The 225,361-nt window shown below is 74.4% G+C and carries 214 protein-coding genes, 3 rRNA genes and 1 pseudogene (1 of these 218 only partly in view); 152 read left to right on the plus strand and 66 right to left on the minus strand.

Going from position 1 to position 225,361, the window contains the following annotated elements:
- Positions 1-33 precede the first annotated feature (33 nt).
- The 6 genes from ATJ88_RS07215 (at position 34) to ATJ88_RS07240 (ending at position 6,535) form a co-directional block, all read left to right on the plus strand.
- On the plus strand, positions 34-1,020 hold the full coding sequence (locus ATJ88_RS07215) for a bifunctional riboflavin kinase/FAD synthetase (protein ID WP_098463234.1): 987 nt from the start codon (positions 34-36) through the stop codon (positions 1,018-1,020).
- Between the two features lie 223 nt (positions 1,021-1,243).
- Positions 1,244-1,513 (plus strand): 30S ribosomal protein S15, encoded by a 270-nt coding sequence (gene rpsO / locus ATJ88_RS07220; protein ID WP_098463235.1) that lies wholly within the window; start codon positions 1,244-1,246, stop codon positions 1,511-1,513.
- A gap of 209 nt (positions 1,514-1,722) precedes the next feature.
- Positions 1,723-3,963, plus strand: a complete 2,241-nt coding sequence (locus ATJ88_RS07225) for a polyribonucleotide nucleotidyltransferase (protein WP_098463236.1) — start codon at positions 1,723-1,725, stop codon at positions 3,961-3,963.
- A 9-nt stretch (positions 3,964-3,972) separates the two neighbouring features.
- The gene (locus ATJ88_RS07230; protein ID WP_098463237.1) at positions 3,973-5,313 is read left to right on the plus strand and encodes a M16 family metallopeptidase; all 1,341 of its coding nucleotides are present in this window, start codon (positions 3,973-3,975) and stop codon (positions 5,311-5,313) included.
- The gene (gene dapB / locus ATJ88_RS07235) at positions 5,310-6,077 is read left to right on the plus strand and encodes a 4-hydroxy-tetrahydrodipicolinate reductase (protein WP_098463238.1); all 768 of its coding nucleotides are present in this window, start codon (positions 5,310-5,312) and stop codon (positions 6,075-6,077) included. Before ATJ88_RS07230 ends, dapB begins: the two co-directional genes overlap by 4 nt.
- On the plus strand, positions 6,074-6,535 hold the full coding sequence (locus tag ATJ88_RS07240) for a tetratricopeptide repeat protein (RefSeq protein WP_098463239.1): 462 nt from the start codon (positions 6,074-6,076) through the stop codon (positions 6,533-6,535). The genes dapB and ATJ88_RS07240 overlap by 4 nt, the downstream gene beginning before the upstream one ends.
- 70 nt (positions 6,536-6,605) lie before the next feature.
- Here ATJ88_RS07240 and ATJ88_RS07245 read toward each other — a convergent pair whose 3' ends face one another.
- Both ATJ88_RS07245 and ATJ88_RS07250 read right to left on the minus strand, forming a co-directional pair.
- Entirely contained in the window at positions 6,606-7,133 is a 528-nt protein-coding gene (locus tag ATJ88_RS07245) for a hypothetical protein (RefSeq protein ID WP_098463240.1), read from the minus strand.
- Positions 7,134-7,196: 63 nt separating this feature from the next.
- Positions 7,197-8,399 (minus strand): MFS transporter, encoded by a 1,203-nt coding sequence (locus ATJ88_RS07250; protein WP_098463241.1) that lies wholly within the window; start codon positions 8,397-8,399, stop codon positions 7,197-7,199.
- 120 nt (positions 8,400-8,519) lie between these two features.
- Between ATJ88_RS07250 and ATJ88_RS07255 the strand changes: the two genes are divergently transcribed.
- Positions 8,520-9,386, plus strand: a complete 867-nt coding sequence (locus tag ATJ88_RS07255; protein ID WP_170023557.1) for an HdeD family acid-resistance protein — start codon at positions 8,520-8,522, stop codon at positions 9,384-9,386.
- Positions 9,387-9,417: 31 nt separating this feature from the next.
- Here the strand turns inward: ATJ88_RS07255 and ATJ88_RS07260 are convergent, their stop codons facing one another.
- The 4 genes from ATJ88_RS07260 to ATJ88_RS07275 are packed head-to-tail and all read right to left on the minus strand — an operon-like array spanning position 9,418 to position 12,208.
- Positions 9,418-9,924 (minus strand): GNAT family N-acetyltransferase, encoded by a 507-nt coding sequence (locus ATJ88_RS07260; RefSeq protein ID WP_098463243.1) that lies wholly within the window; start codon positions 9,922-9,924, stop codon positions 9,418-9,420.
- Positions 9,925-9,947: 23 nt separating this feature from the next.
- A complete protein-coding gene (locus ATJ88_RS07265; protein ID WP_141538626.1) occupies positions 9,948-11,171 on the minus strand; it encodes an MFS transporter in 1,224 nt (407 codons plus the stop codon).
- A gap of 6 nt (positions 11,172-11,177) precedes the next feature.
- On the minus strand, positions 11,178-11,498 hold the full coding sequence (locus tag ATJ88_RS07270) for an AzlD domain-containing protein (RefSeq protein WP_098463245.1): 321 nt from the start codon (positions 11,496-11,498) through the stop codon (positions 11,178-11,180).
- Positions 11,495-12,208 (minus strand): AzlC family ABC transporter permease, encoded by a 714-nt coding sequence (locus ATJ88_RS07275; protein WP_098463246.1) that lies wholly within the window; start codon positions 12,206-12,208, stop codon positions 11,495-11,497. The genes ATJ88_RS07270 and ATJ88_RS07275 overlap by 4 nt, the downstream gene beginning before the upstream one ends.
- Before the next feature lie 156 nt (positions 12,209-12,364).
- On the opposite strand from ATJ88_RS07275, the gene dapA reads away from it, so the two are divergent.
- Positions 12,365-13,285 (plus strand): 4-hydroxy-tetrahydrodipicolinate synthase, encoded by a 921-nt coding sequence (gene dapA / locus ATJ88_RS07280; protein ID WP_098463247.1) that lies wholly within the window; start codon positions 12,365-12,367, stop codon positions 13,283-13,285.
- Positions 13,286-13,310: 25 nt separating this feature from the next.
- Positions 13,311-14,996, plus strand: coding sequence for a ribonuclease J (locus tag ATJ88_RS07285; RefSeq protein WP_098463248.1), 1,686 nt, complete (start codon positions 13,311-13,313; stop codon positions 14,994-14,996).
- Positions 14,997-15,101: 105 nt separating this feature from the next.
- On the opposite strand, the gene ATJ88_RS07290 is transcribed toward ATJ88_RS07285, so the two are convergent.
- Positions 15,102-15,734, minus strand: a complete 633-nt coding sequence (locus ATJ88_RS07290; RefSeq protein ID WP_098463249.1) for a TetR/AcrR family transcriptional regulator — start codon at positions 15,732-15,734, stop codon at positions 15,102-15,104.
- 77 nt (positions 15,735-15,811) lie between these two features.
- On the opposite strand from ATJ88_RS07290, the gene ATJ88_RS07295 reads away from it, so the two are divergent.
- Together ATJ88_RS07295 and ATJ88_RS07300 are read left to right on the plus strand one after the other, a co-directional pair.
- Positions 15,812-16,222, plus strand: a complete 411-nt coding sequence (locus tag ATJ88_RS07295; protein ID WP_098463250.1) for a hypothetical protein — start codon at positions 15,812-15,814, stop codon at positions 16,220-16,222.
- A 287-nt stretch (positions 16,223-16,509) separates the two neighbouring features.
- Positions 16,510-19,041 carry an FtsK/SpoIIIE family DNA translocase gene (locus ATJ88_RS07300; protein WP_211287560.1) on the plus strand — a complete coding sequence of 844 codons (2,532 nt, stop codon included), beginning with the start codon at positions 16,510-16,512 and terminating at the stop codon, positions 19,039-19,041.
- Between the two features lie 21 nt (positions 19,042-19,062).
- Here ATJ88_RS07300 and ATJ88_RS07305 read toward each other — a convergent pair whose 3' ends face one another.
- Entirely contained in the window at positions 19,063-20,346 is a 1,284-nt protein-coding gene (locus tag ATJ88_RS07305; protein ID WP_245852207.1) for a CapA family protein, read from the minus strand.
- A gap of 93 nt (positions 20,347-20,439) precedes the next feature.
- On the opposite strand from ATJ88_RS07305, the gene pgsA reads away from it, so the two are divergent.
- From pgsA to ATJ88_RS07320, 3 genes are all read left to right on the plus strand, one after another.
- A complete protein-coding gene (gene pgsA, locus ATJ88_RS07310) occupies positions 20,440-21,021 on the plus strand; it encodes a CDP-diacylglycerol--glycerol-3-phosphate 3-phosphatidyltransferase (protein ID WP_098463253.1) in 582 nt (193 codons plus the stop codon).
- The gene (locus tag ATJ88_RS07315; protein WP_098463254.1) at positions 21,018-21,491 is read left to right on the plus strand and encodes a CinA family protein; all 474 of its coding nucleotides are present in this window, start codon (positions 21,018-21,020) and stop codon (positions 21,489-21,491) included. Before pgsA ends, ATJ88_RS07315 begins: the two co-directional genes overlap by 4 nt.
- A 204-nt stretch (positions 21,492-21,695) precedes the next feature.
- On the plus strand, positions 21,696-22,025 hold the full coding sequence (locus ATJ88_RS07320; protein ID WP_098463255.1) for a helix-turn-helix domain-containing protein: 330 nt from the start codon (positions 21,696-21,698) through the stop codon (positions 22,023-22,025).
- On the opposite strand, the gene ATJ88_RS07325 is transcribed toward ATJ88_RS07320, so the two are convergent.
- Positions 22,009-22,833: a DNA-formamidopyrimidine glycosylase family protein gene (locus ATJ88_RS07325; RefSeq protein WP_098463256.1), complete on the minus strand. Its 825-nt coding sequence runs from the start codon at positions 22,831-22,833 to the stop codon at positions 22,009-22,011. The two genes, ATJ88_RS07320 and ATJ88_RS07325, sit on opposite strands and share 17 nt — an antisense overlap.
- Before the next feature lie 26 nt (positions 22,834-22,859).
- A complete protein-coding gene (locus tag ATJ88_RS07330; protein ID WP_211287483.1) occupies positions 22,860-27,557 on the minus strand; it encodes an ATP-dependent helicase in 4,698 nt (1,565 codons plus the stop codon).
- A 55-nt stretch (positions 27,558-27,612) separates the two neighbouring features.
- Between ATJ88_RS07330 and ATJ88_RS07335 the strand changes: the two genes are divergently transcribed.
- From ATJ88_RS07335 to ATJ88_RS07345, 3 genes are all read left to right on the plus strand, one after another.
- Positions 27,613-27,846 carry a DUF3046 domain-containing protein gene (locus ATJ88_RS07335; RefSeq protein ID WP_098463258.1) on the plus strand — a complete coding sequence of 78 codons (234 nt, stop codon included), beginning with the start codon at positions 27,613-27,615 and terminating at the stop codon, positions 27,844-27,846.
- A 225-nt stretch (positions 27,847-28,071) separates the two neighbouring features.
- Positions 28,072-29,202 (plus strand): recombinase RecA, encoded by a 1,131-nt coding sequence (gene recA, locus ATJ88_RS07340; RefSeq protein WP_098465191.1) that lies wholly within the window; start codon positions 28,072-28,074, stop codon positions 29,200-29,202.
- A 10-nt stretch (positions 29,203-29,212) separates the two neighbouring features.
- Positions 29,213-29,833 carry a regulatory protein RecX gene (locus tag ATJ88_RS07345; protein ID WP_098463259.1) on the plus strand — a complete coding sequence of 207 codons (621 nt, stop codon included), beginning with the start codon at positions 29,213-29,215 and terminating at the stop codon, positions 29,831-29,833.
- Between the two features lie 127 nt (positions 29,834-29,960).
- Here ATJ88_RS07345 and ATJ88_RS07350 read toward each other — a convergent pair whose 3' ends face one another.
- The 4 genes from ATJ88_RS07350 to ATJ88_RS07365 form a co-directional block, all read right to left on the minus strand.
- Entirely contained in the window at positions 29,961-30,905 is a 945-nt protein-coding gene (locus ATJ88_RS07350; RefSeq protein ID WP_098463260.1) for an amino acid ABC transporter permease, read from the minus strand.
- Positions 30,902-31,579 (minus strand): ABC transporter permease subunit, encoded by a 678-nt coding sequence (locus tag ATJ88_RS07355; RefSeq protein WP_098463261.1) that lies wholly within the window; start codon positions 31,577-31,579, stop codon positions 30,902-30,904. The genes ATJ88_RS07350 and ATJ88_RS07355 overlap by 4 nt, the downstream gene beginning before the upstream one ends.
- Positions 31,580-31,695: 116 nt before the next feature.
- Entirely contained in the window at positions 31,696-32,538 is an 843-nt protein-coding gene (locus ATJ88_RS07360) for a glutamate ABC transporter substrate-binding protein (RefSeq protein WP_098463262.1), read from the minus strand.
- Positions 32,539-32,570: 32 nt separating this feature from the next.
- Complete coding sequence (locus ATJ88_RS07365) at positions 32,571-33,347, minus strand: amino acid ABC transporter ATP-binding protein (RefSeq protein WP_098463263.1); 777 nt, start codon at positions 33,345-33,347, stop codon at positions 32,571-32,573.
- A 137-nt stretch (positions 33,348-33,484) separates the two neighbouring features.
- Here ATJ88_RS07365 and miaB point away from each other — a divergent pair, with 137 nt between their 5' ends.
- Positions 33,485-35,113 (plus strand): tRNA (N6-isopentenyl adenosine(37)-C2)-methylthiotransferase MiaB, encoded by a 1,629-nt coding sequence (miaB, locus tag ATJ88_RS07370; RefSeq protein ID WP_098463264.1) that lies wholly within the window; start codon positions 33,485-33,487, stop codon positions 35,111-35,113.
- A 70-nt stretch (positions 35,114-35,183) separates the two neighbouring features.
- On the opposite strand, the gene ATJ88_RS07375 is transcribed toward miaB, so the two are convergent.
- Positions 35,184-35,672: a type III secretion system chaperone family protein gene (locus tag ATJ88_RS07375; RefSeq protein ID WP_098463265.1), complete on the minus strand. Its 489-nt coding sequence runs from the start codon at positions 35,670-35,672 to the stop codon at positions 35,184-35,186.
- Positions 35,669-36,232: a YbjN domain-containing protein gene (locus ATJ88_RS07380; protein ID WP_098463266.1), complete on the minus strand. Its 564-nt coding sequence runs from the start codon at positions 36,230-36,232 to the stop codon at positions 35,669-35,671. Before ATJ88_RS07380 ends, ATJ88_RS07375 begins: the two co-directional genes overlap by 4 nt.
- Before the next feature lie 34 nt (positions 36,233-36,266).
- Between ATJ88_RS07380 and ATJ88_RS07385 the strand changes: the two genes are divergently transcribed.
- On the plus strand, positions 36,267-36,884 hold the full coding sequence (locus ATJ88_RS07385; RefSeq protein ID WP_098463267.1) for a hypothetical protein: 618 nt from the start codon (positions 36,267-36,269) through the stop codon (positions 36,882-36,884).
- A 31-nt stretch (positions 36,885-36,915) separates the two neighbouring features.
- On the opposite strand, the gene ATJ88_RS07390 is transcribed toward ATJ88_RS07385, so the two are convergent.
- Positions 36,916-37,377 carry a hypothetical protein gene (locus tag ATJ88_RS07390; RefSeq protein ID WP_098463268.1) on the minus strand — a complete coding sequence of 154 codons (462 nt, stop codon included), beginning with the start codon at positions 37,375-37,377 and terminating at the stop codon, positions 36,916-36,918.
- 47 nt (positions 37,378-37,424) lie between these two features.
- On the opposite strand from ATJ88_RS07390, the gene miaA reads away from it, so the two are divergent.
- Genes miaA through ATJ88_RS07405 form a run of 3 tightly spaced genes read left to right on the plus strand, consistent with a single transcriptional unit; the run spans position 37,425 to position 40,446 of the window.
- Positions 37,425-38,405: a tRNA (adenosine(37)-N6)-dimethylallyltransferase MiaA gene (gene miaA / locus ATJ88_RS07395; protein WP_098463269.1), complete on the plus strand. Its 981-nt coding sequence runs from the start codon at positions 37,425-37,427 to the stop codon at positions 38,403-38,405.
- Positions 38,402-39,337, plus strand: a complete 936-nt coding sequence (dapF, locus tag ATJ88_RS07400) for a diaminopimelate epimerase (RefSeq protein WP_098463270.1) — start codon at positions 38,402-38,404, stop codon at positions 39,335-39,337. The genes miaA and dapF overlap by 4 nt, the downstream gene beginning before the upstream one ends.
- Entirely contained in the window at positions 39,337-40,446 is a 1,110-nt protein-coding gene (locus ATJ88_RS07405) for a hypothetical protein (RefSeq protein ID WP_098463271.1), read from the plus strand. Before dapF ends, ATJ88_RS07405 begins: the two co-directional genes overlap by 1 nt.
- On the opposite strand, the gene ATJ88_RS07410 is transcribed toward ATJ88_RS07405, so the two are convergent.
- A complete protein-coding gene (locus ATJ88_RS07410; RefSeq protein WP_098463272.1) occupies positions 40,436-41,044 on the minus strand; it encodes a class I SAM-dependent methyltransferase in 609 nt (202 codons plus the stop codon). The genes ATJ88_RS07405 and ATJ88_RS07410 overlap by 11 nt on opposite strands.
- A gap of 83 nt (positions 41,045-41,127) precedes the next feature.
- On the opposite strand from ATJ88_RS07410, the gene hflX reads away from it, so the two are divergent.
- Genes hflX through ATJ88_RS07425 form a run of 3 tightly spaced genes read left to right on the plus strand, consistent with a single transcriptional unit; the run spans position 41,128 to position 45,740 of the window.
- Complete coding sequence (hflX, locus tag ATJ88_RS07415) at positions 41,128-42,675, plus strand: GTPase HflX (protein WP_098463273.1); 1,548 nt, start codon at positions 41,128-41,130, stop codon at positions 42,673-42,675.
- A 52-nt stretch (positions 42,676-42,727) separates the two neighbouring features.
- A complete protein-coding gene (locus ATJ88_RS07420; protein WP_098463274.1) occupies positions 42,728-44,770 on the plus strand; it encodes an ATP-dependent DNA helicase in 2,043 nt (680 codons plus the stop codon).
- Between the two features lie 10 nt (positions 44,771-44,780).
- Positions 44,781-45,740: an L-lactate dehydrogenase gene (locus tag ATJ88_RS07425; protein WP_098463275.1), complete on the plus strand. Its 960-nt coding sequence runs from the start codon at positions 44,781-44,783 to the stop codon at positions 45,738-45,740.
- Between the two features lie 97 nt (positions 45,741-45,837).
- Here the strand turns inward: ATJ88_RS07425 and lexA are convergent, their stop codons facing one another.
- Positions 45,838-46,563: a transcriptional repressor LexA gene (gene lexA, locus ATJ88_RS07430; protein ID WP_098463276.1), complete on the minus strand. Its 726-nt coding sequence runs from the start codon at positions 46,561-46,563 to the stop codon at positions 45,838-45,840.
- A gap of 260 nt (positions 46,564-46,823) precedes the next feature.
- Here lexA and ATJ88_RS07435 point away from each other — a divergent pair, with 260 nt between their 5' ends.
- From ATJ88_RS07435 to ATJ88_RS07445, 3 genes are all read left to right on the plus strand, one after another.
- Positions 46,824-47,165: a LysM peptidoglycan-binding domain-containing protein gene (locus ATJ88_RS07435; RefSeq protein WP_098463277.1), complete on the plus strand. Its 342-nt coding sequence runs from the start codon at positions 46,824-46,826 to the stop codon at positions 47,163-47,165.
- Positions 47,166-47,269: 104 nt separating this feature from the next.
- The gene (gene nrdR / locus ATJ88_RS07440; RefSeq protein ID WP_098463278.1) at positions 47,270-47,758 is read left to right on the plus strand and encodes a transcriptional regulator NrdR; all 489 of its coding nucleotides are present in this window, start codon (positions 47,270-47,272) and stop codon (positions 47,756-47,758) included.
- 55 nt (positions 47,759-47,813) lie between these two features.
- On the plus strand, positions 47,814-47,996 hold the full coding sequence (locus ATJ88_RS07445) for a DUF5302 domain-containing protein (RefSeq protein ID WP_098463279.1): 183 nt from the start codon (positions 47,814-47,816) through the stop codon (positions 47,994-47,996).
- A gap of 70 nt (positions 47,997-48,066) precedes the next feature.
- On the opposite strand, the gene serA is transcribed toward ATJ88_RS07445, so the two are convergent.
- Together serA and ATJ88_RS07455 are read right to left on the minus strand one after the other, a co-directional pair.
- Entirely contained in the window at positions 48,067-49,305 is a 1,239-nt protein-coding gene (gene serA, locus ATJ88_RS07450) for a phosphoglycerate dehydrogenase (RefSeq protein ID WP_098463280.1), read from the minus strand.
- Positions 49,306-49,348: 43 nt separating this feature from the next.
- Entirely contained in the window at positions 49,349-51,610 is a 2,262-nt protein-coding gene (locus tag ATJ88_RS07455; RefSeq protein WP_098463281.1) for a HelD family protein, read from the minus strand.
- Positions 51,611-51,741: 131 nt separating this feature from the next.
- On the opposite strand from ATJ88_RS07455, the gene ATJ88_RS07460 reads away from it, so the two are divergent.
- The 5 genes from ATJ88_RS07460 (at position 51,742) to ATJ88_RS07480 (ending at position 56,087) form a co-directional block, all read left to right on the plus strand.
- Positions 51,742-53,061 (plus strand): PP2C family protein-serine/threonine phosphatase, encoded by a 1,320-nt coding sequence (locus tag ATJ88_RS07460; RefSeq protein ID WP_098463282.1) that lies wholly within the window; start codon positions 51,742-51,744, stop codon positions 53,059-53,061.
- The gene (locus ATJ88_RS07465; RefSeq protein ID WP_245852209.1) at positions 53,058-54,227 is read left to right on the plus strand and encodes a sensor histidine kinase; all 1,170 of its coding nucleotides are present in this window, start codon (positions 53,058-53,060) and stop codon (positions 54,225-54,227) included. Before ATJ88_RS07460 ends, ATJ88_RS07465 begins: the two co-directional genes overlap by 4 nt.
- A gap of 10 nt (positions 54,228-54,237) precedes the next feature.
- Complete coding sequence (locus tag ATJ88_RS07470; protein ID WP_098465193.1) at positions 54,238-54,681, plus strand: response regulator; 444 nt, start codon at positions 54,238-54,240, stop codon at positions 54,679-54,681.
- Between the two features lie 85 nt (positions 54,682-54,766).
- Entirely contained in the window at positions 54,767-55,690 is a 924-nt protein-coding gene (locus ATJ88_RS07475; RefSeq protein WP_098463283.1) for a proteasome assembly chaperone family protein, read from the plus strand.
- A gap of 193 nt (positions 55,691-55,883) precedes the next feature.
- The gene (locus ATJ88_RS07480) at positions 55,884-56,087 is read left to right on the plus strand and encodes a cold-shock protein (protein WP_098463284.1); all 204 of its coding nucleotides are present in this window, start codon (positions 55,884-55,886) and stop codon (positions 56,085-56,087) included.
- Between the two features lie 108 nt (positions 56,088-56,195).
- On the opposite strand, the gene ATJ88_RS18320 is transcribed toward ATJ88_RS07480, so the two are convergent.
- Positions 56,196-57,110, minus strand: coding sequence for a spermidine synthase (locus ATJ88_RS18320; RefSeq protein WP_098463285.1), 915 nt, complete (start codon positions 57,108-57,110; stop codon positions 56,196-56,198).
- 119 nt (positions 57,111-57,229) lie between these two features.
- Here ATJ88_RS18320 and ATJ88_RS07490 point away from each other — a divergent pair, with 119 nt between their 5' ends.
- The 3 genes from ATJ88_RS07490 to ATJ88_RS07500 are packed head-to-tail and all read left to right on the plus strand — an operon-like array spanning position 57,230 to position 59,347.
- Positions 57,230-57,640 carry an SAV_6107 family HEPN domain-containing protein gene (locus ATJ88_RS07490; protein WP_245852211.1) on the plus strand — a complete coding sequence of 137 codons (411 nt, stop codon included), beginning with the start codon at positions 57,230-57,232 and terminating at the stop codon, positions 57,638-57,640.
- Complete coding sequence (locus ATJ88_RS07495) at positions 57,637-58,899, plus strand: DNA polymerase IV (protein WP_098463287.1); 1,263 nt, start codon at positions 57,637-57,639, stop codon at positions 58,897-58,899. Before ATJ88_RS07490 ends, ATJ88_RS07495 begins: the two co-directional genes overlap by 4 nt.
- Before the next feature lie 37 nt (positions 58,900-58,936).
- Entirely contained in the window at positions 58,937-59,347 is a 411-nt protein-coding gene (locus ATJ88_RS07500; protein WP_098463288.1) for a DUF3040 domain-containing protein, read from the plus strand.
- 187 nt (positions 59,348-59,534) lie between these two features.
- Here the strand turns inward: ATJ88_RS07500 and ATJ88_RS07505 are convergent, their stop codons facing one another.
- Genes ATJ88_RS07505 through ATJ88_RS07515 form a run of 3 tightly spaced genes read right to left on the minus strand, consistent with a single transcriptional unit; the run spans position 59,535 to position 64,209 of the window.
- Positions 59,535-61,841: a transglutaminaseTgpA domain-containing protein gene (locus tag ATJ88_RS07505; protein WP_098463289.1), complete on the minus strand. Its 2,307-nt coding sequence runs from the start codon at positions 61,839-61,841 to the stop codon at positions 59,535-59,537.
- Positions 61,838-63,157: a DUF58 domain-containing protein gene (locus ATJ88_RS07510; protein ID WP_098463290.1), complete on the minus strand. Its 1,320-nt coding sequence runs from the start codon at positions 63,155-63,157 to the stop codon at positions 61,838-61,840. Before ATJ88_RS07510 ends, ATJ88_RS07505 begins: the two co-directional genes overlap by 4 nt.
- Positions 63,154-64,209 (minus strand): AAA family ATPase, encoded by a 1,056-nt coding sequence (locus ATJ88_RS07515; protein WP_098463291.1) that lies wholly within the window; start codon positions 64,207-64,209, stop codon positions 63,154-63,156. Before ATJ88_RS07515 ends, ATJ88_RS07510 begins: the two co-directional genes overlap by 4 nt.
- A 284-nt stretch (positions 64,210-64,493) precedes the next feature.
- On the opposite strand from ATJ88_RS07515, the gene mraZ reads away from it, so the two are divergent.
- From mraZ to ATJ88_RS07620, 21 genes are all read left to right on the plus strand, one after another.
- Entirely contained in the window at positions 64,494-64,928 is a 435-nt protein-coding gene (gene mraZ / locus ATJ88_RS07520) for a division/cell wall cluster transcriptional repressor MraZ (RefSeq protein ID WP_098465194.1), read from the plus strand.
- A gap of 152 nt (positions 64,929-65,080) precedes the next feature.
- Positions 65,081-66,091, plus strand: coding sequence for a 16S rRNA (cytosine(1402)-N(4))-methyltransferase RsmH (gene rsmH, locus ATJ88_RS07525; protein WP_098463292.1), 1,011 nt, complete (start codon positions 65,081-65,083; stop codon positions 66,089-66,091).
- A complete protein-coding gene (gene ftsL, locus ATJ88_RS07530; RefSeq protein ID WP_098463293.1) occupies positions 66,088-66,510 on the plus strand; it encodes a cell division protein FtsL in 423 nt (140 codons plus the stop codon). Before rsmH ends, ftsL begins: the two co-directional genes overlap by 4 nt.
- Before the next feature lie 59 nt (positions 66,511-66,569).
- Entirely contained in the window at positions 66,570-68,762 is a 2,193-nt protein-coding gene (locus ATJ88_RS07535) for a peptidoglycan D,D-transpeptidase FtsI family protein (protein ID WP_245852213.1), read from the plus strand.
- Positions 68,763-68,790: 28 nt separating this feature from the next.
- Positions 68,791-70,386 (plus strand): UDP-N-acetylmuramoyl-L-alanyl-D-glutamate--2,6-diaminopimelate ligase, encoded by a 1,596-nt coding sequence (locus ATJ88_RS07540; RefSeq protein ID WP_098463294.1) that lies wholly within the window; start codon positions 68,791-68,793, stop codon positions 70,384-70,386.
- Positions 70,383-71,789 carry a UDP-N-acetylmuramoyl-tripeptide--D-alanyl-D-alanine ligase gene (locus tag ATJ88_RS07545; protein WP_098463295.1) on the plus strand — a complete coding sequence of 469 codons (1,407 nt, stop codon included), beginning with the start codon at positions 70,383-70,385 and terminating at the stop codon, positions 71,787-71,789. The genes ATJ88_RS07540 and ATJ88_RS07545 overlap by 4 nt, the downstream gene beginning before the upstream one ends.
- The gene (gene mraY, locus ATJ88_RS07550) at positions 71,786-72,868 is read left to right on the plus strand and encodes a phospho-N-acetylmuramoyl-pentapeptide-transferase (RefSeq protein WP_098463296.1); all 1,083 of its coding nucleotides are present in this window, start codon (positions 71,786-71,788) and stop codon (positions 72,866-72,868) included. Before ATJ88_RS07545 ends, mraY begins: the two co-directional genes overlap by 4 nt.
- On the plus strand, positions 72,868-74,289 hold the full coding sequence (murD, locus tag ATJ88_RS07555; RefSeq protein ID WP_098463297.1) for a UDP-N-acetylmuramoyl-L-alanine--D-glutamate ligase: 1,422 nt from the start codon (positions 72,868-72,870) through the stop codon (positions 74,287-74,289). The genes mraY and murD overlap by 1 nt, the downstream gene beginning before the upstream one ends.
- A gap of 9 nt (positions 74,290-74,298) precedes the next feature.
- A complete protein-coding gene (locus ATJ88_RS07560; RefSeq protein WP_098463298.1) occupies positions 74,299-75,534 on the plus strand; it encodes an FtsW/RodA/SpoVE family cell cycle protein in 1,236 nt (411 codons plus the stop codon).
- A gap of 11 nt (positions 75,535-75,545) precedes the next feature.
- A complete protein-coding gene (gene murG / locus ATJ88_RS07565; RefSeq protein ID WP_098463299.1) occupies positions 75,546-76,688 on the plus strand; it encodes an undecaprenyldiphospho-muramoylpentapeptide beta-N-acetylglucosaminyltransferase in 1,143 nt (380 codons plus the stop codon).
- Positions 76,685-78,175 (plus strand): UDP-N-acetylmuramate--L-alanine ligase, encoded by a 1,491-nt coding sequence (gene murC / locus ATJ88_RS07570; protein WP_098465196.1) that lies wholly within the window; start codon positions 76,685-76,687, stop codon positions 78,173-78,175. Before murG ends, murC begins: the two co-directional genes overlap by 4 nt.
- Before the next feature lie 266 nt (positions 78,176-78,441).
- Positions 78,442-79,179, plus strand: coding sequence for a cell division protein FtsQ/DivIB (locus ATJ88_RS07575; RefSeq protein WP_245852215.1), 738 nt, complete (start codon positions 78,442-78,444; stop codon positions 79,177-79,179).
- Between the two features lie 199 nt (positions 79,180-79,378).
- The gene (gene ftsZ / locus ATJ88_RS07580; RefSeq protein WP_098463301.1) at positions 79,379-80,677 is read left to right on the plus strand and encodes a cell division protein FtsZ; all 1,299 of its coding nucleotides are present in this window, start codon (positions 79,379-79,381) and stop codon (positions 80,675-80,677) included.
- On the plus strand, positions 80,674-81,477 hold the full coding sequence (locus ATJ88_RS07585; protein ID WP_245852218.1) for a purine nucleoside phosphorylase YfiH/LACC1 family protein: 804 nt from the start codon (positions 80,674-80,676) through the stop codon (positions 81,475-81,477). Before ftsZ ends, ATJ88_RS07585 begins: the two co-directional genes overlap by 4 nt.
- 80 nt (positions 81,478-81,557) lie before the next feature.
- Complete coding sequence (locus ATJ88_RS07590) at positions 81,558-82,028, plus strand: cell division protein SepF (RefSeq protein ID WP_098463302.1); 471 nt, start codon at positions 81,558-81,560, stop codon at positions 82,026-82,028.
- 89 nt (positions 82,029-82,117) lie between these two features.
- A complete protein-coding gene (locus ATJ88_RS07595; RefSeq protein WP_098463303.1) occupies positions 82,118-82,414 on the plus strand; it encodes a YggT family protein in 297 nt (98 codons plus the stop codon).
- Positions 82,415-82,634: 220 nt separating this feature from the next.
- Positions 82,635-83,261: a DivIVA domain-containing protein gene (locus tag ATJ88_RS07600; RefSeq protein WP_098463304.1), complete on the plus strand. Its 627-nt coding sequence runs from the start codon at positions 82,635-82,637 to the stop codon at positions 83,259-83,261.
- 125 nt (positions 83,262-83,386) lie between these two features.
- Positions 83,387-83,848: a TraR/DksA family transcriptional regulator gene (locus ATJ88_RS07605; protein ID WP_098463305.1), complete on the plus strand. Its 462-nt coding sequence runs from the start codon at positions 83,387-83,389 to the stop codon at positions 83,846-83,848.
- 19 nt (positions 83,849-83,867) lie between these two features.
- Positions 83,868-84,464 (plus strand): signal peptidase II, encoded by a 597-nt coding sequence (gene lspA, locus ATJ88_RS07610; protein ID WP_098463306.1) that lies wholly within the window; start codon positions 83,868-83,870, stop codon positions 84,462-84,464.
- On the plus strand, positions 84,464-85,396 hold the full coding sequence (locus ATJ88_RS07615; RefSeq protein ID WP_098463307.1) for an RluA family pseudouridine synthase: 933 nt from the start codon (positions 84,464-84,466) through the stop codon (positions 85,394-85,396). Before lspA ends, ATJ88_RS07615 begins: the two co-directional genes overlap by 1 nt.
- A gap of 194 nt (positions 85,397-85,590) precedes the next feature.
- On the plus strand, positions 85,591-87,492 hold the full coding sequence (locus ATJ88_RS07620) for an adenylyl cyclase (protein ID WP_098463308.1): 1,902 nt from the start codon (positions 85,591-85,593) through the stop codon (positions 87,490-87,492).
- 67 nt (positions 87,493-87,559) lie between these two features.
- Here the strand turns inward: ATJ88_RS07620 and ATJ88_RS07625 are convergent, their stop codons facing one another.
- Entirely contained in the window at positions 87,560-88,528 is a 969-nt protein-coding gene (locus tag ATJ88_RS07625) for a LacI family DNA-binding transcriptional regulator (RefSeq protein ID WP_098463309.1), read from the minus strand.
- 128 nt (positions 88,529-88,656) lie between these two features.
- Here ATJ88_RS07625 and dnaE point away from each other — a divergent pair, with 128 nt between their 5' ends.
- Together dnaE and ATJ88_RS07635 are read left to right on the plus strand one after the other, a co-directional pair.
- Positions 88,657-92,238 (plus strand): DNA polymerase III subunit alpha, encoded by a 3,582-nt coding sequence (gene dnaE / locus ATJ88_RS07630; RefSeq protein WP_098463310.1) that lies wholly within the window; start codon positions 88,657-88,659, stop codon positions 92,236-92,238.
- On the plus strand, positions 92,235-92,744 hold the full coding sequence (locus ATJ88_RS07635; protein ID WP_098463311.1) for an NUDIX hydrolase: 510 nt from the start codon (positions 92,235-92,237) through the stop codon (positions 92,742-92,744). Before dnaE ends, ATJ88_RS07635 begins: the two co-directional genes overlap by 4 nt.
- A 59-nt stretch (positions 92,745-92,803) precedes the next feature.
- Here ATJ88_RS07635 and ATJ88_RS07640 read toward each other — a convergent pair whose 3' ends face one another.
- Together ATJ88_RS07640 and ATJ88_RS07645 are read right to left on the minus strand one after the other, a co-directional pair.
- Positions 92,804-94,585, minus strand: a complete 1,782-nt coding sequence (locus ATJ88_RS07640; protein ID WP_098463312.1) for an amidase — start codon at positions 94,583-94,585, stop codon at positions 92,804-92,806.
- On the minus strand, positions 94,578-95,636 hold the full coding sequence (locus tag ATJ88_RS07645) for an agmatine deiminase family protein (protein WP_098463313.1): 1,059 nt from the start codon (positions 95,634-95,636) through the stop codon (positions 94,578-94,580). Before ATJ88_RS07645 ends, ATJ88_RS07640 begins: the two co-directional genes overlap by 8 nt.
- A 62-nt stretch (positions 95,637-95,698) precedes the next feature.
- Between ATJ88_RS07645 and ATJ88_RS07650 the strand changes: the two genes are divergently transcribed.
- The gene (locus ATJ88_RS07650) at positions 95,699-96,355 is read left to right on the plus strand and encodes a TetR/AcrR family transcriptional regulator (RefSeq protein ID WP_098463314.1); all 657 of its coding nucleotides are present in this window, start codon (positions 95,699-95,701) and stop codon (positions 96,353-96,355) included.
- 6 nt (positions 96,356-96,361) lie between these two features.
- Here ATJ88_RS07650 and ATJ88_RS07655 read toward each other — a convergent pair whose 3' ends face one another.
- From ATJ88_RS07655 to ATJ88_RS07665, 3 genes are read right to left on the minus strand one after another with little or no spacing between them, the layout of a single operon-like run.
- A complete protein-coding gene (locus ATJ88_RS07655; RefSeq protein WP_098463315.1) occupies positions 96,362-97,906 on the minus strand; it encodes an APC family permease in 1,545 nt (514 codons plus the stop codon).
- Entirely contained in the window at positions 97,903-98,805 is a 903-nt protein-coding gene (locus ATJ88_RS07660) for a universal stress protein (RefSeq protein WP_098463316.1), read from the minus strand. Before ATJ88_RS07660 ends, ATJ88_RS07655 begins: the two co-directional genes overlap by 4 nt.
- Complete coding sequence (locus ATJ88_RS07665) at positions 98,802-100,211, minus strand: flavin monoamine oxidase family protein (RefSeq protein WP_098463317.1); 1,410 nt, start codon at positions 100,209-100,211, stop codon at positions 98,802-98,804. The genes ATJ88_RS07660 and ATJ88_RS07665 overlap by 4 nt, the downstream gene beginning before the upstream one ends.
- Positions 100,212-100,332: 121 nt before the next feature.
- On the opposite strand from ATJ88_RS07665, the gene ATJ88_RS07670 reads away from it, so the two are divergent.
- Positions 100,333-101,028, plus strand: a complete 696-nt coding sequence (locus ATJ88_RS07670; protein ID WP_245852220.1) for a TetR/AcrR family transcriptional regulator — start codon at positions 100,333-100,335, stop codon at positions 101,026-101,028.
- A gap of 100 nt (positions 101,029-101,128) precedes the next feature.
- Positions 101,129-102,565 (plus strand): aminobutyraldehyde dehydrogenase, encoded by a 1,437-nt coding sequence (locus ATJ88_RS07675; RefSeq protein ID WP_245852221.1) that lies wholly within the window; start codon positions 101,129-101,131, stop codon positions 102,563-102,565.
- A gap of 48 nt (positions 102,566-102,613) precedes the next feature.
- Here ATJ88_RS07675 and ATJ88_RS07680 read toward each other — a convergent pair whose 3' ends face one another.
- Complete coding sequence (locus tag ATJ88_RS07680; RefSeq protein WP_098463320.1) at positions 102,614-104,134, minus strand: PucR family transcriptional regulator; 1,521 nt, start codon at positions 104,132-104,134, stop codon at positions 102,614-102,616.
- Between the two features lie 129 nt (positions 104,135-104,263).
- On the opposite strand from ATJ88_RS07680, the gene gabT reads away from it, so the two are divergent.
- From gabT to ATJ88_RS07700, 4 genes and pseudogenes are all read left to right on the plus strand, one after another.
- On the plus strand, positions 104,264-105,616 hold the full coding sequence (gabT, locus tag ATJ88_RS07685) for a 4-aminobutyrate--2-oxoglutarate transaminase (protein WP_098463321.1): 1,353 nt from the start codon (positions 104,264-104,266) through the stop codon (positions 105,614-105,616).
- Complete coding sequence (locus ATJ88_RS07690; protein ID WP_098463322.1) at positions 105,613-106,890, plus strand: Glu/Leu/Phe/Val family dehydrogenase; 1,278 nt, start codon at positions 105,613-105,615, stop codon at positions 106,888-106,890. Before gabT ends, ATJ88_RS07690 begins: the two co-directional genes overlap by 4 nt.
- A gap of 98 nt (positions 106,891-106,988) precedes the next feature.
- Positions 106,989-108,508 (plus strand): annotated as a pseudogene (locus tag ATJ88_RS07695) (NAD-dependent succinate-semialdehyde dehydrogenase).
- Positions 108,509-108,592: 84 nt separating this feature from the next.
- Positions 108,593-108,997 (plus strand): pyridoxamine 5'-phosphate oxidase family protein, encoded by a 405-nt coding sequence (locus ATJ88_RS07700; RefSeq protein ID WP_170023746.1) that lies wholly within the window; start codon positions 108,593-108,595, stop codon positions 108,995-108,997.
- Between the two features lie 33 nt (positions 108,998-109,030).
- Here the strand turns inward: ATJ88_RS07700 and ATJ88_RS07705 are convergent, their stop codons facing one another.
- Positions 109,031-109,258, minus strand: coding sequence for an RNA-binding S4 domain-containing protein (locus tag ATJ88_RS07705; protein ID WP_098463324.1), 228 nt, complete (start codon positions 109,256-109,258; stop codon positions 109,031-109,033).
- Positions 109,259-109,315: 57 nt separating this feature from the next.
- On the opposite strand from ATJ88_RS07705, the gene hisD reads away from it, so the two are divergent.
- The 4 genes from hisD (at position 109,316) to ATJ88_RS07725 (ending at position 115,112) form a co-directional block, all read left to right on the plus strand.
- Positions 109,316-110,638 carry a histidinol dehydrogenase gene (gene hisD / locus ATJ88_RS07710; protein WP_098463325.1) on the plus strand — a complete coding sequence of 441 codons (1,323 nt, stop codon included), beginning with the start codon at positions 109,316-109,318 and terminating at the stop codon, positions 110,636-110,638.
- A gap of 1 nt (position 110,639) precedes the next feature.
- Positions 110,640-111,203, plus strand: a complete 564-nt coding sequence (locus ATJ88_RS07715) for a GNAT family N-acetyltransferase (protein WP_245852223.1) — start codon at positions 110,640-110,642, stop codon at positions 111,201-111,203.
- A gap of 77 nt (positions 111,204-111,280) precedes the next feature.
- Positions 111,281-111,733 carry a hypothetical protein gene (locus ATJ88_RS07720; RefSeq protein WP_141538627.1) on the plus strand — a complete coding sequence of 151 codons (453 nt, stop codon included), beginning with the start codon at positions 111,281-111,283 and terminating at the stop codon, positions 111,731-111,733.
- Positions 111,734-111,851: 118 nt separating this feature from the next.
- Entirely contained in the window at positions 111,852-115,112 is a 3,261-nt protein-coding gene (locus ATJ88_RS07725; protein WP_098463327.1) for a DEAD/DEAH box helicase, read from the plus strand.
- 21 nt (positions 115,113-115,133) lie between these two features.
- On the opposite strand, the gene ATJ88_RS07730 is transcribed toward ATJ88_RS07725, so the two are convergent.
- Together ATJ88_RS07730 and ATJ88_RS07735 are read right to left on the minus strand one after the other, a co-directional pair.
- A complete protein-coding gene (locus ATJ88_RS07730) occupies positions 115,134-117,359 on the minus strand; it encodes a RecQ family ATP-dependent DNA helicase (RefSeq protein ID WP_098465199.1) in 2,226 nt (741 codons plus the stop codon).
- A 282-nt stretch (positions 117,360-117,641) separates the two neighbouring features.
- Positions 117,642-118,061 (minus strand): hypothetical protein, encoded by a 420-nt coding sequence (locus tag ATJ88_RS07735; RefSeq protein WP_245852225.1) that lies wholly within the window; start codon positions 118,059-118,061, stop codon positions 117,642-117,644.
- Between the two features lie 77 nt (positions 118,062-118,138).
- Here ATJ88_RS07735 and ATJ88_RS07740 point away from each other — a divergent pair, with 77 nt between their 5' ends.
- From ATJ88_RS07740 to ATJ88_RS07770, 7 genes are all read left to right on the plus strand, one after another.
- Positions 118,139-118,588 (plus strand): Rieske (2Fe-2S) protein, encoded by a 450-nt coding sequence (locus ATJ88_RS07740; protein ID WP_098463329.1) that lies wholly within the window; start codon positions 118,139-118,141, stop codon positions 118,586-118,588.
- A 184-nt stretch (positions 118,589-118,772) separates the two neighbouring features.
- Positions 118,773-119,909 (plus strand): histidinol-phosphate transaminase, encoded by a 1,137-nt coding sequence (locus tag ATJ88_RS07745; protein ID WP_098465200.1) that lies wholly within the window; start codon positions 118,773-118,775, stop codon positions 119,907-119,909.
- Positions 119,909-120,511, plus strand: a complete 603-nt coding sequence (hisB, locus tag ATJ88_RS07750) for an imidazoleglycerol-phosphate dehydratase HisB (RefSeq protein ID WP_098463330.1) — start codon at positions 119,909-119,911, stop codon at positions 120,509-120,511. Before ATJ88_RS07745 ends, hisB begins: the two co-directional genes overlap by 1 nt.
- 1 nt (position 120,512) lies before the next feature.
- A complete protein-coding gene (locus tag ATJ88_RS07755) occupies positions 120,513-121,043 on the plus strand; it encodes a hypothetical protein (protein ID WP_098463331.1) in 531 nt (176 codons plus the stop codon).
- Positions 121,043-121,786 (plus strand): imidazole glycerol phosphate synthase subunit HisH, encoded by a 744-nt coding sequence (gene hisH / locus ATJ88_RS07760; protein WP_098463332.1) that lies wholly within the window; start codon positions 121,043-121,045, stop codon positions 121,784-121,786. The genes ATJ88_RS07755 and hisH overlap by 1 nt, the downstream gene beginning before the upstream one ends.
- 35 nt (positions 121,787-121,821) lie before the next feature.
- The gene (gene priA, locus ATJ88_RS07765) at positions 121,822-122,553 is read left to right on the plus strand and encodes a bifunctional 1-(5-phosphoribosyl)-5-((5-phosphoribosylamino)methylideneamino)imidazole-4-carboxamide isomerase/phosphoribosylanthranilate isomerase PriA (protein WP_098463333.1); all 732 of its coding nucleotides are present in this window, start codon (positions 121,822-121,824) and stop codon (positions 122,551-122,553) included.
- Positions 122,550-123,287 (plus strand): SseB family protein, encoded by a 738-nt coding sequence (locus ATJ88_RS07770; protein WP_098463334.1) that lies wholly within the window; start codon positions 122,550-122,552, stop codon positions 123,285-123,287. Before priA ends, ATJ88_RS07770 begins: the two co-directional genes overlap by 4 nt.
- 22 nt (positions 123,288-123,309) lie before the next feature.
- Here ATJ88_RS07770 and ATJ88_RS07775 read toward each other — a convergent pair whose 3' ends face one another.
- Genes ATJ88_RS07775 through ATJ88_RS07785 form a run of 3 tightly spaced genes read right to left on the minus strand, consistent with a single transcriptional unit; the run spans position 123,310 to position 125,100 of the window.
- Positions 123,310-124,065, minus strand: a complete 756-nt coding sequence (locus ATJ88_RS07775) for a S1 family peptidase (RefSeq protein WP_425432665.1) — start codon at positions 124,063-124,065, stop codon at positions 123,310-123,312.
- Entirely contained in the window at positions 124,062-124,739 is a 678-nt protein-coding gene (locus tag ATJ88_RS07780; protein WP_245852226.1) for a hypothetical protein, read from the minus strand. The genes ATJ88_RS07775 and ATJ88_RS07780 overlap by 4 nt, the downstream gene beginning before the upstream one ends.
- 1 nt (position 124,740) lies before the next feature.
- The gene (locus tag ATJ88_RS07785) at positions 124,741-125,100 is read right to left on the minus strand and encodes a DUF1844 domain-containing protein (RefSeq protein ID WP_098463335.1); all 360 of its coding nucleotides are present in this window, start codon (positions 125,098-125,100) and stop codon (positions 124,741-124,743) included.
- A 285-nt stretch (positions 125,101-125,385) separates the two neighbouring features.
- Here ATJ88_RS07785 and infC point away from each other — a divergent pair, with 285 nt between their 5' ends.
- The 8 genes from infC (at position 125,386) to ATJ88_RS07825 (ending at position 133,267) form a co-directional block, all read left to right on the plus strand.
- Positions 125,386-126,366 (plus strand): translation initiation factor IF-3, encoded by a 981-nt coding sequence (infC, locus tag ATJ88_RS07790; protein WP_245852228.1) that lies wholly within the window; start codon positions 125,386-125,388, stop codon positions 126,364-126,366.
- A gap of 100 nt (positions 126,367-126,466) precedes the next feature.
- Entirely contained in the window at positions 126,467-126,661 is a 195-nt protein-coding gene (rpmI, locus tag ATJ88_RS07795; RefSeq protein ID WP_098463336.1) for a 50S ribosomal protein L35, read from the plus strand.
- A gap of 61 nt (positions 126,662-126,722) precedes the next feature.
- Positions 126,723-127,106 (plus strand): 50S ribosomal protein L20, encoded by a 384-nt coding sequence (gene rplT / locus ATJ88_RS07800; protein WP_098463337.1) that lies wholly within the window; start codon positions 126,723-126,725, stop codon positions 127,104-127,106.
- Between the two features lie 44 nt (positions 127,107-127,150).
- On the plus strand, positions 127,151-128,026 hold the full coding sequence (locus tag ATJ88_RS07805; RefSeq protein WP_098463338.1) for a TrmH family RNA methyltransferase: 876 nt from the start codon (positions 127,151-127,153) through the stop codon (positions 128,024-128,026).
- Positions 128,027-128,051: 25 nt separating this feature from the next.
- Positions 128,052-128,696, plus strand: a complete 645-nt coding sequence (thpR, locus tag ATJ88_RS07810; protein ID WP_098463339.1) for an RNA 2',3'-cyclic phosphodiesterase — start codon at positions 128,052-128,054, stop codon at positions 128,694-128,696.
- Positions 128,697-128,731: 35 nt separating this feature from the next.
- Positions 128,732-129,793: a phenylalanine--tRNA ligase subunit alpha gene (pheS, locus tag ATJ88_RS07815; protein ID WP_098463340.1), complete on the plus strand. Its 1,062-nt coding sequence runs from the start codon at positions 128,732-128,734 to the stop codon at positions 129,791-129,793.
- A complete protein-coding gene (gene pheT / locus ATJ88_RS07820) occupies positions 129,793-132,396 on the plus strand; it encodes a phenylalanine--tRNA ligase subunit beta (RefSeq protein ID WP_098463341.1) in 2,604 nt (867 codons plus the stop codon). The genes pheS and pheT overlap by 1 nt, the downstream gene beginning before the upstream one ends.
- Complete coding sequence (locus tag ATJ88_RS07825) at positions 132,389-133,267, plus strand: SDR family NAD(P)-dependent oxidoreductase (protein ID WP_245852230.1); 879 nt, start codon at positions 132,389-132,391, stop codon at positions 133,265-133,267. Before pheT ends, ATJ88_RS07825 begins: the two co-directional genes overlap by 8 nt.
- Positions 133,268-133,341: 74 nt before the next feature.
- Here ATJ88_RS07825 and ATJ88_RS07830 read toward each other — a convergent pair whose 3' ends face one another.
- The 3 genes from ATJ88_RS07830 to ATJ88_RS07840 are packed head-to-tail and all read right to left on the minus strand — an operon-like array spanning position 133,342 to position 135,969.
- Positions 133,342-134,130 carry an LLM class F420-dependent oxidoreductase gene (locus ATJ88_RS07830; protein WP_098463342.1) on the minus strand — a complete coding sequence of 263 codons (789 nt, stop codon included), beginning with the start codon at positions 134,128-134,130 and terminating at the stop codon, positions 133,342-133,344.
- A gap of 10 nt (positions 134,131-134,140) precedes the next feature.
- Positions 134,141-134,941 (minus strand): methyltransferase domain-containing protein, encoded by an 801-nt coding sequence (locus ATJ88_RS07835; protein WP_098463343.1) that lies wholly within the window; start codon positions 134,939-134,941, stop codon positions 134,141-134,143.
- Positions 134,942-134,985: 44 nt separating this feature from the next.
- Positions 134,986-135,969: a quinone oxidoreductase family protein gene (locus ATJ88_RS07840; RefSeq protein WP_098463344.1), complete on the minus strand. Its 984-nt coding sequence runs from the start codon at positions 135,967-135,969 to the stop codon at positions 134,986-134,988.
- A gap of 87 nt (positions 135,970-136,056) precedes the next feature.
- Between ATJ88_RS07840 and argC the strand changes: the two genes are divergently transcribed.
- The 14 genes from argC (at position 136,057) to rrf (ending at position 153,265) form a co-directional block, all read left to right on the plus strand.
- A complete protein-coding gene (argC, locus tag ATJ88_RS07845) occupies positions 136,057-137,139 on the plus strand; it encodes an N-acetyl-gamma-glutamyl-phosphate reductase (protein WP_098463345.1) in 1,083 nt (360 codons plus the stop codon).
- Positions 137,136-138,326, plus strand: coding sequence for a bifunctional glutamate N-acetyltransferase/amino-acid acetyltransferase ArgJ (gene argJ / locus ATJ88_RS07850; protein WP_098463346.1), 1,191 nt, complete (start codon positions 137,136-137,138; stop codon positions 138,324-138,326). The genes argC and argJ overlap by 4 nt, the downstream gene beginning before the upstream one ends.
- Complete coding sequence (gene argB, locus ATJ88_RS07855; protein WP_098463347.1) at positions 138,323-139,312, plus strand: acetylglutamate kinase; 990 nt, start codon at positions 138,323-138,325, stop codon at positions 139,310-139,312. Before argJ ends, argB begins: the two co-directional genes overlap by 4 nt.
- Positions 139,309-140,556 (plus strand): acetylornithine transaminase, encoded by a 1,248-nt coding sequence (locus ATJ88_RS07860; protein WP_098463348.1) that lies wholly within the window; start codon positions 139,309-139,311, stop codon positions 140,554-140,556. The genes argB and ATJ88_RS07860 overlap by 4 nt, the downstream gene beginning before the upstream one ends.
- Position 140,557: 1 nt before the next feature.
- Positions 140,558-141,490 (plus strand): ornithine carbamoyltransferase, encoded by a 933-nt coding sequence (gene argF / locus ATJ88_RS07865; protein ID WP_098463349.1) that lies wholly within the window; start codon positions 140,558-140,560, stop codon positions 141,488-141,490.
- On the plus strand, positions 141,487-142,020 hold the full coding sequence (locus ATJ88_RS07870) for an arginine repressor (RefSeq protein ID WP_098463350.1): 534 nt from the start codon (positions 141,487-141,489) through the stop codon (positions 142,018-142,020). Before argF ends, ATJ88_RS07870 begins: the two co-directional genes overlap by 4 nt.
- A gap of 46 nt (positions 142,021-142,066) precedes the next feature.
- On the plus strand, positions 142,067-143,296 hold the full coding sequence (locus ATJ88_RS07875) for an argininosuccinate synthase (protein WP_098463351.1): 1,230 nt from the start codon (positions 142,067-142,069) through the stop codon (positions 143,294-143,296).
- Complete coding sequence (argH, locus tag ATJ88_RS07880; RefSeq protein WP_098463352.1) at positions 143,296-144,747, plus strand: argininosuccinate lyase; 1,452 nt, start codon at positions 143,296-143,298, stop codon at positions 144,745-144,747. The genes ATJ88_RS07875 and argH overlap by 1 nt, the downstream gene beginning before the upstream one ends.
- On the plus strand, positions 144,748-145,389 hold the full coding sequence (locus tag ATJ88_RS07885; protein ID WP_098463353.1) for a uridine kinase family protein: 642 nt from the start codon (positions 144,748-144,750) through the stop codon (positions 145,387-145,389).
- On the plus strand, positions 145,367-146,041 hold the full coding sequence (locus ATJ88_RS07890; protein ID WP_098463354.1) for a DNA-3-methyladenine glycosylase: 675 nt from the start codon (positions 145,367-145,369) through the stop codon (positions 146,039-146,041). The genes ATJ88_RS07885 and ATJ88_RS07890 overlap by 23 nt, the downstream gene beginning before the upstream one ends.
- Before the next feature lie 100 nt (positions 146,042-146,141).
- Positions 146,142-147,401 carry a tyrosine--tRNA ligase gene (gene tyrS / locus ATJ88_RS07895; protein WP_098463355.1) on the plus strand — a complete coding sequence of 420 codons (1,260 nt, stop codon included), beginning with the start codon at positions 146,142-146,144 and terminating at the stop codon, positions 147,399-147,401.
- 486 nt (positions 147,402-147,887) lie between these two features.
- Positions 147,888-149,406, plus strand: a 16S ribosomal RNA gene (locus ATJ88_RS07900).
- A 513-nt stretch (positions 149,407-149,919) separates the two neighbouring features.
- A 23S ribosomal RNA gene (locus ATJ88_RS07905) occupies positions 149,920-153,033 on the plus strand.
- Positions 153,034-153,148: 115 nt separating this feature from the next.
- Positions 153,149-153,265, plus strand: a 5S ribosomal RNA gene (gene rrf, locus ATJ88_RS07910).
- The 16S, 23S and 5S rRNA genes sit together here, the layout of an rRNA operon.
- A gap of 5 nt (positions 153,266-153,270) precedes the next feature.
- Here rrf and ATJ88_RS18050 read toward each other — a convergent pair.
- Positions 153,271-154,257: a hypothetical protein gene (locus ATJ88_RS18050; RefSeq protein ID WP_141538628.1), complete on the minus strand. Its 987-nt coding sequence runs from the start codon at positions 154,255-154,257 to the stop codon at positions 153,271-153,273.
- 207 nt (positions 154,258-154,464) lie between these two features.
- On the opposite strand from ATJ88_RS18050, the gene ATJ88_RS07920 reads away from it, so the two are divergent.
- The 12 genes from ATJ88_RS07920 to ATJ88_RS07975 all read left to right on the plus strand — a co-directional run bounded on the left by ATJ88_RS07920 (position 154,465) and on the right by ATJ88_RS07975 (position 167,365).
- Entirely contained in the window at positions 154,465-155,277 is an 813-nt protein-coding gene (locus ATJ88_RS07920) for a hypothetical protein (protein ID WP_141538629.1), read from the plus strand.
- The gene (locus ATJ88_RS07925) at positions 155,274-156,287 is read left to right on the plus strand and encodes an HAD-IIA family hydrolase (RefSeq protein ID WP_098463358.1); all 1,014 of its coding nucleotides are present in this window, start codon (positions 155,274-155,276) and stop codon (positions 156,285-156,287) included. Before ATJ88_RS07920 ends, ATJ88_RS07925 begins: the two co-directional genes overlap by 4 nt.
- A gap of 73 nt (positions 156,288-156,360) precedes the next feature.
- A complete protein-coding gene (locus tag ATJ88_RS07930) occupies positions 156,361-156,552 on the plus strand; it encodes a hypothetical protein (protein ID WP_098463359.1) in 192 nt (63 codons plus the stop codon).
- A 14-nt stretch (positions 156,553-156,566) separates the two neighbouring features.
- Positions 156,567-157,433 (plus strand): TlyA family RNA methyltransferase, encoded by an 867-nt coding sequence (locus tag ATJ88_RS07935; RefSeq protein WP_342744841.1) that lies wholly within the window; start codon positions 156,567-156,569, stop codon positions 157,431-157,433.
- A complete protein-coding gene (locus tag ATJ88_RS07940) occupies positions 157,430-158,371 on the plus strand; it encodes an NAD kinase (protein ID WP_098463361.1) in 942 nt (313 codons plus the stop codon). Before ATJ88_RS07935 ends, ATJ88_RS07940 begins: the two co-directional genes overlap by 4 nt.
- Position 158,372: 1 nt before the next feature.
- Positions 158,373-160,076, plus strand: coding sequence for a DNA repair protein RecN (gene recN / locus ATJ88_RS07945; protein WP_098463362.1), 1,704 nt, complete (start codon positions 158,373-158,375; stop codon positions 160,074-160,076).
- A gap of 6 nt (positions 160,077-160,082) precedes the next feature.
- Positions 160,083-161,276 carry a putative cytokinetic ring protein SteA gene (gene steA / locus ATJ88_RS07950; protein ID WP_098463363.1) on the plus strand — a complete coding sequence of 398 codons (1,194 nt, stop codon included), beginning with the start codon at positions 160,083-160,085 and terminating at the stop codon, positions 161,274-161,276.
- A gap of 44 nt (positions 161,277-161,320) precedes the next feature.
- Positions 161,321-162,325 carry a copper transporter gene (locus tag ATJ88_RS07955; protein WP_170023559.1) on the plus strand — a complete coding sequence of 335 codons (1,005 nt, stop codon included), beginning with the start codon at positions 161,321-161,323 and terminating at the stop codon, positions 162,323-162,325.
- Entirely contained in the window at positions 162,325-163,212 is an 888-nt protein-coding gene (locus ATJ88_RS07960; RefSeq protein WP_098463365.1) for a hypothetical protein, read from the plus strand. Before ATJ88_RS07955 ends, ATJ88_RS07960 begins: the two co-directional genes overlap by 1 nt.
- Positions 163,209-164,906, plus strand: a complete 1,698-nt coding sequence (gene murJ, locus ATJ88_RS07965; protein WP_098463366.1) for a murein biosynthesis integral membrane protein MurJ — start codon at positions 163,209-163,211, stop codon at positions 164,904-164,906. The genes ATJ88_RS07960 and murJ overlap by 4 nt, the downstream gene beginning before the upstream one ends.
- A gap of 123 nt (positions 164,907-165,029) precedes the next feature.
- On the plus strand, positions 165,030-166,718 hold the full coding sequence (locus tag ATJ88_RS07970) for a CTP synthase (RefSeq protein WP_098463367.1): 1,689 nt from the start codon (positions 165,030-165,032) through the stop codon (positions 166,716-166,718).
- On the plus strand, positions 166,715-167,365 hold the full coding sequence (locus ATJ88_RS07975; protein WP_098463368.1) for an NUDIX domain-containing protein: 651 nt from the start codon (positions 166,715-166,717) through the stop codon (positions 167,363-167,365). Before ATJ88_RS07970 ends, ATJ88_RS07975 begins: the two co-directional genes overlap by 4 nt.
- Positions 167,366-167,450: 85 nt before the next feature.
- Here the strand turns inward: ATJ88_RS07975 and ATJ88_RS07980 are convergent, their stop codons facing one another.
- The 3 genes from ATJ88_RS07980 to ATJ88_RS07990 form a co-directional block, all read right to left on the minus strand.
- A complete protein-coding gene (locus ATJ88_RS07980; RefSeq protein ID WP_245852233.1) occupies positions 167,451-168,422 on the minus strand; it encodes a COX15/CtaA family protein in 972 nt (323 codons plus the stop codon).
- 100 nt (positions 168,423-168,522) lie between these two features.
- Positions 168,523-169,311: an ABC transporter permease gene (locus ATJ88_RS07985; RefSeq protein WP_098463369.1), complete on the minus strand. Its 789-nt coding sequence runs from the start codon at positions 169,309-169,311 to the stop codon at positions 168,523-168,525.
- Complete coding sequence (locus ATJ88_RS07990; protein ID WP_098463370.1) at positions 169,308-170,270, minus strand: ABC transporter ATP-binding protein; 963 nt, start codon at positions 170,268-170,270, stop codon at positions 169,308-169,310. The genes ATJ88_RS07985 and ATJ88_RS07990 overlap by 4 nt, the downstream gene beginning before the upstream one ends.
- A 38-nt stretch (positions 170,271-170,308) precedes the next feature.
- Between ATJ88_RS07990 and ATJ88_RS07995 the strand changes: the two genes are divergently transcribed.
- From ATJ88_RS07995 to ATJ88_RS08035, 9 genes are all read left to right on the plus strand, one after another.
- A complete protein-coding gene (locus ATJ88_RS07995) occupies positions 170,309-170,932 on the plus strand; it encodes an HdeD family acid-resistance protein (protein ID WP_098463371.1) in 624 nt (207 codons plus the stop codon).
- A gap of 190 nt (positions 170,933-171,122) precedes the next feature.
- Entirely contained in the window at positions 171,123-171,851 is a 729-nt protein-coding gene (locus tag ATJ88_RS08000) for a helix-turn-helix transcriptional regulator (RefSeq protein ID WP_098463372.1), read from the plus strand.
- Complete coding sequence (sufB, locus tag ATJ88_RS08005; RefSeq protein ID WP_245852236.1) at positions 171,848-173,311, plus strand: Fe-S cluster assembly protein SufB; 1,464 nt, start codon at positions 171,848-171,850, stop codon at positions 173,309-173,311. The genes ATJ88_RS08000 and sufB overlap by 4 nt, the downstream gene beginning before the upstream one ends.
- Position 173,312: 1 nt before the next feature.
- Entirely contained in the window at positions 173,313-174,530 is a 1,218-nt protein-coding gene (sufD, locus tag ATJ88_RS08010; RefSeq protein WP_098463373.1) for a Fe-S cluster assembly protein SufD, read from the plus strand.
- A gap of 3 nt (positions 174,531-174,533) precedes the next feature.
- Entirely contained in the window at positions 174,534-174,878 is a 345-nt protein-coding gene (locus ATJ88_RS08015) for a non-heme iron oxygenase ferredoxin subunit (protein ID WP_098463374.1), read from the plus strand.
- Between the two features lie 33 nt (positions 174,879-174,911).
- Positions 174,912-175,673, plus strand: a complete 762-nt coding sequence (gene sufC / locus ATJ88_RS08020; RefSeq protein ID WP_098463375.1) for a Fe-S cluster assembly ATPase SufC — start codon at positions 174,912-174,914, stop codon at positions 175,671-175,673.
- A gap of 11 nt (positions 175,674-175,684) precedes the next feature.
- Positions 175,685-176,989, plus strand: a complete 1,305-nt coding sequence (locus ATJ88_RS08025) for a cysteine desulfurase (protein ID WP_098463376.1) — start codon at positions 175,685-175,687, stop codon at positions 176,987-176,989.
- Between the two features lie 39 nt (positions 176,990-177,028).
- The gene (gene sufU, locus ATJ88_RS08030; RefSeq protein WP_098463377.1) at positions 177,029-177,517 is read left to right on the plus strand and encodes a Fe-S cluster assembly sulfur transfer protein SufU; all 489 of its coding nucleotides are present in this window, start codon (positions 177,029-177,031) and stop codon (positions 177,515-177,517) included.
- Complete coding sequence (locus ATJ88_RS08035; protein ID WP_098463378.1) at positions 177,510-177,851, plus strand: metal-sulfur cluster assembly factor; 342 nt, start codon at positions 177,510-177,512, stop codon at positions 177,849-177,851. Before sufU ends, ATJ88_RS08035 begins: the two co-directional genes overlap by 8 nt.
- A gap of 96 nt (positions 177,852-177,947) precedes the next feature.
- Here the strand turns inward: ATJ88_RS08035 and ATJ88_RS08040 are convergent, their stop codons facing one another.
- Positions 177,948-179,045, minus strand: a complete 1,098-nt coding sequence (locus ATJ88_RS08040) for a TolB-like translocation protein (protein ID WP_141538630.1) — start codon at positions 179,043-179,045, stop codon at positions 177,948-177,950.
- 161 nt (positions 179,046-179,206) lie between these two features.
- On the opposite strand from ATJ88_RS08040, the gene ATJ88_RS08045 reads away from it, so the two are divergent.
- Positions 179,207-179,995 carry an IclR family transcriptional regulator gene (locus ATJ88_RS08045; RefSeq protein WP_170023562.1) on the plus strand — a complete coding sequence of 263 codons (789 nt, stop codon included), beginning with the start codon at positions 179,207-179,209 and terminating at the stop codon, positions 179,993-179,995.
- Here the strand turns inward: ATJ88_RS08045 and ATJ88_RS08050 are convergent.
- Genes ATJ88_RS08050 through ATJ88_RS08065 form a run of 4 tightly spaced genes read right to left on the minus strand, consistent with a single transcriptional unit; the run spans position 179,974 to position 182,527 of the window.
- Positions 179,974-181,206, minus strand: a complete 1,233-nt coding sequence (locus ATJ88_RS08050; RefSeq protein WP_098463381.1) for a glutathionylspermidine synthase family protein — start codon at positions 181,204-181,206, stop codon at positions 179,974-179,976. The two genes, ATJ88_RS08045 and ATJ88_RS08050, sit on opposite strands and share 22 nt — an antisense overlap.
- Positions 181,206-181,628, minus strand: coding sequence for a DUF350 domain-containing protein (locus ATJ88_RS08055; protein WP_098463382.1), 423 nt, complete (start codon positions 181,626-181,628; stop codon positions 181,206-181,208). Before ATJ88_RS08055 ends, ATJ88_RS08050 begins: the two co-directional genes overlap by 1 nt.
- A 37-nt stretch (positions 181,629-181,665) precedes the next feature.
- The gene (locus tag ATJ88_RS08060) at positions 181,666-182,049 is read right to left on the minus strand and encodes a hypothetical protein (RefSeq protein ID WP_211287484.1); all 384 of its coding nucleotides are present in this window, start codon (positions 182,047-182,049) and stop codon (positions 181,666-181,668) included.
- 46 nt (positions 182,050-182,095) lie between these two features.
- Positions 182,096-182,527, minus strand: a complete 432-nt coding sequence (locus tag ATJ88_RS08065) for a potassium channel family protein (RefSeq protein WP_170023564.1) — start codon at positions 182,525-182,527, stop codon at positions 182,096-182,098.
- Between the two features lie 213 nt (positions 182,528-182,740).
- Here ATJ88_RS08065 and ATJ88_RS08070 point away from each other — a divergent pair, with 213 nt between their 5' ends.
- Genes ATJ88_RS08070 through ATJ88_RS08095 form a run of 6 tightly spaced genes read left to right on the plus strand, consistent with a single transcriptional unit; the run spans position 182,741 to position 188,876 of the window.
- Entirely contained in the window at positions 182,741-183,790 is a 1,050-nt protein-coding gene (locus ATJ88_RS08070; protein WP_098463384.1) for a response regulator, read from the plus strand.
- Positions 183,787-184,776 carry an ATP-grasp domain-containing protein gene (locus tag ATJ88_RS08075; protein WP_098463385.1) on the plus strand — a complete coding sequence of 330 codons (990 nt, stop codon included), beginning with the start codon at positions 183,787-183,789 and terminating at the stop codon, positions 184,774-184,776. The genes ATJ88_RS08070 and ATJ88_RS08075 overlap by 4 nt, the downstream gene beginning before the upstream one ends.
- Positions 184,773-185,522 (plus strand): PHP domain-containing protein, encoded by a 750-nt coding sequence (locus tag ATJ88_RS08080; RefSeq protein WP_098463386.1) that lies wholly within the window; start codon positions 184,773-184,775, stop codon positions 185,520-185,522. The genes ATJ88_RS08075 and ATJ88_RS08080 overlap by 4 nt, the downstream gene beginning before the upstream one ends.
- The gene (locus ATJ88_RS08085) at positions 185,522-187,006 is read left to right on the plus strand and encodes a glycosyltransferase family 2 protein (protein WP_098463387.1); all 1,485 of its coding nucleotides are present in this window, start codon (positions 185,522-185,524) and stop codon (positions 187,004-187,006) included. The genes ATJ88_RS08080 and ATJ88_RS08085 overlap by 1 nt, the downstream gene beginning before the upstream one ends.
- On the plus strand, positions 187,003-187,203 hold the full coding sequence (locus ATJ88_RS08090) for a hypothetical protein (RefSeq protein ID WP_098463388.1): 201 nt from the start codon (positions 187,003-187,005) through the stop codon (positions 187,201-187,203). The genes ATJ88_RS08085 and ATJ88_RS08090 overlap by 4 nt, the downstream gene beginning before the upstream one ends.
- Positions 187,200-188,876: an ATP-binding protein gene (locus ATJ88_RS08095; RefSeq protein WP_141538631.1), complete on the plus strand. Its 1,677-nt coding sequence runs from the start codon at positions 187,200-187,202 to the stop codon at positions 188,874-188,876. The genes ATJ88_RS08090 and ATJ88_RS08095 overlap by 4 nt, the downstream gene beginning before the upstream one ends.
- Here the strand turns inward: ATJ88_RS08095 and ATJ88_RS08100 are convergent, their stop codons facing one another.
- Positions 188,877-189,734, minus strand: a complete 858-nt coding sequence (locus ATJ88_RS08100; RefSeq protein WP_098463390.1) for a formate/nitrite transporter family protein — start codon at positions 189,732-189,734, stop codon at positions 188,877-188,879.
- A 141-nt stretch (positions 189,735-189,875) separates the two neighbouring features.
- Here ATJ88_RS08100 and ATJ88_RS08105 point away from each other — a divergent pair, with 141 nt between their 5' ends.
- Positions 189,876-191,474, plus strand: coding sequence for an ABC-F family ATP-binding cassette domain-containing protein (locus ATJ88_RS08105; RefSeq protein ID WP_098463391.1), 1,599 nt, complete (start codon positions 189,876-189,878; stop codon positions 191,472-191,474).
- Between the two features lie 189 nt (positions 191,475-191,663).
- Here ATJ88_RS08105 and ATJ88_RS08110 read toward each other — a convergent pair whose 3' ends face one another.
- The 3 genes from ATJ88_RS08110 to ATJ88_RS08120 are packed head-to-tail and all read right to left on the minus strand — an operon-like array spanning position 191,664 to position 193,134.
- Positions 191,664-192,542 carry an SURF1 family cytochrome oxidase biogenesis protein gene (locus ATJ88_RS08110; protein WP_245852239.1) on the minus strand — a complete coding sequence of 293 codons (879 nt, stop codon included), beginning with the start codon at positions 192,540-192,542 and terminating at the stop codon, positions 191,664-191,666.
- The gene (locus tag ATJ88_RS08115) at positions 192,539-192,778 is read right to left on the minus strand and encodes a hypothetical protein (RefSeq protein ID WP_098463392.1); all 240 of its coding nucleotides are present in this window, start codon (positions 192,776-192,778) and stop codon (positions 192,539-192,541) included. The genes ATJ88_RS08110 and ATJ88_RS08115 overlap by 4 nt, the downstream gene beginning before the upstream one ends.
- Positions 192,778-193,134: a DUF3099 domain-containing protein gene (locus ATJ88_RS08120; RefSeq protein WP_098463393.1), complete on the minus strand. Its 357-nt coding sequence runs from the start codon at positions 193,132-193,134 to the stop codon at positions 192,778-192,780. Before ATJ88_RS08120 ends, ATJ88_RS08115 begins: the two co-directional genes overlap by 1 nt.
- 183 nt (positions 193,135-193,317) lie before the next feature.
- On the opposite strand from ATJ88_RS08120, the gene fabG reads away from it, so the two are divergent.
- The 3 genes from fabG (at position 193,318) to ATJ88_RS08135 (ending at position 195,441) form a co-directional block, all read left to right on the plus strand.
- The gene (fabG, locus tag ATJ88_RS08125; protein WP_098463394.1) at positions 193,318-194,040 is read left to right on the plus strand and encodes a 3-oxoacyl-ACP reductase FabG; all 723 of its coding nucleotides are present in this window, start codon (positions 193,318-193,320) and stop codon (positions 194,038-194,040) included.
- Between the two features lie 65 nt (positions 194,041-194,105).
- The gene (gene fabI, locus ATJ88_RS08130) at positions 194,106-194,873 is read left to right on the plus strand and encodes an enoyl-ACP reductase FabI (protein WP_098463395.1); all 768 of its coding nucleotides are present in this window, start codon (positions 194,106-194,108) and stop codon (positions 194,871-194,873) included.
- Between the two features lie 10 nt (positions 194,874-194,883).
- Positions 194,884-195,441, plus strand: a complete 558-nt coding sequence (locus ATJ88_RS08135) for a SixA phosphatase family protein (protein WP_098463396.1) — start codon at positions 194,884-194,886, stop codon at positions 195,439-195,441.
- Positions 195,442-195,457: 16 nt separating this feature from the next.
- Here ATJ88_RS08135 and serB read toward each other — a convergent pair whose 3' ends face one another.
- Both serB and glgC read right to left on the minus strand, forming a co-directional pair.
- Positions 195,458-196,159, minus strand: a complete 702-nt coding sequence (gene serB / locus ATJ88_RS08140) for a phosphoserine phosphatase SerB (protein ID WP_098463397.1) — start codon at positions 196,157-196,159, stop codon at positions 195,458-195,460.
- Complete coding sequence (gene glgC, locus ATJ88_RS08145; protein ID WP_098463398.1) at positions 196,152-197,396, minus strand: glucose-1-phosphate adenylyltransferase; 1,245 nt, start codon at positions 197,394-197,396, stop codon at positions 196,152-196,154. Before glgC ends, serB begins: the two co-directional genes overlap by 8 nt.
- Before the next feature lie 78 nt (positions 197,397-197,474).
- On the opposite strand from glgC, the gene glgA reads away from it, so the two are divergent.
- Positions 197,475-198,692: a glycogen synthase gene (gene glgA, locus ATJ88_RS08150; RefSeq protein ID WP_098465209.1), complete on the plus strand. Its 1,218-nt coding sequence runs from the start codon at positions 197,475-197,477 to the stop codon at positions 198,690-198,692.
- The gene (locus ATJ88_RS08155; protein WP_098463399.1) at positions 198,689-199,300 is read left to right on the plus strand and encodes a hypothetical protein; all 612 of its coding nucleotides are present in this window, start codon (positions 198,689-198,691) and stop codon (positions 199,298-199,300) included. Before glgA ends, ATJ88_RS08155 begins: the two co-directional genes overlap by 4 nt.
- A gap of 4 nt (positions 199,301-199,304) precedes the next feature.
- Here the strand turns inward: ATJ88_RS08155 and ATJ88_RS08160 are convergent, their stop codons facing one another.
- Positions 199,305-201,413, minus strand: coding sequence for a bifunctional lysylphosphatidylglycerol flippase/synthetase MprF (locus tag ATJ88_RS08160; RefSeq protein WP_098463400.1), 2,109 nt, complete (start codon positions 201,411-201,413; stop codon positions 199,305-199,307).
- A gap of 198 nt (positions 201,414-201,611) precedes the next feature.
- On the opposite strand from ATJ88_RS08160, the gene ATJ88_RS08165 reads away from it, so the two are divergent.
- Positions 201,612-202,355: an SDR family NAD(P)-dependent oxidoreductase gene (locus ATJ88_RS08165; protein ID WP_098463401.1), complete on the plus strand. Its 744-nt coding sequence runs from the start codon at positions 201,612-201,614 to the stop codon at positions 202,353-202,355.
- Between the two features lie 22 nt (positions 202,356-202,377).
- Here ATJ88_RS08165 and ATJ88_RS08170 read toward each other — a convergent pair whose 3' ends face one another.
- Entirely contained in the window at positions 202,378-203,142 is a 765-nt protein-coding gene (locus ATJ88_RS08170) for a hypothetical protein (protein ID WP_098463402.1), read from the minus strand.
- A 113-nt stretch (positions 203,143-203,255) separates the two neighbouring features.
- On the opposite strand from ATJ88_RS08170, the gene ATJ88_RS08175 reads away from it, so the two are divergent.
- The 7 genes from ATJ88_RS08175 (at position 203,256) to ATJ88_RS08205 (ending at position 211,855) form a co-directional block, all read left to right on the plus strand.
- Complete coding sequence (locus ATJ88_RS08175; protein ID WP_098463403.1) at positions 203,256-204,053, plus strand: ABC transporter ATP-binding protein; 798 nt, start codon at positions 203,256-203,258, stop codon at positions 204,051-204,053.
- Positions 204,054-204,189: 136 nt separating this feature from the next.
- On the plus strand, positions 204,190-204,681 hold the full coding sequence (locus tag ATJ88_RS08180; RefSeq protein WP_098463404.1) for an NfeD family protein: 492 nt from the start codon (positions 204,190-204,192) through the stop codon (positions 204,679-204,681).
- A 48-nt stretch (positions 204,682-204,729) separates the two neighbouring features.
- Positions 204,730-205,923, plus strand: coding sequence for an SPFH domain-containing protein (locus ATJ88_RS08185; RefSeq protein ID WP_245852241.1), 1,194 nt, complete (start codon positions 204,730-204,732; stop codon positions 205,921-205,923).
- A 136-nt stretch (positions 205,924-206,059) separates the two neighbouring features.
- Positions 206,060-206,815: a TetR/AcrR family transcriptional regulator gene (locus ATJ88_RS08190; RefSeq protein WP_098463405.1), complete on the plus strand. Its 756-nt coding sequence runs from the start codon at positions 206,060-206,062 to the stop codon at positions 206,813-206,815.
- On the plus strand, positions 206,815-208,566 hold the full coding sequence (locus tag ATJ88_RS08195) for an ABC transporter ATP-binding protein (protein ID WP_098463406.1): 1,752 nt from the start codon (positions 206,815-206,817) through the stop codon (positions 208,564-208,566). Before ATJ88_RS08190 ends, ATJ88_RS08195 begins: the two co-directional genes overlap by 1 nt.
- Complete coding sequence (locus ATJ88_RS08200) at positions 208,563-210,566, plus strand: ABC transporter ATP-binding protein (protein WP_098463407.1); 2,004 nt, start codon at positions 208,563-208,565, stop codon at positions 210,564-210,566. Before ATJ88_RS08195 ends, ATJ88_RS08200 begins: the two co-directional genes overlap by 4 nt.
- A 29-nt stretch (positions 210,567-210,595) precedes the next feature.
- Positions 210,596-211,855 (plus strand): alpha/beta hydrolase, encoded by a 1,260-nt coding sequence (locus tag ATJ88_RS08205; protein ID WP_098463408.1) that lies wholly within the window; start codon positions 210,596-210,598, stop codon positions 211,853-211,855.
- Between the two features lie 12 nt (positions 211,856-211,867).
- Here ATJ88_RS08205 and ATJ88_RS08210 read toward each other — a convergent pair whose 3' ends face one another.
- Entirely contained in the window at positions 211,868-212,407 is a 540-nt protein-coding gene (locus ATJ88_RS08210; protein WP_170023566.1) for a GNAT family N-acetyltransferase, read from the minus strand.
- A 43-nt stretch (positions 212,408-212,450) separates the two neighbouring features.
- Here ATJ88_RS08210 and ATJ88_RS08215 point away from each other — a divergent pair, with 43 nt between their 5' ends.
- A complete protein-coding gene (locus ATJ88_RS08215) occupies positions 212,451-213,308 on the plus strand; it encodes a TrmH family RNA methyltransferase (RefSeq protein WP_098463410.1) in 858 nt (285 codons plus the stop codon).
- A 10-nt stretch (positions 213,309-213,318) separates the two neighbouring features.
- On the opposite strand, the gene ATJ88_RS08220 is transcribed toward ATJ88_RS08215, so the two are convergent.
- Genes ATJ88_RS08220 through ATJ88_RS08235 form a run of 5 tightly spaced genes read right to left on the minus strand, consistent with a single transcriptional unit; the run spans position 213,319 to position 215,729 of the window.
- Complete coding sequence (locus ATJ88_RS08220; protein ID WP_245852243.1) at positions 213,319-213,588, minus strand: DUF6510 family protein; 270 nt, start codon at positions 213,586-213,588, stop codon at positions 213,319-213,321.
- On the minus strand, positions 213,585-214,295 hold the full coding sequence (locus ATJ88_RS08225) for an FAD-binding oxidoreductase (RefSeq protein ID WP_211287485.1): 711 nt from the start codon (positions 214,293-214,295) through the stop codon (positions 213,585-213,587). The genes ATJ88_RS08220 and ATJ88_RS08225 overlap by 4 nt, the downstream gene beginning before the upstream one ends.
- The gene (locus tag ATJ88_RS08230) at positions 214,292-214,882 is read right to left on the minus strand and encodes a sulfite oxidase-like oxidoreductase (RefSeq protein WP_098463411.1); all 591 of its coding nucleotides are present in this window, start codon (positions 214,880-214,882) and stop codon (positions 214,292-214,294) included. The genes ATJ88_RS08225 and ATJ88_RS08230 overlap by 4 nt, the downstream gene beginning before the upstream one ends.
- A gap of 35 nt (positions 214,883-214,917) precedes the next feature.
- The gene (locus ATJ88_RS18325) at positions 214,918-215,091 is read right to left on the minus strand and encodes a hypothetical protein (RefSeq protein WP_170023568.1); all 174 of its coding nucleotides are present in this window, start codon (positions 215,089-215,091) and stop codon (positions 214,918-214,920) included.
- Positions 215,088-215,729: a DsbA family oxidoreductase gene (locus ATJ88_RS08235; RefSeq protein ID WP_098463412.1), complete on the minus strand. Its 642-nt coding sequence runs from the start codon at positions 215,727-215,729 to the stop codon at positions 215,088-215,090. The genes ATJ88_RS18325 and ATJ88_RS08235 overlap by 4 nt, the downstream gene beginning before the upstream one ends.
- A gap of 104 nt (positions 215,730-215,833) precedes the next feature.
- On the opposite strand from ATJ88_RS08235, the gene ATJ88_RS08240 reads away from it, so the two are divergent.
- Positions 215,834-216,835, plus strand: coding sequence for a siderophore-interacting protein (locus ATJ88_RS08240; protein WP_098463413.1), 1,002 nt, complete (start codon positions 215,834-215,836; stop codon positions 216,833-216,835).
- A 6-nt stretch (positions 216,836-216,841) separates the two neighbouring features.
- Here the strand turns inward: ATJ88_RS08240 and ATJ88_RS08245 are convergent, their stop codons facing one another.
- Positions 216,842-217,429, minus strand: coding sequence for a YbaK/EbsC family protein (locus ATJ88_RS08245; protein ID WP_098463414.1), 588 nt, complete (start codon positions 217,427-217,429; stop codon positions 216,842-216,844).
- Positions 217,426-217,956, minus strand: coding sequence for a YbhB/YbcL family Raf kinase inhibitor-like protein (locus ATJ88_RS08250; protein ID WP_098463415.1), 531 nt, complete (start codon positions 217,954-217,956; stop codon positions 217,426-217,428). Before ATJ88_RS08250 ends, ATJ88_RS08245 begins: the two co-directional genes overlap by 4 nt.
- A gap of 150 nt (positions 217,957-218,106) precedes the next feature.
- Between ATJ88_RS08250 and ATJ88_RS08255 the strand changes: the two genes are divergently transcribed.
- From ATJ88_RS08255 to ATJ88_RS08295, 9 genes are all read left to right on the plus strand, one after another.
- Entirely contained in the window at positions 218,107-218,847 is a 741-nt protein-coding gene (locus ATJ88_RS08255; protein ID WP_098463416.1) for an SDR family oxidoreductase, read from the plus strand.
- Positions 218,848-218,858: 11 nt separating this feature from the next.
- Positions 218,859-219,443 carry a TetR/AcrR family transcriptional regulator gene (locus tag ATJ88_RS08260; protein ID WP_098463417.1) on the plus strand — a complete coding sequence of 195 codons (585 nt, stop codon included), beginning with the start codon at positions 218,859-218,861 and terminating at the stop codon, positions 219,441-219,443.
- Complete coding sequence (locus ATJ88_RS08265; protein WP_098463418.1) at positions 219,440-220,432, plus strand: NADPH:quinone oxidoreductase family protein; 993 nt, start codon at positions 219,440-219,442, stop codon at positions 220,430-220,432. Before ATJ88_RS08260 ends, ATJ88_RS08265 begins: the two co-directional genes overlap by 4 nt.
- A complete protein-coding gene (locus tag ATJ88_RS08270) occupies positions 220,429-221,184 on the plus strand; it encodes an SDR family NAD(P)-dependent oxidoreductase (RefSeq protein WP_098463419.1) in 756 nt (251 codons plus the stop codon). Before ATJ88_RS08265 ends, ATJ88_RS08270 begins: the two co-directional genes overlap by 4 nt.
- Before the next feature lie 122 nt (positions 221,185-221,306).
- Positions 221,307-222,038: an ABC transporter ATP-binding protein gene (locus ATJ88_RS08275; protein ID WP_098463420.1), complete on the plus strand. Its 732-nt coding sequence runs from the start codon at positions 221,307-221,309 to the stop codon at positions 222,036-222,038.
- Positions 222,035-222,793 carry an ABC transporter ATP-binding protein gene (locus ATJ88_RS08280; protein ID WP_098463421.1) on the plus strand — a complete coding sequence of 253 codons (759 nt, stop codon included), beginning with the start codon at positions 222,035-222,037 and terminating at the stop codon, positions 222,791-222,793. Before ATJ88_RS08275 ends, ATJ88_RS08280 begins: the two co-directional genes overlap by 4 nt.
- Positions 222,793-223,671: a branched-chain amino acid ABC transporter permease gene (locus ATJ88_RS08285; protein WP_098463422.1), complete on the plus strand. Its 879-nt coding sequence runs from the start codon at positions 222,793-222,795 to the stop codon at positions 223,669-223,671. Before ATJ88_RS08280 ends, ATJ88_RS08285 begins: the two co-directional genes overlap by 1 nt.
- Positions 223,668-224,735: an ABC transporter permease subunit gene (locus tag ATJ88_RS08290; protein WP_098463423.1), complete on the plus strand. Its 1,068-nt coding sequence runs from the start codon at positions 223,668-223,670 to the stop codon at positions 224,733-224,735. Before ATJ88_RS08285 ends, ATJ88_RS08290 begins: the two co-directional genes overlap by 4 nt.
- Before the next feature lie 5 nt (positions 224,736-224,740).
- A protein-coding gene (locus ATJ88_RS08295; RefSeq protein ID WP_098463424.1) for an ABC transporter substrate-binding protein crosses the window boundary here: on the plus strand, positions 224,741-225,361 show its start. 657 nt of this gene lie beyond the right edge of the window; only the first 621 of its 1,278 coding nucleotides appear in the window; its start codon is at positions 224,741-224,743; its stop codon lies beyond the right edge, outside the window.

Raw genomic sequence — 225,361 nt, forward strand, 5'->3', positions numbered from 1 at the left:
CGTGGCGTCCCCCGAGCGGAGGAGCACGAACCGGTGCAGGTGTTCACGGACATCGACGAGGTCCCCGACGGCTTCGGCCCGTCCGTCGTCACGATCGGCAACTTCGACGGCGTGCACCGCGGTCACCAGGCCGTGCTCGGCCGCCTCGTGCGGCTCGCGCGCGCCGACGACCGCGCGGCCGTCGCGGTGACGTTCGACCCGCACCCGGCCACCGTGCACCGCCCGCAGAGCGCGCCGGAGCTCCTCACGGGCCTCGCGGACAGGCTCGAGCTCATGGCGGGCACGGGCCTGGACGCCGTCCTCGTGGTGCCCTACTCGCTGGCGTTCGCCGCGCAGACCCCCGAGGAGTTCGTCACCCGCTACCTCACGGGGGCGCTGGGGGCCCGCAGCGTCGTGGTGGGCCACGACGTGCGGTTCGGCAGGGACAACGGCGGCGACCTCGCCGCCATGGTCGACCTCGGCGGGGTGCACGGCTTCGAGGTCGTCGCGATCGACGACGTGGGGGAGTGCCTGCCCGCGGCGGACGGTGCGGGGCAGCGCTGGTCGAGCTCGGCGGCGCGTGCGCTGCTCGCCGAGGGCGACGTGGCGCAGGCCGCGGACGTGCTGGGCCGGCGGCACCGGGTGCGGGGCACCGTGGTCCACGGGGACGCGCGCGGGCGCGAGCTCGGGTTCCCGACGGCGAACCTGGGTGCGATCGCGGGCATGGTCCCCGCCGACGGGGTGTACGCGGGGTGGCTGGTTCGTCCGCAGCTGCGGGCCGTCGACGGCGCGCACCCCGACGTGCGGCTGCCGGCGGCGATCTCGATCGGCACGAACCCGACGTTCGACGGGGTGGAGCGGCGCGTCGAGGCGTACGTCCTGGACCGCAGCGACCTCGACCTGTACGACGAGGAGGTCGTGCTGGAACTCGTGGAGCACCTGCGCCCGACCCTGCGGTTCGACGGCGTGGAGCCCCTGGTGACGCAGATGCACGCGGACGTGGCCCGGGCGCGGGAGATCCTGGCGGGCGACCCGGCCTGACGGGACCGGGACACCGGGAGCGCGGCGACCCGCCCCGGGCTCGACGGGGAGCGCGCGGACCGCGCCGTCCGCACGGGTGTGGCGTGGACCACGACGTGCCGCCCACCGGTTCCCGGCGGGCGGCACGCTGGTACGATGGTCGATGCCGTAGAACGGCCGCGGATCCAGAGCGCCCGGTGAGATCGGTCCCGGAGCACCGCGCAACGACACCGAAGGAGAGCACATGCCGCTCGACTCTGCCACCAAGCAGGCCATCATGACCGAGTACGCGACCCACGAGGGTGACACCGGCTCGCCGGAGGTTCAGGTCGCGATGCTGACGCAGCGCATCAAGGACCTCACCGAGCACCTCAAGGAGCACAAGCACGACCACCACTCGCGTCGTGGCCTGCTCCTGCTGGTCGGCCAGCGCCGCCGCCTGCTCGGCTACCTGCAGAAGGTCGACATCGCGCGCTACCGGACGCTCATCGAGCGCCTCGGCCTGCGCCGCTGACACCACCGCCCAGCCCGGGCCCTCTCGCAGGGCCCGGGCTGGTCTGGTGTGATGTCCTGGTACCACCAACACCGCGCCACCGGGCCGTCGTCCGGTCCTCGGTAGTGGCCTCCCGATCCGTCCGGCTCGCGCCGGTGCGCGGCTCCGGGGGCCTCGATCGAAGACCGTCGCTCGGACGGGCGGCGCCTTCGAGAACAAGGAGGGCACCCGTGGAGGGACCCGAGATCCAGTTCGCCGAGGCCGTCATCGACAACGGCCGCTTCGGCACCCGCACCGTCCGCTTCGAGACGGGCCGCCTGGCCCGCCAGGCCGCCGGCTCCGTCGCCGCGTACCTGGACGGCGAGACGATGCTCCTGTCGGCCACGACGGCCGGCAAGCACCCCAAGGACCAGTTCGACTTCTTCCCGCTGACGGTGGACGTCGAGGAGCGGATGTACGCCGCGGGCCGCATCCCCGGCTCGTTCTTCCGCCGCGAGGGCCGCCCCTCGACCGAGGCGATCCTGGCCTGCCGCCTCATCGACCGCCCGCTGCGCCCCCTGTTCGTCAAGGGCCTGCGCAACGAGGTCCAGGTCGTCATCTCCGTCCTGGCGATCCACCCGGACGACGCCTACGACGTCCTGGCGATCAACGCCGCCTCGGCGTCCACGCAGATCTCCGGCCTGCCGTTCTCCGGCCCGGTCGCGGGTGTCCGCGTGGCCCTCATCGACGACCAGTGGGTCGCGTTCCCGAAGCACTCGGACCTCGAGCGCGCCGTGTTCAACATGGTCGTCGCGGGGCGCGTGGTGACGGGCGCCGACGGCAGCTCCGACGTGGCTATCGCGATGATCGAGGCCGAGGCCACGGACGACGCCTGGAACCTCATCAAGTCCGAGGGCGCGACCGCGCCCACGGAGGAGATCGTGGCGCAGGGCATCGAGGCCTCCAAGCCGTTCCTCAAGGCGCTGTGCGACGCGCAGGCGTCGCTCGCGGCCCAGGCGGCGAAGGACGTCAAGGAGTACCCGGTCTTCCTGGACTACCAGGCCGACGCGTTCGAGGCCGTCGAGGCCGAGGTCACCGCCGCGCTGCGCGACGCGCTCGCGATCGCGGACAAGCAGGACCGTGAGAACCGCCTGGACGAGATCAAGGCCGAGCTCGTCTCCACGCTCGCCGACCGGTTCGAGGGTCGCGAGAAGGAGCTGTCGGCCGCGTACCGCGCGCTGCAGAAGAAGCTCATCCGTCAGCGCGTCCTCACCGACGGCGTCCGCATCGACGGTCGTGGGCTCGCGGACATCCGCACCCTGTCGGCCGAGGTCGAGGTGCTGCCCCGCGTGCACGGCTCGGCGCTGTTCGAGCGCGGCGAGACCCAGATCATGGGTGTCACCACGCTGAACATGCTCCGCATGGAGCAGCAGATCGACTCGCTCGGGCCGGTCACGCGCAAGCGCTACATGCACAACTACAACTTCCCGCCGTACTCGACCGGTGAGACCGGTCGCGTCGGTTCGCCGAAGCGTCGCGAGATCGGTCACGGCGCGCTCGCCGAGCGTGCCCTGGTGCCGGTCCTGCCGTCGCGCGAGGAGTTCCCGTACGCGATCCGTCAGGTGTCCGAGGCGCTCGGCTCCAACGGCTCGACGTCGATGGGTTCGGTCTGCGCCTCGACGCTGTCGCTGCTCAACGCCGGTGTGCCGCTGCGCGCGCCGGTCGCGGGCATCGCGATGGGCCTCATCTCCGACACGGTCGACGGTGAGACCCGCTACGCGGCCCTCACCGACATCCTCGGTGCCGAGGACGCCTTCGGCGACATGGACTTCAAGGTCGCCGGCACGAGCGAGTTCGTCACGGCGATCCAGCTCGACACCAAGCTGGACGGCATCCCGGCGTCGGTGCTGGCCGCGGCCCTCACCCAGGCCCGCGACGCCCGCCTGACCATCCTCGAGGTCATCGCCGAGGCGATCGACGTCCCGGACGAGATGTCCCCGAACGCCCCGCGCGTCATCACGGTGAAGGTGCCGGTCGACAAGATCGGCGAGGTCATCGGGCCCAAGGGCAAGATGATCAACCAGATCCAGGAGGAGACGGGCGCGGACATCTCCATCGAGGACGACGGCACCGTCTACATCGGTGCCACCGACGGCCCGTCGGCCGAGGCCGCGCGCGCCGCGATCAACGCGATCGCGAACCCGCACGTCCCGGAGGTCGGCGAGCGCTTCGTCGGCACCGTCGTCAAGACGACGTCGTTCGGCGCGTTCATCTCGCTGTCCCCGGGCAAGGACGGTCTGCTGCACATCAGCCAGATCCGCAAGCTCGTGGGCGGCAAGCGCGTCGAGAACGTCGACGACGTGCTGTCCATCGGCCAGAAGGTCCAGGTCGAGATCGGTGAGATCGACCCGCGCGGCAAGCTCTCGCTGGTCGCGGTGACCGAGGACGAGGCGACCTCCGACGACGCTGCCGAGCAGCCCGCCGAGGCCTGATCGACACTCATGAGCCAGCACCTCCCGCTCGTCGGAGCGGGCCAGCCGGGTGCCGAGCTGACCGCCGGGCAGGACGGCGCGACGATCCGTCGCACCGTCCTGCCCGGCGGTGTCCGTGTGCTCACCGAGGAGATGCCGGGCCTGCGCTCGGCGACGGTGGGTGCGTGGGTCGGCGTCGGTTCCCGTGACGAGACAGACGGCCACCACGGCTCCACCCACTTCCTGGAGCACCTGCTCTTCAAGGGCACGCACCGGCGCAGCGCCCTCGACATCGCCGAGGCGTTCGACGCCGTCGGCGGCGAGGCCAACGCCGCCACGGGCAAGGAGCACACCTGCTACTACGCCCGGGTGCTCGACGACGACCTGCCGATGGCGGTCGACGTCATCACCGACATGGTCACCTCCGCGCGCCTGGACGCCGACGAGCTGGAGACCGAGCGCGGGGTGATCCTCGAGGAGCTCGCCATGACGGAGGACGACCCGGCCGAGGTCGTCCACGAGCGGTTCGCCGAGGTGGTGCTCGGGTCGCACGCGCTGGGCCGTCCCATCGGCGGCACGGCCGACACGATCCGTGCGGTGCCCCGCGAGGCCGTGTGGGACCACTACACCTGGCACTACCGCCCGGAGACTCTGGTGGTCGCCGCGGCGGGCGGCGTCGACCACGACCGTCTGGTCGCGCAGGTCGGCGAGGCGCTGGTCGCCGGCGGCTGGGACCTGGACGTCGCGGGCGTGCCCCGCGCGCGTCGCGGCTCGGCCCCGGAGACGGCGGGCGTGCCCATGCAGGGCGTCGAGCTGACCGTGCACCGCCAGGTCGAGCAGGCGAACGTCGTCGTGGGCTCCACGGGGCTGTCGGCGACGGACGAGCGGCGCTTCGCGCTGACCGTCCTCAGCGCGGTGCTCGGCGGCGGCATGTCGTCGCGCCTGTTCCAGGAGATCCGCGAGAAGCGGGGCCTGGCGTACTCGACGTACTCGTTCGCGCAGGGTCACGGCGGTCTCGGGCTGTTCGGGCTGTACGCGGGCTGCGCGCCGGGCAAGGTCGACGAGGTCACCACGATGATGGTCGACGAGCTCGAGCGCATGGCGGACTCCGGCATCACGGCCGCGGAGCTCGAGCGGTCCGTCGGCCAGCTGTCGGGCGGCCTGGTGCTGGGCCTGGAGGACTCCGGCTCCCGCATGAGCCGGCTCGGCAAGTCCGAGCTGGTGCACGGCGAGCTCATGACCGTGGCTGAGTCCCTCGACCGCATCCGCGCCGTCACCGCCGAGGACGTGCGCGAGCTGGCCGCCGACCTCGCGTCGCGGCCGCGCAGCATCGTCAAGGTCGGTCCGTTCGAGTCCCGGGGAGAGCAGTGAGCAGCATCGCGGTGGCCGTCGTCGGGGCGGCGGGTCGCATGGGCACGCAGGCGTGCGCCGCCGTCGAGGCGGCCGACGGGCTGGAGCTCGTCGCGCGGATCACGTCGGGCGACGACGTCGGCGCCCGGGTGCGGGAGTCCGGCGCTCAGGTCGCCGTGGACCTCACGGTCCCGTCGGTGACCGAGGCGAACGTGCACGCGATCCTCGACGCGGGCGCGCACGCCGTCGTCGGGACGACCGGGTGGGACGACGCCTCACGCGGTCGGGTCACCGAGCACCTGGAGCGTCTCAACGCCGGCCGTACGGACGGTCTCGGGGTGCTCATCGCCCCGAACTTCGGGCTGTCGGCGGTGCTGGCGATGACGTTCGCGGCGAAGGCGGCGCGGTACTTCGAGTCCGCCGAGGTCGTGGAGCTGCACCACCCGGACAAGGTCGACGCGCCGTCGGGCACCGCCCGGCACACGGCCGCGGCCATCGCCGCCGCGCGGACGGAGGCGGGCCTCGGCACGTCCCCGGACGCCACGCAGACCGGCTGGGAGGCGCGCGGCGCGGACGTCGACGGCGTGCGCGTGCACGCCGTGCGGCTGCGCGGCCTGGTCGCGCACGAGGAGATCCTCTTCGGCAACGCGGGCGAGCAGCTGACGATCCGGCAGGACTCGTTCGACCGGGCGTCGTTCATGCCCGGCGTGCTGCTCGCGGTGCGCGAGGTCGGTTCGCGCCCGGGCCTGACGGTCGGGCTCGAGCACGTCCTGGACCTGTCGTGACGGACGCTCGGCGACGGCCGCCCCGCGGGCTGGTCGGGGCGGTCACCGTCACCGTCCTGCTCGCGATCTACGTGTGGGCGATCGGCGGGCGCGGGGCGGCGATGATCGCCTCGGGCGAGCCGGTGCTCGTCGCGATCGGGCTGGCCGTGCTGGTCATCCCGCTGCTCGTGGTGGGCCTGGTCGCGCGCGAGTTCGTCCTGGCGGCCCGCGTGCAGCGCATGGCGGACGAGCTCGCCGCGGCCGGCGAGCTGCCGGTCGACGACCTGCCCCGCTCGCCCGGTGGCCGGATCGACCGTGCCGCCGCGGACGAGGCGTTCGCCCCGGCGCGCCAGGCCGTCGAGGCCGACCCGGGGAGCTGGCGCGCCTGGTACCACCTGGCGTTCGCCTACGACGCGGCGGGCGACCGTCGGCGGGCCCGGGCCGCGCTGCGGCGCGCCTCGGCGCTGTTCCGCGCCTGAGGCGCCACGACTCCCGGACGACGCCGCGCCGTGCGACGCCCTCCCGAGGCCGGTCCCGACGGGGCCGGCCTCAGTGCGTGGTGCCTCCGGGCGGGGTGAGCTGCGCCCAGCAGTACAGGGAGTGGCGCACGTCCGCGGCACGCCACGCGAGCTCGCCCAGCGCGACGAGGGCGGTGGCGAGGCGCTGCGCGGCCGGTTCGTCGAACGCGCGCCCGGACGCCCAGCGACGCGCGGCCTCGGCGAGCTCGTGCGGGGAGGCCGCGGCGAGCCGGCCGGAGAGGTCGGCGGACACGGTGACGACGAACGGGCCGTCGTCCTGGCCGCTCACCAGGTTCCCGTGGCGCGGGTCGGCCGTGACCTCGCCGTACGGGCGGCGGCACACGACCTCGGCGAGGGAGCCGAGCATGACGAACGGCTCGACGGACGGCATGCGCACGGTGTCGAAGAGCGGTTCGCCGGACCCGCGGGCGGGCGTCGACGGTCCGAGCTCGGCGTGGACGACGGTGGCGGCCAGCGCGTCGGTCGGCGCGGCGAAGTAGTCGGTGACGATCGTGGTCGTGTGCCGGCGCTCCTGCCGCACCGCATGGCCGTGGCCCATGCCCTCAGGGTCGCAGGTGCGTGCTTCCGGGGCGTGACCGTGTCGTTACCATCGGCGAACGGGTCAGCCCGCCTCGGCGGGGAACGCGTCGCGCGCGAGCAGCACGACGACGAGCGCGACGCCGACGACCGCGGCGCCCACGAGGGCGAGCACGGCAGGTCCGGCCGCGCCGATCACCTGGGACCCGACGGCCGCTCCCGCCCCGATCCCGAAGTTCGCGGTGGCGTTGACGACGGACCCGGCGACGTCGGCGCCCGCACCGCGGGTCCGCAGCGCCGCCGCCTGGAAGGTGGCGGGCAGCGCGCCGAACGCGGCCAGCCACAGGCAGCAGGCCACGAGCACGGGCAGGGCGGCGGGCAGCGCCGCGGCGACGGCGAGCAGGGAGCCGACGACGACGCCCAGGGTGACGAGCGTCAGGGTGCGGGGACGCCGGTCGAGGAACCGTCCCGCGGCCCACAGGCCGACGAGCCCGGTCGCGCCGAACACGAGCAGCACGGGGCCGACGAGTCCCTCGGTGAGCCCCGTGGCCAGGAGCAGCAGGGCGACGTAGGTGTAGACGGTGTACTGCCCGGCGAACACGGCGGTGTTGGTCGCGGCGACGGCCACGAGCCGGGAGGTGCCGGCGCGTCGTTCGTGGGTCGTCCCCGCCGTGGCGGGGGGCACCGTGACGGCGGGCAGGAGGCGCGCCACGAGCAGCGCGGTGACCAGGCAGACGGCGGCCAGCACGGCGAACGACCAGCGCCAGCCCACGGCCGCGCCGAGCGAGGTGCCGAGCGGTACGCCGAGGACGAAGCCGAGCGTGCCGCCCCCGGTGACGAGCGTGAGCGCCCGCCCCGTGTGCAGGGGGCCGACGAGCCGCGCTGCGTACGCGATCGACACCGAGAAGAACACCGCGTGCCCGATCCCGCCGAGCGTGCGTCCCGCCGCGACGACCGCGAACGTCGGGGCGAGCGCGACGACGACGTTGCTCGCCACGTACACCCCGAGGGTGGTCAGGAGCAGGCCCTTGCGGGGCAGGCGCCGGGTGGCGAGGGTCAGCGGGAGCGCGAGGGCCGCCACGACGAACGCGTACACGGTGACGAGCAGCCCCGCGGTCTCCTCGGCGACGTCGACGCCGCGGGCGAGCTGGGGCAGCAGGCCGACGGGGAGCACCTCGGTGGTGATGGCGACGAAGTTCGCGACGGCGAGGACGGTGATCCCGGCGGCGGCGTCCCGGACGGTCCGGTGGTCGGGCGGGTGGGCTCGGGCACCGGGACATCCTCGCACCCGGGGCGGTCGCCCGCCGACGCACGCGGGGCCGTCCCGGGGGCCCGCCCTCTCGCGCTGCGCCCCCGGTGCGGGCTGCCTAGCATGGCCGCAGGTCAGCCACCCCTGAAGGAGGACGGCATGCGCGAGGACGACCCGGCGGACGTGACGGTCGAGCAGGTGCGCAACCCGTTCCGGCGGGTGTGGTGGCTGCCGGTGGTGCGCGGCGTGTGCTTCGTCGTGCTCGGGCTGCTGCTCATGATCGAGCCGCTCGGGGAGCTGGAGGTGCTGCGGCTGCTGCTGGGCGCGTTCCTCGTGCTCGACGCCGTGCTCGTGTGCGTGCAGTGGCTGGTGCACCGCCACCAGGTCGGGTCGGCGTGGTGGCTGGCGCAGGCCGGGGTGGACGTCGTCTTCGGCGTCGTCGTCGCGTTCTGGCCGGACCTCGGACCGACGTCGCTCTACTACGTGCTGGCGAGCTGGGCGATCGTCGCCGGGGTGACGGCCGTCGTCGGCGGGGCCGCGCTGGTCCGCAACCGGGACCTGGGCTGGCCGTGGATGGTGACGTTCGGGCTGACGGCCGCGCTGTTCGGGGTGCTGCTGGTGACGCGTCCGCTCGACTCCCTGGACGTGCTGCGGCTCGTGACGATCGTCTTCGCGCTGCTCGCGTTCGTCGCCGGGGCGATCCACCTGGTGTCGGGCTTCGCGGTGCGGTCCGTCGCCCGGGAGCTCCAGGGGTTGCGCGAGGAGGCCGGCAAGGCGGGGGTGGTCGTCACCGGCGGCTCGGTGCTCGGGTCGGCCGACCCGCGGTTCGCACCCGCGGCGGCGACAGGACCGGCGGCGCCCGCACCTGCGGAACCGGAGCAGGTCGTCCCTGCGACGGGAGAGCCGCCCGCGGCGGCCGCGAGGCCGCAGGCGCCCGGCGCGGTGGCCGGGGCCGACGTGGCCGACCGGGGCGGCGACCCCGCCGAGCGGCGCGACGACCCGGGCGACGGCCGCCCGGTCCCCTGAGGTCCACGAGGGGAGGGGTGACGCCGGACGGTCAGACGGCCGCCGACCACCGGCGCTCGACGACGTCGCGCACGCCGGTGGCGAGGGCCCGCTCGGTGCCGTCCGGCCCCAGGCCCGACTCGCCGAGGAAGCGCTCGCGGGCGACGTCACCGTCCAGCACCCACGTCACGACGTCCTGCGCGCCGTCGGTGCGCAGCCGGTCCACGGCCGCGGCGAGCAGGCGCGAGCCGTGACCCGACCGTCGTGCGCCCGGGTCGACCTCGAGGGCGAGGAGCTGGCCGGGGCCGACGGCGGCGAACCCGACGACGCGCGGTCCGTCGAGGGCGACCAGCACGGCGAAGCCCGGCCCGGGCGGCGCGACGATGGCGTCGCGCCAGCGGTCGCGCATGACGTCGACGTCGAGGAGGTCCGTCGCGCCGCCGAGCACCTCGGCGTGGGTCGCCCGCCAGGCGTCGACCTGGACCCGGGTGACGGCGTCCTCGTCGCCGGGGACGGCGGGCCGGACGGAGACGTCTGCGGTCTCGCGGAACAGTGCCATGGCCCCACCCTAGGGGCAGCGGGTCATCCCTCGGCGCGGGCGTCGCGGTCGGCGGCGGGGGCCGGTGCGGTCGAGGTCGCGGGCGGCCGGACCTGCCCGGCCAGCGCCAGGGAGAGGACGGCGGCGCCGCAGATGGTGAGCAGCGCGGTGCGCACGCCCACGCCGTCGGCGAGGAGGCCGAGCAGGGGCGGCGCGGCGAGCATCGCGACCGTGGAGAACGAGGAGGCGACCGCGACCCGGGCGGCGGCGTGCACCGGCTCGTCCGAGGCGGCGGAGATCGCGATGGGGTTGGCGAGCGCGGCGCCGCACCCCCACGCCACGATGCCGACCCAGGCCAGGGGCAGGCTCGGCGCCAGGCCGAACGCCAGCAGGCCCACCAGCGCCGAGACCCCGGAGACCCGCAGCACGGTGACGCGGCCGAACCGGTCGATGAGGCCCGTGCCGAGGAACCGCACGACCGTCATCGCGCCGACGAACGTGCCGTACGCGACGGCCCCCACGGACTCCCGCGCGGCGAACCCGTCGACGACCGCGAGGGCCATCCAGGTGCCGGCCGACCCCTCGGACAGCGAGGCCGCGAGCAGGACGAGACCGATGAGGAGGGTGCGGGGCTCCCGCCACGCCCCGAGCGCGCCCCGGGCCCCGGCGCCGCGGCGGCCGTCCGCCCCGGCGCGGGGCGCACGCTCCGGGGCCAGCGCGGTGGACGGCCCGATGAGCAGCGCCCGGGCCAGGGTGACCGCACCGGTCACGACGGCGAGTTGCACGGCGACGGGGGAGCCCGTCCAGGCGAAGCCGGCCGCGAGCAGCGCACCCACCGCCGCGCCGATGGAGAACGCCGCGTGGAAGTGCGGCAGCACGGCCCGCCCGATCGCGCGTTCCACGGCCGCGGCGTTGATGTTGATCGGCACGTTCGTGAGCGCCCCGCACATGCCGTTGAGGCACGCACCGAGCGCGAACAGGGCCACCTCGCCGGTCGTGGTCGCGGCGGCGACCAGGCCGAACCCGAGCACGTTGCCCACCGTCGCGACGACGAGGGTGGTGCGGCTGCCGAGGCGCGCCACGACGGCGCCCGTCACCATGACGGCCGCCAGGGTGCCCGCACCGCCGACCACCAGCAGGCCGCCCAGCTCGGCCGCGGAGAGCCCGAGGTCGGCGCGGATCGAGGGGAGCCGGCTCATCCAGGACGTGCCGAGGACGCCGAACACCGCGAACTGCGCCATGAGCGTCCACCGGGCGCGGGACACCACGGCGGGTCAGCCCCAGCCGAGGGCGCGCAGGCCCGCGGCCGTGGCCGCCGCGAGGACGACGACGACCAGGAACGGCGCGCGCAGCGCGAGCGCCACCGCCGCCACCGCGAGGGCGGGCACGCGGGCGTCCACCACGACCGCCCGGCCGTCGGCGAACGTCTGCACCACCACGAGGGAGACGAGCAGCGCGACGGTGACGAGCGTCGAGGTGCGCTGCACGCGCTCGGTGGCGAGCCAGTGCTGCGGCACGAGGTGCCCGGCGAGCTTGAGCCCGAACGCGGCCAGGGACGACGCGAGCACGCAGACCCACAGGACGGTGGGTGTCATCGGGCACCTCCGGTGGCGCGGGTGCCGGACGTGCCGGGCCCGCTGGTGACGAGCCCGACGACGACGGCGGCGGCGGCCGCCGCCAGGACGGGCACCCCGGCAGGGGCGACGGGCACGAGGGCGAGGGAGACGGCCGCGGCGAGCGCCGCGACCCCCTGGGCGAGGCGCCCGGACAGGCGGGGCCACACCAGGGCCAGGAACGCGGCGGCCGCAGCGGCGTCGAGCCCCCAGGCGCGCGGGTCGCCGAGGGCGTCCCCGGCCAGGGCCCCGACCAGCGTGAAGACGTTCCACAGCACGAAGACGCCGATCCCCGTCACCCAGAACCCGGTGCGCACGGCGGCGGGGTCGCGCTGGGCGACGGCGACGGCGGTCGACTCGTCGATGGTGAGCTGGGCGGCGGCGACGCGCCGCCACCCGCGCACGTCGAGCAGCGGCGCGACGACGGCGCCGTAGAGGGTGTTGCGGGCGCCCAGCAGGGTGGAGGTCGCGATCGCGGCGACGGGGGAGCCCCCCGCGGCGACGACGCCCACGACGGCGAACTGCGAGCCGCCGGAGAACAGCAGGAGGCTGAGCGCGGCGGTCTGCGCGACCGACAGGCCGGCCACGACGGCCAGCGCGCCGAACGAGACGCCGTACAGCCCGGTGGCGACGGCGACCGACAGGCCCTGGCGCGCGGCGGCGTCGGTCGCGGGGGAGCGGGGCGGGGTCACGCGCCCCAGGAAACCACGGCGACGCCGGGGCCCGGGAATCCGTCCGCGGCGGGCGCTCTGCCGGGCGGCGCCCACGGTCGGCGGGCGTCCTCGCGCGCCACGGCCGACCTGCTCGTCGCGACCTCCGGGGGAGCGTCGTGACGGTACGGTTGTCCCATGACGCTGCCCCTGACCCCCGCGCGCCCTTTCGGCGCCGTCCTCACCGCGATGGTCACGCCGATGGCGGACACCGGGAAGGTCGACCTCGACGCCGCGGCGCGGCTCGCGGTGCGGCTCGTGGACGAGGGCAACGACGGGCTCGTGCTGTCCGGCACGACGGGGGAGGCCCCGGCGACGCACGCGCCGGAGAAGGCGGACCTCGTGCGGGCCGTCGTCGAGGCCGTCGGCGACCGTGCCGCCGTCCTGACGGGGGCGGGCTCGAACGACACCGCGCACGCGGTCCGGATGGCCGAGCAGGCCGCGGAGGCGGGCGCGGACGGCCTGCTCGTCGTGTCGCCCTACTACTCGCGGCCGACCCAGGAGGGCCTCTACCGGCACTTCGCGGCCGTCGCCGACGCCACCGACCTGCCCGTCATGCTGTACGACGTCCCGGCGCGCGCCGGCGTGCGCATCGGCGCCGACACCTACCACCGGATCGCCGCGCACCCGCGGGTCGTGGCGACCAAGGACGCGACCGGCGACGTCGCGGCCGCCGCCGGGCTGCGGGAGTCCACCGGGCTCGCCTGGTACTCCGGCGACGACGGCCTGCTGCTGCCGTTCCTCGCGCACGGCGCCACCGGCATCGTGTCGGTCAGCGCACACGTCGTGGCGCGGGCCTTCGCCGAGGTCGTCCGCCTGTTCGACGCCGGCGACCACGCGGCCGCGCTGCGCGCCTTCACCCCGACGCTGCCCGTCATCGCCGCCCTCAACGGCACCGGTGCGCAGGCCGTCATGACCAAGGCGGCGCTCCACGTCCTCGGCGCGCTGCCCAACCGTGAGCTGCGGCTGCCCAACGTGGCCGCCTCCGACGACGACGCGGCGCTCGTGCGCGCCGCCCTCATCGCCGCCGGCGTACCAGGCGCCGGCACCACGCCCTGACAACACCACCAGGCCAGGAGGCCCAGTGAGCCACCCTCACCCCGAACTCTCCCTCCCCCCCGAGCTGCCGAGCGGCGGTCTGCGGATCGTCGCCCTCGGCGGCCTCGGCGAGGTCGGCCGCAACATGGCCGTCCTCGAGCACGAGGGCCGTCTGCTGATCATCGACTGCGGCGTCCTCTTCCCCGAGGACCACCAGCCCGGCGTCGACCTGATCCTGCCGGACTTCGAGTACATCGCCGACCGTCTCGACGACATCGACGGCATCGTGCTCACCCACGGCCACGAGGACCACATCGGCGCCGTGCCGTACCTGCTGCGGCTGCGCCGTGACATCCCGCTGTATGGCTCCCAGCTGACCCTCGCGTTCGTCGACGCCAAGCTCAAGGAGCACCGCATCCGCCCCGTGCTGCGGGTCGTCAAGGAGGGCGACACCGCGCAGGTCGGCGCGTTCTCCTGCGAGTTCGTCGCGGTCAACCACTCCATCCCGGACGCCCTCGCCGTCGCCGTCACCACGGCCGCCGGCACGGTGCTGCACACCGGCGACTTCAAGATGGACCAGCTGCCGCTCGACGGCCGCGTCACCGACCTGCGGGCGTTCGCCCGCCTCGGCGAGCAGGGCGTCGACCTGTTCATGGTCGACTCCACCAACGCCGAGGTCCCGGGCTTCGTCACGAACGAGGTCGAGATCGGCCCCGTCCTGGACAACGTGTTCGCCCAGGCCGAGAAGCGCATCGTCGTCGCGTCGTTCTCGTCGCACGTGCACCGCGTCCAGCAGGTCCTCAACGCCGCCCACGCCCACGGCCGCAAGGTCGCCCTGGCCGGCCGGTCCATGATCCGCAACATGGGCATCGCCGCCGAGCTCGGCTACCTCGACGTGCCCCCGGGCGTCCTCGTCGACATGAAGAAGGCCGACCAGATCCCCGACCACGAGCTCGTGTACATGTGCACCGGCTCCCAGGGCGAGCCCATGGCCGCGCTGAGCCGGATGGCGAACGGCGACCACAAGGTCAAGATCGGCCACGGCGACACCGTCATCCTCGCCAGCTCCCTCATCCCGGGCAACGAGAACTCGGTGTTCCGCGTCATCAACGGGCTCACCCGCCTCGGCGCGCGCGTCGTGCACTCCGGCAACGCGAAGGTGCACGTCTCCGGCCACGCCAGCGCCGGCGAGCTGCTCTACTGCTACAACATCCTCAAGCCGAAGAACGTCATGCCGGTGCACGGCGAGGTCCGCCACCTCGTGGCCAACGCGGCGCTCGCGGTGAAGACCGGTGTCCCTGCCGACCGCGTCGTGCTCGCCGAGGACGGTGTCGTCGTCGACCTCGTGGACGGCAAGGCGTCCGTCGTCGGGGCCGTGCCGTGCGGCTACGTGTACGTCGACGGCTCGTCGGTCGGCGAGGTCACCGAGAACGAGCTCAAGGACCGGCGCACGCTCGGCGAGGAGGGCTTCGTGTCCGTCTTCGCCGTGGTGTCGACCGCCACGGGCAAGGTCCTGGCCGGCCCGCAGATCCTCGCGCGCGGCATGGCCGAGGACGCCGCGGTGTTCGACGAGATCCAGCCGGAGGTCGTGCGAGCCCTGGAGGACGCCGTCGCCGCCGGCGCCACGGACACCTACCAACTCCAGCAGGTCATGCGCCGCGTCATCGGGCAGTGGGTCAACCGCCGCCTGCGGCGCCGCCCGATGATCGTCCCGGTGGTCGTCGAGGCCTGAGGCCGGGCGTCTGCACCGCGCGTCCCGCAGGGGCCGCACCTGTTCGTCGGGTGCGGCCCCTGCGGCGTCCCGTGCCGGGTCACGGGCCGGGCCGGGCCGCGGTGGTCAGGGCGGGGGAGCGACGGTCGCGAGGAGCGCCGGGCCGACCGCCCCGGTGGCCGCGGCGAAGCGGGCCGCGCGCTCGTCCTCGGTGCCGGGCAGCTGCCCGGCGAGCTCGAGCGTCACGAGGCCGTGGACGAGGCCCCACAGCGCGACCGCGACGGTCTCGGCGGCGTCGGCGTCGGACGGACGCGGCGTCGGCGCGCCGTCGGGGGCGCCCGCGGCGAGGAGCCGGGAGACCGCGTCGCGCAGGACGACGAACGTGGGCTGCTCGACGGCCGGGGGGGCGGACCGGCCGGGGCGGACGCCGCGGTCGAACAGGACGCGGTAGTAGTGCGGGTCGGCGAGCGCGCTGCGACGGTAGGCCTCACCGAGCGCGCGCAGGTCGGCGGCGGGGTCGTCGGTGCGCGCGACGGCGGCGAGGTGCGCGGCGAAGCGGCGGAACCCCTCGGTGCTGACGGCGGCGAGCAGGTCCTCGCGGGACCCGAAGAGCGTGTAGACGGCCGAGGGGCTGGTGCCGGCCGCCGCCGCGACCGCGCGCACGGTCAGGCCCCGCTCGCCGTCGCGGGACACGGCCTCGGAGGCGAGGTCGAGCAGGCGGGTGCGCAGGGCGTCGTCGTGGAGGCGGGGCCGGGCCATGCCCCCGAGGGTAGACCCCTTGACCGGGGTTTGCGAACGTTGTTTGATAACACTGTTCGTAAACTAGGGAGGTCATCGTGATCGAGCTGTCCGACGCCGCCCGCGTCACCGCGGGGATCGTCGTCCTGACCGTCGTCGCCATCGAGTCCGGCGGCGCGTTCCTCGTCGCCGTCGTCACCGGCCGCGCACCCGCGACCGGGTTCCAGACGTCCTTCTACCGGGCCGGGCACGCCCACGCCGGCGTGCTCGTGGTCCTCGGTCTGGTCTGCCTGCTCCTCGCCGAGGCCACCGACCTCGCCGGCGCGTGGCGCTGGGTCGCCGGCACCGGGGTGCTCGTCTCGGCCGTCGTCCTGCCCGCCGGGTTCTTCCTGTCCGCGGTCGGCGCCGGCCGGGAACGGCCCAACCGTGCCGTCGTCCTGCTGCCCGTCGGCGCCGTCGTGCTCGCCGCCGGCCTCGTCACGCTCGGCGTGGGCCTGCTGACGGCGTGAGCGGGGCCACCGGGACACGCGCCCCCGGCCTGCGACCCCGGCACCGGGCACGCGGGTACCGTGAGAGCATCATGGCGACGCGCAGCCCCGCCCGGCGGACGCCCGGCACGAGCAGCCGGACCGGCACGTCGGCCCGGACCACGACGGCGCGCACCCCCGGGGTGGCGGCGCCCGCCCGACGTGCCCCGGCCCGGAGCACGTCGGCGTCGAGCGGACGCCGCAAGCCGTCGAAGGGCCGCACGCCCGCCCGCGGGCAGGCGCACCGCCCGCCCTGGCCCGTCCGGGCCATGCGCGGCGCCTGGCTCGGCGTCGCGCACGGGCTCGGCGCCGCCACCCGCACGATCACCAAGGGAGCGAGAGACCTGGAACCCGAGCACCGCCGAGACGGCGTCGCCTTCTTCCTCATCGCCCTCGCGCTCGTCGTCGCCGCGCGCGAGTGGTGGGGCATCCCCGGCGTGTTCGGCACCGCCGTCCACGCCGTCGTCGCCGGCACCTTCGGGATCGCGGGCGTCGCGCTGCCCGTCCTGCTCCTGTGGATCGGCGTGCGCATCATGCGCCACCCCGAGCGCGGCAACGCCAACTCCCGGGTCGCCATCGGCGTCAGCCTCCTGGTGATCTCCGTGTGCTCGCTCGTCGCGATCGCCGAGGACACGCCCTCGCCCCGCGACGGGTTCGCCGCGGTGCAGGACGCCGGCGGCATCATCGGCTACCTCGCCGCCACGCCCGTCGTCATCGGCGTCACCGAGTGGGTCGCCGTCCCGCTGTTCCTCCTGCTCGGGTTCTTCGGCCTGCTCGTCGTGACCGCCACCCCGGTCCACCGCATCCCGGAGCGCCTGCGTGGTCTGTACGACCGCCTCACCGGCAACCACCACCCCGAGGACGACGACACGCTCGAGCTCGCCGACGGCGTCTCCGCCCACGACGGCGAGGACCCGCCCAAGCGCCGCCGGCGCAAGCGCCCGACCAAGGCCGAGCGCGAGGCGGCCGAGCGGGAGGCGGCCGAGCTCGAGGCCTACGTGGGGGACGAGGCGTTCGAGAAGGCCGCCACCCTGGAGAAGGCCGGGTCGCCCGCCACGGGCTCCACCCGCACGGTCGACCGCGCCGCCGCGACCCAGCGGGTGCCCGCCGCCCCCGAGCCCGAGCCCGCCCCGCGGGCCGTCGTCGCGCCCGAGCCGAGCCCCGCGCCGCGCGGACGCGCCGAGCAGCCCATGCTCTCCGGCGACACCGTGTACGTGCTGCCCGACGAGAACGCGCTCGGCGAGGGCCCGCCCCACAAGACCCGGTCCGCCGCGAACGACCGCGTCGTCGAGTCGCTCGAGGAGGTCTTCGAGCAGTTCGGCGTCGACGCGAAGGTCACGGGCTTCACCCGCGGACCCACCGTGACCCGCTACGAGGTCGAGGTCGGCCCCAAGGTGAAGGTCGAGCGCATCACGTCGCTGTCGAACAACATCGCCTACGCCGTCGCCAGCGCCGACGTGCGCATCCTGTCGCCCATCCCCGGCAAGTCCGCGATCGGCATCGAGATCCCCAACTCCGACCGCGAGACCGTCGTGCTCGGCGACGTCCTGCGGTCCTCCGCGGCCCGGCGCACCGAGCACCCCATGGTCATGGGCGTCGGCAAGGACGTCGAGGGCGGGTACGTCGTGGCGAACCTCGCCAAGATGCCGCACATCCTCGTCGCCGGCGCCACCGGCGCGGGCAAGTCCAGCTTCATCAACTCGATGATCACGTCGATCCTCATGCGGTCCACGCCCGAGCAGGTCCGCCTCATCCTCGTCGACCCGAAGCGCGTCGAGCTGACCATCTACGAGGGCATCCCGCACCTCATCACCCCGATCATCACCAGCCCCAAGAAGGCCGCCGAGGCCCTGGAGTGGGTGGTGCGGGAGATGGACGCCCGCTACGACGACCTCGCCGCCTTCGGGTACAAGCACATCGACGACTTCAACGCGGCCGCCCGCTCCGGGAAGATCGTGCCGCCGCCGGGCTCCGAGCGGAAGGTCGCGCCGTACCCGTACCTGCTGGTCGTCGTGGACGAGCTCGCCGACCTCATGATGGTCGCCCCGCGCGACGTCGAGGCGTCGATCCAGCGGATCACCCAGCTCGCCCGCGCCGCCGGCATCCACCTGGTGCTCGCGACCCAGCGCCCGTCGGTCGACGTCGTCACCGGCCTCATCAAGGCCAACGTGCCGTCCCGCCTGGCGTTCGCGACGTCGTCGCTGGCGGACTCGCGCGTCGTGCTCGACCAGCCCGGCGCGGAGAAGCTCATCGGGCAGGGCGACGCCCTGTTCCTGCCCATGGGCGCGGCCAAGCCGATGCGCGTGCAGGGCGCCTGGGTCACCGAGTCCGAGGTCCACGCCGTCGTCGAGCACGTCAAGGGCCAGCTCAAGCCGACCTACCGCAAGGACGTCACCGCGCCCGCCGCGGCGAAGAAGCAGATCGACGAGGACATCGGCGACGACCTCGACCTGCTGCTCCAGGCGGCCGAGCTCGTGGTGTCCACGCAGTTCGGGTCGACGTCGATGCTCCAGCGCAAGCTGCGCGTCGGGTTCGCCAAGGCGGGACGCCTCATGGACCTGCTGGAGTCCCGTGAGATCGTCGGCCCGTCCGAGGGGTCGAAGGCGCGCGAGGTGCTCGTGCAGCCCGACGACCTCCCCGGGGCCCTCGCGATCATCCGCGGCGAGACCTCCGAGGCCTACGACCAGGACGCGGACGAGGGCGGCGACCGGTACGCCGACGGCACCGACACCGGGCGACCGCCGGTCGCCACCGACTACCACGACGGCGCCGACACCGACGCGGAGAACCCGGTGCGCTGACCGCCGGCGCGGCGGGTGGGGTCAGTCGGTGCGCCCGACGACCTCGGGCTCGGGACCGGTCGGCTCCGGCGCCTCGGTCCGCTCCGCGGCAGCGTCCCCGACGGCCGCGGCGACGCGGTCCTCGCGGGCCGCGAGCTCGCCGGCGGACAGCGTCGTGGCGGCGGCGTCGTCCAGGACGTCGGGCAGCGCGTGCACCCGGTGCCCCGCCGCGATGTCGACGGTGGAGCCGGTCCAGGTCACGTCGACCACCCGGGCCGGGCTCCCGGGTCGCTCCTGGGTGACGTCGGCGACCAGCAGCACGCCGTTGCTCGTCCGGACGTCGCAGCAGTCCGCGCTCTGGTTCGACAGGAGGTTGCCCAGCCCGTAGGCCACCCACATCCCGTCGCCGCCCGGTCCGCCCGGGACGTCGTCGATGCGCTGCGGGACGTGCGCGTGATGGCCGATCACCAGGTCCACGGCGCCCGACTCCGCGAGGGCCGCCACCACGTCGACCTGCTGGTCGGTGAGGTTCTCCGTGTACTCGACGCCCGCGTGCAGGCTGACGAGCACGAGGTCGGCCCCGTCGCGGCGGGCCCGCTCGGCCTGCGCGACGAGCCGACCGGCGTCGATGAGGGTGACCGCCCACGGCGCCTGCGACGGCATCGGCAGCCCGTTGAGGCCGTACGTCGCGGACAGGTGCGCGACGGTGAGTGTGCGCCCGGCCCGCTCGATCTCGTAGAGCTGCGGGGCCTTCTTCTCCGCGGCCGAGCGCGCGGTGCCGACGTGCCCCATCCCGGCCTCGTCGAGGGCGTCCAGCGTCGTCACGACGCCGTCGTAGCCACGGTCGACCGAGTGGTTCGACGCGGTCGAGCAGCCGTCCCAGCCCTGCTCCGCGAGCGCGGGGACCAGCCCCGCCGGGGCGCCGAACATCGGGTACCCGCTCGGGGCGGTGCCCGTCGGCGCGACCGGGACCTCCAGGTGGCACAGGGCGAGGTCGGCCCCCTCGACCCAGTCGTCGAGGCCGTCCAGCAGCCGGCCGAACTCGTCCCCGCCGCCCGCGGACCGGACGACCGGGTCGTGGGGGAGGAGGTCCCCGGCGGCCAGCACGGTGAACTCCGTGGGCGGGGCGGGCGCGGGCGGGGCGGACTTGGCGACCGCCACGTCCGGCGACGCCGTCACGGTCCCCGCCGGCGCCGGGTCCGAGGTGACGGCACGGCACGCGCCGAGCGTGCCGGCGAAGGCGACCGCGGCGACGACGGCACCCACCACCGCGCGCGGCACGGGGCGACGGTGCCGGGCGTGCGTCGGCCGGCGGGCTGCGGTCACGGGCGAAGCGTACCGCTGTCGCCCCGCGCCGTGACGCCGGGGGCCGTCGTCGCGCTGCGACCTGCGCCGTCCCACGCACAGTAGGCTGGCGGGATGACCGATGCCGCTCCCTCGCCGTGGAACATCGCGAACGCCGTGACGGCGGCGCGCATCGCCCTCGTCCCCGTGTTCGCGGTGCTGCTCCTGGTCGACGACGGCGACTCGATGCTCTGGCGCCTGGTGGCCACCGGCGTGTTCCTGCTGGCGGCGCTCAGCGACCGCGTCGACGGGCACCTCGCGCGCTCGCGCGGGCTCGTCACCGACCTCGGCAAGATCCTCGACCCCATCGCGGACAAGGCCCTCACCGGCACGGCGCTGGTCCTGCTGTGGTGGCCGCTCGGCGAGCTGCCGTGGTGGGTGCCCGCCGTGATCCTCGTGCGCGAGCTCGGCATCACGGTGATGCGGATGGCGATGCTGCGCTACGCGGTCATGCCGGCCTCGCGCGGCGGCAAGATCAAGACCGTCCTGCAGATCGCCGCGATCAGCATCTTCCTGCTCCCGCTCGACCAGCTCCCGTCCGCCGTGACCGTGATCGCCTGGGTGGTCATGGCCGCCGCGATCGTCGTCACCCTCGTCACCGGCGTGGACTACGTCGTCCAGGCGGTGCGCCTGCGCCGTCGCGCGACGGACGCATGACCCCCCACGACGTCCTGGCCGCGGCGCGGTCCCGCGGCTGGACCCTCGGCGTCGCGGAGTCCCTCACCGGCGGGCTGGTCACCGCCCGCCTCGTCGACGTCCCCGGCGCGTCCACCGTGCTGCGCGGCGGCGTCGTGGCCTACGCCACCGACCTCAAGGCGTCGCTCCTCGACGTCGACCCCGGGCTGCTGGACCGCCGCGGCCCCGTCGACCCGGACGTCGCCGTCGCGATGGCCGACGGCGTGCGCCGCCGCACGGGCGCCGACGTCGGGCTCGCCACCACCGGCGTCGCCGGCCCCGGACCGCAGGACGGCGTGCCCGCTGGGACGGTGTTCGTGGCGGTCGTCACGCCCGACGGCCCTCGGGTGACGGGGCTGACCTGCGACGGCGACCGGGACTCCGTGCGCCGCGCCGCGGTCGAGGCCGTGCTGGGGCTGGCCGGGCGGGCGCTGGCCGGCCCGGGGGAGTGAAGGTCCGGTGCGCGTCGGGCGCGGTTCCTGCGCACGACGGACCGCCGGGAACACGGCGGGCACCTCGCGCGTTGCGCAGGTGTGATCGCGAACAGGCCACGAACCCGTATCGATGCGCGTCCCGCTCGACGTACCGCGCTCGGGTCGCGGTACGGTAGTGCCACCCCCGGCCCGGGGGAGCTCGACGAAGGAAGGGGGCGCGACATGATCGTCCTGCGACGGGAGATCGGTGACGTGCTGCGTGACGCACGCCAGCGACAGGGCCGCACCCTGCGCGAGGTGTCGTCAGCCGCCCGGGTCTCGCTCGGCTACCTCTCCGAGGTGGAGCGCGGGCAGAAGGAGGCGTCCTCCGAGCTCCTCGCGTCCATCTGCGAGGCGCTCGACGTGCCGCTGTCCCTCGTCCTGCGCGAGGTGAGCGACCGCATCGCGGTCGCCGAGGGCCTGCAGATCCCCGACACCATCCCGGCCGACGTGCTCGCGGGCATGTACGCCCGCGGCGGCGCGCCGCGCGGGGACCTCACGCCGGTCGGCTGAGCCGGGAGGCGCCGTCCCCCGACCCGGTCGGGGCCTGGCAGGTCGGGCACCAGAACACCGGCCGCTCGTAGGGCGGCTCGTTCGCCTGCCCCACCTGGACGGGCGTGCGGCAGCGCACGCACGGCGCGCCGAGCCGCCCGTGGACGGCGCGCGGTACATGCTGCAGCCCGCGCTCGGCGCCGATCCGCACGCTCCCCGCCAGCAGCCGGCGTGCCGTGCGCAGCAGGAGCTCCCGCCCGGCGTCGTCGAGCGAGTCCGCGGGCGCCCACGGGTGCAGCCGCAGCGTGAACAGGGTCTCCGCCATCCAGATCGTGCCGAGACCCGCGACCACCTGCTGGTCGAGCAGCACGTCGCACAGCGGACGCCCGCCCTGCGCGGCGAGGAGCTCCACCCCGCGCGCCAGCCCCTCGCCCTCGAAGTCGTCCCCCAGCACGTCCGGCCCGAGCCGCGCCAGCAGGCGCGGCTCGTCGCGCGTGCGCAGCACGTCCAGCATCCCGAGCCGCCACCCCACGCACGTCCAGCGCTCCGTCCCGAGGACCGCCCGGACCATGTGGTGGCCGGGGACCGGCGCCGACGCCGGGGTGACGCGCCACTCGCCCTCCATCCGCAGGTGGGTGTGCAGGGTGCGCCCGTCGTCGAAGCGCGTCAGCAGGTGCTTGCCGTAGGCGACGCACGACACGACGCGGCGCCCGGTCAGCACCGTCGTCGCCGCCCCCGGCCAGCGCAGGTCGGCGCGCGTCAGGGGCCCGTCGGCCAGCGCTCGCTCCAGGCGGGCGGCCGTCAGCCGCAGCACGTCACCCTCCGGCACGACACCTCCCTCGTCCGTCCCCCAGGCTAGCGACCCACCCGCAGGCCTTGCGGCGTGACCGTGAACCCCGCCGCCAGCAGGGCCGACACCGCGGGTCCCCGCGCGGGGACCGCGTCGAGCGCGGCCACCCCGTCGACCACGCGCACGGTCAGCCGGCCCAGCCGGTCCGCACGCGCGTCGCCCGCCAGGGTCGCGGCGGCCGCCGCCAGGAGCTCGGGCTCGTCGGTGAACGTCAGCACCGTGCGCCCGCCCCGCTCCACGTAGAGGCCGAGCGCGCCGTCCACGAGCACGACCACCGCTCCCGCCTTGCGGCCCGGGCGGTGCGCCGCCGCGCGGTCCGGCCCGGCGGCCGGCCAGGGCAGCGCCGCACCGTACGGGTTCGCGGGGTCGGTCGCCGCGAGCAGCAGCGTGCGGTGCGGGGCGTCCGGGTCGGCCCGGAGCCGGTCCCGTTCCGCGGCGTCCGCCCGCAGGCGGTCGACGGCCCCCGGCAGCGCGAACTGGGCGCCGCCGAGCCGCTCCACGAAGTACCCGCGGCGGACCGCTCCGCGCTCCTCCAGGCCGCTGAGCACGCGGTAGACGTCGCGGAACCGGCCCGTCACCCCCTCGGCGGGCGCCATCGCGCGGGTGAGCACGCCGTGGCGGTCCAGCAGCACCTGCGTCACGGCGTGCGCCAGGACGGTGGCGTCCTCCTCCCGGGCGGGCAGGGCCGACCACCGTCCGCCCCCGCCGCGCGGCACCACCGGCCGCGACCCGGCGAACCGAGAACGCCGCAGCGGACGCGCCCGGGCGCCCGGGCGCCCGGACCGGTGGGCCCGCGCACGGGACCCGAGCCGCTCCCGCAGCGCGCCGATCCCGTCGTTCGTCACGTGCCCGGACCAGACCAGGTCCCACAGCACCTCGAGGACCTCGTCAGGACCGTGCCCCGTCACCTCCGCCAGCGGCCCGAGGAAGTAGCCGCCCGACCCCGTCAGGTGGTCCAGCACCGCACGGTGCAGCGGCGTGTCCAGCGGGCCGTCCGGCTCCACCTCGTCGGGCGCGGCCAGGGTCAGCGGGGCGTCCTCGGCCAGGTGGAGGCTCACCGTCCCGTCCCCGCCGCCCGCCGTGCTCGGCGGCCGGTGCCCGGCCCACAGCACCTCCCCGGTGGTCGTCAGCTGGTCGAGCAGCGCCGGGGTGTAGCCCTCCACGCGGGCCGGCAGCACCAGGGTCTCCAGGGCCGACGCCGGGACCGCCGCTCCGGCGAGCTGCTCCACGGCGCGCAGCAGGCCGTCCGTGCCGCGCAGCGCGCGCGTGCCCACCTCCTGCCAGCGGGGCAGGAACAGCCCCAGGGCCTCCGGCTCGACCGGCTCCACCTCCGCGCGCAGCGCCGCCAACGACCGACGACGCAGGACCTGCAGCACCCCGACGTCGCAGAACTCGTCGCCCGTCCCCCCGATCACCTCCGGCCGCAGCGCACCGCGCACCACGACCCCCGCCTCGACGAGCACCGCCAGGGCGTGGGCCACGACCGCGTGCCCCAGACCGAACCGGTGCGCCACCTCGGCGGCCGTGAACGGCCCGTGGGTGCGGGCGTGCCGTCGCACCAGGTCGCCCAGCGGGTCCGGCCCGCCGTCGAGCACCTGCTCCGCGAGCCCCGCGGGCAGCTCCACGCCCAGGGCGTCACGCAGGCGGCCCGCGTCGTCGACCACCGCCCACCGCTCGACGCCGCCGCGGCGGAAGCGCAGCACCCGCCGGTCCCGCTCGAGCCCGGTCAGCCAGCCGGGCACGTCCGCCGACCGCTCCGGCACGGTCCGTGCGACGAGGTCGCCCAGCGGGTGCGGGCCGGTGCGGCGCAGGACGTCCCACAGGGCCTCGGCGTCCCGCGCCCGCCGGTCCGGGGCGAGCGCCTGCAGCTCGTCCTGCGTCCGGGTGACCGCCTCGGGATCCAGCAGGTCCGCGAGGTCGGTCGCGCCCTGCTCGCCCAGGAGCTCGGCCAGGAGGTCGGCGTCGAGGGTGAGGGCCGCGGCACGCCGCTCGGCCAGGGGGGCGTCGCCGTCGTAGAGGAACTGCGCGGTGTACCCGAACAGCAGGGAGCGGGCGAAGGGGGAGGGCTGGGGCGTCGTCACCTCGACCAGCCCGACCCGTCCCGCGGCCACGTCCGTCAGGAGGGTGCGCAGCGCCGCGACGTCGAAGTCGTCCTGGAGGCACTCGCGGGCCGCCTCCAGCATGATCGGGAACTCGGGGTGGGCGGACGCCACCTGGAGGAGCTGCGCCGCGCGCTGGCGCTGCTGCCACAGCGGCGCGCGCCGGTCCGGGCGCCGGCGGGGGAGCAGCAGGGCGCGGGCCGCGGCCTCCCGGAACCGGGCCGCGAACAGCACCGACGAGCCGAGCTCCGCACGCACCGCGGCGTCCAGGTCCGCCGGGTCCACCAGCAGGTCGTCCGCGCCCACCTGCGGGTCGGTGACGACCGCCTCCAGGTCCCACGGCGAGTCCCCGGGCAGGCGCAGCACGATCCCGTCGTCCGACGGCATCGCCGCGACGTCCGCCCCGAGGCGCTCGCGCAGCCGGGCCGCGACGACCAGCGCCCACGGGGTGTGCACGCGCGCGCCGTACGGGGAGTGGACCACGACCCGCCAGTCGCCGAGCTCGTCGCGGAACCGCTCCACGACGAGCGTCCGGTCGTCCGGGACCCGGCCGGTCGCCTCGCGCTGCTCGGTGAGGTAGGCGGCGAGGTTGTCGGCCGCCCACGGGTCCAGCCCGGCGTCGGCGAGGTAGGCCCGCCCGCGGGCGGGGTCCGCGGCCAGCGCGGCGTCGGCCTCGCGGCGGAACTCGCCGACGGCCCGGCCCAGGGGCGCGGGCCGCCCCGGTGCGTCGCCCTTCCAGAACGGCAGGCGCCCGGGCAGCCCGGGCGCGGGCGTGACGAGCACCCGGTCGGGGGTGATGTCGTCGATCCGCCACGTCGACGACCCGAGCGTGAACGTGTCGCCCACGCGCGACTCGTAGACCATCTCCTCGTCGAGCTCGCCGACCCGCTTGCCGCCGCGCCCGCCCTCGTCGCCGGCGAGGTAGACGCCGTACATGCCGCGGTCGGGGATGGTGCCGCCGCTGGTGACGGCGAGCCGCTGGGCGCCCGGGCGGGCCGAGAGCCGGCCGGTGGCGCGGTCCCACACGACGCGCGGCCGCAGCTCGGCGAACTCCTCGCTCGGGTAGCGGCCCGCCAGCATGTCGAGCACGCCGTGCCACGTCGCGTCGCCGAGCGCGCGGAACGGTGCGGCGCGCCGGACCAGCGCGAGCAGGTCGTCGGCCGTGCGGTCCTCGAGCGCGAGCGTCGCCACGACCTGCTGGGCGAGCACGTCCAGCGGGTTCGACACGACGTGCAGGGGCTCGATGTCGCCCGCGAGCATCCGCTGCGCCACCACGGCGGCGGGCACGAGGTCCCCCCGGTGCGTCGGCAGCACCACGCCGTGGGACACCGCGCCCACCTGGTGCCCGGCGCGTCCCACCCGCTGCAGCCCGCTGGCCACCGACGGCGGCGCCCCGACCTGCACGACGAGGTCGACGGCCCCCATGTCGATGCCGAGCTCCAGGGACGACGTCGCCACGACGGCGGGCAGCGTGCCCGCCTTGAGCTCGGACTCGGTGCGGGTGCGCTCGGTGCGGCTCATCGAGCCGTGGTGCGCGCGGGCCAGGACGGGGACGTCGTCGGGCAGGGGCGAGGCCGTGCCCGACTGCCCCGGTGCCTCGGCCGCCTGCGTCGTCCCCGGGTCCGCGACGGCGAGGCCCTGCCGCTCGGCCCACGTCTCGTTGATCCGGGCCGTCATGCGCTCGGCCGCGCGTCGCGAGTTCGTGAAGACGAGGGTGGAGCGGCGCTCGGCGACCAGGTCGACCACCCGGTCCGTGACGTGCGGCCACACCGACGCCTGCCGGGCGGGCGACGTCGCCGCGCCGGCGAGGTCGTCGCCGGGGGTGCCGGCGTCGGCGAGGTCGGTGAGGTCGGGCACGGGCACCGCGACGCTGAGGTCCCAGCGCTTGGTGGACGGCGGCGCGACGACGACGACCTCCCGCCCGCCGTCCGCCGGCGTCCGGCCGCCGCCGAGGAACCCGGCGACCGCGTCGACGGGCCGGACCGTCGCCGACAGGCCGATCCGTTGCGCGGGCCGGGACAGCAGCTCGTCGAGGCGTTCCAGGCTCACGGCCAGGTGCGCCCCGCGCTTGGTCCCGGCGAGGGCGTGGATCTCGTCGACGACCACGGTCTCGACGCCCGCCAGGCCCGCCCGGGCCGAGGACGTCAGCACGAGGAAGAGCGACTCGGGCGTGGTGACGAGGACGTCGGGCGGGCGGGCGGCGAACGACCGGCGCTCGGACGCCGGGGTGTCGCCGGTGCGCATCCCGACCGTGACCTCGGGCGCCGGCGTGCCCCGGCGGGCGGCGGCCTGCCGGATGCCGGTGAGGGGTGCGCGCAGGTTGCGCTGCACGTCGGCGGCCAGCGCCTTGAGGGGGGAGACGTACAGCACGCGGCAGCGCAGCGCGGCGTCGGGCGGGGGAGCGGACAGCAGGCGGTCCACGGCCCAGAGGAACGCGGCGAGCGTCTTGCCGGATCCGGTCGGGGCGACGACGAGGGCGTGGTCGCCCGCGCCGATCGCGTCCCACGCGCCCGCCTGCGCGGGCGTGGGCCCGTCGAACGATCCGCCGAACCAGTCGCGCGTGGCCGCGGAGAAGTGCGCGAGCGGGTCGGTCGAGGTGGCCACCGCCCCATCCTGCACCGGTGCACCGACACCGCGCCGGACGTGCGAAGGTGGTGCGGTGCGCTACTCCGACTTCTCCCAGCTCGTCGCCGAGGTCTTCGGCCCGGCCTACGGAGGCGTGCTCGTGCGCGAGCAGGTGCTGCCCGCCCTCGGCGACCGCACCCCGGCGCAGGCGCTCGAGGACGGCGCCGAGCCCCGTGACGTCTGGCACGCGCTGTGCGACGCGCTCGACGTCCCGCCGGAGCGGCGCTGGGGTCACGACCGCCACCGGCAGGCTCCGCCGCCGCGCTGACGGGCGGACGCCGCCGGGCGCGACACGCCGCGACACGCGGCACCGCCGGACGTCGTTCGAACGGGTGTTCGGGTACTGTGGTCCACAGGACGCCGTCGGCGTGACGTCGTCCACACCCGGACCCCACGGTCCACGTCCTTGTCGGTGGCGCCACGTACGGTCGTCCTCGACATGAGCAGCAGACCCCCGGCGCGCGGCCGCGCCAAGAACGCGAAGGTGACCGACATGCCTGGACCGGAAGACCGCGAGAAGGCCCTCGAAGCCGCTCTCGCCCAGATCGACCGCAACTTCGGCAAGGGCTCGATCATGCGACTCGGCGAGGAGGGGCGCGCCCCGGTCGAGGTCATCCCCACCGGAGCCATCGCCCTCGACGTCGCGCTCGGGATCGGCGGCCTGCCGCGCGGGCGCATCATCGAGGTCTACGGGCCGGAGTCCTCCGGCAAGACGACCGTCGCCCTGCACGCGGTGGCCAACGCCCAGAAGAACGGCGGCATCGCGGCGTTCATCGACGCCGAGCACGCCCTGGACCCCGAGTACGCGAAGAAGCTGGGCGTCGACACCGACGCCCTCCTCGTCTCCCAGCCCGACACCGGTGAGCAGGCGCTCGAGATCGCCGACATGCTCATCCGGTCCGGCGCCCTCGACATCATCGTCATCGACTCCGTCGCGGCGCTCGTGCCCAAGGCCGAGATCGAGGGCGAGATGGGCGACAGCCACGTCGGTCTCCAGGCCCGCCTCATGTCCCAGGCGCTGCGCAAGATCGCCGGCGCGCTGAGCGCGTCGGGCACCACCGCGATCTTCATCAACCAGCTCCGCGAGAAGATCGGCGTGTTCTTCGGCTCGCCCGAGACCACCACCGGCGGCAAGGCGCTGAAGTTCTACGCGTCGGTGCGCCTCGACATCCGCCGCATCGAGACCCTCAAGGAGGGCACCGACGCAGTCGGCAACCGGACCCGCGTCAAGGTCGTCAAGAACAAGATGGCGCCGCCGTTCAAGCAGGCCGAGTTCGACATCATCTACGGCGTCGGCATCTCCCGCGAGGGCGGCCTCATCGACATGGGCGTGGAGCACGGGTTCGTGCGCAAGTCCGGCTCCTGGTTCACCTACGACGGCGACCAGCTCGGCCAGGGCAAGGAGAACGCCCGGTCGTTCCTGCGGGACAACCCCGACCTGGCGAACGAGCTCGAGAAGCGGATCAAGGAGAAGCTCGGCGTCGGCGCCAAGGTCGACACCCCGGCCGACGGCGCGGAGCCCGGCACGGAGGCTGCGGCGGTCGCCTCCGCGGACGAGGCCCCGGCGGCCCCGGCCAAGGCGCCGGCACGCGCGGCGGCGAAGAGCAAGAAGTCGCCGTTCTGACGGCCCCGCGATGAACGAGGACGACCAGGGCGGTCGCGGCGTGGGGAAGCGTCGCGGCCGCCCGTCCGTCGCGGAACGACTCGAGTCGGGCGACCTCTCTCTCGACGGCGCCACGGAGCTGGCCCGGGAGTCGGTCCTGCGCACGCTGACGGCCGCGCCGAGGAGCCGGGCCGAGCTCGCCCGGGCGCTGGCCCGCAAGGGGTTCCCCGAGCACGTCGTGGAGCCGGTGCTCGACCGGTTCGAGGAGGTGGCGCTGGTCGACGACGCCGCCTACGCCGACATGATCGTGCGCACCCGCCACGCCGAGCGGGGGCAGGCACGCCGGGCGATCTCGATGGAGCTGCGCCGGCGCGGGATCGACACCGAGACCGCGGGCGAGGCCCTGTCCCAGATCGACGGCGACGACGAGGCGGAGGCGGCCGCCGTCCTGGCGCGCAAGCACGTGGCCCGCACCCGTGGCCTGGACCGGGACAAGCGGGTACGGCGCGCCGTGGGCGCCCTGTCGCGCAAGGGGCACAGCCCGGGCGTGGCGTTCGCCGCGGTCACCGAGGCGCTGCGCGCGGAGGGTGAGGACGAGGGCTCGGGCGACGGGTTCCCCTCGACGACGACTGAGGCGGCAGCAGACCGGTGATCCGGAGCGACCCGCGATCCCGTCGGACCGTCGCGTGTCGCGGGAACGGCGGAGGCCGGCACCCCCCAGGAGTGCCGGCCTCCGCCGTTCGTCGACGACCGCCCTGTCGGGACGGCGTGCGTACCGGTCAGTCCCAGCGTGCCGGCCGGTCGGGGTCGCCCGGGCCCGCGCCCTCTCCGTGGGTGAGGCCGTGCGGCGCCTCGGCGGCGACCGCGGTCGCGCCCTCCCCGACGCCGGCGTCGAGACCGGCCGCGGTGGTGCCGGTGCGGCCCGCGGTGCGGCGCACCGTCCGGCTCAGGCGCTCGGCGAGCTTGGTCAGGCCCCAGTTGATGAGGATGAACAGCAGCGCGGCCACGGTGAGGGTCTGCAGGATGTTGCCCTCGCCGGAGCCGAGCCGTCGCGCGTGCTGGAGCAGCTCGCTGTAGGAGATGATCGCGCCGAGCGCGGAGTCCTTCAGGACGACGACCAGCTGGGAGACGAGCGCCGGGAGCATGGCCACGAGCGCCTGCGGGACCTCCACGGACCGCAGGGACTGGCCGCGGGTGAGGCCGACGGACAGGGCGGCCTCGCGCTGGCCGCGGGGCAGGCCGTGCACGCCGGAGCGGACCAGCTCCGCCACGACCGAGCCGTTGTACAGGACCAGGGCGATGACGACGCCCCAGTAGGACGGCGACGGCACGCCGGCGTTCGCGAGCAGCAGCCAGAAGAACACCATCATGAGCAGGACGGGCACGGCCCGGAAGAACTCCACGACGGCGCCGCACACGATGCGGACGGTCCGGGACGAGGCGAGCCGGCCGAGGCCGAACAGCAGGCCGAAGATCCCGGCCCCGACGATGGCGGCCCCGGCCGCGCGCACGGTGTAGAGGAAGCCGGGGATGTAGTAGTTGGTCCACGCGTTGGCGTCCACCGCGGCGAGCCACAGGTCCGCGTCGAGCTGACCCTTGTCGGCCAGGCGGGTCAGGACGAACGCGGCACCGGCCGCGACGACGAGCGCCCCGACGACGTTGCCGAGCAGGATGCGACGCCGGGCCCGCGGGCCGGGGGCGTCGAACAGGACGGACGCGCTCATCGGGCCACCGCCAGTCGTCGGGAGAGGGAGGTGGTCAGCACACCGACGGGTGTCACGAGGATGACGTAGCCGATCGCGAAGGTGAAGAAGATCGCGTAGATGTAGTCGGGCCGGAACTCGATCATCGTCTTCATCACCGAGGACGTCTCGGTGGCGACGGAGGCGGCGGCCGCCACGGTCGTGTTCTTGATGAGGGCGATGAGCACGTTGCCCAGCGGGGCGACGGCGCCCCGGAACGCCTGCGGCAGGATGATCATCCGCGCGGCGGGCAGGAACGACAGCCCGATGGACCGCGCGGCCTCCGCCTGGCCGACGGGGACGGTGTTGACCCCGGAGCGGATGGCCTCGCAGACGAACGCCGCGTGGTAGACGGTCAGGGCGACGACGGCGAGCCAGAAGAAGTTGACGTTGAAGTCGCTCGACAGCGTGAGCTGGAGCTGGCCCCAGGCGCCGAGCACCATGAAGACCATGATGATCGTCAGCGGGGTGTTGCGGAACACGGTGACGTAGGCGCTGCCGGCCCACCGCAGGCTGCCGACGGGCGAGATCCGCAGGAGCGCGAGCAGCGTCCCGAGGACGAGGGAGAAGATCGCCGCCCAGAAGGCGAGCTGGATGTTGACCCAGAACGCCCCGAGCACGTCGTACTCGCGGATGATGTCGAGGTACTCCGCCACGTGAGGCAGGCTCCTTCGCAGGTGGTGGTGTCAGGACGCTCGGTGCGCGACGAGCGGGAGGGCCGGGTGCCCGGTCGGACCGCCGGGACGGCGGTCCGACCGGGCACCCGGGCGGCTCACATGTCGCAGGGCTCGAACTCCGGCGGGCTGTTGAGGTCGGCGTTCGGCACGTAGCCGGTGCCCTCGGTGGCCGTGTCGAGGGCCTCCTGCCAGGCGCCCTCGTCGATCATCTTGGTGATGGCCTCGTCGATGGCCTCGCACTGGTCGGAGTCCTTCGGCAGGCCGACGCCGTACTTCTCCTCCGAGAAGGTGTTGCCGACGACCTTGACCTTGCCGGCGTTGGCGGGCTGGGCGCCGAGGCCCGCGAGGATGATGTCGTCGGTGGTGACCGCGTCGACGGTGCCGGCGACGAGCGCGGTGACGCACTCGGCGTAGCCGGGCTGCTCGAGCAGGTTCACGCCCTCGGAGTACTCCTCCTTGATGCGCTCGGCCGAGGTCGACCCGGTGACGGAGCAGAGGTTTTTGCCGTCGAGGGTGTCCGGACCGGTGATGTCGGTGTTGTCGGCCGCGACGAGGAGGTCCTGACCGGCGACGAAGTACGGGCCGGCGAAGGAGACCTGCTCGCGACGCTCGTCGGTGATCGAGTAGGTCGCGAAGATCATGTCGACCTGGCCGGTGGAGAGCAGCGTCTCGCGCTGGGCGGACGGCGACTCCATCCAGGTGATCTGGTCCTCGGAGTAGCCGAGCTCGCCGGCCACGTACTTGGCGACCTCCACGTCGAAGCCGGAGGGGGTGTCGCCCTCCATGAAGCCGAGGCCGGGCTGGTCGAACTTGATGCCGATGGTGATGCCCTCGTCTCCGCCGTCCCCGCTCCCGCCGTCGTCGCTGGAGCAGGCCGCGAGCGTGAGAGCGGCGGTCGCCGCCAGAGCGATCGCCCCCGTGGTGCGCGTGCGTCGCATGATGTTCCCTTCGTCGTTTCTGCGGTGCTGGGTCAGTGGGTGAGGATCTTCGACAGGAAGTCCTTGGCGCGGTCGCTGCGGGGGTTCGTGAAGAACTCCTCCGGCGTGGCCTGCTCGACGACCTGCCCGTCGGCCATGAACACGACGCGGTCGGCGGCCTTGCGCGCGAACCCCATCTCGTGGGTGACGACGATCATCGTCATGCCGTCGCGCGCCAGGCCGACCATGACGTCGAGGACCTCGTTGATCATCTCGGGGTCGAGGGCGGAGGTCGGCTCGTCGAACAGCATCACCTTGGGGTGCATGGCCAGGGAGCGCGCGATGGCGACGCGCTGCTGCTGCCCGCCCGAGAGCTGGGCGGGCAGCTTGGCAGCCTGGTTCTTCACGCCGACGCGGTCCAGCAGCTTCAGCGCCTCGGCCTCGGCCTCCGCCTTGGAGACCTTGCGGACCTTGCGCGGGCCGAGCGTCACGTTGTCGAGCACCGTCTTGTGCGCGAACAGGTTGAACGACTGGAAGACCATGCCGACGTCGGCGCGCAGCCGGGCGAGGTCGCGCCCCTCGGCGGGCATCTCCTGGCCGTCGACGCGGATCGTGCCCGTGTCGATCGTCTCGAGACGGTTGATCGCCCGGCACAGGGTCGACTTGCCCGACCCGGACGGGCCGATGACGACGAGGACCTCGCCCTGCCGGACGGTGAGGTCGATGTCCTGCAGGACGTGCAGCTCGCCGAAGTGCTTGTTGACGCCGTCCAGCACGACGAGCGGGTCCCCGAGGTGCGCGTCGGGCCGGGTCGCTCCGGTGTGATCCATCCCATGAACCTAACCAGTCGTTGTTACACGGACCAGCACCGTTCGTCCCAAGTCGGCAACGAATCGGTAACGACGTGCCAGGTCGCGCCCGGGGCCGGGTCGATCGCGGCCCGGTGCGGGACGTACCCTGGACGACGATGTCCACCACCCTGCCTACCCCCGTGAGCGATGCCATGCCCGTCGAGACCCCGGCCCCCGACCGCACGTACGTCGTGCGCACCCTCGGCTGCCAGATGAACGTGCACGACTCGGAGCACATGGCCGGCATGCTGGAGCAGGCGGGGTACCGCAAGGCGTCGGCCGCGGAGGACGCCTTGGACAGCGCCGACGTGGTCGTCATCAACACGTGCGCGGTCCGGGAGAACGCCGCGACGCGCCTCTACGGCAACCTGGGCCAGCTCGCGAGCGTCAAGGCGTCGCGGCCGGGCATGCAGATCGCCGTCGGCGGGTGCCTGGCGCAGAAGGACCGCGGCGAGATCGTCACCCGGGCGCCCTGGGTGGACGTCGTGTTCGGCACGCACAACCTCGACGCGCTGCCGGTGCTGCTCGAGCGCGCCCGGCACAACGAGGCCGCGCAGGTCGAGATCGCCGAGTCGCTCCAGGTCTTCCCCTCGACGCTGCCGACGCGACGCGAGTCCGTCTACGCGGGCTGGGTGTCCATCTCGGTGGGCTGCAACAACACGTGCACCTTCTGCATCGTGCCGCACCTGCGCGGCAAGGAGCGCGACCGCCGGCCCGGCGAGATCCTCGCCGAGGTCCAGGCGCTCGTCGACGCCGGCGCCGTCGAGGTGACCCTGCTCGGGCAGAACGTCAACAGCTACGGCGTCGAGTTCGGCGACCGCGGCGCGTTCGCCAAGCTGCTGCGCGCCTGCGGCGAGATCGAGGGCCTGGAGCGGGTGCGGTTCACGTCCCCGCACCCCGCGGCGTTCACCGACGACGTCATCGAGGCGATGGCCGCGACGCCCAACGTCATGCCGCAGCTCCACATGCCGCTGCAGTCCGGCTCGGACCGGGTGCTGCGCGCCATGCGCCGCAGCTACCGCTCGGAGAAGTTCCTCGGCATCCTCGACCGCGTGCGCGCCGCGATGCCGGACGCCGCGATCACGACCGACATCATCGTCGGGTTCCCGGGCGAGACCGAGGAGGACTTCGCCGAGACCCTGCGCGTCGTCGAGGCGTCGCGGTTCAGCTCGGCGTTCATGTTCCAGTACTCCCCGCGCCCGGGCACCCCCGCCGCGACGATGGACGGCCACCTGCCCAAGGAGGTCGTCCAGGAACGGTTCGAGCGCCTGCTCGCCCTCCAGGAGCGCATCGGCGCGCAGGAGTCCGCCGCGCAGGTCGGCCGGACCGTCGAGGTGCTCGTCGCCGAGGGGTCGGGCAAGAAGGACGGCGCCACCCACCGGCTGTCCGGCCGCGCGCGCGACAACCGGCTCGTGCACCTCGCCCTGCCCGCCGGGGTCCTGCCCGACGGTCCGCTCCCGGACCAGCCGGCCACCCTCGACGACCCGCGTCTCGCCGACGCCCCGGACCCGCGCCTGCCCCGGCCCGGCGACATGGTGACCGTCGAGGTCACGCGTTCGGCACCGCACCACCTCATCGCGGACTCCGCGACCGGTGGCGGCACCTACGCGGTGCGACGCACCCGGTCGGGCGACGCCTGGGTGGCCCGGGAGAAGGCCCGCCTCGGCGGCGGCGACGAGCACGGCCACGGTGCGCCCGCGCCCGACGGCCCCGTCGTCCTCGGGATGCCCACCCTGCGCCGCTGACCGACGCCGCGCGGTTCGCGCTCGCGCGCGACGCCGCCGACCGCGACCCGCCCGCGCCGAGGCCCCGGGGTCAGGACCCGGCGGCGTCCGCGAGCGTCGCGACGCTCGCGAAGAACTGCGACGTCGTCACCAGGCCGCACGACAGGGTCTCGGCGATCTGGTCGTCGGTCACGCCGTGCTCCAGGTCCACCGACACCTCTCCGTACAGGGCCAGGCCCTCGTCCTCGGCGCGGGCGTACACCTTGGGCCACAGCCGCTCACGGTTCCAGTCGTTGCACGCCTGGAGCACGGCCGGTCGCGCCGTGTCGGGCAGGGTGCCCGCCCAGCGGCCCCGCACCTGGAGGATCTCCGCGTCCTCGCCCAGCAGCAGGAACCAGAATCGGTTCCCGTCCCACGTGCCGGTGAGGTCGCCGTCGTCGTCGGTGCGGAACCGGTAACCGCGCCGCACCAGCTCGTCGCCGATCCGCTCCGCCCGCAGCGGGCCCGGCAGGTCCGCGGGGGCGTCGGCCCGGCCCCGACGCCGCACCGACTCCAGCGCCCGCCGCCAGCGGGGGCTCACGACGCCACCTGCAGCGGGTCGACGAAGTACCGGTCCAGGTGCTCGAAGAACATGGCCCCGGTGGACAGGCCGCAGTGCAGCAGCTGGCCGAGCTGGGCGTCGGACGCCCCGTGCTCGAGGCTGACGGTCGTCTCCGCGCACACCACCACGGCGCCGTCGTCGCGCACCCGCGCGTACGTCTTGGGCCAGATGTGCTCGGCGTTCCACTCGTTGCAGAGCTCGAGCACCTCGCCGAGACGTTCGATCGTCGCCTCGCGGTGCCACTGGCCACGGACCTGCAGCACCTCGCCGCCGGAGCCGAGGACGAGGAAGTAGAACAGCCGGCCGTGCCACATCCCGCCGAGGTCGCCATCGGAGTCCACGAAGTAGGTGAACCCGCACGAGTCCATCCAGGCGCTCACCCGTTCCCGGGTGACCGGGACGGGACGCACCCCCGCGACCTCGCCCACGGAGCCCGCGAGGAGCACCGCCTCGAGGTCGGCGCCCGACAGGTCGACGTCGACGTCGTCGGTACGGGCACCGGACGTCCGGCTGGTGCGGCGCGACCCGAAGAACCTCACGGACCCACGCTACACGTCCGGATAGGTTGGCACCGTGACCGTCCGCGCCGTCGTCCTGCCCGCCACCGCGCTGCTCGTCCCCGGGGCGGGGGGCGCGACCGGCGCCCTGCAGCCGCTGCGCGACGCCGTCCTGGCCGCCCTGGCCGAGGCCGCGACCACCACGCCCCGCCGGTGGGCCGTGCTCGCCGACGCGGCCGTCACGCGGCGCGACGCCCGCCGGGCCTCCCTGGCCGCGGCCGGCGTCGCCGACCGGTGGGTCCCCGCCCTGCCGCCCGCCCCGGCCGGGCCGTCCGACGCCGTCGCGGGGGTCGCCGCGTCCGTCGCGCTCTGGGCGGTCGCCGCCGTCGCCGGGCCCGGGGCGCTCGCGGACACGCGCGTCGTGGAGACGGGGCCGGGCGCGTCGCCGGCCGACGTCGTCGCGGCCGCCGACGTCCTCGTCGGGGCCGACCTCCTCGTCGTGGCGTCGCCGGGGCCGCACGGACCCGCCGGCCCGGCGTCCGCCGTGCTCGCCGACCTCGCCCGGCGCGGCGGGTGGAGCCCCCGCACCGCCACGGTCCGGGTCGACGCCCCCCACCTGCCGCCCGTCTACGAGGTCACCAGCTGGTCCACCCCGGCGGCCGCCGGGGACGGTGCGGCCGCCCACGCCGACTGACCGGGCCGGCCCTCGGACGGGACCGCGCGCCTCAGGACACGAACAGGCCGACGCCCGCGAGGACCAGCCAGAACCGGACGGCGCGGCCCACCAGGACCGTCGGCACGTACACGGCCAGCGGGACCCGCAGCGTCCCGGCCACGACGGCGATGATCATCAGCGGGGGGAACCCCACGAGCCCGGCGGCGAGCAGCACCCCGACCGTGAGCGCCGGGCGGCCGTTCACGCGCGCCTGCCAGCGCTCGAACGTCCGGCGGCGTTGCGGGTCGGCCAGCTTGCGCTGCACCCACGCGCTCTGCGTCGACCGGGCCGCGGCCTCGTACCAGACGACCTTGGCCGCCGTCTGGCCGACGGCCGCCGCCACGGCGAGCGCGACCGGGACCGCGGCGGCCGCCGGGCTCGCGGCCGCGAGCCCGCCGAGATACACCTCGATGCTGACGAACGGCACGAGCCCCGACAGGAAGCCGACGGCGAACGCGGACAGCAGGAGCACGCGCGAAGCGTAGCCCCGCCCCGGCGCGGACCACGTACCGTGGGCCCGTGATCGTCGCCGTCGTGGGACCCACGGCCACCGGGAAGTCCGACCTCGCCCTCGACCTGGCCGAGGCCCTCGGCGCGCCCGCCGGCGCGGAGATCGTCAACGCGGACGCCTACCAGCTCTACCGCGGCATGGACGTCGGGACGGCGAAGGTGCCCGTCGCGGAGCGCCGCGGCGTCGTCCACCACCAGCTCGACGTGCTCGACCCGCTGCAGGACTCCTCCGTGGCCCGCTACCAGAGCGAGGCCCGCGCCGACGTCGCCGCGATCGCCGCGCGCGGGGCCCGCGCCGTCGTCGTCGGCGGGTCCGGGCTGTACGTCCGGGCCCTGCTCGACCACCTGGACTTCCCCGGCACCGACCCCGCGGTCCGCGCGCGCCTCGAGGAGCGCGCCGAGCGCGAGGGACGGCGCGCCCTGCACGCCGAGCTCGCCCGTCTCGACCCCGCCGCGGCGGACTCCATCGGCCCGCACAACACCCGCCGCATCGTCCGCGCGCTCGAGGTCATCGAGATCACCGGGGCGCCCTACACCGCCAACCTGCCGCGCCAGGAGTACGTCCGCCCCGCCGTGCAGATCGGCCTCGACTGCGACCGGACGACCCTCGACGCCCGCGTCGAGCGCCGTGTCGCGCACATGTGGGACGCGGGCCTCGTCGACGAGGTGCGGGCGCTCGCCTCCCCGGACCAGGGCGGCACCGGACCCGGGCTGGGGGTGACCGCCGCCCGCGCCGTCGGCTACGCCGAGCTGCTGCGCTGGTTCGCCGGGGAGGTCACCGAGGCCGAGGCGCGCGAGGCCGTCGTCGCGAACACCCGCCGCCTCGCCCGCAAGCAGATGGGATGGTTCGGCCGCGACCCGCGCGTGCACTGGCTCGACGCCGGCGCCGACGACCTGGTCGAGCAGGCGCTCGCGGTCGTCCGCGCGGCGGACGCGGGGGACCTCCCGGCGCCGGGTGAGGACCCCGTGCGCCGTAGTCTGGGCTCATGACGGTGCGTTTCACCAAGGGCCACGGCACGCAGAACGACTTCGTCCTGCTCGCCGACACGCGCGGCGACCTCGACCTCACCCCGGAGCGGGTGCGGCACCTCGCCGACCGCCGCAGCGGCGTGGGTGCGGACGGCGTCATCCGCCTCGCGCCGACCGCCGCGGTGGCGCGCGACGGCGAGGGGGTCGCCGACGAGGTCCTCGCCGCCGAGCCCGACGCCATCTGGTTCATGGACTACCGCAACGCCGACGGGACCGTCGCCGAGATGTGCGGCAACGGGGTGCGGGTCTTCGCGGCGTTCGCCGAGTCCCTCGGGCTGGTCGACCTCGACGGCGGCGAGGAGCTGGTGCTCGGCACCCGCGGCGGCGTCAAGCGGGTCGTCAAGGAGCCCGGCGGCTGGTACGCCGTCGACATGGGCCTGTGGCACCTGCCCGGCGGGGCCGACGCCGCCGCGGCGGGCGCGGACGCCGCCGTCCGCGCCGCCGGGTGGGACGCGCCCCGCCCGGGCCTGTCGGTCGACCTCGGCAACCCCCACACCGTGGTCGCGCTGGCCCGCGCCGACGAGCTCGCCGCGCTGGACCTCACGACCGCGCCGCTGGTCGACCCCGTCCCGCCGCACGGCACCAACGTCGAGCTCGTCGTGCCGCTCGGCGAGGAGCCCGCCGCCGACGGCGTCGGCACCGTCGGGCGGCTGCGCATGCGCGTGCACGAGCGCGGCGTGGGGGAGACCCGCTCCTGCGGCACCGGTGCGTGCGCGGCCGCGCTCGCCGTGCGCACCTGGGCGGCCGCCGGCGCCGACGACCCCGCCGCCGTGCCCACCACGTGGTTCGTCGAGGTCCCGGGCGGCGAGGTCCGCGTGCGCCTGCTCGACGGCGGGCACGTCGAGCTGGCCGGACCCGCCGAGCTCGTCTTCAGCGGCGAGCTCGCGCTGTAGTGCCCGAGACCGCGGAGATCGCCCGTGCGGCGTCGCTCGTGCTGGGCGCCGAACTGCTCGACGCCGCCGACCTCGGCGGATCGACCCGCTCGACCGTCATGCGCTGCCGCGTCGACGACCCCGCCCGGACCGGGCACGCGACGGTCGTGGTCAAGCAGTTCCACGGCGACGACGACGGCGGCTACGTCCGTGAGGCCGCCGGACTGCGTCTCCTCGACCGGACGCCCGACCTGCTGGCGCATGACGACGAACGCCGGCTGCTCGTCATGACCGACCTGGGCGACCCACCCACGCTCGCCGACCTGCTGCTGGGTGCGGACCGCGCACGGGCGTGGGCCGGAGCGGCGTCCTGGGCGCGCGCCCTCGGCCGCCTCGCCGCGAGTGGGTCGCGGCCCGGCGCGGCGGCTCGCGCAGCGCTCGCCGGGCGGGAGTGGGACCTGCGCGGCGACGTCACCGTGGGTGCCACCCGCCTCGGCGAGCTGCTCGACGGTGCCGTCGACACCGCCGCTCTGGTGGCCGAGGCCGTCGGTCTCGCCGATCGGTGCGCGGCGACCGGTCGGCTCGTCCTCGCCCCGTCCGACGCGTGCCCCGACAACGCCGTGCTGCGCGAGGACGGCTGGTGGTTCCTCGACCTGGAGGGCACGGCCGTCCAGCCGGTCGCGCTCGTCGCCGCGTACGCGATGATGCCGTTCGCCACGTGCTGGTGCGTCTTCGACCCGCCGCCCGATCTGACCGGGACGCTGCTCACGGAGCTCACCGCCGGGCTGGTCGAGCAGGCGCCGGACCTCGTGCCCGCCCAGGGTTGGAGCCAGGAGGTCGAGGCGGCGTCCGCGACCTACGTGCTCGCCCTGACCGGCTGGCTCTGGGAGTCCACGCTCGCCGGGCGCGAGCACGTCGGCCCGCCGGGACGCTCACCGTCCTACCGCCAGCTCGTCACTGGCCGCTGGCGCTGGGCCGCTACCGCCCTGCGCGAGGTCGCGCCGCGAACCGCTGCGGCGTGCGCCCTCGCGGCACGCCGGGCGTGGGAGACGTGGGGGAGCGAGGTCGAGACCACGGGCTACCCGGCGTTCGCGGACCCAGCCGCGGGACCTGCCCCGCTCAGCGTGTGACGTGCAGCACGCGGAACCCCTTGGACGACGCCGCCCGCCGGGTGGGCAGGCCCAGCTCGTCCTCGATCCAGCGGGCCAGGGAGTCCGACCCGAGGTTCTTCTGGACGACCATCCACGCGCCGCCGGCGGCGTCGCCGGACGGGGCGAGCCGGGGGAGCCAGTGCGCGAGCATGTCGTGCAGCACGCTCTTGCCCACCCGGATCGGCGGGTTCGACCACAGCGCGGCGAACACGACGTCGTCGGGCACCTCGTCGGGGGCGCAGGCGTGCACGCGGTCCGCGACGCCGAGCCCGGCGGCGTTGCGTCGCACCAGGTCCAGCGCCCGCCGGTTGACGTCGACGGCCCACACCGTGGTCGCGGGGTTCTCCAGGGCGGCGGTCAGCGCGAGCGGGCCCCAGCCGCAGCCGAGGTCCAGCAGGTCGCCCGGGGGCGGCGCGGGCAGCTCCTCCAGCAGCACCCGCGTGCCCTTGTCGACGCCGCCGGGGGAGAAGATGCCGCCCGCGACCTCCACCTGCACCGGGCGCCCGGCGAGGCGGACCTCGATCCGGCGGCGCTCGGCGTCGGAGGCGGGCTCGGCCGTGAAGTAGTGGTCGCTCACGCCCGCATCGTAATTGGCTTCGGACGGGACGTTCCGGCGTGGGAAACTTGTTGTACCCACGCACGCCACCCGAGAGGAACACCTTGACCCACATCCCCACCGGCCCCGAGCAGCCCGCCGCGCCGTCCGACGACCCCACCGAGCGGACCGCCGCACCGGCGCGCGACGCGCAGGCGATCGCGGACGACGTCGTGGCGCGGGTCCTCGCCCGGGCGGGGACGGCGCGCGCCGAGGGCGGGACCGTCCACTCCGTGCACGACGGCGACCAGCTCGACCTCGCCGAGCGGTCCGCCCTGCGCCGGGTGGCGAACCTGTCGACCGAGCTCGAGGACGTCACCGAGGTCGAGTACCGCCAGCTCCGCCTGGAGAAGGTCGTGCTCGTCGGCACCTACCCGGGTGGCGAGGCCGCCGCCCGCGAGGCCGAGGTGTCGCTGCGCGAGCTCGCCGCGCTCGCCGAGACCGCCGGGTCCCAGGTGCTCGACGGCATCCTGCAGAAGCGCGCCAAGCCGGACCCCGGCACCTTCCTCGGCTCCGGCAAGGCCGCCGACCTCGCCGACGTCGTCGCCGCCACCGGCGCGGACACGGTCGTCGTCGACACCGAGCTCGCGCCGTCCCAGCGTCGCGGGCTGGAGGACATCGTCAAGGTGAAGGTCGTCGACCGCACCGCGCTGATCCTCGACATCTTCGCCCAGCACGCCAAGTCCCGGGAGGGCAAGGCCCAGGTCGAGCTCGCCCAGCTCGAGTACCTCCTGCCGCGCCTGCGCGGCTGGGGCGAGTCCATGTCCCGCCAGGCCGGTGGCCAGGTGGGCGGCGCGGGCGCCGGCATGGGTTCCCGCGGACCCGGCGAGACGAAGATCGAGCTCGACCGTCGCCGCATCCGCAACCGCATGGCCAAGCTCCGTCGCGAGATCGCCGCGATGGCGCCCGGCCGCGAGACCAAGCGGCTCGACCGGCGCCGCCACGCCATCCCCGGCGTCGCCATCGCCGGCTACACCAACGCCGGCAAGTCGTCGCTGCTCAACGCGCTCACCGACGCGGGCGTCCTCGTGGAGAACGCGCTGTTCGCCACCCTCGACCCCACGGTGCGGCGCGCCCGGACCGACGACGGCCGTGTCTACACGCTCGCCGACACCGTCGGGTTCGTCCGGCACCTGCCCCACCAGCTCGTCGAGGCGTTCCGCTCCACCCTGGAGGAGGTCGGCGACGCCGACCTGCTGCTGCACGTCGTGGACGCCTCCCACCCGGACCCCGAGGGGCAGATCGCCGCGGTCCGCGAGGTCATGGCGGACATCCCCGGCGTCGAGGACGTGCCCGAGGTCGTCGTGCTCAACAAGGCGGACGTCGCCGACCCCGCCGTGATCGGCCGGGTGCAGCGCCGCGAGCGGCGCACCGTCGTGGTGTCCGCGCACTCCGGGGAGGGCATCGCCGAGCTGCGCGCCCTCATCGCCGACGAGCTCCCGCGACCCGCCGTCGAGATCGACCTCGTCGTCCCGTACTCGCGCGGCGACCTCGTGCACCGCGTGCACGAGAACGGGGAGCTCACGGGTGAGGAGCACCTCGCCGAGGGCACCCGGCTGCGCGGTCGCGTCGACGCGGCGCTCGCCGCCGAGCTGGAGCGGGTCGCGGTCTGACCCGCGCCCCCGCGGCGGCGTCGACGTCGGGGGACGCCCGTAGGATCGACCGGTGACCTCCCCCGACACCTCCGCCGCCCTCGCCGACGCCCTGCCGGGGGCGGTCGAGCTGCTCGAGGCCGCCGTCGGCGCGCTCGGCGGCTCGCCCCGCGAGGGGCAGTCGCGGATGGCGGCCGAGGTCGCCGAGTCGTTCGAGACGGGGCGCCACCTGCTGGTCCAGGCCGGCACGGGCACCGGCAAGTCGCTCGGGTACCTCGTGCCCGCCGTGCGGCACGCGGTCGGCGCCGGGGAGCGGGTCGTGGTCTCCACGGCGACGCTCGCCCTCCAGCGGCAGGTCGTCACGCGGGACCTCCCGCTCGTGGTGGACGCCGTGGGCCCGCTGCTGCCGCGGCAGCCGCACGTGGCGCTGCTCAAGGGCTGGCACAACTACCTGTGCCTCCACAAGGTCGCCGGGGGCTACCCGGACGCCGACGCCACGCTGTTCGACCTCGACCCCGACCCGGGCCCGGGGGAGGGCTCCGCCGCGGAGCAGCACCCCGCCCCCGGGGCGGGTGACGGCGGCGCGGCACGCCTCGCCGACCACGTCCGCCGCCTGCACGCCTGGGCGCAGGAGTCCGACACGGGCGACCGGGACGACCTGGTCCCCGGCGTCCCCGACAAGGCGTGGCGGCAGGTGTCGGTGACCTCCCTGGAGTGCCTGGGGCAGCGGTGCCCCCTCGTCGACGACTGCTTCGCCGAGCACGCCCGGCAGCAGGCGCGCGAGGCCGACGTCGTCGTCACCAACCACGCGATGCTCGGCATCGCGGCGTCGGGCAACCCGAACGTGCTGCCCGAGCACGCGGTGCTGGTCGTCGACGAGGCCCACGAGCTGACCGACCGCATCACGTCGTCGGCGACGGTCGACCTGTCCGGTGGCACCGTCGAGCACGCGGCACGGCTCACGCGCCGCCACGGCGGGGTCGCGACCGAGGACCTCGACACCGCCGCCCAGTCGCTCGCGCACCTGCTCACCCAGGTCCCCGCCGAGCGTTTCCCGCTCGGCCTGCCCGACGACCTGCGCACCGCCGTGGGCGCGGTGCGCGACGAGGCCCGCGCCCTGCTCACGGCCCTCAAGCCGGAGGCGAACGCGGAGCCCGACCCGGGCGTGAAGATGGCGCAGTCCGCGATGCTGCAGCTCTTCGAGGTGGCCGAGCGCATGACCGCACAGGACACCTCCGCCGACGTGCTGTGGTGCTCGCGTCCGCCCGCCGACGCCGCGTGGGGCGACGGGATCGCGCGGCTCCACGCGGCACCCCTCGCCGTGGCGGGACTCGTGCGCGACCAGCTCCTCGGGGAGCGCACCGCCGTGCTCACCTCCGCGACGCTCGCGCTCGGCGGCAGCTTCGACCCCGTCGCACGCTCCCTCGGCCTGGGCGCGGCCGCGCAGGACAGCTCCTGGCGCGGCCTCGACGTCGGCAGCCCCTTCGACTACCCGCGCCAGGGGATCTGCTACGTCGCCAAGCACCTGCCCGCGCCCGGGCGCGAGCCGACCACCGAGGCCCAGCTCGACGAGATCGCGGGCCTGATCGAGGCGGCCGGCGGGCGGACGCTGGGCCTGTTCTCGTCGCGCCGCGCCGCCACCGCCGCCGCCGAGGCGATGCGGGCACGGCTCGACCTGCCCGTCCTGTGCCAGGGCGACGACCAGCTGCCGAGCCTCGTGCGGACGTTCGCCGAGGACCCGGCGACCTCGCTGTTCGGCACCCTGTCGCTGTGGCAGGGGGTCGACGTGCCCGGCGACTCCTGCCGCCTCGTCATCATCGACCGCATCCCGTTCCCGCGGCCCGACGACCCCGTCAAGGCCGCCCGCGCCCGCGCCGTGGAGGAGGCGGGCGGCAACGGGTTCATGCAGGTCGCCGCGCAGCACGCGGCGCTGCTGCTCGCGCAGGGCGCGGGCCGGCTCGTGCGCACGGCGACGGACCGGGGTGTCGTCGCCGTCCTCGACCCGCGGCTGGTGACCGCCCGCTACGGCACGTTCCTGGTGCGGTCCATGCCGGACTTCTGGCGGACCACCGACCAAGGTGTGGTCCGGGCTGCGTTGCGTCGGCTGGACGTCTAGGTTGGGCCCCGTGAACGCACCTCGTCGGACGTCCAAGCTCGCCATCGTCGGGGCCGGGGCCGTGGGCTCCACCCTCGCCTACGCCGCGCTCGCGCGGGGTACCGCCCGGACCGTCGCCCTCATGGACGTCGACCGGTCCAAGGTCGAGGCGGAGGTCCTGGACCTGCGCCACGGCGGCATGTTCGTCCCGCAGGCGGAGGTCATCGGCTCCGACGACGTCGAGGTGGTGCGCGGCGCCGACGTCGTCGTCGTGACGGCGGGCGCCAAGCAGAAGCCCGGCCAGACGCGTCTCGACCTGGCCGAGGCGACGATCGCCCTGACGCGCAAGATCCTGCCCGGGCTCGTCGAGGTCGCCCCCGACGCGACGTTCCTCCTGGTGACCAACCCGGTGGACGTCGTGACGTACGCGGCGCAGAAGATCTCCGGTCTCCCGCCCGAGCGGGTCTTCGGGTCAGGGACCGTGCTCGACTCCTCGCGCCTGCGCGCCGCCATCGCGGAGCACTGCGGCGTCGCGGTGGGCAACGTCCACGCCTACGTCGGCGGCGAGCACGGCGACTCCGAGATCGCGCTGTGGAGCTCGGCGACCATCGCGGGCGTGCCGCTGCTCGACTGGAAGAGCCTGCCCGGCCGGCCGCCGCTGGACGCTGCGGCCCGCGAGGGTATCGCCCGGGACGTCGTGGAGTCGGCCTACCGCGTGATCGCGGGCAAGGGAGCGACCAACTACGCGGTGGGCCTCGCCGTCACGCGGATCGTGGAGGCGGTCCTCAACGACGAGCACCGCGTCATGCCGGTCTCGACCCGGCTCGACGACTTCTACGGCATCGACGACGTCTGCCTGTCCCTGCCGACCCTGGTCGACTCGCGCGGTGCCACGACGGTGGTGCCGATCCCGCTGTCGGACTCCGAGCTCGTGGGAATGCGTGCGTCCGCGTCGAGCGTCAAGGCGGTCCAGCAGCGCTTCGGCCTCTGACCGCGACGCGTCCGCGTCGCGGCCGGCAGGTCGCAGGAAGGGCGAAGGGGCGGGACGTCGATGACGTCCCGCCCCTTCGCGCGTGCGGGCCCGGTCCTCAGAGGCTGCGCAGCACCGCGACGACCCGCCCGAGCACCGTCGCCTCGTCGCCGAGGATCGGGTCGTAGGCGGGGTTCTGCGGCATGAGCCAGGTGTGCCCACCGTTCTGCTTGAACGTCTTGACCGTCGCCTCGCCGTCGATCATCGCGGCGACGATCTCGCCCTGCTCCGCGACGTTCTGGCGCCGCACGACGACCCAGTCGCCGTCGCAGATCGCGGCGTCCACCATCGAGTCGCCGCTGACCTTGAGCAGGAACAGCTCGCCGTCGCCCACGACCTGGCGGGGCAGCGGGAAGACGTCCTCGACGACCTGCTCGGCCAGGATCGGCCCGCCGGCGGCGATCCGGCCGACCACGGGCACGTAGGTCGCGGCGGGCACGGTCGCGTCCTCGCCGTCGGGCGTCGGCGCGGCGAGGGGACCGGGTGCGGCGGCGTCGGGCACGTCGACGACCTCCATCGCGCGCGGACGGTTCGGGTCCCGCCGCAGGTACCCCTTGCGCTCGAGCGTGGTGAGCTGGTGCTTGACCGACGACGGGCTGGACAGGCCGACGGCCTCACCGATCTCGCGCATGGTCGGCGGGTAGCCGCGGGTCTCGACCGAGGTGCGGATCGTCTCCAGGACGCCCCGCTGGCGCGGCGTGAGCCGCTGCCCGCCGCCGAGCAGCTCCGACACCGGTGCCACGGCGCCCTCGGGGGCCGGGGAGGGCCCGTGTCGCGTCGTCATGCTGTCTCCCGTCGTCGTGCGTGGTCGTCGGCCCGGCGCCGGTGCCGGAACGGCCGAGCCGCCGTGCCGTGCGGAAACCGACAAACGTGCCATCGCGCTGGGTCCAGGGTAGGGCAGGTCGGGGTCGACATCAAACACGTGTTCGAGATCTCTCGACTCGTGTCGCCGCCGCGTGGTACAACGGGAACACCTGTTCGAACGAACAGGTGTACGACGCACAGGTGTTCGAGCGGCCCCAGCGGCCACGAGGGGGAGTTGAGATGTCGACGATCACCGCAGTCCCGCAGGGCGACCTCGGTCCGCTGGGGCTCGACGGGCTCCGGCTCACCGTCCGGGGACGGGTCGTGCTCGTCCTGCTCGCGCTGCTGGCGGTGGCCGGGGGCCTGCTCGGCGGCGTCCAGGCGGTTGCCGGCACGGAGACGGTCCGGGTCGAGGTTGACCTCCACACCGTCGCACCCGGGGAGACGCTGTGGGGGTTCGCCCGCACGCTCGTCGAGCCGGGGGAGGACGTGCGGGACGTCGTCGCCGAGCTCAAGGCCCTCAACGGGATGCGGACGTCGGAGCTGCGGGTGGGTCAGGTCGTCGCGCTGCCCGCCGACTGACGGCGGTGCCCACCGGCGGGCGGTGTTGCACGCGCCGGTGCATCCCGCATACGTTCGTCGGGCAGCCGGGCACGGGTCCGGCACCGACCGCAGGAGAACCTCGGATGCACTGCCCGTTCTGCCGCCACGCCGACTCGCGCGTCGTCGACTCCCGCACCTCGGACGACGGCTCGTCGATCCGCCGCCGGCGGCAGTGCCCCGAGTGCGGGCGGCGCTTCACCACGGTCGAGACCGCCAGCCTGTCGGTCGTCAAGAGGTCGGGGGCGACCGAGCCGTTCAGCCGGGACAAGGTGGTCTCCGGCGTGCGCAAGGCATGCCAGGGGCGCCCGGTGAGCTCCGACGACCTCGCGCTGCTCGCGCAGAAGGTCGAGGAGACCCTGCGGGGCGCCGGCAGCGCCGAGATCGACGCCTACGAGATCGGGCTCGCCATCCTCGGTCCGCTGCGGGAGCTGGACGAGGTCGCCTACCTGCGGTTCGCGTCCGTCTACCAGGCGTTCGACTCCCTGGAGGACTTCGAGGCGGCGATCACCTCGCTGCGCTCCGAGCGTGCCGAGCGGACCCCCGCGGCCGCGGCCGACGACGTCACCTCCTGAGGCCCACGGCATCAATCCCCTGGCATCGGGGGGCGCGGCAGCGCATGCTGTGGTCATGACCGACGAGAAGAAGTCGACCGCACCCGACGACGACACGAGGGCGAAGTTCAAGGAGGCCCTCGCCCGCAAGAACGCGGCGAATCACCGTAGCGCCGAGTCGGACCGCAACACGGGGTCCGTCCACGGGTCGGAGACCACCGGTCCCGTGCAGCAGATGTTCCGGCGCAAGTCCGGCTGACGGCCGCAGACGACGCGAGGGGCCCCGGACGTCGTGTCCGGGGCCCCTCGCGCGTACGCGGCGGCGAGCGTCAGCCGGCCGCGGGACCCGGGGGGAACTCGGGGCGGTCGAACGCGTCACGGATGCGCAGTCGGACGGTGGTGGCCATCTCCATGAGCTTGGCCGAGGCCCCGCGCTGGGTGACGTCCGAGATGTCGGTGACCACGTAGCCGAGCTCGCCGCGCGTCGCGAGCATCTGGGCCTCGATGTTGGCGCCGTGGTCGGCGAACACCTGGTTGACGGCCGCGAGGACGCCCGGCACGTTGCGGTGCAGCAGGGCGATGCGGCCGACGCCGGTGTGCTCGAGCTGGAGGTTCGGCAGGTTGACCGACAGCATGGTCGAGCCGGTGAACAGGTAGTCGCGCAGCTTCTTGGCGACGAACTGCCCGATGTTCTGCTGCGCCTCCTCCGTCGACCCGCCCACGTGCGGCGTGAGGATGACGTTGTCGAGCCCGCGCAGCGGGGAGTCGAAGTGGTCCCCGCGCTTCTTCGGCTCGGTCGGGAACACGTCCACGGCGGCGCCCGACAGGTGGCCGGACAGGATGTGCGTCCGCAGCGCGTCGACGTCCACGACGAACCCGCGCGACAGGTTGAGGAAGATCGCGCCGGGCTTCATCCGGGCGAAGAGGTCCTCGCCGAACAGGCCGGCGTTGCCCGCCCGGCCGTCGACGTGGATCGTCACGGCGTCCGACACCGCGAGGAGCTCGTCGAGGGTCTCCACCCGGCGGGCGTTGCCCAGCGCGAGCTTCTCGGAGGTGTCGAAGAACACGACGTTCATGCCCAGGTTCTCCGCGAGGACGGAGAGCTGGGAGCCGATGTTCCCGTAGCCGATGATGCCGAGCGTGCGGCCCCGCACCTCGTGGGAGCCGTCGGCGGTCTTGTCCCAGACGCCCTGGTGCAGCGCGCTGTCGCGCACCGTGAGGCGACGGGTCAGCGCGATGATCTCCGCCACGGCCAGCTCCACGACGGAGCGCGTGTTGGAGAACGGCGCGTTGAACACGGCGACGCCGTGGGCCGCCGCGGCCTCCAGGTCGATCTGGTTGGTGCCGATGGAGAACGTCCCCACGGCGAGCAGGCCGGGCAGGGACTCCACGACGCGGCGGGTCACCTGGGTCTTGGAGCGGATGCCGAGGATCTGGAAGTCGGCGAGCGTCTCGATCAGCTCGTCCTCGTCGAGCGCGCCGGGACGCGACTCGACCTGGATCCCTGCGTCGCGCAGGATCTCGACGGCGTCGGGGTGGATGTTCTCGAGGAGTAGGGCACGCAGCACGCCCCTATGGTGCGCCCCGGGGCGGCCGGGCGACAAACGCGTCTCACGACGCGTGCACGAACCCCGCGGGCAGCTCGTGGGCGTGCACGACGACGAGGCGCTGCGTGGGGCGGGTCATCGCCACGTACAGGTCGCCCCAGCGTCCCGCGTCGCCGACGACGTCGCGCGGCTCGACGAGGACGACCGCGTCGTACTCCAGGCCCTTGGTGTCCCGGGGCGTCACGACGACGACCTGGGCGTCCTCGGGCCGCTGCGCGGCGAGGCGCGCGGCCTCGTCGGTGCCCAGGACGGCGGGCAGCAGGTCGTCGAGCGCGGCGCGCAGGCCGGCCACCGACTCCGGGGCCGCGACGACGGCCACGCGGCCGGCGCCGTCGGGCCCGACGTGCTCCTTGGCGAGGTCGACCGCGGCCCGGGCGGCGTCGCCGGTGGTGTCGTCGCTCGGCCGGAGCACGAGGGCGCCCGGCAGGTCGCGGGCGGCGGTGAGGGGGGACGTGGGCAGCCCGGCGGCGTCGGCGACGCGCTGGGCGGCGTCGGCGACGGCGGCGGGCGTGCGGTAGCTCACGGTGAGCTCCGAGATCCGCCAGTGCCCGCCGAGCACGGCGTCGAGGGCGTGGCGCCAGGACCGGGCGCCCGCCGCCGACGACGTCTGCGCCACGTCCCCGACGATGGTGAGCGACCGGGTGGGCACACGACGCACGAGCGCGTGCCACGCCATCGGGCTGAGCTCCTGCGCCTCGTCCACCACGACGTGCCCGTACGTCCAGGTGCGGTCCGCGGCCGCCCGCTCGGCGGTGGTGAGCAGCGGGCCGGACTCGGTGAACCGGGAGGCGAGGGTCTCGGCGTCGACGAGGCCGCCGCCGGCGCCGGAGGACTCCAGCACGCGGCGGGCGTACTCGACCTCGGCGGCGCGCGCGGCCTCGCGGGCCCGGGCCTCGGCCTTCGCCACGGAGTCGTCCTCGCCGAGCAGCTCGGCGGCCTCGTCGAGGATCGGCACGTCGGCCTCGGTCCACGGCGCGTCCGGACGGCGGTGCAGCAGGAGGCGCTCGGCGGCGGTGAGCTCCGGCGCGGCCTCGGCGAGGCGGTGCGGCTTCGCCCAGAGGTCGGCGACGAGCTTCTCGGCCGAGATCGGGAACCACGCGAGGTTGAGCGCGACCCGCACGTCCCGGTCGGAGCGCAGGTCCTCCAGCAGCACGGCGACGTCGTGGTCCGACAGCTCGGACTCGGTCCGGGTGCGGTACTGGTCGACGAGCCGGTTCAGCATCTCGCGCACGAACGTGGGGCGGGCCTCGTTGTGCGGCTTGTGGGTGCGCCGCGCGCGGGCGATGGCGTCGCGCACGTCGCGCCGGCGGATGCGCAGGTCGACGCCGTCGACACGGACCGGCACGTCGGCGGCGGGGACGCGCTCGCGGGCCCGCACGGCGCGACGCACCGCGTCGCGCCAGAGCAGACGACCCTTGACCTCCGCGGCCGCCCCGTCCTCCACGGCGTCGGCGCGCAGCCCCGGCACGAGCTCGGCGACGGTCGTGGCCACCACGCCCGTCTCGCCGAGCGACGGCAGCACCTGGTCGATGTAGCGCAGGAACGCGCGGCTCGGCCCGACCAGCAGCACGCCGCTGCGCTCGAGCAGCCGCCGGTGCGCGTACAGCAGGTAGGCGGCGCGGTGCAGCGCGACCGCGGTCTTGCCCGTGCCGGGCCCGCCCTGGACGACCAGCGCGCCGGCGAGCTCGTCGCGCACGATGCGGTCCTGCTCGGCCTGGATGGTCGCCACGATGTCGCCCATGCGGCCGGTGCGCCGCTGCGCGAGGGACGCCAGGAGCGCGCCCTCGCCGGAGAGCGTCGTCGCGTCGATCCCGTCGGCGACGGCGTCGAGGTCGAGCAGCTCGTCCTCGATCCCGGTGACCGTGCGGCCCGAGGTGACGACGTGCCGGCGCCGGCGGACGCCGTCGGGCTGCACCGCGGTCGCGCGGTAGAACGGCTGGGCCGCGGGGGCCCGCCAGTCCGTCAGGAGGCTGCGGTGCTCGGCGTCCGTCAGGCCGATGCGGCCCACGTAGCGCTGCTCGCCGTCGGCCAGGTCCAGGCGGCCGAACGCGAGGCGGTCCTCGACCGCGTCGAGGCGTGCCGCGCGGTCCGAGTACAGGGTCGCGAACGCGTCGCGCTCGCTCCGGTTCTGCGGGGACCCCGACGGACCCGACCGACGGACGTCGGCGAGTCGTGCGCGCGCGCTCGCGCGCAAGGTGTCCAGTCGTGCGTACAGGCGGTCGACGACCTCCTGCTCGCGTGCCAGCTCGTCCTGCCTGCCCGCCACGCGTCCCCCTCGGTGCTCGGTGTGCGGCCGACCATCTTTCCACGTCCGGGCCCCGACACGGAAAACCGTGCCCGCGCCGCGCCGGGCCGGAGCCTCCCGCGAGGGACGTCGTGGGGCATAGGATCGCGCCCATGAGCAGCGGCGACGAACCGAACGCGGAGCGCGCCGGCCCGTTCGGCCCCGACCTGCCCGCCGTCCCGCGCGTCCTGCTGGTGGAGGACGACGACGGGGACGCGTTCCTCGTGGGCGAGCTGCTCACCGACGCGGAGATCACCGTCGAGCTGCTCCGGGTCCGCACGGTCGCGCAGGCCGCCGCCGAGCTGGAGAGCGGCGCGGTCGTGGACTGCCTGCTGGTCGACCTCGGTCTGCCCGACGCCGTCGGGCTGGCGGCGGTCGAGCGGCTGCGGCGATCGACCCAGCGGCACGGCCTCCCGCCCGCGCTCGTCGTGCTCACCGGGCACTCCGGCGTGGACCAGGGCGTCGAGGCCGTCGGAGCCGGTGCCGACGACTACCTCGTCAAGGGCGAGACCGGGCCCGACCTCCTGGGCCGGTCGCTGCGGTACGCCCTGCAGCGTCGGCGCTCGCTGGCCGAGCAGCGCGAGCTCTACCGGAGCAAGGTCCGCGCGGCGGAGACCGCGCGCCTGGAGCGCGCCCTGCTGCCCAAGCCCCTGGTGGACGACCCCACGGTCTCGATCATGGTCGGCTACCTGCCCGGCGGCGGCGGCCTGCTGGGCGGCGACTTCTTCGACACGGTGCAGCGGGCGGACGGCTCGGTGCTGTCGGTCGTCGGGGACGTCGCGGGGCACGGTCCGGACGAGGCGGCCCTCGGTGCGACGCTGCGCACGGCCTGGCGCACCCTCGTCCTGACGGGGACCCCGCCGCAGGACGTCCCCGGGCACCTGGAGCGGGTGCTGCTGACCGAGCGCGCCAGCCCCGACATCTTCGTCACCCTCTGCCAGGTCCACGTGAGCGCGGACCGCCGCACCGTCGACGTCCACCTGGCCGGGCACCCGGCGCCCATGCTGCTCACCGGGCCCGTCGGGGCGGTGCGCTGCGACCCGGTGGTGCCGACCAGCCGGGGCCGTGCCCTCGGCATCCCCGTCCCGGGCGGCTGGACGGCGCAGCGCCTGACGATGGACGGCCCGTTCGCGGTCGTCATGTACACCGACGGCGTCGTCGAGGCCGCGCTGCACGACGCCGGGGCGGGCCGGGCGGGACGACGGACCTCGGAGCGGCTGGGGGTCGCCGGGCTCGGCGCCGTCGTGCAGGACGAGCTGGACCGCGAGGGCTTCGTGGGCGTCGTCGAGCGGGTGCTGCACCGGGTGCGTGCCCTGCACGGCGGGCCGCTGGTCGACGACGCGGCCATGCTGGTCGTCGGCTGGACGGGCGCGGTCGACGTGGTGGGCGAGCGGTCCGCGATGCTGGCGGACTCCGCGGAGTGGGCGCGGTGAGCCGGCCACCGAGGTCGCCGCTGGACCGCGTCAGGCGCCGGCTCGGCGCGGCCGCCGCCGTCCTCGTGGCGCTGGTGGTCGTGGCGGTCGTGGCGACCGTCGGGTCGCTGAGGCTGCTGACGGCGAACGCGGACGTCGACGCCCTCGAGGCGGTGCGGCTGTGGAACGAGGCGCTGCTCGTGGTGGTCGCGGTGCTCGCGATCGCGATGGCGGTGCTCGGGCTGCTGGTGTGGCGGCTCCTGCGCCAGGAGATCTCCGTGCCGCTGGCGCGGCTGGCGCACGAGGTGCGGGCGGCCAGCACGGGCGACCACGGCCACGAGATCCCCGCGGTGGGCTCGGGCGAGGTGGCGTCGCTGGCGCAGGACGTCGAGCAGATGCGACGCGAGCTGGTCGCGCAGGTGGAGGACGCGCGGGCCGCGCACCAGGAGGTCGAGGAGGCGCACGACCGGCTGCGCCGCCAGGCCGCGGAGCTCGAGCGCTCCAACCGTGACCTGGAGCAGTTCGCCTACGTCGCGTCCCACGACCTGCAGGAGCCCCTGCGCAAGGTCGCCAGCTTCACGCAGCTCCTCCAGAAGCGGTACGGCAACCAGCTCGACGACCGGGCGGACCAGTACATCGCGTTCGCCGTGGACGGTGCCCACCGCATGCAGCGGCTCATCCAGGACCTGCTGAGCTTCTCGCGCGTGGGCCGCTCGGGGCGTCCGCCGGAGCCGGTCCCGCTGGAGGACGTGCTCGCCGGGGTCCTGCACGACCTGGAGGAGCGCGCCACCGACCGCGGCGCCACCATCACGCACGACCCGCTGCCGGTGGTGTCGGGCGACCGGGGGCTCCTGGCCATGCTGCTGACGAACGTCGTGGGGAACGCGCTGAAGTTCGCGCACCCGGACCGGCCGCCGCAGGTGCACCTGACCGCGGTGCGCACCGAGGGGCCGGCGGGCGACCTGTGGGAGGTGTCGTGCACCGACAACGGCATCGGCATCGACCCGCAGTACGCCGAACGGGTCTTCGTGATCTTCCAGCGGCTGCACCCCAAGGAGGTCTACACGGGCACGGGGATCGGGCTCGCCCTGGTCAAGCGTGTCGTGGAGCACCACGGCGGGCGGGTGTGGGTGGAGTCCTCGACGGGGCCGGGCACGACCGTCCGCTGGACCCTCCCCGCCGCATAGGGTGGTGGCCATGACCCAGCAGCAGCAGGCCGGCATCGAGGTCCTCCTGGTGGAGGACGACCCGGGCGACGTGCTCATGACGCGGGAGGCGTTCGAGGAGCACAAGGTCGCCAACCGCCTGTGGGTGGTCTCCGACGGCGTGAGCGCGCTGGAGTTCCTGCGCCGCGAGGGGGAGCACGCGGACCGCCCGACGCCGGACCTCATCCTGCTGGACCTCAACCTGCCGCGCATGGACGGCCGGGAGGTGCTCGCCGAGGTCAAGGGCGACCCTGCCCTGCGGCACATCCCGGTGGTGGTGCTGACGACGTCGGAGGCGGAGGAGGACGTGCTGCGCTCGTACTCCCTGCACGCCAACGCGTACGTGACGAAGCCGGTCGACTTCGAGCGGTTCATCCGGGTCGTGCAGCAGATCGACGACTTCTTCGTCTCGGTGGTGCGGCTCCCGCACCGGTGAGCACCGGCCGGGATGATCCACGGGCCCGGCGTGGTTGTCGCGACCACGGGGTGTCCGCCCCGCGCAGGGCGAACGAGGAGGAACGGTGCTGGACCCCCAGGGGATCATCGACGTCGACGGCGAGGCCGTGGAGCGCACGCTGGGTGCGGCGTCCGCCGGGCCGGGGCCCGTGCTCCTGCACGCGCTGCGGGGGTTCGTCGACGCGGGCAGCGCCGGTGAGATCGCCGCGGACCACCTGCTGGAGCGGTTCTCCGCGACGCGGCTGGCGACGTTCGACGCGGACCAGCTCGTGGATTACCGGTCGCTGCGACCGGTGATGACGTTCGACGCCGACCGCTGGGCGACCTACGACGCGCCGTCGCTGGTGGTCGACCACCTGGCGGACGCCGAGGGCACGGGGTTCCTGCTGCTGCACGGCACGGAGCCGGACCTGCAGTGGGAGCGGGCCGTCGCGGCGGTGCGCTCTCTGGTCGAGCGGCTCGACGTGTCCCTGACGATCGGTCTGCACGGCATCCCGATGGGCGTGCCGCACACGCGGCCGCTGTCGCTGACGGCGCACGCGACGCGGGAGGGCCTGGTGGAGGACTACACGTCGTTCTTCGGCCGGGTCCAGGTCCCGGGCTCGTTCGCGGCGCTGCTGGAGCACCGCCTCGGGGCGACCGAGCACGACGCGATGGGCATCACGGTGCACGTGCCGCACTACCTGGCGCAGTCGCGGTACGTCCCGGCGGCCGTGGTGGGCCTGGAGCACGTGGAGAAGGCGACGGGGCTCGCCCTGGACACCGGCCTGCTGGCCGAGCCGGCCGCGCAGGCGCGCACGGAGGTCGCCGAGCTCGTGGCCGAGAACGAGGAGGTCGCCGCCGTGGTGCGCCGTCTCGAGGAGCAGTACGACGCGTTCACCCGTTCGGTGGGCCGCCCGGACCTGCTCGCACAGGAGGGTCCGCTGCCGACGGCGGACGAGCTGGGCGCCGAGTTCGAGCGGTTCCTGGCCCAGCGCGAGGACGACTGACCCGGTCGGGACCCGCGCCGCACGCCGGGCGCCCCGCGACGTCCGGGCGTCTTCCGTGCAATGCGACGTGGCGCGTGCCACACTGGCGCCGTTGCACCGGCGGCGCGCGCACGGACCTGCGTCGACGTCGCGGTGCGACGGCGGGAGGGCGCCGTGTCCTCCCGCGCACCGTACGGAGCACCGAAGGATCAGCATGGCGCAGGGTTCAGTGAAGTGGTTCAACTCCGAGAAGGGCTACGGGTTCATCGCCCAGGACGGCGGCGGTGCCGACGTCTTCGTCCACTACTCGGCGATCCAGTCCCAGGGCTACCGCACCCTCGAGGAGGGTCAGGCGGTCGAGTTCGAGATCACGCAGGGCCCGAAGGGTCCGCAGGCGGAGCAGGTCGTCCCGCTCTGACGTGAGCCGCACCGCAGGCCGCTCCCGGCGCCCCGGGGGCGGCCTGCGGCGTTCCCGGGCCCGGTCGTCCCGTGGCCCGGGCGTCCGCGGGTCGGACCCGGGGCGAGGTCACGGCAGGGGCTGGGCCGTGCCCACGAACCGGGCGAGCTCGGCACCGGCGAGCAGCGTGACGGGGACCGCCAGGGACCGCAGCGCCCGCCCGAGGCGCACGTCGAGCAGGTCGACCGTGCCGGGGTCGTCCGCCGGGTCGTCCGACCCGCGCGGGTCCGGTCGCTCGGGGACGGGCGTGACGCCCGCCAGCACGACGTTGCCGTAGCGGCGACCCTTGAGGACGCCGGGCTCGGCGACGACCGCGAGCCGGCCCTGCGCCACGGCACCGGGCCCCAGGGCCTGCGCGAAGGACGCCGCCTCGCGCCGCACGGTGGTCAGCGGGGGCCGGTCCGCGCAGTTCGCGAGGACCAGGCCGCCGGGACGCAGCGCGGCCGCGCACGCCGCCGCGAAGGCGGTGCCGGTGAGGTGCGCGGGCGTCGCGTCGCCCGCGAAGGCGTCCCGCACGACGACGTCGGCGCGGCCCGCGGGGAGCGTCGCCAGCACGGCGGCGGCGTCACCGGCGCGCAGCCGCAGCGCGGGGGACCGCGGCAGGTCGAACCACTCGCGCACCAGCGTGAGGAGCCGGGCGTCGACGTCGACGCCGAGCTGGCGCGAGCCCGGGCGGGCGTGCTCGACCTGGCGCGGCAGGGCGCAGCCGGCGGCGCCGAGGTGGACGGCGCGCACCGGGCCCGGCGGGAGCAGCTCGACGACGGCCGCCATCTGCTGGAGGTACTCGAACGCGAGGAAGCCGGGGTCGTCCAGGTCGAGGCAGGAGCTCGGCACGCCGTTGACGTGCAGCGTCACCCGGCGCGGGGCGTCGGGGTCGGTCTCGACGCGGGCGGTGCCGGTGTCGACGGGGACGTCGCCCTCGGGCAGTGTCGGTGCCGGCGAGGACGATCGGTCCTGGCGGGTGCTGCGAGCGCGTCGGGCCATGGGTCCATCCTCTCGTGCCCCGCGACCTTGACAGGATCGAACAGGTGTTCGACGATGGACCGGCGGGGCCGTGGTGCCCCGGCAGGAGGTGGGAGATGCCGTACCGAGGTGGGGCCCCGGTGCCCGAGCGGGTCCAGCGGTTGCTGGCCCGCGCCGACGCCGAGCTGGCCGCGGCCGTGCAGGCGACCGACCCGGGCGACCGGTTCGTCCACGCCCACCTGGCCGCCCTGCGGTCCGCCGCGGCGGTCGTGGCGCTCCACGACGGCGCCGTCGCCCGGGGTCGGGCGCGTCCGGTGTGGGAGCTGCTGTCCCGGGTGGAGCCGGAGCTGGCGGCCTGGAGCGTCTACTTCGCGTCGGGCGCCCGGCTGCGCTCGGCGGTCGACGCCGGACGGTCCGCCGACGTGCCCGCGGTCCGGGCGGACGAGCTGCTGGCCTGCGCCGAGGACTTCCGTGACGAGGTCGGTCTGCGGGTCGACCCGCAGGCCGGCTTCGCCGCCCCTGCGTCGGTGGCGAGGTCCGCGGCCTCATGAGCCGCGGCCCCCGGGCCGAGTCCGCCCGGCGCGACTGGGGCTCCGACGAGGAGGGCGCCGGGGTCCTGCACGTGGACATGGACGCGTTCTTCGCCTCGGTGGAGCTCGCGCGCCGGCCCGAGCTGCGGGGCCTGCCGGTGATCGTCGGCGGGAGGGAGCGCGGCGTCGTGCTCGCCGCGACCTACGAGGCCCGTGCGTTCGGCGTGCGCTCCGCGATGCCGATGTCCCACGCGCTGGCCCGGTGCCCCCAGGCGGTCGTCGTGCGACCCGACCACGCGGCGTACCGGGACGTGTCCCGGGGGGTGATGGAGATCCTGGGCGAGGTCACGGCCGTGGTGGAGCAGGTCTCCGTCGACGAGGCCTTCCTCGACGTGACCGGCGCGCGCCGCCGGCTCGGTCTGCCCAGCGAGATCGGCGCCGCCCTGCGCGAGCGCGTCCGCGCGGAGCACGGCATCACCTGCTCGGTCGGCATCGGCCGCAACAAGCTCGTCGCGAAGCTCGCCTCGACCCACGCCAAGCCGGACGGGCTCCTGCTGGTCCCGCGCGACGCCACCGTCGACTTCCTCCGCTCGCTGCCGGTGGGGGCGCTGTGGGGCGTGGGGGAGAAGACCGAGCAGGTGCTCGCCCGGTGGGGCGTCACCACCGTCGCCGAGCTGGCCGACACCGACGTCGACGTGCTGCGCGCCGCGGTCGGCCCGGTGACCGGTGCCCATCTGCACGACCTGGCGTGGGGCCGTGACCCGCGCCCTGTCGTCGCGGGCCGGGCGGAGCGCTCCGTCGGCGCCGAGTCGACGTTCGAGCAGGACGTGCGCGACCTCGACGAGGTCGCGCGCCGCCTGCGCGCGCTGAGCGACCGGGTCGCCGGCCGGATGCGACGCCACGGGGTGGTGGCCCGCACGGTGGCCCTCAAGGTGCGCACCAGCGACTTCCGCACGCTGACGCGTTCCCGGACCCTGCCCGTGCCCACGGACGTCGCCCAGGAGCTCTACGCGACCGCGCGGGACCTCCTCGGCGCGGTCGACCTGCGGGGTCTGCCGGTGCGGCTCGTCGGGGTGCGCGGGGAGAACCTGCGCGAACGCTCGACGCTGGCCACGCAGCCCAGCATCTTCGACGTCGACGACCCCCGCCCGACCGCCCGCCGGGACGCCGAGGTGGCGGTCGACGCGGTGCGGGAGCGGTTCGGCCACGGCGCGATCGGGCTGGGGGCCTCGTCACACCCGTCCTCGACTACCGCCAGGGGCGCCGCGGGCATATCCTAGGAGGACGTCAGTAGCCACAGCGAGATCGGGGGGCCCGATGCCTCTGTCGGAGTACGAGCAGCGCGTGCTGGAGCAGATGGAGCGCGCGCTGGAGAGCGACGACCCCCGGCTGGCCACCACGCTCCAGCGGTCACGTCGCCGTTCACCGCTGCGTTTCGTCCTCGCCGGGATCGGCGTGGTGCTCGGTCTGCTCCTGCTGGTCGTCGGCGTCGCCACGCAGCAGACGTGGCTCGGCGTGGTCGGGTTCGCCCTCATGTTCGCGGGTGTGGCCACGGCGTTCGCCGCGCCGCGGTCGCGGGGGCCGCAGGGCACGGTGCGACCCGACGGCAGCGTCGCGCCGCACGGGCACACCTCCGCCCCGCACCGCCCGGCGAAGGCCAAGAGCAGCGGCGGCTTCATGAACCGCCTCGAGGAGCGCTGGGACAAGCGCCGCCAGCAGGACCGCTGACCTCGCCCACCGCGCCGACCGACGAGGACCGGCGCGGCGGGTCAGACCACGCGGAACGGCCGCCACCCGAGGGGTGGCGGCCGTTCCGCGTACCTCCGGGACCGGCCGTCACGAGTCGGGCGGCCCGTGCGCTGCCCGTCACCGCGGTGCGGTCGAGCAGGCAGAGCAGGCACTGAGCCCCGTCCGGTCAGGAGCGACGCAGCAGCCGTCCGAGCCAGGCGCGCGGGCCGCGCCGGGCCGACCCGCCCTGGGCGAGAGCGTCGACGACGGCGTCGGCGATCTCCCCGAGGTCGACCTCCTCGGGCTCGACCTCGGTCCCGTCCTCGACGTGCGGGGCGGGCGGCGGCGCGTAGCGGGCGTCCTCCACGGCGGAGCTGAGCCGTTCCAGCCCGTCCCGCACCTCGGCGGACGGCCGGTCGCCCCGCGCGGCGACGACGGCGTCGACCACGGCCTGGGGCGCCTGCCGCGGTGTCGTCGCCGGCGGGAGGTGGATGCCGTCCCGGGCCAGCGACCGCACGACCCGGCCCCAGGCCTCCTCGGCGTCGGGCGGGCCGTCGGCCCGGCGTCGCCGGGTCAGGAGCAGCGCGGCGCCCGCCGCCGCGAGGACCACGACCGCGACGACGCCGCCGACGACCCACGGCCGCTCCGGGTTCCGGGACGTCGTCGGTGCGGTGGCGGCCGCCGACCCCGTCGGGGTCGGCTCGGTCGCCGCCCGGGTGGGCGGCACCTCCTGCACCCCGGTGGGGACCGGCTGGGGCGACGCGCCGGGCGCGGCGTCCCCGCGGGCCGGCTCCGTGTACTCGGGCGGCGGACCGGTCTGCACGGACGGCGTCGGCTCGAACCGCACCCATCCGACGCCCGCGAAGTACAGCTCGGGCCAGGCGTGGGAGTCCTGACCGGTGACCTGGAACACCTGCGTGTCGTCGTCCTGCGTGGGCGCCTCGACGGCCTCGCCGGGCAGGAACCCGACGCCGAGCCGCGCGGGGATCCCGAGCGTGCGCGCCATCACCGTCATCGTGGTGGCGAACTGGACGCAGTAGCCGGTCCGGTGCTGCAGGAAGTCCCACACGGGGTCACCGGTGCCGCCGCGGGGGAGCTCGGTGGCGTAGGTGAACCGTGACGGGTCGCGCAGCCACCGCTGGAGCACCACGGCCTGGTCGTACGCCGTGCCCGCGTCGCCCACGACCTCGCGCGCGAGGTCCGCGACATCGTCGGCGTGCTCGGTGGCGGGGACCTCCAGGTAGGCGTCCACGGCGGTGCCGGCCCCGGCCTCGCGGAGCCGGTCGGGTCCGAGCTCGCGGGCCCGCACCGTGAGCGTGTAGCTGGCGGCGGGGTCGGTGCGGTCGCCGACGACCTCGTCGCGGACGGGGTCGTAGCCCCACGTGCCGTCGACGGTGACGGCGCGGGGCTCGACGGCGACGGGCAGCTGGTCCTCGCGCAGGGAGCCCACGGTGACGGTGACGGAGCGAGGGGCGTCCAGGCCGCGCGCGTCCAGGTCCTCGGGCCACAGGAGGTCGTCGGGGGCGAAGGCCTCGCCGGCACGCTCGTCGCCGCGCTGCCAGCGCCGGCCGTCGAACGCGGACGCCGTGTAGGTGCGCAGCGGGCCGACGCCCTCCTCGGGCGCGGTGTAGGTCAGGACGACCTCGCCCGACCTCTCGGTGAGGCTGCCCAGGACGTCGAGGTCCTCGGCGAGCTGGATCGCGTCGCCGGAGGTGGTGAACGCCTGGTACCAGGCGCCCGCATAGCCGGGCAGGGCGGAGGAGGCGCTCGCCACGGCCCCGGCGACGAGCGCCACGACGACCGCGGTGGCCGAGGTCAGCACGGCGCGGGAGCGCTCGGCGCGCCGGACGGCGCCCGGCGGTCGGGTCGCGGGCGCCGTGCGCGGCGGGGGCACGGTGAGGAGCAGCAGCAGGGCGGCCACGACGACCACGAAGACGGCGCGCGGCACGTCCCCGACCAGGACGAGCGGCGGTGCCCACAGGGCCAGCAGGGGCAGGCCGGCGGCGGCGTGCCAGTGCAGCCCGCCGACGAGGAGGTCGGCGAGCAGCAGCACGGCCAGGGCACCGCCCACCACGAGCAGGGCCAGGGGGAGCGTGCCGGGCACGGGCGCGACCTCCGCGCGCACGATCTCGCCCGCCTCGCCGAGCCGGGCGACGAGCCGCTCCGCGTGCTCGGGACCGACGACGAGGTCCGGGTCGGAGGTGGGCGAGCCGTACCGGGACAGCAGGAACCAGCCGGTGACGACGACCCCCGCGAGGGTCGGCAGCACGGCACCGCCGCCCGCCTCGCCCCGCCGCCGGGCCCGCGAGTCGAGGACGCAGCGGACCGCGCACGTGGTCGCGGCGACGACCGCCACGCCGACCAGGCCCTCACGGACCCACGGACCCGGCAGGACGACGGTGGTGAGCGCCAGCATCGAGGCGCCGACGGCCACCGCCACCAGGACGGCGGCGGCGACGACGCGGGCCAGGGGGCCGGCGTGCGCGGGGATCATGCGACCCTCCCGGTGAGCGCCGACCAGGCGAGGGACGGGTCGGTGCCGGGCGGGCAGGTGGCGACGCGCCAGCCGGCCGCACGCAGGGCGTCCGCCGTCGGCGTGACGTCGTGGCGCATCCCGGTGCCGCGCGGGACGACGAGGACGGCCCAGCAGACGCCGTCGGCGCCGAGCGAGGCGAGGGCGTGCCGTCCGGCCTGGTCGAGGGGACCGACGACGGCCACGGTGATCTCGGACTGGGAGCGGCCGGCACGCACGACCTGCACGGTGCGGGTCAGGGCGCGCACGGCGTCCCCGCCGATGCCGGTGAGGTCGACGGTGGCGTCGAGGAGGCGGGCCCGCCCGGCGCGGGCGCCGGCGGTGTGCTCGGTGCGCTCGGGGGCGGTGGTCGTCGCGACCAGGCGGGTCGGGTGCCCGGCCTCGAGGAACGACACGGCGACCGACGCGGCCAGCGACACCGCCCACTCGCCGTCCTCGACGGCCTGGTGCGAGGCCGGACGGGCGCCGGGGCGGTCCTCGGGAGCCGGCGCGAGCAGCGCCCGGTCGAGCAGCACGGTGACGGGGCGGAACCCGGCGCCCTCGTCGGCCCGCACGATGAGGTGGCCCTGCCGGGCGGAGGCCGCCCAGTGCACGCGGCGCGGGTCGTCGCCCGCGACGTACTCGCGCAGCACGGTGTCGTCGGTGGCGGACAGCCGGGCGCCGGTCGCGGCGCGGTCGAGGTCGCCGAGTGCGGGGGCGCGCACGGACAGCGCGGTGGTGCGCGGCCAGACCGCGACGCGGGTGGTGACGCCGAGCGGCTGGGTGGTGCGCACCAGCCCGAACACGTCGGTGCGCGTGGTCAGGACCGGTCCGAGCCCCCAGCGGCCGCGGCGGACCGGGGTGAGCTGGTAGGTCACGTCGATGCGGTCCGGCGCGGACCGGACGTGCGCGCGGATGCCGGTGGTCCCGGCGAGCTCGTGGGCGGCCTGCTCGGACAGGCGCAGCCGGGCGAGACGCTCGAACGCCGCGCCGGTGCGGTGGCGCACCGCGACCCGCAGGGCGGTCGTGGCGGTGCTCCCCGCGACCACGGGGTGCGGGTCGACGGACCGGGTGACGTCGAGCGCGCCGCGACCGGAGTCCAGGTGCTGCCACGCCAGCGACGCCCAGGCGACCAGGACGACGAGCACCCCGGCGGCGCCGAGCCCCACGAGGTCCGGCAGGTCCAGCACGACGCCGACGGCCGCCAGCACGCCGCCGGCGCCGAGCAGGCCGCCGCCGCGCGCGGTCGGGCGGACGGCGGCGAGGCGCCGCAGCGGGGTCAGGGCCCGCGGCCTCATGCCCGCCGGCCGCCCGCGGCGGGTGCGTGCCCGGCGCCGCCGGCGGGCACCGGGGTGCGGGCGAGGACGTCCTCGACGACCTGCACCTCGGTGCGGCCGGTGAGGCGGGACTCGGTGGACAGCACGAGGCGGTGGGCCAGCACGGGCACGGCGAGCGCCTGGACGTCGTCGGGCAGGACGTGCAGGCGGCCCGACATCGCGGCGTGCGCCCGCGCGACGCGCAGGAGCTGCAGGGACGCGCGGGGCGAGGCGCCGAGCCGCAGCCCCTCGTGGTCGCGCGTCGCGCCGACGAGGTCGACGACGTACTGCTTCACGGCGTTGGAGGCGTGCACGGCCCGCACCCAGCCCGCGAGCCGCGTCATGACCTCCGCAGTGGTGACGGGCTCGAGGCGGTCGATCGGGTCGACCAGGGCGTGCGAGTCGAGCATCGCGAGCTCGGCGGCCGTCGAGGGGTAGCCGACGGACAGGCGGGCGGCGAACCGGTCCCGCTGCGCCTCGGGCAGCGGGTACGTGCCCTCCATCTCGACGGGGTTCTGCGTGGCCACGACGAGGAACGGCCTCGGCAGCGGGTGGGTGGTCCCGTCGACGGTGACGTGCCCCTCCTCCATACACTCCAGCAGCGCCGACTGCGTCTTGGGCGAGGCGCGGTTGATCTCGTCGCCGATGACGACGTTGTTGAACACGGGCCCCGGCCGGAACTCGAACTCGCCGGTCGTGGTCCGGTACACGTTCACGCCGGTGAGGTCGCTGGGCAGCAGGTCGGGGGTGAACTGCACGCGGCCGACGCGGCAGTCGATGCTGCGGGCCACGGCCTTGGCCAGCGTGGTCTTGCCGACGCCGGGGACGTCCTCCACGAGCAGGTGCCCGCCCGCGAGGAGGACGGCGACGGTGAGGCGGGCGAGGTCGGGCCGCCCGTGCAGCACGGACTCGATGGCGTGCCGGACCCGGTCGGTGGTGGCGACGAGCTCGCCCAGGCCGTCGCGCAGCGCGTCCCGGGGGTCGGTGCCGGGTGCGGCGTCCCGCACGGATCCAGGGGCGTGGTCGGGCTGCATCGAAGCGTGCCTCCGCAGGTGACAGGACGTGACGCGTGAAGCCTAGTGGGTCACGTCACACCCTGCGTGCGGCGACGGCGCGCGCCGTGGCCCTCCACCACGCTCCACCGGGGCGGCGGGCCGTTCACCTGCGGTGTCGTGCCGGGCGAGGTGAAGAACACGTGCGCAGCGGGTGATAAGACGCGCCCGGTGGAGGAAAGTGGAGTAGCGTGGAGCGAGCGGGAGCCCGAGGGGAGGTGCGGACCGTGGCAGGAGCTTCAGGGGACCAGTTCCCGGGCGGCGGCCTGCTGCTGGGCACGTACACCCCTCGGCTCGACGAGAAGGGGCGGCTCATCCTGCCCGCGAAGTTCCGCGGCCGTCTGTCCGACGGTCTCGTGATGACGCGGGGCCAGGAACGATGCCTGTTCCTCCTCCCCATGGACGAGTTCTCCCGGATGTACGAGCAGGTCCGGCAGGCGCCGGTCACCAGCCGGCAGGCGCGCGACTACCTCCGCGTGTTCCTGTCGGGGGCGTCCGACGAGGTGCCGGACAAGCAGGGTCGGGTCTCCATCCCGGCGGCGCTGCGCGCCTACGCCGGCCTGGACCGGGACGTCGCCGTGATCGGCGCCGGCACCCGGGTCGAGGTCTGGGACGCGCAGGCCTGGGAGACCTACCTCGCGGAGCAGGAGTCCTCCTACGCCGAGGTGGCGGAGGAGATCTTCCCGGACCTCCAGTTCTGACCACAACCACACACCGGGCCGGCCCGTCCGGCGAGGCCTCCTCCCGCGAGGGTCTGACGCACTTCCCCGGCGTCAGAACGACGCGGAGGGAGACCTGGCCGGGCGGCCCGGGCCGGGACGACCCGCAGGACCGCCGCAGGAGAGGAGAGTCCGTGAGCACCGACGACGACCGGCCCGCCCGGGACCGCCACCTGCCCGTGCTGATGCAGCGCTGCGTCGACCTGCTGGCCCCGGCGCTCGCCGAGCCCGGCAGCGTCCTCGTGGACTGCACCCTCGGCATGGGCGGGCACACCGAGGCCGTCCTGGAGCAGGTGCCCACCGCGCGCGTGCTCGGTATCGACCGCGACCCGCAGGCCCTGGCGCTGGCCTCGGCCCGCCTGGCGCGGTTCGGGGACCGGTTCGTCCCCGTGCACGCCGTCTACGACGAGATCGGTGACGTGGTGGACGAGCACGCGGACGGCGCCGTCCAGGGCGTCCTCATGGACCTCGGGGTGTCCTCGCTGCAGCTCGACGAGTCGGAGCGCGGCTTCTCGTACGCCCAGGACGCGCCGCTCGACATGCGGATGGACCAGTCCCGCGGCATGACCGCGGCGGACGTGCTGAACACCTACGACGAGCGCGACCTCGTGCGGATCCTGCGCGACTACGGCGAGGAGCGCTTCGCCCAGCGCGTGGCCCGCGCGATCGTGCGCCGCCGCCAGGAGCGGCCGTGGGAGCGCACGGCGGAGCTCGCCGACGTGGTCCGCGGCGCGATCCCCGCGGCGACGCGCAAGACCGGCGGCAACCCGTCCAAGCGCACGTTCCAGGCGCTGCGCATCGAGGTCAACGGCGAGCTGGAGGTGCTCGAGCGCGCCGTCCCGGCCGCGATCGAGGCGCTCGCGGTGGGCGGCCGGATCGTCGTGGAGTCCTACCAGTCGCTGGAGGACCGCATCGTCAAGCGCGCCATCGCCCGCGGGACGACGTCCAGCGCGCCCCCCGGCCTGCCGGTGGAGCCCGAGACGCACAAGCCGTACCTCGAGGCCCTCACGCGGGGCGCCGAGGAGGCGGACGACGCCGAGCTCGAGCGCAACCCCCGGTCCGCCTCGGTGCGCCTGCGCGCCGCCCGCCGGCTGCGACCCACCCCCGACCACCTGCTCGGCACCTCCCGGAAGGAGTCGCGATGAGCGCCCTGCGAGCTCCCGCCGTCCTGCCCGCCCGCCGGGGCGAGCCCACCCCGCGGCGCGCCCCGCTGCGAGCCCTCGAGGGCGGTGCCGGTCGCCGCCTCGACGTCGTGCGGGCGCCGCTCCAGGCGACGTCGGGCGTGCCGTTCATGGTGCTCTGCGGGCTGGTGCTCGTCGGGGCCCTCATGGCGGCGCTGCTGCTGAACACGCACATGGCACGCGGGTCCTACGAGATGTCGCGGCTGCAGCGCGAGGTCGGCCTCGTGGCGCAGGACGTCCAGGAGGTGCAGGCGCAGCTGCGCTCCGCGGAGGCGTCGCTGCCGCAGCAGGCGTCGCGCCTCGGCATGGTGCCCGCCGACGACGTGACGATGTTCTCCGCCGTCGACGGCACGATCGTCCCGGAGCCGGTGGAGGAGCCCTGAGCGCGACACGCCCGACCGACCCCCGCGGATCGGGGGCGGGTCGGGCGCACGATCGGGGGGTGAGCAAGCAGACCCCGCGCCGTGCACCGGCGACGCCCCGCGGATCCGCCGGGTCGGGCGGCGCCCGGTCGACCGGGTCGGGGCGTTCGGGCGCGTCGTCCGGCGGATCGCGCGGCACGTCGGCGAACGCCCCGCGGAGCACCCCGCGCGGCACCCCGCCGCGTGCGGGGTCGGGCGCGTCGAAGGCGTCCTCGACGTCGTCCACCGGTGCGTCCGGCACGGCGGCGAAGCGGTCGGGCACGGCGTCGGGCGGGAGCGCCCGGACCACGAACCGTTCCGGTGGCGGTGCCCGGACCACCGACCGCTCCGGCGGCGGGCGCACGCCCGCGGTGCGCGGCACCGCGGCGGCCCGCACGTCGTCGCGCCGACCGGCCCGGACCGGACGGCGCCGGGTCGCCCCGGCCGTGCGGACCCCGCGGGCCGCCACGGTGCGAGCGGCGGGCGACCCCGCGCGCCGGCAGCGCTGGCTCATCGTGCTGGCGGCGCTCGTCGTGGCGGTGTTCGTGGGCCGCCTCGTGTGGGTCCAGGTGATCCAGGGTCCGACCCTGGCGTCGGCGGCGCAGCAGGCGCGGCTGGCCACCCAGGTGACCCTCGCGCACCGCGGCGACATCCTCGACGTCGACGGCACGGTGCTGGCCACCTCGGTGGACCGCTACACGGTCGTCGCCGACCAGCAGCAGATCCAGTCGTTCCGCGGCAACGGCCGCCGCGACGCCGAGGGCGAGCCGGTGCAGGACGGCGCGCTCGGGATCGCGCAGCTCCTCGCCCCGGTGCTCGACAAGGAGAAGGCGACGCTGGCCGCCCGCCTCAACGGCGAGGACCGCTACGTGGTCCTGGCGCGCGACGTCGTGCCGGAGGTCCAGCGGGCCGTCGCGGCGCTCGAGCTGCGCGCCTACCTGCGGACCGACCTCACGTCCGAGCGCACCTATCCCGCCGGGACGGTGGCGGGCCCGTTGCTCGGCTACGTCAACAGCGACCAGGACGGGCTCGGCGGCGTCGAGGCGGCCTGGGACGACGTCCTGGCGGGCACCGACGGGTCCCACACGTACGAGCGCGGCCGGGACGGCGCGCAGATCCCCGTCTCGGAGATCGAGTCGGTGCCGGCCGTCCCCGGGCAGGACGTCCTGCTGACCGTCGACTCGGACGTCCAGTGGAAGGCCGAGGAGCTCCTCGACCAGGCGGTGAGCGACACGGGCGCGGCCTACGCCATCGCCGTCGTCCAGGACGTCGCCACGGGCCAGGTCGTGGCCATGGCGGACTCGGGCGACGTCGACCCCAACGACCGCTCCACCGACCAGGTCGCCCAGGGCTCGCGGGCCGTCAACGTCGTCTTCGAGCCGGGCTCGACCGGCAAGGTGGTGGCGATGGCCGCGGCGCTGGAGGGCGGCTACTGGGAGCCGACCGACGAGTTCGAGGTGCCGGACACCTACACGGTCGACGGGGAGACGTTCCGCGACTCCCACGCGCACCCGGTGGAGCGGTGGACCCTGGCGGGGATCTTCGCGCAGTCCTCCAACACGGGCACCGTGATGATGGGGCAGGACATCCCGTTCGCCGTGCGGTACGACTACCTGCGCAAGTTCGGGTTCGGGCAGCGCACCGCCCTCGGCATGCCGGGGGAGAGCGCGGGCCTGCTGCCCGCCGAGAACGTCGACGAGGTCGAGAACCGCACGCCGTACACGATCCTGTTCGGCCAGGGCGTGGCGGTGAGCGCGATGCAGGCCACCCAGGTGTTCTCCACGGTCGCCAACGACGGCGTGCGGATGCCGGCGTCGCTGGTCGCCGCGACCCGGACGAGCACGGGGGAGACGACCCCGGTCGACCCGGGGGAGGGGACCCGTGTCGTCTCGGCCGAGACCGCGGGCCGGCTCATGCGGATGATGGAGTCCGCCACCAGCGCCGAGGGCACCGGCTCCGCGGCCCAGGTCCCCGGCTACCGGGTGGCGGGCAAGACGGGCACCGCGCAGATGTTCGAGGGGGGCGGCACCACGTACGTCGCCTCGTACATCGGGGTCGCCCCGGCGGACGACCCCCGCTACACGGTGTCGGTGTTCCTCAAGAGCCCGCGCTCGTCCATCTACGGCGGCGTGGTCGCGGCGCCGGTGTTCTCCGAGCTGATGGGCTACACGCTGCGCAAGGCCGGCGTCCCGCCGTCGCAGGAGCCCTTCAAGCCCTTCCCGACGACCTGGTGACGTGGCCGCAGCAGGTAGGTTCTACCCCGTGACATCCCCGACCGCTCGCATCCGCCCCACGGTGCCCTCGCCCCGGTCGCTGGCCGACCTCGCCGCCGCCTTCGGGCTGGCGGCCACCCGTCCCGTCCCCGCGCAGGCCCAGGTCAGCGCGGTGGCGAGCGACAACCGGGTGGTGGCCGACGGGGACCTGTTCGTCGCGCTGCCGGGCGCCCGGGCGCACGGCGCCGACTTCGCCGCCGACGCCGTCCGGCGGGGTGCGGCGGCGGTGCTGACCGACGCCGCCGGCGCGGAACGCCTGGCCGACCTCGACGTGCCGGTGCTGGTGGCCGACGAGCCGCGCACCGTCCTCGGCCCGGTGGCCGCGTGGGTGCACCGCGAGCCCGCCGAGCAGCTCGCGACGTTCGGCGTGACGGGCACCAACGGCAAGACCACGACCTCCTACCAGGTGGACCACCTGCTGCGGGCGCTCGGACGGCGCGGCGGCCTCGTCGGCACGGTCGAGACCCGGGCCGGGGACCAGGTGCTGCCCAGCCGCCTCACCACGCCCGAGGCCGCGGACCTGCAGGCGCTGCTGGCCGCGATGCGGGAGCTCGGCGTCGACGCCCTGACGATGGAGGTCTCCTCCCACGCGATCGCGATGCACCGCGTGGACGGGGTCGTCTACGACGTGGCGGGCTTCACGAACCTCAGCCAGGACCACCTCGACTTCCACGGGGACCTGGAGTCCTACTTCGGGGCCAAGGCCGAGCTCTTCACGCCCGCCCGGTCGCGCCGCGCCGTCGTCGTGGTGGACGACGTGTGGGGCGAGCGCATGGCGGCCGCGGCCACGGTTCCCGTGGAGACGGTGCGCACGGTGCCGGCGCCCGCGGGCGCCCCGGCCGCCGACTGGACGGTCGACCACGTCGAGCCGCACGGCACCGGCTCCGCGTTCACCCTGACGCACGCTGACGGGCGCACGCTGCGCACCGCCACCTCGCTGCCCGGCGGCTTCAACGTCGCCAACGCCGCCCTGGCCGTCGTCATGGTGCTCGCCTCCGGTGTGCCGGTGGGCGACGTCGCGGCCGCGCTGGACGCCGCCGACGGCCTCAGCGCCCGCGTGCCGGGCCGCATGGAGGTCGTCGCGCCCGGCGACGCGGCCGACCCGCGCGTCGTCGTCGACTTCGCGCACAACACCGACGCCCTCGAGCTGGCGCTCGCCGCGCTGCGCCCCACCACGCCGGGACGGCTCGTCGTCGTCTTCGGCGCCACGGGCGACCGCGACCCGGGCAAGCGCGGCGCGATGGGCGCGGCCGCCGTCGCCGGAGCCGACGTGGTCGTCGTGACCGACGACGACCCGCACGACGAGGACGCCGCCGTCGTGCGCGCCGCCGTGCTGGCCGGGGCGCGCGAGGCGCTCGCCGCCGCCCGGGCCGCCGGGCGCGAGGTGTCGCTCGTCGAGGTGGCCCCCCGCGCGGACGCGATCCGCCGGGCCGTCCTCGACGCGGCCCCGGGGGACACGGTGCTGGTCGCCGGGCGCGGCCACGAGACCATCCAGGAGGTCGGCGGGGTCGACCTCGAGCTGGACGACCGCGTCGAGGCGCGCACCGCGGTGCACGCCCGCGCAGAGAGGAACACCTCCGCATGATCGAGCTGACCGCGGCCGAGGTCGCCGCAGCCACCGACGGGACGCTGCACGGCGCCGACGGCGCCGTCGTCACCGGACCGGTGGTCGTCGACTCCCGTCAGGTCACCTCCGGGGCGCTGTTCGTCGCGCTGCCCGGGGAGCACGTCGACGGCCACGACTTCGCCGTCGGCGCGGTGCGCGACGGCGCCGCGCTCGTCCTGGCGGCGCGGCCGCTGGACGGTGTGCCGACCGTCGTCGTGGACGACGTCCAGGTGGCCCTCGGCGAGCTGGCCCGCGCCGTGCTGGCGCGCCTGCGCGCCCAGGGCGAGGTGCGCGTCGTCGCCGTGACCGGGTCGATGGGCAAGACCACGACGAAGGACCTGCTGGGCCAGCTCCTGACGCCCGAGGTGGGCGAGGACGCGATCGTCGTGCCGACCGGCTCGTTCAACAACGAGATCGGGCTGCCGCTGACGGTGCTGCGGGCGGACGCCGGCACCCGGCTGCTCGTGCTGGAGATGGGCGCCGACCGGCCCGGCAACATCGCCGAGCTGACGCGGCTCGCCCCGCCGGACGTGGGCGTCGTGCTCGCGGTCGGCACCGCCCACCTCGGCCAGTTCGGCGACGTCGAGACCATCGCGCGCACCAAGGGCGAGATGGCCGAGGGCGTGCTGCCCGGCGGCACCGTGGTCCTCAACGTGGACGACTCGCGGGTCGCCGCGATGGCGTCGCGCGCCGCCGACGGCGCCGAGGTGGTGACGTTCGGGACGATCTCCGCCGCCGACGTGCGCGCGGTCGACGTCACGGTCGACGGCGGGCGCGCCGCGTTCACGCTCACGCACGGCGCGGCCACGGCCCCGGTCGCGCTGCGCCTGGTCGGGGCGCACCACGTCACCAACGCGCTGGCCGCGGCGACCGCCGCGCTGCGCCTCGGCGTGCCGCTCGACGTCGTCGCGGAGCGGCTCGGCCGCGCGACGCCGCTGAGCCCGCACCGCATGGCCGTCACGGACCGGCCCGACGGCGTGACGATCGTGGACGACGCGTACAACGCGAACCCGGACTCGGTGCGCGCGGCCCTGCGCACGCTCGCCGTCATGGCGGGACGCACCCGCCGCTCCGTCGCGGTGCTCGGTGAGATGCTGGAGCTCGGGGAGTCCTCCCGGGTCGAGCACGACGCCGTCGGCCGGCTCGCGGTGCGGCTCAACGTCAAGCTCCTCGTCGTCGTCGGCGAGGGGGCGTACCACGTCCACGAGGGGGCCCAGCAGGAGGGCTCCTGGGGGGAGGAGTCGCTCTTCGTGCCCGACCTGGACGCCGCGCGCGCCGTGCTCGCCGACGAGCTGCGCGCCGGGGACGTCGTGCTGGTCAAGGCGTCGCACGGCTCCGGCCTGTGGCGCCTCGCGGACGAGCTGGTGGAGGTCGGCGCATGATCGCGATCCTCGCGGCGGCCGGGGTGTCGCTGCTCGTGGCGCTGCTGGGCACGCCCCTGTTCATCCGGTTCCTCGTGCACCGCAACTACGGCCAGTTCGTCCGCCAGGACGGCCCGACGGCGCACTTCACCAAGCGTGGCACCCCCACGATGGGCGGCGTCGTCATCATCGCGGCGACCCTGCTGGGCGTGGCCGCGTCGATGATCATGGCGGGCCGGGCGCCGAGCGCCACGGTGCTGCTGGCGCTCTACCTCATGACCGGCCTCGGCCTGGTCGGGTTCCTCGACGACTTCACGAAGATCCGCAAGCAGCGGTCCCTCGGCCTGACGGCCCGGGCGAAGATCGTCGGGCAGGGCTTCGTCGGCATCTCGTTCGCGGTGCTCGCGCTGCAGTTCCCCAACGAGAACTCCCGCACCCCGGCCTCGACGAAGATCTCCGTCCTGCGCGACACCAACCTGGACCTGGCGTTCGCCGGCGCGACCATCGGCCTGATCCTCTTCGTGGTCTGGGCGAACTTCCTCATCACCGCGTGGTCCAACGCGGTCAACCTCACCGACGGACTCGACGGTCTGGCCACGGGCTCATCGCTCGTCGTGTTCGGCGCGTACGTGCTGGTGGGCGTCTGGCAGCTCAACCAGTCCTGCCAGCGGCTCGCCGCCGCCGGACCGGGCTGCTACGAGGTGCGCGACCCGCAGGACATCGCGATCGTCGCGGCGGCCGTCATGGGCGCCTGCGTCGGCTTCCTGTGGTGGAACGCCAGCCCCGCGAAGATCTTCATGGGCGACACGGGCTCGCTCGCGCTCGGCGGCGCCCTCGCGGCCCTGTCGATCCTGTCGCGGACCGAGATCCTCGCGGCCGTCATCGGCGGCCTGTTCGTCATCATCGTGCTCAGCGACGTCATCCAGATCGGCTCGTTCAAGCTCACCGGCAAGCGCGTGTTCAAGATGGCGCCCCTGCACCACCACTTCGAGCTGTCCGGGTGGGGCGAGGTGACGATCGTCATCCGGTTCTGGCTCGTCGCCGGGTTCTTCGCCGCGCTCGGGATGGGGGCGTTCTACGCCGAGTGGGTCGTCAGTTGATGTCCGGCGCGGACGGCCTCCTCGACGGCACCCGGGTCGTCGTGGCGGGGCTCGGGGTGACCGGGCGGGCCGTCGTCGACGCCGTGACGGGCCGCGCGGCGTCCGTGGTGACCGTGGACGCGCACGCGCCCGCCGCGGACGTCACGGGGGCGGACGCCGCCGACCCCGCCGTCCTGGACCGCGTGGTCGGCGCGGCGGACCTCGTCGTCGCCTCGCCGGGCTGGCCGCCGTCGGCGCCGCTGCTGGTGGCCGCCGCCGCGGCCGGCGTGCCCGTGTGGAGCGAGGTCGAGCTCGCGTGGCGCCTGCGCGCCGGGGCCCCCTGGCTCGCGGTGACCGGCACCAACGGCAAGACGACCACCGTGCGGATGCTCGCGTCGATCCTGTCCGCTGCCGGGCTGCGCACCGCCACCGTCGGCAACGTCGGCACCCCCGTGCTCGAGGCCGCGCAGGACCCCACGCTCGACGTCCTCGCGGTGGAGCTGTCCAGCTTCCAGCTCCACTTCACGCACACCATGGCGGTGCAGGCCGGGGCCGTGCTCAACGTCGCCCCCGACCACCTCGACTGGCACGGCGGCCTCGACGCCTACGCCGCCGCCAAGGGCCGCGTCTACGCCGGTGCCGAGGTCGCGTGCGTCTACAACGTGGCCGACCCGCGCACCGCGGACCTCGTGCGCGCCGCCGACGTCGCCGAGGGGGCGCTCGCGGTCGGCTTCACGCTCGGCGCGCCGGGGCCGGGCCAGGTCGGGCTCGTCGAGGACGTCCTGGTCGACCGGGCGTTCCACGCCCCGCAGGGGTCGCGCGAACGGGCCCGCACCGCCGCCGAGCTCGGCACCCTCGACGACCTCGCGCACCTCGGCCCGCACGGGGCCCCGCCGCACGTCGTGGCGAACGCCCTGGCGGCCGCCGCGCTGGCCCGGGCCCACGGCGTCGACGCGCGCGCCGTGCGCGACGGCCTGCGGGCTTTCCGTCCCGACGCGCACCGGGTCGCGGTCGTCCGGGTCCTCGACGAGGTCACGTACGTCGACGACTCCAAGGCGACCAACGCCCACGCGGCCGCGGCGTCGCTGGCGTCGTGCGCGCCCGGCACCACGGTGTGGGTGGCCGGCGGCCTCGCCAAGGGCGCCCGGTTCGACGACCTCGTGTCGTCCCGCGCCGACCGGCTGCGCGCCGCCGTGGTCATCGGCACCGACCCGGAGCCGTTCACCGACGCGCTGGCCCGACACGCGCCCGAGGTCCCCGTCGTCGTGGTCGACCCCGGCGACACTGGCACCGTGATGCGCCGGGCGGTGGCCGCGGCCCGTGACCTCGCCCGACCGGGCGACACGGTGCTCCTGGCCCCCGCGGGCGCGTCGATGGACCAGTTCACGTCCTACGCGGACCGCGGCGAGGCCTTCGCGGCGGCGGTGCGGGACCTGCCCTAGGAGGACCGGATGGCGGCCACGGCCCCCGCGCGACGGCTGACGGAGCGGCCGTGGCTCGGCCAGTGGAACTCGGCCGCGACGAGCTACTACCTGCTGCTGGGTGCCACGACCCTGCTGCTCGTCATCGGCGTCGTCATGGTGTTCTCCAGCTCGACGGTCACGTCGATCGCGGCCGACCAGGCCCCGTGGACCGAGGGGCTGCAGCAGGCGAAGTTCGCGCTCATCGGCCTGCCCGTCATGCTGCTCGCGACGCGGATCCCGGTCCGGTGGTACAAGCGGCTCGCCTGGCCGGCCCTGCTCGGCGCGGCGGCGCTGCAGTCGCTCACGCTGGTCCCGGCGCTGGCCCGCGGCGCGGGCGGCAACGTGGGCTGGATCTACCTCGGTGGCGGCGTCACCGTCCAGCCCGCGGAGATCAGCAAGCTGGCGCTCGCCCTCTGGCTGGGGTTCGTGCTCGGGCGCAAGCAGCACCTGCTGGGCTCCTGGGGGCACACCTTCGTGCCGGCGGTGCCGGGCGCCCTGGTCCTCGTCGGGCTCGTCCTCGCGGGCCACGACCTCGGCACCGTGCTCGTGATGGCCGGGCTCGTCGCCGGGGCGCTGTGGGTCTCCGGTGCGCCGTGGAAGATGCTCGCGCTCGGCGGCGCCGCAGGTGTCTTCGTCGTGCTGTTCTTCTTCGTGCAGGGCAACAAGAACCGCCTCGGCCGCATCGCCGCGACGTACGGCGGCTGCACCGACCAGCAGGGGGAGTGCTACCAGTCGCTGCACGGGCTGTGGGGTCTGGGCACCGGCGGCCTGTTCGGCGTCGGGCTGGGCGCGTCCCGGGAGAAGTGGCGCTACCTGCCCGAGGCCCACAACGACTTCATCTACGCGATCATCGGCGAGGAGCTGGGCCTGCTCGGCACCCTCGTCGTGCTCGCGCTGTTCGTGGTGCTGGGCGTCGCGATGGCGCGCGTCGTGCGCCGCCACCCCGACCCGTTCGTGAAGATCACCACGGCCGCGGTGGCGTGCTGGATCGTCGGCCAGGCGCTCCTCAACATCGGTGTCGTCGTGGGTCTGGTGCCCGTCATCGGCGTCCCGCTGCCGCTGGTGTCCGCGGGCGGGTCGGCCCTGGTCGCGGTCATGGCGGCCCTCGGCATGGTGATGAGCTTCGCGCGGGACGAGCCGGGTGCCGCGCAGGCGTTCGCCTCGCGCCGCGGCGTGCTGCGCCGGTCCCTCACGGTGGTGGGACGGTCGCGCCCGGCCCGGTAGGGTCCGGGGGTGTGAACCCATCCGATCTGCGCTCCGTCGTGCTGGCCGGTGGCGGCACCGCCGGCCACGTGAACCCCCTGCTCGCCGTCGCGGACGAGCTCCGCCGACGTGAGCCGGCGGCGACGTTCCTCGTCCTGGGGACCTCGACCGGCCTGGAGGCCGACCTGGTCCCGGCCCGCGGCTACGAGCTGCGCCAGATCCCGCGCGTCCCGCTGCCGCGGCGCCCCAGCACCGACCTGCTGCGCCTGCCCGGCCGGCTCACCGAGGCCGTCCGCGCCGCCGAGGCCGCGATCGACGAGATCGGCGCCCAGGTGGTCGTCGGGTTCGGCGGCTACGTGTCCACCCCCGCCTACCTGGCGGCGCGCCGCCGCGGCGTGCCCGTGGTGGTCCACGAGGCCAACGCGCGACCCGGCCTGGCCAACCGCCTCGGCTCCCGGTGGGCGGCCGCCGTCGGCACGACCTTCCCGGGCACCACCCTGCCCGGCGCGACGTGCGTCGGCCTGCCGCTGCGGGCCGAGATCGCCGACCTCGTCGGCCGCCGCGAGACCGACGCCGCCGCGGCGCGTCGCGAGGCTGCGGCCCGGCTCGGGCTCGACCCGACCCTGCCCACGCTGCTCGTCACCGGGGGCTCGTCCGGGGCCCTCAGCGTCAACCGCGCCGTCGTCGGCGCCGCCGGCGAGCTCCTCGCCGCCGGGATCCAGGTGCTGCACCTCACCGGCCGCGGCAAGGACGCCGAGGTGCGCGAGGCCGTCGCCGCCCTCGACCCCTCGATCGACGCGTCGCGCTACCACGTGCGCGAGTACCTGTCCGAGATGCACGAGGCGCTGGCCGCCTGCGACCTCGTCGTCGCGCGCTCCGGCGCCGGGACCGTCTGCGAGCTCGCCGCGCTCGGCGTCCCGGCCGTCTACGTGCCGCTGCCCGTCGGCAACGGCGAGCAGCGCCTCAACGCCACCGGCGTCGTCGAGGCCGGCGGCGGCCTCCTCGTCGACGACGTCGACCTCACCCCCCGCTGGGTCGCCGCCCAGGTGCCCGCCCTGCTGCGCGACGACGCGCGGCTCGCCGCGATGGCGGCCGCCGCGCGCGGCGCCGGCGTGCGCGACGCCGCGGCCCGCATGGCCGACATGGTCGCCGGCGCGGCCGGGTGGACCCGATGACCCCGGAGCTGGCCGCCCTCGGTCGCGTGCACCTCGTCGGCGTCGGCGGGGCGGGCGTGTCCGTCGTCGCGCGGCTGCTCGCCGCCCGCGGCGTGGCCGTCCAGGGCTCCGACGCGGCGGACGGTCCCGCGCTCGCCGCGCTGCGCGCCGACGGCCTCACCGTGTGGGTCGGGCACGACGCCGCCCACGTCGTCGGACCCGACGGCACCCCGCTCGTGGACACCCTCGTCGTGTCGTCGGCGGTGCGGGGGACCAACCCCGAGCTCGCCGCCGCGCGCGCTGCCGGGATCACCGTGCTGCACCGCTCCGAGGCGCTGGCCCGGCTCATGGCGGGCACCCGCGCCGTCGCCGTCGCGGGCGCCCACGGCAAGACCACGACCTCGGCGATGGTGGCGTGCGTGCTCGGCGCCGCCGGGATCGACGCCTCGTACGCCATCGGCGGCACCGTGCGCGTGCGGGACGCCGGTGGGGTCGTCGCGCTGCCCGGCGGCCACGCGGGCACGGCCGACGTGCTCGTCGCCGAGGCCGACGAGTCCGACGGCTCGTTCCTCAACTACGCCCCGACCGTCGCGGTCGTGACCAACGTGGAGGCCGACCACCTCGACCACTACGGCTCGCAGGAGGCGTTCGAGCAGGCCTTCGCCGACTTCGCCGCCCGGATCGTGCCCGGCGGGCACCTCGTGGCCTGCGCCGACGACCCCGGTTCCGCCCGGCTCGCCCGGCGTCACCGCGCCGCGGGCGCGGACGTCGTCACCTACGGCACCGCGGCGGACGCCGACGTCGTCGTGCGCGACGTCGAGGTCGGCCCCGGCACCGTGCGCGCCGAGGTCTCCGGCGGGCCCCTCGGCGACGCCCCGCGCACCCTCGCGCTCGACCTGCCGGGCCGCCACAACGCCCTCAACGCGACCGCGGCCGTCGTGACCGCGGTGCTGCTGGGCGTCGAGCCGGCCGCCGCCGTCGCCGGCGCGGCTGAGTTCGTCGGCACGGGCCGCCGGTTCGAGCCCAAGGGCGAGGCCGACGGGGTGCGCGTCTACGACAGCTACGACCACCACCCGACCGAGGTGGACGCGCTGCTGCGCGCCGCCCGCCCCGTCGTGGGCGACGGCCGCCTGCTCGTGCTGTTCCAGCCCCACCTGTACTCGCGCACGCGCACCTTCGCGGCGCGGTTCGCCGACGCCCTCGCGCTCGCCGACGACGTGGTCGTCACCGGCGTCTACCGGGCGCGCGAGGACGTGGACCCCGAGGTCGACGCGAGCACCATCACCCGTCACCGCGAGCGCACCGACACCGGCGGCCTCCTGCGCCCCGTCGAGGACCGGCTCGAGGCCGCGCACGCCGTCGCGGCCCTGGCGGCACCGGGGGACGTCGTCATCACCGTGGGTGCGGGCGACGTGACCGAGCTCGGGCCGGTCGTGCTGGCCGACCTCGCCGCCCGGACCGGCGTGGCGGACCCGGCGCCGGGCACCCCCGGCGCGACGATGGGGTGATGCGTCCTCCTCCTCGCCCCCGCACCCCGTCCCGACCGTCGGGCACCGGGTCCACGCGGTCGGCGTCGTCGGGCGGGTCCGCATCCTCCGCGTCGTCGGCGTCCCCGGCGCCCTCCGGCCGGTCGGCGGCCTCGGCGGCGTCCGCGTCGTCACCGGGCGGGTCCCGCGGCGGACGCCGCCCGTCCGGCGGGGCGGCGGGCGGACGTGGCGCCTCGCGCCCGGGCGGTCGCGACCGCGTCGCGCGGTCCGCCGCGCAGGCCCCGCCCGTGGCGCGGGTCTCCACCACGATGAACGACCGGCTCGCGGAGCGGTCGGCCATGCGCCGGCACCGGTCGTGGCGGACGGTGCTGGTGGCGGTGCTGGTCGCGGCCCTGCTCGGCGGCGCGGTGTGGGCCGCGGGCTGGTCCGACCTGCTCGCCCTGGACCCGGCCGAGGTGTCGGTGACGGGGGAGGGGAGCACGGTCGACGCCGACGCGGTCCGCGACGTGGTGCTGGCGGCGGCGGGGACCCCGCTGCCGCGCGTGGACACCTCGGCGATGAGCGCGGAGATCCTCGCGCTGCGCGGTGTCAAGGACGTCGCCGTGCGGCGTGCCTGGCCGCAGGGCGTCACGGTGGAGCTCACGGCGCGCGTGCCCGTCGCGGCGGTGCCGGACGGCGGCTCGTACGTGGTGGTCGACGCCGAGGGCGTGCGGGTCGCGACCCGGTCCTCGGCGCCGCGCCGCCTGCCCGTGGTGTCGGTGCCGCTCGACGGGGACCCGGACGTGCTGGAGGCCGCGCTCGCCGTGGTGGCGGTGCTGCCTCCCAAGCTCGCCGCGCAGGTGGAGGAGGTGGGCGCGACCACCCAGGACGACGTCGAGACGGTGCTGCGGGACGGGACCACGGTGCGCTGGGGCGGGCAGGAGCGGCTCGAGCTCAAGGTGGAGGTCGTCCGGTCGCTGCGGAAGCTGGCGGGCGACGCGACGGTGATCGACGTGTCGTCACCGGACCTCCCGGTGACGCGATGACGGGGGCGAGCCACGGGCGGCGTGCCGCCCGTCCGCACGCGACACGCCGCACCACGTGCGGCCGGTGCGCCGGTGCGCGACCTACCGTCGTCTCAGCAGCAACCTGACATAACTCTAACCCTCAACTATAACCTGAGGGTTTGGCCGGAGATCGGTCGAGAGTCTGGTCAGGACCCGGACGACCCGAGAGGCAACCGACGTGGCAACTCCGCAGAACTACCTGGCAGTGATCAAGGTGGTCGGCATCGGCGGCGGCGGCGTGAACGCCGTGAACCGCATGATCGAGGTCGGCCTCAAGGGTGTCGAGTTCATCGCCATCAACACCGACGCGCAGGCCCTGCTGATGTCGGACGCCGACGTCAAGCTCGACGTCGGCCGCGAGCTCACCCGCGGCCTCGGTGCCGGCGCCGACCCCGAGGTCGGGCGCAAGGCCGCCGAGGACCACGCCGAGGAGATCGAGGACGTCCTGCGCGGCGCCGACATGGTCTTCGTCACCGCGGGCGAGGGCGGCGGCACCGGCACCGGCGGCGCGCCGGTCGTCGCGCGGATCGCCCGGGCGCTCGGCGCGCTGACGGTCGGCGTCGTCACCCGGCCCTTCACCTTCGAGGGCCGCCGCCGCTCCGTGCAGGCCGAGCAGGGGATCGAGGCGCTCCGCGAGGAGGTCGACACCCTCATCGTCATCCCCAACGACCGGCTGCTGTCGATGTCCGACAAGAACGTCTCGGCCATCGCGGCGTTCCACTCGGCCGACCAGGTGCTGCACTCCGGCGTCCAGGGCATCACGGACCTCATCACCACCCCGGGTCTGATCAACCTCGACTTCGCGGACGTCAAGTCGGTCATGCAGGGCGCCGGGTCCGCCCTCATGGGCATCGGCTCCGCCCGCGGCGAGGACCGCGCGGTCCAGGCCGCCGAGCTCGCGATCTCCTCCCCGCTGCTGGAGGCCTCGATCGACGGCGCCCACGGCGTGCTGCTCTCCATCCAGGGCGGCTCCGACCTCGGCCTGTTCGAGGTCCACGAGGCCGCGCGTCTCGTCCAGGAGGCCGCGCACCCGGAGGCCAACATCATCTTCGGCACGGTCATCGACGACGCCCTCGGCGACGAGGTGCGCGTCACCGTCATCGCCGCCGGGTTCGACGGCGGCGTGCCCAAGCAGCGCGAGGACTCCCGCGCCCTGGGCCAGGTGACCGGCGCCTCCCGCCCGGCCGTGCCCGCCGCGCCGGTGACCTCCGCCACCACGCCGCAGGCCGCCTCGCCCGCCACGGCGCCGGTGCCCGCGGCCGAGCCGGCCCACGCCCGTCCGCGCCCCATCCCCGCCGGTCCGGACGACGTGCCCGCGAGCCTGCAGCCCGTCGCCGCGGCACCGCGGCCCGCGTTCACGGTCGTCGAGGACGGTGTCGGCGAGGGCGTCACGGTCGAGCGCCCCGTCGAGGTGCCGCACGTCACCGAGCGCGCGCGTCCCGTCGAGGACCTCGACGTCCCCGACTTCCTCAAGTGACCTCCTCGGCGTGGGCGCAGGAGGCGTTGTTGCCGGAGGACCTGGGTGCCGGACTGCTGAGGGTCGACCTCGGCGACGGGGTGCTGGCCGGGTTCACCACGCGGCACGGCGGCGTCTCGCCCGCGCCCTGGGCGTCGCTCGACCTGGCGTCCTCGACCGGTGACGACCCGGCCCGGGTGCGCCGCAACCGCGACCTGCTCGGCGGCTGGCTCGACGCCCCCGTGGCGTTCGCCACGCAGGTCCACGGCGACGGCGTGATCGAGCTCGGGCCGGCCGACCGCGAGCGGTGGGCGCAGGACCCGCCGGAGTCGGTCGGCGAGGCCGACGGTCTGGTCACCGGCGCGGGCGGCCCGGCGCTCGGGGTGCTCGTCGCCGACTGCGTGCCCGTGGTCCTGGCCGATCCCGTCGCGCGCGTCGTCGGCGTGGCCCACGCCGGGCGCCAGGGGGTCGTCGCCGGGGTGGTGGACCGCGTCGTGGACGCGATGCTCGCCCGGGGCGCCCGGACGGACGACCTGCGGGCCGCCGTCGGGCCGGCGGTGTGCGGCGACTGCTACGAGGTGCCCGAGACCATGCGCGACGAGGTGACGGCCCTGGTCCCGGCCGCGTGGGCGACGACCGCCGCCGGTACCCCGGGTCTCGACCTCCCGGCCGCGGTGCTGGCCGGTCTGGCGGCGCGGGACGTCCGTGCGCTGCGGGTCGAGCGGTGCACCCTGACCGACCCCGACCTGTTCTCGCACCGGCGCGCCACCGCCGCCGGGACCGTCGCGGGGAGGCAGGCCGGTGTCGTCGTCCTCACCTGAGCCCGGCGTGTCGCGTACCGCTTACCGCTTCGCCGTCGTTAACGTCAAGTCACTGACGTACCGACGAACGGAGCAGGGCGATGGGCGGAGCGCTTCGCAAGACGATGCTGTACCTGGGGCTGGCGGACGACCAGCGCCCCGACGGCGAGTACCTGGAGGAGTACGACGAGGAGCTGGAGCCGGTGCGTGACGACGACTACCAGGCCGAGGTGACCCCCTTGCACCGTGAGGGCGTGGCGGAGGCGTACGTCGGCGGCGACCTGCGCCGCATCACGACGATCCACCCTCGCTCGTACAACGACGCCCGCCTCATCGGCGAGGCGTTCCGCGGGGGCACGCCCGTGATCATGAACCTGTCGGACATGGACGACGCGGACGCGAAGCGGCTCGTCGACTTCTCCGCCGGCCTGATCTTCGGTCTGCACGGCGCCATCGAGCGGGTCACCAACAAGGTGTTCCTGCTCTCGCCGGAGCACGTCGAGATCACCGGCGAGGAGAACGTGACCAAGCGTCCCGAGCCCCGTACCGGCGCGTTCTACAACCAGAGCTGAGCTCTTTCCCGCAGCATCCCGCCTCGTCACGACGCGCGGCCCGGGCACGCCCCCCGGGTCGCGCGTCGTGCGTCCGGTAGGTTGCAGTCGTGAGCGTGATCTTCGGCCTCGTCGCCCTCCTCCTGCTGCTGTTCCTCGTGTGCCTGGTGATCCGGCTGGTCTTCGACTGGGTGCAGGTGTTCGCGCGCGACTGGCGTCCTCGCGGCGTCGTGCTCCTGGTGGCCGAGGCGGTGTACACCGTCACGGACCCGCCGCTGCGCCTGCTGCGCAAGGTGATCCCGCCGCTGACCCTCGGCAGCGTGCGGCTGGACCTGGCGTTCCTCGTGCTGTTCCTCGCGACCTCGATCCTGCTCAACGTCGCGAACGGCATCGCCGCCAGCTACTGAGGGCTCCGCGGGGTGACCTGCGGCGACGTCGGCACCGACGGGTCGGCGGCCGGTCTGCGCGTCCTGCGGGGACCCGGGTGACGACGTCCGGAGCCCGTGTGAAGACCCCGTGTGCGGGGCCCCGCCCGGAGGGCCGCCCCGGCGGGCGTCCGCTACGGTGGGCTTCCACGGACGCTCCGGGTCCGTGCACTGGACCGCGCAACGGCAACGAGGTGACACGATGGCACTGCTCACGGCAGAGGACATCCTCAACAAGAAGTTCTCGGCGACGAAGTTCCGCGAGGGCTACGACGTGGAGGAGGTCGACGACTTCCTCGACGAGGTCGTGCGCACCCTGACGTCGGTGCAGGAGGAGAACGACGACCTCCGCTCGAAGCTCGCCGCCGCGGAGCGCCGCGTGGCCGAGCTCAGCCGCAACGACGCCGCGCAGCAGTCGGAGAAGGTCGAGGCCCCGGCGCCGGCCCCCGTCGTCGCGCCCGTGGTCGGCGACAAGTCGCACCCCGAGCCGGAGTCCGCCACGGGCATGCTCCAGCTCGCCCAGAAGCTCCACGACGACTACGTGCGCTCGGGCCAGGAGGAGGGCGACCGCCTGATCTCCGAGGCCAAGGCCGAGGGCACGCGGATCGTGCGCGAGGCGGAGGAGACGAGCCACCGCACGCTGTCGCAGCTCGAGCAGGAGCGGTCGCTCCTGGAGCGCAAGATCGACGAGCTGCGCCTGTTCGAGCGGGACTACCGCACCCGTCTCAAGAGCTTCCTCCAGAACCTCCTGGGCGACCTCGACGCGCGGGGCTCCGCCCTGCCGCCGCAGCGCCAGAACGCCGCTGCCGGGCGTTCGCAGGACCTCTGAGCGCACCCGGAGCGCTGCACCGCACGGAACGGCCCGCACGACACGACACCGCCACGGCGCGTGCTGTTGTGCGGGCCGTTCCGTGCCCTTACGCTGCGGTGACCCCACGAACCGAAGGGCTGCGAATGGCCAAGATCTCCACCACCCAGCGGTCGACGATCCGCGAGGAGTTTCCCAACCTCGCGCGCGACGTCAAGGACTTCCCGGTGCGCGACGGCGAGGAGCCGTGGACGCTGGCGGAGGTCACCGAGCTGGTGGCGCTGCTGCTGGACGACAAGGCGCGGTACACCGAGGAGCTGGCCGCGGCGGACGCCGAGCTGAGCGACCTGCTGCGCAACTCCGGTGACGGCGCCGGCGACGACCAGGCGGACTACGGCTCCAGCGCGCTGGAGCGCGAGCAGGAGCTCACCCTGGTGAACAACCTGCGCGACCTGCTCGCGCAGACCTCGCACGCCCTGGAGCGCATCCGCAAGGGCACCTACGCCACCTGCGAGATCTCCGGGGCGCCGATCGGCAAGGCGCGCCTGCAGGCGTTCCCCCGGGCGACCCTGTCGGTGGAGGCGAAGGCGCGCGAGGAGCGTCGCTAGAGCCGTAGACTCGGGCGCGATGTCCACGACGCCCGCCGGGGCCGACCCGGTTCCCGAGACCCCTGACGAGCCCGTCCTCGAGACGACGTCCCCCGACGACACCGCCGCGGCACGGCACCGTCGTCGCCTCGCGACCTGGGCGTGGGCCCTGGCCGCGGCGGTGCTGGTCGTCGACCAGCTCACCAAGTGGTGGGCGCTGTCGGCGCTCACCGTGGGGGAGCGGATCGACCTGCTGGGCGACCTGCTCGGCCTGACCCTCGTCTTCAACGACGGCGCCGCGCTGTCCATCGGCGGCGGTGGGTACACCTGGGCCCTGACGATCGTCGTCGTGGCCGTCGTGGTGGTGATCGTGCGGGCCATGCGCCGCATCGGGTCGCGGGGCTGGGCGCTGTCGCTGGGCCTGCTGCTGGGCGGCGCGCTGGGCAACCTGGCCGACCGGTTCTTCCGGGAGCCGGGCTTCGCGCGCGGCGAGGTCGTCGACATGATCGCCTACGCGAACTTCTTCGTGGGCAACGTCGCGGACATCGCGATCGTCGTGGCGGCGGGCATGATCATCGTCCTGTCGTTCCGGGGGATCGGGCTGGACGGGTCGCGCCAGGGCGAGGACGTCCGCTGATGGCGCTGCGCACCCTGCCGGTGCCGGACGGGCTCGCGGGCGAGCGCGTCGACGTCGCCCTCGCCCGGATGCTCGGGTTCTCACGGACCCAGGCCGCGGACCTCGCGGCGGCGGGCGCGGTACGCCTGGACGGCCGGGAGGTCGGCAAGTCCGAGCGCCTGGTCGCGGACGCCTGGCTGGAGGTCGACGTGCCGGACGGCCCGGCGCCCGGCACGGAGGTGGTGGCCGAGCCCGTCGAGGGCATGGGCATCGCCTACGAGGACGACGACGTCGTCGTGGTCGACAAGCCGGTCGGGGTCGCGGCGCACCCGTCGCCGGGCTGGACGGGACCGACGGTGGTCGGCGCGCTGGCCGCCGCCGGGTACCGGGTCTCGACGTCGGGCGCGGCGGAGCGGCAGGGGATCGTGCACCGGCTGGACGTCGGCACGTCCGGGCTCATGGTCGTGGCGAAGTCGGAGCTGGCCTACACGGGCCTCAAGCGTGCCTTCAAGGAGCGCACGGTCGACAAGGTCTACCACGCGCTGGCGCAGGGTCACCCGGAGCCGACGTCCGGCACGATCGACGCGCCCATCGGCCGGCACCCGCACCACGACTACAGGTTCGCCGTGGTCGCGGACGGCAAGCACTCGGTGACGCACTACGAGGTCCTCGAGATGCTGCCCGCGGCGTCGCTGGTCGAGGTGCACCTGGAGACCGGCCGCACGCACCAGATCCGCGTGCACTTCTCCGCGCTGCGGCACCCGCTGGTCGGGGACGTCACCTACGGCGCCGACCCGGTCCTCGCGTCCCGGGTGGGCCTGGGGCGCCAGTGGCTGCACGCGATGCGGCTCGGCTTCGAGCACCCGGTGACGGGTGCGTGGGTCGAGGTGTCGAGCGAGTACCCCGACGACCTGCAGCACGCGCTGGACGTCGTGCGCGGCGCGTACGCCTGACGGTCCCACCGCGGCCGGTCCGGTTCGCCCGGCGCCTCGCGCACGGGGCGCCCCTGCCGGGTCGCCGTCCGTCCGGCCCAGCCCCCACCTGCTCCCTCCTTCCTCCGTCGTCGGGCTTGTCCCGCGGCCCGCGGAGCCCTAGTGTCAGGCGCGTGGGTGACACGAGTCACTCGCGACCTCGACGAGGAGGACGCATGACCACCACCACCGTGCCGGCACCGACGCCGGCCCGCCGCCGCCGCTGGGCGCCGGGCATCGCCGCAGGAGCCGCGCTCGTGACAGCACTGGCCGCCTCGACCGCCGCGCAGGCGGCGCCCACCCCGGACGTGGACCCCCGCCACCCCGACTTCGGCCCGAACGTCACGATCTTCGGCCCCGACACCCCGCAGGACGAGATCGAGGCCACCCTCGACGCCCTGCACGCGCGCCAGGTCGACGCCGAGATGAGCACCGACCGCTACGGCGTGTACTTCCTGCCCGGCAGCTACGGGTCGGTCGCCGACCCGCTGCAGTTCAACGTGGGCTACTACACCGAGGTCGCGGGGCTCGGCGCGCAGCCTGGCGACGTCGAGATCGACGGCGCCATCGAGGTCTACAACCGCTGCCTCGGCGACGACGCGAACCCCAACTGCATCGCCCTGGTCAACTTCTGGCGGACGCTCGCCAACCTCCGCCTCACCACGGACGGCGCCGGGCAGGACGGCTGCCGGGCCTCGGCCAACTTCTGGGCCGTGTCCCAGGCCGTGTCGATGCGCCGGCTCGACGTCGAGGGCTTCGTGTCCCTCATGGACTACTGCACCGCCGGGCCGCAGTACGCCAGCGGTGGGTTCATCGCGGACTCCCGGTTCGACACCGCGCCGCTCAACGGCTCGCAGCAGCAGTGGCTCACCCGCAACAGCGAGATGCCGTCCTGGTCGAACGCCGTGTGGAACCAGGTGTTCTCCGGCGTCGTCGGCGCGCCGGACGACTCGGCGTTCCCCGACCCGCCCTACACCACGCTCGACGAGACCCCGGTCAGCCGCGAGAAGCCGTACCTGTTCGTCGACGACGCGGGCCGGTACAACGTGCGGGTGCCCGCCGCGCGCACCGCGACGCGCGGCGTCTCCTGGGCGGACGGGCTGACGCCGGGCCGCACCGTGCCGATCACGGACTTCTTCGTCGCGAAGCCGTCCGACTCGGTCGCCACGATCAACAACGCGCTGTCGCGCGGCAAGAACCTCCTGCTCACCCCGGGCGTCTACGACGTCGCGCAGACCATCAAGGTCAAGCGCGCCGACACCGTCGTGCTCGGCATGGGGCACGCGACCCTCACCGCGGTCGGCGGCGCCGTCCCGCTGGAGGTCGCGGACGTCCCCGGGGCGATCGTGGCGGGTGTGTCGATCGACGCGGGCGACGTCGAGTCCCCGGCGCTGCTGCGCGTGGGCAAGGCGCACGGGAACAACCACCGCTCGGACGCCGCGAACCCCGTGACGCTCTCGGACGTGTACTTCCGCGTGGGCGGGCCGCACGTCGGCAAGGTGGACGTGGCCCTGGAGATCAACGCCGACGACGTGCTCGTCGACCACACGTGGGTGTGGCGCGGCGACCACGGCGTGGAGGGCTTCACCGAGGGCGTCAACGGCGACACCGACCGGTGGCGCACCAACACCGGCCGCAACGGCGTCGTGGTCAACGGCGACCGCGTGACCGCCACGGGCCTGTTCGTCGAGCACTTCCAGGAGAACAACACCGTCTGGAACGGCGAGGACGGCACGGTCGTGCTCTACCAGAACGAGCTGCCGTACGACCCGCCGACGCAGGCCGACTGGACCCAGCCGGACGGCACGCTGGGCTGGGAGGGCTACAAGGTCGCCGACGACGTCCGCCGGCACGCGCTGTACGGGGCCGGGGTGTACGTGTTCAACCAGAACAACCCCTCGATCGTCACCGAGAACGGCTTCTCGGTGCCGGACGCGCCCGGGGTGCGGCTGCACCACGTCATGACGGTCAACCTGTCGGCCGGGACGGTCCGGCACGTCGTCAACGGCGTGGGCGACCAGGTGGACGACACGAACACCGGCACGCCGTCGTTCGTCGTCGACTACCCGGCGCCCTGACGCGGGCGTCCGACACCGGTGGCCGCGGCGCCCGGGTCCCGCGCGGGGACCCGGGCGCCGCGGCGCGTCAGGCGGAGCCGCGCACGACCACGACCGCGGGGTCCGCGGGCCACGACGGCGCCGCGGTGCCGTCGATCGCGGCGAGCACACCGGCGGCGAGGTGGTCGGACTGCGCCAGGATCGGCTGCGCGACCGTCGTCAGCGGGGGTGCCGAGACCCGGGCGGCGGGGGAGTCGTCGACGCCGATGACCGCGAGGTCCGCGGGGACGTCGAGACCCGCCTCCCGCGCCCCGGCCAGCACGGCGAGGGCGACCTCGTCGTTGTAGGCGGCCACGGCCGTCACCCCGGTCTCGTGCCAGTCCCGCACGACGTCGGTGGCCGGGCGGTCGACGGGCACGGGCGCGGACACCGGCGCGGGCAGCGAGCGGGCGGCGCAGGCGTCGCGCACGCCGGCGAGCCGGGCCTGCGCGAACCGCGCCAGGCGGGGGTCGTCGGTGGCGGCCACGGCGACGCGGCGGTGGCCGCGCGCGGCGAGGTGGTCGACCTGCAGCGCGGCGAGGTCGTGCTGCGAGCGGTCGAACGCGTCGTCGTCGGTCGTCTGGACGGTGCCGACGACGACGATCCCGGCCTGTGCCATCGCCCGGGCCTCGTCGGGCGTGAAGGGGGCGAGCCCGACGACGGCCCGCGGTGTCACGGCCCGCCAGAGGTCCGTCAGCGCGCGCGAGTCGCGGTGGTGGTGGACGAGCACGAACAGGCCGCGCTCGGCGAGGACGTCGGTGAGGTGGTCGAGCAGGAGGTCGACCACGGGGCCCGTGGGCCAGTCCGGCAGCACGCACACGACGAGGTCGCTGCGGCCCCGGCGCAGGGTCCGGGCGGCCGCCGACGGCGCGTACCCGAGCCGGGCGGCGGTGTCGCGCACGTGCTGGCGGGTGGCCTGCGACACCGAGACGCCGGGGGTGTCGTTGAGCACGTAGCTCACGGTCGTGCGGGACACGCCCGCCGCGCGCGCGACGTCCGCGCTGGTCACTGACGGCACCCGTCCTCCTTCGCACCGGTCGGCTGGGCAGCACTGTACGCGGCGCGGGGCGTGACGTGCGCCGCCGCTCCGCGCGCCCCCGGCGGGGGACGTCCGGAGGGTCGGTGGCGGCACCTAGACTCGCTGCCATGCCGGACGCCGCCGCACCCACCGGACCCTCCACCGGGACGAAGGACGACTTCGTCCACCTCCACGTCCACACCGAGTACTCGATGCTCGACGGTGCGGCGCGCATGAACGAGCTGTTCACCGAGGTGGACCGTCTCGGCCAGCCGGCCATCGCCATCACGGACCACGGCTACCTGTTCGGGGCGTTCGACTTCTGGAGCACCGCCCAGAAGTTCGGCGTGAAGCCGATCATCGGCGTCGAGGCGTACGTCACCCCGGGCACGAGCCGCCACGACCGCACCAAGGTGCTGTGGGGCGAGCAGAACCAGCGCCGCGACGACGTCTCCGCCGGTGGCGCCTACACCCACATGACGATGTGGGCGAAGGACAACACGGGCATGCACAACCTGTTCCGCGCGGCGTCGCTGGCGTCGCTGGACGGGCAGATGGGCAAGTGGCCGCGCATGGACCGCGAGCTGCTCGAGACGTACTCGCAGGGCCTGATGGCGACGACGGGCTGCCCGTCGGGCGAGGTGCAGACGCGCCTGCGCCTCGGGCAGTGGGACGAGGCGGTCCGGGCCGCCGCCGAGCTGCAGGACATCTTCGGCAAGGACGACTTCTACGTCGAGCTGATGGACCACGACATCGAGATCGAGCGTCGGGTCACCAAGGACCTGCTGCGGCTCGCGGAGCACATCGGAGCGCCGCTGCTCGCGACGAACGACCTGCACTACACCAAGCAGGAGGACTCCCACGCCCACGAGGTGCTGCTGGCGGTCAACTCCGGCTCGACGCTCGACGAGCCCACGTACGACCAGGGCGGCAGCCGGTTCGCGTTCAGCGGCGACACGTTCTACGTGCGCTCGGGCGCGGAGATGCGCCGCATCTTCACCGAGCTGCCCGAGGCGTGCGACAACACGCTGCTGGTCGCGGAGAAGGCCGAGGTGTCGTTCGACACCGGCGCCAACTACATGCCGAACTTCCCGGTGCCCGCCGGCGAGGACGAGATCTCCTGGTTCGTCAAGGAGGTCGAGAAGGGCCTGCACGTGCGCTACCCGGCCGGCGTGCCGGACGACGTGCGCAAGCAGGCGAAGTACGAGACGGACGTCATCATCCAGATGGGCTTCCCGGGGTACTTCCTCGTGGTCGCCGACTTCATCAACTGGGCCAAGGAGCAGGGCATCCGCGTGGGCCCGGGGCGTGGTTCCGCGGCGGGGTCGATGGTGTCCTACGTCATGGGCATCACCGAGCTCGACCCGCTGGAGCACGGGCTCATCTTCGAGCGGTTCCTCAACCCGGAGCGCGTGTCGATGCCCGACGTCGACGTCGACTTCGACGAGCGTCGGCGCGCCGAGGTCATCCGCTACGTCACCGAGAAGTACGGCGACGACCGCGTCGCGATGATCGTCACGTACGGCTCGATCAAGGCGAAGCAGGCCCTCAAAGACGCCTCGCGCGTGCTCGGCTTCCCCTTCGCGATGGGGGAGAAGCTCACCAAGGCGATGCCGCCGGCGGTGATGGGCAAGGACATCCCGCTGTCGGGGATCTTCGACCCGAGCCACCCGCGCTACCAGGAGGCGGCGGAGTTCCGCCAGGTGCACGACACCGACCCGGAGGCGCAGCGCGTCGTGGAGACGGCGCGCGGCATCGAGGGCCTCAAGCGCCAGTGGGGCGTGCACGCGGCGGGCGTCATCATGTCCAGCGCACCGCTCATCGACGTCATCCCGATCATGCGGCGCCCGCAGGACGGCGCCGTCATCACGCAGTTCGACTACCCGACGTCCGAGGGCCTCGGCCTGATCAAGATGGACTTCCTGGGGCTGCGCAACCTGACGATCCTCGACGACGCGCTCGAGAACATCGTCATGAACGGCAAGGACCCGGTCGAGATCGAGACGGTCCCGCTCGACGACCCGGCGACGTACGGGCTGCTCGCGCGCGGCGAGACCCTGGGCGTGTTCCAGCTCGACGGCGGGCCCATGCGCGCGCTGCTGCGCCAGATGCGTCCCGACAAGTTCGACGACCTCTCCGCCGTCATCGCGCTGTACCGCCCGGGCCCGATGGGCATGAACTCGCACACGAACTACGCGCTGCGCAAGAACGGGCTGCAGAAGATCGAGCCGATCCACCGCGAGCTCGCCGAGCCGTTGGCGGAGGTCCTCGACGAGACCTACGGCCTCATCGTCTACCAGGAGCAGGTCCAGCGCGCCGCGCAGATCCTCGCCGGGTACACGCTCGGCCAGGCCGACCTGCTGCGCCGCGCGATGGGCAAGAAGAAGCCCGAGGTGCTGGCCAAGGAGTTCGTGAACTTCGAGGCGGGCTGCAAGGAGCGCGGGTACTCCGACGCCGCGATCAAGGCCGTCTGGGACGTGCTCGTCCCGTTCGCCGGGTACGCCTTCAACAAGGCGCACTCGGCGGGCTACGGCCTGGTCGCGTACTGGACGGCGTACCTCAAGGCGCTGTACCCCACCGAGTACATGGCGGGGCTCCTGCAGTCGGTGCGGGACGACAAGGACAAGATGGCGCTCTACCTGGGCGAGTGCCGTCGCATGCGGATCACGGTGCTGCCGCCGGACGTCAACGACTCCGCCGCGAAGTTCACCGCGGTCGGGTCCGACATCCGGTTCGGCCTCACCGCGATCCGCAACGTCGGCGCGAACGTCGTGGACGCGATCATCACGGCGCGCGAGGAGAAGGGCGCGTTCACGTCGTTCACCGACTTCCTCGACAAGGTGCCGGCCGTGGTGTGCAACAAGCGCACCATCGAGTCCCTCATCAAGGCGGGCGCCTTCGACTCGCTCGGGCACCCGCGCCGCGCGCTGCTCGTCGTCCACGAGCAGGCCGTCGACGCCGTCATCTCGGTCAAGCGCAAGGAGGCCGAGGGGCAGTTCGACCTCTTCGCGGACTTCGGCGGCGGCGCCGACGACGCGGTGACGTTCTCCGTCGAGGTGCCGGACCTGCCCGACTGGGACAAGAAGCAGCGGCTCGCGTTCGAGCGGGAGATGCTCGGCCTGTACGTGTCCGACCACCCGCTGTCCGGGCTGGAGCACGTGCTCGCACGGGCGGCGGACACCTCGATCGCGGCGCTCATCGCCGACGAGACCCGCGCGGACGGCTCGATGGTCACGGTGGCGGGGCTGCTCACCTCGGTGCAGCGCCGCATGAGCAAGAACGGCAACCCGTGGGCCGCCGTGACGATCGAGGACCTCGAGGGCGCCGTCGAGGTGATGTTCTTCGGCGAGACGTACCTGGCGTACTCCACGGTGCTCGCCGAGGACCAGGTCGTCACCCTCAAGGGGCGTGTGCGACGCCGCGACGACCAGATGCAGCTCCAGGCGCAGGAGGTGTCGCTGCCGGACACCTCCGCGGTGGCCGACGCCCCGGTGCTCGTCACGGTGCCGCACACGCGCTGCGTCGAGCCCGTCATGGTGCGGCTGCGCGAGGTGCTGGCCACCCATCCCGGGCCCGCGGAGGTGCACGTGCACGTCGCCGAGCCCGGCAAGCGGACCGTCGTGCGGGCCGCCGACACGCTGCGGGTCGAGAAGAGCCCCGCGCTGTTCGGCGACCTCAAGGCGCTCCTCGGCCCGGCGTGCCTGTCATGAGCGGCACCGAGGGAGGGACGCCCTCCCCGGCGGCGTGGGACGACGGCAGCGCCGACGACCGGTTCCGCGTCGTCCCCGCGGCCTACCTGTTCCTGCGCCGTGAGGGGCAGGTCCTCCTCCAGCTCCGCGCCGGCACCGGGTTCATGGACGGCCACTGGGCCGCGGGCGCGGCCGGGCACGTCGAGGCCGGCGAGTCGGCGCTCGCGGCGGCGGTGCGCGAGGCGCGCGAGGAGCTCGGGGTCGACGTGGACCCGGCCGACGTGCGGCCGCTGACCGTGCAGCACCGCGGGATCCCGCACGGACCGGCGCTGGAGCAGCGCGTCGACTTCTTCTTCGCCGCGACCCGGTGGGCAGGCACGCCCGCCCTCCAGGAGGCCGACAAGGCCGCCGACCTGCGCTGGTTCCCGCTCGTGCGCCTGCCCGACCCGGTGGTGCCGCACGAGCTCGTCGTGCTGCGCGACCTGCACGACGGCGCCGTGGAGCCGTTCCGCACCTTCGGGTTCTGACCCGCGGCACGTGGGGCCGGCGCCGGGGCCCCACGGGGACCCGGCGCCGGCGCGGTCCTTCAGCGCAGCGGTGGCGTGCGCGGCGGCGCGGTGCGGCGGTCCCCGGTGGCCTCGAACGCGGCGGCGAGGGCCAGCAGGCGGGTGTCGTCCCACCCGCGGCCGGCGAACGTGAGCCCGACGGGCATGCCCGTGTCGGCCATGGTGCCCATCGGCACGGTGACGGTGGGCACGCCCGCGTGCCGGATCGCGAGGTTGCCGTTCGCGACCCAGACGCCGTTGGCCCAGGCGCGATCGGCGGACGCGGGGTTCGTGTCCGCGTCGGCGCGGCCGACGTCGGCCATCGCGGGGAACACGACGGCGTCGAGGCCGAGGTCGTCCATCCACTCCTCGAGGTCGACGCGGCGGGTGGCCTCCAGCCCGCGCACGCCCTCGGCCATCCAGGGGATGTCGGTCATCGCGGCCACCGGGTGCTCGCGCACGTGCTGCGGGTAGGTGGCGATGTCGTCGGTGAACCCGTCGTACCGGTCCGGCAGCGCGCCGTCGGGGTGCGGGAACACCTGCGCGCCGTCGACGCCGGTGAGGTCGGGCAGGTGCGGGTCGCCGTTGGCGCGCAGGAAGTCGTCCCACGCCCATGCGGACAGGTCGCAGAGCTCGCGCTCGAGGAACGGCGGCGGGACGAGCCCGCGCGTGGCGATCGTCGGGGCGCCGGGCCGGTCGCCCTCGTAGTTCGTCACGAGCGGCAGGTCGACCTCGACGACCCGGGCGCCGGCGGCCTCCAGGTCGGCGCGCGCGGCCTCCCACAGGGCCAGCACGCTGGGCCGGGTCTCGACGCGCGTGCCGGTGGGGCCGCCGATGCCGCCGTCCGGCGCGGTGCCCGCGTCGGGGTCGGCGTTGACGTACATCCGCGGCACGCCGAGGACCCGTCCGGCGAGGCGCGCGCGGGCGTCGTCCACGTCCCTCGGCGCGAGCGCCGCGTAGGACGCGGGCCGGACGGCGGACGCCGCCGGGATCTCCACCCAGGGCTGGGCGCGCCAGAAGTCGCCGCGGGTCTCGGTGTCGTCGGCGACCACGACGTCGAGCACCTCCAGGAGGTCCGCCATCGTGCGCGTGTGCGGCACCACGACGTCCATCGTCGGCACGAGCGGCCAGTTGCCGCGCACGGAGATCACGCCGCGCGACGGGGTGTAGGCGCACAGCGCGTTGCAGGAGGCCGGCGCCCGGCCGCTCGACCAGGTCTCCTCGCCGAGGCCGAACGCGGCCAGGCTCGCCGCGGTGGCGGTGCCCGACCCGTTGGAGGAGCCGGACCCGAACGCCGAGGTGAGGAAGTCCGCGCTGTACGGGCTCTCGGCGCGGCCGTACAGGCCGCGCTGCATGCCGCCGTTCGCCATGGGCGGCATGTTGGTCAGCCCGAGGCAGATCGCGCCGGCGTCGCGCAACCGTTCGATGGTGAACGCGTCGCGCTGCGCGACCAGGTCGGCGAACGCGGGCGAGCCCGCCGCCGCCGTGAGGCCCCGGACGAGGAAGCTGTCCTTCGCGGTGTAAGGGATGCCGTCCAGCGGGCCGAGCGGGCGCCCGGCGGCGCGGCGCGCGTCCGACGCCTCGGCCTCGGCCTCGGCGTCCGGGTTCGGCACGACCACGGAGGCCAGGGCCGTCGCGGTGCCGGGCGCGTCGTACGCGGCGATGCGGGCACGGTAGGCGCGCACGAGGCCGACGGCGGTGGCCGCCCCGGACTCCAGGGCGGCGCGCAGGTCGGCGACGGACGCCTCGTGGACCTCGACGGTGCCCGGCCCGGCGGTGCCGGACGCGGGCGCGGCGGGGGTCGTGACGTCGGTGTCAGCCACGGTCGCCCCCGGTCGTCGGCCCGCTCACCCGGGGCTGCTGCTGGGTGATGCAGTGGATGCCGCCGCCGCGGGCGAAGATCTCCCGGGCGTCGACGGTGACGACCTCGCGGCCCGGGTAGGCGTCGGCGAGGAGCTCGCGGGCGCGGGCGTCGGCGACGGCGTCGTCGAACCCGCAGGCGACGACGCCGCCGTTGACGAGGGTGTGGTTGACGTACGACAGGTCGACGAACCCGTGGTCGTCGCGCAGGACCGCCGGGGCGGGCAGGCCGACGACCCGCAGCGGGCGCCCGGCGGCGTCGCTCGCGGACTCCAGCAGGTCGCGCAGCACCCGGCTGACGAGGTGGTCGGGGTGCTGCGGGTCGGTCTGGTCGTGCAGGAGCACGGTGCCGTCCGCGGCGAACGTCGCGACCATGTCGACGTGCCCGTTGGTGCCGAGGGCGTCGTAGTCGCGGCCGAGGCCGCGGGGGAGCCAGACGAACGCGGTGGCGCCGATCGTGCGGGCGAGCTCGGCCTCGACGGCCGCGCGGTCGAGGCCGGGGTTGCGGCGGGGGTCGAGCTGGACGGTGTGCGTGAGCAGCACGGTGCCGGCGCCGTCGACGTGGATCGCGCCGCCCTCGTTGACGAGGTCGGAGGCGACGAGCTCGGCGCCGCTGAGGCGGGCGACGTGCGCGCCGAGGCGGGCGGACAGCTCCCACTCGGCCCACGCGGGGGCGCCCCAGCCGTTGAAGGTCCAGTCGACGGCGCCGAGGACGCCGGGGCGGTCGTCGTCGACGACGAACGTCGGGCCGACGTCGCGCATCCAGAACTCGTCCAGCGGTGCGGTGTGGATCTCGACGGCGCCGTCCAGCATGCGCCGGGCGCGGTCGGCCTGGCTGGGGTCGACGACCATGCTCACCGGCTCGAAGCGGGCGATCGTGTTGGCCACGTCGGCCCAGGCGCGGTAGCCGGCCTCCTGCTCCGCGGTGCTCGCGCCGAGCGTGAACCCCTCGCGGGGGAACGCCATCCAGGTCCGGTCGTGCGGGTCCGCCTCGTGCGGCATCCTCCAGGCCATGTCGTCACACCTTCGTTGTTGAGCGGCTGTTCAATAAAGAAGGGTGCCCGTAGGGTGGGCGCATGTCAACCCCGTCCGCCCCGACCGGGACGGCCGCGGCGACCCGCCGCCGGCTCGACCCCGCCGCCCGCCGCGCCCAGGTCGTCGAGACGGCCTGCGCCATCGCCCGCGCCGACGGGCTCGCGCAGGTCACCACCCGCGCCGTGGCCGCGCGCGCCGGCATCACCGCGGCCCTCGTGTCCCACTACGTCCCCTCGATGGACGAGCTCGTCGCGGACGTCTTCGGCCGGGTCGTCACCGCCGAGCTCGACGACGTGGCCGCCCTGCTCGACGGGGTGCCGCCCGCCCGAGCCCTGGAGCTGCTGGTGCGCACCCTGCTCGACGGCGACCGCGACGACGTCACCCTCGTGTGGGTCGAGTCCTGGGCGCTCGGGCGTCGCAACGAGGCGCTCGCGGCCCGCGTCCGCGACCGCATGGACGCGTGGAAGTCGCTCGTGCGCCGGGTGATCGACGCCGGCGTGGCGACCGGCGACCTCGAGGTCGCCGACCCGGACGCCGCCGCCTGGCAGGTGCTCGGGATGATCGACGGGCTCAACGCCCAGTCGCTCGTGCGGTGGGGCGCCACCACCGACCGCGCGGACCTCGTCGTGCGCGCGGTCGAGGGCATGTTGACACGGCGAGGGCCGGGCGGCACGCCGCCCGGCCCTCGCCGTGGATGATCCCGCTCAGCCCGCGGAAGGGCCGTCCGCCGAGCTCCCGCGCGGCAGGACCTGCCCGCGGAAGAACTCCGGGCGGCGCACGCGCTGGACGGCCATGACGACCAGGCCGAGCGCGAGGACGCCGACGCCGAGGACGAACACCAGGCCGACGCCGCCGATGTGCGAGCCGGAGCCGTACTCCGGGTCCATGGAGTCGATCGACGTCTGGACGAAGAACACGAGCAGCAGCACGCCGCCGACGCCCGGCGCGACGATCTTCGTCAGGAGGGCGCGCGGGTCGCGCGCCTCGGAGCGGAAGTACCAGACGCACGCGAGCGCGGTGGCGCCGTAGTAGAAGCAGACCATGATCCCGAGGGCCGTGATCGTGTCCCACAGGACGTCCTCGGACACGACGCGCATGACCGCGTAGAACACCGACGCGATGACGGCCGAGGCCACCGTGGCGTAGCCGGGGGACTGGAAGCGCGGCGTGATGCGCGCGTACTTCGGCGACAGCGCGCCGTAGTGGCCCATGGCGAGCATGGTGCGGGCGGGCGACACGATCGTCGACTGCAGCGACGCGGCCGACGACGACAGCACCGCCAGCGACATGAGGATCGCGGTGGGGCCCATGACGGGGCCGGCCAGGGCGGCGAAGACGTTGCCCTGGATGTCCGGGTTGCCCAGGCCGAGACCGTCCTCGCCCACGCCCGCGAACGTCAGCACCGCCAGGCCGACCGTCATGTAGAGCACGACGATGACGAAGATGGTCGAGGTCGCCGCCTTGCCCGGCGTGACCGCGGAGCCCTTGGTCTCCTCGTTGAGGGTGAGCACGACGTCCCAGCCCCAGTAGATGAAGACCGACAGGGACACGCCCGCGGCGAACGCGGAGAACGAGTCGACGGCGAACGGGTCGAACCACTGCGGGTCGATCGTCAGGCCGGCCGGCGCGGTGCCACCCGCGACGTGGGCGTACGCGGCGATCGAGAACCACACGAGCACGGCGACCTGGAAGCCGACCAGCACGTACTGGACGATCTTCGTCGTCTCGACGCTGCGGTAGGCGATCCAGCACGCCGCCGCCATGAACGCCAGGCAGGTGACGATGTTGACCCACACGTTGCGGGTGAGGTCCGCGAGCCCGGGGTTGCCCGTGATCTGGGCGAGCGCGAGGTAGAAGAAGTCGACCGCGATGCCCGCGAGGTTGGACAGCACGAGGATCGTGGCCGCCAGCAGGCCCCAGCCGCCCATCCAGCCCACGAACGGGCCGAACGCCTTCGACACCCAGGTGAACGTCGTGCCGGCGTCGGGCATGGCCTTGTTGAGCTGCCGGTAGCCGACCGCGACGAGCAGCATCGGCACGAAGCCGACGAGGAAGATCGCGGGCAGCTGCTCGCCGACCGCCGCGGCCGTCGGGCCGAGCGCCCCGGACAGCGTGTAGGCGGGCGCGATGGTCGAGACGCCGATGACGACGGAGCCCAGCAGGCCCAGGCGGCCGGCGCCGAGGCCCTTGCCGGTCGTGGCGCCGTCCGCGGGCGCGGGCGCCTGCGACGTGGTGGTGGGAGCGCTCATGCGGCACCCCCGGCGGCGGTGGCGGCCGTGGCGGCCTCGGCGGGCCGGGGCACGACGAGCATCGGCACCGGGAGGTGGCGCAGCATGCGCGCGGCGGTGGTGCCGAGGAACGTGCGGCGCCCGGTGGCGAGCCGCGAGGAGCCGACGAGCAGCAGGCTGCCCGGCTCCCAGGCGACGGAGTCGATGGCGTGTCTCATGGAGCGTCCTTGCCCGATCTCGATGGTGACGACGGTGTCAGGGGTGGTCCGGGGGTCGGCGGTGACGGCCTCGGCGGTCCGGCGGACCAGGTCCTCGGCGCGCCGGCGTGCCTCGGCGCCGGCCCCGTGGTGCTCGTCGACGTCCACGAGGGACACGAGGTGCAGCGGCACCTCGGCCCGCAGGGCGGTGCGCACCGCCTCGTCGACGACGAGCTGCGCCCCCGGTCGGGTGCCGACGGCACAGTACACCGCCCGCAGGGTCCCGGCGGACCGGTACCGGGGCGGGGTGAGGAGCACCGGCACGGGGGAGGCGTGGAGCAGGTGGGTCGCGACGGGACCCACCGTGAAGGCCGACGCGGGGCCGCCCGAGGCGGTCCCGACGACGACGAGCGAGGCGTCGAGCTCGACGGCGGCGTCGATCACGCCCTGGGCGATCGAGCGGTCCCGGCGCAGGTGGGTGCGCACCACGACGTCGTCGCCGACGACGTCGCGGGCCTCGGCCAGCCAGTCGCGGGCGCGCTCCTCGGTGAGCGGGCCGACGTCCCCGACGGGCGGGTAGGGCGCCCCGAACGGGTCGTCGGTGCGCACGACGAGGACGACGTCGATCTCGGCGCCGACCGAGCGTGCGACGTCGGCCGTCAGGGTGAGCGCGTCCTGGCTGCGGGAGTCGCCGCCGTAGGCGACGACGAGGCGGGCGGTCACGCGGCCCGGGCCGCGGCCGGCTCGCCGAGCTCGGCGAGCAGCGTCTCGGCGACGGCGCGGCCGGAGCGCAGGGCGCCGTCGACGTGCTGGTAGCCCTCGGCGGCGAGGTCGGAGCACGCCCAGTGGATGGGACCCACGGGGGCGGCCTGGTCGGCGCCGTAGCGGTGCAGCCCGCCGAGGTCGAAGCTCGCGGCGTAGGCGCCGCGGGTCCACTCCTCGGAGCCCCAGTCGGACTCGAAGTAGACCTCGGGCTCGAGGGCGGCGTCACCGAGGTACTCGGCGATCCCGGCGAGGATCGCGGCGCGGCGCTCGTCCGCGCTCAGGCGGAACATCGCGTCGGCCTTCTCGTCGGACACGAACCCGACCAGGGTGCCGCGGGTGTCGCCGTGGTTGGTGTTGTCGTACACCTCCTGGACGAGGCGGCCGGCCCCGAAGCAGGTGCCGGACAGCCCGTCCTCGCGCCAGAACGGCGTCGGGTAGACGGCGTGCACCTTGATGACCAGTCCGAGCGACAGGTGCTGGTGGAGCTGGTGCTGGCGGCGGGGCAGCGGCGGCTCGAACGAGACGCGCGAGTACAGGTTCGGCGGGACCGCCATGACGACGCGGCGGGCGCGCACGACGACGCGGTCGGAGACGACGGTGACGCCCTCGTCGTCGCGCCGCACGGTACGCACCGGGGTGGACAGGTGGACGTCGTCGCCGAGCTCGGCGGCCATGGCGAGCGAGACGGACTGCATGCCGCCGACGACGCGGCGGTCGAGGATGAAGTCCTCGTCGACGAGGTGCGAGAAGGAGCCCGCGGAGGCGGCCATGAGGACGGCCTGGAGCGCGGAGAACGCGTGGGCGGGCTTGGTGAGCATGCCGCCGGCGATGAAGAGGCCGATGTTGTCGCAGGCCTCGGCGTCGTCGGACTGGCTCCGCAGCCAGTGGTGGAACGAGATCGTGTCGAGCTCGCGGGCGAGCGGGTGCGCCCAGGGCTCGCGGACGCCGATCTCGGCGACGAGGCCGTCGAGGATCTCGATGAGCCTCTCCATCTCGGCGGCGGTGGTCTCGCCGACGGGGAACCGGTCGCCGGTGTAGCGGGTGCGGGTGCCGTCGGCGCCGACGTAGACGGACTCGCCGTCGCGGTAGCGCGGGTAGGTCTCCTTGCCGAGCTCGTCGAGGAGGCCGAGGAGCTCGGTCTGGTCGGGGGAGACCCACTGGCCGCCGATCTCGAGCCAGGCGCCGTCGACGGTGTCGCTCCAGGTGCGGCCGCCGACGCGGTCGCGGGCCTCGAGGACAGCGACGCTGCGGCCGGCGCGGGCGAGGCGGCGGGCGGCCATGAGGCCGGCGGGGCCGGCGCCGACGACGACGACGTCGCGCTCCAGCTCGAGGGGGGTGTGCTCGCGGGTGGCGTGGGTGTCCATGGCCTCTTCCTGCGTCGGCGAAGGTTTATGAATGACAGTCATTAAGGACCGGCGGGGGCCGATCCGTCAAGACCTGCGTCACACCCCCGTGCCGCCGAGGGATCGTGAGATCGTGTCCTGCGTGACGAACGACGAGGTCCCCACGCAGGTCGCGACGGACTCCGCACCCCGCCCCCGGGCGCGGCGACGGGGTCGACCCAGCGTGCCGCTGCTGTCGCAGAAGCGCATCACCCGGGCCGCCGTCGAGCTCATCGGCGCTCGCGGGTACCCCGCCCTGACCATGGCCGCGCTCGCACGCGAGCTGCGCGTGGCGCCGTCGGCGCTCTACAACCACGTCGCCTCCAAGCGCGACCTGCTGCGCTGGCTCCAGGACCACGTCAACCGCGGGATCGACGCGTCGGCGTTCGACACCGAGCCGTGGGACGTCGCCCTCGAACGGTGGGCGCGGTCCTACCGCGACGCCTACGTGCGGCACGCCCCGCTCGTCCCCGTCATCGCGGTCACGCCCATCGCGGGGTCGCCGCACACGGTGGCCATGTACGAGGGTGTCGTGGCCGGGCTGTGCGCGGGGGGCTGGCCGGAGGCGGAGGCGGTCGACGTCGTGGTGGCGCTGGAGTCGTTCGTGCTCGGGTCGGCGATGGACGCGACCGCGCCGGCCGACATCTTCGACGTGCCGGACGACGCGGCGGCGCCCGCGCTGGCCCGGGCGGGCCTGCTCCGGGCGGGCCGGGACAACGCGGACGCGGCGTTCGAGGCGGGGCTCGCGGCGCTGGTCACGGGCTTCCGGGCGCGGCACCCCGGGGGTGCCGGGGGCTGACGGTGCCGCCGGGGTGTCGCGCGGGACCCCGGAGGTGTGTCAAAGTGACGGGCATTCATTTGCGTGGCCGTCCGGCCCCGCCGCACCGAAGGAGATGCCCGTGACCCCCGACGTCACCGTCCTGCAGAACTTCGTCGACGGCCGATTCGTCGACGCGTCCGGCGCCGGCCGCCTCGACGTCGTCGACCCCGCCACGGGACGCACCGTCGCGGTCTCCCCGGTCTCCGACGCCGCCGACGTGGACGCCGCCATGGCCGCCGCGTCCGCCGCGCTGCGCACCTGGCGCCGATCCACGCCGGGCGAGCGCCAGGCCGTCCTGCTCCGGCTCGCCGACGCCGTCGAGGCCGCGTCCGACGAGCTCGTCGAGGCGCAGCACCGCAACACCGGCCAGCCCCGCGCGCAGATCGCGCAGGAGGAGGTCGCCGCCGGCGCCGACGCCCTGCGGTTCTTCGCCGGCGCCGCCCGGACCCTCGAGGGCAAGGCCGCCACCGAGTACCTCGGCGGGCACACGTCCTACGTCCGCCGCGAGCCCGTCGGCGTCGTCGCCCAGGTCACCCCCTGGAACTACCCGCTGATGATGGCGTTCTGGAAGATCGGCCCCGCGCTCGCCGCCGGCAACACCGTCGTCCTCAAGCCGTCCGACACCACGCCCGAGTCCACCCTCGCGCTCGCCCGCGTCGCCGCCGGGATCGTGCCGGACGGCGTGCTCAACGTCGTCCTCGGCGACGCGAGCACCGGCGAGCTCATGACCACCCACCGCACCCCGGCGATGGTCGCCATCACCGGGTCCGTGCGTGCCGGCATGGCCGTCGCCGCGGGGGCCGCCGGCCAGGTCAAGCGCACCCACCTCGAGCTCGGCGGCAAGGCGCCCGCCGTCGTCTTCGCCGACGCCGACCTGGCGGCCACCGCGCAGGCCGTGGTCGAGTTCGGCACGTTCAACGCCGGCCAGGACTGCACCGCCGTCACCCGGGTGCTCGTGCAGCGCGAGGCCCACGACGAGCTCGTCGAGCACCTCGCCGCCGCCGCTCGCGCGCTGGTCACGGGCGACGACGAGGCCAAGAACTCCTACGGCCCGCTCAACAACGCCCGCCACCTCGCGGCGGTCGAGGAGAAGGTCGCGGGCCTGCCCGCGCACGCCACCGTCGTCACCGGCGGCCACCGGGTCGGCGACGAGGGCTACTACTACGCCCCGACGATCGTCACCGGTGTCCACCAGGACGACCGCGTCGTGCAGGAGGAGGTGTTCGGCCCGGTCCTGACCGTGCAGGCGTTCGACACCGAGGCCGAGGCGCTCGAGCTCGCCAACGACGTCGACTACGCGCTGGCCGCGAGCGTCTGGACGGCCGACCACGGCACCGCCATGCGGGTCTCGCGCGACCTCGACTTCGGCTGCGTGTGGGTCAACACCCACGTGCTCCTCACCGCCGAGATGCCGCACGGCGGCTTCAAGTACTCCGGCTACGGCAAGGACCTGTCGCTGTACTCGGTCGAGGAGTACACGCGCGTCAAGCACGTCATGCACGCGCTCGGCGACTGAGCCGGACGCCCCGGGGCGGGGCGACCACGACGCCCGCGTGCCCGGCCCTCAGCGGCCGAGCGCGCGGGCGTCGTGCGCCTGGAGGGCGACCCAGGCGTTGACGCGGGTCGCCGGGTCGTCGAGCGGGCGGCCGAGCGCCGCCTCGATCTCCGCGACGCGCTGACGCACCGTGTTGCGGTGCACGCCGAGCTCCTCGGCGACCTTCCCTCGCGACCCGTGGTGGCGCAGGAACGCGCGCAGCACCTCCAGCAGAGGCTCGCGGCCGCGCAGGGGGGCCAGCCAGGTCGCCGCGAACGCCGCCGCCGGCTCGTCGCCCACGAGGGCGAGCACCCCGTCGCCGACGAGGTCGTCCCAGCGGACCACCGGGACCGCCGACGTCGTCTGCGCGAGCGCGTGCGCCGCGGTGCGTGCCGAGCGCGGCGCCCGCGCGGCGTCGACCAGCTCGCCGACGCCTGCGGTCAGCCCGCGCGCCGCCAGGGCCGCCGCGCACCGTTGCGCCACGGGGTCCGCGGCGGCGAGCCGCAGCCCGTCGCTCGTGCGGGACACCAGCGCCTCCTCGCCCTCCAGGGCACCCGCCGCGTCCTCCAGCAGGGGCGTCGCGGCCGCGGGCGCGGTGCCCGCGGGCGCCGCCGCGGCGACCACGCGCAGCCGCCGGGGCACGGCGGCTTCCGCCGGGGCGTCGTCGGCCGCGCCGGCGAGCACGGCGGCCGTGCGGGCGTCGCCGGCGACGAGCAGCTCCAGGGCGCGGCCCCGGATCCGCGCGGTCTGCTCGCGGCGGTCGCGGCGGCGCTGCGCGTCGAGGCCCAGCAGGGCGACGGCGGTGGTGAGCGCGCCCCGGCGCGCCCCGTCCAGCGGCTCCGGCGTCCAGGCGGCCAGGTGCCCGTCCGGGCGGGTGCCGAGCCCCACCGGGAGCAGCACGCACGTCGCGTCCCCGACGGCGAGGGTGGCCGAGCCGCGGGCCCCGCGCTCGCGCAGCCTGGCGGCCTCGGCGACCAGGTCGAGCCCGGCCGGGGGAGGGGAGCCCACCGCGGTGGGTGCGTCGTCCCGCGGACCGACGACGGCGACGCCCCCGCCGAGGTGGCGCACCAGGGTGCGCAGCACGGCCTCGGGCCCGGGCCGCCGGGCGGCCGCCTCGGTGAGCTCGCGCTGCGCCTTGGCGGCCCGGCGCGCCTCGGCGCGCTCGCCCTCCTGGAGCATCGACGCCGTCAGCCGGCTGATCGCCACGAACGGCGTGCGCCGGGGCACCTCCACGAGGTTCAGCGACCGGGCGCGGCACGCGCGGGCCAGGGCGGCGGGCACCTCGGCGTGCGTGAGGCCCGTGCCCAGGCCGACCGCGGCGACGCCCGCTGCGGCCAGCCGGGCGACGTACGTCTCCCAGCGGACGTCGTCCGGCCCCCACCCGTCGGTGCCCAGCCCCGTGGTGAGCAGCAGCTCGCCGCCCTCGAGGAACGGGCTGGGATCGGCGAGCTCGGACGTCGCGACCCAGCGCACCGGCTCGTCCGGGCGGGGGACGTGCACGCCGCGCAGGGCGAGCTCCGTGCTGCCGATGACGTCGCGGACGGTGACCATGGCGGCAGTCTTGCACAACAGGGTCCCGCAGATTGTGCAGAGGTGGCGCTGCGCGACACCCCTGGACCGACCTAGCGTGAGCCACGTCGCCCGACCCGGGCGCCGTCCCGCACCGATGCTGGAGTCGACATGACCGTCACCACCCCGACCATCGTCGGCGGCCCCGCGCTGCCCCAGGAGCGCCGCCTCGTCACCGAGCTGCCCGGCCCCCGGTCCCGCGAGCTCGCCGCCCGCCAGCAGGCCGCCGTCGCCGCCGGCGTCAGCACCACGATGCCCGTGTTCGCCGCCGCCGCCGGCGGGGGAGTCGTCGTCGACGTCGACGGCAACTCGCTCATCGACCTCGGGTCCGGCATCGCCGTGACGACCGTGGGCAACGCCGCCCCCCGGGTCGCCGCCGCCGTCGCCGCGCAGGCCGAGGCGTTCACCCACACCTGCTTCATGGTCACCCCCTACGAGGGCTACGTGGAGGTCGCCGAGCGCCTCAACGCCCTCACGCCCGGCGACCACGCCAAGCGCACCGCGCTGTTCAACTCCGGCGCGGAGGCCGTCGAGAACGCGGTGAAGATCGCCCGCGCGTACACGAAGCGCACGGCCGTCGTCGCCTTCGACCACGCCTACCACGGCCGCACCAACCTCACGATGGCCCTCACGGCGAAGAACCAGCCCTACAAGTCGGGCTTCGGGCCGTTCGCCTCCGACGTCTACCGCGTGCCCACCTCCTACCCGTACCGCGACGGCCTGACCGGCCCCGAGGCCGCGGCCCGCGCGATCAGCCAGATCGAGAAGCAGGTCGGCGCCGAGAACCTCGCCGCCGTCGTCTTCGAGCCCATCCAGGGCGAGGGCGGCTTCATCGTGCCGGCCGAGGGCTTCCTGCCCGCGATCGTCGACTGGTGCCGCGCGAACGACGTCGTGTTCGTCGCCGACGAGGTGCAGTCCGGCATCGCCCGCACCGGCGCCTGGTACGCCTGCGAGCACGAGGGCGTCGTGCCCGACCTCGTCACCACCGCCAAGGGTGTCGCCGGCGGCCTGCCGCTGTCCGCCGTCACCGGCCGCGCCGACATCATGGACGCCGCGCACGCCGGCGGCCTGGGCGGCACCTACGGTGGCAACCCGCTCGCGTGCGCCGCCGCTCTGGCCACCCTCGACACCGTCGAGGAGGACGGCCTCATCGAGCGCGCGCGTCAGATCGAGGCCCTGCTCACCGGCCGCCTCGGCGAGCTCGCCGCGACCGACCCGCGCCTCGGCGAGGTCCGCGGCCGCGGCGCCATGATCGCCGTCGAGCTCGTCGACCCCGCCACCGGCGAGCCCGACGCCGCGCTGGCCAAGCACGTCGCCACCGCGGCCCACGCGGCGGGCGTCATCGTGCTCACCTGCGGCACCTACGGCAACGTCCTGCGCCTGCTGCCGCCGCTCACCATCTCCGACGAGCTCCTCGCCGAGGGCCTGGACGTGCTCGCCGCCGCGCTCGGGACCGCCCGATGACGGCCACGGCCGTGGCGCCGGCCGCCACCGCCCCCGCCACGCCCCTGGACGACGCGCGCTCCCAGCTCGCCGACGCCGCCCGCGTGCTCGGCCTGTCCGAGGGCATGGAGCGGATGCTCGCCACGCCGCGCCGCGAGGTCACCGTGTCCATCCCGCTGCGGCGCGACGACGGCAGCCAGGACCTCCTGCTCGGCCACCGCGTGCAGCACAACTTCTCCCGCGGCCCGGCCAAGGGCGGCATCCGGTTCAGCCCGCACGTCGACCTCGACGAGGTCCGCGCGCTGGCGATGTGGATGACGTGGAAGTGCGCCCTGCTCGACGTGCCGTACGGCGGCGCGAAGGGCGGCGTGCGGATCGACCCGCGTGCGTACTCGACGGCCGAGCTGGAGCGCGTGACCCGCCGCTTCACCTCGGAGATCCTGCCCGTCATCGGCCCGGAGCGGGACATCCCCGCGCCCGACATCGGCACCGACGAGCGCACCATGGCCTGGATGATGGACACCTACTCCGTCAACAAGGGCCACACCGTGCTCGGCGTCGTCACCGGCAAGCCCGTGTCGCTCGGCGGCTCCCTGGGCCGCGCCAGCTCCACCTCCCGCGGCGTCGTCGACGTCGCCCTGGCGGCGCTCGCCTCGCGCGGCGTGACGGTCGAGGGCTCCACCGCCGCCGTGCAGGGCTTCGGCAAGGTCGGCCGCGGCGCCGCCCGGTTCCTCGCCGACGCCGGCGTGCGCGTCGTCGCCGCCAGCGACCAGTACGGCGCCGTCACCCGCGCCGGCGGGCTCGACGTCGCCGCCCTGGAGGCCCACGTCGACGCCGCCGGGACCGTCGTCGGTTTCGACGGCGGCGACGAGCTCGACGCCCCCGCGCTGCTCGAGCTCGACGTCGACCTCCTCGTCCCGGCCGCCGTCGAGGGCGTCCTGACCGCCGAGAACGCGCCCCGCGTGCGGGCCCGCGTCGTCGTCGAGGGGGCCAACGGCCCGACCACGCCCGAGGCCGACGCGATCCTCGCCGACGCCGGCGCGCTCGTCGTGCCCGACATCCTGGCCAACGCCGGCGGCGTCGTCGTCAGCTACTTCGAGTGGGTCCAGGCCAACCAGGCCTACTGGTGGACGCAGCAGGAGGTCGAGGACCGGCTGCGGCACCGCATGCTCGGCGCCTGGGACGCCGTGCGCGGCTACGCCGCCGACAAGGACCTCTCGCTGCGCACCGCCGCCACGGCCATGGCGGTCGAGCGCGTCGCCGCGGCGCACGCGCTGCGCGGCCTGTACCCGTGACGCCCCCGCCCACCGCCACCACCGCCGCCGCCGCGACCGCACCCCGGTGCCGTCGCCGCTACCGCCGCGGCGCCCCCGAACCCACCCGAGGAGGACCGATGTCCCTCACCACGCTGCCCCCGACGGGCGGGCCCGAGGCCCGCACCGCGGCCCCCGGCCCCGAGCTGCACGCCTACGTCGAGTCCCTCGCGCCCGCCCAGGGCGTGTGGATCGACGGCGCGGGCCGTCCCGCCGGCTCCACCTTCACCGTCGAGGACCCCGCCACCGGCGTCCGCATCACCGACGTCGCCGACGGCGGCCCCGCCGAGGCCACCGCCGCCGTCGACGCCGCGGCCGCCGCGCTCGACGCCTGGGCCGCCACACCGCCGCGCGAGCGCTCGGAGGTGCTGCGCCGCGCCTTCGCGATCATGGTCGCCTCCACCGACCGGCTCGCCGGCCTCATGGCCTGGGAGAACGGCAAGGCGCTGCCCGACGCCCGCGCCGAGGTCGCCTACGCCGCCGAGTTCTTCCGCTGGTTCGCCGAGGAGGCCGTGCGCACCGAGGGGGAGTACGGCGTCTCGCCCGCCGGCGGCACCCGCACCATCGTCACGCACAAGCCCGTCGGCGTCGCCGCGCTCGTCACCCCGTGGAACTTCCCCGCGGCCATGGCCACGCGCAAGATCGCCCCGGCGCTCGCGGCCGGGTGCACCGTCGTGCTCAAGCCCGCCGCGGAGACCCCGCTCACGGCCCTCGCCGTCGCGCAGATCCTCACCGAGGCCGGCGTGCCGGACGGCGTCGTCAACGTCGTGCCGACCACCGGTGCCGCGCAGGTGGTGACCACCTGGCTCGAGGACCCCCGCGTCCGCAAGATCTCCTTCACCGGCTCCACCCAGGTCGGCCGCGTGCTGCTCGCCCAGGCCGCCGAGCGCGTCGTCAACACCTCGATGGAGCTGGGCGGCAACGCCCCGTTCGTCGTCGGGCCCGACGCCGACGTCGAGGCGGCCGTGGCGGGCGCGATGCTCGCCAAGCTCCGCAACGGCGGCCAGGCCTGCACCGCGGCGAACCGCCTCTACGTGCACGCCGACGTGGTCGAGGAGTTCACCGCCCGCTTCGGCGCGGCCGTCGAGGCGCTGCAGGTCGGGTCGGCGTTCACGTCCGGCACCCAGATCGGGCCGCTGGTCTCCGCGAAGGCCCGCGCCGGCGTGGCGCGCCTCGTCGAGGACGCCGTCGCGGCGGGCGCGCGCATCGCGCACCGCGCCGAGGTCCCGGCCGGGCTCACCGGGCACTTCTACCCCCGACGGTGCTGGCCGACGTCCCCGCGGACGCCGAGATCCTCCGCACCGAGATCTTCGGTCCCGTGGCCCCGATCGTCACGTGGACCGACACCGACGAGCTGCTGCGCCAGGTCAACGACACCGAGTTCGGCCTGGCGGCGTACGTGTACTCCCGCGACCTGCGGTGGGCGCTGCGCACGGCGGAGCGGATCGACGCCGGCATGGTCGGCGTCAACCGCGGCGTGGTCTCGGACCCGGCGACGCCGTTCGGCGGCACCAAGCAGTCGGGCCTCGGCCGCGAGGGGGCCCGCGAGGGCCTGCGGGAGTTCCAGGAGACGCAGTACCTCAGCGTCGACTGGTCCTGACGTCGTCGCGGCCGGGACCCACCGGTCCCGGCCGCGACGACCGGTGCGGACCGGTGCGCCGGGCCGCGTAGGCTCGGCACCGTGATGCGCCTCAACCCCGAACAGCTCGTGTTCGTCACCGAACGGCACCTGGCCACCCTGACGAGCCTGCGGGCCGACGGCACCCCGCACGTCGTGCCCGTCGCGTTCACGTGGGACGCGGAGCAGGGCGTGGCGCGCATCACCACGCGCCGCACGTCGGTCAAGGCGGCCAACGCCCGCCGCCGTGGTCCCGACGGGGGCCCGCCGCGTGTCGCGCTGTGCCAGGTGGACGGCGGCCGCTGGCTCACGCTGGAGGGGACGATCGAGGTCGTCGAGGACGCCGACGAGGTCGCCGAGGCCGTGCGCCGCTACGCGCTGCGCTACCGCCAGCTCGCCCACGACCCCGCGCGGATCGTGCTGCGCGTCACCGTCGACCGCACGATGTCGTCGGCCTACATGCGCTCCTGACCCGCCGGCGCGTGCTCGCCGGACCCGGGGGAGTCAGACCACGACCGCGGTCTCGTCGCCCTCCGGGGTGGCGACCGTCACCCGTGCGCCGCGCTGGAGCTGGCGCCCGCGGCGTGTCTCCACCTCGCCGTCGACGAGCACGTCGCCGTCGGCGACCAGGTCGCGGGCGTGCGTGCCCGACTCGGCGAGGCCGGCGAGCTTGAGGAACTGGCCCAGCCGGATGACGTCGTCACGGATGGGGACCTCGATCGGGGTGTCCATGCGTTCATTGTCCGGGACGCGCGGACCGGGCCGCGACCGCCGACCTAGACTGGGACGGTGATCCAGCGCATCGACCTTCGGGGTCAGTCCCTGTCCCGTGCCGAGCTGCTCGGGGTGCTGCCGCGTCCGGAGCTGGGCGTCGAGGAGGCGGCGGACGTCGTCGCCCCCGTCCTCGCCGCCGTCCGTGCCCGCGGCGCCGCCGCCCTGCGCGAGTACGCCGAGCGGTTCGACGGGGTCCGGCCGGAGCATCTGCGGGTGCCGGTCGAGGCGATGGCCACGGCGCTCGCCGAGCTCGACCCGGCCGTCCGGGCGGGCCTGGAGGAGGCGATCGCGCGCGTGCGCACCGTGCACGCCGCGCAGCGACCCACCGAGCACACCACCGTCCTCGCGGACGGCGCGGAGGTCCGTCAGCGGTGGATCCCCGTGCAGCGCGTCGGCCTCTACGCGCCGGGCGGACTGGCGGTCTACCCCTCGTCGGTCGTGATGAACGTCGTCGCGGCGCAGGAGGCGGGCGTGCCCGGCCTCGCGGTCGCGTCGCCGCCGCAGAAGGACGCCGGCGGTCTGCCGCACGCGACGATCCTCGCGGCCTGCGCCCTGCTCGGCGTCGACGAGGTCTACGCCGTCGGCGGCGCCCAGGCCGTCGCGATGTTCGCGTACGGCGCGACGGGCAGCGAGCCGGTCGACGGCGACGTCCTGTGCGAGCCGGTCGACGTCATCACCGGGCCGGGCAACGTGTACGTCGCCGCAGCCAAGCGCCTCGTGCGCGGCGTCGTCGGCATCGACGCGGAGGCCGGTCCCACGGAGATCGCCGTGCTGGCCGACGACACGGCGCTCGCCGACCACGTCGCCCTCGACCTCATCAGCCAGGCCGAGCACGACCCGATGGCGGCGTCCGTGCTGGTCACGCCGTCGGTCGAGCTCGCGGGCGCCGTCGAGGCGCGGCTCGTCGACATGTCGTCCGCGACCAAGCACGCCTCCCGCGTGACCACCGCCCTCGGCGGCCCGCAGTCCGCCGTGGTCCTCGTCGACGACCTGGAGCAGGGACTCGCCGTCGTCGACGCCTACGGCGCCGAGCACCTGGAGATCCAGACGGCGGACGCCGCCGCGCTGGCCGAGCGGGTGACGTCCGCCGGAGCGATCTTCGTCGGGCCGTACTCGCCGGTGTCGCTCGGGGACTACATGGCCGGGTCGAACCACGTCCTGCCCACCGGCGGCACGTCGCGGTTCGCCAGCGGGCTGGGGGTCCACGCGTTCCTGCGGTCCGTCCAGGTCGTCGAGTACTCGCGCGACGCGCTGGCGGACCTCGCGGACCGCATCGTCGCCGTCGCCGACGACGAGGACCTCCCGGCGCACGGCGAGGCCGTCCGCGGTCGCTTCTGACGTGCGACTCCCGGTGACGGCCGGCCGGTGCGTGCTGCGCACCGGCCGGCCCCACGACGAGCCCGTGCTGCGCGAGTGGCTGCGCCCGCACCACGACTGGCACCGCTGGGACGGCCCGTACTTCCCGCGCCCCACGGACACCGAGGCCGACGCGTTCGCCGCGGCGGTCGCGGCGCAGCCGCCCGACGACGCCGACGGGCTCCCGCCGCGCCGGGCCGTCGTCGCCGACGCGGCCACCGACGCCCTGCTCGGCACGGTGAACTGGTACTGGGAGTCCGAGGCCACGCAGTGGGCGCGGCTCGGCATCGTCCTGTACGACCCGGCGGTGCGGGGCCGGGGGATCGGCCGCGACGCCCTGGCCGCCTGGACGGACCTGCTGTTCGCGCGCACCGACTGGGTGCGCCTCGACCTGGCGACGTGGTCGGGCAACCATGCGATGACGGCGGTGGCGCGGCGTCTCGGATTCGTCGAGGAGGCGCGGTTCCGACGTGCGCGCGTGGTCGACGGCGTCCGGTACGACAGCGTCGTCCACGGCGTCCTGCGCGAGGAGTGGCGCGCCCACTAGTGGTGCGCAGCAGGTCGTCCTCCGGGAGTCGGTCCGGCCTCTGTCGGCGCGGTGCGCCGGGCCGCTACAGTCCGACCATGTCGAGGGTCACGCGGGCGTCCTGTGGTGGTGTCGTCGCGGTGGTGTCGGGCGGTGCCGCGCTGGGTGGCTGCGCCGGGGCTCCCGACGGGTCGTTGGTGGCCGTGCCACCGCCAGACGCCGCACCGGCCCAGGTGGTCCAGGCGCTCGTCGACGCCGTCAACAGCCGCGACGCGGAACGGGTCGCAGGGTTGACGACTCCAGGCTTCGGTGACCATCTGGAGCAGACCTGGCTCGTTCAGGGGTACATGACCGACGCGAGCATCGGCGCGACGTCGGACGACGCCGGGCCGGGGACGGCCTACAGCGACGCCAGGACGGCCATGGTGGACCTGACCTTCACGCCGGAGCAGGCTGACAGCTCGATGGTGGACGGGGAGGCCGTGAGCTGGTCCGTCCTGCTGGTGGAGCAGGACAGCCGATGGGTGGCCTTCGACATGGGAGTCGGCTAGGGACGGCATCGTCCAGGATCGGACGTCCTGGTCGGCTCCGGAGAGCAGGGCACAATAGTGTGCCAAGCGGCTCGCGTCGTCGCCCGCCCGCGTCGGGGTCGCGTGGCAGCATGGACCCGTGCCCGCCCCGCCCCGCCTCGAACCCCTCGTCGTCGGCGGCATCGTCGGCGCCACGACGTTCCGCCGGGCGCAGGGCTACCAGCGCGCCGGGCTGGTGCGGTCGTGGCGGTGGGACCCCGACGAGCTGGTCCTGCGGGCCACCGTCGAGGGCAGCACGTCCCGCCCCTACACCTGCCGCATCTGGTTCGCCCTCGACGGCGGCCGGTACGCGTTCGAGGACTCCGCGTGCACCTGCCCGGTGGGCGTCGACTGCAAGCACGTCGGGGCGGTGCTGCTGGAGGTCGGGGCGCACGGCGTGACCGGCCCGGACGACGGCGACACCGACGACGGGTGGCGGGGACGCCTCGCCGCCCTCTCGCGGAGCGTCCCGGCGGGCGGCGGCACCGAGGGCGGCGTGCTCCCGGTCGCGCTCCGGTTTCGGCTCGACGGCGCGTTCGGGGACACCAGCCCCGGGCTGTCCGTGCGTCCCGTCGCCCCGGCGCGCGACGGCGGCTGGAAGGTCGCCCCGGAGGTCGCGTGGGACGCGCTGGCACGCGGCCTGTACGCGTTCGCCGACACCCGGGCCACCCCGCTGCCGGAGGTGCGTCGCTGGTTCGCCGACCTCGGTGCCGTGCTCGGCGGGGCGCAGGCCTCCCGGGAGGCGTGGCGGCCGCTGGCCCGCGGCGGGCGGGCCGTGTGGCCGCTGCTCGCGGAGGCCGCCGACCTGCGGATCCCGCTCGTGGGGCACGGCGCGCGCGACGAGGTGCGGCTCTCCCGGGACGCGTCGGTGCGGTGGGAGGTCGGCGCCGCCGACGACGGCGTGCACCTCACCCCCCGGATCGCGTTCGACGGGCTCGACGCCCCGGCGACCTCGCCGCTCGGCTGCGTCGGCGACACCGGCTTCTACGCCGCGGACGCCGCCGACGGCCGTACCGTCCTGCACCTCGGCCCTGCGGCGCGCCGCACCGCCGACGGCCTCGCGGACCTGCTGGCCGCCGGGCCGCTCTCCGTGCCCGCCGACGACGTCGCCGAGCTCTACGCCGACCACCTGCCCGCCCTGCGCCGCCTCGCCCGCGTCGTGACCGACGGCAGCCTCGACCTGCCGGCCCCGCCGCGTCCCGTCCTCGTCGCCACGGCGCGGTTCGCCTCCCCGCAGGAGGCGGAGCTCACCTGGGCGTGGGAGTACCCGCGCGCCGACGGGGTGCGGACCGTCCCCCTCGGCGGCGGCGTCCACGACGCGGCCCGCGACCTGGACGTGGAGACCGAGATCCGCGACAAGGCGGTCGCCGCGGTGCGCTCCGTGCCGGGCTGCGCCGACTTCGACACCGACCGGCAGCAGTGGCGCGGCCTCGACGCCCTCGACCTCGCCCACGACGCCCTGCCCGCCCTGGCCGCCGTCCCCGACGTCCGGCTGGAGGCGAGCGACGTCCCGCACTACCTCCACCTCGACGGCGAGCCGCGCGTCGTGGTCGACGGCGCACCGTCGGGCGGGTCGGACTGGCTCGACCTCGGGCTCTCCGTGACCGTGGCCGGCAAGGAGATCCCCTTCGCGCGGCTGTTCACCGCGCTGGCCCGCGGGCGCAAGCGGCTGCTGCTCGTCGACGGGTCCTGGCTCCGCCTCGACCAGCCCGTGCTGAACCGGCTGCGCGACCTCATCGACGACGCCTCCGACCTCGCCGACCGCCCGGGCGAGCTGCGGATGAGCCGCTACGACGCAGACCTGTGGCGCACCGTCGAGGACGTCGCCGACGTCAGCGGCGTCGACGACCGCTGGCGCCGCACCCTCGACGGGCTGCGGGCGTTCGCCGCCGGGCAGGAGGAGGTGGCGGCCACGCCGCTGCCCGCCGGCCTGCACGCCGAGCTGCGCCCCTACCAACGCCAGGCGTTCGAGTGGCTGACGTTCCTGTGGCGGCACGACCTCGGCGGGATCCTCGCCGACGACATGGGCCTCGGCAAGACGCTCGAGGCCCTGACGTTCCTCGCCCACGCCCGCGCGGAACGCCCCGACGCGCCACCGTTCCTCGTCGTGGCCCCGGCGTCCGTCGTGGCGAACTGGGTGCTGGAGGCCGCACGCTTCACGCCCGGCCTGACGGTCGTCGCCGCGGCCTCCACGTCGGCCAAGCGCCGCACGGCGCTCGTGGACCTCGCCGCGGGGGCCGACGTCGTGGTCACGTCCTACGCCGTGCACCGCCTCGACCCTGCGTACACGACGCTGGCGTGGTCGGGGCTGCTGCTCGACGAGGCGCAGTTCGCGAAGAACCCCCGCACCCGCGCCAACCGCGTCGCCCGCGCCACGGACGCCCCGTTCAAGCTCGCCATCACCGGCACGCCGCTGGAGAACGACCTCACCGAGCTGTGGGCGATCCTCGCGGTCGTCGCGCCCGGCCTGTACCCGTCGCTCGCGCGGTTCCGCCTCGAGACGGTGCGCCCTGTCGCCGCCGCGGCCGCGGACGACGACCCGGCCGTCGTCGCGGCCGGCAACCGCGCGCTCGGGCGACTCAAGCGGCGCATCCGGCCGCTCATGCTGCGCCGCACCAAGGAGCAGGTCGCCCCCGAGCTGCCCGAGCGGACCGAGCAGGTGCTGCGCGTCCCGCTGACGGCCGACCACCGCAAGGTCTACGACACCCACCTCCAGCGCGAGCGCCAGCGACTCCTCGGGCTGCTGGAGGACTTCGAGGCCAACCGGGTCGCCATCTTCCGTTCCCTGACGACGCTGCGCCGGCTCGCCCTTGACGCGTCGCTCGTCGACGACGCCTACGCCCGCACCGGCTCCGCGAAGCTCGACCTGCTCGCCGAACAGCTCCCCGAGATCGCCGCCGAGGGGCACCGGGTGCTCGTCTTCAGCCAGTTCACGTCGTTCTTGCGGCGCGTCGCCGAACGCCTCGACGCCGCCGGCCTCGACCACGCCTACCTCGACGGCTCGACCCGGCACCGCGCCGACGTCATCGCCGGGTTCAAGGCGGGCGACGCGCCCGTGTTCCTCATCAGCCTCAAGGCGGGCGGGTTCGGGCTCAACCTCACCGAGGCCGACTACGTGTACCTGCTCGACCCGTGGTGGAACCCGCAGGCCGAGGCGCAGGCCGTCGACCGCACCCACCGCATCGGCCAGACGCGTCCCGTCGTGGTGACCCGGCTGGTGGCCGCGGACACCATCGAGGAGAAGGTCATGGCGCTCGCGGCCCGCAAGGCCGCGCTGTTCGACGCCGTGGTGGACGACGATGCCGGCACGTTCGCCGGCGCCCTGGCCGCCGAGGACGTGCGTGGGCTGCTCGACGGCTGAGCGCCGCGAGCAGCCCCGGCGTCAGCGCACGCCGAGCACGAACGGGTGGACGGCCGCCGCCCCCGCCTCGCGCAGGAGCCGGGCGGCCACCGTGAGCGTCCAGCCGGACTCCGTCCAGTCGTCGACGAGGAGCACGGTGCGGCCGGGCAGGCCGGTGCGCGCCCCCTCGCCGAGCTCGAGGCGCAGCCGCCGGGAGACCCCGGCGAGCCGCTGGGCGGAGTTCACGTCGTGGCGGCCGGGCTCCTCGGCGCCGGGCTGGGGGCCGACCGCACCGATGAGGGGGACGCCCAGGTAGGACGCGAGCCCGTTCGCCAGGTGGTAGGTCAGCCGGGGACGCGTCACCGACCGGACGGCGACGACGCCCTCGATCAGCAGCGGTGCCTGCCCGTCCTCGGCGGCCTCCCCGCGGATCGCGGCCCAGTCGTCCAGGACGCGGGCGGCCGCGGTGCGCAGCGCGGACGGGGTCTCGCCGTCGGGCGTGCGGGGGGCGAACAGCTCGCGCACGGGGCCGGACCAGCCGAGCCCGTCGAACCGGGCGACCGCCCGGCCGGGCTCGGCACGCTCGCCGTCCGGGATCTTGCCCTTGAGGTCGAGGCCGAGCGTCGTCAGGCCGGACGGCCACATCTTGCGCGGCTCGACCTCGACGCCGGGTCGGTCCATCTCCTCGCGGGCGCTCGCGACCGTCTCCGCGTCCGGGGGCGGCGGGAGGGTGACGCCGCCGCAGCGGTCGCAGCGACCGCACGTCCAGCCGTCCGGCAGTGCCGGGTCGTCGAGCTGGGCACGCAGGAACCGCATGCGGCACCCCTCGGTCGCGACGTAGTCGCGCATCGCCTGCTGCTCGGCGTGTCGCGTCTCCTCGACCCGGCCGTAGCGCGCCGCGTCGTACGTCCACGGCTGCCCGGTGGCGACCCAGCCGCCCTGCACCCGGCGGACGGCGCCGTCGACGTCGAGCACCTTGAGCATTGTCTCCAGGCGGGACCGCTTGAGGTCGACGTAGGTCTCCAGCGTGGCGGTCGACATGGTCTCGCCGGTCCGGGCCAGGGCGGCCAGCGTGGCGCGCACCTGCTGCTCGGCGGGGAACGCCTGCGACCCGAACCACTCCCAGATCGCCGCGTCCTCGTGCCCGGGCAGCAGCACGACGACGGCGTCGTCGACGCCACGGCCCGCGCGACCGACCTGCTGGTAGTAGGCGATCGGCGACGACGGCGCGCCGAGGTGCACGACGAACGCGAGGTCGGGCTTGTCGAACCCCATGCCGAGGGCCGAGGTCGCGACCAGGGCCTTGACGCGGTTCTCCTTGAGGTCGTCCTCGAGTTGCTCGCGCTGCGTGGGGTCGGTGCGCCCGGTGTACGAGGCGACGGCGAGCCCGGCGGTACGGAGCTGGGAGGCGACCTCCTCCGCCGCGGACACGGTGAGGCAGTAGACGATGCCGGACCCGTCGATCTCCTGCAGCGCCTCGACCAGCCACGCCACGCGGGTGGGCTGGTCGCGCAGCTCCAGGACGGCCAGGTGGAGCGACTCGCGGTCGAGCTCGCCGCGGAGCACGAGGACGTCGTCGTTCGTGGACAGGGACACCGCGCCCTCGCTCACGCCCTCGCCCGGCACGGCGAGCTGCTCGGCGACGTCCCGGGTGACGCGCTCGTTGGCCGTGGCGGTCGTGGCGAGCACCGGGATGCCGGGCGGCAGGTCCGCCAGCAGCGTGCGGATGCGGCGGTAGTCGGGGCGGAAGTCGTGACCCCAGTCGGAGATGCAGTGCGCCTCGTCGATGACGACGAGGCCGGCGTCCGCGGCGAGGCGCGGCAGCACCTCGTCGCGGAACGCCGGGTTGTTGAGGCGCTCGGGGGAGCAGAGCAGCACGTCCACCTCGCCGGCGGCGATCTGCGCGTGGATCCCGTCCCACTCGGTGACGTTCGCCGAGTTGATCGTGACGGCCCTGATGCCGGCCCGTGACGCGGCGGCGATCTGGTCGCGCATCAGGGCCAGCAGCGGGGACACGATGACGGTCGGCCCGGCGCCGCGGGCCCGCAGCAGGCTCGTCGCCACGAAGTACACCGCGGACTTGCCCCACCCGGTGCGCTGCACCACGAGCGCCCGGCGGTGGAACGCCACGAGCGCCTCGATCGCGCGCCACTGGTCGTCGCGGAGCTCGACGTCGTCGCGGCCGACCAGGCCGCGCAGCGCGACGGTCGCCTGCTCCCGCAGGGTCCCGCCCTCGCCGCCCGCGGTGTCCATGAGGCCGCGCAGCATCGCGAGCTTGGCGCGGCGGGCGGCCCCGGCACGGTCGTCCCGCGGCGCCGGGGGCCGGTCGGCAGGCGCGGCGGGCGCGCCGGGGCGCGTCGTCGCCGCAGGACCGGCCGGGTCGGGCCCGGGATCCCCGGGCGGCTCGTCCGGCGGCGGGGGGACGTCGTCGTCCGGCGGGACGTCCGCGTCGGTCCAGGTGGGCACGAGGTCCGCGTACGGGTCGTCGGAAGAGGTCACCGGGCGATCGTAGGCGCAGCCGGGGACATGTCGCCGTCGTCCTCCACAGCCTCAGCGCGCCTGCTCGCGCAGCAGCGCCGCCGTCGCCCCGACGACGGCCGCGAGCTCCGCGGCGGCCGCGACCAGCTCGTTCGTCCCGAAGAGGGTCGCGGAGATCCCCAGGAGCCCGAAGGCGGCGGACCCCACGAACGCCAGCAGGGTCGCCGCGCCGAACCCGATCGCCCCCACCAGCGGCAGCCAGTGCGACCACGTCAGGAGCAGCACCGTCAGGACGAGCCCGCCGAGGGCGTTGAGCAGGAACAACGGCCCGACCAGGGTGATGTCCCGGTAGCCGTCGAACCAGAGCACCAGGTGCACCACCGCCGACATCAGCACGCCCACCGCCGACACCGCCCTCCAGCCGCGGGCGGGACCCGGCGCGCCGGGCGCGGTGGCTGGCCGCGTGCGGCCGTCAGCATCCATGATGGTCATGCTGCCACCGCAGCACGTCGCCCGTCGTCCGCTAGCGCCGGTCCGCAGCCGTCACCGCCGTCACCGAGGAGCCCGCCTTGACCGACACCGTCCCGCACCTGTCGTGCTGCTCGCGCCGTGACGTCCTGCGCGGCGTGTCCCTGGCCACGGGCGCGGTCGTCGTGGGCGGTTCGCTCGCGGCGTGCGCCGACGGCACGGACCCGGCCGCCGCGGTGTCCGAGGCGTCGTCCGCGGCCGGCGAGGTCGTCGTCCCGCTCGCCGACGTCCCGGTGGGCGGGGCGGTCCCGGCGCAGATCGGCGGGGTGGACGTGCTCGTCACGCAGCCCACCGAGGGCGAGGTGCACGTGTTCAGCGCGGTGTGCACGCACCAGGGGTGCACGGTGCTGCCCGGGGACGGCGTCCTGGAGTGCCCGTGCCACGGCTCGGTGTTCTCCCTCACGGACGCCTCCGTCCAGGCGGGCCCGGCGCCCGAGCCGCTCGGCGAGGTCGCCGTGGAGGTCTCGGACGGCGACGTCGTCGTCGCCTGAGCGTGCCGCGCGGCGGGCACCCGGCACCCGCGTGCCGGTGGCGCGACCGGGCGTCGCGCCGGGTGAGGATGCTCACGGCCCGGCGCCGTCCACGGCGCGGCCGCGCCGATCCGCGGCTCGTGAGGTGACCGGTCGGCGGACGACCGACCACGCCGCGGCGCGGGGTTCGTAGACTGGGCGGGTGATCACCCCCGACGCGCCGGTGCTGCCGCTGCGCCCCGAGCTGGCGGACGAGGTGCCCTACGGCGCCCCGCAGCTCGACGTGCCCGTGCGGCTCAACGTCAACGAGAACCCGTACGCCCCGTCCGCCGAGGTCGTGGCGACGATCGCGCGGTACGTCGCGGACGCGGCGCGCGAGCTCCATCGGTACCCGGACCGCGACTTCGACGCCCTGCGCGCGGACCTCGCGGACTACCTCGCCGACGAGTCGGGCGTGCGCCCGGACCCGGCGCAGGTGTGGGCCGCCAACGGCTCCAACGAGGTCATGCTGCACCTGCTGCAGGCGTTCGGCGGCCCCGGCCGCACCGCGCTGTCGTTCGCCCCGACGTACTCGATGTACCCCGAGTACGCCCGCGACACCCACACCCGCTGGGTGACGGGGCGCCGTGCCGAGGACTTCACGCTCGACCCGGCGCACGCCGTCGCGACGATCGAGGCCGAGCAGCCGTCGGTGATCCTCCTGGCGAGCCCGAACAACCCGACGGGCACCGCGCTCCCGCTGAGCACGGTCGAGGCCGTCCTGGAGGCGGCGGCACGGCTCCCGGCCGTGGTCGTCGTCGACGAGGCCTACGCGGAGTTCCGCCGCGAGGGCGTGCCGTCCGCGCTCGAGCTGCTGGCCGCGCACCCGCACCTGGCCGTGACCCGCACCATGTCGAAGGCGTTCGCCGCCGCCGGCCTGCGCCTCGGCTACCTCGTGGCGTCGACGGCGCTCGTGGACGCGTTGCGCGTCGTGCGCCTGCCCTACCACCTGTCGGCCGTCACCCAGGCGGCGGCCCGGGCCGCACTCGCGCACCGCACCGAGCTCCTCGCGCAGGTCGCCGACCTGCGCCGCGAACGGGACGACCTGGCGACCTGGCTGCGTGGGCTGACCGTGCAGGGCCGGCCGCTCCAGGTCGCCGACACCGACGCCAACTTCGTGCTGTTCGGCACCTTCGCCGACCGGCACGCGGTCTGGCAGGGGCTGCTGGGCCGTGGCGTCCTCATCCGCGAGACCGGCCCCGACGGCTGGTTGCGCGTCTCGGTCGGAACACCCGCCGAGACCCGGTCGTTCAAGGACGCGTTGACCGACGTCGTCGCCGAGATCGTCGAGAAGGAGCAGTGATGGCAGGCCGTACCGCGCGCATCGAGCGGGCCACGAGCGAGTCCACCGTCGTCGTCGAGCTGGACCTCGACGGCACGGGCCGCACCGACATCTCCACCTCGGTGCCGTTCTACGACCACATGCTCACCGCGCTGGGCAAGCACTCGCTCATCGACCTCACGGTGAAGGCGACCGGCGACACCCACATCGACGCCCACCACACCGTCGAGGACACGGCGATCGTCCTCGGCCAGGCGCTCAAGCAGGCCCTCGGCGACAAGAAGGGCATCTCCCGGTTCGGGGACGCCCTCGTGCCGCTCGACGAGGCGCTCGCCCAGGCCGTGGTCGACGTCTCCGGCCGGCCGTACCTCGTGCACACCGGCGAGCCCCCCGGGCAGGAGTACCACCTCATCGGCGGCCACTTCACCGGGTCCCTGACCCGGCACGTGCTGGAGTCGATCGCCCACCACGCCGACATCTGCCTCCACGTGCGCGTGCTCGCCGGCCGCGACCCGCACCACGTCGTGGAGGCCCAGTTCAAGGCTCTCGCCCGCGCGCTGCGGGCCGCCGTCGCCCTCGACCCCCGTGTCGAGGGCATCCCGTCCACCAAGGGAGCGCTGTAGCTTGCCCAGCCAGTTCGAGAACGACCAGCCCGACCTGCCCGAGGTCCCGGGCGACCTCGAGATCCCGGACGACCTGTCGGCCCTCACCGGGTCCGCGGAGCCCGACCTCGCGGCGCTCATCACGCAGGTCGCCGACGCCGAGGCGCTGGCCGCCGCGTGCGCCCTCGCGGAGATCGACGTCGACGCCGTCCCGACCCCGGTCGGCGCCCTCGCCGTGCTGCGGGACCGCTCCGACGGGCTGCCCGAGCGGGCCGCCGCACAGATCTCCCAGGTGGTCAAGGGGGTGCCCCTCATCCTCGTCACGCGGCACGGGGAGCAGCTCACCTGCCACCGCTGGGCGGACGGCGCCGACGAGGGCGAGCTCCCCCCGGGCCTGGTGCTCGGCGGTGCACCGGAGGCCCTGGAGGACCTCGTGACCGGCCACCTGACCGTCGCGGACCTGCCCGGCGTGGTGCCGTCGGCCGGCATCGGACGGCTCAAGGCCGTGCGGATGCTGTCGGCCGTCTCGCGCCGCGCGAAGAAGAAGAAGTGATGGGCGCGGACGTCCCCGAGCTGCTGCCGTCGGGCGGTGCCGCCGCCGACCTCAACCCGCGGCCGGTCACCCCGGCGCGCGTCGACGGCCGGCCCCGCGTCGTGGTCCTGGACTACGGCTTCGGCAACGTGCGCTCCGCCGTACGAGCGCTGGAGCGGGTGGGCGCGGACGTCGAGCTCACCGCCGACCGGGAGGCCGCGTCCCAGGCGCACGGCCTCGTCGTGCCGGGCGTGGGCGCGTTCGCCGCCTGCATGGAGGGCCTGCGCGCGGTGCGCGGCGACCAGGTGGTCGACCGTCGGCTCGCCGGCGGGCGTCCCGTGCTCGGCATCTGCGTGGGCATGCAGGTCATGTTCGACGCCGGCGTCGAGCACGGCGTGCGGGCGGACGGCCTGGGGGAGTGGCGCGGCGTCGTCGAGCACCTCGACGCCCCCGTCGTGCCGCACATGGGCTGGTCCACCGTCGAGCCCGCCGAGGGGTCGACCCTGTTCCGCGGGGTGGAGGACGAGCGCTTCTACTTCGTGCACTCCTACGGCGCGCAGACCTTCACCCAGGGGCACGACGAGGACGCGGACCCCCGCTACACGCCGCCGCGCGTCACCTGGGCGGAGCACGGACCCGACGGCGCGGCCGTGCGGTTCGTCGCCGCGGTCGAGGACGGCCCGCTGTCCGCGACGCAGTTCCACCCCGAGAAGTCCGGCGACGCCGGCGCCACCCTGCTCGAGAACTGGGTGCGCTCCCTGTGAGCGCCCCCGCCGACACCGACTGGAGTACACCGCAGATGACCGAACGCCTCGTGCTGCTGCCCGCCGTCGACGTCGCCGACGGCCAGGCCGTCCGGCTCGTCCAGGGCGAGGCAGGCTCGGAGACCTCGTACGGCGACCCGCTGGCGGCGGCGCTCGACTGGCAGGCCGGCGGGGCGGAGTGGATCCACCTGGTGGACCTCGACGCGGCGTTCGGGCGCGGCTCCAACGCCGACCTGCTGGCCCGCGTCGTCGCCGACCTCGACGTCCAGGTCGAGCTGTCCGGCGGGATCCGGGACGACGCCTCGCTGGAGCGGGCGCTCGCCACGGGTGCCCGCCGCGTCAACATCGGCACGGCCGCGCTGGAGGACCCGGAGTGGACCGCGCGGATCATCGCCGAGCACGGTGACGCCGTCGCCGTCGGCCTGGACGTGCGCGGCACGACGCTGGCGGCCCGCGGCTGGACCAAGGAGGGCGGCGACCTGTGGGAGGTGCTCGCGCGCCTCGACGAGGCCGGGTGCGCCCGCTACGTCGTCACCGACGTCACCAAGGACGGCACGCTCCGCGGCCCCAACGTGGAGCTGCTGCGCGAGGTCGCCTCGCGCACCCCCGCGAAGGTCGTCGCGTCCGGCGGCATCTCGTCGCTCGCCGACCTCGAGGTGCTGCGCACGCTCGTGGGCGACGGCGTCGAGGGCGCCGTGGTCGGCAAGGCCCTCTACGCGGGTGCGTTCACGCTGCCCGAGGCGCTCGACGTGGCGGGGCGCCCGTGAGGTCGATCCAGCCCACCAGCCAGTTCGCGGGCGACGACGGGTCGGCGGATGCCGAGCTCGTGCGGCTCCTCGACGGCCTGACCGCCGGGACGACGCCGCTGCGGGACGTCGTCGCGCGGCTCGCGCGGACCCGGGTGCTCGTCCCCGTCCTGGCGGAGGTCGAGAAGTCCGCGACGGTCGAGCACGAGGGCTCCACCCTCGAGGTCGACAAGGAGGCCTCCGCGGGCGTCGTCGCGCTGGAGGCCCCCGACGGCCGACGGGCCCTGCCGGTGTTCAGCTCGGTCGCGGCCATGCAGGCGTGGCGGCGCGACGCGCGGCCGGTGCCGGTGGAGGCGACGCGGGCGGCCTTGTCGGCGGTCGCCGAGAAGTGGGCGTTGCTCGTCCTCGACCCCGCCGGCCCCGTGACCGTGCTGATCCCGCGCCCCGCGGTGTGGGCGCTCGCGCAGGGCAACGAGTGGCGTCCTGCGCTCGTGCCGACGGCGGACGGCCTGACCGTGGACGACGAGGTCGCCCGGGCGATCGCGGACGCCGCCGCCCCCGTGCAGCACGTGGTGCGCGCGCACGCCGAGCCCGGCCGCAAGGCCGAGGTCGCGGTCGTCCTCGCCCTCGACCCGGGCCTCGACCGGGCCGGCCTCGACACCGTACTGGGGCAGGTCAACGCCCGGCTCGCGGCCGCGAAGGTCGTCGCGGACCGCGTCGACTCCCTCGAGCTGCGGATCGGCGCCGCCCGCTGAGCGGTGCGGTCCCGCGCGGCGGTCAGCAGGCGGGCAGCTCGGCGAACGCCGAGGTGTCCGCCAGCAGGTCGCGCAGCGTGGACGCCGGCACCACGAGCGAGCTCCCGTCCGACGTCTTGGCGTAGACCACCCCGATGACATCGCCGGCGTCGTCGAGCGCCGCGGACCCCGACGACCCGGGCTCGACCACGGCGTCGGTGACCAGCACCTCGCCCAGGTTCTCGTGCAAGGGGTCGGTCGTCGTGCCCACCACCCGGCCGGTGGTGACGGTGAGCCGACCGCCCGACGGGTAGCCGACCACGGTGACGTCGTCGCCCGCCTCGGGGTCGCGCACGGAGATCTCCGGGTACGACGGCAGGTCGTCGCTCGTGCGCACGAGCGCCAGGTCGGCGAGCTCGGCGGCGCTGGCCGCGGCCACGTCGATGTCCCGACCGTCGTAGGTGCTCACCTGCAACGACTCGTTGCCCGCCACGACGTGCCGGTTGGTGATGAGGGTGTGCTCGTCGATCGCGAACCCGGACCCCGTGGACAGGGCGTCGCACCCGACGTTGCGCACGCGCACGGCCATGCGCTGCACCGTGTCGAAGCCGTCGGGGGAGAGGTTCTCGCGGGCGCCGTCGGCGAACGCGGGCGCCGCGGCGCTGGGCACGATGTCGTCCGGGACGGGTGGCGGCATCGCGGGCAGCGCGCCGCACGCGGCCAACGTCAGGAGCGTCACCGCACCGGCCGCCGCGCGGACCGGCCGAGCCGCGGCGCGGCCACGGGGGCGGGCCCTCACCCGGCCAGCTCCTGCTGGAGCTGGGTGTTGGCGTCGTTCGCCTCGTCGCACAGCGCCTGCACGTCGGCCGCGAACCGGTCGAGGTCGGCGGGATCGTACGCCTCCCTGTTGCCGAGGTAGCCGATGAGCTGGGACTGCGCGGACGTGCACTGACCGAGGGCGGTGGCGACGACGCCCGCCGCCTCGCTCACGCGTCGCTGGTAGTCGAGGTACTGCTCGGCCACGACCTGCTCGTCGCCGAGCTGCGCCTTCTCGTCGGCGAGCGCGGTGATCCGGGCGGTCGCGGTCTCGAGCTGCTCCTGCGTGAGCGACAGGTCGGTCTGCGCGCCCTCGAGCCGTGCCTGGAGGTCCGCGACCTGGGCGGCGTGGTCCCGGGCGGAGCCCTCCCAGGTGGCGGCGTGCTCCTGCCACGCGGTGGTGGCCCGCCACAGGTAGCCGGCCAGCACGAGCGCGGCCAGCAGCGCCACGGCGAGGACGACGGCGGTCACCGTCGCGCGGCGTCCCGGCCGACGTCGGCGCCGGCGGCCCGTGGCGCTGCGCCCGATGTCGGCACCGCCGGTGCCGTCCGCCGCGGCGCCGCCCTCGGGCCCGGCCGCCGTCGACGCGCCCGCGGTCCGGCCGGCGCCGGTCGGGGCGGTCGGCGCGGGCACCGGGGGCGGCGTCGGCTCGGTCATGTCAGACGACGGAACCCGTGTACTTCTCGCCGGGGCCCTCGCCGGGGGCGTCGGGGATGACGGACGCCTCGCGGAAGGCGAGCTGGAGGGAGCGGACGCCGTCCCGCAGCGAGCGGGCGTGCTGGTTGCCGACGTCCGGCGCGGACGCGGTGACGAGCGCGGCGAGCGCGGTGATCAGCTTGCGCGCCTCGTCGAGGTCGAGGTGGTCCTGGGCGTCGGCGTCGTCCGCGAGGCCGCACTTGACGGCGGCGGCGCTCATGAGGTGGACGGCGGCGGTGGTGATGACCTCGACGGCGGCGACGTCCGCGATGTCGCGGGTGGCGGCGGTCGTGTCGCCGGGTTCGGTGGGGCTGGAGCTCATGGGACCATCTTGGCACCCCCGCGGGCCCGCGCGGATCCGCCGTGCGTGACCGATCTGACACCGCGGTCGACGGTCGGGACCGCCGGTGGCGGACCGGTCCGTGCTAGCCTTGTGTGCTGACCGACCCGACCGCCCAGCGGCCGGGTGTCGCAAGTGGAGATCATCCCACCCGAGTCCCGACGGGCGCACCGCGCCGACAGGGTCCGGGTCCGGTCGGACGGCGGCTTCGTCGTCCATGTCGCTCGACGACCCGTCGTCGTGCGCCCGGTAGTGGTGGCCTCCGTCTTGCATCCAGGACGGGGGCCTTCCTCGTTCCTGGCGGTCGCCACCACGAGTTCGAGGAGCACCACCATCAGCGAGCCTCGCATCAACGACCGGATCCGCGTCCCCGAGGTCCGGCTCATCGGCCCGGGCGGGGAACAGGTCGGCGTGGTCGCCACGGGAGTCGCCCTGAAGCTTGCCCAGGACGCCGATCTCGACCTCGTCGAGGTCGCCCCGGACGCCCGTCCGCCGGTCTGCAAGCTCATGGACTACGGGAAGTTCAAGTACGAGTCCGACATGAAGGCGCGCGAGGCGCGCCGGAAGCAGGCGAACACCCTCCTCAAGGAGATCCGGTTCCGCCTGAAGATCGACCCGCACGACTACGAGACCAAGAAGGGCCACGTCACCCGGTTCCTGTCCGCGGGCGACAAGGTCAAGGTCATGATCATGTTCCGTGGCCGTGAGCAGTCCCGCCCCGAGATGGGTGTGCGCCTGCTGCAGCGTCTCGCGGACGACGTCGCGGAGCTCGGCTTCGTCGAGTCGATGCCGAAGCAGGACGGCCGCAACATGACGATGGTCCTGGGCCCGGTGAAGAAGAAGGCCGAGGCCAAGATCGAGCAGCGCAAGCGCTCCGCCGAGGTCAACGCCCAGCGCAAGACCAAGTCCGAGGTCAAGGCCGAGGCCCGCGCCCAGAGCGGCGACGAGCCGATGGACGAGGTCGAGACCGACGTCGTCGAGGCGGTCGAGACCGAGGCCGTGGTCGAGTCCGCGCCCGAGGTCGTCGCCGAGCCCGAGGTCGTCGAGGCCGCGCCGGTGGTCGAGGAGAAGCCGGCCCCGGCACCTCGCGCCAAGCAGCCGGCCGCCCCGGCTCCGCGTCCCGCCACTCCGAAGGCCGCCCCCCAGGCCGCGGCCCCGAAGGCCGCAGCGCCCAAGGCCGCGACCCCGCGCCCGGCAGCCCCGCGGCCCGCGCCGCGCCCGGCACCCCGCCCGGGCCCGAGGGCCTGAGCCCACAGCCCATCTGACACCGGGTCGGCGCACCGGCCACGGTCAGCACCACGTCCCCGCCCTCACCGGCGGGTGACCGACATGAGGAGAGACGGCAGTCATGCCGAAGAACAAGACGCACTCCGGCGCCAAGAAGCGCTTCCGGGTCACCGGCAAGGGGAAGGTCATGCGCGAGCAGGCCAACCGCCGCCACCTGTTCGAGCACAAGTCGACCCGCCGCACCCGCCGCCTCGCGCTCGACCAGGAGGTCGCGCCGGCGGACGTCAAGAAGATCAAGAAGCTGCTCGGCAAGTGAGTCTTCCGGCGGGTCCGACCCGCCGGGGCCACCGACCGACCCGAACTGCAAGGAGCATCACGTGGCACGCGTGAAGCGGGCTGTCAACGCCCACAAGAAGCGCCGTACGACCCTCGAGCGCGCCAGCGGTTACCGCGGCCAGCGTTCGCGCCTGTACCGCAAGGCCAAGGAGCAGGTCACCCACTCCTTCGTCTACTCGTACCGCGACCGGAAGGCCAAGAAGGGCGACTTCCGCAAGCTGTGGATCCAGCGCATCAACGCCGCCGCGCGTGCGCAGGGTCTGACCTACAACCGCCTCATCCAGGGCCTCAAGGCCGCGGGTGTCGAGGTCGACCGTCGTCTCCTGGCGGAGCTGGCCGTCAACGACATCGCCGCCTTCAACGCGCTGGTCCAGGTCGCGAAGGACGCCCTCCCCGAGGACGTCAACGCGCCCAAGGCCGCCTGAGCGTCCCTGTCGCACCCCCGGACGCCCGGACACCCCTGACCTCGATGCACCGCATCCCCGACCTCACGCTCGCCAACCCGCGGGCGGACCGGGTCAAGCAGGTCAGGGCGCTGTCCGGGCGTCCTGCGCGTTCCAGGCACGGCCAGTTCCTCGTCGAGGGACCCCAGGGCGTCCGCGAGGCCGTGCGGCACGCCTCGCAGGACGTCCGCGACGTGTACCTCACCGAGGCCGCCGCCGCCCGGTACGACGAGATCCTCGCCGCAGCCCTCGACGCGGGCATGCGGGTCCACGTCGGCACGCCCGAGGTGCTGGACGCGATGAGCTCCGACGCGCAGGGCGTCCTGGCGGTCGTCCGGGCCCGGTCGTGGCCGCTGCCCGACGCGCTCGGCACGCTCGCCACCTCCCGGCGGGAGGCGGGCCGTCCCCTGCTGGTCGCCGTGCTCGCCACCGTGCGCGACCCCGGCAACGCGGGCACGGTGATCCGCGCCGCGGACGCCGCGGGCGCGGACCTCGTGGTCCTCGCGGGCGAGAGCGTCGACGTGCACAACCCCAAGGTGGTCCGTTCGACCGCGGGCTCGCTGTTCCACCTGCCCGTCGTGACGGGGCCGACCCTCGCCGAGACGGTCGCCGCCGTGCGCGAGGCCGGCTGCACGGTCCTGGCGGCCGACGGCGCCGGCGACCTCGACCTCGACGAGCTCGGCGACGTGGCGGGCCCGGCCGCGGACCGCGCCGCGGGCGTCCCGGACCTCGCCGCGTCCACCGCGTGGGTGTTCGGCAACGAGGCGTGGGGTCTGCCCGCAGCGGACCGCGCCCTGGCCGACGCCGTCGTGCGCGTCCCGATCCGGGGCCGCGCCGAGTCGCTGAACCTCGCCACCGCGGCGACCGTCTGCCTCTACGCCTCCGGTCGCGCCCAGCGCTGACGGACGCGGCCGCTAGCATCGCGGCGTGCGTCTCTTCTCGGCGGTCTACCCGTCCCCGGAGTCCCTCACCCACCTCGACGGCGCGCTCGGCGGCGTCGGCGGCCCGGCCGTCGCGGACCCGGGAACCGGGCTGCGCTGGGTGCCGCGCGAGCAGCGGCACGTCACCCTCGCTTTCCACGGCGAGGTCCCCGACGGTGCGGTCGACGGCTACGTCGACGCGCTCGGCGACGCCGTGGCCGACGTCGGGCCCTTCGACCTCGCCCTGGCGGGCAGCGGCACGTTCTCCGGCCGCACGCTGTGGGTCGGCGTCGGCGGTGACGTCGACGCCCTGCGTTCCCTCGCCCGGCGCGTCGACGACGCCGCCGCGGACGCGGGCGTGTCCGGCACGGACCGGGTGGCGGGGCGACCCCACCTCACCGTCGCGCGGGCCTCGGCGTCCGTCGTCGGTGCGGACCGGGCGCGCGAGCGTCGTCGGCGACGCCGGGGCGAGCCGGAGCAGGAGCCCGCGTCGCCGTTCGGCCGGTGGGCGCACGCCCTGGCGGTGTACCGGGGACCGGGGTGGACGGTCGGGGAGGTCCTCGTGGTCGCCTCGCGTCTCGGCGAGGGCCGCTCGGGCGGTCCGGCGCACGAGGTGGTGGCCCGCGCGGCCCTGCCCGGGCACCTAGACTGACCCTGCCGCCCCACCGACCCTCCAGGAAGGCCCGCATGTCCGCGCCCGCACCACTTCCCGACCCGCTGGACGTCGCCGCGCTCGACGCGGCCGTCGACGCCGCGCTGGCCGACGTCGCCGCGGCGTCGGACCTCGACGCCCTCAAGGACGTCCGCACCCGCCACACGGGCGACCGCAGCGCGCTGGCGCTGGCGAACCGCGCGATCGGCGCGCTGCCCGGCCCGGACAAGGCGCAGGCGGGCAAGAACGTCGGCCCGCGCCGGGCCCGGCTCAACCAGGCCCTCGCCGCCCGGCAGACGGAGCTGGAGGCGGAGCGCGACGCGCGCGTGCTGGTCACCGAGACGGTCGACGTCACCCTGCCGACCGACCGGGTCGCGCGCGGTGCGCGGCACCCGATCGAGCTGGTCCAGGAGCGGGTCGCGGACTTCTTCGTGGGGCTCGGCTGGGAGATCGCGGACGGTCCCGAGGTCGAGGCCGAGTGGTTCAACTTCGACGCGCTGAACTTCGGTCCGGACCACCCGGCGCGGCAGATGCAGGACACGTTCTACGCGCAGTCCCCGGCGGGCGAGCCGAACAACCTCGTCCTGCGCACGCACACGTCCCCGGTGCAGGCCCGCTCGATGCTGTCGCGGGGGGCGCCGCTGTACGTCGCCGTGCCGGGCAAGACGTTCCGCACGGACGCCCTGGACGCGACGCACACGCCGGTGTTCCACCAGGTCGAGGGACTCGCGGTCGACAAGGGCCTGACGATGGCGAACCTCGTGGGCACCCTCGACGCGTTCGCGCGGGCGATGTTCGGGCCGGAGGCGAGGACGCGGCTGCGCCCGGCGTTCTTCCCCTTCACGGAGCCGAGCGCCGAGATGGACCTGTGGTTCCCGCAGAAGAAGGGCGGCGCGGGCTGGATCGAGTGGGGCGGCTGCGGCATGGTCCACCCGAACGTCCTGCGGGCCGCCGGGGTGGACCCCGAGGAGTACTCGGGCTTCGCCTTCGGGATGGGGATCGAGCGCACGCTGATGCTGCGCCACTCCATCGCTGACATGCACGACATCGTGGAGGGCGACGTGCGCTTCTCCTCGCAGTTCGGGACGGAGATCTGATGCCCCGCATCGTTGCCGACTGGCTGGCCGACCACGTCGAGCTGCCGGCGGACCTGACCACGGAGCAGCTCGCGGCGGACTTCGTGCGCGTCGGCCTGGAGGAGGAGGAGATCCACCCGGCGGCCGTCACCGGTCCGCTGGTGGTGGGTCGCGTCCTGGCCATGACGCCGGAGCCGCAGAAGAACGGCAAGACGATCAACTGGTGCCTGGTCGACGTCGGCCCGGAGCACAACGCGACGCAGGTCAAGGGCGTCGACGACGCCGACGTGCCGGCCGGCGGTGCGCGCGGCGTCGTGTGCGGCGCGCACAACTTCGGCGTCGGCGACCTCGTCGTGGTGTCGCTGCCGGGCGTTGTGCTGCCCGGCGGGTTCGCCATCGCGGCCCGCAAGACGTACGGCCACGTGTCGGACGGCATGATCTGCTCGGTGCGCGAGCTCGGCATCGGCGACGACCACGACGGCATCCTCGTGCTCACCCGTGCCGGGTTCGCCGAGGCGGACCTCACGCCCGGCCAGTCGGCCACCGAGCTGCTGGGCCTCGGTGACGAGGTGCTCGAGATCAACGTGACCCCGGACCGCGGGTACGCGTTCAGCTACCGGGGCGTGGCGCGCGAGTACGCGCACTCCACCGGCGCGACGTTCACGGACAAGGGTCTGCCCACGGGCGCCGAGCCCGCCGCGACGCCGAACGGGTTCGTCGTCGAGGTGGACGACGCCGCGCCGATCGACGGCCGCGTCGGCTGCGACCGGTTCGTCACCCGCGTCGTGCGCGGGATCGACCCGGCGGCACCGACCCCGGCGTGGATGAAGCGTCGCCTCGAGGGGTCGGGCATGCGCTCGATCTCGTTGGCCGTGGACGTGACGAACTACGTCATGCTCGACCTCGGGCAGCCGCTGCACGCCTACGACCTCGCCCAGGTGGCGGCCCCTGTCGTGGTGCGTCGCGCGACGGCGGGTGAGCGGCTGACGACGCTGGACGACGTCGACCGCGCCCTGGACGTCCAGGACCTGCTCATCACGGACTCGCCGGACGGTGCGCGCGGTGCGCGCGTGCTGGGGCTCGCGGGCGTCATGGGCGGTGCGTCGTCCGAGGTCTCGGCCACGACGACGGACGTGCTGGTCGAGGCCGCGCACTTCGACCCGGTGAGCGTGGCTCGCACGGCCCGCCGCCACAAGCTGCCCTCCGAGGCGGCCAAGCGCTTCGAGCGCGGCGTGGACCCGCGGCTCCCGGCGGTGGCGGCGCAGCGCGTCGTCGACCTCCTCGTGGAGCTGGCGGGCGGCACCGCGGACACCGCGGTGAGCGATCTCGACACGACGACGGCGCCCGCGCCGATCACGTTCGACGTCACGCTCCCGGCGCGCACGGCGGGCGTGCCGTACACCCGCGAGCAGGTCGTCGGCACGCTCGGCGAGATCGGCTGCACGGTGGCGGACGTCGAGGGTGCCGGCGACGGCCTGCTCGTCGAGGTGACGCCGCCGTCCTGGCGGCCGGACCTCACCGAGCCCGCGACGCTGGTCGAGGAGGTCGTGCGGATCGTCGGCTACGACCAGATCCCGTCGGTCCTGCCCGCCGCGCCGGGCGGTCGCGGCCTGACCCCGGAGCAGCGCACGCGCCGCTCGGTGGCCCGCGCCCTGGCGGACGCCGGGCTGGTCGAGGTGCTGTCGTACCCGTTCGTGGGCCAGGCGGACCTGGACGCCCTCGGGCTGCCCGCCGACGACGCGCGCCGCACGGCCCTGCGCCTGGCGAACCCCATCGCGGACGACCGCCCCCTGATGCGCACGAGCGTGCTCGTGACGCTGCTGGACACCGCGCGCCGCAACGTGGCGCGCGGTCTGGACGACGTCGCGGTCTTCGAGCTCGGTCTGGTGACGCACCCGGCACCGGACGCCCCGGCGGCCCCGCAGCTGCCGGTAGGGGTGCGGCCGAGCGCGGCCGACCTGGCCGCGCTCGACGCCGCGGTCCCGCCCCAGCCGCGCCAGGTGGCCGGGGTGCTCTCGGGGAATCGCGTGCCCGCCGGCTGGTGGGGCGCGGGACGCCCGGCCGACTGGACGGACGCCCTGGCGGCCGCGCGGACGGTCGCCGAGGTGGCGGGCGTCGAGGTGGTCGTGGCCAACGACGCCGAGCGGATGCCGTGGCACCCCGGTCGCTGCGCGCGGATCGCGACGACGGACGGCCGGGTCGTCGGTCACGCCGGCGAGCTGCACCCCAAGGTCGTCGAGGCGCTCGGCCTGCCCGCGCGGACGGCGGCGTTCGAGCTCGACCTGTCGCTCCTCGTCGAGGCGGCGGGCGGCGAGCCGGTCGCGGCGCGCCCGGTGTCCGCGTTCCCGGCGGCGAAGGAGGACTTCGCGTTCGTCGTGGACGCCGCGGTCCCCGCGGCCGAGGTCGAGGCCGCGGTCGTGGCCGGCGCCGGGGAGCTGCTGGAGGACGTCCGCCTGTTCGACGTCTTCACGGGCACCCAGGTGGGCGAGGGCAAGAAGTCCCTGGCGTACTCGCTGCGCCTGCGCGCGGCCGACCGCACGCTGTCCGCCGACGACGTGCGCGGGGTGCGCGACGGCGTCGTGAAGGCCGCCGCCGAGCGCGTGGGGGCGGTCCTGCGTGGCTGACGCCGTGGACGCACCGGCGACGGTCGACACGGTGCGGCCCGCCCGCACGGCGCTGGTGACGGGCGCGACCCGCGGCATCGGCCGTGCGGTCGCGCTCGGCCTGGCGCGCGCAGGCCTGGACGTGGCGCTGCTGGCCCGTGACGAGGCGCTGCTCGGCTCGGTCGCGGACGAGGTCGGCGCGATCGGGCGGCGGGCCGTCGTGCTGCCCTGCGACGTCACCGACGTCCCGGGGGTGGCGGCCGCGGTGCGGCTCGCCGAGTCCCCGGTCGCCGAGGGCGGCCTGGGCGGCGTGGACCTGCTGGTCAACAACGCCGGCCGCATCGACGCCGAGGTCCCCGCCTGGGAGGCCGACGTCGACGAGTGGTGGCAGGTCATGGAGACCAACGTCCGTGGCCCGTTCCTGCTCGTGCGCCACGTGGTGCCGGGCATGCTCGCCCGGGGTGGCGGGCGCGTGATCGACCTCAACAGCGGGTCGGGCTCGCACGACATGACGGTGTCGAGCGCCTACAACCTGTCCAAGACGGCCCTCATGCGGCTGGGGCACCACCTGCACGCCGCGGGTCACGACCAGGAGCTGCGCACCCTCGAGCTCGCGCCGGGCGTCGTCACCACCGACATGACGGCCGCGATGCGCATGCACGAGGGTCGCACCGAGTGGACCCCCGTCGAGCGGACCGTGGACGTGGCGGTGGCGTTCGCGCGCGGCGAGCTCGACGCGTGCTCGGGCTGGTTCGTGCGCGTCTCCGACGACACCCCGGAGTCGCTGCGCGCCCTCGCGGCCCAGGCGGGTGACGTGGCGGCGCCCCGGCACCTGCGAGTGCTGCCCGCCGGTGACGCCGACCCGATGACGGACGTGCTCACCGGACGCTGACGCCGTCCGCACCGACAGCACGGGGCGCCCGGTCCGCACCGACCGGGCGCCCCGTCGTCGTCGGGCGGGTGCCGTCAGCGTCGCTCGTCGCGCCAGGCGACCCACTGCGCGGCGGTCGACAGGTCGTAGTCCGGCCCGTCGACGCCGATGGTGAGCAGCGTGGCCCCGGCGGCGAGGATCTCCTCGCCGGTCTCGGCGGGCGGGCCCTGCACCCCGACGGACCGCTCGACCAGCGTCGCGGTGTCGCGGCCGACGTCGGCGCCGTGGTCGTCGAGGATCGCGGACTTGCGGCGCAGGGTGGCGGCGTCGCCGAACGAGTGCCAGATGTCGGCGTGCTCCGCCACGAGGCGCAGCATCTTCTTCTCCCCGCCGCCGCCGATGAGCAGGGGGATCTCGCGGGTGGGGGCGGGGTTGCCGATCGCCGCACGGCGGCGGATGCGCGGCAGGGCCTCGGCGAGCGCCGCGATGCGGGAGCCGGCGGTGCCGAAGTCGTAGCCGAAGTGGTCGTAGTCCTTCTGGTTCCAGCCGGCGCCGATCCCGAGGATGAGGCGGCCGCCGGAGATGTGGTCGACGGTGCGGGCCATGTCGGCCAGGAGGTCGGGGTTGCGGTACCCGTTGCCGGTGACGAGCGCGCCGATCTCGACGCGCTCGGTCTGCTCGGCCCAGGCACCCAGCATCGTCCAGCACTCGAAGTGCTTGCCGTCGAGGTCTCCGGAGAGCGGGTAGAAGTGGTCCCAGTTGAAGACGACGTCGACGCCGAGGTCCTCGGCGCGCAGGACGGCGTCGCGGATGTTCGTGTAGTCGGCGTGCTGGGGCTGGAGCTGGACGGCGATGCGCACGGGGCGCGCGTCGGGGGAGGTCATGTCCTCCAACCTAGGCGTTGCGTCGGGCAACGGTGAAGACCCGCCGGAAGGTCAGCGGTGTGCCGTGGGGCGTCCGGGGGTACGCGGCGGACAGCTCGGCGGCGAGCTCGGTCTCGAACCGCGCCCGCAGGGTGGTGCCGTGCGCGGCGTCGTGGGCGTCGAGGGCGTGCAGCACCGGCTGTGCGCCGGTGGCGGAGATCCAGCGCAGCACGGGGTGGGTGCCGTCGTCGGTGTCGGGCAGGACGTGCGTGTAGGTGGTCTCCCAGGCGTCCACCTCCCAGCCGGGGCGGGCCAGGTCGGCGAGGTGGTCGGCGGGATCGCCCACGGCGCGCCGGTCGACGGGCCCGACGACGTCGGCGTACGGCGCGCGGGCCGCGACGGCGCGCAGCAGGACGTGGCTCGGGGCGTCGTGGTTGCCGGGGACGGAGAACGCGAGGGCGACCCGGGCGCGGTCGGCGAGGTCGGGCAGGAGCGCCCGGTATCCGGGCACCCACTGGAGGGTCGCGTTGGACACGACGAGGTCGGCGTCGTCGGTCACGCCGCCGGCGGCATGGTCGCGGACGTCGCCGAGCAGGTAGGTGCCGTCCGGGTCGTCGGCGCGGGCGCGCTCGATCATCGCGGGGGAGGAGTCGACGCCGACGACGTGCGCCGCGGGCCACCGGGCGCGCAGGACGCCGGTGAGGTGGCCGGGTCCGCACCCGAGGTCGACGACGGTCGCGACGTCGCCCGGGACGCGGGCGAGGAGCTCGGTGAACGGGCGCGAGCGCTCGTCGACGTACCGCAGGTAGTGCTCGGGGGACCAGTCGGCCATCACATCTCCCTTGATATCGAGTATCTCGACATCAAGATAGACGGTCAGGGGCGCAGCAGCACCTTGCCCGTCGTGGCGCGCCCCTCCAGCGCGCGGTGCGCCGCCGCGGCCTCGGCGAGGGGGAAGGTGGCGCCGACGCGGACGTCGAGGTCGCCGTCGGCGGCGGCCCGGAGCACCTCGCCCGCGCGCCACTCCAGCTCCGCCCGGGTGGCCGTGTAGTGCGCGAGGGTCGGGCGGGTGACGTAGAGCGACCCTCCGGAGTTGAGGCGCTGCGGGTCGAACGGCGGCACCTGCCCGGACGCGCCGCCGAACAGCACGAGCATGCCGCGGCGTCGCAGGGACGCCAGGGATGCGTCGAAGGTCGCGGCGCCGACGCCGTCGTAGACGACGTGCACGCCGTCGCCGTCGGTGAGGTCCCGCACGACGGCGGGCAGCTCGGTGGTGACGTCGTCCATGCGGGCGTAGTCGATGGTGTGCGCGGCGCCGGCGGCCGACGACAGGGCGGCCTTCTCGGGGGTGGAGACGGTGGTGATGACCCGGGCGCCGCGTGCGACGGCGAGCTGGGTGAGGAGCAGCCCGACGCCGCCGGCGCCGGCGTGCAGGAGGACGTCGTGGCCGGGGCCGACCTCGAACGTGGACGCCACGAGGTAGTGGGCGGTCATGCCCTGCAGGGGGAGCGCGGCGGCGGTGGTGAGGTCGAGGCCGTCGGGCACGCGGACGGCGTTCGCGGCGCGCACGACGGCCAGCTCGGCGTACGACCCGGGTGCGGCGTCCCAGGCGACGCGGTCGCCGATGGCGAACCCGGTCGTGTCGGCACCGACGGCCTCGACGACGCCGGCACCCTCGGACCCGACGACGTGCGGGAACTCCATGGGGTAGACGCCGGCGCGCCGGTAGGTGTCGATGAAGTTGACCCCGGCGGCGGCGACCCGCACGAGCAGGTCTCCGGGCCCGGGCGCGGGGTCGGGGAGCTCGACGGCTGACAGGACCTCGGGACCACCCGCGCTGCGGGCCACGACGGCGTGCATGTGTCCGAGACTAACCCGGTGCCACCACCCGCGACCGGCATGCGGAATAGATTCTGAGCACTCCGCATACGTATGTATAGTGGCGCCATGGCCAGCACACAGCAGCGACTCCGCGTCGCCGTCGCCGGGGCGTCCGGCTACGCGGGCGGTGAGTTCCTCCGGATCGCCGCCCGACACCCCCACCTCGAGATCGGGACGCTCACGGCGCACTCGAACGCGGGCAGCCGCCTGGGCGAGCTCCAGCCGCACCTGCGCGGGCTCGCCGACCGCGTCCTGCAGCCCACCACCGTCGAGGCGCTCGCGGGCCACGACGTCGTCGTGCTCGGCCTGCCCCACGGCGCCTCCGGGGAGATCGCGGCCCGGCTGCCCGACGACGTCCTCGTCCTCGACCTCGGTGCCGACCACCGGCTCGCCTCGGCCGGCGACTGGGAGGCGTTCTACGGCTCCCCGCACGCCGGGACCTGGCCCTACGGCCTGCCCGAGCTGCTCCACGCGGCCGCCGACGGCACGGTCACGACCCAGCGCGAGCACCTCGTCGGCGCCCGCCGGATCGCGGTGCCCGGCTGCAACGTCACCGCCGTCACGCTCGGCCTCCAGCCGGGAGTCGCCGCCGGGCTCGTCAGCCCCCTCGACGTCGTCGCGGTGCTCGCCAACGGCTACTCCGGCGCGGGCAAGGCGCTCAAGCCGCACCTGCTCGCCGCGGAGGGCCTCGGCGCCGCCGCCCCGTACGCCGTGGGCGGCACCCACCGGCACATCCCGGAGATCGCGCAGAACCTGCGCGTCGCCGGAGCCGCGGGCGTGACGATCAGCTTCACCCCGACGCTCGTGCCGATGTCGCGCGGCATCCTCGCGACCGTCACCGCGCGCCTCGCACCCGGGCACGAGACCGCGAGCGCCGCGGACGTCCGGGCCGTGTGGGAGCAGGCGTACGCGGCCGAGCCGTTCGTCGACCTGCTGCCCGACGGGCAGTGGCCCACGACGGCCGCGACGCTCGGCGCGAACACCGCGCTCGTGCAGGTGGCGCTCGACGCGGCCGCGGGCCGGGTCGTGACGGTCACCGCGCTCGACAACCTCGTCAAGGGCACCGCCGGTCAGGCCGTGCAGGCGATGAACCTCGCCCTCGGCCTGCCGGAGTCGGCCGGCCTCGTCACCGAAGGAGTGGCCCCGTGAGCGTCACCACCCCCCGTGGGTTCCGGGCGGCCGGTGTCGCCGCCGGCCTGAAGTCGACCGGTGCGCGCGACGTCGCGCTGGTGGTCAACGACGGACCGCTGGCCACGGCCGCGGCCGTGCTGACCTCGAACCGCGTGCAGGCGGCGCCGGTGCTGTGGACGCGCCAGGCGGTGTCGGACGGCGCGGCACGCGTCGTGGTGCTCAACTCGGGCGGTGCGAACGCGTGCACGGGGCCGGAGGGCTTCGCGGACACGCACCACACGGCCGAGCACGTCGCGGACGCCGTGAGCGCGGCGGGCTCGGACGGGTGGGACGAGGTGGGCGCGGGCGACGTGCTGGTGTGCTCCACGGGCCTCATCGGGCTGCGCCTCGACATGCCGGCGCTGCTCGCGGGGGTCGACGCCGCCGCGCTGGCGCTGGCCGCCGACGGCGGGGACGCCGCCGCGCACGCCATCATGACGACCGACACGGTGGCCAAGCAGGCCGTCGCGCAGCGCGACGGCTGGAGCGTCGGCGGCATGGCCAAGGGTGCGGGCATGCTCGCGCCAGGTCTGGCGACGATGCTGTCGGTGGTGACGACGGACGCCGTGGTCGACGCGGCGACCGCCGACGCGGCCCTGCGGGCCGCGACGGGGTCGACGTTCGACCGGGTCGACTCCGACGGCTGCATGTCGACCAACGACACCGTGATCCTGCTCGCCTCGGGCGCGTCGGGTGTCGAGGTCTCCCTCGACGAGCTCACGGGGGCGGTGACCGAGGTGTGCGCGTCGCTCGCCCGCGCCCTGGTCGCGGACGCCGAGGGCGCGAGCCACGACGTCGCCGTCACGGTGCGCGGCGCGACGACCGAGGCCGCGGCGGTCGCCGTGGCCCGCGCGGTGACGCGGTCCAACCTGTTCAAGGCGGCGATCTTCGGCAACGACCCCAACTGGGGTCGCATCGTGTCCGCGGTGGGCACGGTCCCCGCCGACGTCGCGCCGTTCGACCCGCTGACCCTGGACGTGACGGTCAACGGCGTCCAGGTGTGCCGGGGCCTGGGCGTGGGCGAGCCGCGCGAGCTCGTCGACCTCGCCGCGGAGCGCGAGGTGCGCGTGGAGGTCGACCTGCACGCCGGGGACGCCTCGGCGACGGTCTGGACCAACGACCTCACGCACGACTACGTCCACGAGAACAGCGCGTACTCCTCATGAGCGAGCAGACGGCCGGCACCGGCATCGACCCCGACTTCCGCTTCGACACGCGGGTGGACCTGCGCCCCGACCAGAAGGCCGAGGTGCTCATCGAGGCCCTGCCGTGGCTGCAGGAGTTCGCGGGCGCCCTCGTCGTGGTGAAGTACGGCGGGAACGCGATGATCGACGACGAGCTCAAGGCGGCGTTCGCGCAGGACATGGTGTTCCTGCGCCAGGTCGGCCTGCGGCCGGTCGTGGTGCACGGCGGCGGCCCGCAGATCTCGGCCATGCTGGACCGGGTCGGCATCGACTCCGAGTTCCGCGGCGGCCTGCGCGTCACCACGCCGGAGGCGATGGACGTGGTGCGGATGGTGCTGGTGGGCCAGGTGCAGCGGGAGCTCGTGGGGCTCCTCAACGCGCACGCACCCCGGGCCGTGGGGCTGTCGGGCGAGGACGCCGGGCTGTTCGGCGCGGTGCGCCGGCACGCTGTCGTCGACGGCGAGCCGGTCGACGTGGGCCTGGTCGGCGACGTCGTGCACGTCAACCCGTCGGCGGTGCTCGACCTGCTGGCCGCGGGGCGCATCCCGGTCGTGTCCACCGTGGCGCCCGACGCGGACGACCCGACCCAGGTCCTCAACGTCAATGCGGACACCGCGGCCGCGGCGCTCGCGGTGGCGCTGGGCGCGAAGAAGCTCATCGTGCTCACCGACGTCGAGGGCCTGTACACGAGCTGGCCGGACCGGACCTCGCTGGTGGAGCAGATCGGCGCGGGCGACCTCGCGGCGCTCCTGCCGAGCCTGAGCGCCGGGATGGTGCCCAAGATGGAGGCCTGCCTGCGGGCGGTGCAGGGCGGGGTGCCGCGCGCGTCCGTCATCGACGGCCGCCAGGCGCACTCGGTGCTGCTGGAGGTCTTCACCACCCGGGGCAACGGCACGATGGTCGTCCCCGACCACGCCGCCGCCGCCGCGCACGACCCGCAGGACGACCCGACGGAGGCCCCCGCATGACCGACGTGACGACCCGCACCGAGCTGTCCTCGGACGCCTGGACGCAGGCGTACTCCCGGTCCGTGATGGACACGTTCGGCCCGCCGCAGCGCGTCCTGGTGCGTGGCGAGGGCGCGTACGTGTGGGACGCCGACGGCAAGCGGTACCTCGACCTGCTCGCGGGGATCGCGGTGAACGCCCTCGGGCACGCCCACCCGACCCTCACCGCGGCGGTCAGCGCGCAGCTGGGCACGCTGGGGCACGTGTCGAACTTCTTCGGCACGCCCACGCAGATCACCCTGGCCGAGCGGCTGCTGCAGCTGGCCGGCGCCCCCGACGGCTCCCGCGTGTTCTTCACCAACTCGGGCACGGAGGCGAACGAGGCGGCGTTCAAGATGGTCCGTCGCACGGGCGCGCCGCGCGTGCTCGCCCTCGACGGCGGGTTCCACGGCCGCACGATGGGGGCGCTGGCCCTCACCGCGAAGGCCGCCTACCGGGAGCCGTTCGAGCCGCTGCCCGGCGGGGTCGAGCACCTGCCGTTCGGCGACACCGACGCCCTGGTCGAGGCGTTCTCGCCGGCGGCAGTCGCCGAGCGCGGCGCGGTCGGCGGGTTGGTCGTCGAGCCGGTCCAGGGCGAGGCGGGGGTGCGCGAGCTCCCCGCCGGGTACCTGGCGCTGGCCCGCCGCCTGACCGCCGACGCGGGCGCCCTCCTCGTCCTGGACGAGGTCCAGACGGGCGTCGGGCGCACCGGGCACTGGTTCGCCCACCAGGACCCGGAGGTCGGCGGCGGGGTCGTGCCCGACGTCGTCACCCTCGCCAAGGGGCTCGGCGGCGGCTTCCCCGTGGGCGCCGTCGTGGCGTACGGCGAGCACGCGGCCACCCTGCTCGGCCGCGGCCAGCACGGCACCACCTTCGGGGGCAACCCCGTGGCCGCCGCCGCGGCGCTCGCCACCCTCGCCGTCATCGAGCGCGACCGGCTGCTCGCCCACGTGGTCGAGGTCGGCGAGACCCTGCGCCGCGCGATCGAGGCCGGCGGCAACCCGCTCGTGACCGGCGTGCGCGGCCGCGGCCTGCTGCTCGCGGTCCAGCTCGCCCGCCCCGTCGCGGCCGAGGTCGCGGCCGCGGCGCTGGAGGCCGGGTTCGTCGTCAACGCCGTCGCGCCCGACGCCGTCCGCCTCGCCCCGCCGCTGATCCTCACCACCGACCAGGCCCTCGACGCCGCCCGGTTCTTCGCCGGCGTCACCGTCCCCGACCCGGAGCACTGACATGCCTCGCCACTTCCTGCGCGACGACGACCTCACCCCCGCCGAGCAGCGCGAGGTCCTCGAGCTGGCCTGGGCCTTCCACGAGGACCGGTTCCTGCGGGCCCCGCTGTCGGGCCCGCGGGCCGTCGCCCTCGTCTTCGACAAGCCGACGCTGCGCACCCAGGTGTCGTTCTCCGTGGGCGTCGCCGAGCTCGGCGGGTTCCCGCTCGTGGTCGACGGCCGCCTCGCCCAGGTGGGCGTGCGCGAGTCCGTGCCCGACGTCACCCGCGTGCTCGACCGCCAGGTCGCCGCGATCGTGTGGCGCACCTTCGGCCAGGACCGCCTCGAGGAGATGGCCGCCGTGTCGCGCGTGCCGGTCGTCAACGCGCTCACCGACGACTTCCACCCGTGCCAGATCCTCGCGGACCTGCTCACCGTCGCCCAGCACCACGGCGGTCTCGGCGGTCTCGCCGGGCAGCGGTTCGCCTACGTCGGCGACGCCGCGAACAACATGGCCGCGTCCTACCTGCTCGGCGGCGCGACGGCCGGGATGCACGTCGTCGTCGCCGGCCCCGAGGGCTACCTGCCGCCCGCCGCGATCGTCGCCCGCGCCGAGGAGATCGCCGCGACGACCGGCGGCTCCGTCACCGTCACCACCGACGCCCGCGCGGCCGTGACCGGCGCGGACGTCGTCGCCGCGGACACGTGGGTGTCGATGGGGGACGAGGACGAGGCCGCCGACCGGCTCGCCGCGCTCGCCGACCACCAGGTCGACGCCGGCCTCATGGCGCTCGCCGCACCCGACGCGATCTTCCTGCACTGCCTGCCCGCCTACCGCGGCAAGGAGGTCACCGCCGAGGTGATCGACGGCCCCCAGTCCGTCGTGTGGGACGAGGCGGAGAACCGGCTGCACGCCCAGAAGGCCGTCCTGACGTTCCTCCTGGAGCACCGGTGAGCGCCCCCGCGGCCGGCGCGCCGTCGACCAAGGCGGCCCGCCACGCCCGCATCGTCGAGATCGTGCGCCGCACCGCCATCCACTCCCAGGCCGAGCTCGCCCGGGCGCTCGCCGACGAGGGCGTCACCGTCACCCAGGGCACGCTCTCGCGCGACCTCGTCGAGCTGCGCGCCGAGAAGGTGCGCAGCGCCGCCGGCCCGCTCGTCTACGCGGTGCCCGGCGAGGGCGGCGACCGCAGCGTCCAGGCCGCGGGCGTCGGCGGGCTCGACACCGGCTACCTCGCGGCCCGGCTCGCCCGGCTGTGCGCCGACCTGCTCGTGTCCGCCGAGGCGTCCGGCAACCAGGTGGTGCTGCGCACCCCGCCCGGCGCCGCGAACTACCTGGCGTCCGCCATCGACCACTCCGTGTTCCCCGGGGTGCTGGGCTGCCTCGCCGGGGACGACACGATCCTCGTGATCTCCCGCGACCCCGCCGGCGGCGAGGACCTCGCGCGCCGCTTCCTCGAGCTCACCGCGTCCCACGACGCCTGAGCCTGCAAGACTCGACCCGTACGCACCACAAGGAAGAGAAGAACCCATGACTGATCGCGTCGTGCTCGCCTACTCGGGCGGCCTGGACACCTCCGTCGCCATCGGGTGGATCGCCGAGGCCACCGGTGCCGAGGTCGTCGCCGTCGCCGTCGACGTCGGCCAGGGCGGCGAGGACATGAACGTCATCCGCCAGCGCGCCCTCGACTGCGGGGCCGTCGAGGCCTACGTCGCGGACGCCCGCGACGAGTTCGCCGCGGAGTACTGCATGCCCGCCCTGCAGGCCAACGGCCTCTACCTGGACCGCTACCCGCTGGTCTCGGCGATCTCGCGCCCCGTCATCGTCAAGCACATGGTGCGCGCGGCCCGCCAGTTCGGCGCGACCACGGTCGCGCACGGCTGCACCGGCAAGGGCAACGACCAGGTGCGCTTCGAGGTCGCCACCACCTCGCTCGCCCCCGACCTGCGCTCCATCGCACCGGTGCGCGACCTCGCGCTCACCCGCGAGAAGGCGATCGACTACGCCGAGAAGCACGACCTGCCGATCGCCACCACGAAGAAGAACCCGTTCTCCATCGACCAGAACGTGTGGGGCCGCGCCGTCGAGACGGGCTTCCTCGAGGACATCTGGAACGAGCCCACCAAGGACGTCTACTCCTACACCGACGACCCGACGTTCCCGCCGGTCGCCGACGAGGTCGTCATCACGTTCGACCAGGGCGTCCCCGTCGCGCTCGACGGCGTCGCCGTCACGCCGCTGCAGGCCATCCAGGAGATGAACCGTCGCGCGGGCGCCCAGGGCGTGGGCCGCATCGACATCGTCGAGGACCGCCTCGTCGGCATCAAGTCCCGCGAGGTGTACGAGGCGCCGGGCGCCATCGCCCTCATCGCCGCCCACCAGGAGCTCGAGAACGTCACCCTGGAGCGCGAGCAGGCCCGCTTCAAGCGCGGCGTCGAGCAGCGCTGGACCGAGCTCGTCTACGACGGCATGTGGTTCAGCCCCCTGAAGAAGAACCTCGACACGTTCATCGCCGACACCCAGAAGTACGTGTCGGGCGAGGTGCGCCTCGTCCTGCACGGCGGCCGCGCCACCGTCACGGGCCGGCGCTCCGAGGCCGCGCTCTACGACTTCAACCTCGCCACCTACGACGAGGGCGACACGTTCGACCAGTCGCACGCCAAGGGCTTCATCGAGATCTACGGCCTCGCCGCCAAGCAGGCCGCCGCCCGCGACGAGAAGTTCGGCAACGGCGTGGACTTCGGCGTGGGGTCGTTCTGATGTCCGACGTCGAGAAGCGGTCCGGCGACGCCGTGTCCGCCGACGCCCCCTCGGTCAGCCTGTGGGGCGGCCGGTTCGCCGGCGGCCCCTCGCCGGAGCTGCAGGCCCTGTCCCAGTCGACGCACTTCGACTGGCGCCTCGCCGCCTACGACATCGCCGGGTCGCGGGCCCACGCCCGCGTCCTGCACTCCGCGGGCCTGCTCGACGAGGCCGAGCTCGCGGGCATGCTCGACGCCCTCGACCGGCTGGAGCAGGACGTCGCCGCGGGCGACTTCCTGCCGCAGCTCGCCGACGAGGACGTCCACACCGCCCTCGAGCGCGGCCTCATGGAACGTGCCGGGGACGCCCTCGGCGGCAAGCTGCGCGCGGGCCGCTCCCGCAACGACCAGATCGCCACCCAGGTGCGGCTCTACCTGCGCGAGCACGCCCGCAGGATCGCCGTCGACCTGCTGACGGTCGTCGACGAGCTCATCACCCAGGCCGAGGCCGCGGGCGATGCCGTCATGCCGGGTCGCACGCACCTCCAGCACGCCCAGCCGGTGCTGCTGGCGCACCACCTGCTCGCCCACGCGTGGCCCCTGCTGCGCGACGTCGACCGCCTGGTCGACTGGGACGTGCGGGCCGCGCGCTCGCCGTACGGCTCGGGGGCGCTCGCGGGCTCCTCGCTCGGCCTCGACCCGGCCGCCGTCGCGGCCGACCTCGGGTTCGACGGGCCGGTCGAGAACTCCATCGACGGCACCGCGTCGCGGGACGTCGTCGCGGAGTTCGCGTTCGTCGCCGCGATGATCGGCGTCGACCTGTCGCGGATCTCCGAGGAGATCATCCTGTGGAACACCAAGGAGTTCGGGTTCGTCCGGCTCGACGACGCGTGGTCCACCGGGTCGAGCATCATGCCGCAGAAGAAGAACCCCGACATCGCCGAGCTCGCGCGCGGCAAGTCGGGGCGTCTCGTCGGTGACCTCACCGGGCTCATGACCACGCTCAAGGGCCTGCCGCTGGCCTACAACCGGGACCTCCAGGAGGACAAGGAGCCGGTGTTCGACCAGGTCGACACCCTCACCGTCCTGCTGCCCGCGTTCGCCGGGATGATCCGCACCCTCACGTTCGACACGGCCCGGATGGCCGAGCTCGCCCCGCAGGGGTTCGCGCTCGCCACGGACGTCGCCGAGTGGCTCGTGCGCCAGGGTGTGCCGTTCCGCGTGGCGCACGAGGTCGCGGGCGCGTGCGTGCGCGTCTGCGAGGAGCGCGGCATCGAGCTGTGGGACCTCACCGACGACGACCTCGCCCGGATCTCGGGGCACCTCACCCCGCAGGTGCGCGAGGTGCTCACCGTCGAGGGCTCCGTCGGCTCGCGCGACGGCGTGGGCGGCACCGCGCCCGCCCGCGTCGCCGAGCAGCTCGACGCCGCCAAGGAGCGCTCCACCGAGTACCGCTTCTGGGCCGAGGGCTGAGTGACCGTCGACGCCGACGTGCTGGCGTCCCTGGTGCACCGGGTGCACCGGGCGCCGGCACGCCTGCCCGGGCCGGGTGCGTCGCCCGCGTGGCGACGCACCCGGCTCGTCTGCGTGGACGGCCCGGCCGGGTCCGGCAAGACCACCCTGGCCTCCCAGCTCGCCGTCGAGCTCGATGCGCAGGTCGTGCACATGGACGACCTCTACGAGGGGTGGGCCGGCGGACCGGACGACGGCGCCCGCCGGCTGGGCGAGCGCGTCCTGGCACCGCTGGCCGCGGGACGCGCCGGCGAGTACCACCGCTACGACTGGGTGTCGGGGACGTGGGCCGAGCAGCACGTCGTCGAGCCCGCCCCGGTGCTCGTCGTCGAGGGCTGCGGGGCCGCCGCCCGGCAGGTCGACCCCTGGGCGGCGCTGCGCGTGTGGGTGGAGGCCGACGACGTCGAGCGCCTGCGTCGGGGGCTCGCCCGCGACGGGACGGACGCCCGCGAGCACTGGCTGCGCTGGATGCGGGACGAGTCCGCGCACTACGCTGCGGAGCAGACGCGCGCCCGGGCCGACGTCCGCCTCGACGGGGTCGGGCGCCCGGTCGGGGCGAGGCCCGAGCGAGGGAGGCGCGATGAGCACGTCGACCGACGGTGACCGGATCACCGCCGTGCCGTGGCAGGTGCCCGGACCCACCTGGTACGCCCGCGACGTGCACGCCGTCGCCCGCGACCTGCTCGGCGCCTACCTGAGGCGCCGCCACCCCGACGGCGACGTCACCCTGCGGATCACCGAGGTCGAGGCGTACGGCGGGGTCGACGACCCGGCCTCCCACGCGTTCCGTGGCCCGACGGCGCGCAACCGCTCGATGTTCGGTCGCCCGGGACGGCTCTACGTCTACCGGCACCTGGGTCTGCACCACTGCGTCAACGTCGTGTGCGGCCCGTCGGGTGACGCCGCGGCGGTGCTGCTGCGCGCCGGCGAGGTCGTCGAGGGCGCGTCGCTGGCCCGCAGCCGTCGCGAGGCCGCCGGGCGCTGCGACTCGGACCGGCAGATCGCGCGGGGACCGGCCCGCCTCGCCGTCGCCCTCGACCTGGCCCTGGACCAGGACTCCGCGGACGTCACCGACCCGGACGGCACGCTCGTGCTGCACCTGCCGGTCGACCCGCTGCCACGGACCGTGGCGACCGGCCCGCGGGTGGGCGTCGCGGGGGAGGGCGCGGACCCGGCACGGTTCGCCTGGCGGTCGTGGCTGGTGGACGAGCCGACGGTGTCGGCGTGGCGGCCGGTGACCGGCAGTCTGCGCTGAGGGCCGACCGGGCGCGGACCGGTCCGCCGACGGCGCGCGGGTCGGGCACACTAGGAGCGCGGCCCGCCCGGGCTGCACCCATCCATCGAAGGAGCACACGGTGACCCACGTTCTCGACGAGCTGCACTGGCGGGGCCTGGTGGCGCAGTCCACCGACGAGGCCGCGCTGCGCGACGCGCTCTCGGCGGGTCCGGTCACCTATTACTGCGGCTTCGACCCGACGGCGCCGAGCCTGCACCACGGTCACCTCGTCCAGCTCGTCGTGCTGCGCCACCTGCAGCGGGCCGGGCACCGGGCCGTCGCCCTGGTGGGCGGTGCGACCGGGCTCATCGGGGACCCGCGGCAGTCGGGGGAGCGGGTGCTCAACACCAAGGAAACGGTGGCGGACTGGACCGAGCGGCTCAAGGCCCAGGTCTCCCGCTTCCTCGACTTCGAGGGGGAGAATCCCGCGATCCTGGTGAACAACCTCGACTGGACCGCCGACATGTCGGCGATCGACTTCCTGCGCGACGTGGGCAAGCACTACCGGCTCGGGACGATGCTCGCCAAGGACACCGTGGCGCGCCGACTGAACTCGGAGGAGGGCATCAGCTTCACCGAGTTCAGCTACCAGATCCTCCAGGGCATCGACTTCCTCGAGCTCCACCGGCGCCACGGCGTCACGCTGCAGACCGGCGGCAACGACCAGTGGGGCAACCTGCTGTCGGGCGTGGACCTCATCCGCAAGACCGAGGGCCAGGCCGTGCACGTCATGACGACGCCGCTCATCACCAAGGCGGACGGCACCAAGTTCGGCAAGACCGAGGGCGGCGCCGTGTGGCTCGCGCCGGACATGATGAGCCCGTACGCCTTCTACCAGTACTGGCTCAACGCGTCGGACGCCGACGTGGTGTCCTGGCTGAAGATCTTCACCTTCCGCTCGCGCGAGGAGATCGAGGAGCTCGCCACGGCCGTCCGCGAGCGGCCCGGTGCTCGCGAGGCGCAGCGGACCCTCGCCTCGGACGTCACGACGCTGGTGCACGGGCAGGCGGCCACCGACGCGGTGATCGCGGCGAGCCAGGCGCTGTTCGGCCGCGGCGACCTCGCCGACCTCGACGCCGCGACCCTGGGCGCGGCGACGGACGAGCTGCCGCGGGCCGAGGTCGCGCCGGGCACGCCGGTGCTCGACGCGCTCGTCGGTTCCGGCCTGGTGGCCTCGCGGGCCGCGGGTCGGCGGGCCATCGCGGAGGGCGGCGCGTACGTCAACAACGTCAAGGTCGTGGGCGAGGACGCGGTGATCGGGGCCGACGACCTGCTGCACGGTCGGTACGCGGTGCTGCGGCGGGGCAAGAAGACCCTGGCGGTCGGGGTCGCGGGCTGACCTGCCGGCCCCCCGGACTCCACCTGCGCATGCCCTGACCTGCGGATTTGTCCCGCAGGTCAGGGCATGTGTAGTGTTCTCGACGTTCGCCCGACAGGGAGGAACGGACAACGAGTGCCGGATCGCCGGCGCACGGATGGTCGGTCCCGCGGGTGTTCCACCCAGACCTTCGTCTCAGGTACAGTTGTGTGCCCTGGACGTCGGCGCGACGTCTCTCCCGATCGGGTCCCGCAGAGCGGGGTTTGACGGAGGAAGTCGAACCGGGTAAGGTTGAAGGGTTGCCCCGGGCGGGGTTCGGACGAGGGTTCGGGCTTCGGATGGTGTGCGTCGGTTGTTTGAGAACTCAACAGTGTGCTTGATAGTCAATGCCAAATTTATTGAACCTTCATTGGTTCCTTTGGATCGGACATCTAGATTTTTGCTAGCTGTCTGGCCAGTATCGATTGGCATCGCACGCTCCTTGGGGTGTGTGGTGTTTTTCTCTCTTTCACGGAGAGTTTGATCCTGGCTCAGGACGAACGCTGGCGGCGTGCTTAACACATGCAAGTCGAACGGTGAAGCCCAGCTTGCTGGGTGGATCAGTGGCGAACGGGTGAGTAACACGTGAGCAACCTGCCCTCCACTTCGGGATAAGCCTTGGAAACGGGGTCTAATACCGGATATGAGCGCCTGCTGCATGGCGGGTGTTGGAAAGTTTTTCGGTGGGGGATGGGCTCGCGGCCTATCAGCTTGTTGGTGGGGTAATGGCCTACCAAGGCGTCGACGGGTAGCCGGCCTGAGAGGGCGACCGGCCACACTGGGACTGAGACACGGCCCAGACTCCTACGGGAGGCAGCAGTGGGGAATATTGCACAATGGGCGAAAGCCTGATGCAGCGACGCCGCGTGAGGGATGACGGCCTTCGGGTTGTAAACCTCTTTCAGCAGGGAAGAAGCGCAAGTGACGGTACCTGCAGAAGAAGCGCCGGCTAACTACGTGCCAGCAGCCGCGGTAATACGTAGGGCGCAAGCGTTGTCCGGAATTATTGGGCGTAAAGAGCTCGTAGGCGGTTTGTCGCGTCTGGTGTGAAAACCTCAGGCTCAACCTGGGGCGTGCATCGGGTACGGGCAGACTAGAGTGCGGTAGGGGAGACTGGAATTCCTGGTGTAGCGGTGGAATGCGCAGATATCAGGAGGAACACCGATGGCGAAGGCAGGTCTCTGGGCCGCAACTGACGCTGAGGAGCGAAAGCATGGGGAGCGAACAGGATTAGATACCCTGGTAGTCCATGCCGTAAACGTTGGGCACTAGGTGTGGGGCTCATTCCACGAGTTCCGTGCCGCAGCTAACGCATTAAGTGCCCCGCCTGGGGAGTACGGCCGCAAGGCTAAAACTCAAAGGAATTGACGGGGGCCCGCACAAGCGGCGGAGCATGCGGATTAATTCGATGCAACGCGAAGAACCTTACCAAGGCTTGACATGCACCGGAAACACTCAGAGATGGGTGCCCCGTAAGGTCGGTGCACAGGTGGTGCATGGTTGTCGTCAGCTCGTGTCGTGAGATGTTGGGTTAAGTCCCGCAACGAGCGCAACCCTCGTCCTATGTTGCCAGCGGGTTATGCCGGGGACTCATAGGAGACTGCCGGGGTCAACTCGGAGGAAGGCGGGGATGACGTCAAATCATCATGCCCCTTATGTCTTGGGCTTCACGCATGCTACAATGGCCGGTACAGAGGGCTGCGATACCGCAAGGTGGAGCGAATCCCAAAAAGCCGGTCTCAGTTCGGATTGGGGTCTGCAACTCGACCCCATGAAGTCGGAGTCGCTAGTAATCGCAGATCAGCAACGCTGCGGTGAATACGTTCCCGGGCCTTGTACACACCGCCCGTCAAGTCACGAAAGTTGGTAACACCCGAAGCCCATGGCCCAACCCTTGTGGGGGGAGTGGTCGAAGGTGGGACCGGCGATTGGGACTAAGTCGTAACAAGGTAGCCGTACCGGAAGGTGCGGCTGGATCACCTCCTTTCTAAGGAGCACGTGGCCCTGGTGGCTCGTGGCCGGCAAGGCTCGCCCGTTCGGGTGGGTGTCGGTGGCGGGTCGCGTAGCTGGGGTCCATGCAGGCCGCTTGAGACGCCGACAGTGCGTCTGGTGGCTGCTCTGGGTGGAACATTGACTACGGTCGCCTGCGGGTGGCTGGTGCTAGTACGCCTCGTTCGCGGGGCTGGAACGCGCTGGTCGGTCGTCGGGGGTCGGTGAGCACACTGTTGGGTCCTGAGGCAACCGGCCATGGGTCGGGGGTTTCATGACGCGGGTCGTCGGTGGGTGTCATACCGCCTGGCTGCCTGGTGGGGGTGCGCACGCTCTAGGGTGTGGGTCCGCTGCCGGGGGGTGGGGTTGGTGGCATCGGTGCCGGCGGGTTCGTCCGTTGCTTGAGAACTGCACAGTGGACGCGAGCATCCCAGATGTTCAAGCTCATCATCTTCCCCTTGCGGGGTGGTGATGTGTTTTCTTGGATTTCTGTAGCATATTTGTAGTGTGTGTCGAAGTTTTTAAGGGCACACGGTGGATGCCTTGGCACTAGGAGCCGAAGAAGGACGTGGTAGCCTGCGATAAGCCTCGGGGAGTTGGCAAACGAACTGTGATCCGAGGGTGTCCGAATGGGGGAACCCGGCCGCAGTCATGTGCGGTCACCCTCGCCTGAATATATAGGGCGAGTGGAGGGAACGCCGGGAAGTGAAACATCTCAGTACCGGCAGGAAGAGATATTCCGTGAGTAGTGGCGAGCGAAAGCGGATGAGGCCAAACCGTGCGCGTGTCAAGCTGTCAGGCGTTGCGCGTACGGGGTTGTGGGACCTTCTGGAAGAATCTGACAGTTCTTCAGCCAGTAAGAAAGCCGTGTCATAGTCGAACCGCATTGAAAGGCGGACCGTAGAGGGTGTGAGTCCCGTAGACGAAATGGTGCGGCCTGGTGGAGGGGATCCCAAGTAGCACGGGGCCCGAGAAATCTCGTGTGAATCTGGCAAGACCACTTGCTAAGCCTAAATACTACCTAGTGACCGATAGCGGACCAGTACCGTGAGGGAAAGGTGAAAAGTACCCCGGGAGGGGAGTGAAATAGTACCTGAAACCGTGTGCCTACAATCCGTCGGAGCCTCCTTAGCAGGGGTGACGGCGTGCCTTTTGAAGAATGAGCCTGCGAGTTAGTGCTCGGTGGCGAGGTTAACCCGTGTGGGGAAGCCGTAGCGAAAGCGAGTCCGAAGAGGGCGATTCAGTCGCCGGGTCTAGACCCGAAGCGAAGTGATCTAGCCATGGGCAGGTTGAAGCGCCGGTAAGACGGCGTGGAGGACCGAACCCACTTAGGTTGAAAACTGAGGGGATGACCTGTGGTTAGGGGTGAAAGGCCAATCAAACTTCGTGATAGCTGGTTCTCCCCGAAATGCATTTAGGTGCAGCGTCACGCGTTCCTTACCGGAGGTAGAGCTACTGGATGGCCGATGGGCCCCACCAGGTTACTGACGTCAGCCAAACTCCGAATGCCGGTAAGCCAGAGCGTGGCAGTGAGACTGCGGGGGATAAGCTTCGTAGTCGAGAGGGAAACAGCCCAGACCACCGGCTAAGGCCCCTAAGCGTGTGCTCAGTGGGAAAGGATGTGGAGTTGCACAGACAACCAGGAGGTTGGCTTAGAAGCAGCCACCCTTGAAAGAGTGCGTAATAGCTCACTGGTCAAGTGATTCCGCGCCGACAATGTAGCGGGGCTCAAGTACACCGCCGAAGCCGTGGCACTCACACTTTGCCCAGCACCGACTTGATCGGTGTTCAGGCGTGTGGGTGGGTAGGGGAGCGTCGTGTGGGCAGTGAAGCCGCGGAGTGATCCAGCGGTGGAGGCCACACGAGTGAGAATGCAGGCATGAGTAGCGAATGACGGGTGAGAAACCCGTCCGCCGAATGACCAAGGGTTCCAGGGCCAGGTTAATCCGCCCTGGGTAAGTCGGGACCTAAGGCGAGGCCGACAGGCGTAGTCGATGGACAAGGAGTTGATATTCTCCTACCGGCGAAGAACCGCCCATACCGAATCCGGTGATGCTAACCGCCCCAAGGGCAGCACCGTGGTCTTCGGACCACACCGCTGCCGGCGGCGTGGGACCCGAACCGGTAGTAGGTAAGCGTATTAACAGGGGTGACGCAGGAAGGTAGCCCGGCGTGGCGATGGTAGACCACGTCCAAGGCCGTAGCCCGCTTCGTAGGCAAATCCGCGAAGCACCAGGGTGAGAGCTGACAGTGACCGCGTATGCGGGAAACGGGTGATCCTATGCTGCCAAGAAAAGCCTCGACGCGAGGTTCTAGCCGCCCGTACCCCAAACCGACTCAGGTGGTCAGGTAGAGAATACTAAGGCGATCGAGATAATCGTGGTTAAGGAACTCGGCAAAATGCCCCCGTAACTTCGGGAGAAGGGGGGCCTGATCCGTCAACACCCTAGCGGTGGGACGCGGTGAGGGCCGCAGAGACCAGGGAGAAGCGACTGTTTACTAAAAACACAGGTCCGTGCTAAGTCGCAAGACGATGTATACGGACTGACGCCTGCCCGGTGCTGGAAGGTTAAGAGGACGGGTCAGCTTCGGCGAAGCCCAGAATTTAAGCCCCAGTAAACGGCGGTGGTAACTATAACCATCCTAAGGTAGCGAAATTCCTTGTCGGGTAAGTTCCGACCTGCACGAATGGCGTAACGACTTCTCCGCTGTCTCAACCGCGAACTCGGCGAAATTGCACTACGAGTAAAGATGCTCGTTACGCGCAGCAGGACGGAAAGACCCCGGGACCTTTACTATAGCTTGGTATTGGTGTTCGGTGCGGTTTGTGTAGGATAGGTGGGAGACTATGAAACCCGCGCGCCAGCGCGAGTGGAGTCGCCGTTGAAATACCACTCTGACCGCATCGACCATCTAACCTCGGTCCGTGATCCGGACCAGGGACAGTGCCTGGTGGGTAGTTTAACTGGGGCGGTTGCCTCCCAAAATGTAACGGAGGCGCTCAAAGGTTCCCTCAGCCTGGTTGGCAATCAGGTGTCGAGTGCAAGTGCACAAGGGAGCTTGACTGTGAGACCGACAGGTCGAGCAGGGACGAAAGTCGGAACTAGTGATCCGGCGGTGGCTTGTGGAAGCGCCGTCGCTCAACGGATAAAAGGTACCCCGGGGATAACAGGCTGATCTTCCCCAAGAGTCCATATCGACGGGATGGTTTGGCACCTCGATGTCGGCTCGTCGCATCCTGGGGCTGGAGTAGGTCCCAAGGGTTGGGCTGTTCGCCCATTAAAGCGGCACGCGAGCTGGGTTTAGAACGTCGTGAGACAGTTCGGTCCCTATCCGCTGCGCGCGCAGGAAACTTGAGAAGGGCTGTCCCTAGTACGAGAGGACCGGGACGGACGAACCTCTGGTATGCCAGTTGTTCCGCCAGGAGCACCGCTGGTTCGCTACGTTCGGAAGGGATAACCGCTGAAAGCATCTAAGCGGGAAGCCTGCTTCAAGATGAGGTTTCCAACAGAACTTGTTTCTGTGAAGGCACCCAGCTAGACCACTGGGTAGATAGGCCGGAAGTGGAAGACAGGACCAAAGACTGTCGCAGCTGACCGGTACTAATCAGCCGACAACTTCACACACATTCACTTGCATGCACGCGTCCACTGTGCGGTTCCCGAGAAACGGGCACCACCCCCCACACCCCACGACCACGGGTGCCAACACTGGGGGGAACCCTGACAACTCGATAACGTTACGGCGGTCATAGCGTAGGGGAAACGCCCGGTCCCATCCCGAACCCGGAAGCTCAGCCCTACAGCGCCGATGGTACTGCCCTGGAGACGGGGTGGGAGAGTAGGACGCCGCCGGACACCCTTCACAGCAGGCCCCCCAACCACCGGTTGGGGGGCCTGACTGCTCTGCACACCACACGGGACGACGAACCCGGACAACCCCCACAGCGCGCACCCGGTCGAACAGCCGTGGGATGATCGTTCGTCGGTTCTGACGAGAGGAAGACATGAACGACACGCCGCGCAACGAGAGCTCCCGCGAGGACGGCCGCGAGCCGCGCCGCCCCCGAGAGGGCGGCAGCGATCGGGGCCGGGACAGCGGCACCCACCGTCGTTCCGGCGGGCCCCGCCACGACGCGCCTCGTCGCTCCGACGGGTCCGGCTCGAGCCGTGACGATCGTGGCGGCGAGCGCCGCAGCGCGGGCGGCCACGGCCGTGACGACCGCCGCGCCGGCGGTGGCTATCAGCGCGACGACCGTGGCGGTCGCCCTGGGGGCGGTGCCTACGGACGCGACGACCGTCGTTCCTCCGGAAGCTACAACCGCGACGAGCGGGGCGGTGACCGACGCGAACGGGCCGCCGGCTCCGGTTTCCAGCGCGACGAGCGCGGCGGCGACCGCCGTGCGTCCGGTGGCGGCTACCAGCGTGACGACCGTGGCGGTCGTCCTGCGGGTGGTGGCTACGGCCGCGACGACCGCCGTGGCCCGAGCAGCTCCAACCGGGACGAGCGCGGCGGCGACCGTCGTCCTTCCGGTGGCGGCTACAGCCGTGACGAGCGCCGTGGAGACCGACGCGAGCGCCCGGCCGGTGGCGGTTACCAGCGTGACGACCGTGGCGGCCGTCCTGCGGGCGGGGGCTACGGGCGCGACGACCGTCGTTCCTCCGGCGGCTACAACCGCGACGAGCGCGGCGGTGACCGACGCGACCGCCCGGCCGGTGGCGGCTACGGGCGCGACGACCGTCGTTCCTCCGGCGGCTACAGCCGGGACGAGCGCGGCGGCGACCGTCGTCCTGCCGGTGGCGGCTACCAGCGTGACGACCGCGGGAGCAGGCCGTCGGGCGGCGGGCACGGTCGCGACGAGCGTGGCGGTGACCGGCGTTCCTCCGGTGGTTTCCAGCGTGACGACCGCCGTGGGGGGCGTCCGTCCGGTGCCCCTCGAGGCGGGGCGAGGGATGACCGTCGTTCGGGTGGCCCCGGTGCGCGTCGTGACGGGGACCGCCCGCACGCGGACCAGCCGGTGCGCCCGTCCGGTCCGGAGCTGCCGGAGGACGTCAGCATGCGCCAGCTGGACAAGGCGGCGCGCGAGCGGCTGCGCGGGCTGACCAAGGAGAACGCCGAGTGGGTGGGGGCTCACCTGGTGATGGCGGGCCGCCTCGTCGACGCCGACCCCGAGCTGGCGTACGAGCACGCCCAGGCGGCGGTGAGCCGTGGTGGGCGCGTGGACGTGGTGCGTGAGGCCGCCGGTCTCACTGCTTACCACACGGGTCGTTACGCGGAGGCGCTGCGTGAGCTGCGCACTGTGCGCCGACTGAACGGCTCGTCGGAGCACCTGCCGATCATGGCGGACTGCGAGCGCGGCCTCGGACGCCCGGAGCGTGCCGTCGCCCTCGCAGCGTCGGACGAGGCGCAGACCCTCGACGCGGAGGGCCGGACCGAGCTGGCCATCGTCGTCTCGGGCGCGCGCAGCGACCTGGGTGAGCACGACGCGGCACTTGCGGTGCTCGACAAGATCCCGGCGGCCGAGCGTCAGGGTGACCTCGGAATCCGGGTCGTCCAGGCACGTGCGGTCGCGCTCGAGGCGGCCGGTCGTGAGGCGGAGGCCGCCGAGCTCCTCTCGCGGGTCGACCCGGTCGCGCTGGCGCGCGTGTCGGGCGAGGTCGAGGAGGACGAGGAGGTCGTCGTGTTCGACGCCTTCGACGAGGACGCCGACCTCGACGAGTCCGACCTCGAAGAGTCCGGCACGGACGCTGAGGAGCCCGCCACCGCGGAGCCCGAGGACGTGGGCACCACCTCCGCCGAGGCCGAGGTGGACGAGCCCTCCGCCGGGGACGCCCCCGGCGAGGAGGACGACGCCGAGGACCGCCGGTGACGGCGGGGCTCCTCGGGAGCGACGTCCCCCTCGCGGACGGCCACGACCTCGCGCTGGTCGACCTCGACGGGGTGGCCTACCACGGTCACCTGCCGATCGAGCACGCATCGGCCAGCCTGGTCGGGGCGCGGGAGCGGGGCCTGCGGCTGCTGTTCGTGACGAACAACGCGTCGCGGGAGCCGGAGGACGTCGCGGAGCAGCTGTCGGGGCTGGACATCCCGACGGCCCCGGACGAGGTCATGACGGCCGCGCAGGCGTGCGCGGCGCTGCTGCGCACCCGCCTGGAGCCGGGCGCCTCGGTGCTGGTGGTGGGCGGCCGCGGGCTGGTCACCGCGGTGGAGCAGGCGGGCTTCCGCCTGGCGTCGGGGGCGGACGACGCCCCGGACGCGGTCGCCCAGGGCTTCGCGCCCGAGCTCGGGTGGAGCGATCTCGCGGAGGCGGCGTACGCCGTCGCCGGCGGGGCGTGGCACGTGGCGAGCAACCGTGACCTCTCGTTGCCCACGGCCCGCGGCTTCGCCCCGGGCAACGGCGCGCTGGTGGCGGCCGTCGTGGCCGCCACGGGCGTCGAGCCGGACAGCGCGGGCAAGCCGGCCCCGACGATGTACCGACTGGCCGTGGAGCGCGTCGGGGCGGAGCGTCCCCTGGTGATCGGGGACCGGCTCGACACCGACCTGGCAGGTGCCCGGGCCGGCGGGTACCCGGGGCTGCACGTGCTGACGGGCGTGTCGAGCGCGCGTGACGCCGTCCTGGCGTCCCCTGACCTGCGCCCGCACTACGTCGGCGCGGACCTGCGGGCCCTGCTGGAGCCGCACCCGCTGCCGGAGCCTGCGGCGGACGGCTGGTGGCGGTGCGGCGACCGCGGCGCCCGCGTCGTCGACGGCATCCTCGAGGCGGACCGGGAGGGCCCGCAGGGCATCGACCTGGTGCGTGCCGCGTGTGCGGCGGCGTGGGCGGCGGCCGACGAGGGCGTGACGCTCGAACCGTCCGGGGTGCCCCGGATCACGGTCTGACGCCCGCCTGTGCGGCGCCCCGGAGCGGCGTCGCGCAGGCGGTAGCGTTGACCCGACCGACCCAGGAGAGGACATGTCCCAGGACGCCGACCAGGCAACCCCCAGCACCCCGGACCCCGCCGACCCGCTCGCGACGCTGCACGACCTGGACGCCGTCCCCACGGCGGAGCACGTCGCGCGGTTCGAGGCCGTGGAGCGCGCCCTGCGTGCCCGGATCGACGACCCGGGCACGGACGGGACGTCCGCCGGGGCGGGGGCCCGATGACGGATCGTGCCGACGTGGAACTCGTGCGGCGCGGTCTGGCCCGGTCCCGCCGGCAGGCCGGTGAGCTGGTGGCCGCGGGGCGGGTGCGCGCCGACGGGGCGGTCCTGACGAAGCCCTCGGTGCAGGTGCCCGCGTCGGTGCTGCTCGAGGTGGAGACGGACCCGCAGGACCCGGGCTGGGCGTCCCGTGCGGGCGGCAAGCTGGCCGGGACGCTCGAGGCGCTGGACGCCGACCCGGCGGGGCGGCATCTCACCGCTCGTGTCCCGGGTGCGCGCTGCCTCGACCTCGGGGCGTCCACCGGTGGCTTCACCGACGTGCTGCTGCGCCGTGGGGCCTCGTCGGTGGTCGCGCTGGACGTCGGTCACGGGCAGCTCGTCCCGGCGTTGCGCGCCGACGACCGGGTCACCGTGGTAGAGGGGTTCAACGTCCGCGAGCTCACCGCCGCGGACCTCGACGTGGTCCCCGACGTCGTCGTGGGGGACCTGTCCTTCATCTCGCTGGTCCTCGTGCTGCCGGCGGTGGCGCGGGTGGCACCCCTGGGCACGGCCGTCCTCCTGCTCGTCAAGCCGCAGTTCGAGGTGGGCCGTGAGCGGTTGGGTTCCGGTGGGGTCGTGCGTGACCCCGCCCAGCAGGTCGAGGCGGTCGTGACCGTCGCGCGCTCCGGTGCGGCGGAGGGCCTGGTGCCGCGCGCGGTCGTGCCGAGCCCGCTGCCGGGGCCGTCGGGCAACCGGGAGTTCTTCTGCTGGTTCGAGCGTGTCGACGGACCGGTCGAGGTCGACGTCGCCGCCCTGCGGGCCGCAGCCACCACCGCCGTGGCGTGGGAACCCCACGGCGTGCCGCCCGTCGTCGCGTGCGGGTCGACGGACGGAGGAGACCGATGAGCCGACGCATCCTCATCGTGACGCACGGCGGACGCCCCCAGGCGGTCGCGGCGACGGCCGAGGCCGTCGCCGAGCTGAAGTCCGCCGGGTTCGAGGTGACGCTCCACGACGACGACCTGGCCGCCTCCTTCGGCGACCCCGCGCTCGAGGCACGCACGCGGGAGGGCGTCACGGAGTCCGAGGTCGTCATGGTGCTCGGCGGCGACGGGACGATCCTGCGCGCGGCCGAGCTGACGCACGGCACCGACGTGCCCCTGCTCGGCGTGAACCTGGGCCACGTCGGCTTCCTCGCGGAGTCGGAGCGGGACAACCTCCACGACGCGGTGCGCCGTGTCGCGGACCGCGACTACGTCGTCGAGGAGCGGCACGTCGTGGACGTGCTCGTGCACCGCCCCGACCGGGACGAGCCGGTCACCGGCTGGGCGCTCAACGAGGCGACCGTGGAGAAGGCCCGCCGCGAGCGGATGCTCGAGGTCGGCATCGCCGTGGACGGCCGTCCGCTGAGCTCGTTCGGGTGCGACGGCGTCGTCATCTCCACGGCGACCGGTTCGACGGCGCACGCGTTCTCCGCGGGCGGTCCGGTCATGTGGCCCGACGTGGACGCCGTGCTCGTGGTGCCGCTGGCGGCGCACGCCCTGTTCGCGCGCCCGCTCGTCATCGGGCCCCGGTCGGAGCTCGCGGTGCAGGTGCTGGACCGCAGCCCCGTGGACGGGGTGCTGACCTGCGACGGGCGACGCAGCATCGATCTGCCCGCGGGTTCCCGGATGGAGGTGCGCCGCGGTGAGGTCCCGCTGCGCTTCGCCCGGCTGACCCACGCCCCCTTCACGGACCGGCTCGTGTCCAAGTTCTCCCTGCCGGTGATCGGCTGGCGGGAGGCCGCCGACGAGGCGGCCGCGCGCCGGGACACCGAGCAGGCGCACCGTCGAGAGGAGTGGTGAGGTGCTCGAGGAGATCGCGATCGAGGACCTGGGGGTGATCCGTGCCGCCCGGGTGCCGTTGTCGGCCGGCCTGACCGTCATCACGGGCGAGACCGGTGCGGGCAAGACGATGGTCCTCACGGGGCTCGGGCTGCTCATGGGCGGCAAGGCCGACCCCGCGACCGTGCGGCCCGGCGCCGAGCGGGCCGTCGTCGAGGGCCGGATCGACCTCAGCCGGCACCCGGTGGTCGCGGGGCGCGTCGACGAGGCGGGCGGCGCGGTCGACGACGACGGCACGGTCGTGGTCGTGCGGACCGTCGCCGCGGGCCGCTCGCGGGCGCACCTGGGCGGCCGGGGCGTCCCGCAGGGCGTGTTGGCGGAGATCGCCGACGAGATCGTGACGGTCCACGGGCAGGCGGACCAGCTCCGGCTGCGGACCCCCGGCAAGCAGCGTGAGGCGCTGGACCGGTTCGCGGGGAACGAGCACGCGGCGACCCTGGAGAAGTACCGGGCGGCGTGGACCGAGCGCACCGGCCTCCAGCAGGAGATCGACGACCTCACGGCGCGCGCCGCCGAGCGGGCCCGGGAGGCCGAGCTGCTGCGGCTCGGCCTCGCGGAGATCGAGCGGGTCGACCCCCAGCCGGGCGAGGACGCCGAGCTCACCGCGCTCGTGGCGCGTCTCGGCAACGCCGAGTCGCTGCGCCAGGGCGCGCAGGAGGCGCACGACGCCGTCGCTGGCGACGACGTCGAGACCGAGGGGTCGGCCGTGCACGCGGTGGAGCGCGCCCGGCGCGCCCTGGAGGCCGCGGCGGCGGACGACCCGGCGCTCGCCGACCAGGCGACGCGGCTGGCCGAGGCGGGCTACCTGCTGGCGGACGTCGCCACCGAGCTGTCCTCCTACGTCGCGGACCTGCAGGCCGACCCGGCCGCGCTCGAGACGGCGCACACCCGCCTGGCGGCGCTGGGCTCCCTGACCCGCAGCTACGGCGCGAGCGTCGACGACGTGCTGCGCTGGGCCTCCGAGGCGGGGCTGCGGCTGCTCGACCTGGACGACGGCGGGGACCGGGTCCGGGGCATGCAGGACCGGGTGACGGAGCTGGACGCGGAGCTCGCCGCCCTCGCGGACGGGATCTCGGCGGCCCGCCAGGAGGCGGCGGGGCGCCTGGCGGAGTCCGTCACCGCGGAGCTGGCCGGCCTGGCGATGTCCGGTGCCCGGCTGCAGGTGGAGGTCGTGGCGGGGGAGCCCGGACCGTCCGGCGCGGACCAGGTGTCGTTCCTCCTGGTGCCTCACCCGGGCGCTCCGCCGCGCCCGCTGGGCAAGGGCGCGTCCGGTGGCGAGCTGTCCCGGGTGATGCTCGCCGTCGAGGTGGCGCTCGCCACCGCCGGCGAGGAGTCGGTGCTGCCCACCTTCGTCTTCGACGAGGTCGACGCGGGGGTGGGCGGTCGCGCCGCCGTCGAGGTCGGTCGTCGCCTCGCGGTCCTCGCGCGGACCACGCAGGTGGTGGTCGTCACGCACCTGGCGCAGGTCGCGGCGTTCGCGGACACCCACCTCGTGGTGACGAAGTCCACAGGGTCGCCCGACGAGGCGACGGTGACCGGCGTCCGGCCGGTGACCGACGACGAGCGGGTGCGGGAGCTGGCGCGGATGCTGTCCGGCCAGGACGAGTCCGAGTCCGCCCGGCAGCACGCGCTCGAGCTCCTGGAGTCGTCGGACGTGGGACGATAGGCGGCGATGAGACCTCTCCTGCGCCGGGCCGATCGTGGCCACGACACCAGCACCGACGTCACCGGGCCCGGCGGCCCGGCGCGTGTCGGCGCCCGCACCAAGGACCTCACGAAGCGGCTGAAGCCCGGTGACGTGGCCGTCATCGACCACGCCGACATCGACCGGGTCGCCGCCGACGCGCTCGTCGCCGCGGCCCCCACGGCCGTGCTCAACGCCGCCCGGTCGACGACCGGGCGCTACCCGAACGCGGGGCCGGACATCCTGGTGCAGGCGGGCGTCGTGCTGGTCGACGACATCGGCCCGGAGGTCATGACCGTCCCCGAGGGGGCGGCCGTGGTGGTCGACGGCGGCGACGTCTTCGTCGACGGCGTGCGGTTCGCGTCCGGCAAGCGGCAGACGGCCGAGACGGTGGCGGCCGAGCAGGCGGATGCGCGGGTCGGGCTGTCCGACGAGATCGAACGGTTCGCCGAGAACACCCTGTCGTACCTGCGGCGCGAGCGCGACCTCCTGCTGGACGGGGTGGGCGTGCCGGACGTGCGCACCGTCTTCGAGGGGCGGCACGTCCTCATCGTGGTGCGCGGCTACCACTACCGCGAGGACCTCGCGATGCTGCGGCCGTACATCGCGGAGAACCGGCCCGTCCTGGTGGGCGTGGACGGCGGCGCGGACGCCATCCTCGACGCGGGCCTGCGCCCGGACATGATCGTCGGCGACATGGACTCCGTCACCGACAAGGCGCTGTCGTGCGGCGCGGAGATCGTGGTGCACGCCTACCGCGACGGCAGCGCCCCCGGCCTGGAGCGGGTGCGGGCCCTCGGCGTGGACCCGGTGGTCTTCCCCGCGACCGGCACGAGCGAGGACATCGCGATGCTGCTCGCGGACGACAAGGACGCCGAGCTGATCGTCGCGGTCGGCACGCACGCGACCCTGGTCGAGTTCCTCGACAAGGGTCGCGCGGGCATGGCGAGCACGTTCCTCACCCGGCTGCGGGTGGGCGGCAAGCTGGTGGACGCCAAGGGCGTCTCCCGGCTCTACCGGACCCGGATCTCGAACCTGCAGCTCACGCTCCTGTCCGCCGCCGGCGTCGCCGCGGTCCTCGCCGCGCTGTGGTCGACGTCCGCAGGTCAGACCGCCTTCGGTCTCGTCGGCGCCCAGATCGACGACATCGTCTCGTGGGTGGGTAGTCTCTTCGGCGGCTGACCCCCGGACCGACCCCCACCCGAACCAAGGAGCACCCGCACGCCGTGATCGACTTCCGGTACCACCTCGTCTCGCTGATCTCCGTCTTCCTCGCTCTGGCGGTCGGCATCATCCTGGGCGCCGGCCCGCTGCAGAACGCGATCGGTGACCAGCTCACCGACCAGGTGGAGGCGCTGCGCGTGGAGCGCACCGCGCTGCGCGACTCGCTGTCCGAGGCGGAGGCCGCCCGCGACGAGCAGAGCGCGTACGCGCTCGCCGCCGGTGCCGAGCTCGTCGACGGCTCGCTGGAGGACGTGCGCGTCGCCGTCGTCGACGTGGACGGCGTCTCGGGGACCCGCGAGGCCGAGGTCGTGGCGCAGCTCGAGGCCGCGGGCGCCCGGGTCGTCGCGCAGTCGTCGATGACGGGGGCGTGGACGTCCGCCGGTGACGCCGTGCTGCGCGGCACCGTCGCGGACGGCCAGCGCGGCCGGCTCGACGGCGTGGTCGAGGGGGACGCCACCACGGCGCAGGTGCTGGGCTCGGTGCTGGGGGTCGCGCTCACCGAGGCGGACGCGGAGGGCTCGGAGTCGCGCAGCACGCGCGCCGTCGAGCTCTACCAGCTGCTGTCCCAGGTGGGTCTCATCGAGTCGCGGTTCGCACCGTCGGCGCCCGCGGAGGCCGTCCTGCTGCTGTCGGCGGGCACGGAGGCCGAGGACGTCGCCGCGACCGAGTCGTCGGAGGTGCCGGAGGACGTGGACGCGGTCGGCGCGGTGCTCGCGCTGCAGGCGGCGGCGGGCACGGTGGTCGTGGCCGGACCGACCGCGGTCGACGGCGACCTGGTCGCGGACCTGCGGTCGGACGAGACCGCCACGGGCGTGCTGAGCACCGTCAGCGGGATCGAGCAGGAGCTCATGCGGCTGAACGTGCCGCTCGCCCTGGCCGCGCAGTACGTGGGCGAGGTCGGCCAGTACGGGTTCGAGGACGACGCCGCCGTGGTGCCCCCGGCGGTCGACCTCGCCGACCGGGCGGGCAGCGGGACGGACGCCGGGACCGACGGCGAGGGCTCCTGATGGGTGTCCTGCGGGCCGGGCTCGCGGCGGTCGTCGCCGCCACCGCGACGGTGGCGGTGCGACGCTCGCTCGACCCGTCCCCGCCCGGCGGCGCGGAGCGCTGGACCCGCACGAACCACCGTGGCGAGCCCGTGTCGATGCTGGAGGGCCCGGCGGTCGCCGCCGGCCTGGTCGCAGGGACCCTCGTGGGTCCCGGTCCCGCCCGGGCCCGTGCCGCCACGGCGCTCGCGACGGCGGCCGCCGGTGCGTTCGGTGTGGTGGACGACCTCGCCGAGGACACGACGACGCGCACGAAGGGGCTGCGCGGCCACCTCGGCGCGCTCGCCGAGGGCCGGCTGACGACCGGCGGTCTCAAGGTCCTCGGGATCGGCGCGTCCGGGCTCCTCGCGGCCGCGGTCGGCACCCCCCGCCGGGGGAGCGCCACGGCTCACGCGGCCGACGTGCTGGTCAACGGCGCGCTCGTAGCCGGGACGGCCAACCTGGTGAACCTCCTCGACCTGCGCCCGGGGCGCGCCCTCAAGGCCTCGGCGCTGCTCACGCTGCCCGTGGCGGCGTCGCCGGCCGGCAGCGGCGCGCTGCTCGGCGCAGCGTCGGCGGCCGCGGCCGACGACCTGGGTGAGCGCGACATGCTCGGGGACGGCGGCGCGAACGCGCTCGGTGCGTACGTCGGCACCCGGTGGGCGCTCGGTGCGCCTCGCGCGGTCCGCGTCGCGGCGCTCGGCGGGGTCGTCGCCCTCACCCTCGCCTCGGAGAAGGTGAGCTTCTCAGCCGTCATCGAGCGCACCGCGTGGCTCCGCCGCCTCGACACGCTCGGTCGACGTCCCGCGGACACCGCCCCGCAGGCGGCCGACGCCGCGGGGCCGGACGGCGGAGGCCTGCCCGGGTGACCGGGGCCGGCGGGCGTCGCGCCGCCACGACCCTCGCCGGGGCGGCGGCCCTCATCACCGTGGTCACGCTGGCGAGCCGCCTCGTCGGGTTCGGACGCTGGCTCGCCCAGGCGAGCTACCTCGGCACGGGCGGCATCGACGCACCGTTCAACGCGGCGAACCTGCTGCCCAACGTCCTGTTCGAGGTCGCCGCCGGCGGCGCGCTGGCGGGCGCCGTCGTGCCGCTGCTGTCCGGCTACCTCGTGCGCGGCGACCGGGAGCAGGCCTCCCGCACGGCGTCCGCCCTGCTCGGCTGGACGCTGCTGGTGCTGGTGCCGCTCGCCGGAGTCATGGCGCTGCTCGCGGACCCGATCGCGGGGCTGCTGCGGCTCGGCGACCCGGTCGACACGGCGGTGGCCGCGGACTTCCTGCGGGTGTTCGCCGTCCAGGTGCCGCTGTACGGGCTCGCCGTCGTGCTGGGCGGGATGCTGCAGGCGCACAACCGGTTCTTCTGGCCCGCGTTCGCGCCGCTGGTGTCGAGCCTCGTCGTCATCGGCGTGTACGCGCGGTTCGACACGCTGGCCGACGGCCACCAGACCGACGTCGCCGCGCTGTCGTCGCAGGCGCTCGGCTGGCTCGCCTGGGGCACGACGGCGGGCGTGGCGTTCCTCGCGCTGCCGCTGCTCGTGCCCGTGCTGCGCACCGGTCTGCGACTGCGCCCCACGCTGCGGTTCCCCGCGGGCGAGGGACACCGTGCCGCCCGCCTGGCGTCCGCCGGCATCGGGGCGCTCGTCGCGCAGCAGCTCGCGCTGCTCGCGACCATGACCGCCGCGAACGAGGCGGGCGGGTCCGGGGCATGGACGATCTTCCTGTACGCCCAGCAGGTCTACCTCCTGCCCTACGCCGTCCTCGCGTTCCCCATCGCGACCAGCGCGTTCCCGCGGTTCTCCGAGCTCGCGGCGCGACGGCTCCACGACGACCTCGCACGCCTCGTCTCGACGACGACCCGCGTCCTGGTCGTGGTGACGGCGGCCGGTGCCGCGGCGCTCGTCGCCGCGGCACCCTTCGTCGAGAACGTGTTCGACCTCGTCATCGAGTACGGCGACGCGGGCGGGCTCGCCGGCACCCTCACGTGGATGGCTCCGGGCCTGGTCGGCTACGCGCTCATCCTGCAGCTGTCGCGCGTGCTGTACGCCGTGGACGCGGGGCGGGCGGCCGTCGTCGCGACCGTCGCGGGCTGGGGCGTCGTGGCCGTCGGCGTGTGGCTGGCCGTGCCGATGTTCGCGGGCGCCGGCGACCCGACGCCGGGCAGCACCCAGGAGCAGGTGCTCGCCTGGCTCGGCGGGGCGACCACCGTCGGGATGGTCGTCGCCGGCGGGGCACTCCTGCTGGCCGTCCGCGTCCGGCTGGGGCGGGGCGCGCTCGAACGCGTCGTGCGGACCCTGGTGGTCGTGGTGCTCGCCGGGGCGGTCGGGGCCGTGCTGGGGCGCTGGGCCGTGCCGGTGCAGAACCGGGCGGTCGCCGTCGGCCCCGGCGGTGCGGACGGCACGCCGGTCGAGACGCCGTTCGACCTCGGCGCCGCTGTCGCGGACATCGGTCTCGGGCTGGTGGCGGGCCTCCTGGCCGCCCTCGTCGTGCTGCTGGTCGCGGCCGCGACGGACCGTGACGTGCGCGCTCGCGTCGCCGCCGCGGGCCGGCGGTTGCGGCGTCGCTGACCCGCACCTGCGCCGGTGGGGGCGTGGGGCGGACCCGGTCGGGCCGGCGTGTGCCGAACGGCACGGCGCCGAGGGGCGGTTCCGGCACGCCGCCGGGGGAGACCTCGGTTAGCATGGAGTTCCGTGGCTGACACCCTGAACCGAACCTCGTCCCGCTCCTCCAGCCGCGCCGGTGCGACGCACCAGACGCGACACATCTTCGTGACGGGCGGTGTCGCCTCCTCGCTCGGCAAGGGCCTGACGGCGTCCTCCCTCGGCCGGCTGCTGCGGTCCCGCGGCCTGCGCGTCACGATGCAGAAGCTCGACCCGTACCTCAACGTGGACCCGGGCACCATGAACCCGTTCCAGCACGGCGAGGTGTTCGTCACCGCCGACGGCGCCGAGACCGACCTGGACATCGGCCACTACGAGCGCTTCCTCGACGTCGAGCTGCCCGCGTCGTCCAACGTCACCACCGGCCAGGTGTACTCGCGCGTCATCGCCAAGGAGCGCCGCGGCGAGTACCTCGGTGACACCGTGCAGGTCATCCCGCACATCACCGACGAGATCAAGTCGCGCATGCGGGACCAGGCCGGCCCCGAGGTCGACGTCATCATCACCGAGATCGGTGGCACGGTCGGCGACATCGAGTCGCAGCCGTTCCTCGAGGCCGCGCGTCAGGTGCGCCACGAGCTCGGCCGCGACGACTGCTTCTTCCTGCACGTCTCCCTGGTGCCCTACATCGGCCCGTCCGGCGAGCTGAAGACCAAGCCGACCCAGCACTCGGTGGCCGCCCTGCGCTCGATCGGCATCCAGCCGGACGCGATCGTGCTGCGCTCCGACCGCGTGGTCCCCGAGGGCATCAAGCGCAAGATCGCGCTGATGTGCGACGTCGACAACGAGGCCGTGGTCAACGCTGCGGACGCGCCGAGCATCTACGACATCCCGCGGGTGCTGCACTCCGAGGGCCTGGACGCCTACGTGGTGCGCCGCCTCGACCTGCCGTTCCACGACGTCGAGTGGGGCGGCTGGACCCGCCTGCTCGAGCGCGTGCACGAGCCGGAGCACAACGTCGAGATCGCGCTGGTCGGCAAGTACATCGACCTGCCCGACGCCTACCTGTCGGTCACCGAGGCGCTGCGCGCGGGCGGGTTCGACAACGACACCCGCGTCGCGATCCGCTGGGTGGCGGCGGACGACTGCCAGACCCCCGCGGGCGCGCAGGAGGCCCTGGCGGGCGTCGACGCGATCCTCGTGCCGGGCGGGTTCGGCGTGCGCGGCATCGACGGCAAGGTGGGCGCGCTGCGCTGGGCGCGGGAGAACCTCGTGCCGACGCTCGGCATCTGCCTGGGCCTGCAGTCGATGGTCATCGAGTACGCCCGCAACGTCCTCGGTCTCGCGGACGCCTCCTCCACGGAGTTCGACTCCGACTCGGCGAACCCCGTCATCGCGACCATGGCCGAGCAGCTCGCGATCGTGGGCGGCGACGGCGACCTGGGCGGCACGATGCGTCTCGGCGCGTACACCGCGACGCTCGCCGACGACTCGGTCGTCGCGAAGACCTACGGCTCGACCGAGGTCTCCGAGCGGCACCGGCACCGCTACGAGGTGAACAACCAGTACCGCGACCGTCTCGAGGAGGCGGGTCTGCGGATCTCCGGCACGTCGCCGGACGGCAACCTCGTCGAGTTCGTCGAGCTGCCCGCGGACGTCCACCCGTACTACGTGAGCACGCAGGCGCACCCGGAGTTCATGTCGCGCCCCACGGGCTCGCACCCGCTGTTCCGGGGCCTCGTCGCCGCGGCGCTGGTGCGCCAGGGCGGCGGCGCGTGACGACCGCGCCGCAGGAGCCGGTCGCGGACCGGGTCGAGCCGCGCCCGGTGCTGGACCGCGAGGTCCTGCACACCGGGGCGATCTTCGACCTGGTGCGCGACCGGGTCGATCTCGGGGGCGCCGGGACCGTGTCCCGGGAGTACCTCGACCACCCGGGCGCGGTCGCCGTGGTCGTGCTGGACGAGCAGGACCGCGTCCTGCTGCTGCGCCAGTACCGGCACGCGGTGCGGACCCGCATGTGGGAGATCCCGGCGGGGCTGCTCGACGTCGTCGGTGAGCCCGCGGTGGACGCCGCCGCCCGCGAGCTCGCCGAGGAGGCGGACCTCACGGCGGCCCGCTGGGACACGCTCGTCGACTTCGCGACGACGCCGGGGGCGAGCAACGAGGCGCTGCGGGTGTTCCTGGCCCGCGACGTCGCCCCGGTACCCGACGCCGACCGCCACGAGCGCACGGGTGAGGAGGCGGAGATCGTCACCCGGTGGGTGCCGCTCGACGACGCCGTGGCGCTGGTCCTGGCGGGCGAGCTCCACAACCCGGCCGCCTGCGTCGGCGTGCTGGCGGCCGCGGCGAGCCGTGCCGGCGGCTGGACGTCGTTGCGCGCCGCCGACGCCGCGTGGCCGCACCGACGGGGCACGCTGCCCGACTGACGCCCGCGGCGCGGGCGGCTCTGCGCCCTCGGACGACGAAGGCCGGCTCCCGTCGAGGGAGCCGGCCTTCGTCGTGCGGGAGGGGTCAGGCCCGTGTGCGCAGCTTGAGGACGGCGTTCGCCGTGGCCCACACGAGCAGGCCCGCGCCGAGCATGTGCACGCCGACCAGGATCTCGGGCAGACCGGTGAAGTACTGGACATAGCCCACCAGGGCCTGCGCGAGGGTGACGACGACGAGCAGCCAGGCCGCGCGCCAGGCCCGGTCGACGGTCCCGGCGTCGGTGGTGCCCTGGCGGGACAGCCGGCGCATCAGCACGAGCAGCACGACGAGCGTGGCGACGAACAGCCAGACGGTGGCGGAGTGCGCGCGGGTCACGAGGTACGGGTCGAGGGCGAGGCGGTAGCCGACCTCGGTGTCGCCCGAGTGCGGGCCGGCACCGGTGACGAGCACGCCGAGCACCACGACGGCCGCCATGAGGGCGGTGAGCACGCCCCCGACGACCGTCAGGGCGGGCGCGCCGAGCCGGACGGGGGCGCCGTCGCCCTCGCCGTGCCGGCGCAGCAGGTACGCGCTGAACCACACCAGCGCCGCAGACACCCCGAAGTGCAGGGACACCCAGCCGGGGTGCAGGTGCAGGAGGACCACCACGCCGCCGATGAGGGCCTGGGCGACCACCCCGGCGAGCGGCACGAAGCCGAGGACGCGGTACTCGGGGGAGCGGCGCCGGTCCGTCCACACGAGCAGCAGCACGGCGATGGCGATGGCCGCGAGCACGAACGTGATGAGCCGGTTGCCGAACTCGACGTACGGGTGGATCGAGGTGGCCTCGTGCAGCACGGGCGTGAACCGGCCGGGCTCGCAGTGCGGCCAGGTGGAGCACCCGAGGCCGGAGTCCGTGAGGCGCACGGCACCGCCGGTGACGATGATGGCGATCTGCCCGACGACGTTCGCGACGAGCACGCCGCGGGTCCAGCCGCGGAAGCGGGCGAACCGGAGGGGCGCTGGCGTCGGGGCGGGGGCGGAGCCCACGGGCTCGGCGGGGGCGGGGGTGCTCACGGGTCCACGGTAGTGCCCGTCGTCACGGCGGCCGGGCGTCGTCGGGCGCCGACGGCTGTGAGATTGGTCCGTCCGTGGCCGACCCGCGGGGGCGGGCGTGTCAGTGCCAGCGGAACAGACGGCTGGCCCCGGCGCCGAACGCCGCGGTCCACGCGAGCAGCACCATGACGCTCAGGGGCGGCACCCCGGCGCCTGTCAGGGCCCCGCGCAGGCCCTCGCCGAGCGCTCCCGACGGCAGGAACGCCGCCACGTGCGCGAGCACGCCGGGCAGCTCCGACGGGGGGACGATCAGCCCGCCGCCCACGACGAGGAGCACCAGGACGAGGTTCGCGACGGCGAGCACGCCCTCGGCGCGCAGCGTCCCGGCGAGCAGCAGCGCCAGGGCCGTGAACGCCGCGGTGCCGAGCAGGAGGAGGCCGACCGCGGGGAGGATCCCCGCGAGCACCGGTTCCCAGCCCATCGCGAGGGCGACGGCCGTGATGACGACCACCTGCACCGCCTCGACGGCGAGCACGCCGAGCACCTTGCCCGCGAGCAGGCCGCCGCGGCCGAGCGGGGTGGTGGCGAGCAGCCGCAGGACGCCGTTGCGGCGGTCGAACGCCGTCGCGATCGACTGGGACGTGAAGGCGGTCGTCACGCACGCCAGTGCCAGCACGCCCGGGGTGACGAAGTCGACGCGCGTCGCACCGCCGGTGTCGAGCTCGACCAACGACGTGCGCACCAGGCCGACCAGCAGCAGGACCGGCACGACGACCGTCACCAGCAGCTGCTCGCCGTTGCGCAGGATCGCCCGCGTCTCGAACGACGCCTGGGCGGCGACGCGGCGCCACGCGGGGGCGGCACCGGGAGCCGGGGCGGTCGTCGTGGGGGAGGTCGTCGGGGTCGTCATCGCAGGTGCCGTCCGGTGAGGTCGAGGAACACGTCCTCCAGGGTGCGCCGTCCGACGCTCAGGCGACGGACGAGGACGTCCTGGTCCGCGAGCGCGGCGGTCACGGCGGCGACCGCCGTGGGGGACGTCGGTCCCGACACCTGGTAGGTGCCGGGGTCGGTGCGGGACACGTGCCAGGTGGTGCCGGGCAGCGTGGTCGTGAGGTGCGCCGTCAGCGCCGCGTCGTCGACCTCCGCGGTGACGTCGACCCGCACCGTGGGGGCGGGGCCGTCGGCGTCCGCCGCGAGCAGCTCCGGCACCGAGCCGGACGCGATGACGCGGCCGTGGTCGACGACGTGCACCCGGTCGGCGAGGTCCTCCGCCTCGTCCATGAGGTGCGTCGTGAGGACCACCGCGACGCCGTCGGCGCGCAGCTCGCGCACCAGGTCCCACACGGCGTGCCGGGACTGCGGGTCCATGCCCGCGCTGGGCTCGTCGAGGAACACGACCTCCGGGCGTCCGACGACGGCCGCGGCCAGCGCGAGCCGCTGCCGCTGCCCGCCGGACAGCCGCCGCACCGTAGTGCGGGCGAAGGCGTGCAGGCCGAGCCGTTCGGCGAGCTCGCCGACGTCGCGCGGCGCGGCGTACATCGCCGCGACGTGGCGCAGCATCTCGAGCGCGCGCACGCCGGTCGGCAGCCCGCCGTCCTGCAGCATGACGCCGACCCGGGGACGCAGCCGCACGGCGTCCGTGACCGGGTCCAGCCCGAGCACGCGCACCGTGCCGCCGTCGGGGGAGCGCAGTCCTTCGCAGCACTCGACCGTGGTGGTCTTGCCCGCCCCGTTGGGACCCAGGACGGCGGTCACCTCGCCGGCCGCGGCGTGCAGGTCGAGGCCGTCGACGACGTCGCGGCCCCCGTACGTCTTGCGCAGCCGGTGCACGACGACGGCGGCCTCGACTGGCGGGACGGTGGTGGGCACCCGAGGATTCTACGGAGTCGAGCAGAGCGGGAGAGACGATGACCTACTACACGTTCGCGCAGCCGGCCGACCTGGCTCGGGTGGCGCGTCGCATCTGGTACTGGCCCGTGGTCCGGGGTGTCCTGGCGGTGCTGTTCGGCCTCCTGGCGGTGTTCCTGCCCGACAAGACGCCGGGCCTGCTCGTGCAGGTCTTCGGGGCGTTCGTGATCGTGGACGGCATCGTGAGCCTGGTCGACGGGTTGCGTCGCCGCGGCTCCCAGGCGGGCTCGGTGAACACCGGCATCGGGGTGGTGGCGGTCGTCTTCGGCGCGGTGATGCTGTTCCTGCCGGGGGTGACGCTCGGCCTGGTCCTGGCGCTCATCGCGATCTGGGCGATGCTGTTCGGCCTGCTGCAGGTGTTCGGCGCGTTCGCGCTGCGCAGCCGCGGCGGCGGGTCGTGGGTGTGGAGCCTGGTGTCCGGCCTGCTGTTCGTGGCGCTGGCCGTGGTGTGCCTGGTCAACCCGAGCGGCGCGATCGAGTTCATGTCGGTCGTGGTCGGGCTCTTCGCGATCGCGATCGGGGTGCTGCTCGTCGCGTTCGGGCTGAAGATGCGGGCGCTGGGCAAGCAGGCGCCGGGCGGCGACGACCACGACGTCATCGAGGGGGAGGTCGTCGACGGGTGACCACGCGGTGACCGCCGCGTGAAACCTGTGTGACGTGCGTCGCAGCGGGCCTCCTGACCAGGGGGCCCGCTGCTTCGGTGAGGCATGCCTTGCTTGACAACCTCGATTACGCAACAAGGATGTTGTCTATATCGATGACGTCGGTCGGGGTGCTCCCGGCCGCGACGCACGGACGCCCGGAGGTGAGCACGTGACGACTGCGCCCGCACCCGTCGGCGTGCCGCCGACCGCGGCGGACACCGAGGGGACGCGCCGTCGCGTGCTCGAGCTCGTCGCCAGCGAGGGGCCGGTCTCGGCCTCCGAGCTGGCCGCCCGCCTGAACCTCACCTCCGCCGCCGTCCGCCGCCACCTCGCCTGCCTCGAGCAGGACGGCACCGTCGCGGTGCACGAGGCGGGCCGCAACGACCGGCGACGGGGCCGCCCCGCCCGCCGGTACGTCGTCAGCACCACCGGCCAGTCCGAGCTCGGCGGCGAGGACGTCGAGCTCGCGACCCAGGCCATGCGGTTCCTGCGGCGCACCGCCGGTGACGAGGCGGTCGCCGCGTTCGCGGCCGAGCGCAACGAGGCCGTCGTGCGCCGGTACGCCCCGCGGCTGACCGGCACCGACCCGCACACCCGCGCCGAACAGCTCGCCGAGCTGCTCGCCGGGGACGGCTACGCCGCGTCCGTGCGGCCCGTCGTCGGCCCCCAGGTGCCCGTGGTGCAGCTGTGCCAGGGTCACTGCCCCGTGCAGCACGCCGCTGAGGACTTCCCCGAGCTGTGCGAGGCCGAGGCGCACGCCTTCGCCCGCCTGCTCGGGACCCACGTCCAGCGGCTCGCCACCCTCGCAGGCGGCGCGCACGCCTGCGTCACCAACGTCCCGCTTGCTCCCCCCACCCCCGCCGGCCGCACCCGCGGCACGCAGGAAGGATCACGATGAGCGCTCCCACCCAGGACGCCGCCGCGGCGGTGTCGTCGCCGGGCAGCGACAAGCAGACCGACGACGAGATCATCGCCTCGATCGGTGCCTACGAGTACGGCTGGCGCGACAGCGACGCCGCGGGCGAGACCGCCCGGCGCGGCCTCAACGAGGACGTCGTCAAGAACATCTCGGACATGAAGGACGAGCCCGAGTGGATGCGCAAGGCGCGTCTGAAGGCGCTGCGCCTCTTCGAGAAGAAGCCCATGCCGGGCTGGGGCGCCGACCTCACCGGGATCGACTTCGACCGCATCAAGTACTTCGTGCGCTCCACCGAGAAGCAGGCCACCAGCTGGGAGGACCTGCCCGAGGACATCAAGGCGACCTACGACCGCCTCGGCATCCCCGAGGCCGAGAAGCAGCGTCTCGTCGCCGGTGTCGCCGCGCAGTACGAGTCCGAGGTCGTCTACCACCAGATCCGCGAGGACCTGGAGGAGCAGGGCGTCATCTTCGTCGACACCGACACGGGCCTGCGCGAGTACCCGGAGCTCTTCCAGGAGTACTTCGGCACCGTCATCCCCGCCGGCGACAACAAGTTCTCCGCGCTGAACTCGGCCGTGTGGTCGGGCGGCTCGTTCGTCTACGTGCCGCCGGGCGTGCACGTCGAGATCCCGCTGCAGGCCTACTTCCGTATCAACACGGAGAACATGGGCCAGTTCGAGCGGACGCTGATCATCGCCGACGAGGGCTCCTACGTGCATTACGTCGAGGGCTGCACCGCGCCGATCTACTCGTCCGACTCGCTGCACAGCGCCGTCGTCGAGATCGTCGTGAAGAAGAACGCCCGCGTGCGCTACACGACCATCCAGAACTGGTCGAACAACGTGTACAACCTGGTGACCAAGCGCGCCACGGCCGAGGCCGGCGCCACCATGGAGTGGGTCGACGGCAACATCGGCTCCAAGGTCACCATGAAGTACCCGGCGATCTACCTGCTCGGCGAGCACGCCAAGGGCGAGACGCTGTCCATCGCCTTCGCGGGCGAGGGCCAGCACCAGGACGCCGGCGCCAAGATGGTGCACGCCGCGCCGCACACGTCGTCGTCCATCGTCTCCAAGTCGGTGGCCCGCGGCGGCGGCCGCACGTCCTACCGCGGCCTCGTGCAGGTGCTCGAGGGCGCCTCGCACTCCGCGTCGACCGTGCTGTGCGACGCCCTGCTGGTCGACCAGATCTCCCGGTCCGACACCTACCCGTACGTCGACGTCCGCGAGGACGACGTGTCCATGGGCCACGAGGCGACGGTGTCCAAGGTGAGCGAGGACCAGCTGTTCTACCTCATGTCCCGAGGCATGGACGAGACCGAGGCGATGGCGATGATCGTCCGCGGGTTCGTCGAGCCCATCGCGCGCGAGCTCCCCATGGAGTACGCGCTCGAGCTCAACCGCCTCATCGAGCTGCAGATGGAAGGGTCCGTCGGCTGAAATGACCGCAACCACAGATCTCACGACGGACCACTCGCGCGCCGTCGCCGACGGCGCCCACTCCCACGGCGTGGTGCCCGCCGGCTCCCGCGCGGAGCGCGTCACCTCCTTCGACCTCGCGGACATCCCCGTCCCGTCCGGTCGTGAGGAGGAGTGGCGCTTCTCCCCGGTGGCCCGCCTCCAGCCGCTGTTCGCGGACACCCTCGGCGCCGACGGCGTGACCGTCACCGTCGAGGCGGCCCCCGAGGTGAAGGTCGAGACCGTCGGTCGCGACGACGCCCGCCTCGGCCGCGCCGGCAAGCCCGGCGACCGCGCCGCCGTCACCGCGTGGAACGCCGTGGCGCAGGCGACCGTCGTCACCGTGCCCGCCGAGGCCGTCGCCTCCGCGGTGACGTCCGTGCGCGTCGACGGCGTGTCCGGCGACGCCACGGCCAGCCACCTGCTCATCGAGGCCGAGCGGCACGCCGAGGCCGTCGTCGTGGTGGACCACCGCGGCCTGGCCCTGCTCGACCAGACGGTCGAGATCGTCGTCGGCGACGGCGCGCACCTCACCGTCGTCTCCGTCCAGGACTGGGCCGAGGGCACCGTGCACGCCTCCTCGCACCGCGCCGTCATCGGTCGCGACGCGAAGCTCAAGCACGTCGTGGTGACGTTCGGCGGCGACGTCGTGCGCCTCACGCCGGACGCGACCTTCACCGCCGAGGGCGGCGAGGTCGAGATGGTCGGCCTGTACTTCGCGGACGCCGACCAGCACCAGGAGCACCGCCTGTTCGTCGACCACGCCGTGCCGCGCTGCAAGTCGCGCGTCACCTACAAGGGCGCCCTGCAGGGTGCCGGCGCGCACGCGGTGTGGGTGGGCGACGTCCTCATCCAGGCCGAGGCCGAGGCCACGGACACCTACGAGCTGAACCGCAACCTGGTCCTCACCGACGGCGCCCGCGCCGACTCGGTGCCGAACCTGGAGATCGAGACCGGCGAGATCGAGGGCGCGGGCCACGCGTCCGCGACCGGCCGGTTCGACGACGAGCAGCTCTTCTACCTCATGGCCCGTGGCATCCCCGAGGCCGACGCCCGTCGCCTCGTCGTGCGCGGCTTCTTCGCCGAGCTGATCGAGGAGATCGGCGTCCCCTCCGTCCAGGAGCGGCTGCTGGCCTCCATCGAGGCCGAGCTCGAGAAGTCGATGAGCGTCATCACCGGCGTGCCCGCGGCGGAGGCCTGAGCGATGGCCCTGCAGATCGCCTGCTCGGCCGACGACCTGGGACCGGAGGAGGCGAAGCTCGTCGAGCTCGCCGGCGCCGCCGGGACCGTGCCGGTCGCGGTCGTGCGTGACGCCGACGGCGAGTACCACGCCCTCAGCGACATCTGCTCCCACGGGGCCGTGTCGCTGTCCGACGGCGAGGTCGAGGGCTGCCTCGTGGAGTGCTGGCTGCACGGTTCGCAGTTCGACCTGCGCACCGGCCGCCCGCTCCAGCTGCCCGCGATCAAGCCCGTGCCCGTCTACCCGGTCAGCGTCGAGGACGGCAACGTGCTCGTCGACGTCGACGCGACCGTCGCCGTGGCGTCCTGACACCCCCTTCTTGAGAACCTGGAGAACCACCTGATGTCCACCCTGGAGATCCGCGACCTGCACGTCAGCGTCGAGACCAAGGAGGGCCCGAAGCCGATCCTGCGCGGCGTCGACCTCACCATCGCCTCCGGCGAGACGCACGCCATCATGGGCCCGAACGGCTCCGGCAAGTCCACCCTCGCCTCCGCCCTCGCCGGCCACCCCAAGTACGAGGTCACCTCGGGCACCGTCACCCTGGACGGCGAGGACGTCCTGGCGATGAGCGTCGACGAGCGCGCCCGCGCGGGCCTGTTCCTCGCCATGCAGTACCCCGTCGAGGTGCCGGGCGTGTCGGTCGCGAACTTCCTGCGCACCGCCAAGACCGCGATCTCCGGCGAGGCCCCCGCCCTGCGGCACTGGGGCAAGGAGGTCAAGGGCGCGATGGAGAACCTGCGCATGGACCCGGCGTTCGCCGAGCGCTCCGTCAACGAGGGCTTCTCCGGCGGCGAGAAGAAGCGCCACGAGATCCTCCAGATGGAGCTCTTCAAGCCGCACTTCGCGATCCTCGACGAGACCGACTCCGGCCTCGACGTCGACGCGCTGCGCATCGTGTCCGAGGGCGTCAACCGCGCCAAGGACAACACCGACGTGGGCGTGCTCCTCATCACCCACTACACGCGCATCCTGCGCTACATCAAGCCCGACTTCGTGCACGTCTTCGTCGACGGCAAGATCGCCGAGGAGGGCGGCCCCGAGCTCGCCGAGCGGCTCGAGGACGAGGGCTACGACCGCTACCTGGCCGCCGCGAAGGCCTGAGCGGAGCCGTCATGACCACCACCGGAACCGTGCGCCCGGCCGCCTCCTTCACTGCGCGCGAGCTCGCCGCGGTGCGGGCGGACTTCCCGCTGCTCGGGCGCACGGTCCGGGGTGGCCGGCCGCTGGTCTACCTCGACTCGGCGGCCACCTCGCAGAAGCCGAACGTCGTCCTCGAGGCGGAGGTCGACTTCTACGAGCAGCGCAACGCGGCCGTGCACCGCGGCGCGCACCAGGTCGCCGAGGAGGCGACCGAGGCGTTCGAGCAGGCCCGTGACGCCGTCGCCGCGTTCGTCGGGGCCGACCCCGGCGAGATCGTGTGGACGTCCGGCGCGACCGCGGCGATCAACCTCGTCGCGTACGCCCTGTCGAACGCGACGCTGGGTCGCGGGGGAGAGGGCGCGGCCCGGCTGCGGCTCGCCCCCGGCGACGAGATCGTCGTCACCGAGGCCGAGCACCACGCCAACCTCGTGCCCTGGCAGGAGCTGTGCGCCCGCACCGGCGCCGTGCTGCGCTGGATCGGCGTGGACGACGACGGCCGGCTCGACGTCGCCGCGCTCGACACGGTCGTCACCGACCGCACCCGCGTCGTCGCGTTCGGGCACGTCTCCAACGTGACCGGTGCGATCGCGCCCGTCGAGCAGATCGTCGCGGCCGCCCGGCGCGTCGGCGCGCTCACCGTGCTCGACGCCTGCCAGTCCGTGCCGCACCTGCCCGTCGACGTGCACGCCCTCGGCGTGGACTTCGCCGCGTTCAGCGCGCACAAGATGGTCGGCCCCACCGGCGTCGGCGCCCTCTACGGCCGCCGTGAGCTGCTCGAGGCCATGCCGCCCGTCACCACGGGCGGGTCGATGGTCGAGGTCGTCACCATGGAGGCCACCACCTACGCGCCGCCCCCGCAGCGGTTCGAGGCCGGCACCCAGATGGTCGCGCAGGCCGTCGGCATGGGCGTGGCCGCGCAGTGGCTCGACGAGCTCGGCATGGAGCGCGTCGCCGCCCACGAGGCCCAGATCGCCGCCGAGCTGCTGAAGATCGCCGACGTCCCCGGCGTGCGGGTCCTCGGCCCCACCGACACCCGCGACCGCGTCGCCGTCGTGTCGTTCGTCGTCGACGGCGTGCACGCCCACGACGTCGGTCAGGTGCTCGACGACCGCGGCGTCGCCGTGCGCGTCGGCCACCACTGCGCCCAGCCCCTGCACCGCCGCTTCGGCGTCGCCGCCACCGCACGGGCGTCCGCCTCGGTCTACACCACGGTCGAGGACGTCGTCGCCTTCCGGGAAGCGCTGGGGGGCGTGCGAGCGTTCTTCGGTGTGGACTGAGACGAGGCAAGCACCGGGGACACCCGGGGAAGGAAGACCGTGAGCTCGCTCGAGCAGATGTACCAGCAGGTGATCCTGGACCACGCCAAGCGCCCCCACGGGCGCGGGCTGGCCGACCCTGCGCCCGGCCACCTCGCCGGGGAGTCGCACCAGGTCAACCCGACCTGCGGCGACGAGATCACCCTGCGCGTCGACGTGGAGGGTGGGCGCCTCGCCGCCGTCACGTGGGAGGGCCAGGGGTGCTCCATCTCCCAGGCGTCCGCGTCCGTCATGACCACCCTCGTGCAGGGGCAGGACCTCGCCGAGGTCGCCCGCCTCGACGGGCTCTTCCACGACCTCATGGCGTCCCGCGGCAAGGGCCTCGCCGACGACGACGCCCTCGACGCCCTCGGCGACGCCGACGCCTTCACCGGCGTCTCCCAGTACCCCGCCCGCATCAAGTGCGCCCTGCTCGGCTGGGCCGCGCTCAAGGACTCCCTGGTGCGCAGCGGCGCGCCCGACCACCGAACCGGAGGAACCGATGACTGAGAACACGACCGAGCCGGCGCCCGCGCCGACCACGGCCGCCGACGTCGAGGAGGCCCTGCGCGACGTCATCGACCCCGAGCTGGGGATCAACGTCGTCGACCTCGGCCTCGTCTACGGCGTCGAGGTCGACCAGAACAACCACGCCGTCATCGACATGACGCTGACGTCCGCGGCCTGCCCGCTGACCGACGTCATCGAGGACCAGGCCGGCCAGGCCCTCGAGGGCATCGTCACCGGCCAGCGCATCAACTGGGTCTGGATGCCGCCGTGGGGCCCCGAGAAGATCACCGACGACGGTCGCGAGCAGCTCCGCATGCTGGGGTTCAACGTCTGACCCCTGGACCTGCCGTACCCACGACGTGCCGCTTCCCGCACCCGGGAGGCGGCACGCCGTCGTTCTGCGGGCGGTCGCCTCCCGGGGAGCCGGTCGTCAGGGTCGGCTCGGTGCCGCTCCCCAGTCGGGGCGCATCTCGAACAGGGGCGAGGTCGTCAGGCGACGCTTGTCACGACCGTCCCAGCGCATCGTCCAGAGGTCGGCCGCGCCGGTCGAGCGGTCCGACCGGAAGGCCACGATGCGGCGGCCGTCGGGCGACCAGTCGGGGTTGAGGTAGACGATCGGTGCGGCGGTCGGCGAGGTGAGGTAGCGGATCCGGCGCTCGCACTGCGCCACGGGTCGGCAGTCGACCGGGACGGTCGCGACCACCGGCACCTCGCCCTCCGGCGCGTCGCCGGTGCCGTGGGTCTCGAAGACGACGAGCCCCTTGCCGGGTCCGGAACGGGCGGGGGACATCTTGGGGTGGTCGCCGCCCAGCTCCCACGGTGTCAGCCGGCGCAGGTCGCTGCCGTCCCGGTTCATCCGGTGCACCGCCACGCTCGGCGGGCCACCGGGACGCAGCGGCGGACCGAGACGCAGGAACACCAGGGTGGCCCCGTCCGGCGTGACACTGACCATGGCGTCCTCGTGGACGCCGTCGATGTCCGGGGAGGACACCCGCTCCACCTCGAGGGTCCGCAGGTCGGCGCGGAACAGGGGAGCGGCCGCCGCGTTGCCGTGCTCGTCGTACGGGCCGTAGGCGCGGCTGAAGAACAGGTGGTGGCCGTCGGTGTCCCACATCGGCACGAACTCCGCGTCGCAGGGCCACGTGCAGCCCAGGTCGAGCGGCTCCTCCCGGCTCCCGTCGGAGCGGACCAGGACGAGCCCGTAGGACGTCGGCGTCACGCGCTCGAACGCGATCCACCGGCCGTCGGGCGAGATCTGCGGGTTGAGGTCGTACACCCCGGACGGCGACGACGTGATCTCGCGGACGTGGCGCCCGTCCTGGTCACCGACGACGATCCGCGCGCCCGACCGGTCGTCGTCGATGAAGCGCGTCCACGCGAGCTGCGTCGTGACCCCCGGGGACCTGTGCCCGCGGTCGTCGGCGCCGTTCCCGGCGGTGGCCCCCGATGCCGGCAGGAGCCCGGCCAGCGCCAGCGCCACCCCGCTGACCGCCGCCGCGATCCTGCGCGTCCTTCCAGTCCTGGTCATGCCCGTCTCCTCACCGTGCCGTCCGACGCGTGCCCCGCCATCGTCGTCCCACGGCTCCAGGACCGGCGCGGGACCGTTCCGCTCAACGGAACGGTGCAGGGCTGCCCGGGGTCGGTCGGTCAGCGCGCGCGACGGGCGGACGCCCGGTGGACGATGGAGGGGTGGCCGTACCGGACGACGGGAGCGTCGTGGGGCGCGCCCTCGCGATCACGGACGCCGTGGCGGTCGCGGGGGTGGCGACGCTCGGCCAGGTCGCGAGGTCCACGGGGCTGCCGAAGGCGACGGTCCACCGGGTCGCGCACGACCTGGTCGCCCGTGGCGTGCTGACGCTCGACGACGCGGGCTACGCGCTCGGCCCCCGGCTGGGGTCGCTCGGCGCGCGCCGGACGGGCGGTCGCTGGCCCGCGTCCGACGTCATGCCCGTCGTCCAGGAGCTCCACGACCGGTCGCGGTCGATGACGTTCCTGCTCGACGTGGACGGCTGGCAGCTCGTCACCGTGGGCGTGGCGATGGACCGCGCCCAGGCGGCCGAGGTGCGCCGTCGGGGCGGCTGGCCGGCCCAGACGCGGCTCACCGCGGACGACCTCTTCACCGCGGCCGGACGCGTGCTGCTGGCCGGCTCCCCGGACGTGGTCGAGGGGCTGCTCCGCACCGGTCTGCGGGTCCGCACGCCGCACTCGTCCCGCAGCGCCGTGGCCCTGTGGCGGCAGCTGGCCCGGGTCCGGGACGAGGGCGCGGCCGTGGAGCGGGACGAGCACAGCGAGGGCTGGTGCTGCGTCGCCGCGGGCGTGACCGGTCCCGACGGTGAGCTCGCCGGCATCGTGGGCATGTGCGGACGCTCCGGCTCCGTCCCCGTGGACCGCACGCGGTGGGTCGTCGACGCCGCCGTCGAGCTGTCGCGGCCGGCCCGGCCCGCGCCGGGTCGCGGCTACTCCTCCAGCCAGGCCTGAACCTGTGCGTCGTCGGGCATGCGGGCGTCGCCGATGACGTGCGGGACGACGCGCGAGAAGTAGTCGGTGACGGGGCCGTCGGACTCGCGCACGAGGCACCCGGCGGCGACGCCGCCGATCACCCACGACCCGAGCACGACACGGTTGCCGTCGAAGTCGGGCAGCGGCACGTACTGCTGGTAGACGAGCGGCTGGTCGCCGTAGTGCCCGTCGTTGACCTGGCGGACGTCGTCGGCGTGGACCTGCACGTTGTCCCCCTCGCGGCCCCAGAGCGGCTTGGCGACCCACTGGGTCAGCCCGCGCGGCTCGCCCAGGTAGGCGGGCAGGAGGTTCGGGTGGCCGGGGAACAGCTCCCACAGCACGGGCAGGATCGCCTTGGTGGACAGCAGCAGCTTCCACGCGGGCTCGACCCACTGCACGGGCCGGGCCTCACGACCGGCCAGCACGTGCGCGCCGAACGGCTCGTGCAGCATGTCCTCCCACGGGTACAGCTTGAACGCGGCCCGCACGGGCAGGCCGAAGTCGTCGACGAACCGGCGGGCGTCCTCGGCGTCGTCCCAGCCGAGCCCCTGGATGGGGTGGCCGTAGGTGCGCACGCCCGCCATCGCGGCGGTGTCCCGCAGGTAGGTGACCGTCATCTCCTCCTCGCCGGACTCGTCGACGTCGGAGTGGAAGAAGTGCACGCCCTCCGCGTAGCGGCCCGCCGTCAGGGCGTCGGACCACCAGCGCACGAGGCGGTCGTGCACGGAGTTCCACTGGTCGCGGTACGGGAAGACGTCCTCGAGCCAGCCCCACTGCGCGACCGCGGTCTCCACGAGCCCGGTGGGGGTGTCCCCGTTGATCTCCAGCATCTTGGCGGGCCCGACGCCGTCGGTGACGAGGTCGAAGCGGGCGTACACCGACGGGTCGCCGCGGTCGAGCGACGCCTTCGCCAGGGCGAGGGAGCCGGACGGCAGGCGGAGGTCCGCGTCGCTGTACCGGCGCAGCATCTCGCGCGCCGCCTCCAGGCACATGCCGTACAGCTCGTCGGTGGCGGCCTCCAGCCGCTCCACCTCCGCCATCGTGAGCTCGTACCAGGCCGCCTCGTTCCAGTACGGGACGTCGGTCGTCGTGCCGTCCGGGCCGTCCACCGGGGTGGAGGGGAACACGAGGCCCTGGGACTCGACCTTCTCCCGCCAGCCCAACCGGGGGGAGATCTCGTGGCGGCGCATCAGGCGATCGACGCGACCACGACGAGCGCCACGGCGACGATGACGCCCGCGCTGACGGCCGCGAGCGGCACGACCGGGCCCGGCACCGTGACCTCCTCGCCCAGGGTGCCGGGCGTCACCGCGTCGACCAGCCGCCACGCGAGCGCCTGCAGCAGCACGCCCACGAGGCTGAACGCCACCGTCCAGGCCAGCGCGACCCCGAACGCGGACTCCGCGTTCGTCCAGATCGCCGTGAACACGATGAGGCCCTGCGCCACCATCCAGGTGGCGGACACCAGCGCCGCCGAGTGCGAGACGTGCAGGTGCTCGCCCAGCCTGCCGGGGGTCAGGACGTCCAGCACCTTCCAGGACGCGATGAGCACGAGGGTGCCGAGGACGCAGTACGCGGCGCCGTAGGACAGGGCGGAGAGCAGGTCGATCACGTCGAGCCTTTCGAGGGGACGGGCGGGGGAGGGGAGGTCAGGAGCCGATCTTGCCGCTGCCGCCGAAGCCGCCGCGGGTGACCGTGCCGCCGTCGGCGGAGACCCCGCCCTTCGACGTCGAACCGGTCAGGGTCGTCGAGTCGTACGTGCCGCGGGTCGTGACGTACGACGTGCCGACCGCCGGCGCCCGCGACCCGGAACGGACGTAGTACCAGTAGTGCCCGCCCCCGCTGCTCGTGCCGTGGTAGTCGTCGTCGTCCTCTTCGCAGTAGTCGTCGTCGACGCGGAGCTGGGTCTCGGGGTCGACGCAGATCGCCTGGTTGTCGGCGGCCGGCGCGCAGCCGGTCAGCGACGCGGCGACGACCGTCGTCAGGCCGAGGGCGACGGACCGGCTGCGCATCCGTCGGGTGGACGAGGTCACGGGTTCTCCTCCAGGGAGGTCGGGGCGGGGGCGGGGGCGGGGACGCTCACCGGTCGGCGGCGGGCCGGGCGTCGTCGACGTCCGGCACGGGGATCTCGAGCTTCGCGCACACGCGCACGAGCATCTCCCGGACGTCGTCGACGTCCTCCTTGAGCTCCTCCTGCTCCTCGTGCGAGAACAGGTGGGGGTCCTGGACCAGCCGGGCGGCGAGCCGGGCCGTCGCGATCGCCACGAGGGCGACGCTCGACACCATGAGCCACATGGCGAGCGCCCGGCCCGCGACGGTCGCGGGCGACAGGTCGCCGTACCCCGTCGTCGTGGCGGTCGTGACCGCCCAGTACAGCGACTCCAGGTAGTCGGTGTGCTCCAGCAACGCGTACGCGGCCGCGCACACCGCGACGTTGGCGACGATCGCGGCGATCACGCGGCGGCCCGAGTCGCACCACCACGACACCGCCGAGATCATCTGGTGCAGCACGCGGGAGCCTTTCGTCGGACCGGGGAGCCGCCGACGCGTCCGGACAAACCGGACGGACGGCGCGGACCGCAGCATAGGGGCGGCGCCCGCGGCTGTCGAACCCCGCCCACCGCCCGGGATCCGGGTCCTCGCCCCGCCGCGCGAGCAGGCACGACGCGCGCCCCCGCCGGTCCTTTGGCATCGTGAGGACATCCGTCGTCACAGGAGGTCGCGGTGCCCGAGATCCCCTTGCGCGTCCTGGTCGTCGAGGACGACCCCGACACCGCCCTGCTCGTGCGCACGATCCTCGAGCGGCGCGGCGGCATGGACGTCGTCGTCGCCGGGGACACGACGGCGGCGCTCGCGGCCCTCGACGCGGACCCTCCGGACCTCCTGCTGACCGACATCGAGCTGCCGGGCGGGTCGGGCCTGGACCTGGCGCGCGAGGTGCGCACGCGCGGTCTGGGTCTGCCGGTGATCGTCATGACGGCGCACGCGAGCGTCGACTACGCGGTGGGTGCGCTGCGCGAGGACGTCGACGAGTTCCTCGTGAAGCCGGTCGACTCCGCCACGCTCGTCGATCGGGTCCGTGCCCTGGTCGCCGACGCCCGCCGGCGCGGGACCCCCGCCCTGAAGGTGCTGGCGGTCGGCGCCCACCCCGACGACGTCGAGATCGGCGCGGGCGGCACCCTCGCGGCGCACCGCGCCGCCGGGGACCTCGTCACCGTGCTCACCCTGTCGGGCGGCGGCGTCGGCGGCGCGGCGGACGACCGGCGGCGCGAGGCGCAGGCCGCCTCCGACGTGATCGGGGCCCGGCTGGTCCTGCGCGACTTCGAGGACACGCGCATGGAGCCGCTCGCCGCGGTCATCGTCGCCGTCGAGGAGGTCGTCAAGGACGTGCGGCCGGACGTGGTGTACACGCACTCGGCGAACGACCGGCACCAGGACCACCACACGGTCCACCGTGCCGTCGACGTCGCCGCCCGCGGCGTGGCGACCGTCGCGTGCTTCCAGAGCCCGTCGTCGACCATCGACTTCCGGCCCTCGCGGTTCGTCCCGGTGGACGACCACCTGGGCACGAAGCTCGCGATGCTCGCCGCCTTCGCTTCCCAGGCGCACCGCGGCTACATGGACCCCGACGACGTGCGGGCGACGGCACGGTACTGGGCACGGTTCGGCGGCGTGAGCACGTACGCCGAACCGTTCGAGGTGGTGCGGGCGTCGACGGCGCCCGTCGAGGGTGCACGAGGCCAGGTGGGCGACGGGACCGGGGGTGGGGCATGACACGGGTGCTGGTGACAGGGGCCGGGGGACCGGCGGGCGTCGCGGTGGTGCGTTCGCTCGCACGACGTGACGACGTCGAGGTGTACGCCGCCGACATGGACCGCTGGGCGAGCGGCATCTACCTCGTGCCACCCGAGCGGCGACGGCTCGTGCCGCCCGGCCTCGCCGACGACTTCGTCGACCACGTCGTCGGGCTGTGCGTCGCCGACCGCGTCGAGGTGCTCTTCGCGACGGTCGACGTCGAGCTCCCGCGCCTGGCAGCGGCACGCGACCGTCTCGCGGCGGTCGGCACCCAGCTCGCCGCACCGTCGCTGGAGACGCTGGAGACGTCGCTCGACAAGCTGGCGCTGGCCCGGGCGTGCGCGAGCCGCGTCCGGGTGCCGCGCACCGAGCTGCTCGGCGCGTCCGGTGCCGACGAGGGCTGGGACTTCCCGGTGATCGTCAAGCCACGGCGCGGCGCCGGGTCGCGCGGCGTGCGGCTCGTCACCGACCTCGCCGGGCTGGAGGACGCCCGCGGCACCGAGGACCTGCTGGTGCAGGAGCTCCTGCCGGGCGACGAGTACTCCGTGGACGTGCTGGCCGACCTCTCCGGGCACGTCGTGGCCGCCGTCCCGCGAGCCCGCCTGCGCGTCGACTCCGGGGTGTCGGTCGCGGGGGTCACGCTGCACGACGACGAGCTCGTCGCCACCGCCGCCGAGGTCGCCCGCACCATCGGTCTGGCCACGGTGGCGAACGTGCAGCTCAAGCGTGACGCCGCGGGTGTGCCGGCGCTGCTGGAGGTGAACCCCCGGTTCCCCGGCGCCATGCCCCTGACGATCGCGTCCGGCGTCGACATGCCGTCCCTCACCCTCGACGCGGTCCTCGGGCGCCCGGTGCCGCACCACGTCGACTTCCGCGAGATCGCGAACGTGCGGTTCCTCGAGGACCGGTTCCTCCCGGTCGAGGACGTCCTGGACCCGCTGCCCACGCGCGAGGAGAAGCCGTGACGTCGGGCGCGCCCGCACCCGAGCCGTCGCGCCCCGCCCCCGATCCGCGGGGCGACCACCACGTCCACTCGACGTTCTCCGACGACGCGGTCAGCACCCCGGCGGAGAACCTGGCCGCCGCGGTCGCGCGCGGGCTGACGCAGGTCCGCATGGTCGACCACGTCCGGGCGACCTCGACCCACGTGCCCGACATGCTCCGGGCGCTCGCCCTGCTCGACCCGCCCGAGGGGCTCGCCGTCCTCAGCGGCGTCGAGGCGAAGATCCTGGACACCGCGGGTCGCGTCGACGCGCCGCCCGACGTCCTCGCGGCGCTCGGCACGCCGGCCGGTCCCGGCCGCGTGCTGCTCGCCGACCACCAGCTCCCCGGCCCCGACGGTCCCTGGAGCCCGCGCGTCGCCCGCGAGCACCTCGACGCCGGGCTGGCCGCCGCCGACGCGGTCGGCATGCTGGTCGACGCGTACGTCGCCGCCCTGGCCCGCAGCGGCCCGGCCCAGCTCGCGCACCCGTTCTCGATCCTGCCGAAGATCGGTCTGGTCGAGGACGACGTCACCGCCGAGCACCTCGCGGCGCTCACGGCGGCGCTGCGCGCCGCGGACGGTGTCGTCGAGGTCAACGAGAAGTGGCGCTGCCCCGGTCCTCGGGTCGTCGCCGCGCTGCACGCCGCCGGGGTGCCGCTGGTGGCGTCCACCGACGCGCACGACGCCCGTGACGTGGGCGCGTACGCGTGGCTCACGGGCGGCCCGTGATGGGGGACGTGCTGCGGCAGCTCGTGATCGTGCTGTGCCTGGTGCTCGTCGCCGCCAGCACCCTGCCGGTGCTCGCCGGGATCTACCAGTACCTCCTGCTGCCGCTGCACGGCGTGCGCAACCACTGGAAGGACTGCGCGCCCTACCTGCCGCGCGTGGTCGTGGTGGTCCCCGCCTGGAACGAGGGCGCCGTCCTCGAACCCTCCCTCGAACGCCTCATGCACCTGGAGTACCCGCCGGACCGGTTGCGCGTCTTCGTGGTCGACGACGCCAGCACCGACGACACCCCCGACGTCACCCGGGAGATGGCGCGCCGCTACCCGGGCCGCATCCGGCACCTGCGGCGCGATCAGGGCGGTCAGGGCAAGGCGCACACCCTCAACCACGGCATCACGGCGGCCCTCGCCGACGACTGGATGCAGGCGCTGCTCGTCATGGACGCCGACGTCGTGTACCGGCCGGACTCGCTGCGCCGCATGACGCGCCACCTCGCGGACGAGCGCATCGGTGCCGTCACCGGGTACATCAAGGAGGGGTCGGGGAGGCCGGGCACCGTCGCCCGCTTCATCGGGTTCGAGTACATCACCGCGCAGGCCGCCGCCCGCCGCGCGCAGAACGTCCTGGGCGCCATGGCGTGCCTGGCGGGCGGTGCGCAGCTCCACTCGCGCGCCAACCTGGAGGCCGTGGGCGGCGGCATCGACACCACCACGCTCGCCGAGGACACGTTCACCACGTTCCTCACCCAGCTCGACGGACGGCGCGTCGTGTTCGACCCCACCGCCGTGGTGCTGGCCGAGGAGCCCGAGTCGGTGCGCGCCCTGTGGAAGCAGCGTCTGCGCTGGGCGCGCGGCAACGTGCAGATCACGTCCCACTTCCGCCGGCTCTGGTTCCGCCCGTCCCGCGACCACCGGCTCGGGTCGCTGTCGTTCGGGCTCATCTGGTTCTCCGTGTACCTGCTGCCCGTGGCGGCGGTCGCCGCGGCCGCCGGGCTGCTCACGCTGCAGGCGATCGACGCCGTCGCCGCCGCCACCGTGTTCCGCTCCCTGTGGTGGGTGACCGCGCTGGGGTACGTGTACGTGACGATCCTGTCGCTCGTCCTCGACCCCGACACCGCCCGGCGCACGTGGCTCCAGGCCGTGCTGTTCCCCGGGGTGGGGGCGCTGCTGGTCATGGCGGCCGCCTGGGCGCCGTGGCTGTGGCAGGAGTGGATCCCCGACCTGCTCGGCACCGAGCTCGGCGCCGGCACCCGCACCGCGCTCACCTGGGTGATGTACGCGTGGCCGCTGCTCGCGATGGCGCTGGCCTGGGTCGCGCGCTGGCTGGAGGGCGCCGTGCGATGGCGCCTGCCCTCCGTCGCCATGCTCTACGTCGTCGGGTTCGGGCCGCTGCTGTGCGCCATCACCCTCGACGCGTACGTCAAGGAGTGGCGCGGCGCCTCGCGCGCCTGGGACAAGACCGAGAAGACCGGGAGGGTCGTGGGATGAGCGAGCACGACGACGGGCGGCACGCCCGCCCGCACGGCGACGACCGGGCCGCCTGGTGGGCCGGCCTCACCGACGACGCCCTCGAGGACGAGACGGAGACGAACCGGCGCGCCGAGCGTCGGCTGCTGATCACCGGCCCCGCCGTGCTCCTGCTCACGGTGGTGCTCGCCTGGTGGCACGGGGCACCGACCCCGTGAGCGACTCCCTGCTGCCCCGGCTCGTCCCCGTCGACGCGGGCTGGCGGGACCGGCGCGCCGTCCTCACGGGCCAGCTCGTGTTCACCGCGATGTACGCGATGGGCTTCCTGCTGGGGCTGCTGCCCTCCGTCGACTTCGCGGACGCCGAGTTCGCGGTGGTCGGGGCCGTCGTGACGGTGGTCGCGCTCGGCCTCGCGGTCGGCCTGCCGCGCACGCGGTGGTCCGCGCCCACCGCGACGCTGCTGCCGTTCCTCGACGTCGCCGCCATCCTGCTGCTCGAGCGCGGCGCGGCCGACCACGCCGTCCTGCTCAACGGCCTCGTGCTCGTCCCCGTGGTCATCCTCGCCTGGTTGGGTGGCCTGCGGGGCGCGGCGCTCGCGACGCTCGCCTCCGTGATCGCCTCCTACACCCCGGTCCTGTGGGTGGACGAGCTCGCCGACCCCGCGGGGACCGTCGTCCGGTCGGCGTTCTTCCCCGTGATCTGCCTGGCGCTCGCCGTGTTCGTCGCGCAGGTGGCCGACACGACCCGGGCCGGCGCGATCGAGCTGTCCCGGCTGGCGGACGAGCTGCGCGCGTCGCGCGACACCATGGCGGGGCTCATCGACGCCGCGACCGAGCAGGCCATCATCGGCACCGACGCGGACGGAAGGATCGAGTTCTTCAACCGCGGCGCCGAGCGCCAGACGGGTTGGACCGCGACCGAGGTCCGGGGGCGGTCCGTGCTCGACCTCGCCCTGCCCGCGGAGATCGACGCCCTGGTGGGCCGGTCCGCGACGACGCCCCGGCCCGGCGAGACACCCGAGCGGGCCCGATGGCGAGGTGCGCTGGGGGAGGCCGCGCACGGCGGGGTACGCGAGGTCGACCTCACCCTGGTCCGGCGTGGCGAGGTCGTCGGCGCGTCGCACGTCGTGGTCACCCGCCGCGGGGGAGCGGGCGACCGCGGCTATCTGGTGATCGCCAGCGACGTCACCCGGGAACGCGAGATCGAGCAGGCGAAGAGCCGGTTCATCGGCTACGTCAGCCACGAGCTGCGCACCCCGATCTCGTCCGTCCTGGGGTACCTCGAGCTCCTCGATCTCGACGGGGACGGCCTCACCGCCGAGCAGCGGGGACACCTGGAGGTGATCGACCGCAACGCCCGGCGCCTGCTCCACCTCGTCGACGACCTGCTCCTGACCGCGCAGGTCGACTCCGGGAACTTCACCGTCCACCGGCAGCCCACCGACCTGCGCGACGTGGTCGCCGCCGCCGCACGGTCCGCGGCCCCCACCGCCGCCGCGGCCGGCATCGAGCTCGTGGACGACGACACCGGACCGGTGCCGCTGCACGGGGACCCGGTGCGGCTCGCCCAGGCGGTCGACAACCTCGTCTCCAACGCGCTGAAGTTCACGCCGTCGGGCGGTGCCGTCACGCTCCGCGCCGAACGGGTCGGCGACGATGCACGTCTCACCGTGCAGGACACCGGCCCGGGGATCGCCCCCGAAGACCTCCAGCACCTCACCGAACGCTTCTACCGGTCGCGCCGGGTGAACCGGGAGCGGGTCCCCGGCGTCGGGCTCGGGCTGGCGATCACCCAGGCGATCGTCGACGCGCACGGCGGGACGATGCGCGTCGACAGCGTCGTCGGACGGGGCACGACGTTCACGGTGACCCTGCCGACGGCGCCCGGCTGACTAGTCGGCGCGCTCCTGGTCGGCGGCGAGGCCGTGGCGGCGCAGGTAGCGCCGGTCGTCGTTGGCGAACGCGTAGTAGTAGCCGATCAGCAGCCCGCCGCCGACGAGATTGCCCGCGAGCACGACGCCGAGGTTGCCGAGCGCGAGCCCGACGTCGATGCCGGACGACAGGCCGACCATGAGGAACAGGGCCGTGTTCGCCACCGAGTGCTCGAACCCGACGAACGCGAACACGAACACGCTCATCACCATGACCAGCACCTTGGTGATGTCCGTCTTCACGAACCCGTTGTAGACCAGCAGCATCCCGACGTTGATCATGAAGTTGCACAGGACCGCGCGCACGAACAGGTCGGACACCCCGGCGAACCCGCCCAGCAGGTACTCCAGCTTGTGGTCCACCGAGTGCTGCATCTGCTCGCCCACGGCCTCGCTGCCGAGGCTGGAGGCGAGCATCGCCAGCGCGACCGCCAGCCCGCCCAGCGCGTTGCCCGCGTAGCAGAGCAGCAGCACGCGCAGCCCGCGCGGCGCCGAGATGCGCTTGTAGTAGCGCCCGACCGACACGATCATCATGTTCGACGTGAGCAGCTCGGACTTCGTGAAGTAGATGAAGACCAGCGCGAACCCGAACACGAGTGCCCCGACCATGCCGCCCAGCCCGGGCAGACCGATCTCCGCGAACGTCGCGATCACCGTGTAGTAGGTGAGGTACATGATCCCGATGAGCACGCCCGCCATCGCCGCCCGCATGAGGAAGACGTGCGCCAGCCCGCCGCTCATCGTCGACTTCGTCTCGAGCGCGTCGAGGACCGTGGAGATGAACTCCTTGCCAGGGAACAGCTTGCCCTGATCCGCCATGGCCCCACCGTACTGATCCCGGCGCTCCTCGGCCCTGCGGACGCCCGCGCGCCCGGGGTGACTTAAGCCGCAGCGTCGGAGCACCCGCGGACCGTAGACTGTCGCGGACCCCTCCTGTTCCGTCCGAAGGACACCCCTGCCTTGATCACCGCCCACGGCGTCGAGCTGCGCATCGGCGCCCGCGTCCTGCTCCACGAGGCCACGTTCCGCGTGGCCTCCGGCGACCGCATCGGCCTCGTCGGCCGCAACGGCGCCGGCAAGACCACGCTGACCAAGACCCTCGCGGGCGAGACCCTGCCGACGGGCGGCAAGATCACGCGCGGCAACGACATCGGCTACCTGCCGCAGGACCCGCGCACCGGCGACCTCGACACCCTCGCCCGTGACCGTGTGCTGTCCGCGAGAGGGCTCGACCACGTCGTGTCGCAGATGCGCGAGGCCGAGAAGAACATGGCGAGCGAGGACCCGGCCGTGCAGGCCGCCGCCCTCGAGCGGTACCCCAAGCTGGAGACGCGGTTCCTCGCCGCCGGCGGCTACGCCGCCGAGTCCGAGGCCGCGATCATCACGACGAACCTCGGCCTCGACGAGCGGGTGCTCGGCCAGCCGCTCGGCACCCTATCGGGCGGCCAGCGGCGCCGCATCGAGCTCGCGCGCATCCTCTTCTCCGGGGTGCAGACGCTCCTGCTCGACGAGCCCACCAACCACCTCGACGCGGACTCCATCGCCTGGCTGCGCGACTACCTCAAGGCGTACGAGGGTGGCTTCATCGTCATCTCCCACGACGTCGAGCTGCTGCGCGCCACCGTGAACAAGGTGTTCCACCTGGACGCCAACCGGGGCGAGCTCGACCAGTACAACCTCGGCTGGGACGCGTACCTGGAGCAGCGCGAGCAGGACGAGCGCCGCCGCCGCCGCGAGCGCGCCAACGCCGAGAAGAAGGCCGGTGCGCTGCTCGCGCAGGCCGAGAAGATGCGCGCCAAGGCGACCAAGGCGACCGCCGCGCAGAACATGATGAAGCGCGCCGAGCGGATGCTCGCCGGCGTCGAGGGGGAGCGGCGCAGCGACAAGGTCGCCGCCCTGCGGTTCCCGAAGCCCGCACCCTGCGGCCGGACGCCGCTCACCGCGACCGAGCTGTCCAAGAGCTACGGGTCGCAGGAGGTCTTCGCGGGCGTGGACCTCGCGATCGACCGCGGGTCGCGCGTCGTCATCCTCGGCCTCAACGGCGCCGGCAAGACGACGCTGCTGCGCATCCTCGGTGGCGTCGAGGCCCCCGACACGGGCGAGGTCGTGCCCGGGCACGGCCTGAAGATCGGCTACTACGCCCAGGAGCACGACACCCTCGACATGGACGCGACCGTCGTGGAGAACCTGCGCCACGCCGCCCCCGACCTCACCGACACGCAGGTGCGGTCCGTCCTCGGGTCGTTCCTGTTCAGCGGCGACGACGCCGACAAGCCCGCGCACGTGCTGTCCGGCGGCGAGAAGACCCGCCTCGCGCTCGCCACCCTCGTGGTGTCCAGCGCCAACGTGCTGCTGCTCGACGAGCCGACGAACAACCTCGACCCCGCGTCGCGCGCCGAGATCCTCGGCGCGCTCGACACCTACGAGGGTGCCGTCGTCATGGTGACCCACGACGACGGCGCGGTCGAGGCGCTGCACCCCGAGCGGGTGCTGCTGCTGCCCGACGGCGACGAGGACCTCTGGTCGGACGACTACGCGGAGCTCGTCTCGCTGGCCTGACCCTCGACCTGAGGGTGAACCCTGGCCGCGCCTGGCCGCGCCTGGCGGCACTTGGCTGTGCCTGGCCGAACCCGAACCCTCGACCTGAGGTCGAGACTCCTGGGGGCGTCTGCGCTGACTCGCGTGGGCGTGCGCTGACTCGCGAGTCAGCGCTGGTCGGCGCGAGTCAGCGCTGGGTGCGGTCGGCCCTCAGGCCCGCGGGCCGTGCGCGGCGTCGACGAGGGCGTCCTCGACGTCCTCGTCGACCTTGCGTCGCCGGGTGCGCGGCGGGCGCGAGCCGCCGGACGGGTCGTCGCCGGCGAGAAGCTGTCCCGCGGTGACGGTCGCGGCGCGCGTCTCGCGGCGCCACAGCACGACGTACCCGGAGATCGCGCCGATGGCGAAGATCGCCCACTGGAACGTGTAGCTGAGGTGGGAGCCGGGGTCGGTGTCCGGCGCGGGTGCGGGGACGAGCGCGGTGGCGGGGGCCGGGTCCTCGCCGCGGAGCTGGCCGTACGCCCCGACGGTCTCCCCGGCGCCGAGGGCGGCGCCGTCGGCACCGGCGGCGAGCACCTGGGCCGTGTTGACGGCGTTGACGGACGACTGGTTGGCGTCGCGGTCCGAGGCCGGCTCGTCGGCCCGCAGCGTGACGGTGACGGCGACCTCGCCCGCCGGCGGGTCGGGCACCTCCGCGGGCTCGCTCGCGTCCGCGCCGAGGGGCACGAAGCCCCGGTCGACGACCAGCACGACGTCCTGCCCGTCGAGCTGCGTGCGCAGCGGCACGAGCAGGTGGAAGCCGGGCGTGCCGTTCACGGGCCGGTTGCGCAGCAGGACGGTGTCCTGCGGCAGGTACTCGCCGACGACGACGGCGGGGCGCCACACGTCGTCGTCCGCGAGGACGTCCCCGGGGCCGTCCAGGACGTCGTCCAGGGGCACGGGGTCGGCGGCGTAGTTGGCCTCGACGAGCGCGATCTGCGCCTCGCGGTCGGTGTACCGGTGCCACTGCCAGAACGCGGCCGTCACGCACAACGCGGCGAGCAGCACCGCGCCGAGCCCGAGCGTGACCCACTGCCGGCGGGTCCTCGTCACGCGCGCTCCAGGTCGTCGACGTCGACCGTGCTGCGCCAGAACCGGCGCGCGCCGAGGAACTGCTCGAGGCGGGTGCGGTGGTCGTCGCACGCGAGCCACACCTTGCGGCGCTCGGGGGTGTGGAGCTTCGGGTTGTTCCACAGCAGGCCCCAGCGGGCCTCGGCGCGGCAGCCCTTGGCGGAGCAGACGAGGGCGTCGGCGGCGACGGGGTCGGCGCCCAGGCCGAGCACGTCCATCAGTGGTCCTCCGGGGAGTCGTCGTGGTCGACCACGCGGTGGCCGGGCGGCGGTTCGGGCAGGGGGCCGTTCTCGATCTCGCGGGGCATGGGAGGCGGGAGGGTCTCCACCTCGTGCACGGTGCGGTCACGGCCCGCGTTGGCGAGGATCACCGCCGTGTACGGCAGCACGACGGCCCCGGCGATGCAGACCCACATCAGCCAGCTGCCGCGCGCGAACAGCACGGCGAGGAAGATCAGCACGATGCGCACGCCCATCTGGACCAGGTACTGGCGCATCCGACGCCACTGGTCCTCGGCGAGCGTCGCCGGGGCACTCGTGATCGAGTGCACCTCGGACGGGTCGTGCGTGCCCATGTCGGCAGTCTACGTCCGGCGCGACGACCCGAGGTCTTTGGAGGATTCCGACAATCGAGCACGTGGACGTGTGCCGCGCCCCCAGCGCGGTGGGCGGCCCCCGTCGGGGTACGGTCGCAGCGGTGCACCGACGTGCGCCCGGACCGCCCGGAACCGGGGGGCCGTCGTCGAGAGGAGCAGCCCGTGGCAGAAGCAGCATCCGGTGGTCGCGTCGTCGTCGTGACCGGTGCGGCACGAGGCATCGGACGGTCGATCGCCGAGCGCTTCGTGGCAGCGGGGGACACCGTCGCCACGCTCTACCGCGGGGGCGACCTGCCCGACGGCGTCCACGGATTCGTCGCGGACGTCACGGACACCGCGGCGGTGGACGCCGCGTTCTCCGACATCGAGTCGACGCTCGGCCCGGTGACGGTGCTCGTCGCGAACGCGGGCGTGACCCGCGACCAGCTCCTCATGCGCATGACGGACGAGGAGTTCGAGCAGGTCGTCGACGTCAACCTCACCGGGACGTTCCGCTGCGTGCGCCGCGCCTCCAAGGGCATGATCCGGGCACGGTCCGGGCGGATCGTGCTCGTCGGCTCGGTCGTGGGTCTCTACGGCGGCCCCGGTCAGGTCAACTACTCGGCGACGAAGGCGGCCCTGGTGGGCATGGCCCGCTCGGTGACCCGCGAGCTGGGCTCGCGCGGCATCACCGCGAACGTCGTCGCCCCGGGCTTCGTCGAGACCGACATGACCGCGGCGCTGCCCGAGGACACGCAGAAGAAGTACCTGTCGTCGATCCCGGCGGCGCGCTTCGCGTCCACCGACGAGGTCGCCGGCGTCGTGCAGTTCCTCGCCTCGGACGCGGCCGGGTACATCTCCGGTGCGGTGATCCCGGTCGACGGCGGCCTCGGCATGGGGCACTGACCCCGAACTGTCCAACGGGCCCACCGCCCGATACGCTCCACCCAGAACTTCACTGAAAGGTCACCATGGCTCTGCTCGACGGCAAGAAGCTGCTCATCACGGGCGTCCTGACGGACAGCTCCATCGCGTTCCACGCCGCGCGCCTCGCGCAGGAGGAGGGGGCCGAGGTCGTCCTGACGTCGTTCGGCCGCCAGATGAAGCTCACGCAGGCGTTCGCGAAGCGGCTGCCGGTGGAGGCCCCCGTCGTCCAGCTCGACGTGACCGACGCGGGCGACCTCGCCTCGCTGGCCGACCAGGTGCGCGAGCACACCGACCGTCTCGACGGCGTGGTGCACTCCATCGGCTTCGCCCCGCAGTCCGTCATGGGCGGCAACTTCCTGCAGGCCGGGTGGGACGACGTCGCCACCGCGCTGCAGGTCTCGACGTACTCCTACAAGTCGCTCATCACCGCGGCCAAGCCGCTGATGACGCAGGGCGGCGCGTACGTCGGCCTGACGTTCGACGCGCAGTTCGCGTGGCCGGTCTACGACTGGATGGGCGTCGCCAAGGCGGGCCTGGAGTCGGCGAACCGCTACCTCGCCCGCGACCTCGGCGCGGACGGCATCCGCGCGAACCTCGTGTCCGCGGGTCCGATCCGCACCACCGCCGCGAAGTCGATCCCCGGGTTCGCGACGATGGAGGACAACTGGCCGAAGCGTGCCCCGCTGGGCTGGGACCAGACCACCGCCGAGCCCGCGGCCCGCGCCGTGGTGGCGCTGCTGTCGGACTGGTTCCCCGCGACGACGGGCGAGATCGTGCACGTCGACGGCGGCGTCCACGCGATGGGGCAGTGAGCACCCACCCATGAAGCAGCCGAAGCACGCGGACGGCGCCTCGATCCCGGGGCGTCGGCTCGTGCTGCTCCGGCACGCCAAGGCGGAGCCCTCGTCGGGTTCCCTGCCCGACCACGACCGGCCGCTCGCGCTCAACGGGCGCAAGCAGGCCGGTCGGGTCGGGATGGCCCTCACCGCGGCCGGGCTCGTCCCGGACCTCGCGCTCGTGTCGTCCGCGCTGCGCACCCGGCAGACGTGGGAGCTCGCCCGGGGCCACCTCGGCAACGGCGGGGGCAAGATCCCCGCGGAGGTCCGCGACGAGCTCTACGTCGCGAGCATCGCGGACGTGCTCGACCTCGTGCGCGACGTCGACCCGTCGGTCAAGACGCTCCTCGTCGTGGGGCACGAGCCCACGATGGCCGCGACCGCGGCCTACGTCGCGGACAAGGGCTCCGACGAGGTCGCCCTCGCCCAGGTGCGCGTCGGCGTGCCGACGGCGACGTACTCGGTCCTGCACGCCGTGAAGCAGCCGTGGCGCGAGTGGGGCAAGAAGTCCGCGAGCCTGGTGCGGGTCGGGCGCCCGAGCTGAGCCCGGGCGCCGGCGCTCAGGCCGTGCGGGCGTCGACCTCGTCGACGACCTGCAGCACGTCGTCGAGGCGCGGCCCGTCGAGGCTGTACGGCGCCTGCTCGCGCACGACCGGCTTCGCGGCGAACGCGATGCCGACGCCGGCGGCGCCGATCATGTCGAGGTCGTTCGCGCCGTCGCCGACGGCGACGGTGGCCTCCAGCGGCAGGCCGAGCTCGGCCGCCCACTCGCGCAGCGTCGCCTCCTTGTAGGCGCGGTCGACGACCGGGCCGACGGTGCGCCCGGTGAGGAGGCCGTCGGCGACCTCCAGCCGGTTCGCGCGCCACCGGGTGATGCCGTGCTCGGCGGCGAGCGGCTCGAGGATCTCCGCGAACCCGCCGGACACCAGCCCGAACTCCCAGCCACGGCGGTGCACCTCCGCGACGAGCTCGGCGGCGCCGGGCATGAGGACCACGGCGTCGCGCACGGCGTCCAGGACGGTCACGGGCAGGCCGGCGAGGGTGGCGACGCGCTCGCGCAGCGACGCCGCGAAGTCCAGCTCCCCGCGCATGGCCCGTTCGGTGACGGCCGCGACCTCGTCGCGGGTGCCGGCGTGCTCCGCGATGAGCTCGATGACCTCCTGCGTGAGGAACGTCGAGTCGACGTCGGTGACGACGAGGCGCCGGGGGTGGTGCGGTTGCTGCGGGGCGGGCGGGGTCGCGGCGGGGGCGCGGTCAGGCAACGTGGGTACCCTTCGGGACGACGGTGATCCCCGACTCGGTGACGGTGAACCCGCGGGCCCGGTCCTCCTCGTGGTCGACGCCGATCCGGGCACGCTCGTCCACCACCACGAACTTGTCGAGGATGGCGCGGTGGACCTGGGCGTGCCGGTGCACCTGGACGTCGTCCATGATCACGGAGTCCGTGACGGTCGCCCAGGAGTGCAGGTGCACGCCCGGGGACAGGATGGACCCTGCGACGGTGGCGCCGGACACGAGGACACCAGGTGAGACGATCGAGTCTGCCGCGTGCCCGAGGCGTCCCGGCCCGGCGTGCACGAACTTCGCCGGCGGCAGCCCGGTGTACCCGGTGAGCAGCGGCCAGTCGGCGTTGTAGAGGTTGAACACCGGCTGGACGGCGATGAGGTCCTTGTTCGCGTCGAAGTAGGCGTCGATGGTCCCGACGTCGCGCCAGTAGTCCCGGTCCCGGTCGGTGGATCCGGGGACGTCGTTGCGGATGAAGTCGTACACGCCCGCGGTGCCCTCGTCGACGAACGCGGGGATGATGTCGCCGCCCATGTCGTGGCGCGAGTCGGGGTTGCCGGCGTCCTTCGTCACCGCCTCGACCAGCGCGTCGGTGTCGAACACGTAGTTGCCCATGGAGGCCAGGACCTCGGTGGGGGAGTCCGGCAGCCCGACCGGGTTGACCGGCTTCTCGAGGAACTCCCGGATGCGCGTCGGGTCGGCCGGGTCGACGTCGATGACGCCGAACTGGTCGGCCAGCGCGATGGGCTGGCGGATCGCGGCGACCGTCGCGCGCGCGCCGGACTCGACGTGCGCGTCGACCATCTGGGAGAAGTCCATCCGGTACACGTGGTCGGCGCCCACCACGACGACGATGTCGGGGCGCTCGTCGTCGATGATGTTGAGGCACTGGTAGATGGCGTCGGCCGAGCCGAGGTACCAGTGCTTGCCCACCCGCTGCTGCGCGGGCACCGAGGACACGTAGTTGCCGAGCAGCGACGACATGCGCCACGTCTTGGAGATGTGCCGGTCCAGCGAGTGCGACTTGTACTGGGTGAGCACGATGACGTGCAGGTAGTGCGAGTTGATGATGTTCGACAGGGCGAAGTCGACCAGCCGGTAGATCCCGCCGAACGGGACGGCCGGTTTCGCGCGCTGGGCGGTGAGCGGCATGAGCCGCTTGCCCTCCCCACCGGCGAGGACGATGGCCAGGACGCGGGGGTGTGACGACGCCATGCTGTGAACCCTAGGGGTTCCGGCGACCGGATGCCGCACGACGCGGCGAAGGGCGCTACGTTGACGTGCGTGAGCACGATGCCCCGGATCGACCTCCTGACCCGAGAGTTCCCGCCCCACGTGTACGGGGGTGCCGGCGTCCACGTCGCCGAGCTGTCCACCGTGCTGCGCGCCCACGCGGACGTGCGGGTGCGCTGCTTCGACGGGCCGCGCCCCGACGCCCCGGGCGTCACCGGCTACGACGAGCCCGCGACCCTGGCGGGGTCGAACGCCGCGCTGCGCACCCTGGGCGTGGACCTCGCGATGGCGGACGACGTCGCGGGCGCCGACGTCGTGCACTCGCACACCTGGTACGCGAACATGGCGGGCCACCTCGCGGGGCTGCTGCACGGGGTGCCGCACGTCGTCACCGCGCACTCCCTGGAGCCGTTGCGGCCCTGGAAGGCGGAACAGCTCGGCGGCGGCTACGCGGTGTCGAGCTGGGCGGAGCGCACCGCCTACCTGGGCGCGGCGGGCGTCGTGGCGGTGTCCGCGGGCATGCGGGCCGACATCCTGCGCTGCTACCCGGAGCTCGACCCCGCGCGGGTGCACGTGGTGCACAACGGGATCGACCTGGACACCTGGGTGCGTCCCGGTGACGACGACGTGGCCCGCGTGGCGGCCGAGCACGGGATCGACCCGCGGCGACCCGCCGTGGTGTTCGTCGGGCGCATCACGCGGCAGAAGGGTCTGCCGCACTTCCTGCGGGCCGCCGCGATGCTGCCGCCCGAGGTGCAGGTGGTGCTGTGCGCGGGCGCGCCGGACACGCCCGAGATCATGGCCGAGGTCCGCGGGCTGGTCGACGAGCTGCGGGCCGCCCGCGGCGGCGGGCCGGGCGCGGGCGTGGTGTGGATCGAGCAGATGCTGCCGCGACCCGACCTGTGCGCCGTCCTGGCGGCGTCGACGGTGTTCGTGTGCCCGTCGGTGTACGAGCCGCTCGGCATCGTCAACCTGGAGGCCATGGCGGTGGGGCTGCCGGTGGTCGCGTCCGCGACGGGCGGCATCCCCGAGGTGGTCGACGACGGTGTGACCGGCCGCCTCGTCCCGATCGAGCAGGTCACCGACGGCACCGGCACCCCCGTGGACCCGGACCGCTACGAGCGTGACCTGGCGGACGCGCTGACCGCGGTCGTGGCCGACCCCGCGGGCGCCGCCGCGATGGGCGCGGCGGGCCGCCGTCGCGCGGCCGACCACTTCGCGTGGGCCGCGATCGCCGAGCGCACCATGGACGTGTACCGGACGGTCCTGGCCGGATGAGGCGCAAGGGCCGCGCCGAGCGCAGGTCCCTGTGGGAGGACGTGCGCGACCGGGCCCTGCCGCTGAGCCCCGAGGAGCAGGTCCGGCCCGCGGCGTTCCTGCGGGCGGGGGCGGGCGACGCCGCGACGCTGCTCGCCCTGCGGGCGCTGCGCCGGGCCGTGTGGCCCCTGATCATCGCCGGCGTCGGCATCGCGTGGCTCAACAACGAGTTCGACGCCCAGACCCTCTCCGTGCTGACGAACCCGGAGGAGTACGTCGCCGCGTTCCTGTCGCCGCTGGCGCTGCTCGCCGTCGGGTGGGGGCTGCGGATCCTCGTCAGCCTCGCCGGGCTCGTCATCGCGGCGCCGCTGGCGCAGGGCGCCTGGGTCGAGGGCGCGCAGGCCGTCTCGCGCGGGCGGCGCCTGATCGACCTCGCGTACCTCTCGGCCGGGTACCGGTCGGTGCGGTGGTCGTACGCCGTGCAGCGCGAGGCGGTGGCCCGTTGCGGGGACCTGGGACGCCGGCTGTCCTGGCTGGAGACGGCGGGCCGGGTCGCGCTGCCCGTCGCGTTCGCGTTCCTCGTCTGGGTGGCGCTGCAGGACGTCGGCACGACGACGCCCGCCGGCTGAACCCTCAGGAGGACGCGCGGCGCGAGGAGCGCGCCGCCGCCAGCAGGTCCTGGGCGCGGGCCTCGGGCAGGTAGCAGCGCACGAGTGCCAGCCCCACGAGCGGCAACGTCGCCGGGTCCGGCACGACGAGGCTCAACGGGACGTCACGCGGCTGGAACTTCAGCTTGAACCGGTGCAGCGAGTCGAACCCGTACAAGGGCTCCAGGGTCGAGGCGAGCTGGTCCAGCACCCCGCCGAGGCCGCCCTCGGGGGCGTCGTCGCCGTGCGCGAGCGGGCTGCCGGACAACGACGCGACCTGGGCGCCCTCGTCGCGGAACGTCGTCAGCGCCGATGCGATGAGCAGCTCCATCGTGTACCGGAACGAGTCCGGAGCGCGTCGCATCACGTCCAGGGTCCAGCCGACGACCTCGCCACCGGGGGCGTGCACGGGCAGCCAGCTCGTGACGCCGTGGACCCGGCCGTCGGCGTCGACGGCCAGCCCCACCCGCACCGCGGGGTCGAGGGCCTCGCGCACGCCGCCGAGGGTGAAGGCCATCTCGGGCAGGTCGCTGTCGCCGAGCCAGGCCTCGGAGATGGCCCGCACCTGGGCGAGCACGTCGGGCGGCTCCTCGGCCAGGATGGCCAGCCGGTGCGTCACCCCCTGCTTCGCGGCCTGGTTGAGCGCGGTGCGGACGTCCTGCCACCGCTTGCCGCGGAACTCCAGGCCCGGCAGGTCGACGACCGCCTCCTGCGCGACGGTGACGACCGTCCAGCCCCGCGACGCCCCGAGCTCCGCGACCTCCGGCCCCGCGGTGAAGAAGCAGGCGCCGAGGCCGGCGTCGGAGGCGGCCTCCACGAAGGCGTCGACGAGCTCGGCCCGACCGGCCGGGCCGTCACCCACCGGGTCGGTGAGGGCGACGGCGACGCCGGCGTGGACCTGGTGCGCGACGAACCCGACCGGCTCCCCGGGCGCCCAGCGGGCGCTGCCCTCCCAGGTCGTCATCCAGCCGAGGCGGTTCGCGACCCCCAGCTCGGTCACGAGCCGCCGCGCCTCGTCCTGGTCGATCCCCTCCCCGGCGACCAGGCGGGCGTGCCGGCGGTTGCGGAACGCGGAGCGGCGCGCGACGAGCAGGACGAGGGCGCCGCCGTCGAGAGCCAGCATCAGGACGAGCAGGGGCAGGGCCTGGCGGACGTCGAACACGACGGCCGCGGCGGCGAGGAGGAGTTCGAGCAGCACGGACACCGAGGTGAGCACGAGCGCCACGCGCCACCAGGACCGGCGCCCGCGCAGCAGCCCGACCGCGAGGACGAGGTCGACGGTGACCGCCACCGCGCCCGACGGCCAGCCCTCGCCCCCGAGCGTGCCCAGGGGGCCGCCCGCGGACGACGCGAACGTGCCGAGCGCGACGAGCAGCGCCGAGACGGCGAAGTACCCGGACGCGGTGACCCGGGCCCGCTGGACGCGCCCCGTGGACGTGCGGCGGTCGAGCCGGGCGCCCAGCAGCGGCCGGGCCAGAGCGAGGCCCGCCAGCCAGCCGATGACGTGCTCGACGTCGGCGATGCCGCCCCACACGACCAGCGCGGCCAGCACGTAGACCGTCAGCAGGGCGGAGGCCCGGAACCGCCACGGCTGCGTCAGGCTCAGCGCCGTCACCGTGGCCGCACCGACGACGCCCGCGCTGAACCCGACGTCGAGCACCGACGCGACCCGTTCGGCCCAGTCCCACCCCGTCCGGGTGAGCAGCGCGAGGCCGCCCGCGGTGCCCACCACGCCGACGAGCTGGCACGTCACCGCGGCGACCGCGGCCCGGCGCGTGCCGAGGCGCAGCTCGGTCCAGCCGACCAGGAGCGCGAACACGCCGACCACGGCGAGGTACTCGGCGGGCAGCAGGGCGAAGAAGGAGCCCGTCACGGGCGTCCACCAGCGCCCCGCGGCGAAGGCCGGCGCCCCGAACGCCACGTGCTCGAACCACGGGTGGTCCTCGAACGGGGTCCACAGCGCTCCCGTGACGACGCCGAGCACGAGCATGGCGGCCACCACGCCGAGGGTGAACGGGACCCGCCGCACCGTCGTCGCGGCCCATCGCGGCACCGGCGACCCCGTCCCGGTCGTCACTGGCTCGGTCACGGTCATGCGCGCCTCCGGCGGTCCGTCGTCGGAACGAACCTAGACGGGTCCCGACACCGGCGCGCGAGGTCGTACGCGGGCGACCCGGCCGGTCCGTGCCCGCCGCCCCCGCCGGGCGGACGGGCGCCGTGGCGGGGCTACCATCGGTGCGCCTCGCCGTGGCACCCGGCCGCGGGCGGGCCCGACGTCGGGAGGACGCGCATCATGACGAAGACCAGGGGAGTCGCGGTGGTCACCGGGGCGAGCTCGGGGATCGGCGCCGCCACGGCCCGCGCGCTGGCCGACGCCGGCTACGACGTCGTCCTCGGGGCGCGCCGTGCGGACCTGCTCGCGGACGTCGCGGCCGGGTGCGGAGGTCGCGCCGTCCCGCTGGACGTCACCGACGACGCGTCGGTGGAGGCGTTCGCCGCCCAGGTGGAGCGCTGCGACCTGCTGGTCAACAACGCCGGCGGCGCGCTCGGCACCGACGCCGTGGCCGAGGCCGACCTCGACGACTGGCAGTGGATGTACGACGTCAACGTGCTCGGCACCCTGCGGGTCACCAAGGCGCTCCTGCCGAAGCTCGTCGCTTCCGGCGACGGCCAGGTCATCACCATCGGGTCGATCGCCGCGCGCGAGCCCTACGAGGGCGGCGCGGGCTACAACGCCGCCAAGCACGCGGTGGCCGCCCTGACGCGCGTCCTGCGCCTGGAGCTGATCGGCCAGCCGGTGCGCGTCTGCGAGATCGACCCCGGCATGGTGCAGACCGACTTCTCCCTCGTCCGGTTCAAGGGGGACGCCGAGCGCGCCGACGCCGTGTACGCCGGCGTCGACCCGCTGCAGGCCGAGGACGTCGCGGACGCCGTGGCGTGGGTCGCGACCCGGCCGTCGCGCGTCAACATCGACCAGCTCCTCATGCTGGCCCGCGACCAGACGTCCGCGAAGGTCGTGCACCGCCGCACCTCGTGACCGGCGCGGCCCGTCGGACGGTTCAGCGCACCGCCGCGTAGGTGGCGGCACCGAGCGCCCGGCGGGCCGTGCGCTCCACCTCGCGCAGCGCGGTGGAGCGCTGGTCCACCTGCCACAGGTTGACCGCGCCGCCGTCGTCGGCCGTCGCGAGGTCGACGATGGCGAGCAGCCGCCACGCGAGCTGGAGCACGCGCGCGCGGCGCCCCTCCAGGTCGGGGACGGGCCAGCCCGCCGTGGTGGAGTGCCGCACGAGCTCGATGGCGTCGGCGGCGTCGTCGCGCCAGCGCGCCACGTCGAGGGTGTCCAGGGCCTCGGTGGCGGTGACCAGGCTGGTGCGCAGCTCGCGCTCGGCCTCCGCCAGGGAGCCGACGGCGCCCGCGACCAGCGCCGACCACGGCGGCACCGCCGTCACGTCCCACGTGACCAGGTGACCGGGCTCCAGGTCCGAGCCGAACGTCGTGATGCGGGGGACCGCCGCCCACGCGCCGTCCGGCGTGGCGAGGAGCACGCACTCGCCCGCCTCGACCGCGGCGGCGGACACCGGCGCCGGCACCCCCGTCGGGTCGCCCGGCGCGGGCAGCAGGGCGCACACCTCGCGCGGTCCCGTCGAGAACCGCGCGACCAGCTCCGTGAGGGTCGTGCCGTCCTCCGCGCCCGGCAGCCCGACGACGTCGTGGGGCTCGTCGTCGTCCGTCACCGACCGCACGGCGAGGCCGTGCGACGCGCCCGTGGCCTGGAGCCACAGCGCGAGCACGACGCTCCGGGGCAGTGCCGTGAACTGGGTCATCACCCCGCACGATAGACGCCGCGGGCGGCGCCGCGCGCGCCGGGTCGCCCAGCGGGACCACGCCACGTCCGTCGTGCGCTGCCGGGCGCGCCGCTCCGGTAGGGTCGACCACCATGAGCGCCGTTCTGGACCTGCAGGGTGTCACCGTCCGACGGGGTCCGGCGACCCTCGTCGACTCGATCGACTGGAAGGTCGCCGAGGGGGAGCGCTGGATCGTCCTCGGTCCCAACGGCGCCGGCAAGACCACGCTGCTCGACATCCTCGCCGCCCGCTCGTTCCCGTCCGCGGGCACCGTCGACCTCCTGGGTGAGCGCCTCGGCAAGGTCAACGTGTTCGAGCTGCGCCCCCGCATCGGGTTCGCCTCCGCGGCGCTCGCGGAGCGCATCCCGCGCGACGAGACGGTCCGCAACGTCGTGCTGACCGCCGCCTACGGGGTCACCGGCCGGTGGCGCGAGGAGTACGAGGACCTCGACGAGTCGCGCGCCGACGACCTGCTCGCCGCGTTCGACGTCGCCGGCCTCGCCGACCGCCTGTACGGCACGCTGAGCGAGGGCGAGCGCAAGCGCGTCCAGATCGCCCGCGCCCTCATGACCGACCCCGAGGTCCTGCTGCTCGACGAGCCCGCCGCCGGGCTCGACCTCGCCGGGCGCGAGGAGCTCGTCGGGGCGCTCGCCGAGCTCGCCGCGGACCCCGCCTCGCCCGTGCTGGTGGTCGTCACGCACCACGTCGAGGAGATCCCGCCAGGATTCACCCACCTGCTGCTGCTCGGCGACGGGACGGTCGAGGCCGCCGGCCCGATCGAGGAGGTCCTCACCGCCGAGAACCTCTCGCGTGCGTTCGGCATGGACCTGCTGGTCGCCCACGGCGGCGGCCGCTGGCTCGCCCGCGCCGCGCGTCCCGTCGGCCGCTGAGCATTCCCGACCGGCCCGCTCGGCCGGTCGTCGCGCGCCCTCGCGCGGCCCGACCCGCCGGATGATCGTCCCTCCCGCCTCGCCTGGATCTTTGGTAACTTCTTGACCAAAGAGACGGCGCGGTCGGAGGGGGATCATGGACTCGTGGTTGTGGTGGGTCGGCGGGGCGCTCGTCCTCGCCGTGGTCGAGATGCTGACGCTCGACCTCGTGTTCATCATGCTCGCCGGCGGAGCGCTGGCCGGCGCCGCGACGGCGGCGGCGGGCGGACCCGTCTGGCTGCAGTTCGTCGTGGCGTGCGTCATCGCGGTGCTGCTGCTGGCCGGGCTGCGGCCCTGGCTGCTGAGCAACCTGCGCCGGCGTGAGCCGCTGGTCGAGACGAACGCCGCCGCCCAGGTCGGCCGCCTCGCCGTCGTCCTGGCGGAGGTCACCGAGACCGGTGGTCGCGTCAAGCTGTCCGGCGAGGTCTGGTCGGCCCGCCTGCCCGACGACGGGGTCCCCAACAGCACCGGGCGTGTGCCCGAGGGCACGGAGGTGCGGGTCGTGGCCATCGACGGCGCCACCGCCGTCGTCCAGCCCGTCGCGTCCCCGACCGGTCCCGCCGCCGACGACGGCGGCCGCGCCGTCTGAGCGTCGCGCCCCACCCATCCATCCGTACGACGAAAAGAGCCAGCTGCTGTGGACCTTGATCCAGGAACGATCGTCCTCTACCTCGTCCTGATCGCGTTCGTGATCTTCGTGGTCACGGCCCTGTTCAAGATGGTGCGGGTCGTCCCGCAGGCGACGGCGCTCATCATCGAGCGCCTGGGCCGGTACAACAAGACGTTCGACCCGGGCCTGCACTGGCTCGTGCCGTTCATCGACAAGGTCCGGGCCGGGGTGGACCTGCGCGAGCAGGTCGTCTCGTTCCCGCCGCAACCCGTCATCACGTCGGACAACCTCGTGGTGAGCATCGACACCGTCATCTACTTCCAGGTGACCGAGCCGAAGTCCGCGGTGTACGAGATCGCGAACTACATCACCGGTATCGAGCAGCTGACCGTCACCACCCTGCGCAACGTCGTCGGCTCGATGGACCTCGAGCAGACGCTGACCAGCCGTGACCAGATCAACGGCCAGCTCCGCGGCGTCCTCGACGAGGCGACGGGGCGCTGGGGCGTCCGCGTCAACCGGGTCGAGCTGAAGTCGATCGACCCGCCCGCGTCCGTGCAGGGTGCGATGGAGCAGCAGATGCGTGCCGAGCGCGACCGCCGCGCCACCATCCTCACCGCGGAGGGTGTCAAGCAGTCGCAGATCCTCACCGCCGAGGGTGAGAAGCAGTCGCAGATCCTGCGGGCCGAGGGTGACGCGCAGTCGCAGATCCTGCGGGCCGAGGGTGAGGCGCGCGCGATCCTCCAGGTGTTCGGCGCCATCCACGAGGGCAACCCGGACCCGAAGCTGCTGGCCTACCAGTACCTGCAGATGCTGCCGGAGATCGCGAACGGCACGTCGTCGAAGCTGTGGGTCGTGCCGACGGAGTTCACCGCGGCCCTCGGCTCCATCGCCAAGGGGTTCGGCGGGACGCCGGGGACGCCGGGCATCCCGGCCGAGCCGGTGGACGACGACGGCGACGGCGGGGCGCGTGCCGGTCTCAGGGCCGCGCTCGGCAGCACCGGTCTGCAGGACCCGGGGGAGGCGCTGGCCGAGGCGCGCCGCCAGGCGGAGGCCGCCACGGCGGACGCCACGAGCTCGGGCACCCGGTCGGGTGCGCCGTTCGACCCGACGATCGAGCGGGGGCAGCGGCCGCAGGGCGAGGCCCCGCCGGCGCCGCCCGTGCCGCCGCAGCCGCGCACGCTCGGCGAGGACGACGCACCGCCGGCGCCGCAGCCGTAGCACGACGGCGGTCCGGGGGACCGGGTCGCCGCAAGACTGCCGCAGGGCCGTCGCCCCTTCCGGGGGTGGCGGCCCTGCGGCGTGCCCGTGCTCTCCCGTCTTGCGGAGTGAGTGCTCACTCATTTAACCTCGTCGCATGATCACGCCCACCGCGACCCGGGCGGCCCCCATGACCCCCGACGACCGCCGCGCGGCGATCGTCGAGGCCGTGCTGCCGCTGGTCGCCGAACGCGGCGTCGACGTGACCAGCCGCGAGCTCGCCGAGGCGGCCGGCGTCGCCGAGGGGACCGTCTTCCGTGCCTTCGGCGACAAGATGACCCTCGTCGGCGCCGTCGCCGTCGAGGGACTGCACCGCGCCTCGGGGCCGGACTCCACGCGCGACGAGCTCACCGCGATCGACCCCGGGCTGCCGCTGGAGGACCGGATCACCGCCGTCATCGAGCTCGGGCGGCGACGCATGTCGTCGGTCGTGCGGTGGATGGGCGTCCTGCGGGCCCTGCACCAGCGCACCGGCGCCCGCGACGAGGTGCCCCCCGCGCACGTGGTGAAGTTCCGCGCGGACCTCGCCGAGCAGCGCGACCGCCAGCGGGAGGCCACGATCGAGGGGCTCTCGGCCGTCCTCGCCCCCGACGCCCACCGGCTGCGCGTCCCCGTCGACGTCGCCGTCGCGCTCCTGGAGGCCAGTATCGCCGGCACCCACGGCCGGGTCGACCGGCTCGTGCCCGCACCGCCCGCGCACGTCGTGGCCGACGCCCTCGTGCACGGCCTCGTGTCCGACACGCGACGGCCGCCCTGCCCCGCCGCCGGCGCCGCACCGGTCGCCGCCCCCGACGACCCCGCCACACCCGCCGACGCCACCGCGCCGGGGACCCCCCACCCTCAGGAGCCCTGATGCTCGTCTCCCTGGCGCGGAGCTACCTGCGCCCCTACGCGGGCGCCGTCTGGCTGCTGGTCGCCCTCCAGCTGCTCGCGACCCTCGCCTCCCTCTACCTGCCGTCCCTCAACGCGGACATCGTCGACCAGGGCGTGACCCGCGGCGACACCGGCTACATCATGCAGGTGGGCGGCTGGATGCTGGTCGTCAGCCTCGGCCAGGTCGTGTGCGCCATCGGGGCGGTCCTCGTGGGCGCCCGCACCGCGACCGCGCTCGGCCGGGACGTGCGGCGCGACCTGTTCGACGCGGTGCAGGGGTTCTCCGCCCGCGAGCTCGGCCAGTTCGGCGCCCCGTCGCTCATCACCCGCACCACCAACGACGTCCAGCAGGTCCAGATGACGGTCCTCATGACGTTCACGATCGTCGTCATGGCGCCGATCATGCTGGTCGGCGGCGTCATCATGGCCCTCCAGGAGGACGTGGCTCTGTCCGGGCTGCTGCTGGTGGTCGTGCCCGTCCTCGGCATCGCCGTCGGCCTGCTGCTGTGGCGGATGGTGCCGTACTTCCGGGCCATGCAGAAGCGGATCGACGCGATTAACGGGGTGCTGCGCGAGCAGATCACCGGCCTGCGGGTCGTGCGGGCGTTCGTCCGCGAGCGCCGCGAGCTGGCTCGGTTCGGCGCGACGAACACCGAGCTGTACGACACGTCGCTGGCGGCCGGCAAGCTCATGGCGCTGGCGTTCCCGATGGTCATGCTCATCATGAACGCGTCCAGCGTGGCGGTGCTGTGGTTCGGCGGCCGTCGCGTGGACGCCGGGCAGATGCAGGTGGGGGAGCTCATGGCGTTCCTCAGCTACATCATGTACATCCTCATGGCCGTCATGATGAGCACGATGATGGTCATGATGGTGCCGCGCGCGTCGGTGGCCGCGGGCCGCATCAGCGACGTGCTCGGTACGCAGACGTCCGTGACGGAGCCGGCGTCGCCGGTCGGGCTGACGTCGCTCGCCGACGGCGAGGGGCCGCGGGGCGAGGTCCGGTTCGACGCCGTGGAGTTCCGGTACCCGGGGGCGGACGAGCCGGTGCTGCGGGACGTGTCGTTCACGGCGCCCCCGGGCGCGGTCACCGCGATCATCGGCTCCACGGGTGCCGGCAAGTCGACCCTGCTCAACCTGGTGCCGCGCCTGTTCGACGTCACCGGCGGCCGGGTGCTGCTGGACGGCGTGGACGTGCGCGACCTCGCCTCGGGCGACCTCGGGTCGCTGCTCGGCCTGGTCCCGCAGAAGGCGTACCTGTTCAGCGGCACCGTCGCGGACAACCTGCGGTACGGCAAGCACGACGCGACCGAGGACGAGATGTGGGAGGCGCTGGAGGTCGCGCAGGCCGCGGACTTCGTGCGGGCGCTGCCCGACGGGCTGCAGGCGGTGGTGGCGCAGGGCGGCACCACGTTCTCCGGGGGTCAGCGCCAGCGGCTCGCCATCGCGCGCGCCGTCGTGCGTCGCCCCCGGGTCTACCTGTTCGACGACTCGTTCTCCGCGCTCGACTACGCCACGGACGCCCGGCTGCGCGCCGCGCTGCGCCCCCGCACGCGGGACGCGGCGGTGATCGTCGTGGCGCAGCGCGTCGCCACGATCCGCGACGCCGAGCAGATCATCGTCCTCGACCACGGCCGGGTCGTCGGCCGCGGCACCCACGCCGAGCTGCTGGCCGGCAACGAGACCTATCAGGAGATCGTCTCCTCCCAGATGTCCCTCGAGGAGGCGGCATGAGCACCGACCGCGCCACCACCCGGCCCGCCGCGCCCGCCGGCCGTCCGATGGGCCGCCCCGGCGGCGGCCCCCTGGGCATGGGCGGGGCACCCGCCGCCAAGGCCCTCGACTTCAGGGGCTCGTTGCGGCGGTTCGTCGTCGTCATGCGTCCCGAGCGGACCCGCGTGGTGTGGCTGACGCTGTGCGGCATCGTGTCCGTCGCCCTCACCGTCGTGGGCCCGAAGATCCTCGGTGAGGCCACGAACGTCATCTTCGCGGGGGTGGTGGGGCAGAACCTCCCGGCGGGCGCCACGACGGACGAGGTCGTGCAGGGGCTGCGCGCCGCCGGTGACACCACCCAGGCCGACATGCTCGCCTCGATGGACGGTGTCGTGCCGGGGCAGGGCGTGGACTTCGCCCGGCTCGGCGAGATCCTGGGCTGGGTGCTGGCGATCTACGTCGGCGCGTTCCTGTTCGGGTGGCTGCAGTCGCGCATCATGACCGTCGCGGTGCAGAACACGATGCGGCGGCTGCGCGACGACGTCGAGGCGAAGCTGCACCGGATCCCGCTGAGCCACGTCGACAAGCAGGCGCGCGGGGAGATCCTGTCGCGGGTCACCAACGACATCGACAACGTCGCCCAGACGACCACGCAGACCCTCGCGCAGCTCGTCACCTCGGTGCTCACCGTCGTGGGCGTGCTCGCGATGATGTTCTGGATCTCGTGGGTGCTGGCGCTCGTCGCGCTGGTCACCGTGCCGCTGTCGGTGGTCCTGACGATGCAGATCGCCAAGCGGTCGCAGCCGCAGTTCGTCGCGCAGTGGGCCGCCACCGGGCGCCTCAACGCGCACGTCGAGGAGATGTTCACCGGGCACGCGCTGGTCAAGGTGTACGGCCACCAGGCGGCCGCCGCGGAGACGTTCGCCCGCGAGAACGACGCGCTGTACGACGCGTCGCGCCGGTCGCAGTTCATCTCCGGCACGATGCAGCCGTCGATGGGGTTCCTCGCGAACCTCAACTACGTGCTGGTCGCGGTGATCGGCGGGCTGCGGGTCGCGTCCGGGCAGCTGTCCATCGGCGACGTGCAGGCGTTCATCCAGTACTCGCGCCAGTTCACGCAGCCGCTCACGCAGATCGCCTCGATGATGAACCTGCTGCAGTCGGGCGTGGCGTCCGCCGAGCGGGTGTTCGAGCTGCTGGACGCCCCCGAGCAGGAGCCGGACCCGACCGACCCGGAGCGCCTCGGCACCGTCCAGGGCCGGGTCGCGTTCGAGGACGTGTCGTTCTCCTACGTCCCGGACGAGCCGCTGATCGAGCACCTCGACCTCGTCGCGGAGCCCGGGCGGACCGTCGCGATCGTCGGCCCCACCGGAGCCGGCAAGACGACCCTGGTCAACCTCCTCATGCGGTTCTACGAGGTCGACGGCGGCCGGATCACCCTCGACGGCGTCGACACCCGCGCCCTGACGCGGCACGACCTGCGCTCCCGCATCGGCATGGTGCTGCAGGACACGTGGCTGTTCAAGGGCACGATCGAGGAGAACCTGCGCTACGGCGTGCGCGACGACGCCGACGTCGACGCCGACGCGTTCCTCGCCGCGACGCGCGCCACCCACGTCGACCCGTTCGTGCGCACCCTGCCCGACGGGTACGACACCCTGCTCGACGACGAGGCGACCTCCCTGTCGGCCGGCGAGAAGCAGCTCCTCACCATCGCGCGGGCGTTCCTCGCCGACCCGGAGATCCTCGTCCTCGACGAGGCCACCAGCTCCGTGGACACCCGCACCGAGGTGCTCGTGCAGCAGGCCATGAACGCGCTGCGGGTCGGGCGCACGTCGTTCGTCATCGCGCACCGGCTCTCCACGATCCGCGACGCCGACCTCATCGTCGTCATGGAGCACGGTCGCATCGTCGAGCAGGGCGACCACGACACGCTGCTCGCCGCCGGCGGCGCGTACGCCCGCCTGTACGCCAGCCAGTTCGCGGCGCCCCTGACGGACGACGTCGAGGACGGTGACTGACCCAGTCGGTCCGTGGGAGGGTGTGCCCGATGAGCGCGCACCCTCCCCACCACGCCGCCCCGCCCACCGGCCGCACCCCGGCGGTCCGTGACCGGACCGTCGGGAGCCCGGGCGGCGGGCGTGCCCGGCGCAGCGTCACCGTCACGGTCCTCGCCGTCGTCGCGGTCGTCCTCGCGCTCGTCGCGGTCGGGGCGCTCCTGCCCGGCGTGCCCGGCCTCGGGCACGCGGGCGCGCAGGCGTCCGCCTGGTCCGCGTGGCTCGCCGTCGCGGGTCTCGTCGTCACCCTGCTCGGCGCCCTCGCGCTCCTGCGGCACGGCTCCGTCGCGCGGTTCCTCGTCGTCGGCGCCGGGCTGGTCGCGGTCGTCTGCTCGTTCGTCGTCCTCACCCAGCAGCTCCGGGTCGCGCAGGAGCACGGTGTCGCCGTCGAGATCGCCGAGCTGTTCCGCGTCACCCCCGACCGGCGCGCCCACGACGTCGACGTCACCTACGGCGAGCAGGACGGCGTCCCGCTCGGGATGTCGCTGTGGCTGCCCGACGGCGTGCGCCCCGACGCCGCGAGCGGGGCGCCCGTCGTCGTGCTCGTGCACGGGGGCGGCTGGACCGGCGGGCACCGCGCGCAGACCACCACCGCCGCGCACGCCACCTGGTTCGCCGACCACGGCTACCTCGTGGCCAGCATCGACTACCCGCTCGCCTCCCGGGAAACCCCCCGCTGGGACACCGCCGAGGCGCAGGTGGCGTGCGCGCTCGTCTGGCTGGCCGAGCACGCCGCCACCCAGGGCGGCGACCCGGACCGGATCCTGCTCGCCGGGGACTCCGCCGGCGGCAACATCGCCCTCGACGTCGCCTACCGGGGCGCCGCCGGCACCCTCGAGCCCGCCTGCGACGGCGACGTGCCGGCCGTGCGCGCCGTCAGCACCCTCTACCCGGTGACGTCGCCCGTCGCGTTCCACGACAACCCCGACCTGCTCGCCGGTGACGCCGCCCGCCGGTACGTCGAGACGTACACCGGCGGCACCCCCGACGACGTCCCCGACCACTACGCCGCCGTCTGGCCCGCCGAGCACGTCACCGCCGACGCCCCCGCCACCCTCGTGGTGCACGGCGCCGCCGACCACCTCGTCCCGCCCGCACCCTCCACCGAGCTCGGCGACGTGCTGCGCGCCCACGGCGTCACGCACGACGTCGTGCTCGTGCCCGCCGCCGACCACGTCTTCGACCGGGCCCCCGGCAGCGTCGGCACGCAGGTGTGGCGCGAGCTCACCGCCCGGCTCCTGCCCGCGCCCTGACCCCCCGGAGCATCAGGGCAGCACGAGCATCCGGGCGGGCGGCGCACCCGGGTGCTGCCACTCGAACCGTGCCTCGCCCACCACCCGCCACCCCTTGTGCAGGTAGACGGCGTGCGCGACGCCGTCGTGCCGGTCGACGTCCAGCACGGGCGTGCGGCCCGTGGAGCGCAGGTGCGCGACCGCCGTGTCGAGCAGCAGCCCGCCCACGCCCCGGCCCTGCACGTCCGGGGCGACGAACAGCACGGACACGCAGCCGAGCTCCGCGACCGGCCGGCCGGAGCCCGCGGACCAGATCGCACCGTGCCGGTCATCCCGCACCGTGGTCACGCTCACGTGCCCCACGGGCCGGCCTGCCACCTCCGCGACCCAGGCGGCCTCCTCGTCGGCCCGGACGACGAACTCGGCCACCGGGTACGGCAGCGGCCACCGGTGCGGGTAGCCGGACGCCGGCTGCTGGGCCGCGAGCACCTCGCCCAGCGGCGCGACGTCCGCGGGCCGGCGCGGGCGGACCCGCACCTCCTCACGGGCGACGGGGGAGGGGATCGCGGTCACGACGTGATCGTGGCACAGGTGACGGACCTGGGAGAATCACCGGGTGAACCATCCCGCCCTCGTCCGCGTCACGGACCCTGCCGACCCGCGCCTGCACGACTACACCGGCCTCACCGACGTCAGGCTGCGCACCGTCCGCGAGCCCGCCGAGGGCCTGTTCATGGCCGAGTCGTCCAACGTCATCCGCCGGGCGCTCGCCGCCGGGCACCGCCCCCGGTCGTTCCTCATGGCCGACCGCTGGCTCGACTCCATGGCCGACGTCCTCGCCGAGCATCCCGAGACCCCCGTGTACGTCGCCGACGAGCCCGTGCTGGAGCAGATCACCGGGTTCCACCTGCACCGTGGGGCGCTCGCGGCCATGCACCGTCCCGTCCTGCCCGACGTCGCGGGGCTCCTGGCCGACGCACGGGGCGGGCAGGGGGCGCGCCGGGTCGCCGTGCTGGAGGACGTCGTCGACCACACGAACGTGGGAGCCGTGTTCCGCAGTGCCGCCGCGCTCGGCGTCGACGCCGTCCTCGTCACCCCGCGCTGCGCCGACCCCCTGTACCGGCGCTCCGTGCGCGTCTCCATGGGCACCGTCTTCCAGGTGCCGTGGACGCGCATCACGGACTGGCCCGTCGCCGCGACCGAGGGCGCGCTCGGCGGGGTCGACGTGCTGCGCATCCACGGGTTCACCGTCGCGGCCCTCGCGCTGAGCGACGACGCCGTCAGCCTCGACGACCTCGCCGCCGACCCGCCCGAACGTCTCGCCCTCGTCCTGGGTGCCGAGGGCGACGGGCTCAAGCCGCGCACCGTCGCGTCGGCCGACGTCGTGGTGAAGATCCCCATGGCGGGCGCCGTGGACTCCCTCAACGTGGCGGCGGCGTCGGCCGTGGCGTTCTGGGCGACCCGCACGGCCTGACCGCGTCTGCTCAGACGCGCACCCAGGAGCATCCGCGGGCGGACATCACGGTGCCGTCGGGGCGCTCGACCACGACGACGAGCACGTGCTCGCACGACGCGCAGCGCACCACCGTGCCCATGGCCGTGCGGAAGACGACGGCGGCGGCCAGCACGGCGGTGGCGCCGCACCCGGAGCAGCGGGCGACGGCGGTGGTCGCGTCGCCGGCGAGCACCCCGGCGAGCGGTCCGGCGGCGGCGTTGCCGTCCAGCGGCAGCGGGCGGGGCAGGGGAGTCGTCACGACGTGCCTCCGAAGCGTTCGGTCCGCACCCGGGCGGCCCGGTGGCCCAGCCCGGTGAGGAGGGTCGCGGCGTGCTCGACGAACCCGGTGGGGCCGCACACGAACACGCCCGGGGCGTCGTCGGGGCCGAACCCGGGGGCGAGCAGGTCGTCGGCGGTGAGCCGCCCGGCCGGGCGGTCCCCGTCGTCGGCGCGGGTGACGACGCGGTGCACCAGCACGCCGTCGTCGGGCACCGCGAGCTCGTCGGCGAACAGCACGTCGGCGGCCGTGCGCACGGACAGCACGAGCCGGAACGGGGTGCCGACGCCCGCGTCGGCGCGGGCCCGCAGCATCGCGACCAGCGGGACGACGCCGGACCCGCCGGCGACGAGCAGCACCGGCGCGGGGTCGGCGGGGTCCCAGACGAACCAGCCGCCGAGCGGCCCGCGGACCTCCATGGCGTCGCCCGGGCGGGCGACCTCCACGAGGTAGGGCGACACCTCGCCGTCGGGCACGGCCGCCACGGCGAGCTCGACGCGTTCGTCGGTGCCCGTGGCGGCCAGCGAGTACGACCGGGACGCCTGGTACCCGTCGGGCGCGGTGAGCCGGACGTCGACGTGCTGCCCGGGACGGGCCCCGGTGAACCCGGGGACGGCCAGGACGAGGATGCGTGACGTGGCGGTGAGCTGTCGGGCGGCGACCACCGTCGCGGCGTGCCAGGGGCTCACGCGTACCGCTGCTCGCGCCAGGGGTCGCCGTAGGCGTGGTAGCCGTTGACCTCCCAGAACCCGAGGTCCTCGGTCGTGGTCAGCTCCAGCTCGCGCACCCACTTGGCGCTCTTCCAGAAGTACAGGTGCGGCACCAGCAGCCGGGCCGGGCCGCCGTGCACCGGGTCGAGCGGCTCGCCCTCGAACTCGTAGGCGATCCACGCCCTGCCGTCGGTGAGGTCCTCCAGCGGCACGTTGGTCGTGTACCCGCCGTAGGCGTGCGCCATGACGAAGTCGGCGGACGTCTCGATGTCCGCCAGCAGGGTGTCCACGGACACGCCCCGCCACGTCGTGCCGAGCTTGGACCAGTGGGTGACGCAGTGGATGTCGGTCGTGACGTCCTCGGCGGGCAGCGCCTGCAGCGCCGCCCAGTCCCACCGGCGGGTGTCACCGGTCTCGGTGCGCACCTCCAGCGCCCACCGCTCGGTGTCGACGTTCGGCGTCGGCCCGGCGGACAGCACCGGGAAGTCTTCGGTGACGTACTGGCCGGGCGGGACGTGCGGATCGGCCGCACGGCGCCCGCCGAACCCGCGTGTGACGATCCCCATCGCGCACCCCCGTGGCTCGTGGTGCTCCGATCAGATCAGGAGGTCGGGGGCGTCGCCAGCGGAACGTCGGTGCCGGGTGCGCCGGGGACGGCGCAGACGTCGCCCTCGCACAGCGCGGCGTCGCCGCCCACGACGACGAACGGAGAGGTCGGGACGGTCGCGGCCGCCGCGGGCACCGGGTCGGTGCGGGCGGTGTCGGGCGCGGTCACGCGGCCTGCTCGGTGGCCTGGCGCAGCGCCTGCGCGAACACCTCGGGCGGCTGCGCGCCGGACACGGCGAGGCGGCCGTCCAGGACGAAGAACGGCACCCCACGGATGCCGTAGGCGGCGGCCTGCGCGACGTCCTGGGCGACGTCGGCGGTGTAGGCGTCGCCGGTCAGGGCGGTGCGGACCTCGTCGGCGTCGAGCCCGACCTCGGCGGCGAGGTCGACGAGCTCGTCGAGACGGCCGACGTGGCGGCCCTGCGTGAAGTAGGCGGCGAGCAGCCGCTCCTTCATCGCGCCCTGGAGGCCGTGGGCCTTGGCGAGGTGCAGCAGGCGGTGGGCGAGCAGCGTGTTCGCCGGGTGCAGGGCCGCGTAGTCGAAGTCGAGGCCGACCTCGTGGGCGAGCCCCGTGGTGCGGGCCTCCATGCCGTGCGCGGTGTCGACGTCGACGCCCATCTTCGCGGCGAGCATCTCGGCGTGGCTGCCCGTGACGTCCTCGGGCAGGTCGGGGGAGAGCTGGAACGAGCGGTACGTCACCTCGACGTCGACGTCGCTCGCGGCGACGGCGGACTCGAAGTTCCGCTTGCCGACGTAGCAGAAGGGGCAGGCGATGTCGGACCAGATGTCGACGTGAACCGTGGGCATGCCCGGGTCAACCGTCGGCGGGGGACGCGTGTTCCCAGGTCGCACGTGTGGCGTGGGTCACGATGGTTGCCAACCACCCGTCAGGCGAGGTTAGGCTTGCCTGCATGACACAGACGGCCGCCGCTGAGACCACGAGCGCGACGACCCCGTACAAGATGTTCGACGTCGAGGTCTCGCGGGTCACCCGCCTGTGTCCGTCCTTCGTCCGGATCACGTTCACCGGCGCCGACCTCGACCGGTTCGCCGACAACGGCCGCGACCAGCGCATCAAGTTCCTCCTGCCCGCCCCGTGCGGCGGCTGGGAGTACCTCGACCGGCAGAACCCCGACTGGTTCACCACCTGGCGCGAGCTGCCCGAGGAGCGCCGCAACCCGCTGCGCACCTACACCGTGCGCGCCGTGCGGCCGGACCTGCGCGAGGTCGACGTCGACATCGTGCTCCACGGCGACACCGGACCTGCGTCCCGCTGGGCCAACGGCGCCCGCCCCGGCTCCCCGCTCGTGATCATCGGCCCCGACGCCGCCCACGACGGCCCCCACGGCGGCCTCGAGTTCAAGCCGCCGGCGTCCAGCCACGCGCTGCTCCTCGCCGGCGACGAGACGGCCGTGCCCGCCATCGCCTCCATCTGCGAGTCGCTGCCCGCCGACGCCGTCGGCGAGGTCTTCCTCGAGGTCCCGCACCCCGAGGACCGCTGGACCCTCGCCGCGCCCGCCGGGGTGCGCATCACCTGGCTCGCCCGCGAGGACCGCGAGCACGGCGACCTGCTGGTCCCCGCCGTGCAGGCCGCGGCCGACCGCATGCTCGCGCTCGGCGTGCGCGCGTCGGTCGACGAGGTCCCCGGCACGCCGGTGCCCGCCGTGACCGCCGCCGGGGTCGACCTGTCCGCCGAGGCGGAGGACGTCGACGTCGACACCGACGTGCTGTGGGAGGTCCCCGTGGACGCCGAGGGCCGCCCGCTCGTCCAGGACACCGTGCTGTACGCCTGGTTCGCCGGCGAGGCGGGCGTCATCAAGACGCTGCGCCGCCACCTCGTCACCCACCGCGGCGTCGACCGCAAGTCCGTGGCGTTCATGGGCTACTGGCGGCGCGGCCGCGCGGAGTGCTGACGGGCGTCAGCCCCGCACGACCCCGAGGTCCGTCACGACCTCCACGCCCGGCAGCTCGCACAGCAGCGGCCCGGCCATCAGCAGCTTCGAGCGCCGCAGCCCCGAGCCCATGAGCGCCAGCGCGCCCGGGGCGCGGAACCGCTCGTCGACGAGCACCCGCCACCCGGCGGGCAGCCCGACCGGCGTGATGCCGCCGTACTCCATGGCGGACTCCGCCGTCGCGCGCTCCGTCGGCAGGAACGACGCCTTGCGCACGTCGAGCAGCTTGCGCACCCGGGTGTTGACGTCCGCGGACGTCGTCGCGGGCACCACGCACGCCGCCACGCGTTCGACCTCGCCCCGCCGCCCGGCCACCACCACGCAGTTCGCCGACGCCTCCGGCGGCAGCCCGTGCACGGTGTTGAGCGTCGCGGTGTCCGCGTGGTCGGGGTCGATCTCGGCCACGGCGACGCCCGACGCGACCCGCTCGTCGACGCCCGCCCACGCGGTCAGCGCCGCGGCCACGGGGTCGGCCAGCAGGTCGGGCCGGGCGACGGCCGGCACCCAGGCGAGGTCGCCGAGCGTGGGCAGCGCCGTCGCGGCCGGGCCGCTCACCGCCGGTACGTCCCGGTCAGGGTGGCGCGGGCCACGGTGTGGAAGTAGACGTTGAACGCCGCGGTCACGTTCGTGTCGTCCGTCGTCAGGCCGAGCGAGTCCACGTCCAGGGCGTGCACGGCGAACACGTACCGGTGCGCGTGGTCCCCGGGCGGCGGGCCCGCCCCCTCGAAGCCGACCCGGCCGCCGTCCGAGGCGAGCTGGAAGGCCCCGGCGGGCAGCAGCGCGCCGTCCGTCGATCCCGCGCCGCGCTTCAGCGACGTGACGTCCGCCGGGACGTCCAGCAGGTGCCAGTGCCAGTAGCCCGACGGCGTCGGCGCGTCCGGGTCGAAGCAGCTCACGACGAACGACCGCGTCCCGTCCGGGAACCCCGACCACGACAGCTCGGGGGAGGTGTTCCCGCCGTCGACCGCGTGGTCGGACGACATCGGCGCCCCGTCCGTGAGGTCGGGGCTGGTCAGGGTGAACGTCGCGGCGACGGGGAGCAGCGAGTACGGGTCCGGGGGGATCGGTCGCGTGAAGTCCATGCGTCCACCCTGCCGTGGTCCGTGCGCCGGGGCAACGGCGGCCGGCAGGGGCGGCGGGCCTCGGGGTGCTACAGTCGGGATCACAAACCGACCAGACGGTACGTCACGTGGCCGTGGCGACCGGGACGACGACGTTCGACGGGGTGACGGGTGCGCAGGTTCGAGGACAGGGTCACGATCATCACCGGTGCCAGCCGCGGCATCGGCCTCGCGGTGGCGCGACGCCTCGTCGCCGAGGGCGGCCGGGTGGTGCTGACGGGCCGCCACGCCGACTCCCTCGCGGAGGCCGTCGCGACGCTCGGCGAGGACCGCGCGTCGGCCGTCGCCGGGCGGGCGGACGACCCGGCGCACCGGGCGGAGGTGCTCGCGCACACCCTCGACCGCCACGGGCGGCTCGACCACCTCGTCAACAACGCCGGCATCAACCCGGCCTGGGGGCCCGCGCTCGAGGTCGAGCCGTCGGTGATCCGCAAGATCATCGACGTCAACGTCGTGGCCGCCCTCGAGTGGACCCGCGACGCGGTCGCCGCGGGCCTGTCCGGGGCGATCGTCTCCACCGCGTCCGTCGCCGGCACGACGGCGAGCCCGCACATCGCCTTCTACGGCGTGTCCAAGGCCGCCCTGATCAACCTCACCGCGCAGCTCGCCCACGAGCTCGCCCCGCGACTGCGGGTCAACGCCGTCGCCCCTGCCGTCGTGCGGACGCGCCTCGCCGAGGCCCTGTACGTCGACCGCGAGGAGGAGGTCGCCGCGGCCTACCCCCTGCGCCGCCTCGGCGAGCCGGACGACGTCGCCGGGCCCGTCGCGTTCCTGCTCAGCGACGACGCCGCCTGGATCACCGGGCAGACGCTCCGGATCGACGGTGGCGCGTCGATCGTGCCGGTCGGGTGAAGGATGTCCTCATGAAGACCACCCACGTCGCGGACGCCGTGCTCCAGGCCGCCCTGGACCTGTTCTCCACCCAGGGGTACGCCACCACCAGCGTCCAGCAGATCGTCGAGGCCGCGGGCGTCACCAAGGGCGCCATGTACCACTACTTCCAGTCCAAGGACGACCTGCTGTTCGCGATCTACGACCGGATCCTCACGCTGCAGAAGCAGCACCTGGACGAGATCGTCGCCGCGGGCGGCGAGACCGTGGCCGTGATCCGCGCCGTGTGCGTCGACGTCGTCGAGACCTCGATCGACCTCATGCCCGAGGGCACCGTGTTCTTCCGGAGCATGCACATGCTCTCCCCGGCGCGGAACCTGGAGGTCACCCGCCGGCGGCGCGAGTACCACGACGAGTTCGCGGCGCTGATCGCCCGGGCGCAGGCGGAGGGGACCGTGCGCACCGACGTGCCGCGCCCGGTGCTCATCGCCCACTTCTACTCCGACGTGCACTACCTGTCGTACTGGTACTCGCCGTCGGGCCCCGAGTCCAAGTCCGAGGTGGCGCACCAGCTCGCCGACCTCTTCCTGCGAAGCATCACCGTGGAGGACGGATGACCACCCGCACCACCCAGGCCTGGCGCGTGCACCGCACCGGCGAGCCCACCGAGGTCATGCGCCTCGACGACGTGGAGGTCCCCGCCCCGGGACGGGGGGAGGCCGTCGTGCGGGTGCTCGCCGTCGCCGTCAACTTCCCCGACGTGCTGCTGGCGCGCGGGCAGTACCAGGTGCGCCCGGAGCCGCCGTTCGTGCCCGGCATCGAGCTGTGCGGCGAGGTGGTCGAGGTCGGCGAGGGCGTGGACCGCGTGCAGGTCGGCGACCGGGTCGTGGGGTCGCACATCGGGGTGCTCGCCGGACGGGTGGTCCTGCCCGCGGCCCTGCTGCACCCGGCTCCCGCGGAGCTCGACGACGCGCAGGCCGCGGCCCTCACGGTCGCCTACCAGACCGCCTGGTTCGCCCTGCACCGGCGGGCCCGGGTCGCCGCCGGGGAGACCGTGCTCGTGCACGCGGCCGCCGGCGGGGTGGGCACGGCCGCCTGCCAGCTCGCCGCCGCGGCCGGCGCCCGGGTGATCGGCGTCGTCGGCAGCGAGGCCAAGGCGCCCGTCGCCCGGGCCGCGGGTGCCGGGACGGTGCTCCTGCGGTCCGACGACGTGGCCGCCCGCGTCAAGGAGCTCACCGCCGGCGCCGGCGCCGACGTCGTCCTGGACCCCGTGGGCGGGTCGTCGTTCGAGGCGTCCACGAAGTGCGTCGCGTTCGAGGGGCGCATCGTGGTGATCGGCTTCGCGAGCGGTGAGATCCCGCCGGTGCGCGCCAACCACGCGCTGGTGAAGAACTACGGGGTGCTCGGCCTGCACTGGGGCCTGTACGCGCAGCGCGACCCCGCCCTGGTGGACGCCGCCCACGCCGAGCTGGTCGCGCTCGCCGCCGCCGGCGTCCTGCGGCCGGTCGTGGAGGACGTCGTGGCGTTCGAGAAGGCGCCGGAGGCGATCGAGCTGCTGGCGTCCGGCGCGACGACGGGCCGGCTGGTCGTGCAGGTCGCCTCGTGACGGGCGCCGCGCGGCGGCTCTTCGACCTGGACGGCCGGGTCGCCCTCGTGACCGGCGGTGCGCGCGGCATCGGTGCCGCGTACGTGCGTGCGCTGCACGACGCCGGGGCGCGCGTCGTCGTCGCCGACGTGCTGGAGGACCCGGGCGCGGCGCTCGCCGCCGAGCTGGGGGAGCGCGCCGTGTTCGCGCGGCTGGACGTCACCGACGAGGACGGCTGGGCCGCGGTGGTGCGGGACGTCGCGGCGACCTGGGGCGGCCCGGACGTGCTGGTCAACAACGCGGGCGTCGCCAACGCGGGCCCGATCGAGCACTACCCGCGGGCCAAGTGGGACGCGGTGATCGCGGTGAACCTCACCGGGGTGTACCTCGGCTGCCGCGCCGTGGTCGGTGCCATGCGGGAGCGGGGCGGCGGCTCGATCGTCAACGTGTCCTCGGTCGAGGGGATGCGGGGGAGCACGCACCTGCACGGGTACGTCGCCTCCAAGTTCGGGGTGCGTGGCCTGACGAAGTCGCTGGCCGTCGAGCTGGGCGCCGACGGCATCCGGGTCAACTCGATCCACCCGGGCTTCGTCGAGACCGAGATGACCGCGCGGATCGACCCGAGCGGACTGCCGATCCCCCTGCGTCGGGCCGGCCGTCCCGAGGACCTCACGGGCACAGTGCTGTACCTGGCGAGCGACGCCTCGGCCTACGTCACGGGCGCCGAGTTCGTCGTGGACGGCGGCATGATCAACGGCGTCGGCCACCTCTGAGCCGTTGCCCGGGCGGGGCGCCCGGACCCGGCACGTCACGACGGTGCAACATTCTTGAGAATGACATACCGGCCAGTCGGTTTTTGGGCTAGGGTGTGAGCACCCGACACGAAGAGGTGCCGATGTCCAGCCAGGTCCCACGTCTCGAGGTCGACGGGCTCACCGTCACCTTCGGAGGGCTCACCGCCCTCGACGACGTCAGCTTCTCCGTCGGCGACGGCCGGACCGTCGCCCTCATCGGCCCCAACGGGGCCGGCAAGACCACCGCGTTCAACGCCGTCTGCTCCCTTGTCCGGCCCACCGCCGGGACCGTGCGGATCGCCGGCCGGGCCGCGCCCGCCTCGCCCACCCGGCTCCTCGAGCGCGGCGTCGCGCGCACCCTCCAGGGGCTCGGCCTCTTCGAGGCCATGACCGTCCTCGAGAACGTCGTCGTCCCCCTCACCGGCCGCCCCGGACGCACCGACGCCCACCGCGCGACCGCCCTGGCGACGCTCGACCGGCTCGGCCTCGCGCAGCACGCGCACGCCCCCGTCGGGGCGCTGCCGTACCCCGAGCGCAAACGCGTCGCGCTCGCCCGGGCGCTCGTGACCGGACCCCGTCTGCTCCTGCTCGACGAGCCCGCCGGGGGCCTCGGCGCCGAGGACATCGACGAGCTCGCCGACGTCGTGCGCCGGCTCGCCGCCGACGGGTGCGCCGTCCTGCTCGTCGAGCACCACATGGACTTCGTCATGGGCCTCGCCGACGAGATCGTCGTCCTCGACTTCGGTAGGGTCGTCGCCAGCGGCACCCCCGACGCCGTGCGCGCCGACCCCGCCGTCGAGGCCGCCTACCTCGGGCTCGAGGCGGCCGCATGAGCGCCCACGGTACGACCACCGCCCCCGCCACCGTCACGCGCACCGTGCTCGCGCTCGACGCCCTCACCGTCGGGTACGCCGGCGCCCCGGTCGTCGACCGACTCACCCTCGACGTCGCCCCCGGTGACGTCGTCGCCCTCCTGGGCGCCAACGGCGCCGGCAAGACCACCCTGCTGCGGACCGTCTCCGGGCTCCTCGTGCCCCGCTCGGGCCGGGTCCTGCTCGACGGCGACGACCTCACCACCACACCCGTCGAGGAACGCGCCCGCCGTGGCCTCGCCCAGGTCCCCGAGGGGCGCAGCGTCGTCGCCGAGCTCACCGTCGAGGAGAACCTGACCCTCGGCGCGCTGTGGAAGGTGCCGGGCCGCCGCGCCCGCCGCGCCGCGATCGCCGAGCTCTACGAGCAGTTCGAGCCCCTGGCTCGACGGCGCCGCGCGCTCGGGCACCAGCTCTCCGGCGGGGAACGGCAGATGCTCGCCCTCGCCCGCGCCCTCGTCTCCCAGCCCCGCGTGCTGCTCCTCGACGAGCCCTCGCTCGGGCTTGCCCCCCGCGTCGTCGCCCAGCTCATGGGCGTGCTGCGCGACACCGCGCGACGCACCGGCCTCACCGTGCTGCTCGCCGAGCAGAACGTCACCAGCGCCCTGTCCGTCGCGGACCGCGGCGTCGTCCTCGCGCTCGGGAAGGTCGTCGCCGACGCCCCTGCCGCCGACATCGCCGCCGATCCCGCCCTCCGGCACGCCTACCTGGGGTTCTGATGGACCGACTCGCCTTCCTCCTCGCCACCGGCCTCGCCCGAGGCCTCGTCGTCGCGCTGTTCGCGCTCTCCCTCGTCATCATCTGGCGCGCCGCGCGCCTCGTGAACTTCGCCCAGGCCGCCATGGCCGTCGTCGCCGTCTACGTCGCCCACGCGATCACCGGCCTCACCGGGTCGTTCTGGCTCGGCCTCGTCGCGGCCGTCGTCGCCGGGGCCGTCGTCGGGCTGGTCGTCGAGCGCGGGCTCGTCCGCCTCGTCCCCGGCGGCACGCCCCTGCCCGGCATGATCGTCGCGATCGGCCTGGTCATGGTGCTCCAGTCGGCCCTCGGCATCGCGTTCGGCCCCCAGCACCGACCCCTGCGGGCACCGCTGTCCCAGCAGCCGTTCGTCGTCGGCGGCGTCCCCGTGCTGTCGCCCTACGACCTGTTCGTCCTCCTCGTCGCCCTCGCCGTCGTCGGCGGCCTCGCGCTGCTGTTCAACGCCACCACCCTCGGGCTGCAGATGCGGGCCTCCGCCACCGCGCCCGAGGTGTCCCGGCTCCTCGGCGTGCGGGTGCCCCGCATGGTCACGCTCGGCTGGGCGCTGTCGGGCGGGGTGGCGGCGCTCGCCGTCATGCTGCTCGTCCCCACCGAGCTCGGGCTCAACGCGCACAGCGGCGACATGCTCTTCGTCCACGCGTTCACCGTCGCCGTCCTGGGCGGGCTCGACTCGCCGGTCGGAGCCCTCGTCGGCGGCGTCGTCGTGGGCGTCCTCGTCAGCCTCGTCACCGGGTACCTCGGCGCCGGGCTCGCCCCGCTGGCGGTGCTCGCCCTGCTCACCCTCGTCCTGCTCGTGCGACCCGGCGGGATCTTCGCCGTCAAGGAGGCCCGGACCGCATGACCACCGACCGCCGACGGGTGCGCCGGACCCTGCTGCGCGCCGCCCTGCTCACCCTCCTCGCCGTGGGGGCCACGTTCCTGCTCGACGACTACCGCAACTACCAGCTCGCGGTCGTCGCCGCCGTCTTCTGCGCCACCGCCGGCCTCACCCTGCTCGTCGGGCTCACCGGACAGCTCTCCCTCGGCCACGCCGTCCTCATGGCCGCCGGCGGGTACGGCTACGCCCTCGCCGCGGCACCGGCCGCCGCCGCCGGCCTCGGCGGACCGGCACGGTTCGCCGTCGGCGTCGCCGGGGCGCTCGCGCTCGCCGGGGCCGTCGGGATGCTGCTCGGCCTCGCCGGTGCCCGCCTCAAGGGCCCCTACCTCGCCGGACTCACGCTCGCCCTCGTCATCGCGCTGCCGGCGATCACCACGGAGGTGCCCGGCCTCGGCGGCGGCCAGGGCCTCGGCGTCCCCTTCGAGGGGGTGCCCGACGCCCTGCGCGGCGTCGTCGGCGTCGAGCAGTGGCACGCCTGGATCGCCGTCGCCGTCGCAGCCGCCGCCGTCACGCCGCTCGCCCTGCTGCGCAGCGGCCGCGCCGGCACCCGGATGCGCGCCGTGCACGGCGACGAGACCGCCGCCCGGCTCGCCGGGATCTCCCCGGCCCGGGTCAAGACCGGCGCCTTCGCGGCCGGGGCGCTCGCGGCCGGCCTCGGCGGTGCCGTCCTGGCCGTCGTCACGCAGAACGTCAGCCACGGCGCGTACGACCTCGCGTTCTCCCTCCTGCTGCTCGTCGCCGTCGTCGTCGGCGGGCTCGGCAGCATCGGCGGTGCCGCCGTCGGCGCGGTGCTCGTCGTCCTGCTGCCCTGGTGGATCGACCTGGTCGTGGCGGGGGTCGGGCTGCCCGCGGACGTCGAGCAGCGGCTGGCCGGCAACGCCGCCGTCCTCGTCTTCGGTGTGCTGCTCGTCGCGGTCACCGTCGTGTGGCCGGGAGGGCTCTCGCACGCCCTCGGCGGCCGCGTCAGCTCCCTCGCCCGCCGGTTCCGACCGGCCCCGCACGTCCCGCCAACGCTCACAGAGAGGTGAACCCCATGCGGACCACCACCACCCCCCGCCCCCGGGCGCGCGCCACCGTCGCGACGCTCGGCGCCGCGGCCCTCGCCCTGACGCTCGCCGCCTGCGGCGGGGCCGACGAGGCGACCCCCGGCGTCACCGCCGAGACCGTCACCATCGGCACCCACCAGCCCCTGACCGGACCGGCCGCCGCCGGGTACTCGTCGATCTCGGCGGCGACGCAGGCGTACTTCGACCACGTCAACGCCCAGGGCGGCGTCCACGGGCGGCAGATCGAGTACGTCGTGAAGGACGACGGCTACAACCCGGCGAACACGCAGACCGTCGTGCGCGAGCTCGTCCAGCAGGACGACGTCTTCGCGGTCGTCAACGGGCTGGGGACGCCGACGCACTCCGCTGTGCTCGACTTCCTCAACCAGAACGAGGTGCCGGACCTGTTCGTGTCGTCCGGGTCGACCGCCTGGGACGACCCCGAGGCGTACCCGTACACGTTCGGCTACAACGCGGACTACCACGTCGAGGGGGCGGCCCTCGGCCGGTACGCGGCCGACGAGCACCCCGGCGAGACCGTGTGCCTGCTCGGGCAGAACGACGACTACGGCGAGACCCTCCTCGAGGGCGTGCAGATCGCGCTCGGC

The organism is Isoptericola jiangsuensis (assembly GCF_002563715.1).
In the GTDB taxonomy this organism is placed as follows: domain Bacteria; phylum Actinomycetota; class Actinomycetes; order Actinomycetales; family Cellulomonadaceae; genus Isoptericola; species Isoptericola jiangsuensis.

Coding starts and splice junctions, on each gene's coding strand:
- rpsO (WP_098463235.1), top strand. CDS start 1,244: ATGCCGCTCGACTCTGCCACCAAGCAGGCCATCATGACCGAGTACGCG.
- ATJ88_RS07230 (WP_098463237.1), top strand. CDS start 3,973: ATGAGCCAGCACCTCCCGCTCGTCGGAGCGGGCCAGCCGGGTGCCGAG.
- ATJ88_RS07245 (WP_098463240.1), bottom strand. CDS start 7,133: ATGGGCCACGGCCATGCGGTGCGGCAGGAGCGCCGGCACACGACCACG.
- ATJ88_RS07255 (WP_170023557.1), top strand. CDS start 8,520: ATGCGCGAGGACGACCCGGCGGACGTGACGGTCGAGCAGGTGCGCAAC.
- ATJ88_RS07260 (WP_098463243.1), bottom strand. CDS start 9,924: ATGGCACTGTTCCGCGAGACCGCAGACGTCTCCGTCCGGCCCGCCGTC.
- ATJ88_RS07270 (WP_098463245.1), bottom strand. CDS start 11,498: ATGACACCCACCGTCCTGTGGGTCTGCGTGCTCGCGTCGTCCCTGGCC.
- dapA (WP_098463247.1), top strand. CDS start 12,365: ATGACGCTGCCCCTGACCCCCGCGCGCCCTTTCGGCGCCGTCCTCACC.
- ATJ88_RS07290 (WP_098463249.1), bottom strand. CDS start 15,734: ATGGCCCGGCCCCGCCTCCACGACGACGCCCTGCGCACCCGCCTGCTC.
- ATJ88_RS07300 (WP_211287560.1), top strand. CDS start 16,510: ATGCGCGGCGCCTGGCTCGGCGTCGCGCACGGGCTCGGCGCCGCCACC.
- pgsA (WP_098463253.1), top strand. CDS start 20,440: ATGACCGATGCCGCTCCCTCGCCGTGGAACATCGCGAACGCCGTGACG.
- ATJ88_RS07315 (WP_098463254.1), top strand. CDS start 21,018: ATGACCCCCCACGACGTCCTGGCCGCGGCGCGGTCCCGCGGCTGGACC.
- ATJ88_RS07320 (WP_098463255.1), top strand. CDS start 21,696: ATGATCGTCCTGCGACGGGAGATCGGTGACGTGCTGCGTGACGCACGC.
- recA (WP_098465191.1), top strand. CDS start 28,072: ATGCCTGGACCGGAAGACCGCGAGAAGGCCCTCGAAGCCGCTCTCGCC.
- ATJ88_RS07345 (WP_098463259.1), top strand. CDS start 29,213: ATGAACGAGGACGACCAGGGCGGTCGCGGCGTGGGGAAGCGTCGCGGC.
- ATJ88_RS07350 (WP_098463260.1), bottom strand. CDS start 30,905: ATGAGCGCGTCCGTCCTGTTCGACGCCCCCGGCCCGCGGGCCCGGCGT.
- ATJ88_RS07360 (WP_098463262.1), bottom strand. CDS start 32,538: ATGCGACGCACGCGCACCACGGGGGCGATCGCTCTGGCGGCGACCGCC.
- ATJ88_RS07365 (WP_098463263.1), bottom strand. CDS start 33,347: ATGGATCACACCGGAGCGACCCGGCCCGACGCGCACCTCGGGGACCCG.
- miaB (WP_098463264.1), top strand. CDS start 33,485: ATGTCCACCACCCTGCCTACCCCCGTGAGCGATGCCATGCCCGTCGAG.
- dapF (WP_098463270.1), top strand. CDS start 38,402: ATGACGGTGCGTTTCACCAAGGGCCACGGCACGCAGAACGACTTCGTC.
- lexA (WP_098463276.1), bottom strand. CDS start 46,563: ATGACGACGCGACACGGGCCCTCCCCGGCCCCCGAGGGCGCCGTGGCA.
- ATJ88_RS07435 (WP_098463277.1), top strand. CDS start 46,824: ATGTCGACGATCACCGCAGTCCCGCAGGGCGACCTCGGTCCGCTGGGG.
- nrdR (WP_098463278.1), top strand. CDS start 47,270: ATGCACTGCCCGTTCTGCCGCCACGCCGACTCGCGCGTCGTCGACTCC.
- ATJ88_RS07445 (WP_098463279.1), top strand. CDS start 47,814: ATGACCGACGAGAAGAAGTCGACCGCACCCGACGACGACACGAGGGCG.
- ATJ88_RS07460 (WP_098463282.1), top strand. CDS start 51,742: ATGAGCAGCGGCGACGAACCGAACGCGGAGCGCGCCGGCCCGTTCGGC.
- ATJ88_RS07470 (WP_098465193.1), top strand. CDS start 54,238: ATGACCCAGCAGCAGCAGGCCGGCATCGAGGTCCTCCTGGTGGAGGAC.
- ATJ88_RS07480 (WP_098463284.1), top strand. CDS start 55,884: ATGGCGCAGGGTTCAGTGAAGTGGTTCAACTCCGAGAAGGGCTACGGG.
- ATJ88_RS18320 (WP_098463285.1), bottom strand. CDS start 57,110: ATGGCCCGACGCGCTCGCAGCACCCGCCAGGACCGATCGTCCTCGCCG.
- ATJ88_RS07495 (WP_098463287.1), top strand. CDS start 57,637: ATGAGCCGCGGCCCCCGGGCCGAGTCCGCCCGGCGCGACTGGGGCTCC.
- ATJ88_RS07500 (WP_098463288.1), top strand. CDS start 58,937: ATGCCTCTGTCGGAGTACGAGCAGCGCGTGCTGGAGCAGATGGAGCGC.
- ATJ88_RS07505 (WP_098463289.1), bottom strand. CDS start 61,841: ATGATCCCCGCGCACGCCGGCCCCCTGGCCCGCGTCGTCGCCGCCGCC.
- ATJ88_RS07510 (WP_098463290.1), bottom strand. CDS start 63,157: ATGAGGCCGCGGGCCCTGACCCCGCTGCGGCGCCTCGCCGCCGTCCGC.
- ATJ88_RS07515 (WP_098463291.1), bottom strand. CDS start 64,209: ATGCAGCCCGACCACGCCCCTGGATCCGTGCGGGACGCCGCACCCGGC.
- ftsL (WP_098463293.1), top strand. CDS start 66,088: ATGAGCGCCCTGCGAGCTCCCGCCGTCCTGCCCGCCCGCCGGGGCGAG.
- ATJ88_RS07545 (WP_098463295.1), top strand. CDS start 70,383: ATGATCGAGCTGACCGCGGCCGAGGTCGCCGCAGCCACCGACGGGACG.
- mraY (WP_098463296.1), top strand. CDS start 71,786: ATGATCGCGATCCTCGCGGCGGCCGGGGTGTCGCTGCTCGTGGCGCTG.
- murD (WP_098463297.1), top strand. CDS start 72,868: ATGTCCGGCGCGGACGGCCTCCTCGACGGCACCCGGGTCGTCGTGGCG.
- ATJ88_RS07560 (WP_098463298.1), top strand. CDS start 74,299: ATGGCGGCCACGGCCCCCGCGCGACGGCTGACGGAGCGGCCGTGGCTC.
- murC (WP_098465196.1), top strand. CDS start 76,685: ATGACCCCGGAGCTGGCCGCCCTCGGTCGCGTGCACCTCGTCGGCGTC.
- ATJ88_RS07590 (WP_098463302.1), top strand. CDS start 81,558: ATGGGCGGAGCGCTTCGCAAGACGATGCTGTACCTGGGGCTGGCGGAC.
- ATJ88_RS07600 (WP_098463304.1), top strand. CDS start 82,635: ATGGCACTGCTCACGGCAGAGGACATCCTCAACAAGAAGTTCTCGGCG.
- ATJ88_RS07605 (WP_098463305.1), top strand. CDS start 83,387: ATGGCCAAGATCTCCACCACCCAGCGGTCGACGATCCGCGAGGAGTTT.
- lspA (WP_098463306.1), top strand. CDS start 83,868: ATGTCCACGACGCCCGCCGGGGCCGACCCGGTTCCCGAGACCCCTGAC.
- ATJ88_RS07615 (WP_098463307.1), top strand. CDS start 84,464: ATGGCGCTGCGCACCCTGCCGGTGCCGGACGGGCTCGCGGGCGAGCGC.
- ATJ88_RS07620 (WP_098463308.1), top strand. CDS start 85,591: ATGACCACCACCACCGTGCCGGCACCGACGCCGGCCCGCCGCCGCCGC.
- dnaE (WP_098463310.1), top strand. CDS start 88,657: ATGCCGGACGCCGCCGCACCCACCGGACCCTCCACCGGGACGAAGGAC.
- ATJ88_RS07635 (WP_098463311.1), top strand. CDS start 92,235: ATGAGCGGCACCGAGGGAGGGACGCCCTCCCCGGCGGCGTGGGACGAC.
- ATJ88_RS07645 (WP_098463313.1), bottom strand. CDS start 95,636: ATGGCCTGGAGGATGCCGCACGAGGCGGACCCGCACGACCGGACCTGG.
- ATJ88_RS07650 (WP_098463314.1), top strand. CDS start 95,699: ATGTCAACCCCGTCCGCCCCGACCGGGACGGCCGCGGCGACCCGCCGC.
- ATJ88_RS07655 (WP_098463315.1), bottom strand. CDS start 97,906: ATGAGCGCTCCCACCACCACGTCGCAGGCGCCCGCGCCCGCGGACGGC.
- ATJ88_RS07665 (WP_098463317.1), bottom strand. CDS start 100,211: ATGGACACCCACGCCACCCGCGAGCACACCCCCCTCGAGCTGGAGCGC.
- ATJ88_RS07680 (WP_098463320.1), bottom strand. CDS start 104,134: ATGGTCACCGTCCGCGACGTCATCGGCAGCACGGAGCTCGCCCTGCGC.
- gabT (WP_098463321.1), top strand. CDS start 104,264: ATGACCGTCACCACCCCGACCATCGTCGGCGGCCCCGCGCTGCCCCAG.
- ATJ88_RS07690 (WP_098463322.1), top strand. CDS start 105,613: ATGACGGCCACGGCCGTGGCGCCGGCCGCCACCGCCCCCGCCACGCCC.
- ATJ88_RS07700 (WP_170023746.1), top strand. CDS start 108,593: ATGCGCCTCAACCCCGAACAGCTCGTGTTCGTCACCGAACGGCACCTG.
- ATJ88_RS07705 (WP_098463324.1), bottom strand. CDS start 109,258: ATGGACACCCCGATCGAGGTCCCCATCCGTGACGACGTCATCCGGCTG.
- ATJ88_RS07720 (WP_141538627.1), top strand. CDS start 111,281: ATGTCGAGGGTCACGCGGGCGTCCTGTGGTGGTGTCGTCGCGGTGGTG.
- ATJ88_RS07730 (WP_098465199.1), bottom strand. CDS start 117,359: ATGCTGCGCGGCCTCATGGACACCGCGGGCGGCGAGGGCGGGACCCTG.
- ATJ88_RS07735 (WP_245852225.1), bottom strand. CDS start 118,061: ATGACCATCATGGATGCTGACGGCCGCACGCGGCCAGCCACCGCGCCC.
- hisB (WP_098463330.1), top strand. CDS start 119,909: ATGGCAGGCCGTACCGCGCGCATCGAGCGGGCCACGAGCGAGTCCACC.
- hisH (WP_098463332.1), top strand. CDS start 121,043: ATGGGCGCGGACGTCCCCGAGCTGCTGCCGTCGGGCGGTGCCGCCGCC.
- priA (WP_098463333.1), top strand. CDS start 121,822: ATGACCGAACGCCTCGTGCTGCTGCCCGCCGTCGACGTCGCCGACGGC.
- ATJ88_RS07780 (WP_245852226.1), bottom strand. CDS start 124,739: ATGACCGAGCCGACGCCGCCCCCGGTGCCCGCGCCGACCGCCCCGACC.
- ATJ88_RS07785 (WP_098463335.1), bottom strand. CDS start 125,100: ATGAGCTCCAGCCCCACCGAACCCGGCGACACGACCGCCGCCACCCGC.
- rpmI (WP_098463336.1), top strand. CDS start 126,467: ATGCCGAAGAACAAGACGCACTCCGGCGCCAAGAAGCGCTTCCGGGTC.
- ATJ88_RS07805 (WP_098463338.1), top strand. CDS start 127,151: ATGCACCGCATCCCCGACCTCACGCTCGCCAACCCGCGGGCGGACCGG.
- pheS (WP_098463340.1), top strand. CDS start 128,732: ATGTCCGCGCCCGCACCACTTCCCGACCCGCTGGACGTCGCCGCGCTC.
- pheT (WP_098463341.1), top strand. CDS start 129,793: ATGCCCCGCATCGTTGCCGACTGGCTGGCCGACCACGTCGAGCTGCCG.
- ATJ88_RS07830 (WP_098463342.1), bottom strand. CDS start 134,130: ATGACCTCCCCCGACGCGCGCCCCGTGCGCATCGCCGTCCAGCTCCAG.
- ATJ88_RS07835 (WP_098463343.1), bottom strand. CDS start 134,941: ATGGCCGACTGGTCCCCCGAGCACTACCTGCGGTACGTCGACGAGCGC.
- ATJ88_RS07840 (WP_098463344.1), bottom strand. CDS start 135,969: ATGCACGCCGTCGTGGCCCGCAGCGCGGGTGGTCCCGAGGTCCTGTCA.
- argC (WP_098463345.1), top strand. CDS start 136,057: ATGGCCAGCACACAGCAGCGACTCCGCGTCGCCGTCGCCGGGGCGTCC.
- argB (WP_098463347.1), top strand. CDS start 138,323: ATGAGCGAGCAGACGGCCGGCACCGGCATCGACCCCGACTTCCGCTTC.
- ATJ88_RS07860 (WP_098463348.1), top strand. CDS start 139,309: ATGACCGACGTGACGACCCGCACCGAGCTGTCCTCGGACGCCTGGACG.
- argF (WP_098463349.1), top strand. CDS start 140,558: ATGCCTCGCCACTTCCTGCGCGACGACGACCTCACCCCCGCCGAGCAG.
- ATJ88_RS07875 (WP_098463351.1), top strand. CDS start 142,067: ATGACTGATCGCGTCGTGCTCGCCTACTCGGGCGGCCTGGACACCTCC.
- argH (WP_098463352.1), top strand. CDS start 143,296: ATGTCCGACGTCGAGAAGCGGTCCGGCGACGCCGTGTCCGCCGACGCC.
- ATJ88_RS07890 (WP_098463354.1), top strand. CDS start 145,367: ATGAGCACGTCGACCGACGGTGACCGGATCACCGCCGTGCCGTGGCAG.
- ATJ88_RS07920 (WP_141538629.1), top strand. CDS start 154,465: ATGCGCCAGCTGGACAAGGCGGCGCGCGAGCGGCTGCGCGGGCTGACC.
- ATJ88_RS07930 (WP_098463359.1), top strand. CDS start 156,361: ATGTCCCAGGACGCCGACCAGGCAACCCCCAGCACCCCGGACCCCGCC.
- ATJ88_RS07940 (WP_098463361.1), top strand. CDS start 157,430: ATGAGCCGACGCATCCTCATCGTGACGCACGGCGGACGCCCCCAGGCG.
- steA (WP_098463363.1), top strand. CDS start 160,083: ATGAGACCTCTCCTGCGCCGGGCCGATCGTGGCCACGACACCAGCACC.
- ATJ88_RS07960 (WP_098463365.1), top strand. CDS start 162,325: ATGGGTGTCCTGCGGGCCGGGCTCGCGGCGGTCGTCGCCGCCACCGCG.
- ATJ88_RS07985 (WP_098463369.1), bottom strand. CDS start 169,311: ATGACGACCCCGACGACCTCCCCCACGACGACCGCCCCGGCTCCCGGT.
- ATJ88_RS07995 (WP_098463371.1), top strand. CDS start 170,309: ATGACCTACTACACGTTCGCGCAGCCGGCCGACCTGGCTCGGGTGGCG.
- sufB (WP_245852236.1), top strand. CDS start 171,848: ATGAGCGCTCCCACCCAGGACGCCGCCGCGGCGGTGTCGTCGCCGGGC.
- sufD (WP_098463373.1), top strand. CDS start 173,313: ATGACCGCAACCACAGATCTCACGACGGACCACTCGCGCGCCGTCGCC.
- ATJ88_RS08015 (WP_098463374.1), top strand. CDS start 174,534: ATGGCCCTGCAGATCGCCTGCTCGGCCGACGACCTGGGACCGGAGGAG.
- sufC (WP_098463375.1), top strand. CDS start 174,912: ATGTCCACCCTGGAGATCCGCGACCTGCACGTCAGCGTCGAGACCAAG.
- ATJ88_RS08025 (WP_098463376.1), top strand. CDS start 175,685: ATGACCACCACCGGAACCGTGCGCCCGGCCGCCTCCTTCACTGCGCGC.
- ATJ88_RS08035 (WP_098463378.1), top strand. CDS start 177,510: ATGACTGAGAACACGACCGAGCCGGCGCCCGCGCCGACCACGGCCGCC.
- ATJ88_RS08040 (WP_141538630.1), bottom strand. CDS start 179,045: ATGACCAGGACTGGAAGGACGCGCAGGATCGCGGCGGCGGTCAGCGGG.
- ATJ88_RS08050 (WP_098463381.1), bottom strand. CDS start 181,206: ATGCGCCGCCACGAGATCTCCCCCCGGTTGGGCTGGCGGGAGAAGGTC.
- ATJ88_RS08075 (WP_098463385.1), top strand. CDS start 183,787: ATGACACGGGTGCTGGTGACAGGGGCCGGGGGACCGGCGGGCGTCGCG.
- ATJ88_RS08085 (WP_098463387.1), top strand. CDS start 185,522: ATGGGGGACGTGCTGCGGCAGCTCGTGATCGTGCTGTGCCTGGTGCTC.
- ATJ88_RS08090 (WP_098463388.1), top strand. CDS start 187,003: ATGAGCGAGCACGACGACGGGCGGCACGCCCGCCCGCACGGCGACGAC.
- ATJ88_RS08100 (WP_098463390.1), bottom strand. CDS start 189,734: ATGGCGGATCAGGGCAAGCTGTTCCCTGGCAAGGAGTTCATCTCCACG.
- ATJ88_RS08115 (WP_098463392.1), bottom strand. CDS start 192,778: ATGGACGTGCTCGGCCTGGGCGCCGACCCCGTCGCCGCCGACGCCCTC.
- ATJ88_RS08120 (WP_098463393.1), bottom strand. CDS start 193,134: ATGGGCACGCACGACCCGTCCGAGGTGCACTCGATCACGAGTGCCCCG.
- fabI (WP_098463395.1), top strand. CDS start 194,106: ATGGCTCTGCTCGACGGCAAGAAGCTGCTCATCACGGGCGTCCTGACG.
- ATJ88_RS08135 (WP_098463396.1), top strand. CDS start 194,884: ATGAAGCAGCCGAAGCACGCGGACGGCGCCTCGATCCCGGGGCGTCGG.
- glgC (WP_098463398.1), bottom strand. CDS start 197,396: ATGGCGTCGTCACACCCCCGCGTCCTGGCCATCGTCCTCGCCGGTGGG.
- glgA (WP_098465209.1), top strand. CDS start 197,475: ATGCCCCGGATCGACCTCCTGACCCGAGAGTTCCCGCCCCACGTGTAC.
- ATJ88_RS08155 (WP_098463399.1), top strand. CDS start 198,689: ATGAGGCGCAAGGGCCGCGCCGAGCGCAGGTCCCTGTGGGAGGACGTG.
- ATJ88_RS08160 (WP_098463400.1), bottom strand. CDS start 201,413: ATGACCGTGACCGAGCCAGTGACGACCGGGACGGGGTCGCCGGTGCCG.
- ATJ88_RS08165 (WP_098463401.1), top strand. CDS start 201,612: ATGACGAAGACCAGGGGAGTCGCGGTGGTCACCGGGGCGAGCTCGGGG.
- ATJ88_RS08170 (WP_098463402.1), bottom strand. CDS start 203,142: ATGACCCAGTTCACGGCACTGCCCCGGAGCGTCGTGCTCGCGCTGTGG.
- ATJ88_RS08175 (WP_098463403.1), top strand. CDS start 203,256: ATGAGCGCCGTTCTGGACCTGCAGGGTGTCACCGTCCGACGGGGTCCG.
- ATJ88_RS08180 (WP_098463404.1), top strand. CDS start 204,190: ATGGACTCGTGGTTGTGGTGGGTCGGCGGGGCGCTCGTCCTCGCCGTG.
- ATJ88_RS08190 (WP_098463405.1), top strand. CDS start 206,060: ATGATCACGCCCACCGCGACCCGGGCGGCCCCCATGACCCCCGACGAC.
- ATJ88_RS08195 (WP_098463406.1), top strand. CDS start 206,815: ATGCTCGTCTCCCTGGCGCGGAGCTACCTGCGCCCCTACGCGGGCGCC.
- ATJ88_RS08200 (WP_098463407.1), top strand. CDS start 208,563: ATGAGCACCGACCGCGCCACCACCCGGCCCGCCGCGCCCGCCGGCCGT.
- ATJ88_RS08205 (WP_098463408.1), top strand. CDS start 210,596: ATGAGCGCGCACCCTCCCCACCACGCCGCCCCGCCCACCGGCCGCACC.
- ATJ88_RS08230 (WP_098463411.1), bottom strand. CDS start 214,882: ATGGGGATCGTCACACGCGGGTTCGGCGGGCGCCGTGCGGCCGATCCG.
- ATJ88_RS08235 (WP_098463412.1), bottom strand. CDS start 215,729: ATGCCCACGGTTCACGTCGACATCTGGTCCGACATCGCCTGCCCCTTC.
- ATJ88_RS08240 (WP_098463413.1), top strand. CDS start 215,834: ATGACACAGACGGCCGCCGCTGAGACCACGAGCGCGACGACCCCGTAC.
- ATJ88_RS08250 (WP_098463415.1), bottom strand. CDS start 217,956: ATGGACTTCACGCGACCGATCCCCCCGGACCCGTACTCGCTGCTCCCC.
- ATJ88_RS08260 (WP_098463417.1), top strand. CDS start 218,859: ATGAAGACCACCCACGTCGCGGACGCCGTGCTCCAGGCCGCCCTGGAC.
- ATJ88_RS08265 (WP_098463418.1), top strand. CDS start 219,440: ATGACCACCCGCACCACCCAGGCCTGGCGCGTGCACCGCACCGGCGAG.
- ATJ88_RS08275 (WP_098463420.1), top strand. CDS start 221,307: ATGTCCAGCCAGGTCCCACGTCTCGAGGTCGACGGGCTCACCGTCACC.
- ATJ88_RS08280 (WP_098463421.1), top strand. CDS start 222,035: ATGAGCGCCCACGGTACGACCACCGCCCCCGCCACCGTCACGCGCACC.
- ATJ88_RS08285 (WP_098463422.1), top strand. CDS start 222,793: ATGGACCGACTCGCCTTCCTCCTCGCCACCGGCCTCGCCCGAGGCCTC.
- ATJ88_RS08290 (WP_098463423.1), top strand. CDS start 223,668: ATGACCACCGACCGCCGACGGGTGCGCCGGACCCTGCTGCGCGCCGCC.